The sequence below is a fragment of the Pseudomonas caspiana genome (genome assembly GCF_040224095.2).
Classification (GTDB): Bacteria; Pseudomonadota; Gammaproteobacteria; order Pseudomonadales; family Pseudomonadaceae; genus Aquipseudomonas; species Aquipseudomonas caspiana.
The window spans coordinates 2,472,785-2,701,433 of record NZ_CP167995.1 but is presented as its reverse complement, the minus strand read 5'-3'; the positions used below and the strand labels follow the sequence as shown (position 1 = coordinate 2,701,433).

At 56.6% G+C, this 228,649-nt stretch carries 214 protein-coding genes, 2 tRNA genes and 11 pseudogenes (2 of these 227 cut by a window edge); 119 read left to right on the top strand and 108 right to left on the bottom strand.

Features of this window, described 5'->3' with window-relative positions; genetic code table 11:
• Both potE and ABRP31_RS12450 read left to right on the top strand, forming a co-directional pair.
• Nucleotides 1–968, top strand: the 3' portion of a protein-coding gene (potE, locus tag ABRP31_RS12455; RefSeq protein ID WP_349972772.1) for a putrescine-ornithine antiporter. Its footprint begins 442 nt before the window's first position; only the last 968 of its 1,410 coding nucleotides appear in the window; the start codon falls outside the window, past its left edge; the stop codon is at nt 966–968.
• A complete protein-coding gene (locus tag ABRP31_RS12450; RefSeq protein ID WP_349972771.1) occupies nt 965–3,250 on the top strand; it encodes an Orn/Lys/Arg decarboxylase N-terminal domain-containing protein in 2,286 nt (761 codons plus the stop codon). The genes potE and ABRP31_RS12450 overlap by 4 nt, the downstream gene beginning before the upstream one ends.
• A 189-nt stretch (nt 3,251–3,439) precedes the next feature.
• On the opposite strand, the gene ABRP31_RS12445 is transcribed toward ABRP31_RS12450, so the two are convergent.
• From ABRP31_RS12445 to ABRP31_RS12415, 7 genes are all read right to left on the bottom strand, one after another.
• On the bottom strand, nt 3,440–4,537 hold the full coding sequence (locus tag ABRP31_RS12445; protein WP_087270356.1) for an SMP-30/gluconolactonase/LRE family protein: 1,098 nt from the start codon (nt 4,535–4,537) through the stop codon (nt 3,440–3,442).
• 140 nt (nt 4,538–4,677) lie between these two features.
• Nucleotides 4,678–5,415, bottom strand: a complete 738-nt coding sequence (locus tag ABRP31_RS12440) for an SDR family oxidoreductase (RefSeq protein ID WP_349972770.1) — start codon at nt 5,413–5,415, stop codon at nt 4,678–4,680.
• 228 nt (nt 5,416–5,643) lie between these two features.
• Nucleotides 5,644–5,904: a hypothetical protein gene (locus ABRP31_RS12435; RefSeq protein ID WP_087270350.1), complete on the bottom strand. Its 261-nt coding sequence runs from the start codon at nt 5,902–5,904 to the stop codon at nt 5,644–5,646.
• A 153-nt stretch (nt 5,905–6,057) separates the two neighbouring features.
• Entirely contained in the window at nt 6,058–6,636 is a 579-nt protein-coding gene (locus ABRP31_RS12430; RefSeq protein ID WP_349972769.1) for a hypothetical protein, read from the bottom strand.
• Between the two features lies 1 nt (nt 6,637).
• Nucleotides 6,638–7,261, bottom strand: coding sequence for a hypothetical protein (locus tag ABRP31_RS12425; RefSeq protein WP_349972768.1), 624 nt, complete (start codon nt 7,259–7,261; stop codon nt 6,638–6,640).
• A gap of 118 nt (nt 7,262–7,379) precedes the next feature.
• Entirely contained in the window at nt 7,380–7,814 is a 435-nt protein-coding gene (locus ABRP31_RS12420) for a GNAT family N-acetyltransferase (RefSeq protein WP_349972767.1), read from the bottom strand.
• Nucleotides 7,815–7,932: 118 nt separating this feature from the next.
• Nucleotides 7,933–10,035 (bottom strand): TonB-dependent siderophore receptor, encoded by a 2,103-nt coding sequence (locus ABRP31_RS12415; protein WP_349972790.1) that lies wholly within the window; start codon nt 10,033–10,035, stop codon nt 7,933–7,935.
• Between the two features lie 320 nt (nt 10,036–10,355).
• Between ABRP31_RS12415 and ABRP31_RS12410 the strand changes: the two are divergent.
• A pseudogene (locus ABRP31_RS12410) lies at nt 10,356–11,144 on the top strand (MCP four helix bundle domain-containing protein); the annotation flags it as partial.
• The gene (locus tag ABRP31_RS12405) at nt 11,139–12,002 is read left to right on the top strand and encodes a methyl-accepting chemotaxis protein (protein WP_372489433.1); all 864 of its coding nucleotides are present in this window, start codon (nt 11,139–11,141) and stop codon (nt 12,000–12,002) included. The pseudogene ABRP31_RS12410 and the gene ABRP31_RS12405, both read left to right, overlap by 6 nt.
• On the opposite strand, the pseudogene ABRP31_RS12400 reads toward ABRP31_RS12405, so the two are convergent.
• A pseudogene (locus tag ABRP31_RS12400) lies at nt 11,983–12,138 on the bottom strand (hypothetical protein); the annotation flags it as partial. The gene ABRP31_RS12405 and the pseudogene ABRP31_RS12400 overlap by 20 nt on opposite strands.
• 5 nt (nt 12,139–12,143) lie before the next feature.
• Here ABRP31_RS12400 and ABRP31_RS12395 point away from each other — a divergent pair.
• Together ABRP31_RS12395 and ABRP31_RS12390 are read left to right on the top strand one after the other, a co-directional pair.
• Nucleotides 12,144–12,339, top strand: a pseudogene (locus ABRP31_RS12395) (sigma 54-interacting transcriptional regulator); the annotation flags it as partial.
• Between the two features lie 72 nt (nt 12,340–12,411).
• Nucleotides 12,412–13,158, top strand: a complete 747-nt coding sequence (locus ABRP31_RS12390) for an NUDIX domain-containing protein (protein ID WP_349972766.1) — start codon at nt 12,412–12,414, stop codon at nt 13,156–13,158.
• A 133-nt stretch (nt 13,159–13,291) separates the two neighbouring features.
• On the opposite strand, the gene ABRP31_RS12385 is transcribed toward ABRP31_RS12390, so the two are convergent.
• Complete coding sequence (locus ABRP31_RS12385) at nt 13,292–14,182, bottom strand: serine hydrolase domain-containing protein (protein ID WP_349972765.1); 891 nt, start codon at nt 14,180–14,182, stop codon at nt 13,292–13,294.
• Nucleotides 14,183–14,429: 247 nt separating this feature from the next.
• On the opposite strand from ABRP31_RS12385, the gene ABRP31_RS12380 reads away from it, so the two are divergent.
• Nucleotides 14,430–14,837, top strand: a complete 408-nt coding sequence (locus ABRP31_RS12380; RefSeq protein ID WP_349972764.1) for an SRPBCC family protein — start codon at nt 14,430–14,432, stop codon at nt 14,835–14,837.
• A 125-nt stretch (nt 14,838–14,962) separates the two neighbouring features.
• Nucleotides 14,963–15,814, top strand: coding sequence for a CAP domain-containing protein (locus ABRP31_RS12375; protein ID WP_349972763.1), 852 nt, complete (start codon nt 14,963–14,965; stop codon nt 15,812–15,814).
• Nucleotides 15,815–15,947: 133 nt separating this feature from the next.
• Here ABRP31_RS12375 and ABRP31_RS12370 read toward each other — a convergent pair whose 3' ends face one another.
• The 5 genes from ABRP31_RS12370 to ABRP31_RS12350 all read right to left on the bottom strand — a co-directional run bounded on the left by ABRP31_RS12370 (nt 15,948) and on the right by ABRP31_RS12350 (nt 21,582).
• Nucleotides 15,948–16,079 (bottom strand): YHYH domain-containing protein, encoded by a 132-nt coding sequence (locus ABRP31_RS12370; protein WP_122395202.1) that lies wholly within the window; start codon nt 16,077–16,079, stop codon nt 15,948–15,950.
• Nucleotides 16,080–16,169: 90 nt separating this feature from the next.
• Complete coding sequence (locus tag ABRP31_RS12365) at nt 16,170–16,607, bottom strand: YqaA family protein (protein WP_349972762.1); 438 nt, start codon at nt 16,605–16,607, stop codon at nt 16,170–16,172.
• Nucleotides 16,608–16,633: 26 nt separating this feature from the next.
• Entirely contained in the window at nt 16,634–18,688 is a 2,055-nt protein-coding gene (locus ABRP31_RS12360; protein WP_349972761.1) for a PAS domain-containing protein, read from the bottom strand.
• Between the two features lie 93 nt (nt 18,689–18,781).
• On the bottom strand, nt 18,782–20,401 hold the full coding sequence (locus tag ABRP31_RS12355) for a methyl-accepting chemotaxis protein (RefSeq protein WP_349972760.1): 1,620 nt from the start codon (nt 20,399–20,401) through the stop codon (nt 18,782–18,784).
• Between the two features lie 344 nt (nt 20,402–20,745).
• The gene (locus tag ABRP31_RS12350; RefSeq protein ID WP_087270315.1) at nt 20,746–21,582 is read right to left on the bottom strand and encodes an IclR family transcriptional regulator; all 837 of its coding nucleotides are present in this window, start codon (nt 21,580–21,582) and stop codon (nt 20,746–20,748) included.
• A gap of 250 nt (nt 21,583–21,832) precedes the next feature.
• Between ABRP31_RS12350 and ABRP31_RS12345 the strand changes: the two genes are divergently transcribed.
• The 12 genes from ABRP31_RS12345 to moaA all read left to right on the top strand — a co-directional run bounded on the left by ABRP31_RS12345 (nt 21,833) and on the right by moaA (nt 33,859).
• Nucleotides 21,833–22,861 carry an ABC transporter ATP-binding protein gene (locus tag ABRP31_RS12345; protein ID WP_349972759.1) on the top strand — a complete coding sequence of 343 codons (1,029 nt, stop codon included), beginning with the start codon at nt 21,833–21,835 and terminating at the stop codon, nt 22,859–22,861.
• Complete coding sequence (locus ABRP31_RS12340) at nt 22,858–23,730, top strand: ABC transporter permease (RefSeq protein WP_349972758.1); 873 nt, start codon at nt 22,858–22,860, stop codon at nt 23,728–23,730. The genes ABRP31_RS12345 and ABRP31_RS12340 overlap by 4 nt, the downstream gene beginning before the upstream one ends.
• A 3-nt stretch (nt 23,731–23,733) precedes the next feature.
• On the top strand, nt 23,734–24,528 hold the full coding sequence (locus ABRP31_RS12335; protein ID WP_027901476.1) for an ABC transporter permease: 795 nt from the start codon (nt 23,734–23,736) through the stop codon (nt 24,526–24,528).
• Nucleotides 24,529–24,552: 24 nt separating this feature from the next.
• On the top strand, nt 24,553–24,843 hold the full coding sequence (locus ABRP31_RS12330; RefSeq protein WP_349972757.1) for a (2Fe-2S)-binding protein: 291 nt from the start codon (nt 24,553–24,555) through the stop codon (nt 24,841–24,843).
• Entirely contained in the window at nt 24,840–26,210 is a 1,371-nt protein-coding gene (locus ABRP31_RS12325; RefSeq protein ID WP_349972756.1) for an FAD/NAD(P)-binding oxidoreductase, read from the top strand. Before ABRP31_RS12330 ends, ABRP31_RS12325 begins: the two co-directional genes overlap by 4 nt.
• Nucleotides 26,207–27,349, top strand: a complete 1,143-nt coding sequence (locus ABRP31_RS12320; protein ID WP_349972755.1) for an FAD-dependent oxidoreductase — start codon at nt 26,207–26,209, stop codon at nt 27,347–27,349. The genes ABRP31_RS12325 and ABRP31_RS12320 overlap by 4 nt, the downstream gene beginning before the upstream one ends.
• A 32-nt stretch (nt 27,350–27,381) precedes the next feature.
• The gene (locus ABRP31_RS12315; protein ID WP_087270297.1) at nt 27,382–28,434 is read left to right on the top strand and encodes an ABC transporter substrate-binding protein; all 1,053 of its coding nucleotides are present in this window, start codon (nt 27,382–27,384) and stop codon (nt 28,432–28,434) included.
• A gap of 225 nt (nt 28,435–28,659) precedes the next feature.
• On the top strand, nt 28,660–30,006 hold the full coding sequence (locus ABRP31_RS12310; RefSeq protein ID WP_349972754.1) for a sodium:proton antiporter: 1,347 nt from the start codon (nt 28,660–28,662) through the stop codon (nt 30,004–30,006).
• 168 nt (nt 30,007–30,174) lie between these two features.
• The gene (locus ABRP31_RS12305; protein ID WP_349972753.1) at nt 30,175–30,627 is read left to right on the top strand and encodes a response regulator; all 453 of its coding nucleotides are present in this window, start codon (nt 30,175–30,177) and stop codon (nt 30,625–30,627) included.
• Nucleotides 30,611–31,633, top strand: a complete 1,023-nt coding sequence (locus tag ABRP31_RS12300) for a histidine kinase dimerization/phosphoacceptor domain -containing protein (RefSeq protein ID WP_349972752.1) — start codon at nt 30,611–30,613, stop codon at nt 31,631–31,633. Before ABRP31_RS12305 ends, ABRP31_RS12300 begins: the two co-directional genes overlap by 17 nt.
• Before the next feature lie 353 nt (nt 31,634–31,986).
• Nucleotides 31,987–32,802: a formate/nitrite transporter family protein gene (locus ABRP31_RS12295; protein WP_349972751.1), complete on the top strand. Its 816-nt coding sequence runs from the start codon at nt 31,987–31,989 to the stop codon at nt 32,800–32,802.
• A 58-nt stretch (nt 32,803–32,860) separates the two neighbouring features.
• Nucleotides 32,861–33,859, top strand: a complete 999-nt coding sequence (gene moaA / locus ABRP31_RS12290) for a GTP 3',8-cyclase MoaA (RefSeq protein WP_349972750.1) — start codon at nt 32,861–32,863, stop codon at nt 33,857–33,859.
• Between the two features lie 163 nt (nt 33,860–34,022).
• Here moaA and ABRP31_RS12285 read toward each other — a convergent pair whose 3' ends face one another.
• From ABRP31_RS12285 to phnC, 14 genes are all read right to left on the bottom strand, one after another.
• Nucleotides 34,023–34,352 (bottom strand): thioredoxin family protein, encoded by a 330-nt coding sequence (locus tag ABRP31_RS12285; RefSeq protein ID WP_349972749.1) that lies wholly within the window; start codon nt 34,350–34,352, stop codon nt 34,023–34,025.
• Between the two features lie 99 nt (nt 34,353–34,451).
• On the bottom strand, nt 34,452–35,201 hold the full coding sequence (gene phnP / locus ABRP31_RS12280) for a phosphonate metabolism protein PhnP (protein ID WP_349972748.1): 750 nt from the start codon (nt 35,199–35,201) through the stop codon (nt 34,452–34,454).
• Nucleotides 35,192–35,758 carry a phosphonate metabolism protein/1,5-bisphosphokinase (PRPP-forming) PhnN gene (phnN, locus tag ABRP31_RS12275; RefSeq protein ID WP_349972747.1) on the bottom strand — a complete coding sequence of 189 codons (567 nt, stop codon included), beginning with the start codon at nt 35,756–35,758 and terminating at the stop codon, nt 35,192–35,194. The genes phnP and phnN overlap by 10 nt, the downstream gene beginning before the upstream one ends.
• The gene (locus ABRP31_RS12270; protein WP_349972746.1) at nt 35,758–36,933 is read right to left on the bottom strand and encodes an alpha-D-ribose 1-methylphosphonate 5-triphosphate diphosphatase; all 1,176 of its coding nucleotides are present in this window, start codon (nt 36,931–36,933) and stop codon (nt 35,758–35,760) included. Before ABRP31_RS12270 ends, phnN begins: the two co-directional genes overlap by 1 nt.
• Entirely contained in the window at nt 36,927–37,643 is a 717-nt protein-coding gene (phnL, locus tag ABRP31_RS12265; RefSeq protein WP_349972745.1) for a phosphonate C-P lyase system protein PhnL, read from the bottom strand. Before phnL ends, ABRP31_RS12270 begins: the two co-directional genes overlap by 7 nt.
• 22 nt (nt 37,644–37,665) lie before the next feature.
• A complete protein-coding gene (phnK, locus tag ABRP31_RS12260; RefSeq protein WP_087270262.1) occupies nt 37,666–38,484 on the bottom strand; it encodes a phosphonate C-P lyase system protein PhnK in 819 nt (272 codons plus the stop codon).
• Nucleotides 38,481–39,365 (bottom strand): alpha-D-ribose 1-methylphosphonate 5-phosphate C-P-lyase PhnJ, encoded by an 885-nt coding sequence (locus tag ABRP31_RS12255; RefSeq protein WP_349972744.1) that lies wholly within the window; start codon nt 39,363–39,365, stop codon nt 38,481–38,483. Before ABRP31_RS12255 ends, phnK begins: the two co-directional genes overlap by 4 nt.
• Entirely contained in the window at nt 39,362–40,438 is a 1,077-nt protein-coding gene (locus ABRP31_RS12250; protein ID WP_349972743.1) for a carbon-phosphorus lyase complex subunit PhnI, read from the bottom strand. Before ABRP31_RS12250 ends, ABRP31_RS12255 begins: the two co-directional genes overlap by 4 nt.
• Complete coding sequence (gene phnH / locus ABRP31_RS12245; protein WP_349972742.1) at nt 40,438–41,046, bottom strand: phosphonate C-P lyase system protein PhnH; 609 nt, start codon at nt 41,044–41,046, stop codon at nt 40,438–40,440. The genes ABRP31_RS12250 and phnH overlap by 1 nt, the downstream gene beginning before the upstream one ends.
• A complete protein-coding gene (gene phnG / locus ABRP31_RS12240; protein WP_349972741.1) occupies nt 41,046–41,501 on the bottom strand; it encodes a phosphonate C-P lyase system protein PhnG in 456 nt (151 codons plus the stop codon). The genes phnH and phnG overlap by 1 nt, the downstream gene beginning before the upstream one ends.
• Before the next feature lie 14 nt (nt 41,502–41,515).
• Nucleotides 41,516–42,223, bottom strand: a complete 708-nt coding sequence (gene phnF / locus ABRP31_RS12235; protein WP_349972740.1) for a phosphonate metabolism transcriptional regulator PhnF — start codon at nt 42,221–42,223, stop codon at nt 41,516–41,518.
• A 135-nt stretch (nt 42,224–42,358) separates the two neighbouring features.
• Complete coding sequence (phnE, locus tag ABRP31_RS12230) at nt 42,359–43,153, bottom strand: phosphonate ABC transporter, permease protein PhnE (RefSeq protein WP_349972739.1); 795 nt, start codon at nt 43,151–43,153, stop codon at nt 42,359–42,361.
• 234 nt (nt 43,154–43,387) lie between these two features.
• Complete coding sequence (gene phnD / locus ABRP31_RS12225; RefSeq protein ID WP_349970838.1) at nt 43,388–44,392, bottom strand: phosphonate ABC transporter substrate-binding protein; 1,005 nt, start codon at nt 44,390–44,392, stop codon at nt 43,388–43,390.
• 68 nt (nt 44,393–44,460) lie between these two features.
• Nucleotides 44,461–45,294 carry a phosphonate ABC transporter ATP-binding protein gene (gene phnC, locus ABRP31_RS12220; protein ID WP_087270241.1) on the bottom strand — a complete coding sequence of 278 codons (834 nt, stop codon included), beginning with the start codon at nt 45,292–45,294 and terminating at the stop codon, nt 44,461–44,463.
• Nucleotides 45,295–45,545: 251 nt separating this feature from the next.
• Here phnC and ABRP31_RS12215 point away from each other — a divergent pair, with 251 nt between their 5' ends.
• The 3 genes from ABRP31_RS12215 (at nt 45,546) to ABRP31_RS12205 (ending at nt 46,662) form a co-directional block, all read left to right on the top strand.
• A complete protein-coding gene (locus tag ABRP31_RS12215) occupies nt 45,546–45,821 on the top strand; it encodes a BrnT family toxin (protein WP_349970837.1) in 276 nt (91 codons plus the stop codon).
• Between the two features lie 4 nt (nt 45,822–45,825).
• A complete protein-coding gene (locus tag ABRP31_RS12210) occupies nt 45,826–46,176 on the top strand; it encodes a BrnA antitoxin family protein (RefSeq protein WP_349970836.1) in 351 nt (116 codons plus the stop codon).
• An 84-nt stretch (nt 46,177–46,260) separates the two neighbouring features.
• On the top strand, nt 46,261–46,662 hold the full coding sequence (locus tag ABRP31_RS12205; protein WP_349970835.1) for a DUF4124 domain-containing protein: 402 nt from the start codon (nt 46,261–46,263) through the stop codon (nt 46,660–46,662).
• Nucleotides 46,663–46,754: 92 nt separating this feature from the next.
• On the opposite strand, the gene ABRP31_RS12200 is transcribed toward ABRP31_RS12205, so the two are convergent.
• The 4 genes and pseudogenes from ABRP31_RS12200 to mrdA form a co-directional block, all read right to left on the bottom strand.
• The gene (locus tag ABRP31_RS12200) at nt 46,755–47,519 is read right to left on the bottom strand and encodes a methyl-accepting chemotaxis protein (RefSeq protein WP_372489432.1); all 765 of its coding nucleotides are present in this window, start codon (nt 47,517–47,519) and stop codon (nt 46,755–46,757) included.
• Nucleotides 47,520–47,612: 93 nt separating this feature from the next.
• Nucleotides 47,613–48,644: pseudogene (locus ABRP31_RS12195) on the bottom strand (cache domain-containing protein); the annotation flags it as partial.
• 442 nt (nt 48,645–49,086) lie between these two features.
• Nucleotides 49,087–50,805, bottom strand: coding sequence for a ubiquinone-dependent pyruvate dehydrogenase (gene poxB / locus ABRP31_RS12190; protein WP_349970834.1), 1,719 nt, complete (start codon nt 50,803–50,805; stop codon nt 49,087–49,089).
• A gap of 462 nt (nt 50,806–51,267) precedes the next feature.
• A complete protein-coding gene (gene mrdA, locus ABRP31_RS12185) occupies nt 51,268–53,157 on the bottom strand; it encodes a penicillin-binding protein 2 (protein ID WP_087270229.1) in 1,890 nt (629 codons plus the stop codon).
• 441 nt (nt 53,158–53,598) lie between these two features.
• Between mrdA and ABRP31_RS12180 the strand changes: the two genes are divergently transcribed.
• The 3 genes from ABRP31_RS12180 to ABRP31_RS12170 are packed head-to-tail and all read left to right on the top strand — an operon-like array spanning nt 53,599 to nt 57,340.
• Nucleotides 53,599–54,348, top strand: coding sequence for a gluconate 2-dehydrogenase subunit 3 family protein (locus ABRP31_RS12180; protein ID WP_087270225.1), 750 nt, complete (start codon nt 53,599–53,601; stop codon nt 54,346–54,348).
• A gap of 5 nt (nt 54,349–54,353) precedes the next feature.
• The gene (locus ABRP31_RS12175) at nt 54,354–56,117 is read left to right on the top strand and encodes a GMC family oxidoreductase (RefSeq protein ID WP_087270222.1); all 1,764 of its coding nucleotides are present in this window, start codon (nt 54,354–54,356) and stop codon (nt 56,115–56,117) included.
• Nucleotides 56,114–57,340: a cytochrome c gene (locus tag ABRP31_RS12170; RefSeq protein WP_349970833.1), complete on the top strand. Its 1,227-nt coding sequence runs from the start codon at nt 56,114–56,116 to the stop codon at nt 57,338–57,340. The genes ABRP31_RS12175 and ABRP31_RS12170 overlap by 4 nt, the downstream gene beginning before the upstream one ends.
• A 197-nt stretch (nt 57,341–57,537) precedes the next feature.
• Here ABRP31_RS12170 and ABRP31_RS12165 read toward each other — a convergent pair whose 3' ends face one another.
• Nucleotides 57,538–57,954: a helix-turn-helix domain-containing protein gene (locus ABRP31_RS12165; RefSeq protein WP_087270216.1), complete on the bottom strand. Its 417-nt coding sequence runs from the start codon at nt 57,952–57,954 to the stop codon at nt 57,538–57,540.
• Between the two features lie 86 nt (nt 57,955–58,040).
• Here ABRP31_RS12165 and ABRP31_RS12160 point away from each other — a divergent pair, with 86 nt between their 5' ends.
• Nucleotides 58,041–58,898 (top strand): SDR family oxidoreductase, encoded by an 858-nt coding sequence (locus ABRP31_RS12160; RefSeq protein ID WP_349970832.1) that lies wholly within the window; start codon nt 58,041–58,043, stop codon nt 58,896–58,898.
• Between the two features lie 146 nt (nt 58,899–59,044).
• Nucleotides 59,045–59,353: an RcnB family protein gene (locus ABRP31_RS12155; protein WP_087270210.1), complete on the top strand. Its 309-nt coding sequence runs from the start codon at nt 59,045–59,047 to the stop codon at nt 59,351–59,353.
• Between the two features lie 198 nt (nt 59,354–59,551).
• On the opposite strand, the gene ABRP31_RS12150 is transcribed toward ABRP31_RS12155, so the two are convergent.
• Nucleotides 59,552–60,310: an SDR family NAD(P)-dependent oxidoreductase gene (locus tag ABRP31_RS12150; protein WP_087270207.1), complete on the bottom strand. Its 759-nt coding sequence runs from the start codon at nt 60,308–60,310 to the stop codon at nt 59,552–59,554.
• A gap of 136 nt (nt 60,311–60,446) precedes the next feature.
• Between ABRP31_RS12150 and ABRP31_RS12145 the strand changes: the two genes are divergently transcribed.
• From ABRP31_RS12145 to ABRP31_RS12135, 3 genes are all read left to right on the top strand, one after another.
• The gene (locus ABRP31_RS12145; RefSeq protein WP_349970831.1) at nt 60,447–61,346 is read left to right on the top strand and encodes a LysR substrate-binding domain-containing protein; all 900 of its coding nucleotides are present in this window, start codon (nt 60,447–60,449) and stop codon (nt 61,344–61,346) included.
• Between the two features lie 52 nt (nt 61,347–61,398).
• Nucleotides 61,399–62,829 carry a PLP-dependent aminotransferase family protein gene (locus ABRP31_RS12140; RefSeq protein ID WP_349970830.1) on the top strand — a complete coding sequence of 477 codons (1,431 nt, stop codon included), beginning with the start codon at nt 61,399–61,401 and terminating at the stop codon, nt 62,827–62,829.
• A gap of 319 nt (nt 62,830–63,148) precedes the next feature.
• Nucleotides 63,149–63,970, top strand: coding sequence for an AraC family transcriptional regulator (locus ABRP31_RS12135; RefSeq protein ID WP_349970829.1), 822 nt, complete (start codon nt 63,149–63,151; stop codon nt 63,968–63,970).
• Nucleotides 63,971–63,973: 3 nt separating this feature from the next.
• Here the strand turns inward: ABRP31_RS12135 and ABRP31_RS12130 are convergent, their stop codons facing one another.
• Nucleotides 63,974–64,561, bottom strand: a complete 588-nt coding sequence (locus ABRP31_RS12130) for a LysE family translocator (RefSeq protein WP_167384368.1) — start codon at nt 64,559–64,561, stop codon at nt 63,974–63,976.
• 190 nt (nt 64,562–64,751) lie between these two features.
• On the opposite strand from ABRP31_RS12130, the gene ABRP31_RS12125 reads away from it, so the two are divergent.
• Both ABRP31_RS12125 and ABRP31_RS12120 read left to right on the top strand, forming a co-directional pair.
• Nucleotides 64,752–64,952, top strand: a complete 201-nt coding sequence (locus ABRP31_RS12125; protein ID WP_087270193.1) for a hypothetical protein — start codon at nt 64,752–64,754, stop codon at nt 64,950–64,952.
• A gap of 120 nt (nt 64,953–65,072) precedes the next feature.
• Nucleotides 65,073–65,282 (top strand): hypothetical protein, encoded by a 210-nt coding sequence (locus ABRP31_RS12120; RefSeq protein ID WP_349970828.1) that lies wholly within the window; start codon nt 65,073–65,075, stop codon nt 65,280–65,282.
• 1 nt (nt 65,283) lies between these two features.
• Here the strand turns inward: ABRP31_RS12120 and ABRP31_RS12115 are convergent, their stop codons facing one another.
• Together ABRP31_RS12115 and ABRP31_RS12110 are read right to left on the bottom strand one after the other, a co-directional pair.
• Nucleotides 65,284–66,756 (bottom strand): MFS transporter, encoded by a 1,473-nt coding sequence (locus tag ABRP31_RS12115; protein ID WP_372489384.1) that lies wholly within the window; start codon nt 66,754–66,756, stop codon nt 65,284–65,286.
• 149 nt (nt 66,757–66,905) lie between these two features.
• The gene (locus ABRP31_RS12110; RefSeq protein WP_349970850.1) at nt 66,906–68,213 is read right to left on the bottom strand and encodes an Nramp family divalent metal transporter; all 1,308 of its coding nucleotides are present in this window, start codon (nt 68,211–68,213) and stop codon (nt 66,906–66,908) included.
• A gap of 390 nt (nt 68,214–68,603) precedes the next feature.
• Between ABRP31_RS12110 and ABRP31_RS12105 the strand changes: the two genes are divergently transcribed.
• Both ABRP31_RS12105 and ABRP31_RS12100 read left to right on the top strand, forming a co-directional pair.
• Complete coding sequence (locus tag ABRP31_RS12105; protein WP_349970827.1) at nt 68,604–70,034, top strand: MFS transporter; 1,431 nt, start codon at nt 68,604–68,606, stop codon at nt 70,032–70,034.
• A 108-nt stretch (nt 70,035–70,142) separates the two neighbouring features.
• Nucleotides 70,143–70,313 (top strand): hypothetical protein, encoded by a 171-nt coding sequence (locus ABRP31_RS12100; protein WP_349970826.1) that lies wholly within the window; start codon nt 70,143–70,145, stop codon nt 70,311–70,313.
• Between the two features lie 70 nt (nt 70,314–70,383).
• Here the strand turns inward: ABRP31_RS12100 and ABRP31_RS12095 are convergent, their stop codons facing one another.
• Both ABRP31_RS12095 and norR read right to left on the bottom strand, forming a co-directional pair.
• The gene (locus ABRP31_RS12095) at nt 70,384–70,608 is read right to left on the bottom strand and encodes a DUF6555 family protein (RefSeq protein WP_027900221.1); all 225 of its coding nucleotides are present in this window, start codon (nt 70,606–70,608) and stop codon (nt 70,384–70,386) included.
• Nucleotides 70,609–70,766: 158 nt separating this feature from the next.
• Nucleotides 70,767–72,323: a nitric oxide reductase transcriptional regulator NorR gene (gene norR, locus ABRP31_RS12090; RefSeq protein ID WP_349970825.1), complete on the bottom strand. Its 1,557-nt coding sequence runs from the start codon at nt 72,321–72,323 to the stop codon at nt 70,767–70,769.
• A gap of 463 nt (nt 72,324–72,786) precedes the next feature.
• Between norR and ABRP31_RS12085 the strand changes: the two genes are divergently transcribed.
• From ABRP31_RS12085 to ABRP31_RS12065, 5 genes are read left to right on the top strand one after another with little or no spacing between them, the layout of a single operon-like run.
• A complete protein-coding gene (locus ABRP31_RS12085) occupies nt 72,787–74,250 on the top strand; it encodes a UbiA family prenyltransferase (RefSeq protein ID WP_349970824.1) in 1,464 nt (487 codons plus the stop codon).
• Nucleotides 74,247–75,563, top strand: coding sequence for an FAD-binding oxidoreductase (locus ABRP31_RS12080; protein WP_349970823.1), 1,317 nt, complete (start codon nt 74,247–74,249; stop codon nt 75,561–75,563). Before ABRP31_RS12085 ends, ABRP31_RS12080 begins: the two co-directional genes overlap by 4 nt.
• Before the next feature lie 13 nt (nt 75,564–75,576).
• Nucleotides 75,577–76,317, top strand: coding sequence for an SDR family oxidoreductase (locus ABRP31_RS12075; protein ID WP_349970822.1), 741 nt, complete (start codon nt 75,577–75,579; stop codon nt 76,315–76,317).
• On the top strand, nt 76,314–77,300 hold the full coding sequence (locus tag ABRP31_RS12070; protein ID WP_087270172.1) for a lysylphosphatidylglycerol synthase transmembrane domain-containing protein: 987 nt from the start codon (nt 76,314–76,316) through the stop codon (nt 77,298–77,300). Before ABRP31_RS12075 ends, ABRP31_RS12070 begins: the two co-directional genes overlap by 4 nt.
• 22 nt (nt 77,301–77,322) lie before the next feature.
• Complete coding sequence (locus ABRP31_RS12065) at nt 77,323–78,756, top strand: DUF2723 domain-containing protein (RefSeq protein WP_349970821.1); 1,434 nt, start codon at nt 77,323–77,325, stop codon at nt 78,754–78,756.
• Between the two features lie 203 nt (nt 78,757–78,959).
• Here ABRP31_RS12065 and ABRP31_RS12060 read toward each other — a convergent pair whose 3' ends face one another.
• Both ABRP31_RS12060 and ABRP31_RS12055 read right to left on the bottom strand, forming a co-directional pair.
• On the bottom strand, nt 78,960–80,786 hold the full coding sequence (locus ABRP31_RS12060; protein WP_349970820.1) for a glycoside hydrolase family 15 protein: 1,827 nt from the start codon (nt 80,784–80,786) through the stop codon (nt 78,960–78,962).
• A complete protein-coding gene (locus tag ABRP31_RS12055; RefSeq protein WP_349970819.1) occupies nt 80,779–81,579 on the bottom strand; it encodes a glucose 1-dehydrogenase in 801 nt (266 codons plus the stop codon). The genes ABRP31_RS12060 and ABRP31_RS12055 overlap by 8 nt, the downstream gene beginning before the upstream one ends.
• Before the next feature lie 130 nt (nt 81,580–81,709).
• On the opposite strand from ABRP31_RS12055, the gene xthA reads away from it, so the two are divergent.
• From xthA to ABRP31_RS12040, 3 genes are all read left to right on the top strand, one after another.
• Entirely contained in the window at nt 81,710–82,522 is an 813-nt protein-coding gene (xthA, locus tag ABRP31_RS12050; RefSeq protein WP_349970818.1) for an exodeoxyribonuclease III, read from the top strand.
• Between the two features lie 184 nt (nt 82,523–82,706).
• Nucleotides 82,707–84,044 carry a phosphate ABC transporter substrate-binding/OmpA family protein gene (locus ABRP31_RS12045; protein WP_349970817.1) on the top strand — a complete coding sequence of 446 codons (1,338 nt, stop codon included), beginning with the start codon at nt 82,707–82,709 and terminating at the stop codon, nt 84,042–84,044.
• A gap of 88 nt (nt 84,045–84,132) precedes the next feature.
• Nucleotides 84,133–84,363 (top strand): DUF2970 domain-containing protein, encoded by a 231-nt coding sequence (locus tag ABRP31_RS12040; protein ID WP_349970816.1) that lies wholly within the window; start codon nt 84,133–84,135, stop codon nt 84,361–84,363.
• Nucleotides 84,364–84,372: 9 nt separating this feature from the next.
• Here ABRP31_RS12040 and ABRP31_RS12035 read toward each other — a convergent pair whose 3' ends face one another.
• Complete coding sequence (locus ABRP31_RS12035) at nt 84,373–85,458, bottom strand: ABC transporter substrate-binding protein (RefSeq protein WP_349970815.1); 1,086 nt, start codon at nt 85,456–85,458, stop codon at nt 84,373–84,375.
• A 499-nt stretch (nt 85,459–85,957) separates the two neighbouring features.
• Here ABRP31_RS12035 and ABRP31_RS12030 point away from each other — a divergent pair, with 499 nt between their 5' ends.
• Together ABRP31_RS12030 and ABRP31_RS12025 are read left to right on the top strand one after the other, a co-directional pair.
• On the top strand, nt 85,958–87,616 hold the full coding sequence (locus tag ABRP31_RS12030) for a nitrite/sulfite reductase (protein ID WP_349970814.1): 1,659 nt from the start codon (nt 85,958–85,960) through the stop codon (nt 87,614–87,616).
• Nucleotides 87,600–88,094, top strand: coding sequence for a DUF934 domain-containing protein (locus ABRP31_RS12025; RefSeq protein ID WP_087270147.1), 495 nt, complete (start codon nt 87,600–87,602; stop codon nt 88,092–88,094). The genes ABRP31_RS12030 and ABRP31_RS12025 overlap by 17 nt, the downstream gene beginning before the upstream one ends.
• 75 nt (nt 88,095–88,169) lie before the next feature.
• Here the strand turns inward: ABRP31_RS12025 and sohB are convergent, their stop codons facing one another.
• Nucleotides 88,170–89,192, bottom strand: coding sequence for a protease SohB (gene sohB, locus ABRP31_RS12020; RefSeq protein WP_349970813.1), 1,023 nt, complete (start codon nt 89,190–89,192; stop codon nt 88,170–88,172).
• 193 nt (nt 89,193–89,385) lie between these two features.
• Here sohB and ABRP31_RS12015 point away from each other — a divergent pair, with 193 nt between their 5' ends.
• The 5 genes from ABRP31_RS12015 to ABRP31_RS11995 all read left to right on the top strand — a co-directional run bounded on the left by ABRP31_RS12015 (nt 89,386) and on the right by ABRP31_RS11995 (nt 93,648).
• Nucleotides 89,386–90,096, top strand: coding sequence for a histidine phosphatase family protein (locus ABRP31_RS12015; RefSeq protein ID WP_349970812.1), 711 nt, complete (start codon nt 89,386–89,388; stop codon nt 90,094–90,096).
• Nucleotides 90,097–90,141: 45 nt separating this feature from the next.
• Nucleotides 90,142–90,456 (top strand): SCP2 sterol-binding domain-containing protein, encoded by a 315-nt coding sequence (locus ABRP31_RS12010; protein WP_027899113.1) that lies wholly within the window; start codon nt 90,142–90,144, stop codon nt 90,454–90,456.
• Nucleotides 90,457–90,792: 336 nt separating this feature from the next.
• Nucleotides 90,793–91,860, top strand: coding sequence for a phosphotransferase family protein (locus ABRP31_RS12005; RefSeq protein ID WP_349970811.1), 1,068 nt, complete (start codon nt 90,793–90,795; stop codon nt 91,858–91,860).
• A 37-nt stretch (nt 91,861–91,897) separates the two neighbouring features.
• Nucleotides 91,898–92,665, top strand: a complete 768-nt coding sequence (locus ABRP31_RS12000) for an SDR family oxidoreductase (protein WP_349970810.1) — start codon at nt 91,898–91,900, stop codon at nt 92,663–92,665.
• A 203-nt stretch (nt 92,666–92,868) separates the two neighbouring features.
• Complete coding sequence (locus ABRP31_RS11995; protein ID WP_349970809.1) at nt 92,869–93,648, top strand: TSUP family transporter; 780 nt, start codon at nt 92,869–92,871, stop codon at nt 93,646–93,648.
• Here the strand turns inward: ABRP31_RS11995 and nudC are convergent.
• A complete protein-coding gene (gene nudC / locus ABRP31_RS11990) occupies nt 93,616–94,452 on the bottom strand; it encodes an NAD(+) diphosphatase (RefSeq protein ID WP_349970808.1) in 837 nt (278 codons plus the stop codon). The genes ABRP31_RS11995 and nudC overlap by 33 nt on opposite strands.
• Before the next feature lie 36 nt (nt 94,453–94,488).
• Nucleotides 94,489–95,301, bottom strand: a complete 813-nt coding sequence (locus ABRP31_RS11985; protein ID WP_349970807.1) for a crotonase/enoyl-CoA hydratase family protein — start codon at nt 95,299–95,301, stop codon at nt 94,489–94,491.
• 284 nt (nt 95,302–95,585) lie between these two features.
• Here ABRP31_RS11985 and ABRP31_RS11980 point away from each other — a divergent pair, with 284 nt between their 5' ends.
• Together ABRP31_RS11980 and ABRP31_RS11975 are read left to right on the top strand one after the other, a co-directional pair.
• Nucleotides 95,586–97,070, top strand: coding sequence for an ATPase domain-containing protein (locus tag ABRP31_RS11980; protein WP_349970806.1), 1,485 nt, complete (start codon nt 95,586–95,588; stop codon nt 97,068–97,070).
• Nucleotides 97,067–99,097, top strand: coding sequence for a response regulator (locus ABRP31_RS11975; protein WP_349970805.1), 2,031 nt, complete (start codon nt 97,067–97,069; stop codon nt 99,095–99,097). Before ABRP31_RS11980 ends, ABRP31_RS11975 begins: the two co-directional genes overlap by 4 nt.
• 51 nt (nt 99,098–99,148) lie before the next feature.
• On the opposite strand, the gene ABRP31_RS11970 is transcribed toward ABRP31_RS11975, so the two are convergent.
• The 5 genes from ABRP31_RS11970 to ABRP31_RS11950 form a co-directional block, all read right to left on the bottom strand.
• On the bottom strand, nt 99,149–99,526 hold the full coding sequence (locus ABRP31_RS11970; protein WP_087270117.1) for a response regulator: 378 nt from the start codon (nt 99,524–99,526) through the stop codon (nt 99,149–99,151).
• A 96-nt stretch (nt 99,527–99,622) separates the two neighbouring features.
• Nucleotides 99,623–100,804 (bottom strand): hybrid sensor histidine kinase/response regulator, encoded by a 1,182-nt coding sequence (locus ABRP31_RS11965; protein WP_087270113.1) that lies wholly within the window; start codon nt 100,802–100,804, stop codon nt 99,623–99,625.
• A complete protein-coding gene (locus ABRP31_RS11960; protein ID WP_087270110.1) occupies nt 100,798–101,415 on the bottom strand; it encodes a chemotaxis protein CheB in 618 nt (205 codons plus the stop codon). The genes ABRP31_RS11965 and ABRP31_RS11960 overlap by 7 nt, the downstream gene beginning before the upstream one ends.
• A complete protein-coding gene (locus tag ABRP31_RS11955) occupies nt 101,412–102,233 on the bottom strand; it encodes a protein-glutamate O-methyltransferase CheR (RefSeq protein ID WP_349970849.1) in 822 nt (273 codons plus the stop codon). Before ABRP31_RS11955 ends, ABRP31_RS11960 begins: the two co-directional genes overlap by 4 nt.
• A gap of 49 nt (nt 102,234–102,282) precedes the next feature.
• The gene (locus tag ABRP31_RS11950; RefSeq protein ID WP_349970804.1) at nt 102,283–105,789 is read right to left on the bottom strand and encodes a response regulator; all 3,507 of its coding nucleotides are present in this window, start codon (nt 105,787–105,789) and stop codon (nt 102,283–102,285) included.
• A gap of 267 nt (nt 105,790–106,056) precedes the next feature.
• On the opposite strand from ABRP31_RS11950, the gene ABRP31_RS11945 reads away from it, so the two are divergent.
• Together ABRP31_RS11945 and ABRP31_RS11940 are read left to right on the top strand one after the other, a co-directional pair.
• Nucleotides 106,057–106,422 (top strand): response regulator, encoded by a 366-nt coding sequence (locus tag ABRP31_RS11945; RefSeq protein WP_349970803.1) that lies wholly within the window; start codon nt 106,057–106,059, stop codon nt 106,420–106,422.
• 106 nt (nt 106,423–106,528) lie between these two features.
• Complete coding sequence (locus ABRP31_RS11940) at nt 106,529–107,740, top strand: glycosyltransferase family 4 protein (RefSeq protein ID WP_349970848.1); 1,212 nt, start codon at nt 106,529–106,531, stop codon at nt 107,738–107,740.
• A gap of 152 nt (nt 107,741–107,892) precedes the next feature.
• Here the strand turns inward: ABRP31_RS11940 and cobF are convergent, their stop codons facing one another.
• The gene (gene cobF / locus ABRP31_RS11935; protein WP_349970802.1) at nt 107,893–108,651 is read right to left on the bottom strand and encodes a precorrin-6A synthase (deacetylating); all 759 of its coding nucleotides are present in this window, start codon (nt 108,649–108,651) and stop codon (nt 107,893–107,895) included.
• 209 nt (nt 108,652–108,860) lie between these two features.
• On the opposite strand from cobF, the gene ABRP31_RS11930 reads away from it, so the two are divergent.
• The 8 genes from ABRP31_RS11930 (at nt 108,861) to ABRP31_RS11895 (ending at nt 118,415) form a co-directional block, all read left to right on the top strand.
• Complete coding sequence (locus ABRP31_RS11930) at nt 108,861–109,766, top strand: AraC family transcriptional regulator (RefSeq protein ID WP_087270418.1); 906 nt, start codon at nt 108,861–108,863, stop codon at nt 109,764–109,766.
• 251 nt (nt 109,767–110,017) lie between these two features.
• Nucleotides 110,018–111,328 (top strand): sugar ABC transporter substrate-binding protein, encoded by a 1,311-nt coding sequence (locus ABRP31_RS11925; RefSeq protein WP_087270099.1) that lies wholly within the window; start codon nt 110,018–110,020, stop codon nt 111,326–111,328.
• A 72-nt stretch (nt 111,329–111,400) separates the two neighbouring features.
• Entirely contained in the window at nt 111,401–112,333 is a 933-nt protein-coding gene (locus ABRP31_RS11920) for a carbohydrate ABC transporter permease (RefSeq protein ID WP_238599592.1), read from the top strand.
• A gap of 10 nt (nt 112,334–112,343) precedes the next feature.
• Nucleotides 112,344–113,177 (top strand): carbohydrate ABC transporter permease, encoded by an 834-nt coding sequence (locus ABRP31_RS11915; RefSeq protein ID WP_095093944.1) that lies wholly within the window; start codon nt 112,344–112,346, stop codon nt 113,175–113,177.
• A 159-nt stretch (nt 113,178–113,336) separates the two neighbouring features.
• Complete coding sequence (locus ABRP31_RS11910) at nt 113,337–114,440, top strand: ABC transporter ATP-binding protein (protein ID WP_087270094.1); 1,104 nt, start codon at nt 113,337–113,339, stop codon at nt 114,438–114,440.
• Nucleotides 114,441–114,458: 18 nt separating this feature from the next.
• Complete coding sequence (locus ABRP31_RS11905) at nt 114,459–115,943, top strand: mannitol dehydrogenase family protein (protein WP_349970801.1); 1,485 nt, start codon at nt 114,459–114,461, stop codon at nt 115,941–115,943.
• A gap of 7 nt (nt 115,944–115,950) precedes the next feature.
• Nucleotides 115,951–117,432, top strand: coding sequence for a xylulokinase (gene xylB, locus ABRP31_RS11900; RefSeq protein WP_349970800.1), 1,482 nt, complete (start codon nt 115,951–115,953; stop codon nt 117,430–117,432).
• A gap of 44 nt (nt 117,433–117,476) precedes the next feature.
• Nucleotides 117,477–118,415 carry a carbohydrate kinase gene (locus tag ABRP31_RS11895; protein WP_349970799.1) on the top strand — a complete coding sequence of 313 codons (939 nt, stop codon included), beginning with the start codon at nt 117,477–117,479 and terminating at the stop codon, nt 118,413–118,415.
• Between the two features lie 230 nt (nt 118,416–118,645).
• Here the strand turns inward: ABRP31_RS11895 and ABRP31_RS11890 are convergent, their stop codons facing one another.
• The 4 genes from ABRP31_RS11890 to ABRP31_RS11875 form a co-directional block, all read right to left on the bottom strand.
• The gene (locus ABRP31_RS11890) at nt 118,646–119,206 is read right to left on the bottom strand and encodes a hypothetical protein (RefSeq protein WP_087270082.1); all 561 of its coding nucleotides are present in this window, start codon (nt 119,204–119,206) and stop codon (nt 118,646–118,648) included.
• 171 nt (nt 119,207–119,377) lie between these two features.
• Nucleotides 119,378–122,260, bottom strand: a complete 2,883-nt coding sequence (locus ABRP31_RS11885) for an EAL domain-containing protein (RefSeq protein ID WP_372489380.1) — start codon at nt 122,258–122,260, stop codon at nt 119,378–119,380.
• A 226-nt stretch (nt 122,261–122,486) separates the two neighbouring features.
• Complete coding sequence (locus ABRP31_RS11880; RefSeq protein WP_349970798.1) at nt 122,487–122,723, bottom strand: hypothetical protein; 237 nt, start codon at nt 122,721–122,723, stop codon at nt 122,487–122,489.
• Between the two features lie 10 nt (nt 122,724–122,733).
• The gene (locus tag ABRP31_RS11875; protein WP_349970797.1) at nt 122,734–123,087 is read right to left on the bottom strand and encodes a hypothetical protein; all 354 of its coding nucleotides are present in this window, start codon (nt 123,085–123,087) and stop codon (nt 122,734–122,736) included.
• Between the two features lie 374 nt (nt 123,088–123,461).
• Between ABRP31_RS11875 and ABRP31_RS11870 the strand changes: the two genes are divergently transcribed.
• Nucleotides 123,462–123,821, top strand: a complete 360-nt coding sequence (locus ABRP31_RS11870; RefSeq protein WP_349970846.1) for an NUDIX hydrolase — start codon at nt 123,462–123,464, stop codon at nt 123,819–123,821.
• Nucleotides 123,822–123,842: 21 nt separating this feature from the next.
• Here the strand turns inward: ABRP31_RS11870 and ABRP31_RS11865 are convergent, their stop codons facing one another.
• Entirely contained in the window at nt 123,843–124,274 is a 432-nt protein-coding gene (locus ABRP31_RS11865; RefSeq protein WP_087270070.1) for a universal stress protein, read from the bottom strand.
• Nucleotides 124,275–124,451: 177 nt separating this feature from the next.
• Nucleotides 124,452–124,919: a gas vesicle accessory protein GvpU gene (gvpU, locus tag ABRP31_RS11860; RefSeq protein WP_087270067.1), complete on the bottom strand. Its 468-nt coding sequence runs from the start codon at nt 124,917–124,919 to the stop codon at nt 124,452–124,454.
• A gap of 404 nt (nt 124,920–125,323) precedes the next feature.
• On the opposite strand from gvpU, the gene ABRP31_RS11855 reads away from it, so the two are divergent.
• The 3 genes from ABRP31_RS11855 (at nt 125,324) to ABRP31_RS11845 (ending at nt 126,430) form a co-directional block, all read left to right on the top strand.
• The gene (locus ABRP31_RS11855) at nt 125,324–125,695 is read left to right on the top strand and encodes a hypothetical protein (RefSeq protein WP_349970796.1); all 372 of its coding nucleotides are present in this window, start codon (nt 125,324–125,326) and stop codon (nt 125,693–125,695) included.
• Between the two features lie 121 nt (nt 125,696–125,816).
• Nucleotides 125,817–126,065: a PLD nuclease N-terminal domain-containing protein gene (locus tag ABRP31_RS11850; RefSeq protein ID WP_087270061.1), complete on the top strand. Its 249-nt coding sequence runs from the start codon at nt 125,817–125,819 to the stop codon at nt 126,063–126,065.
• A 131-nt stretch (nt 126,066–126,196) separates the two neighbouring features.
• Nucleotides 126,197–126,430, top strand: a complete 234-nt coding sequence (locus ABRP31_RS11845) for a hypothetical protein (RefSeq protein ID WP_349970795.1) — start codon at nt 126,197–126,199, stop codon at nt 126,428–126,430.
• Between the two features lie 195 nt (nt 126,431–126,625).
• Here ABRP31_RS11845 and ABRP31_RS11840 read toward each other — a convergent pair.
• Nucleotides 126,626–126,702 (bottom strand) — tRNA-Val (locus ABRP31_RS11840).
• A 186-nt stretch (nt 126,703–126,888) separates the two neighbouring features.
• On the opposite strand from ABRP31_RS11840, the gene ABRP31_RS11835 reads away from it, so the two are divergent.
• A complete protein-coding gene (locus tag ABRP31_RS11835) occupies nt 126,889–128,172 on the top strand; it encodes an FAD-binding oxidoreductase (RefSeq protein ID WP_349970794.1) in 1,284 nt (427 codons plus the stop codon).
• Nucleotides 128,173–128,224: 52 nt separating this feature from the next.
• Here the strand turns inward: ABRP31_RS11835 and ABRP31_RS11830 are convergent, their stop codons facing one another.
• A complete protein-coding gene (locus ABRP31_RS11830; protein ID WP_349970793.1) occupies nt 128,225–128,911 on the bottom strand; it encodes a peptidase C39 family protein in 687 nt (228 codons plus the stop codon).
• 222 nt (nt 128,912–129,133) lie between these two features.
• On the opposite strand from ABRP31_RS11830, the gene ABRP31_RS11825 reads away from it, so the two are divergent.
• A complete protein-coding gene (locus ABRP31_RS11825) occupies nt 129,134–129,310 on the top strand; it encodes a hypothetical protein (RefSeq protein ID WP_349970792.1) in 177 nt (58 codons plus the stop codon).
• Between the two features lie 107 nt (nt 129,311–129,417).
• Here the strand turns inward: ABRP31_RS11825 and ABRP31_RS11820 are convergent, their stop codons facing one another.
• Both ABRP31_RS11820 and ABRP31_RS11815 read right to left on the bottom strand, forming a co-directional pair.
• Nucleotides 129,418–130,179 (bottom strand): TerC family protein, encoded by a 762-nt coding sequence (locus ABRP31_RS11820; RefSeq protein WP_087273307.1) that lies wholly within the window; start codon nt 130,177–130,179, stop codon nt 129,418–129,420.
• A 31-nt stretch (nt 130,180–130,210) separates the two neighbouring features.
• On the bottom strand, nt 130,211–130,447 hold the full coding sequence (locus tag ABRP31_RS11815) for a hypothetical protein (RefSeq protein ID WP_087273309.1): 237 nt from the start codon (nt 130,445–130,447) through the stop codon (nt 130,211–130,213).
• A gap of 132 nt (nt 130,448–130,579) precedes the next feature.
• On the opposite strand from ABRP31_RS11815, the gene nhaR reads away from it, so the two are divergent.
• Nucleotides 130,580–131,482: a transcriptional activator NhaR gene (gene nhaR / locus ABRP31_RS11810; RefSeq protein WP_349970791.1), complete on the top strand. Its 903-nt coding sequence runs from the start codon at nt 130,580–130,582 to the stop codon at nt 131,480–131,482.
• Between the two features lie 24 nt (nt 131,483–131,506).
• Here the strand turns inward: nhaR and ABRP31_RS11805 are convergent, their stop codons facing one another.
• The gene (locus ABRP31_RS11805) at nt 131,507–132,016 is read right to left on the bottom strand and encodes a DUF1993 family protein (protein WP_087273312.1); all 510 of its coding nucleotides are present in this window, start codon (nt 132,014–132,016) and stop codon (nt 131,507–131,509) included.
• A gap of 153 nt (nt 132,017–132,169) precedes the next feature.
• Between ABRP31_RS11805 and ABRP31_RS11800 the strand changes: the two genes are divergently transcribed.
• On the top strand, nt 132,170–132,835 hold the full coding sequence (locus ABRP31_RS11800; RefSeq protein WP_349970790.1) for a DUF480 domain-containing protein: 666 nt from the start codon (nt 132,170–132,172) through the stop codon (nt 132,833–132,835).
• Nucleotides 132,836–132,876: 41 nt separating this feature from the next.
• Here the strand turns inward: ABRP31_RS11800 and ABRP31_RS11795 are convergent, their stop codons facing one another.
• Nucleotides 132,877–133,692, bottom strand: coding sequence for a shikimate 5-dehydrogenase (locus ABRP31_RS11795; RefSeq protein ID WP_349970789.1), 816 nt, complete (start codon nt 133,690–133,692; stop codon nt 132,877–132,879).
• 231 nt (nt 133,693–133,923) lie between these two features.
• On the opposite strand from ABRP31_RS11795, the gene ABRP31_RS11790 reads away from it, so the two are divergent.
• The 3 genes from ABRP31_RS11790 to ABRP31_RS11780 all read left to right on the top strand — a co-directional run bounded on the left by ABRP31_RS11790 (nt 133,924) and on the right by ABRP31_RS11780 (nt 134,977).
• Complete coding sequence (locus ABRP31_RS11790) at nt 133,924–134,289, top strand: hypothetical protein (RefSeq protein ID WP_087273318.1); 366 nt, start codon at nt 133,924–133,926, stop codon at nt 134,287–134,289.
• A 192-nt stretch (nt 134,290–134,481) separates the two neighbouring features.
• Nucleotides 134,482–134,676 (top strand): hypothetical protein, encoded by a 195-nt coding sequence (locus tag ABRP31_RS11785; RefSeq protein WP_087273320.1) that lies wholly within the window; start codon nt 134,482–134,484, stop codon nt 134,674–134,676.
• 118 nt (nt 134,677–134,794) lie between these two features.
• Entirely contained in the window at nt 134,795–134,977 is a 183-nt protein-coding gene (locus ABRP31_RS11780; protein ID WP_087273322.1) for a hypothetical protein, read from the top strand.
• A gap of 151 nt (nt 134,978–135,128) precedes the next feature.
• Here ABRP31_RS11780 and ABRP31_RS11775 read toward each other — a convergent pair whose 3' ends face one another.
• Nucleotides 135,129–135,689 (bottom strand): hypothetical protein, encoded by a 561-nt coding sequence (locus tag ABRP31_RS11775; protein WP_349970788.1) that lies wholly within the window; start codon nt 135,687–135,689, stop codon nt 135,129–135,131.
• Nucleotides 135,690–135,939: 250 nt separating this feature from the next.
• Here ABRP31_RS11775 and pbpG point away from each other — a divergent pair, with 250 nt between their 5' ends.
• Nucleotides 135,940–136,875: a D-alanyl-D-alanine endopeptidase gene (pbpG, locus tag ABRP31_RS11770; RefSeq protein ID WP_087273326.1), complete on the top strand. Its 936-nt coding sequence runs from the start codon at nt 135,940–135,942 to the stop codon at nt 136,873–136,875.
• Nucleotides 136,876–136,955: 80 nt separating this feature from the next.
• Here the strand turns inward: pbpG and ABRP31_RS11765 are convergent, their stop codons facing one another.
• From ABRP31_RS11765 to ABRP31_RS11745, 5 genes are all read right to left on the bottom strand, one after another.
• Nucleotides 136,956–138,389, bottom strand: a complete 1,434-nt coding sequence (locus ABRP31_RS11765; protein ID WP_349970787.1) for an NAD-dependent succinate-semialdehyde dehydrogenase — start codon at nt 138,387–138,389, stop codon at nt 136,956–136,958.
• A 129-nt stretch (nt 138,390–138,518) separates the two neighbouring features.
• Nucleotides 138,519–139,403: a DMT family transporter gene (locus ABRP31_RS11760; protein WP_349970786.1), complete on the bottom strand. Its 885-nt coding sequence runs from the start codon at nt 139,401–139,403 to the stop codon at nt 138,519–138,521.
• Between the two features lie 171 nt (nt 139,404–139,574).
• Nucleotides 139,575–140,084 (bottom strand): cupin domain-containing protein, encoded by a 510-nt coding sequence (locus ABRP31_RS11755; RefSeq protein ID WP_349970785.1) that lies wholly within the window; start codon nt 140,082–140,084, stop codon nt 139,575–139,577.
• A gap of 86 nt (nt 140,085–140,170) precedes the next feature.
• Nucleotides 140,171–142,411 carry an ATP-binding protein gene (locus tag ABRP31_RS11750; protein WP_349970784.1) on the bottom strand — a complete coding sequence of 747 codons (2,241 nt, stop codon included), beginning with the start codon at nt 142,409–142,411 and terminating at the stop codon, nt 140,171–140,173.
• Between the two features lie 638 nt (nt 142,412–143,049).
• Nucleotides 143,050–144,675 (bottom strand): NADP-dependent glyceraldehyde-3-phosphate dehydrogenase, encoded by a 1,626-nt coding sequence (locus tag ABRP31_RS11745; RefSeq protein ID WP_349970783.1) that lies wholly within the window; start codon nt 144,673–144,675, stop codon nt 143,050–143,052.
• 159 nt (nt 144,676–144,834) lie between these two features.
• On the opposite strand from ABRP31_RS11745, the gene ABRP31_RS11740 reads away from it, so the two are divergent.
• The 4 genes and pseudogenes from ABRP31_RS11740 (at nt 144,835) to ABRP31_RS11725 (ending at nt 146,599) form a co-directional block, all read left to right on the top strand.
• Nucleotides 144,835–144,910, top strand: a tRNA-Asn gene (locus tag ABRP31_RS11740).
• 201 nt (nt 144,911–145,111) lie between these two features.
• Nucleotides 145,112–145,627: pseudogene (locus ABRP31_RS11735) on the top strand (ParA family protein); the annotation flags it as partial.
• 31 nt (nt 145,628–145,658) lie between these two features.
• Complete coding sequence (locus ABRP31_RS11730; protein ID WP_349970782.1) at nt 145,659–145,907, top strand: hypothetical protein; 249 nt, start codon at nt 145,659–145,661, stop codon at nt 145,905–145,907.
• Nucleotides 145,847–146,599, top strand: coding sequence for a TIGR03747 family integrating conjugative element membrane protein (locus ABRP31_RS11725; RefSeq protein ID WP_349970781.1), 753 nt, complete (start codon nt 145,847–145,849; stop codon nt 146,597–146,599). The genes ABRP31_RS11730 and ABRP31_RS11725 overlap by 61 nt, the downstream gene beginning before the upstream one ends.
• Nucleotides 146,600–146,687: 88 nt before the next feature.
• On the opposite strand, the gene ABRP31_RS11720 is transcribed toward ABRP31_RS11725, so the two are convergent.
• Complete coding sequence (locus ABRP31_RS11720; protein WP_349970780.1) at nt 146,688–147,095, bottom strand: hypothetical protein; 408 nt, start codon at nt 147,093–147,095, stop codon at nt 146,688–146,690.
• Between the two features lie 469 nt (nt 147,096–147,564).
• Nucleotides 147,565–147,766, bottom strand: a pseudogene (locus ABRP31_RS11715) (RHS repeat-associated core domain-containing protein); the annotation flags it as partial.
• On the opposite strand from ABRP31_RS11715, the gene ABRP31_RS11710 reads away from it, so the two are divergent.
• The 6 genes from ABRP31_RS11710 to ABRP31_RS11685 all read left to right on the top strand — a co-directional run bounded on the left by ABRP31_RS11710 (nt 147,729) and on the right by ABRP31_RS11685 (nt 150,665).
• A complete protein-coding gene (locus ABRP31_RS11710; RefSeq protein WP_349970779.1) occupies nt 147,729–147,998 on the top strand; it encodes an HNH endonuclease signature motif containing protein in 270 nt (89 codons plus the stop codon). The pseudogene ABRP31_RS11715 and the gene ABRP31_RS11710 sit on opposite strands and share 38 nt — an antisense overlap.
• Nucleotides 147,907–148,293, top strand: a complete 387-nt coding sequence (locus ABRP31_RS11705) for a hypothetical protein (RefSeq protein ID WP_349970853.1) — start codon at nt 147,907–147,909, stop codon at nt 148,291–148,293. Before ABRP31_RS11710 ends, ABRP31_RS11705 begins: the two co-directional genes overlap by 92 nt.
• A 1,054-nt stretch (nt 148,294–149,347) precedes the next feature.
• Entirely contained in the window at nt 149,348–149,683 is a 336-nt protein-coding gene (locus ABRP31_RS11700) for an RAQPRD family integrative conjugative element protein (RefSeq protein WP_349970777.1), read from the top strand.
• The gene (locus ABRP31_RS11695; protein ID WP_349970768.1) at nt 149,680–149,919 is read left to right on the top strand and encodes a TIGR03758 family integrating conjugative element protein; all 240 of its coding nucleotides are present in this window, start codon (nt 149,680–149,682) and stop codon (nt 149,917–149,919) included. Before ABRP31_RS11700 ends, ABRP31_RS11695 begins: the two co-directional genes overlap by 4 nt.
• A gap of 35 nt (nt 149,920–149,954) precedes the next feature.
• Nucleotides 149,955–150,302, top strand: a complete 348-nt coding sequence (locus tag ABRP31_RS11690; protein ID WP_349970776.1) for a TIGR03745 family integrating conjugative element membrane protein — start codon at nt 149,955–149,957, stop codon at nt 150,300–150,302.
• A gap of 18 nt (nt 150,303–150,320) precedes the next feature.
• The gene (locus ABRP31_RS11685) at nt 150,321–150,665 is read left to right on the top strand and encodes a DUF3487 family protein (protein ID WP_349970775.1); all 345 of its coding nucleotides are present in this window, start codon (nt 150,321–150,323) and stop codon (nt 150,663–150,665) included.
• A gap of 448 nt (nt 150,666–151,113) precedes the next feature.
• On the opposite strand, the gene ABRP31_RS11680 is transcribed toward ABRP31_RS11685, so the two are convergent.
• Both ABRP31_RS11680 and ABRP31_RS11675 read right to left on the bottom strand, forming a co-directional pair.
• Nucleotides 151,114–151,551, bottom strand: coding sequence for a hypothetical protein (locus tag ABRP31_RS11680; protein WP_349970774.1), 438 nt, complete (start codon nt 151,549–151,551; stop codon nt 151,114–151,116).
• 129 nt (nt 151,552–151,680) lie between these two features.
• Nucleotides 151,681–152,217, bottom strand: coding sequence for a hypothetical protein (locus ABRP31_RS11675; protein ID WP_349970773.1), 537 nt, complete (start codon nt 152,215–152,217; stop codon nt 151,681–151,683).
• An 88-nt stretch (nt 152,218–152,305) separates the two neighbouring features.
• Between ABRP31_RS11675 and ABRP31_RS11670 the strand changes: the two are divergent.
• Nucleotides 152,306–152,557, top strand: a pseudogene (locus ABRP31_RS11670) (DUF4400 domain-containing protein); the annotation flags it as partial.
• A gap of 71 nt (nt 152,558–152,628) precedes the next feature.
• On the opposite strand, the gene ABRP31_RS11665 reads toward ABRP31_RS11670, so the two are convergent.
• The 4 genes and pseudogenes from ABRP31_RS11665 to ABRP31_RS11650 all read right to left on the bottom strand — a co-directional run.
• Nucleotides 152,629–153,027, bottom strand: coding sequence for a hypothetical protein (locus ABRP31_RS11665; RefSeq protein WP_349970772.1), 399 nt, complete (start codon nt 153,025–153,027; stop codon nt 152,629–152,631).
• 344 nt (nt 153,028–153,371) lie between these two features.
• Complete coding sequence (locus ABRP31_RS11660) at nt 153,372–153,680, bottom strand: hypothetical protein (protein ID WP_349970771.1); 309 nt, start codon at nt 153,678–153,680, stop codon at nt 153,372–153,374.
• A complete protein-coding gene (locus ABRP31_RS11655; protein WP_349970845.1) occupies nt 153,680–153,826 on the bottom strand; it encodes a polymorphic toxin type 37 domain-containing protein in 147 nt (48 codons plus the stop codon). The genes ABRP31_RS11660 and ABRP31_RS11655 overlap by 1 nt, the downstream gene beginning before the upstream one ends.
• A 330-nt stretch (nt 153,827–154,156) precedes the next feature.
• Nucleotides 154,157–154,467: pseudogene (locus tag ABRP31_RS11650) on the bottom strand (RHS repeat domain-containing protein); the annotation flags it as partial.
• Nucleotides 154,468–155,551: 1,084 nt separating this feature from the next.
• Between ABRP31_RS11650 and ABRP31_RS11645 the strand changes: the two are divergent.
• The 4 genes and pseudogenes from ABRP31_RS11645 to ABRP31_RS11630 all read left to right on the top strand — a co-directional run bounded on the left by ABRP31_RS11645 (nt 155,552) and on the right by ABRP31_RS11630 (nt 156,505).
• Nucleotides 155,552–155,890 (top strand): RAQPRD family integrative conjugative element protein, encoded by a 339-nt coding sequence (locus tag ABRP31_RS11645; protein WP_349970769.1) that lies wholly within the window; start codon nt 155,552–155,554, stop codon nt 155,888–155,890.
• Nucleotides 155,887–156,126, top strand: coding sequence for a TIGR03758 family integrating conjugative element protein (locus tag ABRP31_RS11640; RefSeq protein WP_349970768.1), 240 nt, complete (start codon nt 155,887–155,889; stop codon nt 156,124–156,126). The genes ABRP31_RS11645 and ABRP31_RS11640 overlap by 4 nt, the downstream gene beginning before the upstream one ends.
• 35 nt (nt 156,127–156,161) lie before the next feature.
• Nucleotides 156,162–156,326: pseudogene (locus ABRP31_RS11635) on the top strand (hypothetical protein); the annotation flags it as partial.
• A gap of 68 nt (nt 156,327–156,394) precedes the next feature.
• Entirely contained in the window at nt 156,395–156,505 is a 111-nt protein-coding gene (locus ABRP31_RS11630; RefSeq protein ID WP_372489379.1) for a DUF2976 domain-containing protein, read from the top strand.
• Between the two features lie 216 nt (nt 156,506–156,721).
• On the opposite strand, the gene ABRP31_RS11625 is transcribed toward ABRP31_RS11630, so the two are convergent.
• Nucleotides 156,722–158,800: a calcium-binding protein gene (locus ABRP31_RS11625; RefSeq protein WP_349970766.1), complete on the bottom strand. Its 2,079-nt coding sequence runs from the start codon at nt 158,798–158,800 to the stop codon at nt 156,722–156,724.
• A 468-nt stretch (nt 158,801–159,268) separates the two neighbouring features.
• Complete coding sequence (locus ABRP31_RS11620) at nt 159,269–159,694, bottom strand: translesion error-prone DNA polymerase V autoproteolytic subunit (RefSeq protein ID WP_349970765.1); 426 nt, start codon at nt 159,692–159,694, stop codon at nt 159,269–159,271.
• A 91-nt stretch (nt 159,695–159,785) separates the two neighbouring features.
• On the opposite strand from ABRP31_RS11620, the pseudogene ABRP31_RS11615 reads away from it, so the two are divergent.
• Nucleotides 159,786–159,989, top strand: a pseudogene (locus tag ABRP31_RS11615) (hypothetical protein); the annotation flags it as partial.
• A 193-nt stretch (nt 159,990–160,182) separates the two neighbouring features.
• Here the strand turns inward: ABRP31_RS11615 and ABRP31_RS11610 are convergent.
• Entirely contained in the window at nt 160,183–161,301 is a 1,119-nt protein-coding gene (locus ABRP31_RS11610; protein WP_349970764.1) for an NADH:flavin oxidoreductase, read from the bottom strand.
• Between the two features lie 102 nt (nt 161,302–161,403).
• Here ABRP31_RS11610 and ABRP31_RS11605 point away from each other — a divergent pair, with 102 nt between their 5' ends.
• On the top strand, nt 161,404–161,787 hold the full coding sequence (locus ABRP31_RS11605) for a helix-turn-helix domain-containing protein (RefSeq protein ID WP_087273352.1): 384 nt from the start codon (nt 161,404–161,406) through the stop codon (nt 161,785–161,787).
• Between the two features lie 30 nt (nt 161,788–161,817).
• Here ABRP31_RS11605 and ABRP31_RS11600 read toward each other — a convergent pair whose 3' ends face one another.
• Nucleotides 161,818–163,737 carry a Tat pathway signal sequence domain protein gene (locus ABRP31_RS11600; RefSeq protein WP_349970763.1) on the bottom strand — a complete coding sequence of 640 codons (1,920 nt, stop codon included), beginning with the start codon at nt 163,735–163,737 and terminating at the stop codon, nt 161,818–161,820.
• A gap of 795 nt (nt 163,738–164,532) precedes the next feature.
• Here ABRP31_RS11600 and ABRP31_RS11595 point away from each other — a divergent pair.
• On the top strand, nt 164,533–165,720 hold the full coding sequence (locus ABRP31_RS11595) for an MFS transporter (protein WP_349970762.1): 1,188 nt from the start codon (nt 164,533–164,535) through the stop codon (nt 165,718–165,720).
• A gap of 99 nt (nt 165,721–165,819) precedes the next feature.
• On the opposite strand, the gene ABRP31_RS11590 is transcribed toward ABRP31_RS11595, so the two are convergent.
• Nucleotides 165,820–166,605 (bottom strand): hydratase, encoded by a 786-nt coding sequence (locus ABRP31_RS11590; RefSeq protein ID WP_349970761.1) that lies wholly within the window; start codon nt 166,603–166,605, stop codon nt 165,820–165,822.
• Between the two features lie 443 nt (nt 166,606–167,048).
• Here ABRP31_RS11590 and ABRP31_RS11585 point away from each other — a divergent pair, with 443 nt between their 5' ends.
• From ABRP31_RS11585 to ABRP31_RS11575, 3 genes are read left to right on the top strand one after another with little or no spacing between them, the layout of a single operon-like run.
• Entirely contained in the window at nt 167,049–169,325 is a 2,277-nt protein-coding gene (locus tag ABRP31_RS11585; RefSeq protein ID WP_349970760.1) for an ATP-binding protein, read from the top strand.
• Complete coding sequence (locus ABRP31_RS11580; protein ID WP_349970759.1) at nt 169,325–169,786, top strand: response regulator; 462 nt, start codon at nt 169,325–169,327, stop codon at nt 169,784–169,786. The genes ABRP31_RS11585 and ABRP31_RS11580 overlap by 1 nt, the downstream gene beginning before the upstream one ends.
• 30 nt (nt 169,787–169,816) lie before the next feature.
• Nucleotides 169,817–172,198: a response regulator gene (locus ABRP31_RS11575; protein ID WP_349970758.1), complete on the top strand. Its 2,382-nt coding sequence runs from the start codon at nt 169,817–169,819 to the stop codon at nt 172,196–172,198.
• A gap of 22 nt (nt 172,199–172,220) precedes the next feature.
• Here ABRP31_RS11575 and ABRP31_RS11570 read toward each other — a convergent pair whose 3' ends face one another.
• A complete protein-coding gene (locus tag ABRP31_RS11570; protein ID WP_349970757.1) occupies nt 172,221–172,538 on the bottom strand; it encodes a hypothetical protein in 318 nt (105 codons plus the stop codon).
• A gap of 570 nt (nt 172,539–173,108) precedes the next feature.
• Here ABRP31_RS11570 and ABRP31_RS11565 point away from each other — a divergent pair.
• Together ABRP31_RS11565 and ABRP31_RS11560 are read left to right on the top strand one after the other, a co-directional pair.
• The gene (locus ABRP31_RS11565; RefSeq protein ID WP_087273364.1) at nt 173,109–173,351 is read left to right on the top strand and encodes a hypothetical protein; all 243 of its coding nucleotides are present in this window, start codon (nt 173,109–173,111) and stop codon (nt 173,349–173,351) included.
• Entirely contained in the window at nt 173,348–176,092 is a 2,745-nt protein-coding gene (locus tag ABRP31_RS11560; protein ID WP_349970756.1) for a glycoside hydrolase family 3 C-terminal domain-containing protein, read from the top strand. Before ABRP31_RS11565 ends, ABRP31_RS11560 begins: the two co-directional genes overlap by 4 nt.
• 16 nt (nt 176,093–176,108) lie before the next feature.
• On the opposite strand, the gene ABRP31_RS11555 is transcribed toward ABRP31_RS11560, so the two are convergent.
• The 3 genes from ABRP31_RS11555 to ABRP31_RS11545 all read right to left on the bottom strand — a co-directional run bounded on the left by ABRP31_RS11555 (nt 176,109) and on the right by ABRP31_RS11545 (nt 179,446).
• Nucleotides 176,109–176,759, bottom strand: a complete 651-nt coding sequence (locus tag ABRP31_RS11555; protein ID WP_087273366.1) for a TetR/AcrR family transcriptional regulator — start codon at nt 176,757–176,759, stop codon at nt 176,109–176,111.
• A gap of 22 nt (nt 176,760–176,781) precedes the next feature.
• On the bottom strand, nt 176,782–178,143 hold the full coding sequence (locus ABRP31_RS11550; RefSeq protein ID WP_349970755.1) for an MATE family efflux transporter: 1,362 nt from the start codon (nt 178,141–178,143) through the stop codon (nt 176,782–176,784).
• Between the two features lie 145 nt (nt 178,144–178,288).
• The gene (locus tag ABRP31_RS11545; RefSeq protein ID WP_087273370.1) at nt 178,289–179,446 is read right to left on the bottom strand and encodes an MFS transporter; all 1,158 of its coding nucleotides are present in this window, start codon (nt 179,444–179,446) and stop codon (nt 178,289–178,291) included.
• Nucleotides 179,447–180,032: 586 nt separating this feature from the next.
• Between ABRP31_RS11545 and ABRP31_RS11540 the strand changes: the two genes are divergently transcribed.
• Nucleotides 180,033–180,923: a DMT family transporter gene (locus ABRP31_RS11540; RefSeq protein ID WP_087273372.1), complete on the top strand. Its 891-nt coding sequence runs from the start codon at nt 180,033–180,035 to the stop codon at nt 180,921–180,923.
• Here the strand turns inward: ABRP31_RS11540 and ABRP31_RS11535 are convergent, their stop codons facing one another.
• From ABRP31_RS11535 to ABRP31_RS11525, 3 genes are read right to left on the bottom strand one after another with little or no spacing between them, the layout of a single operon-like run.
• A complete protein-coding gene (locus ABRP31_RS11535; protein WP_349970754.1) occupies nt 180,924–182,174 on the bottom strand; it encodes an acyl-CoA thioesterase/bile acid-CoA:amino acid N-acyltransferase family protein in 1,251 nt (416 codons plus the stop codon). It lies immediately after the preceding gene.
• Nucleotides 182,175–182,202: 28 nt separating this feature from the next.
• Nucleotides 182,203–183,051 carry a transporter substrate-binding domain-containing protein gene (locus ABRP31_RS11530; RefSeq protein ID WP_087273376.1) on the bottom strand — a complete coding sequence of 283 codons (849 nt, stop codon included), beginning with the start codon at nt 183,049–183,051 and terminating at the stop codon, nt 182,203–182,205.
• Between the two features lie 14 nt (nt 183,052–183,065).
• On the bottom strand, nt 183,066–183,809 hold the full coding sequence (locus ABRP31_RS11525) for an alpha/beta fold hydrolase (RefSeq protein ID WP_349970753.1): 744 nt from the start codon (nt 183,807–183,809) through the stop codon (nt 183,066–183,068).
• A gap of 351 nt (nt 183,810–184,160) precedes the next feature.
• Between ABRP31_RS11525 and ABRP31_RS11520 the strand changes: the two genes are divergently transcribed.
• Nucleotides 184,161–185,099, top strand: a complete 939-nt coding sequence (locus tag ABRP31_RS11520; protein WP_349970752.1) for a fatty acid desaturase — start codon at nt 184,161–184,163, stop codon at nt 185,097–185,099.
• Nucleotides 185,100–185,314: 215 nt separating this feature from the next.
• On the opposite strand, the gene ABRP31_RS11515 is transcribed toward ABRP31_RS11520, so the two are convergent.
• The 4 genes from ABRP31_RS11515 to ABRP31_RS11500 are packed head-to-tail and all read right to left on the bottom strand — an operon-like array spanning nt 185,315 to nt 188,247.
• Nucleotides 185,315–186,187, bottom strand: a complete 873-nt coding sequence (locus ABRP31_RS11515) for a transporter substrate-binding domain-containing protein (RefSeq protein WP_349970751.1) — start codon at nt 186,185–186,187, stop codon at nt 185,315–185,317.
• Entirely contained in the window at nt 186,184–186,945 is a 762-nt protein-coding gene (locus ABRP31_RS11510; protein ID WP_349970750.1) for an amino acid ABC transporter ATP-binding protein, read from the bottom strand. Before ABRP31_RS11510 ends, ABRP31_RS11515 begins: the two co-directional genes overlap by 4 nt.
• Nucleotides 186,942–187,601: an amino acid ABC transporter permease gene (locus ABRP31_RS11505; protein ID WP_349970749.1), complete on the bottom strand. Its 660-nt coding sequence runs from the start codon at nt 187,599–187,601 to the stop codon at nt 186,942–186,944. The genes ABRP31_RS11510 and ABRP31_RS11505 overlap by 4 nt, the downstream gene beginning before the upstream one ends.
• Entirely contained in the window at nt 187,582–188,247 is a 666-nt protein-coding gene (locus tag ABRP31_RS11500; protein WP_349970748.1) for an amino acid ABC transporter permease, read from the bottom strand. Before ABRP31_RS11500 ends, ABRP31_RS11505 begins: the two co-directional genes overlap by 20 nt.
• 413 nt (nt 188,248–188,660) lie before the next feature.
• On the opposite strand from ABRP31_RS11500, the gene ABRP31_RS11495 reads away from it, so the two are divergent.
• The 4 genes from ABRP31_RS11495 (at nt 188,661) to ABRP31_RS11480 (ending at nt 191,374) form a co-directional block, all read left to right on the top strand.
• Entirely contained in the window at nt 188,661–189,284 is a 624-nt protein-coding gene (locus ABRP31_RS11495) for a helix-turn-helix transcriptional regulator (protein ID WP_349970747.1), read from the top strand.
• Nucleotides 189,285–189,330: 46 nt separating this feature from the next.
• The gene (locus ABRP31_RS11490; protein WP_349970746.1) at nt 189,331–189,720 is read left to right on the top strand and encodes a RidA family protein; all 390 of its coding nucleotides are present in this window, start codon (nt 189,331–189,333) and stop codon (nt 189,718–189,720) included.
• Between the two features lie 39 nt (nt 189,721–189,759).
• Nucleotides 189,760–190,719: a threo-3-hydroxy-L-aspartate ammonia-lyase gene (locus tag ABRP31_RS11485; RefSeq protein ID WP_349970844.1), complete on the top strand. Its 960-nt coding sequence runs from the start codon at nt 189,760–189,762 to the stop codon at nt 190,717–190,719.
• Nucleotides 190,720–191,083: 364 nt separating this feature from the next.
• Nucleotides 191,084–191,374, top strand: coding sequence for a hypothetical protein (locus ABRP31_RS11480; RefSeq protein WP_087273385.1), 291 nt, complete (start codon nt 191,084–191,086; stop codon nt 191,372–191,374).
• Nucleotides 191,375–191,383: 9 nt separating this feature from the next.
• Here the strand turns inward: ABRP31_RS11480 and ABRP31_RS11475 are convergent, their stop codons facing one another.
• Nucleotides 191,384–192,148, bottom strand: coding sequence for an SDR family oxidoreductase (locus tag ABRP31_RS11475; RefSeq protein ID WP_349970745.1), 765 nt, complete (start codon nt 192,146–192,148; stop codon nt 191,384–191,386).
• Nucleotides 192,149–192,463: 315 nt separating this feature from the next.
• Here ABRP31_RS11475 and ABRP31_RS11470 point away from each other — a divergent pair, with 315 nt between their 5' ends.
• A complete protein-coding gene (locus ABRP31_RS11470) occupies nt 192,464–192,805 on the top strand; it encodes an FKBP-type peptidyl-prolyl cis-trans isomerase (protein ID WP_349970744.1) in 342 nt (113 codons plus the stop codon).
• Between the two features lie 75 nt (nt 192,806–192,880).
• Here the strand turns inward: ABRP31_RS11470 and ABRP31_RS11465 are convergent, their stop codons facing one another.
• Genes ABRP31_RS11465 through tssI form a run of 5 tightly spaced genes read right to left on the bottom strand, consistent with a single transcriptional unit; the run spans nt 192,881 to nt 201,620 of the window.
• A complete protein-coding gene (locus tag ABRP31_RS11465; RefSeq protein WP_349970743.1) occupies nt 192,881–193,957 on the bottom strand; it encodes a hypothetical protein in 1,077 nt (358 codons plus the stop codon).
• A 5-nt stretch (nt 193,958–193,962) separates the two neighbouring features.
• A complete protein-coding gene (locus ABRP31_RS11460; RefSeq protein WP_349970742.1) occupies nt 193,963–195,033 on the bottom strand; it encodes a hypothetical protein in 1,071 nt (356 codons plus the stop codon).
• On the bottom strand, nt 195,030–198,749 hold the full coding sequence (locus ABRP31_RS11455; RefSeq protein ID WP_349970741.1) for a hypothetical protein: 3,720 nt from the start codon (nt 198,747–198,749) through the stop codon (nt 195,030–195,032). Before ABRP31_RS11455 ends, ABRP31_RS11460 begins: the two co-directional genes overlap by 4 nt.
• 1 nt (nt 198,750) lies before the next feature.
• Nucleotides 198,751–199,533 (bottom strand): DUF4123 domain-containing protein, encoded by a 783-nt coding sequence (locus ABRP31_RS11450; RefSeq protein ID WP_349970740.1) that lies wholly within the window; start codon nt 199,531–199,533, stop codon nt 198,751–198,753.
• The gene (gene tssI, locus ABRP31_RS11445; RefSeq protein WP_349970739.1) at nt 199,533–201,620 is read right to left on the bottom strand and encodes a type VI secretion system tip protein TssI/VgrG; all 2,088 of its coding nucleotides are present in this window, start codon (nt 201,618–201,620) and stop codon (nt 199,533–199,535) included. The genes ABRP31_RS11450 and tssI overlap by 1 nt, the downstream gene beginning before the upstream one ends.
• Before the next feature lie 241 nt (nt 201,621–201,861).
• Here tssI and ABRP31_RS11440 point away from each other — a divergent pair, with 241 nt between their 5' ends.
• From ABRP31_RS11440 to ppk2, 3 genes are all read left to right on the top strand, one after another.
• A complete protein-coding gene (locus ABRP31_RS11440) occupies nt 201,862–202,089 on the top strand; it encodes a hypothetical protein (protein WP_027900182.1) in 228 nt (75 codons plus the stop codon).
• Nucleotides 202,090–202,137: 48 nt separating this feature from the next.
• Nucleotides 202,138–202,842: a YoaK family protein gene (locus ABRP31_RS11435; protein WP_349970738.1), complete on the top strand. Its 705-nt coding sequence runs from the start codon at nt 202,138–202,140 to the stop codon at nt 202,840–202,842.
• A gap of 75 nt (nt 202,843–202,917) precedes the next feature.
• Nucleotides 202,918–203,835, top strand: coding sequence for a polyphosphate kinase 2 (gene ppk2, locus ABRP31_RS11430; RefSeq protein WP_349970737.1), 918 nt, complete (start codon nt 202,918–202,920; stop codon nt 203,833–203,835).
• Nucleotides 203,836–203,882: 47 nt separating this feature from the next.
• On the opposite strand, the gene ABRP31_RS11425 is transcribed toward ppk2, so the two are convergent.
• Nucleotides 203,883–205,739, bottom strand: a complete 1,857-nt coding sequence (locus tag ABRP31_RS11425) for a pyruvate kinase (protein WP_349970736.1) — start codon at nt 205,737–205,739, stop codon at nt 203,883–203,885.
• Nucleotides 205,740–205,962: 223 nt separating this feature from the next.
• On the opposite strand from ABRP31_RS11425, the gene ABRP31_RS11420 reads away from it, so the two are divergent.
• The 4 genes from ABRP31_RS11420 to ABRP31_RS11405 all read left to right on the top strand — a co-directional run bounded on the left by ABRP31_RS11420 (nt 205,963) and on the right by ABRP31_RS11405 (nt 211,131).
• Complete coding sequence (locus ABRP31_RS11420) at nt 205,963–206,898, top strand: AEC family transporter (RefSeq protein ID WP_349970735.1); 936 nt, start codon at nt 205,963–205,965, stop codon at nt 206,896–206,898.
• 66 nt (nt 206,899–206,964) lie between these two features.
• Nucleotides 206,965–207,927 (top strand): class I SAM-dependent methyltransferase, encoded by a 963-nt coding sequence (locus ABRP31_RS11415; protein ID WP_349970734.1) that lies wholly within the window; start codon nt 206,965–206,967, stop codon nt 207,925–207,927.
• 270 nt (nt 207,928–208,197) lie between these two features.
• Nucleotides 208,198–209,820, top strand: a complete 1,623-nt coding sequence (locus ABRP31_RS11410) for a methyl-accepting chemotaxis protein (RefSeq protein WP_349970733.1) — start codon at nt 208,198–208,200, stop codon at nt 209,818–209,820.
• Between the two features lie 75 nt (nt 209,821–209,895).
• Nucleotides 209,896–211,131 (top strand): HD-GYP domain-containing protein, encoded by a 1,236-nt coding sequence (locus ABRP31_RS11405; RefSeq protein ID WP_349970732.1) that lies wholly within the window; start codon nt 209,896–209,898, stop codon nt 211,129–211,131.
• Nucleotides 211,132–211,300: 169 nt separating this feature from the next.
• On the opposite strand, the gene ABRP31_RS11400 is transcribed toward ABRP31_RS11405, so the two are convergent.
• The 3 genes from ABRP31_RS11400 to ABRP31_RS11390 all read right to left on the bottom strand — a co-directional run bounded on the left by ABRP31_RS11400 (nt 211,301) and on the right by ABRP31_RS11390 (nt 214,815).
• Nucleotides 211,301–211,735, bottom strand: a complete 435-nt coding sequence (locus ABRP31_RS11400) for a nuclear transport factor 2 family protein (protein ID WP_349970731.1) — start codon at nt 211,733–211,735, stop codon at nt 211,301–211,303.
• A gap of 299 nt (nt 211,736–212,034) precedes the next feature.
• A complete protein-coding gene (gene mqo / locus ABRP31_RS11395) occupies nt 212,035–213,687 on the bottom strand; it encodes a malate dehydrogenase (quinone) (RefSeq protein WP_087268283.1) in 1,653 nt (550 codons plus the stop codon).
• 423 nt (nt 213,688–214,110) lie between these two features.
• Entirely contained in the window at nt 214,111–214,815 is a 705-nt protein-coding gene (locus ABRP31_RS11390) for a GNAT family N-acetyltransferase (protein ID WP_349970730.1), read from the bottom strand.
• Nucleotides 214,816–215,172: 357 nt separating this feature from the next.
• Here ABRP31_RS11390 and yghX point away from each other — a divergent pair, with 357 nt between their 5' ends.
• The 4 genes from yghX to ABRP31_RS11370 all read left to right on the top strand — a co-directional run bounded on the left by yghX (nt 215,173) and on the right by ABRP31_RS11370 (nt 219,130).
• Nucleotides 215,173–216,060, top strand: coding sequence for a YghX family hydrolase (yghX, locus tag ABRP31_RS11385; protein WP_087268277.1), 888 nt, complete (start codon nt 215,173–215,175; stop codon nt 216,058–216,060).
• A gap of 298 nt (nt 216,061–216,358) precedes the next feature.
• Nucleotides 216,359–217,135, top strand: a complete 777-nt coding sequence (epsC, locus tag ABRP31_RS11380) for a serine O-acetyltransferase EpsC (RefSeq protein WP_349970729.1) — start codon at nt 216,359–216,361, stop codon at nt 217,133–217,135.
• Between the two features lies 1 nt (nt 217,136).
• Nucleotides 217,137–218,027 carry a VOC family protein gene (locus ABRP31_RS11375; protein WP_349970728.1) on the top strand — a complete coding sequence of 297 codons (891 nt, stop codon included), beginning with the start codon at nt 217,137–217,139 and terminating at the stop codon, nt 218,025–218,027.
• A gap of 440 nt (nt 218,028–218,467) precedes the next feature.
• On the top strand, nt 218,468–219,130 hold the full coding sequence (locus ABRP31_RS11370; protein ID WP_349970727.1) for a polysaccharide lyase family 7 protein: 663 nt from the start codon (nt 218,468–218,470) through the stop codon (nt 219,128–219,130).
• 86 nt (nt 219,131–219,216) lie between these two features.
• Here the strand turns inward: ABRP31_RS11370 and ABRP31_RS11365 are convergent, their stop codons facing one another.
• The 3 genes and pseudogenes from ABRP31_RS11365 to ABRP31_RS11355 form a co-directional block, all read right to left on the bottom strand.
• Nucleotides 219,217–219,804, bottom strand: coding sequence for a flavin reductase family protein (locus ABRP31_RS11365; RefSeq protein ID WP_349970726.1), 588 nt, complete (start codon nt 219,802–219,804; stop codon nt 219,217–219,219).
• Between the two features lie 23 nt (nt 219,805–219,827).
• A pseudogene (locus tag ABRP31_RS11360) lies at nt 219,828–220,994 on the bottom strand (pyridoxal phosphate-dependent aminotransferase); the annotation flags it as partial.
• A 215-nt stretch (nt 220,995–221,209) separates the two neighbouring features.
• Complete coding sequence (locus ABRP31_RS11355; RefSeq protein ID WP_349970725.1) at nt 221,210–221,608, bottom strand: nuclear transport factor 2 family protein; 399 nt, start codon at nt 221,606–221,608, stop codon at nt 221,210–221,212.
• A 186-nt stretch (nt 221,609–221,794) separates the two neighbouring features.
• Between ABRP31_RS11355 and ABRP31_RS11350 the strand changes: the two genes are divergently transcribed.
• From ABRP31_RS11350 to ABRP31_RS11335, 4 genes are read left to right on the top strand one after another with little or no spacing between them, the layout of a single operon-like run.
• Nucleotides 221,795–222,982, top strand: a complete 1,188-nt coding sequence (locus tag ABRP31_RS11350; RefSeq protein ID WP_372489377.1) for an ABC transporter substrate-binding protein — start codon at nt 221,795–221,797, stop codon at nt 222,980–222,982.
• Nucleotides 222,983–222,991: 9 nt separating this feature from the next.
• Entirely contained in the window at nt 222,992–223,861 is an 870-nt protein-coding gene (locus ABRP31_RS11345; protein ID WP_349970724.1) for a branched-chain amino acid ABC transporter permease, read from the top strand.
• Complete coding sequence (locus ABRP31_RS11340) at nt 223,858–226,368, top strand: ATP-binding cassette domain-containing protein (RefSeq protein ID WP_349970723.1); 2,511 nt, start codon at nt 223,858–223,860, stop codon at nt 226,366–226,368. Before ABRP31_RS11345 ends, ABRP31_RS11340 begins: the two co-directional genes overlap by 4 nt.
• Nucleotides 226,365–227,600: an amidohydrolase family protein gene (locus ABRP31_RS11335; protein ID WP_349970722.1), complete on the top strand. Its 1,236-nt coding sequence runs from the start codon at nt 226,365–226,367 to the stop codon at nt 227,598–227,600. The genes ABRP31_RS11340 and ABRP31_RS11335 overlap by 4 nt, the downstream gene beginning before the upstream one ends.
• Before the next feature lie 156 nt (nt 227,601–227,756).
• On the opposite strand, the gene ABRP31_RS11330 is transcribed toward ABRP31_RS11335, so the two are convergent.
• Both ABRP31_RS11330 and ABRP31_RS11325 read right to left on the bottom strand, forming a co-directional pair.
• Entirely contained in the window at nt 227,757–228,449 is a 693-nt protein-coding gene (locus tag ABRP31_RS11330; RefSeq protein WP_349970721.1) for a GntR family transcriptional regulator, read from the bottom strand.
• A gap of 122 nt (nt 228,450–228,571) precedes the next feature.
• Nucleotides 228,572–228,649, bottom strand: partial view of a gamma-glutamyltransferase gene (locus ABRP31_RS11325; protein WP_349970720.1) — the end only. The gene runs 1,494 nt beyond the window's last position; only the last 78 of its 1,572 coding nucleotides appear in the window; the start codon falls outside the window, past its right edge; it ends in the stop codon at nt 228,572–228,574.

Below are 228,649 nucleotides of genomic sequence, written 5' to 3'. Positions count from 1 at the left end.
GCGCCGTTACCGTGTGGGGCGTCATCGCCCCTGTTGTGTTGGTCTCGACCATTGGCTGGTTCTGGTTCGACAGCAGCGTCTACGCCGCAGGCTGGAACCCCCATGACAAAAGCTGGTTCGAGGCCGCTGGGGCATCGGTGGCAATTACGCTCTGGGCGTTCTTGGGTCTGGAGTCGGCCTGCGCCAACACTGACGCCGTGGAGAACCCGGAGAAGAACGTGCCCATTGCGGTACTGGGCGGCACGCTGGGAGCGGCGGTTATCTACATCGTCTCGACCAACGTGATCGCTGGTATCGTCGATAACCCGGAACTGGCTGCGTCCACCGCGCCGTTCGGTCTGGTGTTTGCCAAAATGTTCAACCCCATGATCGGCAGCATCGTCATGGGCCTGATGGTGCTTGCGTGTATCGGCTCATTGCTGGGTTGGCAATTCACCATCGCACAAGTGTTCAAGAGCTCGGCGGACACCGGCTATTTCGTGCCGATTTTCTCCAAAGCCAACAAGGCTGGTACGCCCATTGTGGGCATGCTGATACTGCTGGCGGCCCAGACTGCCCTGGGTTTTCTGACGATAAGTCCGGACCTCAGCAAACAGTTCGACACGCTCGTCAATCTCGCGGTGGTCACCAATCTGGTGCCTTACATTCTGTCGATGGCCGCACTGCTGACCATGCAGAAGGTGTCCAACGTACCGCCCAACACCGCGCTGATCACCAACATCGTGGCAACGGTAGCCGCCGCTTACAGCTATTTGGCGCTGTACAGTTCGGGCGCCCAGGCACTGATGCTCGGTGGCGTCGCGACCATCTTCGGCTACACCCTGTTTGGCTTCGTCAACAACCGGCTGATCCGCCTTGAAGCGGTCAACAATAGCGTGCCGGTACAGACCGTCAGCGCGCAGCACCTCAGCGCAGACCCCATCCCCGTCAACAGCCTGAATTCCACGCCCCTGGAGGCAAGACCATGACTGAATACCGCCATTTGCTCGGCATGCTCGCGTTATTGGTGAGCAGCGCACCCGACAAACGCACGGTGTTCGGCCGTGCCCTGAATCAACTGCTCAGTGATGTCGAAGAACGCTCAATCAGTGTTCTGGTTTCCGAAAGCCTGGCCGATGCCAACTCGATCCTGCGCTCGGACCCGGCCGTCCAGTGCGTACTGCTCAGTTGGGAAATGGACAAAAGCGACAACCATGAGGAATGCATCAAGCTGCTGACCAATTTGCGTGAACGCAACACGCGGGTCCCGGTGTTTCTGATCAGCGATCGCAGCACTGCCTCGAACATTCCGCTGGTGGTGATGCAGCACGCTGACGACTTCATCTGGCTGCCCGAGGACACCAGCCGGTTTCTCAGCGGACGGATACTGGCCGCCATCGAGCGCTATCGTCAGGCGGTGTTGCCACCGATGTTCGGCGCACTACTTAAGTTTGCCCGCAGCTATGAGTATTCATGGCACACACCCGGCCATGCTGGTGGTACGGCGTTTCTGAAAAGCACTGCTGGAAGAGCCTTCTACGAGTTCTTCGGTGAAAACCTGCTGCGCTCGGACCTGTCGATTTCAGTGGGTGAACTGGGTTCACTGCTGGACCACAGCGGCCCTATCGGCCAAGGCGAGCGTTACGCAGCGAAAGTCTTCGGCGCTCATCGCACGTACTACGTGACTAACGGCTCCTCGACCTCAAACCGGGTCATTCTGATGGCCAGCGTCACTCGTGATCAGATTGCGCTGTGCGACCGCAACTGCCACAAGTCTGCCGAGCATGCGATGACCTTGTCCGGCGCCATTCCGACCTATCTGGTGCCGACCCGAAACCGCTTCGGCATCATCGGCCCGATTCTGCCGCAAACCTTGAGCCGCGAAGGTGTTCAAGCGGCGATCGCCAACAACCCGTTGGTCAAAGAAGGCATCGACCCGACTCCGATCCATGCGATTGTCACCAACTCAACTTACGACGGCCTGACTTATAACGTCACGCGTGTCGAAGAGTTGCTGGGACAAAGCGTTGATCGCCTGCATTTCGACGAAGCGTGGTATGGCTATGCACGTTTCAACCCTCTGTATCGCGACCGCTTCGCTATGCACGGCAGCCCGGACGATCACGATGAGTCGCGACCGACGGTATTCGCCACTCAGTCCACCCACAAGCTGTTGGCGGCGCTGTCACAGGCCTCAATGATCCATGTCCGGAACGGACGCAATCCGATCCCGCATGGACGCTTCAATGAGTCGTTCATGATGCACGCCTCGACGTCGCCCAATTACGCGATCATGGCCTCCTGCGATGTCAGCTCGGCGATGATGGAAGCGCCTAGCGGTGAGATTCTGACCACTGAATCCATTGAAGAAGCCATCGCGTTCCGCCAGGTGATCTCGCGTATGAAAAGCGAGATGCTCAAAGGTGACGACTGGTTTTTCTCCTGCTGGCAGCCGCCAACCGTTCAAGTGGATGGGGCCGCAGTGGCGTTTCACGAAGTCGACCCGGTCACGCTCAAGACCGACCCCAGTTGCTGGGTTCTGCACCCTGACGAAGTCTGGCACGGGTTCGGCAACATCGAAGATGGCTATTGCATGCTCGACCCGATCAAGGTCTCGGTGCTCAGCCCCGGTATGGGCGACGACGGGCAGTTGCTGGATTTCGGCATCCCGGCCTGTGTGCTGAGCGCCTATCTGGGTCGTCAGGGCATCGTGGTCGAGAAAACCACCGATTTCACCATCCTGTTCCTGTTCTCCATCGGCATCACCAAAGGCAAATGGGGGACGCTGGTCAACGCGCTGCTGGACTTCAAGCGTGACTACGACAGCAATCTGGAGCTGGAACTGTGTCTGCCCGATTTGCTGGCGGCCAATCAGCAGCGTTACACCGGCATGGGGCTAAGGGACCTGGCCGAAGATATCTTCGCGGCCATGAAAAAACATCGCACCACGGCGACCATGGCTCAAGCTTTCGGCATGTTGCCGCAAGCAGAGTTCAGCCCTGTGGAGGCGTACGAGAAACTGGTCAAGAATCAGGTTGAGCTGGTGACGCTGGAACAAGCAGCGGGACGAATTGTTGCCACCGGTATCGTGCCCTACCCACCCGGCATTCCACTGTTGATGCCCGGCGAAAATGCGGGGCCTGCAGATGGACCGCTATTGGCCTACCTGAAGGCACTGGAGAGTTTCGACACGTCCTTCCCGGGCTTCACCCATGACACCCATGGCATTGAAAGTGACGCCGGGGTTTACCGGTTGTTGGTGTTGAAGTGATAGGGGGTGACATGTAGTTATGTAAGAGTTAGCGCTGTGTCCCTGACACCACGCTGTCGCAAAGCAACATAGGACCTGTAGCAGCTGCCGAAGGCTGCGATCGCGGTGTACCAGAACCAATGCTTCGCAGCCTTCGGCAGCTCCTACAGATCAATATCGTCACGAGAAACTGCGGTAGTGTTTACCCCATCAAACGAACGTCGCACCCCGCGTGTTCACGAACAGCGAATAAACCGAGTGGCTGCCCGCCATGAACAGCCGGTTGCCTTCACGCCCACCAAAGCACAGGTTCGGGCAACGCTCCGGCAAGGAAATGTGACCGATGGCTTTGCCGTCCGGATTGAACACTCGAACGCCGTCGAGCTTTTCCGGATCAGCCTTGGGATCACTGTTGCTGCCCCAGCCACACCACAAGTTGCCACTTTCATCACACTTGATGCCGTCGATGCCGGCGAACTCCAACCCTTCAATGTGCTTGCGGCGAAGGCCCAGCGTGCCGTCTTCATTGACGGCAATCGCCCAGATAATCCGATTGGGTTTGGCTCGACCTTCAACCACGTAAAGGGTTTTTTCGTCTGGTGAAAAACATAGACCGTTAGGCCCAGCCAGATCGTCAATCACCCGGCTGACTTTGCCGCTCGTCCCGTCGATGCGATACACCGCATGCGGCAACTCCGGGGTGACTTTGTGCCCTTCGTAGTTGTTGCCGGTCTGGAACGGTGGATCGGTGAACCATATCGAACCGTCACGCTTGCAGACGATGTCGTTAGGCGAATTGAAAGGTTTGCCCTCGTAGTTATCGGCCAGCACGGTAATGCTGCCGTTGTACTCGGTACGCGTCACGCGGCGACCTTCCTTGCTCGTCGTCGAGCCCTCACAGACCAGCAAGCGGCCCTGACGGTCGCGGCACATGCCGTTGGAAAAGTTGGAGTTGTCGCGGTACACCGACAAGCCGCCAGTGACTTCGTCCCAGCGCATGATGCGGTTGTTGGGAATGTCGCTGAACAGCAAGTAGCGACCGTCACCGATCCAGACCGGCCCTTCAACCCAGCGCAAACCGGTAGCCAGGCGTTCAACGCTGGCGTTGAAGATGCGCAGCTCCATGAAGCTGTCATCGAGGATGTTGATCAGCGGATCCGGATAACGCTGGCTCAACGGCTCGGCGCTGGCAAGTCGAGGCAGCGCAGCGCTACCCAGTGCAGCAACCCCGGCGGATACGGCTAGCGAGGTTTTAAGGAATGCTCTGCGGCCGTGGTCGGCGGTGGTGTCCCGTTGCGATGAATCCATCGTGCATCTCCGTGGTTTTATTGTTGGACGGGATGCTCGTTGTACATCGGCTTAAGTCATCGTACAAGTGTTAAGCACAAGGGTTTGCCAGATATTAGCCTGCTGGCAAACCCTCGCAATCGATACTGGTACCGGATAAATCAATAGGGGCTGGCGGTCGGACGAACGATCAGTTCGCTGACGTCGACATCTGCTGGCTGTTCAACGGCGTAGGCAATTGCCCGAGCAATGGCCAATGCCGGAATCGCGATTTTGCGAAACTCGCGCATCTCGGCGCGCCCGCCTTCATCAGAAATACTGTCCGCCAGTTCAGACTCGGTAACACCAGGGGAAATCACCGTGACGCGAATGTCGGCACCGGCCTCCTGACGCAGGCCTTCGGAAATCGCCCGTACGGCGTACTTGGTCGCGCAGTAGACCGCCGCAGTCGGACTCACCGCATAAGCACCAATCGAAGCAATGTTGATGAACTGTCCGGATTGCTGTTTCTGCATCAACGGCAAACCGGCCGCAATACCGTGCAGCACGCCGCGAATATTCACGTCGATCATCTGGTCCCATTCGGACACCTTCAACGCATCCAGCCTGGACAGCGGCATGACGCCCGCATTATTGATGATCACATCGACACGCCCGAACTGGTTGACGGCGTAATCGACGAAGGCTTGCACATTGACGCGGTCCGTCACGTCCACTGCCTGATACTGCGCGCTGCCACCGGCGGCAATCAGCTCCTTACAGAGTTCTGCCAAGCGTTCAGTACGCCGCACGCCGAGCACAACGTGTGCGCCTTTCTCTGCCAACAGCCTGGCCGTCGCTTCACCGATACCGCTACTGGCGCCGGTGATTACAACCACTTTGTTTTTGATGTTCGACATGATTGTTGTCCTTATCTGAGTGATGAGCCGGGTAGCTCGATACGCATTCAGAGTAAGGCGATAACGCGGGAGCAATTAGACCGATCCTTCGGAGTGATTGCCTGATTCTGCGGTGGGGTTTGCGGAGAAAAAGAATAACTGTAGGACCGGCTAAAGCCGATCCTACGGGCCTTGTCTTTGTCGCACTACGCATGGTGTCAGGGTCGAATGACGCTGACACCATGCTCCTCAGTTTTTCTCAGGGGTCTTCAATGACTCTGGAACCTGAGTAGTTGGCACGAAGGTTTTATCTTCTTCGGCCTTGGCTTCTTTGGACTCGGCCTGCGCCTCTGCAGCCTTGGCATTCTCTTTGGCCGCTTCGGCTGCTTTGTCATTCGCGTTTTCGGCGTGTTGCTGAGCTTCCTGCGCCTTGTTCTCGGATTTCGGATCACAAGCGGCCAGGCCAATCGTAGACGCCAGCATCAGACTGTAGGCAAGAGTTTTAAGCATGGGGTGAATGTCCCTGATTGAGAATGTACTGCTTCGAACCGCGAGCTAGAGCGTTGGTTCCATACATTCGAACGCAACAGCGGCGATATCAACGGGCCAGAATGGCCAGCCGGGATCGCCGCTGTCAGGGATTTGCTTTCAGCTGTCGGGCGCTTAAAGCAGCTTGAGACGCACCGCCTCTTCAATGGAGCTCAGGCTCAGGTGCTTGATGGTATCGTCCAGCGAAGCGTTGAACGGCGTTGCGAAAATCAGGACCAACTGGATCCAGGTGGTGATAGTCTCGCTCTTCTCGACCTGCCCTAACACTTTGCCGTCACGATCCTTGTACACCGTCTTCAACGTCAGAGTGTTGTCGAAGGTGGTCGGGATCAACGCAAAGGTAAAACCGGAGATAAAAGCGAGGGGCATGCTGCCCTTCTCATGGTTGGTCAGAGTAGCAATCACGTAGACATCAGATTGCGCCTTCGCCGCTGTCGCAGAGGCTACAGCACCAGAGGCGGTGTAACTGTCGACAAGGATTTTCTCCCAGCGCGCAGTATCAACGCCACCCGCTCGCGGTCGGTTATTGAGCAGATATTCACCGTTGAGTCGCACATAGACCGAAGGCTTGGCTTCAGCGACTGGCGCGGTGAGCGGCCATTGCTGTACCTGCGCCAGATCGTGGTGCGAATAGCTCAGGCAACCGGTCAGCGACAGACACACTGCGGCCAGTAACAACAAGGAGCGCAACATGTTACTGCGCTCCCGTGCTGACAGCTGGCAACTGCGCGCTGGTCTTGTCCAGCAGCCTGCCAATCAAGTCTCGCAGCTCGAAACGGCCCAGGCTCGGCGCCCAGTACTCGCCATTGTAAATACCCCGGTTTTTCTTCTCGTTGACCTGATCCACCGAGCGGGCAAGGACTTTGCCATTGCGGTCTTCAACCACCAGTTCGCCAGCAAAATCGTAGTTGTCGACATAGATCGGACCGTTCACCCAGATCCACACTGTCAACGTCAACAAAGCGCCGGGAATGTACGCCGGGTGCATCGAGCGCTTGCCTTTGAGAGAGGTCAGGTTGAACTTGAGTTGCACATCCTGATCACCCAGACGTGCCGGGAACGCAATCAAGCTCTGGTAATAGCCGCCCTTTTCGACATAACGGCTGATCTGCTCGGTAAGCTGGCGACTGATGTTCTGGCGCTGATCATCTTTCAAGCCTGGGGAACTGATTACGACGTCTGCGACCTGCGCCGAACGCACGGACTTAACCTTCGCAGGAGTAACCGGATCACCAATCGGTCCAGTAGCGGTAAACGAAATACAACCGGTCAACGAAAGGCTCAAACTCAGAGCCAACAACATCACTGCACGTCTCACAGACAACATCCTTATCTATTTTTTTACGAAGGCTACTGCATCGGCCGTCATTGTCCGATCTTAAGGGCGGCGCAGATTAACAGTTCTATATCGAACGCTCTAGCACGCACCTTGAACATCACGCGTTGTGATTGGCGGAGCGAATGAAGGAATACCGATCAATATCTGTTCGCAGTTGCCAACCTTGCTTGTGCCAATAATCAGCCGCAGCGTAATTGGTTTTGAATACGTCGATATGGCATTTAAGTATGCCTTCACTTTCGAGGCTTGAGAGGCAACGCTCCACCAACTGATTGGCGATGCCCTGTCGCCGATATTTATCCAGTACCAGCAAGTGCTGCAAATAGCCCCTTCGCCCATCGTGTCCACACATGACGCAGCCAACAAGCGAAGTACCTACCTCGGCGACAAAGCTCATTCCGGGATTGCGTTGTAAATACCTTGACGTCGATTCGCGAGAGTCGGCATCTCTGATCGATACACCGGGCGTGGTGTTCATCAATGCGATGACTGCGTCGTAGTCGTTGATCGTCATGATACGAATAGTGAACATGAAAGGCCTGACAGTACTGATTGATTGTCCCGTACGTTAACAGAAGGTTTGGTGTGATAGATGACTGAAGAGGCTGCCGGATCGTTCTCCGTCAGCCTCTTCAGAGCAGGACAGCATCTTAAAAGGTAACGCTGGCGGTCAGACGCGCGGTGCGTGGTTCGCCGACGTTGACAATTTGCACATCTCCACTTCCAACGCTGGAGGGGTAGTACTCTTTGTTAAACAGGTTATTTACGTTTAACTGCAATCGTGTTTTGTAGTCCTTTGTGGGGAGATCCCAACGCAAGAAAGCATCGGCAACAGTAAAGCTGTCCATCCAGTAGCTGTTAGCATTGTCTCCCGGACGTTCACCGATATATCGCGCGCCACCGCCGACTTGCCAGTGGCCGGTCTGCTCAGGAAATGCAAGATGGTGAGTCAGATACAAGCTTGCGGTATGCATGGGAGCATTGTTGAGACGATTGCCTTCGTTTGTTGGATCCTCAAGAATTTCTGTGTGCGTATATGAGTAAGTCCCGATCATATCCCACCGCTCAGCGAGCTTGCCTGTGACGTCGAGCTCCAGGCCTCTTGAGCCCACTTTACCTGCGAGCTCGTTCGTCGATACTCCATTGATCATGACTGGAGTCACGACGTTTTTCTTGACGATATCGAACGCTGCAACGTTGATGTTCAGCCGATCCGAAGGATTGTACTTAAGGCCAACTTCGTAGCTGCGGCCCTCTTCGGGATCAAAGGTTTTGTTGTCGTCCGAGACAGTGTCGTTAGGTACAAACGATTCGCTGTAGTTGCCATACAGGGAAAGCGCTTCGGTGGGTTGATAGACGACACCCACAAACGGAATAAAGGCGTCGCCATTGTCGTCACGCCCCAATACGCGGGTAACCAATCCCTGATCACTGTATTGATCGTAGTGCTGCTGACGTCCGCCAAAGACCAGGATCCATTGGTCATCCAAATGCCAGTTGTCCTTGAAGTAAACGGACGTCGACGTCAGCTGATTGCGAGCATTGCTTTGAGCAGCATCGACGGTACTTGGTTGACCCAGCCCGCCGTACTGCGGGTCATTGATGTTAAGGGGACCGTTAACTGAACCGCGATAGGTTTTGCCTCGATATTTGTCTAGCACCTCGTTATCAATGCCGACCAAAATATCGTGACGCTGACCAAACAACTTCTGCTCACCAATGAAATCAATGTTGCTATAGCGCGTTTCGTAATCGTAATGAGCTCCGTTGGCACGACGGTTCAGTGTCGAGCCAACCAGAGACCTCGGCTGCGCAATCGCCAGACTATAACGATCATTGTTCCAGCCATACGTTACCCGCGTCTTCCAGTCATCATTGAGCTGATACTCAAACTTCGCGGTAGCGGTTTCGCTGATGCCGACGGTCTTGGCCCAGCGCTCATCCAGACGATCCTTGTAGCTCGCAGCAGCCGGTTTGCCATTGGCGAAGACCGTACCGCGGTCGAACGGGCTGGAATAGTCGTTGTACTCATAAGCCAGCGTCAGCTTGGCGCGTTCGCCGGTCCAGCTCAGGGAAGGAGCCACCAGCGTGTGCTCGTTGACCCCGTAATTGCGCCAGTAATCTTCATGGCCACGCTCGGCAACCAGACGGTAGGCAAGCCCGGTACCTTCGACAGGCCCGGTGGTGTCGACGCTGAACGTGCCGCCGCCTTCGCTGTAGCCGGAACCGGTGATGGTCGTGCTGCGGGTGTATTCAGGCTGCTTACTGACAACGTTGATCAGGCCACCCGGTTCGATTGCGCCATACAGCAGCGACGCGGGACCTTTGAGGACTTCCACGTGGTCGGTGGTGGCCCCGAGGTTGTGCCCTACTACCGAACGGATGCCGTCGCGCAGAATGGCTCCGTCGTCGTTGGTGCCGAAACCGCGCTTGATCAACGCGTCCTTGGTGTTGCCCAGCGTGTTGGATTGCGAAACACCGCTGACGAACTTCATCGCATCGTCCAGCGACTTGACCTGAAAATCATCCAGAGTCTGCTGGGTTACCACGTTGACTGACTGTGCTTCATCCCTGATCGGCACTTCTGACTTGCTTGCGGTACTGCTGGTGGAGCGAACATACGGGCTGCTTTCGATATCACCAGCGGCCTGAATGTCGGTGGCAGGCAGCTCGGTAACGGTGTCTTCAGCGTGAGAGAAGGCAGGCAGCAACACACAGCCGAAAGCCAGGGAAACGCAATAGGCGCGATGCATAGGGATGAACACAGAGGACAATTCCGGGCACTAATGGGAATTGTTATTATCTACGAACAGTTTCCAAATGTGTAGGCCTTTGCCTGCTGCCACAACGGACGGATCGTCGCAGGTGCCAGCGGTCTGGCTTATGAGAAAGCCGGGAAAATGTACGAATTGTGGTTGAGTATGCCTCTTGCCCGTCCAGCCGAAAAAACCTTCGCTATATGAATCCGCCCTTAAGGACAGAACAGTTTTGCCGATAGGCTTACGTCACCTACTCTCTTATTAAAGGCAGAGCGGGTCATCTCCCAACGTTCTTCGAACAATCTCTGCAGGACATGCCGATGAGCTGGCTTCATGATGCGAAACTGTCGACCAAACTGATTACCGCCTTCGGGCTTTGCGCATTTATCACCCTGGGTGTTGGTGTGCTTGGCAGCCGGGGTGTTTCTCAGCTCTCCGATAGCCTGAAACTGGTATTCAGCAATAACCTGGTGTCGGTGGCTAAAACTGCAGAGGCGAAAGCCAAAGCTGTGGAACAAACACGTGACATGTACCGCCTGTACGTCGCCACCAGCGCCAATGCGCCGCAGAACGAAAAAGATGAACTTCTGGCGTCCATGAAGGCTAATCAGCTGGCGAGCGAACTGGCCTATTCGACTTATCGCAAGACCCCCCTGGCCGATGACGAACGTCTCGCTGGCGACAAAATGGATAAGGACTGGCCGGTTTATCAGGAGTTGGTGCAAAAATTCGTAGCGCTCATGAAAGCCGGTGATCTTGAGGGCGGTCGCGCTTTGCTGCTCGGTGATCTGCAAAAAAATTACCGGATTGTCATGGACGAACTGACTCTCATGGTTGAATCCAACAATCGTCAGATCGGCGAGGGTGCAGCGGACGCCGACGCGATGGAGTCTTCGGCAAAGACTGCGCTTTACACCGGCATTACGCTGGCGTTCATTGCCGCCTTTGCTCTTGGCCTATTCATCAGTCGCCTGATCAGTCGCCCCATCGCAACAGCGGTGACCAGTGCTCAGCGCATTGCCAATGGAGACCTGACTCAGAACATCGCCAGCACCGGGCGTGATGAGGGTGGCCAGTTGCTGAGCGCGTTGAGCGATATGCAAACCAGTCTGAAAGGCACCATCCAGCAAATCGCCAGCGCCTCCGATCAATTGGCCTCGGCAGCCGAAGAGTTGACCACCGTCACCGATAACAGCAGCCGTGGCCTGGTGCGCCAGAACGACGAGATCCAGCAAGCGGCCACTGCTGTTACCGAGATGACCTCGGCGGTTGAAGAAGTTGCGCGTAACGCAGTGTCTACCTCCGAAGCATCCAGATCGACCAGCCAGCAAGCCACCAACGGTCGCGACAAAGCCCGAAATGCAGTGTCCGCTATCAACAATGCCACGACTGAAATCGCGGCCTCGACCACGATGGTCGAAGACCTGGCGGTACAAGTCCGTGATATAGGCAAGGTGCTGGATGTGATTCGCGGAATTGCCGAGCAGACCAACCTGTTGGCCCTCAACGCGGCGATTGAAGCCGCCCGTGCAGGCGAACAAGGTCGCGGTTTTGCGGTGGTAGCGGACGAAGTTCGCGCCTTGGCGGCCCGCACCCAGGCTTCGACCGGGGAAATCGAAGGCATGATCAACTCGGTGCAAACCAGCGCTGACCAGGCCGTTCGTGCCATGGGTAAAAGCCAGTCTCTGGTGACGGACACCCAAAGCCTGGCTCAGGCTACCGGTGAAGCACTGGAACAAATCGCTGAAGGCATTTCGCAAATCAACGAGCGCAACATGGTTATTGCCAGCGCCTCAGAAGAGCAAGCCAACGTGGCACGTGAAGTCGACCGTAACCTGGTCAATATCCAGGACCTGTCGACCCAGACCGCGGCAGGCGCAAACCAGACCAGCGCCTCCACTCAAGAGCTGTCGAATCTGGCGCTGTCGTTCAATAATCTGGTCAGCCGCTTCCGCTTATAAACCGTGAATCGGGCAGCGCGGCCTTGGCCAGCCGCGCTGCTGAAACCGGCACGCGCTCAATGACGGCAATGTTGCTCTGCAACTGCTCCGTCGTTGAGGGTGTTGTGAAGCTCCCTCCACCGGCCAGCGCCATCGGTCACGGCAACGTACTCCAAGGCTACGACGCTACTGATCGGCCCGACCGGTGCGGGCAAATCTTTTCCGGCCTGACGCATCTACGAACTCAAGCACAGCCGACATCAGACCGAAGGATCCTTTGTCGAAGTCGACCCTGTTCGGCCATAGAAAAGGGGCGTTTACCAGCGCATTGATTGCCCGCGGAGCTTTGCTGCGCGCAGGCATTGAGTGGAAGCAAATCAATGGACAGGATTAAACTCACCGCACTGACCTACGCCATCCAGGATTTTCAATGAAGTACAAGCTGAACGATTACAACGGCGTGATCATCGATCCGACGTCTTTTTCTTTTGAAAAAGCCGATCTTGAAGCCGCCATCAAGGGCTTTCTGCTTTTCATGGAAACCGAAAAGAAGGGCCTTGCCTGGATCACCCTGCCCATCTCCCGAACCAGCAGTATCGAGCAGTTCGTGGCACACGGTTTTATCTTCCACAGCTGCCTGCCCGACAGCCTCACGCTGGTTAGAAAGCCGCAGGAATCGACGTACGTGCCGTTTATTCCGACGCATATCGTCGGGGCCGGGGCAATCGTGATCAATCAGAACAACGAAATTCTGGTGGTCAGGGATCAAGGATTTACGGGCTTTAACCTGCCCGGCGGCCATGTGGATCCGGGCGAGCGGATTCAGGACTCGATCGTTCGCGAGGTTCTGGAGGAGACCGGTATCGAGGTCAGCTTCGAGGCCATTCTTGGCTTCACCACCCGGCACCCATATGAATTCGGCAAATCCAATATCCACTTCATCTGCCGCCTCAAACCGCTGACTCAAGCGATCAACGTCATCGATACTGACGAGATCGCCGAGGCCAAATGGATACCCATTGAAAGCTATCTGGCAGACGAGAAGAACGGCCTGACCAATCGAGAAATCGTCAGCCAGATCGCTGACAGCAAGGGTCTGACGATCGCTGAGTTCCAGAACAACAGCGGCCGCTTCAAAAAGCAGGAAATCTTCATGGCGGTAGAAGCGAAGCTTTAAAACTGCAGCGCCGCGTATTCGCACGACCGGCTTTAACCGGGAGTGCGGTATTGCTGACGAGACAGATTTAGCGAATGTCCCGGCGCCTTCGCGGCTGAAGCCGCTCTTACGGAGTGTAAGTGAACGGTTAGCGTCAGGATGCTAGCGCTGACGTGATGCGCTGCACTAACTCGGCTTCGACCAAGGCTTCATCCGGGCCTTCGTGAAAAACAGCGCAGGTCACGGCAGTCCCGCCGTGAGTGCAGCGATAAACCGCGATAACACTCACCGGCCCTACGCCGCTGTGGCCGCTCAATGTCAGGCCTCCCGCTACGCCGCCTTGCATCAGGCCCAAGCCGTAACCCGGAGTCAGCCATGGGCGCCCGGGTAGCGGGCCACCAAGGACAAGCGCAGCCTGCATTTCGTCTAATAACCATCGAGGCAACAGGTCGCCCGCCAGCAAACGATCCAGAAGCAGCGCCGCTTCTGCCAATGGCCCAATCAACAAACGGTGATAAACCCAGCCGGGGTCGTAGCCAGCGGCAATGCCCTGACACGCAGCCTGCATGTCTTCACCAGCGTTCGCTAAACGCGCCCGCGTACCTCCCAACGCAGACAACACGCGCTGAGCGAGTGCCTCTTCGAGCGAAAGCCCCGTCAGCCGCTCGATCAAGCGGGCCACGAACAGATAACCGACATTCGAATAACGCCAGCCTTCGCCGGGCGTGTAACGCAATCGACTGGCGTCCAGGCGCTGCAGCATTTCATCCGCAGGCCAGGCACGCTCGCCGCTGGCCACTGCGGTGTGGTACTCGGGCAACTCGCTGTAGTCTGCGAGCCCAGCCTGATGACGCAGTAATTGGCGCAGGGTAAACGGTCCTTCAGCCACCTGATCATCCAGCCCGACGAGCCCATCGCGAACCAGCGTCAACGCTGTCGCGGCGAGGACCGTCTTGGTGAAGCTCCACCACGGGACTAATGTTTCAAGTGCATCAGGCGGTTCGGTTACAGCTGGGCAGCCGTTGGTGATGAGGGAAAACGACATATGTTCAATTTTTCTCGAAGAAGTCGCTGATGCTACCCGGTAACGCCATGAAAAGCAGGCGCACCTAAATCCCCCGGTAGGGCTGGCTTTAGCCGGGAGAGCGATATGTCTGACGATAAAAATGCGGCGTATGTACCAGCCTCCTCCTGGCTAAAGCCGGTACTGCGGGATTACAGATCACCGCGACGGTGTCAGTCGCAACGCAATTGCGTTTACTATCCCCCTCATTTACTCAGGAGCACAAACCATGGCAACAGCCTCTGCAAACATTCGTGTACCCGCATCCGCCGACCAGGTCTGGCAATTGGTGGGTGGTTTTCTGTCCCTGCCGGACTGGCTGCCGTTCATTGTCAGCAGCGAATCGTCTGAAGGCGGACGTGTTCGTACGCTGACCACCGCTGACGGCGCAGTAATCGTCGAAAAGCTGCAAACCTTCGACGAAGCCAACCGCACTTACAGCTACTCGATCGTGCAGGGTCCGTTCCCGGTGACGAACTATCTCGCGACCTTAGTGGTGGCTGCCGCGGGCGATCAGGAAACAATCGTTACCTGGTCCGGCAGTTTCACCCCCGACGGAATCTCCGACGCAGAAGCCGAAGCACTGTTTCAAGAGGTCTACGAAGGTGGTCTGGGCGCTCTGCAAGCCAATTTCTGACCACGGGAGGCCTGCGGAACTGAACTGACAGCGCTCGTTACCCTCAATATTGCTTCGCTAAATGGCATTTCGCAGCACAGCGCAAAATCGCGCATCATGGGCGCGGTCAGTTCAAGGAGACATTAATGCGCGTTACTTTATCTTTTTTGCGTTTTGCCACCTTGTCACTGGGTTTGGTATTTACCGCCACCGCTGTGGCGTCGGAAGAGTCTCAACTGGTCGATTCCATCAATAATTTCCGCAACCAGTCACAGCGTTGCGGCGATCAGGTTTCACAAGAGTTGCCACCGCTCACTGTGGACACTCGTCTGGTGCTTTCTGCGACCAGCCCGGTGGATCTGCAGCAGGCCATGGCGCGCGCCACTTACCCGATGGTCAATGTGCAGGCGATCAGCCTGTCTGGTCCTCGGGATGCACAGTCAGCCATGAATACTATTCAGGAAAGCTTCTGTCGGGTGGTGCTAGACCCACAGTTTGTCGACATCGGTGTCAGCCGCGAAGGCCGTGACTGGCGCATTGTACTGGCTCGGCCACTGCTGACTGCGCGTCTGGGAGACTGGCAGGCCGAGGGTCAAAAGCTGCTCGCGCTGATCAACGCCGCGCGAGCCAAGGCTCGACAATGCGGGACTCAGGCCGTGGCTGCGACCACGCCATTGACCTGGAACCCGGCACTGGCGTCGGCAGCTGAAAACCACAGCCGGGGCATGGCCAACAATAATTTCTTCGACCACATGGATCGCGACGGCCGTATGCCAGGTGATCGAGCGGAGCTGGCCGGTTATTCAGGCCAGCAAATCGGCGAAAACATCGCAGCCGGACAAGGCAGCGTCGCCAAGGTTGTCGAGGGCTGGCTGGCAAGCCCCGGTCACTGCGCCAATCTGATGAATCCGGCTTTCAAAGAACTGGGCGCAGCGTATGCAGTGGACCCCAAGAGCGATGCGGGCATCTACTGGACGGGCGTGTTTGGCGCGCAGTGACGGGGTTTGTGGCCAGGCTGCTTTCATCAATCTGCCTTGTATGAGCTTACGAGCACCGCGAGCGGTTACGGTCTGCCTGATACACCGCTATCGCCGCCTCGAGGTGCTCGTGCGCTCCTTCAGGAATCGTCACTCAGTGACAGTGATAATCGCCAGTCTTGTGGTTGCGATGGCAACCCTTGGAATCGGTACCACCGCTGTGAGCCAGCGCGGTGACTGAGGCCATGGACAGGAACGCGACGATCACGACGGCAAGCAGCTTCATAGACAGTTCTCGGAGCTAAAACAGCGGGAATGGGATGAACAGGCGCAAAGTATGGCTCATTGATATCACCAATCATAGCCCACTGTAAATTCATGCCCAGCCCAGCGTTGCTGCTGTGATCAGCAAATACCGCATACCTTTGGCAAATGTGACGATCAACAGAAAACTCCACAGCGGTTCGCGCATTACTCCTGCCACCATCGTCAGTGGATCGCCAATGATCGGCACCCAGCTCAACAGCAACGACCAGCGTCCGTATCGCGTATAGAAGCGTTGGGCTTTTTCCAGGCTGTTTTCGCTGACCGGGAACCAGCGCTTATGGCGAAACCGCTCCACCGAGCGGCCCAATAACCAGTTCAGCAATGAGCCAAGCACGTTGCCAAAGGTCGCGACCAGCAGCAGCGCTGTCGCTGTGTAATGTCCGGAAAGCAGCATGCCCACCAGCACTGCTTCGGATTGCATCGGCAATAGCGTCGCCGCACCGAATGCAGCGAGGAATAACCCGAGGTAGCTGGAAATTTCAAACACTCAAGCACGGCCCGTTCAAAGGATCATCACAAAGCCCTGATCAATTCCTTGATCCTGGACGCCAGTGCCTCGAGCGCGAAGGGTTTGGTGAGCACTTCGGTCAGCGGCTCAAGGTGGCATTTGTCGAGCACTGTGGTTTCCGCGTATCCCGTGATGAACAACACCGGCAGGCCCGGTCGGCATTGCCGCCCCGCATCGGCCATTTGCCGGCCATTGATGCCACCAGGTAATCCGACATCCGTTACCAACAGGTCAATTCGCACGTCCGATTGCAGAATGCGCAACCCGGCCTGACTGTCAGCGGCTTCGATGGCCACATAGCCAAGACTGCTCAGCACCTCAGTCACCAGCATGCGGACCGATGACTCGTCATCGACCACCAGAACAGTCTCACCCTGCCCCGTCAAAACTGCACTGCTGACCGGCAGTGGAAACTCTGGAGGATCTATTTCCCGCGCATGACGTGGCAATTGCAGGCAAACCGTCGTGCCCTGATCAACCTCTGAACGAATCCTTATCTGGCCGCCAGACTGCCGGGCGAAGCCATAGATCATCGACAGCCCAAGCCCGGTACCCTCGCCCACCGGCTTGGTCGTGAAAAATGGTTCGAAGGCTTTGGCCGCCACTTCGGCGGTCATGCCACAGCCGCTATCAGTGACACGAATGCTCAGGTACTCGCCCGCCTGCACTTCGGGATCAAGGTCATGGCTTTCATCCAGGCATTCATTACGTGTCTCAATCAAAATCCGACCGCCATGAGGCATGGCATCCCGAGCATTGATACAGAGGTTGAGCAGCGAATTTTCCAGCTGGGCCGGGTCAATCAACGCAGTCCAGAGATCTGCGTCAGCACGCACCTGTATGTCGACGGAAGGCCCGACAGTACGACGGATCAGCTCTTCCATGCCCATGATCAACGTATTGACGTTGGTTGGGATGGGCGCGAGGGTCTGACGGCGCGAGAACGCCAGCAGCCGGTGAGTCAGCGCCGCCGCCCGCTGTACCGCCCCCTGAGCCACAACCAGATAGCGATCCACATCGGCAACGCGCCCTTGACCCAGGCGCATCTGCATCAACTCCAGGCTGCCGGAAATACCCGCCAACAGGTTGTTGAAGTCGTGGGCGATCCCCCCCGTGAGCTGCCCGACCGCTTCCATCTTCTGCGACTGACGTAGCGCTTCTTCAGCCACCTCGCGCTCGATGATCGCTTCGCGGATACGTTGCTCCAGGGTCAGGTTAAGGTCCTGTACCGCTGCTTCGGCCTTTTTCCTGGCCGTTACATCAATGGACGAGCCGATCAGCCCGATGACCTCACCCGTGTCACTAAACAGTGGCGCCTTGACTGACAACCAGGTCGCTGCTGAGCCGTCAGCGAGTCTGACCTGTTCTTCGACTTGCTCAGACACGCCACCATTCATGATCCGCTGATCGGTGGCCATGATGACCCGAGCCTGATCCTTGTCCTCAAGATACTCGAGGTCGGTTTTACCGATATAAAACTCGGGAGGTTTGCCGATCAGCTCTGTGGTGCCACGGTTTGCAACCAGCATCCGTCCCTGGCGGTCCTTGGCATACACAACGCCAGGAACCGCGGCCGTAAACGTGCGTAACAGCGCGGTAATCCGGTCGCGCTCAGCCTCAGCTTCGCGACGCAGTTCGATATCCAGAAGCACGCCGAGAAAGCGCGTCGGCTTGCCCTCTGGACCTAACTCGACCCGGCCCTTGGCCTCCAGCCAGCGATAAGTGCCGTCGCGATGCAGCACACGGTATTCGCATTTGAAAACGCCGCCACGCAGCAAGGTCAGACCGATTTCGCTTTCCACGCGAGCCCTGTCGTCAGGGTGGATGGAGGCCGTGACCTTCTCCAGCGGCAAGCCTTCAACGGCCTCCCGTGGAGTCAAACCAAACGTAGCGGCATATCGATCATCGCCAATGACATGGTTGTCCTGCACATGCCACACCCAAGTGCCGATGATCGCATCGGCATCCAGTGCAAGCTGCAACCGCTCGGCTGCATCTTTTGCCGGAAACTCAAGCGGTCCGCTGTTATCCGGTCCTTCATCCTTAAAATCGCTGCTCATGCCCAACCATGCTTATCGTGATACCGAGGCCCTGGTGGCCGATTGCGCTGAATGGTGCCGATGCGGGCGAGCTATTACAAGCCGTTGCAATGACTAGGCGCTCAATCGGGAAATAACATCGTTCAATCCGACAGACAAACCGTGCAGATCATGGCTGGCCGCCTGGGTGCGTTTGACGTTGTCCTGATTGGTGCTGGCGATCGCTGTGATTTCGGTGAGATTGCGCGATATATCCTCAGCCACTGAAGTCTGTTCTTCAGCCGCCGTAGCGATTTGCCGGTTCATGTCGCGAATGGCCTCCACGGCAGTGGTGATACGGTTGAGCGTGGCGCTGGCATTACTGACCTGCTCGACACTCTCTTCGCTACGACTCTGACCGCCTTGAATAGCGATTACCGCATCGCTGGCACCGGTCTGCACCGAGTTGATGATCTGGTTGATCTCGGCAGTCGACACCGCCGTGCGTTGCGCCAATGTGCGCACTTCGTCAGCCACCACTGCAAAGCCGCGTCCGGCTTCACCGGCTCGCGCAGCCTCGATAGCCGCGTTCAACGCCAGCAGATTGGTCTGATCCGCGATACCGCGAATCACTTCGAGCACCTTGCCGATACGCACGCTGTCGGTTTCCAGCCGCTGAATCACATTGGCGGTATTGCCGATTTCACTGCACATCAGATTGATCGTGCTCATGGTCGATTGCATGACCTTGTCGCCTTCCCGCGCATGGTGATCCGCATCATCAGCAGCTTTGGCTGCCTGAGCCGCATGCCGGGCGACTTCCTGTGCCGTTGCCGACATTTCGGTCATGGCCGTCGCGACCTGGTCGGTGCGCTCGAACTGCTCGTGGGTGCCTTGGGCCATCAGCGTCGCAATGGACTTCAACTCGTTGCCCGCAGTGTCCAGATCCGACGTGCTGCGTTTAAGCCGGTTAAAAGTATCCGCCAGAAAATCCCGCAGGATATTGGCCGCGACCGCCAGATGACCAAGTTCATCCTGACGCTTGATATTGACACGCTCGCCGAACTTGCCTTGACTCAACTGCGCAACGTAGTCGATCAACATGCGGATTGGCGCGATCAGGTTGCGGTTGACCACCCACCATGTCAGCACACCGACCAATAGCGCGGAAGCCAACATGATCAGCGCCCCCAACAGAATCGTCCGGTCGGCTGCGTTGCTGATCAGCACTGACTGCTCGCCGCTGTTCTTGCGCAGGCTGTCTACCAACTGACTCATCTGCTCGCTGGCCGCACGGTCGACGCCCTTCACCGCGACATCACCGGCTACCGGATCGCCACCCGCCGCAACAAATGCATCACGCCCTTTGCGATAAGCCACACCCAGAGTTTTGTGTTCATCCCTTAGCTTCTGCACCTGGGTCAGCGTCGAAGCCGGAACACCCTCTACCAGTGCGAGCTTCCCGAGGGATTCCTGAACCTGACGTTCCTGCTCCTCGAACTGCGCCCAGAACTTGTCACGATCGGCTGGCAACTTGCCGCGCAGCAAAACGTTCTTCCACTCCTGCACCTGAATCTTGAACTCAAGGTTGGCCTCGTCGACCAATTGCGACGCATGCACCGGACCTTCGAGCAAGCCGCGGTAAGACTGGACGTTATTGGAAAGGAACTGGAAACAAGCCAGCGCAATCAGCAGCACCAACACCAGACTGCCACCCAGCATGCCCAGAATCTGGAGTCGAAGGGATTTAGCCATTGAACGAACACCTCGGGGGGGGATCTGCGGCGGCGCGCAGACCAGAAAATTTCGACTTCCTTGTGCAAGCGTTACGGACGAGAGACTCGTAACGTGCCTGTTTGCGCATCGGCTTAAGGGGCGGGTTCTTGAGGGCCGCTGATCGTGTTGAGTGGTATCAAGAGGATTAGGTAAACGAGCGTCGAAGCTTTTTTGGAGACCCGCAACTGAGAGTTCTTCTCAACCAAACACAAACCGTTGAATTGGAAGACCCAGCTGTAGGAACTGCCGAAGGCTGCAATGGCGGTGCGTCAGGTTTAACGCAATTGCAGCCTTCGGCAGCGCCTACAGAAAATGAATTTCGATCAGTCCACCTGCCCAAACACCTGACTCGGCCGTCGCAGCGTCGGGTCGAACGGGTTGATCCTTGCGCTGATGACTGCGGCCTCTCTCTTGAGCAGTTCCACCACGGTCAATAACCGGTCCGGTCCGAGGCGATCGCTGATGGTGGCGACGCTGAGGGCGGCAACCGAGCGGCCTTCGCGGTCGAATATCGGGACTGCGAGACCGGCCATGCCCGGCAGCGCGCCGGTGTTGCGTGCGGCGTAGCCGAGGCGGCGGACGTTTTCCACTTCTGAGCGCAGGAACACTTCGTCATAGAGATGGAAGTCTTTGAGGCGTGGCAGGTTGTAGCGGATGACCGTGTCGCGCTCTTCTTCGGGCAGGTAAGCGAGAATGGCCAGGCTGCCCTGCCCCACGCCCAACGCAACACGCCCGCCGATGTCACCGGTGAAGGTGCGGATCGGGTAAGGGCCTTCGCTGCGATCCAGGCAAACAGCATCGAAGCCGCTGCGCGCCAGCAGGAACAGTGAGTCGCCCAGAGATGCCGAGAGACGCAGCATGCTCGGGCGGACTACGTCCCGCAGGTTGCTGGTCTTGCCCGCTTTGGCCGCGAGCGCGAAGAACTCGATGCTCAGCCGATAACGTTTACTGCGCTGGTCCTGTTCGACCATGCCTTCATCCATCAGGCTGCGCAGCAGGCGGTGCGTGGTGGGCTGCGAGAGGCCGACTTGCTGGGCGAGTTGGGTGACGCGTTCGCCCTCTTCGGAGCAATCCCCTAGGCAGCGGAGCACCGCGAACAGCCGCGAGACCGCGCCAACACCGGTATCCTTTGAATTTTCATTCCGCTCAGTGGAATTCATATGATCACTTTTCGATAACTAATTCATTGAACGAAAGAACTGAAAGAAATATATCGTCCAGTGAAATTCACCCTTTCGCCCATCCTAGTCTTCGTCTTAATCTCAGTCCACAGGGCGATTTGAACAAAACCTGGTAGCCGACTCAGAGCGAGCACCAACGTCCACAGCAACTGCAAAGCTTTCATTTCGCATCTGCCCATAACAAAAACGCACTGCAACGCTGTGCGTGATGAAAAGGTGGAACGCAGCTATGGCTTTTTTGCAGCTTGAAGGTCTCTCCAAACGCTACGGCAGCATCGACGCCGTGGTCGCCACGAATCTGGCAGTGGAGAAAGGCGAATTCGTTTCTCTGCTCGGCCCGTCGGGCTGCGGCAAGACCACTACCCTGCAAATGATCGCCGGCTTCGTTGATGTCAGCGACGGTCGTATCGTCCTTGATGGCCGTGACATCACTCACGCCAAACCCAGCAGTCGCGGTCTGGGGGTGGTGTTTCAGAGTTACGCCCTCTTCCCCCACATGAGCGTTGCCGACAACGTCGCCTTTGGTCTGCGCATGCGTAAAGTACCAGCGGCGGATATTCAGCGCCGGGTGGCTACGGTGCTGGAACTGGTACGCCTGAGCCAGCACGCCCAGCGTTATCCGCGTGAACTGTCAGGCGGTCAACGGCAACGGGTTGCACTGGCACGAGCGCTGGTGATTGAGCCGCCGGTGTTACTGCTCGATGAGCCACTGTCCAACCTCGACGCCAACCTGCGCGAAGAGATGCAGTTCGAGATTCGCCGCATTCAGCGCGAAGTCGGCATCACCACGTTGATGGTGACTCACGACCAGGCAGAAGCACTGTCCATCAGTGACCGCGTGGTGGTCATGCAGGCCGGGCGTATCACCCAGATTGACGAGCCATACAAACTTTATGAACACCCCCGTACGCGGTTCATTTCGGGCTTCGTCGGCAAGGCCAACATGCTGCCCGGTGATCTGGACAGCGAGGGCTGCGCTCAAGTGCGGCAGACACCGGGCGACGGTGCGCTGACCCTCAGCCTTCGTCCGGAAAAGATCGATCTGGTGGCCGCTGGCACCGGGCGTTTGCAGGGCAAGGTCATCACCCGTTATTTCCTTGGCAGCCAATGGCTGTACCGCATCGAAACCGCGATCGGCGAGTTGACCGTGGTACGCCGCAACGACGGCGACGCGCCCATGGAAGAAGGCACGGCGGTGGGCATGGACTGGCCCGCCGGTTTGCTGCGCGTACTGGATGCCGACGAGGTGCACCCATGAGCCTGCTGGCCGATATGCGCCGCGGCGGGCGCGGCTATTTACTGTCGGCACCGGCACTGGTGATGTTCACTTGCCTGCTGCTGGTCCCGCTGGCACTCACGCTGATCCTGTCTTTCAACGTCTTTGACTATGAAGTCGGGGTTAAAAGCGACTCCTATACCCTGGCCAACTATGGCGAGGTGCTGACCGATTCGTACTTCTACGAAATCTTCCTGCGCACCTTCTGGATCAGTGCGCTGGTGACCTTGCTTTGCGTGGTTATCGGGGTGCCTGAGGCCTACATTCTGAGCCGCATGGGCACGCCCTGGCGTTCAATCTTTCTGATTCTGATCCTCACGCCGCTGCTGATTTCCGTGGTGGTACGCGCTTTCGGCTGGAGCCTGTTGCTCGGTGCCGATGGCCTGATCAATCAGGGCATACAAGCGCTGGGCGGCCAGCCAATCAAAATGCTTTACACCCCTTTCGCCGTGATCATTGCACTGGTGCACGTGATGCTGCCGTTCATGATCATTCCGATCTGGACCTCATTGCAGAAACTCGACCCTGCGGCTGAGCAGGCCGCGCTGTCCCTCGGCGCCAGTCAGGCCAAGGTGATGCGCCTGGTGGTGTTGCCCCAGATCATGCCGGGTGTTTTATCAGGCACATTGATTGTTTTTGGCTTGTCGGCGAGTTCCTTCGCGATCCCCGGCCTGCTCGGCGGACGCCGCCTGAAGATGGTTGCCACGGTGGTCTACGACCAATACCTCTCGGAGCTGAACTGGCCCATGGGTGCGACCATTGCGGTGGCGCTGTTGCTGGTCAACCTGCTGGTCATGCTGTCCTGGAACCGCATGGTCGAAGGCCGCTACAAGAAAACCCTGGGGGAATAAGCCATGTCTAAAAACGGTCCTTTGGCCCTGTCGTTTCACGCCTTGGTCGTGGTGTTCATGCTCGCGCCATTGGTAGTGGTCTGTCTGGTGGCTTTCACGCCAGAAAACACCCTCAGCTTGCCGACCTCAGGTTTTTCCCTGCGCTGGTTCCGGGCGATCTTCGAGCGTGCCGACTTCATCGACTCGTTCTATAACAGCCTGATTCTGGCGTTTGTTGCCGCTACGCTGGCGACGATTATTGCCGTACCGGCAGCGCTGGCGATTACCCGCCATCAGTTTCCGGGGCGAAACTTCCTTAACGGGTTGTTTCTGTCGCCGATCATCATTCCCCATCTGGTGCTGGGGGTCGCAATGCTGCGGTTGTTTGCGCTGATGGGCGTCAACGGTAGCTTCTTCTGGCTGACCCTGGCCCATGTGGTGATCATCACGCCTTACGTGCTGCGCCTGGTGATTGCTGCCGCCATCGGCATCGACCGCAGCGCCGAACAAGCGGCCGAATCACTGGGCGCCAGCCGCTTCACGCTGTTCCGCAAAATCACCTTGCCGATGATTCTGCCTGGCGTGGCCGGTGGCTGGTTGCTGGCGTTCATCAACAGCTTCGACGAGGTGACGCTGTCGATTTTCGTGACCTCGCCTTCGACCCAGACGCTGCCGGTGCGCATGTATGTCTACGCCACAGAGTCCATCGACCCGATGATGGCCGCCGTTTCCGCGCTGGTTATCGCGTTGACCGCGGCCACCATGATCATCCTCGACCGGGTTTATGGCCTGGATCGGGTGCTGGTCGGCAAACATTAATCTGAGGCCTGGAGCGCGAACCTCATGGCATTGCTCAAACGTTTGGCCGAACAAGACCGCCCGGCGCTGGCCTTCACCCTTGACGGCCAGCCTGCCAGCGGCCTGCAAGGCGACACCTTGCTCACGGCGGTATTGACCATCAGCGACCACTTGCGCGGCAGCGACTTCAGCGCTGAACCCCGCGCCGGATTTTGCATGATGGGTGCGTGCCAGGATTGCTGGGTGCGCCTGGGCGATGGTCGCCGGGTGCGCGCCTGTTCGACGTTACTTGAAGGTGGACAAATCGTCAGCCGTGATCCGGGACGGCAGCTATGAACACGCATACCGCGCAATCAGTGGTGATCGTCGGTGCGGGGCCTGCGGGTATTCGCGCTGCGCAAACCTTGCATGCTCATGGTGTAAAAGCCTGTTTGCTGGACGAGGGCCTGCGGGGCGGCGGACAGATTTATCGCCGTCAGCCTGAAAACTTCCGCCGTGATCCAAAAGCGCTGTATGGCTTTGAAGCGGGCAAGGCCGTCGCCGTGCATCAGACCCTCGACGCTCTGGCGGCGCACATTGACTATCGCCCGCAAACGCTGGTGTGGAACGCCGAAGAACAGCGACTCGATACCCTGCAGGAAAACCGTGCAGGGAGCATCGACTACAGCCATTTGATCATCGCGACCGGAGCCACCGACCGCATTCTACCGGTGCCCGGCTGGACGTTGCCCGGCGTCTACAGTCTGGGCGCGGCGCAGATTGCCTTGAAGTATCAGGGATGTGCCATTGGCGAAAAAGTGGTGTTTGCCGGGAGTGGCCCGCTGCTTTACCTGGTCGCGTATCAATACGCCAAAGCTGGTGCGAACGTGGTTGCAGTGCTCGACAGCGCGCCCTTTTCCGCTCAGTGCCGCGCCCTGCCCGCGCTGTTGGGCCAACCGATGACTCTGGCCAAAGGTTTGTATTATCGGGCCTGGCTAACCGCCCATGGCATCGCCGTGCATCAAGGGGCGACATTGCAACGCATCGACGGTGACAGGCGCGTCAACGCCGTGCAGTGGCAACGCAACGGCACCTTACAAACGCTGCATTGTGATGCCGTGGCTTTTGCTCATGCGCTGCGCAGTGAAACGCAATTGGCAGACCTGCTCGGCTGCGACTTCCAGTGGAGCGCGCTTAACCGTGCCTGGCTTCCTGTTCGTGATAACGCTGGGCGAAGCAGCATTGCGGGGGTTTATCTCGCAGGTGATGGCGCCGGAATCATGGGCGCTGATGCCGCAGAAATGGCCGGCGAGCTGGCCGCGCTGACCTTGCTTGCCGACACTGGGCAAAACATTGATAGCGGACGCAGTGAGCATTTGAAAAACAAACTGCAGAGCATCCAGCGCTTTCGGCACGGGCTGGAAACAGCGTTCCCCTTTCCCGTTGAGTGGGCTGCCAGGGTTGCTGACGAAACCATCATCTGCCGCTGCGAAGAAGTGAGCGCCGGTGATATTCGTACCGTCGTCGAAGAAGGTCACTGGGAGATCAATCGGGTCAAGGCCATGTGTCGGGTCGGCATGGGACGTTGCCAGGGCCGGATGTGCGGGCTGGCGGCAGCGGAAATCGTCGCGCACTGCAGCGGTCGGGAACTGCAAGGCATTGGACGGCTGCGTGGTCAGGCACCGATCAAGCCGTTGCCGTTTGGCGTGGAGGCACAGTCATGAGCGCCGTGATTGAAAGCGATGCGCTGATCATCGGCGGTGGCATCGTCGGCGCGTCAGCCGCTTTGTTTCTGGCGTTGAAGGGCAAACGCGTGACGTTGCTTGAACGTGACTTCTGCGGCTCGCACTCCAGTGGCGTCAACTACGGAGGCGTGCGCCGTCAGGGTCGGCCGTTGAGCCAATTACCATTGTCGCAACGGGCTCATGGCATCTGGAGCGGCTTGCGTGAACTGATTGGCATCGACGGCGAATACCAGCGCTCCGGGCATCTGAAACTGGCCCGCAGTGAAACCGACATGAACGCCTTGCGCGCTTACGCCGAGGCCAGCCGCGACTTCGGACTGGACCTGCAATTGCTGGATCGCGAGCAGTTACGCGCGCGCTTTGCCTGGGCGGGGGATGTCGCGGTGGGCGCGTCCTTGTGCGCCGACGACGGCCACGCCAACCCCCGTCTGGTTTCCCCGGCATTCGCCCGGGCGGCCAGGCGAGCGGGTGCGCAAATCTTCGAACAAGCCAAGGTCGATGACGTCAGCTACGACGGCCAGGCATTTGTGGTGCGCACGGCCAACGGCCTGAGCCTGCGTGCGCCATGGTTGCTCAACTGCGCGGGTGCCTGGGCCAGCGATCTGGCTACGCAATTTGGTGAGCCGGTGCCGATGGTATCGGGCCACCCGGCCATGTTGGTCACTGAGCCACTGCCGATGTTTATGGACGTCAGCACGGGTGTCGAGGGCGGGGGCATTTATGCCCGACAAGTCGCCAGAGGCAATTGCGTACTCGGCGGCGGTCAGGGCTTCGCGCTGGACTTGGCCCGCGCCAGGCCGGGGCAAGCCGCCGTACTGGAGATCCTGCGCAATGCGGTCGAGCTATACCCGCCGTTGGCCGGTGCCCAGGCGATTCGCACCTGGAGCGGCACCGAGGGTTATTTGCCGGATCGCGAGCCGGTACTCGGCCCGAGCATGCTGCAACCAGGCCTGCTGCATGGCTTCGGCTTTGCAGGTTCCGGCTTCCAGATCGGCCCCGCTGCCGGCGAAGCCCTCGCCGAGTATGTATGCACCGGCCATTCAACGATTGCCCTGGATGCTTTTTCCATCCGCCGCTTTCAACCCACTGCCCACCCCTGTAAAACCGTTAACCATTGATTCATCACTTTGCACAGAGGAAGGTCGCTGCAATGAAGAACGTAAAACGTATCGCATTTACCGGCTTGTCATGTCTGCCCCTTGCGGTGTTACTGGCCTCTTCCCCGGCCCACGCCGCCACGACCCTTTATCTGGGCATGAACGGCGGCACCATGGAACGCCTCTATGCCGATCAGGTGTTGCCTGCTTTCGAGAAAGCCAACAACGTCAAAGTGGTGATCGTGCCGGGGACTTCTTCGGACATCCTCGCCAAGGTTCAGGCCAGCAAAGACAACCCGCAGATGCATGTGATGTTCCTTGATGACGGCATCATGTATCGCGCGATTTCCATGGGCTTGTGTGACAAGTTGCAGCCAAGCCCGTCGCTGGCTGATCTGCCGGCCAAGGCGAAGATCAAGGATGAAGCCGCTGCGGTAAGCCTCGGTGTGACCGGGCTGGCCTACAACACGAAGATGTTCACTGAAAAAGGCTGGGCAGCGCCGACCTCGTGGATGGATCTGGCGGACAAGAAGTTCAAGGAGAAAGTGGTGTTCCAGTCCATGGCCTCCTCCACTTTCGGTTTGCATGGGTTCCTGATGTTCAACCGCATTCAGGGCGGCAGTGAAACGAACGTGGAGCCGGGCTTCAAGGCCTGGCCGAAAACCGTAGGCCCGAACGTGCTGGAATACATCGCCAGCTCGGCGAAGATTTCCGAGATGGTGCAAACCGGTGAAGCCGCGCTGTTCCCGCTCACGCCCACTCAGGTAACCGCGCTGAAGATCAAAGGCGTGCCCGTCGAGTACGCACCGCCGAAAGAAGGTGGCGTGGTGCTTAACGTGGCCGAGTGCGCCATCGCTAAAAACGACCAGCCGGAACTGGCGCAGAAGCTCGCGGCTTACCTGTTGACGCCAGAAGCGCAGGCGCCAGCGCTGGAGTTCGGGGACCAGATCCCGTCCAACCCGAAAACCCCAACCACTGACAAGACCAAGGGTCAGGTTGAGGCGATGAACAAGTACCTGGAAACCGCAGTGACCATTGATTGGGATCAGGTCAACCAGACCCGTCCAGAATGGAACGCGCGCTGGAACCGGACTGTAGAGCGGTAGTTAAAACGCCCGGCCACCTCGTCCTTGTAGGAGCTCACCGAGGTCGCGAGGCCAGCGATAGCGGTCTGTCTGACACTCTGTGATCGCTGCCCTCGTAACCTCGGTGAGCTCCTACAGGACCGTTCTTGCCCGTTTGATACCAAATGTTTCAACTATCCCGCCCCTGAGCAGTCACAACCCTATCGCCCCGTATTTGCGGGGCCCCGTTGTGAGAACACAGGCCGGATGAGTTTCATTCTTTGCATGACTGTACTGGGCGCGTTGCTGATGATGCTCGCGCTGACTTCCTCTTATTTGCGCTGGCTACCCGTCACGACGTCGGCTGTGTGCCTGGCGTTCGGCTTTGCCATTGGCCCTGCCGGGCTGGACATGCTGGATCTGGATTTCCGCGATGCGTCCAGCTGGCTGGAACGTCTGACCGAAGCCGCCGTGTTATTTTCATTGTTTAGCACCGGGATCAAGTTGCGCCTCCCATTGAACAGCAAGGCCTGGCATTCAGCTTACTGGCTGTCCGGCCCCGTAATGCTGGCGACCATTGCTGGCACGGCACTGGCAGCTCACTACCTGTTCGGGCTGTCCTGGGGTGTTTCGATCCTGTTGGGCGCCATGCTCTCGCCCACTGATCCGGTGCTTGCCTCGCTGGTTCAGGTCAACAACGCTCAGGACTCTGATCGTTTGCGCTTCGGTTTGTCAGGTGAAGCGGGACTGAACGACGGCACCGCCTTTCCATTCGTGATCTTTGCTCTGCTTTTTCTGACCCATGGTTCCGGTGACATCAACTGGATACAGCACTGGGCAATAAAGAATCTGTTATGGGGCGTGCCCGTGGGACTGCTGATCGGCTACGGCCTGGGTCGTGGCGTGGGGCACTTGATGATTTATCTGCGGATCAAAAATGCCGACAGCGATACGTCCCCTAATGACTTTCTGGCCTTGGCATTGATTGCCATTGCTTACGTCGTCGCGAATGGCTTGGGCGCGTTTGGCTTTCTGTCGGTGTTTGCCGCGGGCCTCGGCCTGCGACAGGCAGAAGCGCAGATTACCCAGTCCGACGTCCCGGCCGAGCATCTGGCACAACCGGTCATAGGCCATATGAGCGGCAGCATTGAGCGCACCACTGTCGCGGAAAAAGAGGATCTCAGTGAATCGCAATTGGCGGCGGGGGTCATGATGGGCGATATGCTGGCCTTCTCAAGCCTGGTTGAACGCTCGATGGAGGTGCTGTTGATCACCCTGCTCGGCGCATCGCTGGCTTTATATTGGGATTGGCGTGCAGTCGGTCTGGGGCTGGTGCTTTTCTGCATCATCAGACCCTTGGCGGTATGGCTGCTGATCAGCAAACGGTTGCTCAACAAACGTCAGAAGGCATTGGTCGGCTGGTTCGGCATTCGTGGGATCGGCAGCCTGTTCTATCTGTGCTTTGCCCTCGGTCACGGGTTACCGGATGACGTCGTGCGGGTCAGCATCAGCCTGACGTTGTCAGTCGTAGCACTAAGCATTTTGTTGCACGGTGTCAGCATTCAGCCGCTTTTGGAGCGCTATGAGCGCAGTATCAGCAAGGAACAACGCTGACTTACACTCGTTTAAATGTTTTTGAAACCATTGTGAACCATTCATTCAAGGGGCAGCCCAATCTTCAACGACGTGCATTTGCATGAGTAAATGCTTTTTGCCTCGCGACGTAACTGGCGAGTTCCGAGCCCACGTTTGCGTCACCCGTTTGAAAGGCAGGAATGAAGAATGCGCATCCTCCTGATAGAAGATGATCCGATCCTGGCGATGATTGCGGCCGCCACGCTAGGTGCTGAACATGAAGTGATCGGCCCCGCACACGATGTGTCCCACGCGCTGGAACTGGCTGGTGAACAACGGGCAGACATCGCCTTCGTGGATATCAATCTGGGCGGCAATGACGAGGGTATCGCACTGGCTCGCAGGCTGCTGGACCAGCATGGCCTCAGCTCGATGTTCATCAGCGGCCAGATTCTGACCGCCAGAGCCAACGCAGACGCCGCGCTTGGCCTGTTGCGCAAGCCCTACGCTCCGCAGGATCTCGCGCTGTGTGCACAGGTGGCCCGAGCATTACTGGATGGTCAGTCCCTCGCCAAGCTACCCGCTCATAATGCCTTGGAGATATTCCAGACAACCCGGTCACGATTACCTACGGTCAGCGTCAATGAAATCCGAACCTGAGGAGAAGAATCAGCCGGCGACCCTCGGTGAAATTGAGTTTCGCGAATTGGCTGACCACGCTCCAATCATGATCTGGCGCGCCAGAAGCGACAAGCATTGTGACTGGTTCAACAAACCCTGGACTGATTTTACTGGCAAGAGCCAGCAGCAATTGTGTGGCTATGGCTGGAAAGATGACATTCATCCGGATGATCTGGACGATTGCCTCGTGGCTTATCACCAAGCGTTTGACGAGCGGCTGCCGTTCAAACAGCCTTACAGGGTCAGACGCCATGATGGCCAATACCGCTGGATGCTGGACAGCGGCGCGCCGTTTTACCGCGACGGCCAGTTCGCAGGTTACTTCGGCAGTTGCGTTGACATCACCGAACAGCGAGAGATGGCCGAGAATCAACAGGCACTGCTCGCCGAACTCAATCATCGTGTTAAAAACAACCTGCAGTTAATCATTAGCCTGCTGCAACTTTCCAGCCTGCGCGCCCAAAGTGATGAAGCCAGAAATCTGATGCAGTCAGCTATCGCGCGTGTGGTAGGCATTGGCGCGGTTCAGGAGCATTTGCATCGCAATAGTCTGAACCAAGTCGATCTCGCGCAGTTACTGCCTGATCTGGCACGAGGCTTTATCGCGACCCAGTACAGCAAGACCATTGCGCTCAGCCTTCACACCCGTCCGGTCCTCGTCCCGCTACAAATTGCATCCAACCTGGGCTTGATTCTCAACGAGCTACTGGACAATGCAATCAAGCACAGCAATGGCGAAGGTATCGAGCTGCACATTGAGCCATTGGATGCGGCATCGGCGCGGATCTGCATGTGTGATCAAGGACCGGGGTTCAGTGATGAAGTCTTGAACGCTTTCTCCGCTTCAGGCACGCCTTTGGCCTTGAGCCTTGTCGATGCGCTGTCGAAACGCTGCGGTGCGACCGTGCAGCGCAGTAACAAACCGCTCGCCACAGGTCATGGCGCACAGGTGGAACTCATCTTGAAGCTGGATACCGCGCAGTGACAGGGTAGCGAATACCCTTGCTACACGTGGCCTGCAGGCCGGTGATTGAGTCTATCGATCACCCCATCGGAACAAGCGATTGGACTGCGGCAATTCGACTCAGTAGCTTGCTTACTAATTCGGTGGGCAAGCTCAGCTTGTCCGCATTGCTCGCGTGCGACCGCGCTGTACCGCGCACCACTCGTCTCTGAGCAAGCCTCGAATCACCCCTATGAACAACAGGAACCTGCCAACATGCCGTGGCGCATGTTGCGCAATCAGACCGGACGCTAAAACCCCGAATATTGACTGATGACTGTCAGCCGTCGCGTGCCCGCACGCGCTCGCGAAGTCGCTTCACTAGAGCCATGATTATGTCCGTGAACACCCCGCAACAGATTGCTGAAATGACCGTCGAAGCAGGCGTGAAGAAAGCACACCTGCCTATGCTTTCAGTGCTGATTCTGGGCTTCCTGGCGGGCGCTTTCATCTCTCTGGGTTTCCTGCTGGATATCCACGTCAGCACCATGATTCCGGCGCAATGGGCCTCGTTTGGTAATCTGCTGGGCGCAGCCGTGTTTCCCATTGGGCTGATCCTGGTCATTCTCGCCGGTGGCGAACTACTGACCGGCAATATGATGAGCCTGCCAATGGCGATGTTTGCAGGGCGTATCAAACTCTCGGCGGTAGTACGCAACTGGTTGCTGGTGACATTGGCCAATCTGCTGGGCGCGTTGTTTGTAGCATTCTTCTTTGGTCACCTGTTGGGTTTGACTGAAGGCCCATTCCTGGCGAAAACCGTCGCCATTGCCACCGGTAAGGTCAACGCCGATTTTGCACAGGCGTTCATTTCCGGTATCGGCTGCAACTGGCTGGTGTGTCTGGCCGTATGGTTGTCCTACGCAAGCAAGGATGTTGCAGGTAAGATCCTCGGCATATGGTTTCCAGTGATGGCCTTTGTGGCCATCGGTTTCCAGCACGTCGTGGCCAACATGTTCCTGATTCCGGCGGCAATATTTGCCGACGCACTAAGCTGGAGTCAGTTCGTGGACAACTTCGTCGCGGTATTTTTGGGTAACGCCGTGGGTGGCGCAGTGTTCGTGGGTCTGGCTTATTACGTTTCTTATGGCAAAACCATGACATCGGCCGATAACCCTGTAGCATCGACCGCCAGCTCGCAAAAAGTATGAAACTTGCCCGGATCAGTGCTGTTATATGACTGTTGGAGAATGTGTTGAGAAGGTGGAAATGTCAGACCGTATCCTGATGGACAGCTTTGCACGCAAGGTCGATTACCTGCGGATGTCAGTGACAGACCGTTGCGACTTCCGTTGCGTGTATTGCATGGCCGAGGAAATGACTTTTCTGCCGCGCCAGCAAATTCTGTCGCTTGAAGAGATTTATCAAGTTGCTGAACAGTTTGTAGCCCTGGGCACGCGCAAGATTCGTCTGACCGGTGGCGAGCCGCTGGTTCGGTCCGGAATCGTCGGGCTTTGTCAGCAGATTGCCGCCCTGCCCGGCCTGCGTGAGCTGTGCATGACCACCAATGGCTCGCAACTGGACAAACTCGCCCAGCCGCTGTTCGACGCTGGCGTGTCCCGCCTGAACATCAGCCTGGACAGCCTCGATCCGGCGCGTTTCAAGGAAATGACCCGTACCGGTGACCTGAGCAAAGTCATTGCCGGGATCGACGCCGCCAACGCAGCCGGTTTCGTCCATACCAAGCTCAACTGTGTGGTGATGCAAGGCCGCAACGACAATGAGATCAACGATCTGGTGGCCTTCGCCATCGACCGCAAGCTGGATATCTCCTTCATCGAAGAAATGCCACTGGGCATTATCAGCGATCACAGCCGGGCCGAATCTTTCTACTCCAGCGACCAAGTGCGCGAGCGCATCGCCGAGCGCTATACACTGATCAATTCCACCGAATCCACTCAAGGGCCATCGCGTTACTGGCGACTGGCTGAAGCGCCGGATATCCGTATCGGCTTCATCTCCCCCCACAGCCACAACTTCTGCGCGACCTGTAATCGGGTACGGTTGACCGTTGAGGGGAGATTGTTGCTATGTCTGGGCAACGAGCACTCCGCAGACCTCAAGGCTGTGCTGCGCGCCAATCCGGGCCAGCCGGAAAAGCTCGAGAAAGCAATTGTCGATGCCATGCAGCTCAAGCCCTGGAGCCATAACTTCAGCGTCAACGATGAAGTGCAGGTGGTGCGGTTCATGAATATGACGGGTGGATAGTTAAGCCTGTTGAGCTATTGATCTCTGTCGCGACGCGGACGTTGGACCTGTAGGCGCTCACGAGCAACGCGAGGCAGCGATAGCGGTTCTTCTGACACTCCGCCATCGCTGGCCTCGTAACCTCGATGAGCGCCTACAGATCCACTGTTAGCATTGTGTTCTGTCAGCCTTGCTTAACCATCCCTTCAAACGCCTCTTCAATCGCACTGACATTACTCGGCCGTACCAGACGGCTGAGTTCAACACCGTCGCGCATAAAGATCAGCGTCGGCCACAGTTTGATTCTGAATGAACGTCCCAGCGGTCGTCCGCTTCCGTCTTCGATTTTCAGATGGCGTACACCGGAGTAGTCTGCCAGCACGCTGTCGACCAAGGGCTCGGCGGCTTTGCAGAAGCCGCACCAATCGGTGCCGAACTGGATCAAGGTCGCACCCGGATAGGCATCGACTTCAGCACGGCTCGGGGCCGTTGTAGCGTATGGCTCATTGCTCATAGGTAAGTCTCCGGATACTGCAAATGATCATCTTGACCACGCTTTCGTGATCAATCTGTCACGTTTGAGCGGTGGTGTATGGCGAAGTTCGGGCGTAGATCAGACCTGCATCCCGTCTCTGGCGATGACCACCTGCTCCGGCAACTCATGCCCATGCTCCATCAACCATGCATCCAGCGTGTGCCCTATGTGGGTCAGCACCGCCTTGCCCGGTTGCAGGTGTTCAATGATTTCAAGCGCAAGGTTCAGATCGTTATGGTTACGCGGTTTTTGCGGTTGCGGCGGCATCGAACAGTCAAGAACCATTACATCCAGCGGCTCGCGCTGCAAGTATTCAGCCGTCGCATCGGGTAAACCCACCGTATCGGTGAGGTAAGCAATGCTCCTGCCCTCACCTTTCAAGAGATAACCCAAGGTCGGCTTTGAGTGCAGCAACGGCAATGCAGTGACGGTCAGTTCGCCAAACTCGCGGGTCTCGAACGCATCGAATGGTTGGCTGAAATCAAGAATTCCGGGATGTTTGTACAGGTCAGACAAGCCTTCCGGATCTTGCGGCCCGTGTACCGGAATGATCAGTCCCTGCCCCCAGCGCAAATGCAGCAGCCCCTGAGCGTGGTCAGCATGGTAATGAGTCTGCAGAATGCCGCTCAACGTACGCGGTGGAAAACGCTCGGCAAGGTCGATCAATCCGCTGTCGATCAACCAGCGTTGATCGCCGCACTCGATCAAGGCACTGCACGGTAGCCGCCGTAATTGATGATCGGCCGTTGCCGCCAGACATGCCGGGCACTGGCAGCCATAAACCGGCGCCTGCCGAGCATCCGCGGTGCCCAGCAAGGTCAGACGCATACGTGCTCATGGGCGATGTACTGCAACAGGCGCTCGGTGGTCTGCTCCAGCGCTCCCGAGTTGTCGAGCAAGCGTACCGCTGAATCGCTGGCCAGCAACTCAACGGTGAAACGGGAGTTGCGTTGCAGCCTCGCTTCGATGTCAGCCACCGATTCCCTGCCTCGGGCAAGCAAGCGTTGGCGCAAGGTGTCGTCACTGACCGTCAACAAGATCGCCAACAACTCAGGATAGCGCTGGCGAGCCTGAGGCAGATGCGCACGCGAGCCGTTGACCAACACGTCCTGCCCTTCGGCCAGCCATTCATCAATCTGTCTGGGGATGCCGTAATGCAAGCCGTTGGCCTGCCAGCTCAAGGCGAAGTCACCCTGCGCCCGCATGGCCAGAAACCGCTCGACGGTCACGGCCTGCGCGGACTCACCCACGGCTTCCGCCGAACGCGTGATGACGCGCTGCACGACCCGGCAACCGCGCCGGGTCAGTTCATCGCGCGCGCTATCCAGCAGGCTGTCCTTGCCCGAACCGGACGGCCCGATGAGATAGATCAACCTGCCCGCCATCAATACACCCTCTTGCCTTGTCGCCAGACCTGCTGAATAACCGGCAGCGTACCTTGAGCCCTGACATGATCAGCCCGGCTCTTATCAGTCCTGACGTGGACCAGATCGGCACGCAACCCGACTCGAATTTCCCCGCGATCGTCCAGCCCGGCTGAAACCGCCGGAGCCCGACTGACCATCGCCACCGCCTGAGGCAGCGTGCAGGACTCGCCCTGCCCGGCCAGCGTAAACGCCGCCTGCAACAGGCTGGCCGGATAATAGTCGCTGGAGAGAATATCCAGTAGCCCTTCTTGTGCCAGATCGACGGCTGCCACGTTGCCCGAGTGAGAACCGCCGCGTACCACGTTGGGTGCGCCCATCAACACGCTCATCCCCAGACGCCGACAACCCTGAGCAGCCTCCAGGGTGGTAGGAAATTCAGCGATGCTCATGCCGTAGCCCGCGGACTCCTCGACATGAGCCAGCGTCGCGTCGTCATGGCTGGCCACCGACAGCCCTCGAGCCAGACAATCCTCAACAATGGCGCGGCGATAGCGGTCGCTGTATTCGCGGGAATTGGCTACCTGCTCGACGATGAATTCATCCATCTGCGCGGTGGTCAGGTGGTATTTACCCATGTAGTACTCGCGGTACTTGGACTCAAGAGCGAACTGACGTTGACCCGGCGAGTGGTCCATCACTGAAACCAGTTGCACCAACGGCTGCTCCACCAGATCGCGGAACACGCTCAAGGTATCCGGGTGGCAGACTTCACATCGCAAGTGAAGACGATGCTCGGCACGGGTCAGACCCGCCGCATTGGCGTGGGCGATCGCTTCAAGCATGGCGGGCAACTGCTGCATGCGCTTGCCCTTGGGATTCACGTCGCCGATAGACAGCGCGTCGAATACCGTGGTGATGCCGGACGCAATGATCTGCGCATCATGGCTGAGCACGGCCGAAGCTGACGGCCAGTCTACGCCGGGGCGTGGCGACAGGTGCTTTTCAAGGTTGTCGGTGTGCAACTCGACGAGGCCAGGTAGCAAGAAGTCACCCTGTAAATCCTGCGCCTGAGACAACTGGCTACGGCCGGTTTGCATTTCAGCGATCAAGCCATCGCGCACTACCACAGTGCCGTTGAACACCTGATCGGCCGTGACCACTTGTACATTGGTCAGAATCTGTTCGGTCAGCATTGCTGCAGCTCCTTGGCGGTCAGGTCCACCGGGGTCATGTCCAGATAGCGATCGGCAACCGCTTCACGGGCGGTTCGGTCATGGAAGATCCCGATCAACGCGGCACCGGCATTTTTGGCTTCATTCATCAGCTCCAGCACCACCTGGCGATTGCTGTCATCCAGCGATGCAGTCGGCTCGTCCAGCAGCAGCACCGGCCACGGCACCATGAAGCCGCGGGCAATATTGATGCGCTGTTGTTCGCCACCGGAAAAAGTCCCCGGCGCCAGTTGCCACAAGCGTTGTGGGATGTTCAGGCGAGTCAGCAGTTGTTCGGCGCGAGCCCTGGCGTCGGCTTTTGACCAGCCCCGCGACAGCGCGGGCTCCATCACCACATCCAGACTGGAGACCCTCGGGATCACCCGCAGAAACTGGCTGACGTAGCCCAACGTCTGGCGTCTTACCGCCAGCACCTGCCGGGGCTCTGCGCCGACCAACTCCAGCCACTGGCCGTCATGCTGCACGCGAATGCTGCCGCCAGCGGGCAAGTAGTTGGCGTACAACGTACGCAGCAAGGTGCTTTTGCCTGCGCCGGAATCACCATGCAGCACCAGACACTCGCCGCCACGAACCGTGAAGTTCATACCGCGCAGCACATTGAGCACCACGCCGTTTTGCTGGTGCAAAGTGAAAGTTTTCGAGAGGTCGCGGACCTCGATCAGCGTATTCATGAGACGTCCCCCAAAAGGCGGTTCACGGTTGCAGCACCGAAGACACCAGCAACTGCGAGTAAGGATGCTGTGGGTCATCGAGGATCTGGTCGGTCAAACCGGTTTCCACCACCCGCGAGCGACGCATCACGATCAAGCGGTCAGCCAGCAATCTGGCGACGGCCAGGTCATGGGTGACGATTACCACCGCCAGGTCCAGCTCACGCACCAGCGCGCGTAGCAAATCCAGCAAGCGTGCCTGCACCGAAACATCGAGTCCGCCGGTAGGCTCATCCATGAACACCAGTCGCGGGCTGGACACGAGATTGCGGGCGATCTGCAGCCGTTGCTGCATGCCCCCGGAGAAAGTGCGCGGCAAGTCGTCGATGCGCAGCGGATCGATCTCCACCTGAGTCAGCCAGTCAATCCCGGCCGCCCGCAACTCTTGATAATTGCGCACGCCCTGCGCCATCAATCGCTCGCCGATGTTGGCTCCGGCGGACACGCCCATGCGCAGACCATCACGCGGGCTTTGCTCGACGAACCCCCACTCAGTGCGCAGCAAGGTCCGGCGCTGGGCTTCAGTGGCGCTGTACAGATCGAGCATCTGGCCGTCCTTGCCGCGATAATCGATGCCGCCACGGTCTGGCGGGCAGCGGCCACTGAGCAGCGACAACAAGGTGGACTTACCGGAACCGGATTCGCCGACGATGCCCAGCACTTCCCCCGGGTACAGTTCGAAGTTGACGCCCTGACAGCCTTTGTCGGGGCCATACAGTTTGGTCAGGTCACGTACCTTGAGCAGCGGCTGTGTGCTCTCGGGCAGAGGCGTAATGTCGTGGCTGGCTTGCGCGCTGATCATTGGCCCGCCTCCTGTTGCTGGATGACCCGCTGAGCGCAGTAATCGGTATCGGAACAGACGAAGCTCTGAGTGCCCGCGTCGTCAATAATCAGCTCATCGAGGTAAGAGTCATGACTGCCGCAGATGGCGCAGTTGTGCTCCCAGCGCTGGATCTCGAACGGGTGATCCTCAAAATCCAGGCTCACGACTGTGGTAAACGGCGGCACCGCGTACAGTCGTTTTTCTCGCCCTGCACCGAACAGCATCAACGCCGGGCTCATGTCAAGTTTGGGGTTGTCGAATTTGGGAATCGGCGACGGGTCCATCACGTAGCGCTCATCGACCATCACCGGATACGCGTAGCTGGTCGCGATGTGGCCGAAGGTGGCGATATCTTCGTAAAGCTTGACGTGCATGACCCCGTAATCATTGAGCGCGTGCATGGTCCGGGTTTCGGTTTCCAGCGGTTCAATGAAGCGCAGCGGCTCGGGAATCGGCACCTGATAGACCAGAATCTGCTCGGCACTCAACGGTGTTTCCGGGATACGGTGGCGGGTCTGGATGACGGTCGCTTCGGGCGTGCGCTCGGTGGTTTCGACACCGGCAGTGCGGGCAAAGAAGCGCCGGATTGACACGGCATTAGTAGTGTCGTCCGCACCCTGGTCGATAACCTTGAGCACGTCTTCTGCGCCCAGAATCGCTGCCGTCAGTTGCATGCCACCGGTGCCCCAGCCATAAGGCAACGGCATTTCACGGCCGCCAAATGGCACCTGGTAACCGGGGATAGCCACTGCCTTGAGCAAGGCGCGGCGGATCATGCGTTTGGTCTGCTCATCCAGATACGCGAAGTTGTAGGCCTCGTCGCGCTGGGGCTGGGGTTTCGCCTGCTGATAAGCATTCATGGCTTGGACTCCTTGTGTGCAGGCGCACGCAGTTTACGGATCAGCCCCAGTTCGGACTGGAAATCGACGTAGTGCGGCAGTTTCAAATGCGAAACGAAACCGGCAGCCTCGACGTTGTCGCAGTGAGCGAGCACGAACTCCTCCTGCTGCGCCGGGGACTGGATTTCTTCATTGAACTCCTCGGCGCGCAGAGAGCGATCCACCAGCGCCATGGCCATGGCCTTGCGCTCTGCGTGGCCGAACGCCAGACCGTAACCGCGGGTGAACTGCGCCGGTTCAGTGGCCGAACCAACGAACTGGTTGATCATTTCGCATTCGGTCACTTCGATAGCGCCGATGGCAATCGGGAAACCCAGCTCTTCAGGTTCGGTCCAGACCTCGACTTCGCCGATACGGATTTCCCCGGCAAACGGGTGATTGCGGCCATAACCACGCTGAGTCGAGTAACTCAGAGCCAGCAGAAAACCTTCATCGCCACGGGCCAGCGCTTGCAAGCGCTGCGCGCGATTGGCCGGGTATTCCAGGGGCTCGCGGGTGATGTCGGCAACGGCTTCGCCGCTGTCGGCTTCGTTTTTGATCAAGCCTTCCCGGGCCAATAAACCCAATACACGCGGGCAGAGTTCAAGAGCGGCGTTTTCTTTTATCTGCGGGCCTGGGTATTCGCCGTCCGCCAGTAATGTGAAGTCCAGCAGACGATGGGTGTAGTCGAACGTCGGGCCGAGCAATTGCCCGCCAGGGACGTCTTTGAAGGTGGCAGAGAGGCGACGATTGAGCTGCATGTCCGAGGTATTGATCGGCAGGCTGGCGCTGAAGCGCGGCAGCGTCGTGCGGTAGGCACGCAGCAGGAAAATCGCTTCGATCATGTCCCCCGCTGCTTGCTTGATGGCCAGCGCCGCAAGCTGCTCGTCATACAGCGAGCCTTCAGTCATGACGCGAGCCACGGCCAGCGGCAGTTGCTGACGAATCTGCTCGACACTGAGCTCGGCAATGGACGTATCGCCGCGGCGTTTTTTGGCCAGCAGGCGGTGGGCATTATCGATGGCCTGTTCGCCACCTTTGACGGCGACGTACATCAGGCACGCTCCTGTGCAATTTGTGTGACCCGGGTGCTGCGCGGCAGGCCGAGCAAATCGCTGTCGGCGACGAAGAACACATCCAGCCCACGGGGAAAATCGTTGTGCTGTTCGCGCTGGCTCCAGAATGCGTGGCTCAACGGCAAGGCGACTTTGTTTTCGCTTTCAATGCCCGGTCCTTGCCAGCTCATGGAGCTACCGCCGCCAAGGCTCGACAGCTGGACCAGCAAGGTGCAGGACTGGTCCGGATAACGGTCGTTACCCAGGTCGAAGCCAGACAGATCATGTAGCTGGCTGTCGTCCAGCAAGGCGAATCGCGCATGGCGGCGCTCAGTGACAATCGGGCAGCCGCAGTGAAAGGCCAGGTTGGCGCGAATGGCCGGCGTGTCGAACGCCGGGGCCAGCCACAATGCGGTGTCGATATCCAGCAAGGCGAGGCACAAGGCATGGGTGGCTGAATCAAGACCGGTGAGTGCCGGGGGGCGCTGTGCCGCCTGCAAAGTGTGGATGACACCCGGGCCTGCCAATGCTTTGAGGGCCGCGCGAAAACTGCGCTGGGCGTCGAGTACCGGGTCGGCGAATGCCGGTTGCAACAGAGCTGCATTCATCAGTCTTCTCCTCTGACAAGGGTAAAGAATTCCACTTTGCTGGCGGCGGTTTCGGCGTCCTTGTCAGCACGGCGCTTGAGTTGGGCGCGGGCCAGCGGCTCGATCAGTTCCCTGAGCCAGTGCTGTTGTTGCGGACCTTGCAAGTGGGCATCGGCCAGTGCTGCCAGCTCGGCGCGGGGCTTGTCGCGTCCGGCCAGATAGCTGTAACCGGTGCGCCCGTCAGCCAGACGAACGACGCAACGGGTTACGCTCATTTCACCGACATTGAACGGCGCGCCGGTGCCGCCCATGCGGCCACGCACCAGCGTCATGCCGATTTCCGGGGCGCGAATCAGTTGATATTCGGCGTCACGCAACGCTGATTCATGGCGGCTCAGTTCGTCGCCGACGGCGCGGGCGAGTACACCAATCCAGCGCTGACGCTCAGCAATAGCGGGGTCTGTAGCAGGGTTCATATGAGGCATCTCCATCAGACGATGAATTGATACTGGAAGCGGTCAGAGCGACTGGTGGAGCGCGATAGCTCCACCGGCTGACCGCTGCTGTCGCGGGAAACGGTGAGGACGGTGAGCACTGGCAAGTGACGCGGCATCATCAACAGATCCGCCTCTTCGCGACTGGGCAGACGCGCCCCAACCAGACTCAAGGTTCGGGTCAGCGGCAAGTCGCGGTCGGCCAGGAACTGGCGCAGCGAGCCGCGTCTGTAACTGGCCAGCAACTCTTTGCGAGTGGCGCAGAAACGATGGCGAATCAGGCTTACGGGATGGCCGTCGAGTTTGCGCAGGGTGTGCAGTTCGATCAGCGGGGCGTATTCATCAAGTTGCAAATGTTCGGCGTCCTCGACGCTGGCCGGGCATTCCTGACGTTGCAGCAGAGTGGCGTCGACACCAATCCCCTGGGCTGACAATGACTGGCTGTAAGCGCTGTCAGCCCGCATTGGGTAGATCAGCGGGCGCTGCAAAACCTGCGTGCCCTTGCCCTGACGCCGCAACACACTACCCTCGCGCACCAACTCATCGATGGCCCGGCGGATCGTGTGACGGTTGACGTCAAAACGTGCAGCGAGCTGAACTTCAGCGGGCAAGTAATCACCTGCGGTGTAGCTGCCGAGCTCGGCACGCAGAATGTTGGCGAGTTCGAGATACAGCGGTTCGGCTTGTTGTCTAGACATGTCCATGACTAAAAAACACCTTTCTCAAGCAACGTATGAATTCCTTCTGCAGGAGCTGCCGAAGGCTGCGAAACGGCTTTTTTGAAACACCGAGCTTCGCAACCTGCGGCAGTTCCTACGGGATGAAGGTGTGCCATGCGATTAAATAAACTGCTTGCGCAAACGCTGGGACACGATGTCGATAGCGCTGACCACGACGATGATCACCAACAACACGGCGCAGGTCTGGGTGAACTGGAATGCACGGATGTTTTCCCAGAGGATCACACCGATCCCGCCCGCACCGACCATCCCGACTACGGTTGCCGAACGTACGTTGGATTCGAAGCGATACAGCGCGTAGGAAATCCACAGCGGCATGACCTGCGGGATGACCCCGTAGATAACTTCCTGCAAGGCGCTCGCACCGGTGGCGCGTACGCCTTCAACGGGGCCCGGATCAATTGCTTCCACGGCTTCGGCGAACAACTTGGCCAGTACGCCGGTGGTGCTGATCCACAACGCCAGAACGCCAGCGAACGGACCGAGGCCGACTGCCACCACAAACAGCATGGCGAAGACCATCTCGTTGATGGAGCGAAACGAGTCCATGACCCGGCGCAGCGGTTGGTGAATCCACCAAGGGGTAATGTTTTCGGCGCAGAGGATGCCCAGCGGCACCGAGCAGACAATCGCCAGCACCGTGCCCCATAACGCAATTTGTACGGTGACGATCATTTCCTTGAGGTAAGAACGCCACTCGTGGAAGTCAGGCGGAAAGAAATCGGCGGCGAAAGTCGCCATGTTTCCCGAGTCTCGGTACAGCGCCTGCGGATTCATTTCGGCGCCCTTCCAGGCCCAGGCCAGCATGGCCAGGAACAGGCCCCAGCCCAGATATTGCGGCCAACTGCGTTTACCAGCGGCCTGCGTATAAGCCACATGGGTCGTGCTCGTCATAATCGGATCTCGTTCAGCAGGAGTTTGCCCGTGGTCTGGACGCCGCGCTGTCGCACAGCAAACGCGATTCCTGTAGGAGCGCACGAGCACCGCGAGGCCGCGATGGCGGTGTATCAGGCAGATCGCTATCGCTGCCTCGCGGTGCTCGTGAGCTCCTACAGAAAAAACATTCCAATTCGGATAGTTCTTTTTTTGAGAGCTGGGCACCCCTTGAAAAGGCGCGCCCTGGATCAATCAACCCGCGCTGGCGGTATTTTTCTTTTCAAGCTCGGTCAGGCGTTCCTGCAACTTGCTCAGGCCCGTATCAATGTCCTTGAGGCGCTTGGCTTTCTCGTCGGCATTCAGGCTGGTGCTGGCGAGGGTTTCAGTGCGCTGCTTGAACAGATCCAACTGACGGATCGGCAGCAATTGGTCATCACTGGACTTGAGGAACTTGCCCAGTTGCATGCCTTTGAGGACGGCTTTCTCTTCGTCGGTGTTGCCGTAATCCGCAAAGAATTCACGAATCTTGTTTTTGTTTTCATCCGACAGAGCCTTGCTCCAGACCATCGGATCGGACGGAATCAGCGGCGACTTCCAGATCACTTTGAGCTTGGCAGCCATGTCCGGCTGAGTGACCTCGAGGCGATCCCAGCTTTCGGTGTTGAAAGTCGCCACATCTAGCTGGCCCTTGGCAACGCTGAGCGCGTTCACTTCGTGACTGGAGTTCAAAGTGCGCTTGAAGGCAGTAGCGGCATCGACGTTGTTCTTGGCGAACACGTAGTAGCCCGGCACCAGATAACCGGAGGTGGAGTTTGGATCACCGTTACCGAAGGTCAGGGTCTTGGCATTCTTTAGCATGTCCTCGACGGTATTGATCGGGCTGTCCTTGCGGGCAATGATCACGCTCCAGTAGCCCGGCGCACCATTGGCGGCCGACGTCTGAGCAAAGATTTCGCCGTTGGAGCGGTCCACCGCCTCCATCGCTGCCTTGTTGCCCAGCCAGGCCACATCGACCTTGTTGAAGCGCATACCCTGGATGAGACCCGCGTAGTCCGAGGCGAACGTAGCGTTAATCTTCAGCCCGGTTTTCTTACCCATGTCATCCAGAAATGGCTGCCAGATGCTTTTCAGGTTCTGCGAAGACTCGGTAGACATGATGCCGAAGTTGATAACTTTCTCGTCGGCATGGGCAGTGCCCAGCAGGCAACTGCCCAGCAACGCGGCAGACGCAACGACGCGACCGATACGGTTCAACATGGAAGCACTCCTCAGTTTGGGTTTGGCTGTTGTTGTGTTCGGTTTTTTCCAAAAAAATGGGTGGCTGCTCAATTACGAGCCAGCACCAGACGAGGTGGGGCTACGATGCGTCGGCCCTCCTCTGCAATCATCAGGCTGGTGTCCACGTCTGCGCCGTACAGGTCGTTGAGGAACTGGCTGCTGAGATTCTGTGCATCGCCATCGAAATGAATCCGTCCGCCTTTGAGCGCCACCGCGCGGGGGCAATAACGCACCGCGTAATCCACCTGATGCAAGGTGACGACCACGGTTTTACCGTCGGTGCGGTTGATGTCGGCGAGGATTTCCATGACCTTGCGGGCGGACTCAGGGTCCAGCGATGCGATAGGTTCGTCAGCGAGGATCACCTCGGCACGCTGAGTCAGCGCCCGTGCAATGGCGACCCGCTGCTGCTGACCACCCGACAAGGTCGAGGCACGCTGGGCGGCCAGATCGACAAGACCGACGCGATCCAGTGACTGCAAAGCGCGTTGCTTTTCCTCGGCGTTGAACAGGCCGAGATTGCCGCGCCAGCCGGGCATGCGCCCCAGACAACCCAGCAGCACGTTGTCGAGCACGCTGAGACGGTTGACCAGGTTGAACTGCTGAAAGATGTAGCCGATATCGGAACGCAGCTTGCGCACCTTGCCGTTGAGACGGCCTGCGGCCTGCACTTCCCGCCCCAGCACCTGCACGCTTCCGCCATTGCCACGATCACAGCACGCCAGCCCGGCAAGATGACGCAGCAACGTGGATTTGCCAGAACCCGAAGCACCGATCAGCGCGACCATTTCGCCTGGTTGTATAGACAATGCCAAATCAACCAGCGCGGGTTTGCGCGCAAAAGTCTTGTTCAGACGCTCGACATGGATGGCTGGGTTCATGGGCTTCTCTGTCTGGTTGTTGTGAGTTGCAACTGACAGTAGGCCTGGGGTGTTTCAGTGGGGTGAACTGCAAGTGACGGTTAGGTAACCGTTTTGTGAAAGGTTGAGGTGTTGCAAAACGCTTCCAGAACAAGCGTCAACAGCCGGAAACAATACCGCTCGGTTCAGACCCGCCAGCACGACTAGCCTTCGTTGGCCTGATCGTCGCGCAGGTAAACCTACTCTTTCAATATACATATAATATATGCATAATGAAGTTCAGAATTCAGTTTGACCCCGCCAAAGCCAGACAGAACCTTGCCAAACACAAGGTTCGGCTGGCCGATGCAGAAGCTGCCTTGTACGACCCAAGCGCGCTCACCCTTGAAGACAACGATCATGATGAGCAGCGCTGGGTAACAGTTGGAGACGATGGCAGCGGGCAGATACTGGTTGCGGTTTATACCTACCGCGACCCTAATTTCATCAGGTTGATCTCTGTAAGGAAGGCTGAGCCTCAGGAGATCAATCAATACAGAGGTCAATAATCCAATGAAAGACCAATATGATTTCTCCAATGCAAAACGCGGAGCAGTCGCACCAAGCAAAGGCAAAAGCCGAATTACCATCATGCTGGACGATATCGTGCTTCAAGCTGCGAGGGAGCGTGCAGATAGTCAGGGTATCGGCTATCAGACCTTGATCAATGGCTTATTGAGGGAGGCATTGGGCTTCTCGACCCAGCCTCTGACCATTTCAGAACCACAAGCGCGCTTCAGTGCCGATCTGCCACTCAACACCTTTGATCGAAAACAGATCGAAGCCTTGGAAGCACAATTGAACAGCATGGCCAAATCGCTGCAAGTGTTCCTCAGTGACAGCCGAAAAACCCCTCAAGTTTGAAACCCTGCCGTGGTGACAGCGCAAAAAATATCTGGGGCTTGCACGGCGCCAGTGGTAGCTTTGCGCCATCCACGGAGACAGTTCATGAAATGGCCTTCACTGGTGATAGCCATCACCGCCCTGCTTGCAAGCGGCACCGCTCGCAGCGAAATATTCAAATGCATATCGCCCCAGGGCTCCGTCAGCTTCGCGTCAGTTCCTTGCGACGAAAGCAACGCCGAAACCTCTGTACAAAGACCAGGCCCACCCAAGATGTTGCGCCAGGGTGAGCCGGTTGATCACGCGCACAAGATCAACCTGAAAGCCACTGAAGTTCTGAAAGTCAGCGGGCGTGCGAAATTCACGGTCTATGAGACGGAAAGTTACAAGCAATACCAAAAAAACCGCCCGCCTCCGCCGACCGCGAAATCGCTGTGCGAGAGTCCTCGGTATGACAGCCAGTGCTTTGACCCTTCAGGTGGGCAGTCGGTCAAGAAAGGCAAGTAACCTATCTTCAGCCTACGCCCTGAACCTGAATGTTGACCTTGTAGGACCGGCTTTAGCCGGTCCTGCGGTATTAGCGGTAATCAACAATCAGATCAAATTCTGAAAGTGCCCACCAGATGCTGCAAACGCGCAGCCTGCTCTTCCAGATACGAACAAGCATCCAGCGTCAGCTTCAGGTTATCGACGCCTTCCTGGTTAAGCGTGTTGATCTGCGTAATGTCGACATTGATAGATTCCACGACTGCTGTTTGCTCTTCAGTCGCAGCCGCTACCGACTGGTTCATGTCGTTGATTTCATCGATACGGCGAGTCACGCTGCTCAACCGCTCCCCCGCCTGATTGGCGACAGTCACACTGCTTTCGCTCTGACGCTGGCTTTCGGTCATGGTGACCACTGCCTCACGTGCGCCGACCTGCAGTTCCTCGATCATCTTCTGCACTTGCTGCGCCGAATCCTGAGTGCGGTGCGCCAGATTGCGAACCTCATCAGCCACTACCGCGAAACCACGCCCGGCCTCGCCTGCACGTGCAGCTTCAATCGCCGCATTAAGGGCCAGCAGGTTGGTTTGCTGGGAAATGCTGGTGATCACTTCCAGAATCTGACCGATGTTGACGGTCTTGCCGTTGAGATTCTCGATATTGGCACAGGATTCGCTGATCTTCGTCGACAGTTCATTCATCGCGTTGATCGTCTGCTGCACGACTTGCTGACCATCACTGGCCAACTGGCTGGCATCGGCAGACTGCTGAGAAGTGCGTGCAGCGTTCCGGGCAATCTCCTGTGCTGCAGCACCCAGCTGGTTGATAGCCGCAGCGACACTTTCGGTGCGGTTGGCCTGCTGGTCGGAATTGGTCATGGACGAGTTGGAGGCTTTCACCACACGCATTGCCACATCGCCCAACTGACCGGCCGTTGAGGCCACCTCGCGAATAGAGCCGTGAATACGCTCGACAAAACGGTTGAACGACTGCGCCAACTCACCGAACTCATCCTGGGAGGTGATGGCCAGACGCTTGGTCAGGTCGCCGTCACCGTCTGCGATGTCACGCATGGCGCGTCCCATCTGATGCAGCGGTTGCATCAGGACGCTGATCAGCATGCCCAGCAACACAATGATGATCACCACAGAAATGACCATGGCGGTAATAGCCGAGGTGCGGAATTCGCCGAGCATTGCGTAGGCCGCATCCTGATCAAGCACCAGCGCAACGTACCAATTAGCCGAGGAAACACCTTCTACTTTGGTCAGCGACATGATTTCTGCTTTGCCGGCAGAGTTGATTTCGCTTACACCTGCGGCGATTTTCGGTGTATCAGCGGGATAGGCTTCGCTGATGTTTTTCAGAATCAGCTTGCTGTCCGGGTGAATCAGAATCTTGCCATCACCGCTGACAATGAATGCATAACCATGACCACCGAAGTTCAGCGAGTTGATGGTCTTGGTAATACTGTCGAGGGAAATATCAGCACCGGCAACGCCAATGAACTGGTTCTGGTACTTGACCGGTGCTGCCAGTGTCACGACCAACTTGCCCGAGGAAGCCGCAATGTACGGTTCAGTCACAACAGTGCCAGGCGCATTTTGCGCGGCCTTGTACCAGCCACGCGCACGCGGATCATAATCCGCTGCACGGTTACCCGCAGGCACCGAAAACATTACCCCGTCTGTGCCGCCGAAATAACTGAGCTGGAAGTTATCGGTGTAAGCAGGAATGCCAATGGAGCGTTGCAGATCAGGAATCGCTTTGCCGTCCGCAGCGACCCGCTGCGCCATGGATTGCAATAACTGCGTGCGGCTGTCCAGCCAGGTCTGAATGTTCTGGGTGGTCAAGCCACCGAGCTGTTGAAGTTCAGCAAAGACATTGGATTTCAAAGTCTGACGTTGTCGATAATCGTTAACGACAATAAAACAGGTAAATGCGACAACGACCACCAACGCGGCGGCGAGCAGAATCTTTCTGCTGAAACCCAGACTTTTCATCATTACGGATACTTCCATTACAAAAGAGTTACTACGGCGCACAGCTGTTCACTGAAACAGCGAACACATTGCGGCGTTTGTACTGGCTCTTTGTGTAAAAGGATAGTGGCCGGGAAAAATATATTTATTGGATCCAAATAGTCGGACGTATGACAAGTTAGTGCGCGATGAATGGTTACATATAATGGATTTTAAGGCCTAAAGATTTCACACACTCTGCCGACGGTGACAGATATTAGTGCATCGACAACATGAAGTCGGCGCCTACGTAACCTCTGGTAGGTGACGCAGTCTTCCAGATTGAACCCAATCCTGCAGGAGCCTCACCGAGGTTACGAGGCCAGCGATAGCGGTTTTTCTGATATTCCGCTATCGCGGCCTCGCAGTGCTCGTGCGCTCCTACAATCCGGGCTTGATGCACGACAGCTGCCGCAAGGCAGGATTACCTCAAGTTAGTCTTTACCAATTCAAACACCTCATCCCCACGCCCGCTTAATACCGCGCGCATCATGTACAGGCTGAAGCCTTTGGCCTGGGCCAGTTTGATTTTTGGCGGGATACCCAGCTCCTGTTTGGCGGTGACGACATCTACCAAGACCGGTCCGGGGTGATCGAATGCCTTGCGCAATGCTGCGGGCAACTCTTCGGCGCTTTCCACCCGAATACCCAGAATGCCTGCACCCAAGGCGATACCGGCGAAGTTGGTCTCATACAGATCAGTACCGTGGGGCACGTAGCCGCTGGCTTTCATCTCCATGTCCACGAAACCCAGCGAACTGTTATTGAAGACCACCATTTTGATCGGCAGGTCCAGCTGGCGCACGCTGAGCAAATCCCCCATCAGCATCGATAGCCCGCCATCGCCGCAGAGGGAAATCACCTGGCGATCCGGGTGCGCAGCTTTCGCCCCCAGCGCTTGAGGCATGGCGTTGGCCATGGAGCCGTGGTTGAACGACCCCAGCAGGCTGCGCTTACCGTTCATGTGCAGATAGCGCGAAGCCCACAGGGTTGGCGTGCCGACATCAACGCTGAAGATGGCGTCGTCATCGGCTTGCTCATCAATCAGACGGGTCAAATACTGCGGATGGATCGGGTTGCCGGGCGACGATGGTGTGGCCAGGTCGTCGAGCCCTTCGCGCGCCTTGGCGTAATGCTTGAGCGCCTTGTCGAGAAAGCGACGATCCTCATGGCGATCCAGTTTGGGCAGCAGCGCTGCGAGCGTTTCCTTCACGCCACCGGTCAGCCCCAACGCAATCGGCGTGCGTCGACCCAGAGCGGTAGGGTCAATGTCGATCTGGACGATTTTAGCGTCCGTCGGGTAGAAGTTCCGATAAGGAAAATTACTGCCCAGTATCACCAGTGTGTCGCAGGACAGCATCGCGTGATAACCAGAGCTAAAGCCGATCAACCCGGTCATCCCGACATCGAACGGATTGTCGTATTCGACGTACTGCTTGCCGCGCAAGGCATGCACCACCGGCGCTCCGAGGCGATCGGCCAATGCCACCATTTCGTCGTGGGCGCCGGCGCAACCCGCGCCGCAGAGCAATGTGATCGCCTTGGATTCATTGAGGATATCGGCCAGTTGCTGAATGTCTGGCTCGCTTGGGGTGACCGTCGGTGGCGCAGTAGCGACCCACTTGGCCAGTGCGTCCGGGGCATCGCTCAGTGCGACGTCCCCCGGTAAAACGATGACGGCAACGCCACGCTGACCAATCGCTGCGCGCATGGCACGTTCAAGCACTCGAGGAAACTGTTCAGGCGTGCTGACCAGTTCGACGAAGTGACTGCACTCCTTGAACAGCTCTTGAGGATGGGTTTCCTGAAAATAGCCCAGGCCTACTTCAGAAGAAGGGATATGCGCGGCAATCGCCAATACCGGGACCTGATTGCGATGGCAGTCGTAAAGGCCATTGATCAAGTGTAGGTTACCCGGCCCGCAGCTACCCGCACAGACCGCAAGTTTGCCAGTGCTTGCCGCTTCAGCACCGGCGGCGAAGGCTGCAACTTCCTCGTGGCGAGTGTGCATCCACCGGATCGAGTCGATTCTTTCCAGGCTATCGGTCAGGCCATTGAGGCTGTCGCCGCTCACCCCCCAGATACGATCGACGCCAGCACTGGCGAGGGTTTGAGCGAGGTGATCGGCAATGGTTTTGGACATGCTGGTTTCCTTGTCGAGACAGGTGGAAAACGTAGCCAGTGGCTTGGCACGCATCAATGATCGACCGGCTGTGTGGCTCACAGTTCAGCCTGTGATCTGACACAGGTCGATCAGTGAAACGCAGATTCCATGTAGAGCCTTCGCTCCGACACAATCATCATTGCCTGAAAACACCAGCCTGAAACCTATACATGTGGTTCACCAGGTTTAGACCGACCGCTTTCGCGGGCCAATCGGATTGCCGCCCACTCGCGTCAACAGCCAATCACCCACCTGCGGGAGATTTTATGTTTGCCTGCAAGCTTGCTCGTGTGCCTTCGACCTTAGGACCGGCGGGGCGTACGCAATTGCACGGTCTATGTGGGAGCTGAGCTCGCTCGCGATGAGAGCAACGCAGTGATCCGATAGATAGCGTCCAGCCTTATCGCGAGCAAGCTAGGCTCCCACGTAAAACCGCAATACCTAGACGTGCGGCTCAACCGGTTTGGCGGGTGCCGCATATTGCGGTTTGAGCTTGCCGTCTTTGTCCAGCAGCCAGGCATCAAGAATTTCCCTGACGACGGGACCTGCGACACGGCCGCCCGCCTCGCCGTTCTCGATCATGACCGCCACTACGATCTTGGGATGATCGGCCGGGGCAAAGCCGACGAACAAGGCGTTATCACGGTGGCGTTCGAGGGTTTTGGCACGGTCGTAACGCTCACCCTGCTTGATCGCCACCACCTGTGCCGTGCCGCTTTTACCCGCGATACGGTACTGCGCGCCCTGCGCCGCCGCACGGGCGATGCCGCGCGGATCGTGCATGACCATCTGCATGCCGATGTTGACCTGATTCCACTCGTTGGGATCATGCAGCACGATATTCGGCATCGGATGCTCGTCCACCGGAGCGCTGCCGCCGACCTCCATGGCCAGATGCGGTCGCACCCACACGCCTTTGTTGGCGATCAATGAAGTGGCTTGAGCCAATTGCAACGGCGTGACCTGCATGTAGCCCTGGCCGATCCCCAGAATCACGGTTTCCCCCGGAAACCATGCCTGCCGACGCGTTGCACGCTTCCACTGACGCGACGGCATCAACCCCGCCGACTCTTCGAACATGTCCAGCGAGACCTTCTGGCCCAGTCCGAACATGCTCATGTAGTCGTACATGCGGTCGATGCCCAGCTTGTGTGCCAAGGTATAAAAGTACGTGTCGTTGGAACGCATGATCGCTGCGTCCATATCCACCCAGCCATCGCCGCTGTGGTTCCAGTTGCGGTATTTGTGATCAAAATCCGGCAGCTGGAAATAACCCGGATCGAAGACTTTGGTCGAGGCGTTCACGACACCGCTGTCGAGACCGGCAATTGCCACTTCGGGTTTGATGGTCGAGCCCGGCGCATAAAGACCACGCAGAACCCGGTTGAACAATGGACGGTCGATGGAATCACGCAGCGCTGCGTACTCCTTGAAGCTGATCCCGGTCACAAACAGGTTGGGATCGAAGCTCGGTTTGCTGACCATCGCCAGCACCTGACCGGTCGCAGGGTCGAGCGCCACCACAGAACCACGTCGATCACCCAGTGCAGCTTCGGCAGCTTCCTGCAAATGGATATCCAGGCTCAGGGTGATGTTCTTGCCGGGTGTCGGGTCGGTGTGTTTGAGCACTCGCAGCACACGCCCCTGGGCGTTGGTCTCGACTTCTTCGTAACCGACCTTGCCATGCAACTCCGACTCGTAGAAACGCTCGATACCGGTCTTGCCGATGGATTGAGTGCCGCGGTACTCAACGGAGTCCAGCTGCTTGGCTTCCTTCTCGTTGATCCGTCCTACGTAACCAATGGAGTGGGCAAAGTGCGCGCCCAACGGGTAATGCCGGACGAATTGCGGTTCGACGTCGATGCCCGGCAACAGGTACTGATTCACCGCCAGCACCGCGATCTGCTCTTCGGTCAGCTCGTACAACAATGTCACGGGTTCAAACGGGTGGCGCACTTGCTTGAGGTCTTTATCGAAGAGAATGCGCTCCTCCTCGGGCAGCTTGAGCAACACCATGACTTCGTCGATGACCTTGTGCCAATCCCCCGCCCGCTCGCGAGTCAGCGTCATGTTGTAACTGGGCCGGTTATCCGCCAGCACCACACCATTACGGTCGTAAATCAGGCCGCGCTCAGGTGCGATTGGCAGCACGTGCACACGGTTATTTTCAGAAATAGTCGAGTGATAGGCGAACTCGGTGACTTGCAGGAAATACATCCGCGCAACAAGGCACGCGCTCAGGATGGCCACGAGCAATGCGCAGGCAATCAACCGCTTGTTGACCAACCGTGCATCTTTCTCGTGATCCTTCAAAGGAATTGGATCGGGCATTTCTACAGCTTCTCGGTAGATGGCTAATACAGACGCTGGTCGCACAGCAAAAATATGTGAGGAGATGTTTCCACACGCGACAGGGTGCGCACGATACCAAGAAGTGCCTGTTCAGTGAGGATTTGTCTCGCCTGATCAGCGTGAACGGTAGGCAACAGCAGGGGATTATTACTTTGAGCGTAACAGTCCATTGTGAAATGAGTGCGGCGCAACGTTTGGCAACATATCTATCATGGCGGACGTGCGGAAAAGATGATCTCGGAAACTGGCTGTTGCCTGCTCAGCATGCGCTACGTCCATGCGGCGTTGCCAGAGACCTAATGTCACACCCTCACGTGAGCTTTCATTTGTCCCTCCACCGGACAAACACCGTGTATTGACCGCGATACGTCAGCTACTGATGGGACCCGCTCCTGTCGTAAGCGTTCGCAGGAGCCCTGAATGCCTGACCTACCCCCCAAAGGCCTGACCCGCCGCCAACTTCTCGTGTCTTCCGCTACCACCCTGGCTGCCGGTGCCGCTGCCAGCGCAAAGGCCGCCACTCTGACCGGCGTACCGCAATGGGTGCCTTTTGACCACAACGGTCCGATGCACTACGAAACCCCCGGCTGGCAATTTTTCACCGCCGACGAAGCCCGGGAAGTCGAAGCCATTGTCGAGCGCCTGATCCCGGCTGACGACCTGAGCGTCAGCGGTAAAGACGCCGGTTGCGCCGTGTTCATTGACCGCCAACTGGCGGGCGAATACGGGACCTTCGATCGCCTGTACATGCAGGGCCCTTTTGAAAAAGGCACTCCGATGCAGGGCGATCAATCGCCATTGGTGCCCCGTGAGCGTTATCGGCTGGGCCTTGCTGCCCTGACCCGGTACTGCCAGAAGCAGTTTCAGAAAACCTTCAGCGCCCTCAACGGTGAAGAACGGGACAAGGTTTTGACCGGCCTGGAGAAAGGCACCATCGAGCTGGAGGACATCGACGCGAAACTGTTCTTCCAGCAGGTGCTGGGCAATACCATGGAAGGCTTCTTTGCTGACCCGGTCTATGGCGGCAACCGCGACATGGTGTCGTGGAAAATGATCGGCTTCCCCGGTGCCCGCTATGACTACCGCGACTATATCGGGCGGCACAACCAGAAGCTCGACCTCATACCGATTTCCATCATCGGCAACGCCGCCTGGCAGAAGAAGGGTTAATCGTCATGGCTAGAAAACTACCTTCCACCGACGTGGTGGTTGTCGGACTCGGCTGGGCCGGATCCATCATTGCCAACGAATTGGCCGATGAAGGATTGAACGTGATGGGCTTCGAACGCGGCCCGTGGCGTGACACCGCTGCCGACTTCAACATCGCTTCGGCCACTGACGAATTGCGCTATGCGCGCCGTCAGGATCTGATGCTGCGCACCAGGCAGAACACTTGCACCATTCGCAACAACGTGACGGAAACAGCCTTGCCCATGCGCAGCTGGGGTTCTTTTCACCCCGGCAATGGCACCGGCGGCGCGGGCAACCACTGGGCCGGCATTGCCTTTCGCTTTCAGCCTGAAGAATTCCGCCTGCACAGCCACCTGACCGAGCGTTACGGTAAAGAGCTGCCCGCCGAATTGACCCTGCAGGACTGGGGCACGGACTGGGAAGAGATGGAGCCGTTCTACACCAAGTTTGATCGCTTGGCCGGCGTGTCTGGCAAGGCAGGCAACATCAAGGGTGTGATTCAGGAAGGCGGTAACACGTTCGAAGGTGCGCGCTCTGAAGAATATCCGAATCCGCCTACCGAGCAGACCTACGCGCCAACGCTGTTTGCCGAGGCCGCCCGAAACCTCGGCTATAAGCCCTTCCCGGTGCCGTCGGCGCTGGTTTCCCGGGCTTACACCAACTCGCTGGGCGTGACCATGGGTGCCTGCACTTTCTGTGGTTTCTGCACCAACTACGGTTGTGCCAACTACTCCAAGGCCAGCGCTATCACCACGATACTGCCGGTCCTGATTCGCAAGCCGAACTTCACCGCCAAGACCAATTGTGAAGTGTTACGCGTGACCATGGACAGCACTGGCAAGCGCGCCACCGGGATCATCTTTGTCGATGCCAATGGCGAAGAGTTCGAGCAACCTGCCGAGCTGGTGGTGATCAGCGCGTTCATCTTTGAAAACGTACGCCTGATGCTGCTATCCGGAGTCGGCAAGCCTTACGACCCGGTGACCAATACCGGCACCACGGGCCGTAATTACGCTTACCAGACCGCCAACAACGTGCGTCTGTTCTTCGATGACAAGAACTTCAACCCATTCATCGGCGGCGGTGCCATTGGCATGGGCATCGACGAATTCAACAACGACAACTTCGACCACTCCGGTCTGGGTTTCGTCGGCGGCGGCAGCACTCGGGTCACCCCTATCGGCGCAGCGCCTATCGAATCGCGCCCGGTGCCACCCGGCACGCCAACCTGGGGCTCGCAATGGAAGCAGGCGACCGTCAAGAACTACGCCAACAGCATGTCCATCGGATGTGAAGCCAGCAGCTACTCGATCCGCGGCAACTACCTGTCGCTGGACCCGACCTACAAGGACCCACTGGGGCGACCATTGCTGCGGATCACCTTCGACTTCCCGGAAAACGATCGCAAGATGGCTGCCTATGTGACGGGCAAGGTCCACGAAATCGCCAAGAGCATGAACCCGATTCAAATGGTCGACAGCGCCCAGACCGGGCACTGGAACAGCGCGCCGTATCAGTCCTCGCACATCGTTGGCGGCTTCATCATGGGCGCGGACCCAAAGACCAGCTCGGTGAACAAATACCTGCAGGTCTGGGATGTACCGAATCTGTTTGTGGTCGGCTCCTCGGCCTTCCCGCAGAACCCTGGCTATAACCCTACCGGCACTGTCGCAGCATTGGCTTTCAAGGCAGCCGATGCGATTCGCACCCGATACCTGAAGCGCCCTGGGGAGATGATCCCGGTATGAAAACTCTTCTCTCTGTCTGTGTCGGCGTACTGGGGCTGACCCTCAACGTCGCGCACGCCGGTACAGGTGCCGACTCGTACAATCTGGTGGAAAAGGGCCGCTACCTGACCACGCTCGGTGACTGCACCGCGTGCCATACCCTGCCCGGCAAACCGGCCTTCTCCGGCGGCGTAGTGCTGGATACACCTTTCGGCAAACTGCTGGGGGCGAATATCACGCCTGACCCCGTCACGGGGATTGGCCGCTGGACGTTCGAAGACTTCCAGAACGCTATGTCCAAAGGCCACGGCCTGGACGGCAAACGTTTGTACGGCGCCATGCCGTACACCGCTTACACCAAAGTCACGCGTCAGGATAATCAGGCGATCTGGGCCTACCTGCAAACGCTGGATGCGGTGGACAACAAGGTTGAAACCAATCAGTTGCCCTTCCCGTTCAATGTACGCACCAGCCTGCTGGCGTGGAACCTGATGAACTTCAAGGAAGGCGAATTCAAGGCCAATCCGCAGAAGTCCGAACAGTGGAATCGCGGCGCTTATCTGGTCGAAGGCCTTGGGCATTGCGGCACATGCCACACCCCTAAAGGCCTGACGGGGGGCGACAAGAATGACCAGTTTCTGACCGGTGCCAACCTGCAGAACTGGGTCGCACCGAACATCACTGGCGACGCCCACAGCGGTATTGGCAACTGGACCGAGGACGACATCGTCAAGTACCTGAAGACCGGTGCCAACCGTTTCGACATTGCCTCCGGGCCGATGGCTGAAGAAGTCGAGCACTCCTCGCAACACTGGAAGGATGCGGATCTCATGGCCGTGGCGGTGTACCTCAAGGATGGCGCGAAACCGGCTGCGCCGCCCAAAGCGGTGGATGCGAAAGATCCCGCCATGGTTGCAGGCAAGATGGTTTATGCAGATCGCTGCTCAGCCTGTCATGTGGGCAATGGTGAAGGCACAGAGAACCTGTTCCCGAAACTGGCGATGGCCCCGCTGATCAACAGCAGCGACCCGTCGTCGTTGATCCGCGTGGTGCTGGCAGGCAGTCGCGCCGGGGCCACCGATGCAGCGCCGACCGCACCGGCCATGCCGGCACTCGGCTGGGCGCTGTCCGATGACAACGTCGCCAACGTGCTGACCTACGTGCGTAACAGCTGGGGCAACGCGGCTCCTGCGGTGTCCAGTGCGGACGTGAAAGCCGTGCGCGAGGCCCTGCAGCCGAAGTAAACGATTCACCTCCCCTTTGCCCGGCTTCGTCATGTCGCCGGGCATTTTTTTGCTCGGGTGAAACAGGCTCCAGAGATGGCTTGAAACCTGTGAGGGATTCTATGTTGGCCTGCAACCCCCCAGCGGTCCTATGGAACAGCGCGGTCTATGTGGGAGCAGAGCTTGGTCTTACAAGTTACTGCCACATCAAACAGCACTCAGATCAACCTGGCTAAATCCATCTCTTCGCGCGCCTGCATGATCCGCGGCAAATTGTGCTCGATCCAGTTGGTCAGGTTCTCGACCTGCAAAGCGACTTCTTCTCCCAGTGGCGTCAGGCGATACTCCACATGGGGCGGCACCACCGGCAGCGACTTGCGGTCGATAAAGCCGTCAGCCTCCAGATGCTGCAGGGTCTGCGAGAGCATTTTCTCGCTTACACCGCCGATCTTGCGGCGCAGCTCGCTAAAGCGGTGCATACCGCTGCGCAGTACTACCAGCACCAATACACCCCAGCGACTGCACACATGATTGAGCACCAGCCGCGACGGACAATCCGCCGCCATCACCTCGCCCACCCGCGCGTCGATTACTGCTGCGAGCAATGAACTGCTGTGCTGCTCTGATCCATTCATGACACTTACCTTTTTGTACGTACTTACGAAAGGTTAGCATCATGTTTATGCTCTGGCTTCCCTTAAATACATCCAAGGAACCAAGCATGTACGTCATTACTGGAGCCACCGGCCAACTCGGCCGTCTTGTTATTGAAAAGCTGCTTGCTACCGTGCCCGCCGGGCAAGTCATCGCCGCCGTGCGCAGCCCCGAAAAAGCCGCCGACCTCGCCGCGCTGGGCGTGCAGGTACGTCACGCCGACTACTCCCAAGCCTCTACCCTGGACAGCGCGTTCAAAGGTGCGGAAAAAATTCTGCTGATTTCGTCCAGTGAAATTGGCCAACGTGCCGCGCAGCATCAGGCCGTGATCGACGCGGCCAAACGCGCTAACGTCAAACTGCTCGCGTACACCAGTGTCCTGCATGCTGACACTTCGCTGTTGGGTCTGGCGGAAGAACACCGCCAGACTGAAGCAGCGCTGCAAAGATCCGGCGTGCCGTTCGTTCTGCTACGCAATGGCTGGTACACAGAGAATTACACCGCTGGTGTCCCTGCTGCGCTGGAACATGGCGCAGTGTTCGGCAGTGCCGCCGAGGGCCGTATCAGCTCGGCAGCCCGTGCTGATTATGCGGATGCAGCCGTGGCGGTGCTGACCTCGACTGAAGATCAGGCTGGTCGGGTGCATGAGCTGGCAGGTGATGACGCTTACACCCTGAGCGTCTTTGCCGCCGAGATATCGAAGCAGACCGGCAAAACCGTGCCGTATACCGATTTGCCGCAGGCTGATTTCAAAGCTGCGCTGATGCAGGCAGGCCTGCCGGACTTCGTCGCAGAGCTGCTGTCAGACTCGGATGCAGCCGCCGCCAAGGGCGCGTTGTTCGACGACAGCCGCCAATTGAGCGCCTTGATCGGACGCCCTACTACGCCGCTTGCCATTACTGTCGCCCAAGCGCTGAAGCGCTGACGACATCGGTGCTCGCTCTGCCTCGTCAGGGCGAGTACTGGTTCACGGATCGGATGCGCCGGGTTGATTTAAACCGAATGATTTTTTCCCGCAGCTGTCCTAGAGCTACGAACAGAGCATTACGCACTGAGCCCTAGGAGCTGTATATGAAGAGCAAATCACTCGTCGCTTGCCTGGCAATTCTTGGCTGCGTTTCTTTGACCAGCCTGTCAGTGCAGGCCGCCGATGCCCCAGAGCCGACCATTGAAAAATCCAAGGACAACATGCATGAGCTGGAACTGGGTTCCCGTGCACCTGAGAAATTCCGCCGTCCTGAAGAAGGCCTGAAGGACTGGAGCAAACGTGGGCTGAAAGAGCCGGCCAAAGAATCTCAGTGGGTGCAGATCCACGACAAATACGTGCAGGTACAGCTCACCAACGGGCAGATCACTGAAATCGTGCCGGTGAAGAAGTAAAAGTATTGGCGTTGTAGGTCAAACCCCGATGTCTTGCGGTAGACATTGAACGCTGTAGGAGTGAGCTTGCTCGCGATACGTTTTTTCAGTCGGTAAATAATCGCCTGACCTGACGTTATCGCGAGCAAACACAGACCCTGCAGGACCGGGTTAAATCCGCAGGATTGCAGCTTCTTTTAATGGAAGCTGCCGTTTGATTTAAAGAAAAATCCCTCCCGACGCTTCGATGCGCTGCCCATTGATCCACTTCCCGCCATCCCCCAGCAACATGCTGATCGCCGAACCGATATCGTCTGCTTCGCCAACCCGGCCCAACGCGGTGCTGGAGGCGATCATTTTGTTGACCTCTGGATTATCCCGAACAGTGCCGCCGCCAAAGTCAGTTGCAATAGCGCCAGGGGCCAGCACGTTGACGTTAATACCCCGTGGCCCGAGTTCTTGCGCCAGATAGCGGGTCCAGACTTCAATTGCGCCTTTCATGGACGCATAGGCTGCGTAACCGACCATACTGAAGCGCGCCAGGCCGCTGGACAGGTTGATGATCCGGCCTCCATCAGCAATCAGTGGCAGCAGTTTCTGGGTCAGGAAAAACGGCCCTTTGAAATGTATGTTCACCAGTTGGTCAAACTGCGTTTCGGTGGTTTCGGCGATGCTGTTATAGATGCCGGTACCCGCGTTGTTGACCAGAAAATCGAAGTGTTCAGCACCATATACGTCTTTCAGTACCCCTCGCAGCTGGTCAGCGAATGCATCAAAGCTGTCGCTGCGGCCTACGTCCAGTTGCAGCATATGCGCCTTGCCACCCAGCGCCTGGATTTCTGCCACCACGGCCTCGGCGTCTGCCTGACGACTTTGATAGGTACCGATGATGTCCACGCCTTGCGCCGCAAGGTTCAATGCAGTGCTTTTACCCAGGCCACGGCTGGCGCCAGTGATGATCGCGATTTTTCTGCTCATGATGATGCCCTTCGTTTGGTGAGTTCAGCTTTAGGTGTGCAGCGATTGAGGAAAAGTCTATTGTTCGCTTACAGACCGATAAACCCTGCCAAACCGAAATTAGTGGTCGGTAAAAACGAACAATAAAGGCCATACCGTGAACAAACTGGAACTGTTGCGCTCGTTCGTCCGCGTTACCGAATTGTCGAGTTTCACTCAGGCCAGTGAAGCCTTGAGTCTGCCGCGCTCCACGGTGTCCGAACATGTGCAGGCGCTGGAGGAACTGCTCGGTACCCGCTTGCTGCTGCGCACCACGCGCAAAGTGCAGGCCACACCGGACGGCGTGGTGTTATATGAGCGTAGTAAAGATATGCTGGCGCAAATGGACGAGCTGGAAAGTCTGTTTCGAAGCGACGCGATGCTCAGTGGTCGTCTGCGAGTCGACATGCCCACCGCCATGGCGCACAACATCGTCCTGCCGCGCCTGAGCGAGTTCCTCGCCGAACATCCCGGCATCGATCTGGAAATCAGCAGCACTGACCGCCGCGTGGATCTCATCCGGGAAGGCTTTGACTGCGTACTGCGAGTCGGTGATTTACCGGACACTACGTTGGTTGCTCGCCACCTGGGCGACTTGTCGATGGTCAATTGTGTCGGCGCCGGTTACGCCAGCGAACATGGCGTGCCACAAACCCTCGCCGACCTGCAGCAACACCGGATGATCCATTACGTGATGTCGTTCGGTGCCAATACGGCGTTCTTTGAATATCAGGAACAGGGCAAATCCCGCACCGTAGCCATGCCCCGCAGCATTACCGTCAATAATGTTCAGGCCTATGAGGCGGCCTGTCTGGGTAACCTCGGGATCATCCAGTCGCCACGTATGGGAATGCGCAAACACTTGCTCAGCGGCCATCTGGTGGAGATCCTTCCGGATCATCGTCCGCTGCCCATGAAAATTTCTCTGTTGTACGCGCATCGTCGACATTTACCAGAACGTTGCAGGGTGTTCATGGACTGGCTGCAGAAGCTGATTGCCGAATACAACGCGCCCTGAAAGAATCGGCGCCCCTTCAACGCCGCGTGTCGCGGTCGCCCCGGAGCACGCGATGGAACTGCACATTGTCATCAAAGGCCGCAAAGATCTGGCGAATCAGCTCTACGAGCAATTACGTGACAGCATCGAATCCGGGCGGCTTGCTGCCGGTGTGCAGTTACCGCCCAGCCGTTTGCTGGCGGCGCAACTGGGTCTGTCGCGCAAAACCATCTCCGACACTTATTCACGTCTGACCTACGAAAACCTGCTGGTCGGCAAGATTGGCAGCGGTACCTTCGTCAACAACTTGCCTACGGCGCAATCGCGCAAGCAGGAAGCCTGTGATCTGGCCAGTGCCGCCGTTCTGGAAAGGTGGCAAAACCTCGAATTGGGTTTGCGTCACCCCACGCGTGAAGAAACCCGACGCGGCGATTTTATTGGCGGCGCGATCAGCCATAACCACTTCCCCGCCGAGCAATGGCGACGCTGCGTGCAGCATGCCTTGCGGCAGTTGGCCAAAACACCCGGCCTCTACAGTCAACCGCAAGGGCTGGAGATTCTGCGCAAGGCCATAGCCGGGCATATCGCCTTCGCCCGCGGTGTGCGCTGTGTCGCGGATGACATTGTTGTGTGCAATGGTGCGCAACAGGCACTGGACCTTATTTCACGGGTTCTGACCGAACCCGGCTGCTGTATTGCCATGGAAGAGCCAGGCTATAGACCGGCGCGTCTACTATTCTCGGCGCAAGGCGCGAAGGTAGTGGGCGTCCCCGTGGATGAAGACGGCATGCAGGTCGATGCGATTCCAGAGGACGCCCGGTTTATCTACGTCACGCCGTCGCATCAGATGCCGCTGGGCATGCCGATGAGCCTGGCGCGACGCCAGGCTTTGCTCGACAAGGCGCGGCGGATTGGCGCGATTATCATCGAAGACGATTACGACAGCGAATTCCGCTACGAAGGCCAGCCTACTGACTCACTGCAGAGCATGGACCGCCACGGCGTGGTCGCCTACGTCGGGACTTTTTCGAAAACCCTGCTGCCGGAACTGCGCCTGGGTTACGCGGTGCTGCCTGCTGCCATTTATGCAGCGGTCATCAGGGCGCGGCAACTGACCGACTGGCATACCAGTACGCTGAATCAGTGGGCGCTGGCCAAGTTCATCGACGACGGTTTACTGCAAAAGCATATTCGTCGCTGTCACGGGATCTATGCCGGGCGTCGGGAACGTATTCTCGCCCGCTTTACCACCGACCTCGCGCCATGGTTTGAAGTCATACCAGCCACGGCAGGCTTTCACATGGCGCTCTGGTGCAAGGTGCCACAGGATATCAATCACCTGATCCAGCAGGCTCGCCAACACCACGTAGGCATTTACTCCCTGGCGCCGTATTACCAGTCCACGCCTGACCGCGCCGGTATCTACCTGGGCTTTGGTGCCATTGAAACCCTGGACATCGACCCGGCGCTGGACCGGCTGCGGGACTTATTGCTGGCGGCTTGAGTGTTGGCAAGGATGCGCTACTCTCCGCAAACGCGAACCTGTGAGCTACACCCCGGTGTTCCTGATCCCACCCTGTAGCGCAGCAACCTGGAACCCGTATCAAAAAACGAATAAACACATGATTTCTAATGCTTTTTACCTGTAGGAGCGCGCTTGCCCGCGATAGCGTCAGCACAGGCGATAGATGCAACGACTGACAGACCGAATCGCGGGCAAGCGTGCTCCTACAGATCCCGGTTATTGCGAGACAGCGCGGTGTCAGGGACACTGGCCGATCTTCCTGCAGGAAATCCATTTCAATTCACAGGATCGACACCGCATGAACCCACCACCACAAGCGCCCTACTTCTGGCGTGACGAGCAGTTGCCTTTCATCGAGGCGCGTTCGGTGGGCGATGGGCGAAAGCTGTGTTATGCCAAACATTCCCATGAAATATTTTCCATTGGTGCGATCACGGCCGGACAAAGCACTTATCTGCATGAAAAAAGCAGCCAGCAGGTGCGCGCGGGTACGGTGGTGCTGATGAATCCCGGCGACGTCCATGCCTGCAATCCCATCGCCGATCAGCACTGGTCATACCTGATGCTGTATGTCGACACTCAATGGCTGACCCGCCTGCAACATGAACTGGGCCTCGATCACAATCATGACTTTCAGCCGATTGCGCAAACCCACAGCACTGCACCCGACCTGTTCAGGGGTCTGAACCACCTCTACACCACCCTGATCGACAACCAGGCTGACGTTCTGCACAAGCAATGCACCGCTGTCGCTTTCTTCAGCAAGATGCAACACACCCTTGGTAGCGTCTCGATCCGCCCGGAGCTGGCAACGCAGCGAGTCGAACGTGTAGCCCAGTACATCAACGACAACTTCAAAAACCCGATCACTCTTGACGACATGTGCGATGCGGCAAACCTGTCCGGTTCATACCTGATTCGCGCCTTTGAACAGCGTTACCACATGACGCCCCACGCTTACCTGATCAATCGCCGCATCCAGCATGCTCGCAGGCAACTCAAAGGCGGCCAGTTGATCGCCGACGTGGCTCTGGAGCTGGGCTTCGCAGATCAGGCGCACTTTCAACGCGCGTTCAAAAAGCATCTGGCCGCAACACCGGGGCAATATCGTCTGCAATAGAGCCTAATACGCCAACAGATACAACGCGCAGCCCACCAGCAATAACGCCATGCTGCGGTTGAAAACGCGAATGCCCAGCGCGCTTTTCAAATACTGACGCAGGAAGGTTCCGGCAAAAGCCCAGCACGCCAGGGACAGATAGCAGATCACAAAATAGATGAGCGCAAATTGCCAGATCAGGCGCGTTTCGCCACTGGCGACAAACGCCCCCATCCCGGCAATGCACGCCAGCCACGCCTTGGGGTTCAGCCACTGCATGATCGCGCCCACCAGCATCGAAGGTTTATCACCCTCACGCTCGACGTCCAGTTGCCCGTCATCCCACGCCAGCTTCCAGGCCATGTAAAGCAAGAAGGCCACCCCGGCCCATTTGATTGCCAGGGTCAGAAACGGCAAGTGCAACAGCGTTTCATGCAGGCCAAAGCCGATCAGAATCAACAGCAGGGTGAACCCCAGCGTCGCACCGGTCACGTGCAGCAGCGCCGCCCCCAGGCCATAACGCGCTCCCGAACTCAACGCCACGATATTGACCGGGCCGGGGGTAATTGAAGAAGCCAGCGCAAAGGCCGCCATGGACACCAACACACTCATTCGAACACCTTTAACCTGATCAGAAATGACCCGGTCAAAGTAGGGATCAGCCGCGGCGGCGTATTGAAGAAAATCACCCAGTGCACAGCACCCCTGACTCTTGTGGCTGGAATCAGGCAGAATGGCCCGCACTGGACGGGCAACTAAACAGATTTGCCCGCCAGATGCCTTCATTTGCAGAGCGCAAGCCATGAACAGTTTTGAAGAATCAATCATCGCCGCGGCTCAGGACGCGACACCCAACAACACCGACGCAGAACGTGCACAGGCCAAAGCGGCAGCCATCGAGGCCGTGGCCGAGATCATGAAAACCACTACCGGCCTGCAGCGCACGCTGGCATTGGCCGCGTTACTGGACTCTTATTCCGAGTCCGACCTGGAAGACGAGTAAAAAACACGCGACAAACACGCTGAATTTGCGCAATATATCAATTGGCCATCTCTGTTCTGTCGATGGCTGCTTTGACCTGGATGTCAATGCCACTCGGCCCCTGACTTCCGGAGTTATACGTTGAACATCGAAGACCTGAAAAACATCCAGAGCGACTTGCAGCGCACTGCCAACGATCTCGAAGGTGTTTCCCTCAACCTTTCCGGGCATCTGCTGTATTTACAGCACTCCATCCACGCTCGGGATATTACAGACGTTGTTCAGCAGATCGACAAGTTGCAAGCCTCGGTAGAAGACTTGCGCGACGTCGCCCAGCGTATCGACTGCTGACTCAGTCTTTGGCCTGGGATAACGGCCTGGCGACCTCCTCCAGTGACCTGCGCTCCGCCGCGACGCCCCATACCCCCTGAACACCCGCAGCAATCAGCATCAGCGCTGCGCCAATCAGGTAACCGATCAGCACGTTGCTGCGGTCCTGAGTCTGAATCAACTCACCGAACAGCGTGGGCCCGATGATCCCGCCCAAGCCGGTGCCGAAGGCGTAAAACACAGCAATCGCCAAGGCTCGAATCTCCAGAGGAAAGGTTTCTGCCACGGTCAGATATGCCGAGCTGGCCGCCGCCGAAGCGAAAAAGAAAATTACCATCCAGGCCACCGCTTGTTGGGTAACATCAAGCAAGCCTTGCTGGAACAGATATCCGCTGATGGCCAACAATACCCCGGATATGGCGTAGGTCAGGCTGATCATCACGCGTCGGCCGATCACATCGAACAGCCTTCCAAGCAGCAACGGACCGCAGAAATTACCCAGTGCCAGCGGCAACACATACCAGCCGACCTGCTCGGAGGGCACGTTGTAGAAATCGGTGAGCACCAGCGCGTAGGTGAAAAAGATCGCGTTGTAGAAGAATGCCTGAGCGGTGAGCAGCGTCATGCCGACCAGCGCTCGCTGGCGGAAGCCGACAAACAGGGTGTGGAATATTTCCCGGATGGGCGTGTGATCGCGCGCATGCAGGCGCAAGGGTTTGCCGGTCAGCGGTGGCAGTTCATGGCCTTGATCGCGAAGCCGGTTCTCGATTTGCTCAACAATGCGGGTCGCCTCCTCCGCTTGCCCGTGGATCAACAGCCAGCGCGGGCTCTCGGGCAACCACAGGCGCATCAACAAAATCAGCAGCCCCAATGCCGCACCAATCCCAAAACACAGTCGCCAGCCAAGATCGCCGCCCACCCACTGCGGATCCAACAACACGATCGAGCCACCAGCGCCCAACGCCGCACCCAGCCAGAACGTACCGTTGATGGTCAGGTCAACCCAGCCCCGGTAACGCGCGGGGGTGAATTCCTGAATGGTGGAATTAATTGCGGTGTATTCACCGCCGATGCCCATGCCTGTGAGGAAGCGGAACAGCAGAAAGCTGCCAAGACTGAACGAAAACGCGGTCGCCGCTGTGGCACCGACATACAGCAGCAAGGTGATAAAGAACAGTTTGCGTCGCCCCAGACGGTCCGTCAGCCAGCCGAACAACAACGCGCCGAGTACCGCCCCGGCAATGTAGACAGCACCTGCAAGCCCGATATCGCTGTTGGACATCTGCAGCGCCGGGCTGCTTTTCAGCGCACCGGACACCGAACCTGCCAGCGTCACTTCAAGGCCATCGAGTAGCCAGGTAATGCCGAGGGCGAAAACCAACAGGGTATGAAAGCGCCCCCATGGCAAACGATCCAGGCGTGCGGGGAGATCGGTTTCGAAGACCTGGCCTTCGGGGCTTTTCTGGCCAGTCGTCAGTGAAGCTGTGCTGTTCAAAAGCCGCTCCATTTCCGTCGGAGTAGACAGCCCCATCGCGCCATCAACATGGCTATGGTAGAGCTGGCGAAGGCTGCGAAGAGGATGTGCCAGATATAACGCTTTCGCAGCCTTCGGCAGCTCCTAAAGGGTAAAAGTTCAGCGTTGACTCAACTCACCCAAAACCACATCAACGTGAGGTTCGCTGCCGAGATCAATCCAAACAGGCCCCACGCCGCGGTCTTGACCAGACGGCTGTTGACGAAAGGCCCCATCAATTGCCGGTCACTGGTAAAGCGGATCAACGGCCACAAGGCGAACGGCAGTTGCAGGCTAAGCACAACCTGACTGAGCACCAGCATCTTGCCCACCGCCCCATCGCCCAGCCAGATCACTCCGATCAGCGCAGGGATCAAGGCCAGGGCGCGGGTAATCAAACGCCGTTGCCAGCACGGGATTTTCGCCTGTAAAAAGCCTTCCAGCACCACTTGCCCAGCGATGGTCCCGGTGAAAGTCGAGCTCTGTCCCGCCGCCAGTAACGCGATGCCAAACAACACGCTGGCCACCGCTCCGCCTACCAGAGGATCAAGCAGGTGGTAGGCGTCCTGAATTTCCACCACGTCGGTATGCCCGCTCTTGTGGAAAGCCGCGGCGGCAAGGATCAGGATGGCGGCATTGATCAACAGTGCCAGGCTCAGGGAGGCAATAGTGTCCAGCCGGGCGAACTTGATGGCACTGGCTTTGCTCGCGTTATCGCTGCCATTGACCCGGGTCTGCACCACCGATGAATGCAGATACAGGTTATGAGGCATCACTGTCGCGCCGAGAATACCGATAGCCAGGTACAGTGGCTCCTGACTACTCAGCACATCCCAACTGGGCTTGAGGCCCGCAGCGACGTCGGGCCAGAAAGGTTTGATCAGCACCAGTTCCACGGTGAAGCAGGCACCAATGGTCGCGATCAACCCCAACACAATGGCTTCAAGGCGGCGAAAGTTAGCCCCTTGCAGTGCAAGCACTATCAACGTGTCAAACGCGGTCAGGACGACCCCGGTGGTAATCGACACGCCTAACAACAGGTGAAACGCCAACGCCGCACCCAGCACTTCCGCCAGGTCCGTGGCGAGAATCGACAGCTCGGCCAGCAGCCATTGCCCTTTGGCTACGCCTGGGCTGTAACGTGATGCAGACAACTGCGCCAGGTCGCGCCCCGTGGCGATGCCCAGCCGCGAGCACAAGTTCTGCAAGACCATGCCGGACAGGCTTGCCAGCACCACCACAAACAGCAGCGCATAGCCGAATCGCGACCCGGCCTCGATGGCCGTAGCCCAATTGCCGGGGTCCATGTAGCCAATGGAAACCAGCAGGCCAGGGCCAACGAACAGAAGCATCTTGCGCGCCAGCGAGGCATTGGCCGGAATGGCAACGCTGTCGGTCACGGCAGACGGGCAAAAGGGAGCAGTAGCAGTGGTGGGCAGTTTGAACTTCACAGGAACCAGGCTGGCAGCGGAGCGGAAAGCCAATCTTAAAGATTCGTGACATATCTTGATACAGCCAGCGATTTGCCCTCTCGAAAGAAGCTGTGGGAGCAGGCTCGCCCGCGATAAGTCTGGACACTCCTTAACGTGAACCGCTTACAGCCTCATCGCGGGCGAGCCCTGCACCCACTGGTTCGGCGCCTCGAAGGATCAGAGCGTAACAGCCCCTTTATTTCAGCTAATAACCAACCCGAATAAAAATTTAAAACCAACTAAATTCAATACTTAGCAATTTTTCGCCAAATAAAACAAAAAACAAGGTGAAACCAGCAATCATTACAAATTGTAAAACCGCTACCATACGTCATCAAAAATAATGGAAGCCTGCGTATGTCCTCCCCTTCTATCGCCAGCAGTTCGGCAGCCGGTGACAGCGTTGATCCGATCCGCGCGGCGCAGATTTCTGCGCGCATCGATCGCCTGCCCGCAGTAGCTACGATCTGGAAACTGGTGGCGCTGCTGTCTATCGGTGGTTTTTTCGAGCTTTATGATCTGTTCCAGACCGCTTACATCAGCCCCGGCCTGCTGCGTGACGGCATCTTCGCCACCGGAGCGCAGGGTGTGTTCGGCTTTTCCGATCAGGCCGCCTTTGCGTCTGCTACGTTTCTGGGCCTGTTTCTGGGTGCCAGCCTGCTAAGCCCCATTGCCGACCGTTTTGGCCGTCGGGCAATTTTTACTTTCGCCCTGATCTGGTACACCGTCGCCACGGTGTTGATGGGTATTCAGAGCGACGCACTGGGCATCATCTGCATGCGTTTTCTGGTGGGGATCGGTCTGGGGATCGAGCTGGTTACCATTGATGCTTACTTATCCGAACTGGTGCCCAAGCGCATGCGCAGCTCAGCGTTCGCGTTTGCCTTCTTTATTCAGTTTCTGTCGGTACCCGCTGTGGCGCTGATGTCCTGGTGGCTGGTGCCGCAAGCGCCGTTCGGAGTCTCTGGCTGGCGCTGGGTGGTCTTGGCCAGCGCGGTATTCGCGCTGTTCATCTGGTGGCTGCGCTCACGCTTGCCAGAATCGCCGCGCTGGCTGGCGCAACACGGACGCTTCGAGGAAGCGGAACGCATCATGGATGACATTGAGTCACGCTGTGAACGCGACCATGGCAAGCCATTGGATGCCCCGGAACCGGAAGTTGTTGCTGTCTCGGGCAAGGGCCGATTTGCCGATATCTGGCAACCACCTTATCGCCGCCGCGCGTTGATGTTGATTGTGTTCCACGTCTTCCAGGCCATTGGCTTCTTCGGCTTCGGCAACTGGCTGCCCGCGTTGCTGTCCGGCCAGGGCGTAAGCGTCACTCATAGCCTGGGCTACGCGTTCATCATCACCTTGGCCTACCCACTGGGCCCGCTGTTGTTCGTCAGGTTCGCCAACCGTTTCGAAAATAAATGGCAGATCGTCGGTTCGGCCTTAGGCTCGATGATTTTCGGCACCCTGTTCGCCTTTCAGACTTCGGCGGTAGGCCTGGTGTTTTGCGGGGTGATGATCACTTTCTGCAACGCATGGCTGAGCTTTAGCTACCACTCCTACCAGGGAGAATTGTTCCCAACCAATATTCGCGCCCGCGCCGTGGGTTTCTGCTATTCATTCAGTCGCCTGTCGACAGTGTTCAGCAGCCTGCTGATCGGTTTCTTTCTTGAACACTTCGGCACGCCCGGCGTGCTGGCATTTATCGTCAGCAGCATGTTGATAGTGATCATTACCATCAGTGGATTCGGGCCGCGAACCCGTAACCTGGCACTGGAAAACATTGCGCACCGTTAATACATAACAGTGCTGCGGCGAGCCCGATCATCACCTCACCTGAATAAGCCGAGCAAGGCTGCTTAACTGAAGCCTGCCCGGCCCAACTGCTTAGAGGAGGTATCCCATATGGTCGGCTCCCGCCCGGAAAATCCAGATGCTGCGCCGAAAGATGTTCAATACCCGCAAACCGTCCCGGACCCCGTAACCGATGAGGCCGATCCGGAAGAAGAGTTCGAACCAGGAACTGAGTTGTTGCCAGAAAAAGGGGATTTCCACCGCAATAAATCCAGCGATTGATCGCTGAACACTACACCCGTTGCAGGTATAGCAAGCCGGCCGTGTCGTCAGACACGGCCGGTCAACCTCATCAACTCTGTAACCACTCGACGTTAGTTATACCGAAGTGCTCCGCGTAAGGTTTCGAAACGCGAGGTACTTTTTCTGTTCGATATTTGGGTATACGGGCAATACCTGCATCAACGCTGGCATGATGCCATGCTTCGGAATTATCCATGTGCTCTGCACTGATGTAGAAAGACTTGAACGCGCCGTTTAGCAAATAATCGATTCTGTAATGTTTGTACTGTGACATCCAGGCAGCGCCTCCTTGTGATTTACTTAGTGCAATAGAGGACCTTCCGCCTTTCCAAAAAATTCACTCTTTTTTCACAAATCGCGACCAAATAACAGTTCACCAACTTGCTCGACGCGTCATCCGTTCATACGCTTGATTCAATGTAAAAAAGCTGATCAACGAATGCACAGACGTTTAGCTAAACGACTCAAGTTGGCTCGATCCACCCCCATTTCTCGCGCAACTTCGATCCATTTGCCCTCATGGCGCAACAGCGCCTGCTCGATCATCTGCTTTTGATAAGCGTCAACGGCGGTCTTCAAAGTCGTCCCGGCCTCAGGGACAGTTGCCCCCCTCTCCTGCCGATGAGACTGCACTACAGCGGCGTCCTCTTGCAGGCCAAGGGCATGGGCTTCAATGGTCAGAATACGCGGTCTTTCGATACTCAACGAAAGGGACTTGAGCACGGCGCGACTGATCAGATGCTCCAGCTCGCGCACATTGCCAGGCCATGTATGAGCCAGCAACAGCTTCTGCGCCTCACCGTTGAGTCGCAAACTGCGCAGGCCCATGCGTGCACGATTCTCTTCAAGGAAGTACCCCGCCAGCAGCAAGACATCACGGCCGCGTTCGCGCAACGGAGGTACCGAGAGAGGATAGACGCTTAGCCGATGGTACAGATCGGCGCGGAAACGACCGGACCGGACTTCCTCGGCCAAGTCGCGATTGGTGGCAGCGATGATCCGCACATCCACCTTGTGTTCCTGATCAGACCCGACCCGCTGCAGTTGACCGCTTTGCAATACACGCAATAGCTTGGATTGCACTGCTAACGGCAGTTCACCGACTTCATCAAGGAAAATAGTCCCACCATCGGCCAGTTCGAACTTGCCGGAACGCCCGTTCACAGCGCCCGAGAAAGCGCCTTTGACGTGACCGAACAGTTCGCTTTCTACAAGCGTTTCCGGCAAGGCCGCGCAGTTCAGGCTGATCAGCGGTTTGTGAGCACGGGGCGAACTGAGGTGAATGGCTTCGGCAACCAATTCTTTGCCGACCCCGGTTTCCCCCGTGATCAGCACCGACAGCGGGCTATTGCCCACCAACTGAATCTCCTGAAGCAAACGCTTGTGCACTGGGCTCTGGCCAATCAGCTCCCGCGGCCCGCGACCACCTGCGGCCCGCTTGTAGACTTCAGCCAATTGACGTTGATCTTCAAAGCCACGCGCCAGCTGATTGATGCGCTCACTCGCCATTACCGTTGCGGCAGCGAGCCCTGCGAAGGCTTCCAGGTTGTCCAGATCGACCTGACCAAAGCTGGAGGGGTCGAGGGAATCCAGGGTGATCAGGCCCCAGGGTTTGTCCTGAAAGTACAGCGGGCAACCCAGGCAATCGTGAATTTCCAGATGCCCCTGATGACCCTCGACCAATCCGTCATAGGGGTCGGGCAACTCACAATCCATGGAAAAGCGCGTTGGCTTCGGGTTTTCCAGCAGGAGCTTCAATCGGGGATGTTCTTCGACTCGAAAGCGGCGGCCAAGGGTATCGGCGCTCAGACCTTCAACCGCCAAAGGAATCAGCACATCGTCTTCCAGCTTGAGCAAAGCGACCGCGTCGCACGGCAGTAACTGCCGTAATGCACTCAGCAACCGCCGATAACGCTCCTCATCAGGCAGCTCGCGGCTAAGGTCTGCCACCAGCGGCACAAGGGCGCGTAGCAGTGGATTGCTCATCATGGCGGCGTTCCATCTGACCGAAAATTGCGGTCATTATGACTCGCTGGCTATCGACAAACAAAGCATGAATCACTGAATTGGAATGCGCCTCCCGTAGGAGCTCACCGCGGTTACGAGGCCAGCGATGGCGATGTTTCAGGCGAACCGCGACCGCTGGCCTCGTAACCTCGGTGAGCTCATACAGGGTTGCGTTGTTGGATGACGGCATGGGTTCCAACGATACGGTGCGATCACCTCGGGCCGCTAGACACAGTCAGATTCGATATGAGTATCCGACGCTGGAAATACCGGTTGGGTTGTAAGCCTGATGAAACACTTGCCATGTTTATCAAGGCTTACAGCGTCGGGAAACTTTCTGACGCCAGCGCACTGACGATATAAGCAGAGCTGTTTAATTTTATTGAGGTGGCGAAAGTAACATTCCGTTTCATAGTGCGCTCAACCCCGGCAGGAGCGCACAGATATGGCCAGAATTCAGGGAAGAGTTCATGAGACGAACCCCCAGACTTCATTCCCCTTAGTTGTTGATCTCGATGGCACGCTATTGCGATCCGACTTATTGATGGAAACGGCGATGACATTCATTCGAAGTCATCCACTGCAAATTTTTAAACTGTTTGGATGGTTATTGAAGGGTAAGGCGGCGCTCAAAGAAGGCCTGGCCCTCAATACCCAGATCGACGTCACTGTGCTGCCGTATGACCCGCAAGTGATCGAAATGATCGAAGCCGAAAGGGCCAAGGGACGGATGATCGTATTGGCGACCGCCAGCCATGACAGCCTGGCAAAACGCATTTCAGAACATTTGCAGCTCTTTGACCTGGTGGTGGCCTCTAACGCCGAGCGCAACCTGACAGCAAACAAAAAGCGCGACCTGCTGGTGGGACACTACGGTCAGAACGGCTTCGATTACCTCGGTAACTCCATGGATGATCTGCCTGTGTGGGACGCAGCCCGCGAGGCGATTGTGGTTAATCCATTCTCGGGGGTCGAGAAGAAGGCCAAAGCTCAGGGCAACGTTAAAACCGTCATCAACTCAAATACCTCCAGCCTGCGCGACTGGCGCAAGGCGTTGCGCATGCATCAGTGGATGAAGAACGCCCTGATCTTCGTCCCTTTGCTCGCGGCACACCAGTTTGGCAGAGCAGATTTGCTGATCAACGGCGTACTGGCGTTCCTGTTCTTCGGCCTGTGTGCTTCCAGTGTCTATGTACTGAACGATCTGCTGGATCTGGCCGATGATCGCCACCATCAGACCAAGCGCAAGCGGCCGTTCGCCAGCGGCAAGCTGTCGATCAAGGCCGGGCTGATTATCGTACCTGTCCTGTTAATCGCCGCGTTCGGTGGTGCTGCTCTGTTGCTGCCTTGGCAATTTTCTGCGGTGCTGGGTGCTTATTACGGGCTGACGCTGGCCTACTCGCTGAGCCTTAAGCGGCAAATGGTGTTGGACGTAATAGTCCTGGCGATGCTTTACACCGCCCGCATCCTGGCCGGTGCAGCCGCGTTCAGCCTGCCTCTGACGTTCTGGATTCTGGCCTTCTCGATGTTCATGTTCCTCAGCCTCGCACTGGTCAAGCGCTATGCCGAACTGCGCGAGGCACGGGCCAAAGACTTGATGGACAAGGCGCGAGGCCGCGGCTACTACCCCGGCGACCTGGACATGATTGCCGCGTTGGGTGCCTCCTCCGGCCATCTGGCAGTCATGGTTCTGGCGCTGTACATCCACGAAGGCTCGACCGTCGCAATGTACGGCCATCCTCATGTCATCTGGCTGACCTGCCCTTTGCTGCTGTTCTGGATTACCCGGGTCTGGATGCTCACCCATCGCGGCCTGATGAACGATGATCCGGTGGTGTTCGCGATTCGCGATCGCATGAGCCAGGTGATCGGCGCCCTCTTCGTCCTCGTGTTCTGGATTGCAGCATGACCGAACCTTTGTATTCCTGGGGCAGATACCCCCGAACAGCGCAACACGGACACGCCTGTCCCTGGATCGATGGCCTCACCGATCACATACACAAGGTTATTGATCGGCACCACACAAGCCTGCCCTACGGCAACGGCCGCAGTTACGGTGACAGTTGTCTGGCCGCCAGCGATCAGGTGCTGCATATGCGCACGCTGGACCGCTTCATTCGCGCCGACTGGAGCACCGGCAAAATTCGTGTGGAAGCCGGTGTCACGCTGGCCGAAATCCTCGCTGCGGCGATCCCTCAAGGCTGGTTTTTACCGGTGACACCGGGCACCCAGTTCGCCACCGTGGGCGGCGCCATTGCCAATGACGTGCACGGCAAGAACCATCATTTGCGTGGCACCTTCGGTAACCACGTCCTGCGTTTCGGTCTGCTGCGCCACGGCGAGACGGCGCGCATCTGTTCGGCCTTGGAAAACACCAGACTGTTCGCCGCCAGTATTGGCGGCCTGGGCCTGACCGGCGTCATCAACTGGGCTGACCTGCAACTGATGCCGGTACGCTCAAGCCAGATCGACAGCACGGTGGTGCGCTTCGCCAATCTGGCCGAGTTTTTCAGCCTGTCTGCGGAACTGGATCACCAGCATGAATACAGCGTGGCCTGGGTCGACTGCCTGGCCAAAGGCGCCAATACCGGACGAGGCGTGTTCATCGTCGGTGATCATGCACGTTATGGCTCCCTTGAAGTCGAGCGCGGCAGCCGTCTGAAAATGCCGCTGACACCTCCGGTCTCGTTGATCAATAACGTATCGCTGAAGGCGTTCAACTCGCTGTACTGGCGTGCGCATCCGGGTAAGCGCACCGCAAAACGAAGCGCCTACGAACCATTCTTCTATCCGCTGGATCGCATCCTGCACTGGAATCGCATCTACGGGCGCCAGGGCTTTCAACAGTATCAATGCGTGATTCCCGACGCCAACGCCGAAGCGGCCATGGCCGAATTGCTCGGGGCTATTGCTGAATCAGGTCAGGGATCTTTCCTCGCGGTGCTCAAGCGCTGCGGTGATATCGCCTCGCCCGGCTTGCTGTCGTTCCCCCTGCCCGGCACCTCACTGGCGCTGGATTTCCCCAACAGCAGTGACCTGCAACACATTTTGTTCCCGCGTCTGGATGCGATTGTCCGGACGGCAGGCGGCCGTCTGTATCCGGCCAAGGACGCCCACATGAGCGGCAATGATTTCCGCCAGGCTTACCCCGCCTGGGAGCGTCTGGAAGCACTGCGCGATCCTTCCCTGATGTCGCGCTTCTGGAAACGAGTGATTTTATGAAACGAGGCCTCTTATGAAACGAGTGTTGATCATCGGCGCTACCTCGGCTATCGCCACCGCCTGCGCCCGACTGTGGGCTAATGAAGGCAGCGACTTCTTTCTGGTGGCGCGTAACGGCGACAAGCTGGAACAGACCGCAGCCGACCTCAAGGGCCGAGGTGCCAAGGTCGTTAGCCTGCACGAGATGGACGCTACGGACATCAACGCCCACCCGGCCATGTTGCAAAGCTGCCTGCGGGCGCTTGGCCAAATCGACGTCGCGCTGATTGCCCATGGCACCCTGCCCGACCAGAAGGTCTGTGAGCTGGACGTCGCCGTTGCGCTGCAAGAGTTTGCCAACAATGGCACTTCGGTTATCGCCCTGCTGACCTTGCTGGCCAATCAGTTCGAAACTCAGCGCTGCGGCAGTCTGGCTGTGATTTCGTCAGTCGCCGGGGATCGTGGTCGGCCTTCCAACTATTTGTACGGCGCGGCCAAGGCTGCGGTTTCGACCTTTAGTGAAGGTTTGCAAGCGCGGCTGTTCAAGGTTGGTGTTCACGTATTGACCATCAAACCCGGGTTTGTCGATACACCGATGACCCAAGGCCTGTCGCTACCCGCCGCACTGCTGGCTCAGCCACAACAAGTGGCGGAACGCATCGTTGCCGGAATCGCCCGCAAGGCTCCCACGCTTTACACACCCGGTTTCTGGGCGTTGATCATGCTGGTCATTCGCTCGATACCTCAGCCATTGTTCAAGAGGCTGAATCTATGAGCGAAGCGCTGTTGCTCTCGGGCTGGCGTTACCGCGCAGTGGTGCTTTCGGTGGTGTTTTCCGCGCTGGGCTACCTGGGATTTTCCCTGTGGGGCGGCTGGGAAGCGGTCAGCAAGGCAGTAGGTGAAGTGGGCTTGATCGGCATTGCCATCGCGCTGCTGATGTCAGCCGCCAACTACGGGCTGCGTTTTCTGCGCTGGCAGACTTACCTGAACGTACTTGGCCATCCTGTGCCGTGGCGGCCCAGCCTGAAGATCTATCTGGCAGGCTTCGCCCTGACGACGACGCCCGGCAAGGCTGGTGAAGCGCTACGCGGGGTATTGCTCAAACGTTGGGGCGTGCCCTACCCCCAGAGCTTTGCTGCGTTTTTCAGCGAGCGCCTCTCGGACCTGTTTGCTGTGGTTTTGCTCACCCTGTTCGGCCTGTCGCTTTACCCGGATTCACGGCCCATGATCATCGTCGGAGTGGTCTTGGTGTGCATCGGTCTGCTGGTGCTTTCACAGCGCAGACTATTGGAGCGAATAGCTACGGCAATCCCGTCCGGGGGCGGAAAGCTGATCGGGCTCAGCCGCCATTTGCTTGAAGTTCTGCTGGCTGCCCAGCGCTGCCATCGACTGAGTCTGCTGTTGGGCGTGACCTCACTCAGCGTCGTGGCCTGGAGCGCTGAAGCTCTGGCGTTCCACTGGATTCTCAACTGGATGGGCGCCGATATCGAGCTGACTTTCGCGGTGTTCGTCTATGCGCTGGCAATGCTCGCCGGGGCGATCAGTTTCATGCCCGGCGGGCTGGGCGGCGCCGAAGCGGTGATGGTCGGGCTGCTGGTCTGGAAAGGCATGTCCAGCGCCGATGCCATTGCAGCCACGGTGCTGATTCGTCTGGCGACCCTGTGGTTTGCCGTGGCCATTGGCGCCGTGATGTTGCTGCAACTCAAGGCAGACAATGCGCAGGACCGGACACTGATTGAACAATCAACTTCGGAATAATTCACCGCACAGGAGTCATGCGATGGTCCAGGGAAGTCACCGTCAATCGTCAAATGCAGTGGCGTTTTTGTTACTTTGCGGCGCAATAGTCGCCAGCTTTCTTGCCTCCAGCGGGCCTATCCAGTGGATGGACAATGGCGTGTTTCTCGCCGAAGCCTCTCAGGGGCACTACTTCAGTCAGTCCCTTGGCCCCCTGGATCATCCGCTCTACCAGTTCATCAATACACTGGTCTTCGACCTGTTCGGACCTCACGTACTGAGCCTGCTGAACTCGATTCTTCTGCTGCCTCTCGCGTGGATCATTTACTCGCTGGCGGTGAATGTCGGCGGCAGTCAGCGTCAGGCCCTGTTGGCAGCCACGGCAACGATCCTGGCTCACGGGGTGTTCTGGGTGTCGACCAAGGCAGAGGTTTACATTCTCAATTCGCTGTTCGTGTTGCTGGCTTACCACGTGCACCTGGATCAGAGACCACGCTTTGGCGCCCTCAGCAAATTGCTGGTCATTGGCCTGCTGACCGGCCTCGGTGCGGCCATTCACCAACTGACATTCGTGGTGCTGCTACCGCTTTACGTGCAGTTGCTCTACCAGCATAAGTTGCGCACTGTAATGGCCATTCCGGGTTTCATCTTGGGCTTTTCGGTGGCCTTCCCCGGGATTGCCCACGACCTGCAATCGGGCATGAGCTTCATTGATATTGCCCATCGCTACCTGACTGGCTCCTCGGTACGCGCGCAGACACCCAACTGGGAAGGCAGTCTGTTCCGCTTTGATGACATGTGGCATGAGAAGAACTCAGTGTTCATTCTCCTGTTGTCGCTGATCGGCCCTCAGGTGTTGGGGCTGATCCTGTTTCCCAAAGATCAACGCTTGCGCCTGCTGTGGTGCGCGGCTGCACTGAACTTTGTTTTTGCCGTGTCTTACAACGTTACTGACCGCTTTACCTTTTTCCTTCCGGGTATTGCGCTGCTGTGCATCCTTGGCGTGATCAGCCTTACCCGATTGCTGCCAGCCAATCGCAGCGCGCAGTCGCTGCTGAATCTGTCAGTGCTCAGCTCACCGATTGCCATTCTGCTGGTTTACTCGTTGTACGCGACAGGCGTCATTCGTCTGCCGGTACACAGTGAATCACTGCCTTTTCGCGACGACATCCACTACTTCATGGCCCCGTATCTGCCTGATCGATCGGCGGAGCAGTTTGTTCGCGTCTATGAACAAACTGCCCCACCCGGTGCGCTGATCATCGCCGACTGGACACCCATGGGTGCCCTGCGCTCGGCTCAGGCCAGCGGCGCATTGCAAGGCCGTACGCTGGAAATGTGTGAGGAAGTGAACGACATCAAAGTGTTTCTTGCAGGCCACGGCGCATTCCTGACCCGGACCAGCTACTGCGCCATGATCGGCGAACGCTTCGTGTTGGAGAATGCGGTGGTGGGGTATGCGTTGCAGAGTCGCTGACCCTGTCAAGCCGGAATGAAATCGCCTGTGGGAGCCGGGCTTGCCCGCGATAAGTCTGGACGCTGTTTACGTGATATTGCCGTGTTCTATCGCGGGCAAGCCCGGCCCCCACAGGGTTGATGTGATCTCGCGGGACCAGCTTCAGCCGGCCCCACGTCGCCAATCAGATGGCGGGCAAACTTAGACTCTCCCACATTCTCCCATCAAGGCTGCCAGAGGGTCTCGGCGCCATCGAGCTTACGGTCCAGGAAGCTCGCCGCGCTGATCAGTGCCAGGTGGCTCAGCGCCTGAGGCGTATTACCCAGGTGGTGCCCGTAACTGTCGAACTCTTCGGCGTAAAGTCCCACAGGGTTGGCGTAGCGCAACAGCTGTTCGAACTCCAGATGCGCCTGCTCGACACGCCCGGCGCGAGCCAGGCATTCGACGTACCAGAACGAACAGGCTGTGAACGCACCCTCCTCACCTGCCAGCCCATCGTGATGGTCATCATCGTTGCGATAGCGATAAACCATGCCGTCACGCACCAGTGTGGCTTCAATAGCATCCAGGGTCGCCACCCAGCGCGGATCACTGGCACCTACGAAACGCACCAATGGCATCAGCAGCATCGATGCATCAAGATTACGACTGCCTTTGTGCTGCACAAAATGACCAAGGTCAGCGTCCCAGAAGTTGTTCCAGATGTCGTCATGAATCGCTTGACGCTCCTTGTCCCAGCGATCAAAAGGGGCAGGTAACGAGCGCTTGAAAGCCAGACGCAAAGCCCGGTCCAGAGCCACCCAGCACATCAGCCTGGAATGCAGAAAATGCTGGTCGTCGCCGCGCATTTCCCAGATACCGACATCTCGATCGCGCCAATGCTCACAGACGTAATCCACCTGTCGTGTCGCGTGCTTCCACCCTTCATAAGAGATCGCTTCGCCATACTTGTTGGCGAGGTAAACGGCGTCCATCAGCTCGCCGTAGATATCCAGCTGAGTCTGTTTGTACGCCTCGTTGCCGATGCGCACAGGCAACGCGCCGCCGTAGCCGGTGAAATGCTCAAGGTGCTCTTCGGGTAGTTCTTCACGACCATCGAGACTGTAGAGAATCCCGAGCTTGTTCGAATCCTCGACGCAGTCCCCCAGACGACCGCGCACCCAGCGCATGAAGTCATTGGCTTCCTCGGTATATCCCAGGCGCATGAAGGCATAAACCGTAAACGAGGCATCGCGAATCCAGCTGTAGCGATAATCCCAATTACGCTCGCCGCCGGGCGTTTCCGGCAGACCAAACGTAGCAGCAGCGACGATTCCGCCATGTTTGCGCGAGGTCAGCAGTTTGAGCGCAAGCGCCGAGCGGTTGACCATTTCCCGCCAGCGGCCGCGGTATGCAGACTTATTGCTCCAGCGCCGCCAGAACGCCAGGGTGTCAGTGAAATATTTCTGGCATTGCCCGGCACTGACCTGAGGATCGTCGATACCGCCGAGAATAAACTCCACAAATTCGCCCTGTTTAAGGGTGAACTCTGTGATAGCTGCCTGACCTTCAACCTGCATCGGCACATTGGCCGACAGACGCATACCGGGCTGACCCGGTGCCTCGAAACAAACGTCATCACCGTCTAGCTTCGCCACCGTTTCAGCGCGGCTGTAATCCAGCCGGACCCGGCACTGCATACGAATCGTTGCCTGGCCGTAACGCAGCTCGACACGACGCACCACACGCGGTAAATCTTCGACATCGTCGCTGACCGGCATCAGGTCGGTGATTTCAACCACCGCGTCCTCGTCGATCCAGCGGGTTTGCAGCACGTTGGTGTCCGGCAGATAAATCTGCTGGCGGCGGGCATTGGGTAAAACCGGCGCGAGTTTGAAAATACCGGCTTTGTTGGTGTCGAGTAACGCACTGAAAATCGACGGGCTGTCAAAATCCGGCCAACAGCAAAAGTCGATGCTGCCGGTGTCGGCCACCAGCGCAGCGCTGCGCATGTCGCCAATGATGCCGTGATTTTCAATGTGATTTTGCGGTTCTTCCGGGAAATCAGCCATTGTCTCGAAACTCCGGATATAGGCTCATGCCGCCATCGATAAACAACGTGGTGCCGTGGACATAATCGGACAGGTCCGATGCCAGCCAGACCACTGCGTTGGCCACGTCTTCGGCTTCGCCGACCCGGCCATAAGGGATCAACTTCAGAAGTTTGGCTTCTTTATCGCCCGCCATGGCCTCCTCGTTGATAGCGGTGCGTATGGCGCCCGGTGCAATGCTATTGACCCGGATTCGCTTCTCGCCTACTTCCTGGGCAATGCTGCGCATCAACAAATCTACCCCTCCTTTGGAAGCCGCGTAATTGCCGTGACCCGCCCAGGGAATCAGTTGGTGCACAGAGCTCATGTGAATGATCTTGCCCATGGCGCGAGACACGCCAGGCCGCATGCCTTGGCTGATGAACTGCCGCAGCGCGGCGCGAGCACAAAGAAATTGACCGGTGAGATTGACGTCGATGACTTTGTTCCAGTCCGCCAGAGTCATATCGACAATGGAAGCATCTTTTTGCAGCCCGGAATTGGCCAGCAGAATGTCCAGATGACCAAAGTGTTCAAGGGTTTTAGCGAAGAGCTGCTCGACCTCTTCTTCCTTCGACACATCGGCACCGATAGCTACAGCCCGGCCACCTGCGGCGATGATTTGCTCGACAAGCTTTTCAGCGGGTTCGGCCTGGGAGTTGTAGTTGACGACCACCGCTGCGCCCGCCGCCGCCAAGGCCTTGGCAGCCCCTGCGCCCAGGCCGGAACTGGCCCCGGTGACCAAAGCGACTTGTTGCTCCAGTGAAATATGCATGGACTAAAGCCCTCTTGATCAACATGTAAAGCTGACCGGCGAGGCTTCGTTGAAGTTCAGTGCAGTGCTGGTGATGAAACGCTAGGTCAGCTAGCATCGCTTTTTTTGTATTTGCCAGGACTGCCTGCCCATGAAAATCGTTTCGTTCAACATCAACGGGCTTCGTGCCCGCCCTCATCAGTTGGCAGCGCTGATCGAAAAACACCAGCCCGACGTTATCGGGCTGCAGGAAACCAAAGTCTCGGATGAACAGTTCCCCCAGGCCGATATCGAAGCACTGGGCTATCACGTGCACTTCCACGGCCAGAAGGGCCACTACGGCGTGGCCCTGCTCTCCCGCAAAATGCCATTGGCGCTACACAAAGGCTTCGAGACAGATGATGAGGAATCGCAGAAGCGCTTCATCTGGGGCACATATGCCGACGACAGTGGACAACCGATTACCATCATGAACGGCTATTTCCCACAGGGAGAAAGCCGTGACCATCCGACCAAGTTCCCCGCCAAACAACGCTTTTATAACGACCTTCAGGCACTGCTGGAAACCCGCTTCAGCAACGACCAACCGCTGATCGTCATGGGCGACGTGAATATTTCCCCGGAAGACAGCGACATCGGCATTGGCCCGGACAACGCCAAACGCTGGCTGAAAACCGGCAAGTGCAGTTTTCTGCCTGAAGAACGTGAATGGATGGCACGCTTGAAGAACTGGGGCCTGGTAGACAGCTTCCGCCACCTGCACCCGGAAGTCATCGATCAATTCAGCTGGTTTGACTACCGCAGCCGAGGCTTCGAGGATCAACCCAAGCGCGGCCTGCGCATCGATTTGATCATGGCTTCGAATGGCTTGCAGCCCCGCATCAAGGCCGGCGGCGTCGATTACGAACTGCGCGGCATGGAAAAACCGTCTGACCATGCGCCAATCTGGCTGGAGTTGAGCTGATTCCGGAGTGATAGACGTGGGACCGGCTTAGCCGGGAAGCCTGCCGACATAAATCCGGTGGATGTACCGGCTTTTCCGGCTAATACCAGTTCCACGTCCGACCGGGCAGGAATCCAACTGTCATATTCCGGTAATCGTTTCGACTTAATCTCCCGGCACTTTCCTTAAATTCAAGGTGCCGCACATGCTGCGCGCTGCGTTTTTGCTGGCCGCCCTCGCCTTGACAGCGTTTGACGCGACCGCCAGCCTTCCTTCACCCGCCGACAGTAAACCCGTGCTACGCATTCATGGCTCAAACACCATTGACGCGCAGCTCGGTCCAGCGCTCGTTGAAGGCCTGTTAAGCAAGCAGGGACTTCACAACGTTCACCGCGAAGCGGGCCCGGCCGCCAACGAACTCCGCGTGATCGGCACTACCCCTGACGGTCAACAACTTATGGTCGAGGTCGCAGCTCATGGTTCCGGTACAGGGTTCAGTGCCTTGAAGGCCAGAAAAGCCGACATCGCCGCGTCGTCACGTCCAATCAAGGAAGCCGAAGCTCAGGACCTTGCAGAAATCGGTAACATGAAAAACGCCGCAGCCGAGCAGGTCATCGCCATCGACGGAGTTGCAGTTATCCTGCACCCCGGCAACCCCCTACGCGAACTCACCACAGAACAGCTGGCGCAGATATTTTCCGGCGAAATCCACAACTGGCAGGAGTTGGGCGGCAAGGATGGAGAAATCCATCTTTATGTCCGTGACGAACAATCGGGCACGTTCGAAACGTTCAAAGAACTGGTTCTGCTCAAATACCGCAAGGCGCTTTCCCTTGGCGCGAAGCGTTTCGAGTCCAGCGAGCAACTTTCTGACGAAGTCAGCAGGGATCGTAACGGTATCGGTTTCATCGGACTGCCCTACGTACGTCACTCCAAAGCCGTGGCGATTGCCGACGGAGGATCCCGGCCGATGCTGCCCACAGCAGGCCTGATCGCCACAGAGGATTACCCTTTATCACGACGCCTGTACCTCTATCTCCCAGTGGAGGCGCAACACCCTTGGGCGAACGCGTTGGTCAACTTCGCCCAGAGTGCGGAAGGTCAGGCCATCGTGGCGCAAAACGGCTTTGTGGCGCAGACCGTACAGGCCATCAAGGTCCAGGCCACGGCGCAAATGCCTGGCGAGTATCAGGCGCTGACGCGAGAGGCGGAACGCCTGTCGGTGAACTTCCGTTTTGCTCAGGGCAGTGCCCGACTTGATAACAAGGCGTTGCTCGATGTAAAGCGAGTAGCGGACTACCTGAAACAGCACGACAAACTCGATCAGCGCGTGACGCTGGTAGGTTTCGGCGATGCCAAGAGCGATACACGGCGCGCGCAACTGCTGTCCCGGTTACGGGCAATGGCCGTTCGACGGGAATTGATAAAAAACGATGTCACGTTGCGGGATGTTCTTGGTTTAGGCGACGAGATGCCGGTTGCAGCCAATGATCTCGATGACGGACGCATCAAGAATCGCCGTGTTGAGGTGTGGGTGAATTGACGGAGATGGCAGCCCGACAGAAAACAGAAGTAGCCACTAAAGACTCTCCAGCTCGGCTATTCTCCCGAGTACACGTTCAGGAGGCCTTATGAACACGCCACCGCCCGAGTCCGAAGACCGCAAACCACCCACATTCTGGCAGATGCTACACAGCGTCATGGCCGCCGCGTTTGGTGTGCAAAGCGGAAAGAACCGGGAGCGAGACTTTAACCATGGCAAACCCATCCATTTTGCCGTTATTGGCCTGTTGTTTACCGTTTTCCTCGCAGCGCTGCTGTTCGGTGTGGTGAACCTGATCCTCTATTTCGCACTCGATTGAACGCACCACCTAGTGCGGCAATGGTCGGGACAAAAATGAGTAGTCGTTGCTGGCAGGCTGGCCTTTCAGGCTCAGGGTGCGAAAGTCCACACCGTAGTCATCGCGCTTGCTGTTCGAGCGTATCTGTTTGAGATCACTGATCCCCACCAGCTTCATAACCCTGGCTTGCTGGCTCCCGATGGCTTTGCGAGTAGCTGGATCAGTCGCGTCGTAATCATTCAACAAAACCATCGCCAGCCCGCCCAGCATGAAATGTCCACCGGCCAGCGCACTAATCTGGCCATTCTGTAAAGCGTTCAAGGAATGGGGCGCCCAGTTGATGGTGCTGAACAACACATCTTTACCCGGCTCGCGGCCCATTTCGCGCACCGCGTCCATGGCGCCGAATGCCATCTGATCGTTGGAGGCCCAGATCAAGCCAATGTCGGGGTAACGCTTTAGCAACACCCGCGCCTGTTCAAGTGCCCGATCCCGTCGCCAACCGCCCAACACAATCTGTCGCAGACGAACTTCGGGATGCTCAGCCAGGGCGCGAAGCATGCCCTGCTCCCGCTTCAGTGAAACCGGCGTTGTATTGGTACCGGAAAAAGCGAGCATCTCTATCGACTGACCTGGCTTCGATGTCGCGTACAGGCTGATCAGACGTTTTGCCGTCAGATAACCGCCCTCCTCATCGTTGCCGATCAGGCTGCCGATAAAGTTCGGGTAGCGTTTCGGTAGGTCACCCAGAATATTGACCTGATCATCGGTCAAGGTGTTATTCACGGCAAAGAGTGTCACGTCGCTGCCCTGAGACAAGCGAAGAATCTCGGGGGCAACATTGAGCTCGTTGGAAAACACCAGATAGTCCGGGCGAAACGGCCCTTGCAAGGCATCCCGAGCCAGCTCGATAAGTTCTCGCGTGTCACGGTTGCTATAGCGCACGGTTAAATCCATGCCGAGGCGAGTCGCTGCCGCCTGCATGAATCGCGCATACGCTGACCAGTAGCCATCGCTGGCAGGTCCCGGACTCAGAAACAGCACTGATGCGGCGCTGGCCGGACTCAACCAGCAACCCAGCACAACAGCAAGTGCGGCACAGCAATGTCTTGTCATACCCACAAGCCTTGATAGAAAGTCAAAAGACCGGTCTGGAGATCTCTGATTAGCTATCGGCCGCTGAGCTGATTGTCTGCACCGTTAAATGAGTATTCGATTTTATTATTGGTGGCTGACCCAGAAAACGGCAGCTCCCACAACAAGAATGATGATGAAGAAGATTGCCCAGGCATCGACATGGCTGTCGTTCTTGGAAACTTTGGGGTGGTTGCTCATTAAGATTGCCTCTTGTCTGTTTTATTAGTGGCAGCACGAATGAAGCGATGAGTCTTTGGTTGTTTCAGGTCAGACTCGACCCTAGTAAAGACGAGCTATGCCCATACCACAAGCAGGGTTAAAGGCGTCAGACCAAAGGCTTATCGCCTTTAGCTATTTGCATATAGGCAAACGCCACTTTTGCGTATATCCGCAAACTGTTATCTTCCCCCGGCTCCGTCAGGAGTGCGCGGCCGTGCGCGCAGATTTGCTGTGGTAATTGCCTGAGAACAGGACCTATATGTACGTATACGACGAGTACGACCAGCGGATCATTGAGGACCGCGTAAAGCAGTTCCGTGATCAGACCCGACGCTACCTCGCGGGAGAACTCAGCGAAGAAGAGTTTCGCCCGTTGCGCCTGCAAAATGGCCTCTATATCCAGCGTTTTGCGCCAATGCTGCGCGTGGCTGTGCCTTACGGCCAGCTGACCTCACGCCAGGCACGGATGATGGCGAAAATCGCTCGCGATTATGACAAGGGTTACGCGCACATCAGCACACGGCAGAACGTTCAGTTCAACTGGCCTGCGCTGGAAGACATCCCCGATATTCTGGCTGAGCTGGCCACTGTGCAGATGCACGCCATTCAGACCAGCGGCAACTGCCTGCGCAACGTCACCACCGATCAGTTCGCCGGCGTAGCGGCTGACGAGTTGGTTGACCCGCGTCCATGGTGCGAAATCGTCCGTCAATGGACGACATTCCACCCGGAATTTGCTTACCTGCCACGTAAGTTCAAGATCGCGATCAACGGTTCCACCAGCGACCGCGCCGCTATTGAAGTTCACGACATCGGCCTCGAGCCGGTTCTGAATGACAAGGGCGAGCTGGGTTTCCGCGTGCTGGTTGGTGGCGGTCTCGGCCGTACGCCAGTGGTAGGCGCGTTCATCAACGAGTTTCTGCCGTGGCAGGACCTGTTGAGCTACCTTGACGCGATCCTGCGGGTTTATAACCGTTATGGCCGTCGTGACAACAAGTACAAGGCGCGGATCAAGATTCTGGTCAAGGCACTGACTCCTGAAGTGTTCGCCGAAAAAGTTGAAGCCGAGATGGCTCACCTTCGTGGTGGCCAGACCACACTGACCGACGCTGAAGTGCACCGCGTGTCCAGGCACTTCGTTGACCCGGACTACAAGGCGCTGGACGACTTCAGCGTCGAGCTGGCGAAGCTGGATCAGGAGCACCCCGGCTTTGCCCGCTGGCGTACGCGCAATACCCTGGCGCATAAAAAGCCGGGTTATGTCGCGGTCACCCTGTCCCTCAAGCCTACCGGTGTTGCGCCGGGCGACCTGACTGACAAGCAACTCGATGGCGTCGCTGACCTGGCCGACCGTTACAGCTATGGCCAACTGCGCACGTCGCACGAGCAAAACATCATCCTTGCCGATGTCGAGCAGTCCCAACTGTTCGCCCTATGGCAGGAACTGCGTGAGCAAGGTTTTGCCACGCCAAACGTGGGCTTGCTGACTGACATCATCTGCTGCCCTGGCGGCGATTTCTGCTCGCTGGCCAACGCCAAGTCGATCCCGATTGCCGAATCCATCCAGCGCCGTTTTGACGATCTGGACTACCTGTTCGACATCGGCGAGCTGGACCTGAACATTTCCGGTTGCATGAACGCATGCGGTCACCACCATGTCGGCCATATCGGCATTCTGGGCGTGGACAAGAAAGGCGAAGAGTTCTATCAGGTTTCCCTGGGTGGCAGCGCAAGCCGCGACGCAAGCCTGGGCAAGATCCTTGGCCCTTCGTTCGCACAGGACGCTATGCCGGATGTGATCGAGAAGCTGATTGACGTTTACGTTGAAAAACGCAACGAAGACGAGCGCTTCATCGACACTTACCAGCGTATCGGCATCGACCCTTTCAAGGAGCGCGTCTATGCAGCGAATAATTAAGAACAACGAAGTCATTGATGAAACCTGGCACCTGCTGCCCAAGGAGACATCGTTTGATGAGCTGTCCAATTGCGACGATCTGATCGTTCCCCTCGCGCTGTGGCGCGAGCATGGTCACGCGCTGGCTGCCCGAGACGGCGGTCTGGGTGTGTGGCTGGACAGCGACGAAGAGGCTGAGGAAATCGGTGCTGATGTCGACAAGTTTCAGGTCATTGCCCTGAACTTCCCGGCGTTCACCGACGGCCGCAGCTACTCCAACGCCCGCCTGCTGCGTGATCGCTATGGCTACAAGGGTGAACTGCGCGCTATCGGCGACGTACTGCGCGACCAACTGTTCTACCTGCATCGCTGCGGCTTTGATGCGTTCGCGATTCGCGCTGACAAAGACCCGTACGAAGCCCTTGAAGGCCTGAAGGATTTCTCGGTGACGTATCAGGCAGCAACCGACGAACCGCTGCCGTTGTTCCGCAGACGTTAAGTCGTTAGCGGCTAAAAAAAGCCCAGGCCTGGATTTCCAGACTGGGCTTTTTTTTGCAGGCGGCGTTTTTCGGATTTACCAGAAGCGCTGTTGTGTCAGGCGACTCCACCAGCGCGTCAACAAACTATCCAGCGAAGTGCTGGCCGCCATGCCCATGCGTTCTTGCAGGCTTTTACGCTGCACATAATGCAAGTGGAACACTTCAGCAGACTTGGCACGCTCACCGATGTATTCGTCACTGGTCTTGAGCTCATCCACCAGTTGCTTGTCGAGTGCTGCAACGCCCAGCCAGACTTCGCCGGTCGCCACCTCATCGATGGCCAGTTGCGGACGGTAGTTGGCGACGAAGTTCTTGAACAGATCGTGGGTGATGTCCAGATCCTGCTGAAACTTCTCACGGCCTTTTTCAGTGTTTTCGCCAAATACGGTCAACGTACGCTTGTACTCGCCTGCAGTCAGCACTTCGAAGTCAATGTCGTGCTTCTTCAGCAGACGGTTGACGTTAGGCAGTTGGGCCACGACGCCGATGGAACCCAGGATAGCGAAAGGTGCGCTGATGATCTTGTCACCGATGCAGGCCATCATGTAGCCGCCGCTGGCCGCTACTTTGTCGATACAGATAGTCAGCGGAATACCTGCCTGACGGATGCGGGCCAGTTGCGAAGACGCCAGGCCGTAGCTGTGGACCATGCCGCCGCCGCTTTCCAGACGCAGTACGACTTCGTCCTTGTCGGTCGCCAGGGTCAACAGTGCGGTGATTTCGTGACGCAGGCTTTCAGTCGCGGACGCCTTGATGTCGCCGTCGAAATCCAGCACGTACACACGAGGCTTGGGCTCGGCTTGCTTCTTGTCTTTCTTGAGGCTCTTGGCCTGCTCTTTACGTAGTGCTTTGAGGCGTTCCTTGTCCAGCAGGGATTGCTCAAGACGCTCACGCAGTGCCTTGTAGAAATCGTTGAGCTTGGTGACTTGCAACTGCCCGGCTGACCGACGACGACCTTTGCCGCGCATAGAGGCAATGGCCACCAGCACAATGACGATAGCGACAACCAGGGTGACCGTTTTGGCCAGGAAGCTGGCGTAATCGGCTAAAAACTCCACAGAGACTCCTCATTTGGATTGCGCCCTTACCATTCAAGGGTCGCGGATTGCTCAAGCATACCGGCGCGGCCTGTCGGCGACCAGCCGCTAATCGCTTGCGGATGCCCCATTCAAACAAGCGTATGTTTTTTCATTGACACGCCTTCGGCATCCTCATAACCTCGCAAACACTTCAACGTACCGAGTAACGGACGTGGGCAGCATCTATCTGATACGACATGGCCAAGCGTCTTTTGGTGCCGACGACTACGACGTGCTGTCGCCGATCGGCATCCGTCAGTCAGAAGTGCTCGGCGCACATTTGTCCCGGACAGGCTCAGGGTTTGATCGCTGTATCGCTGGCGGTTTGCGTCGACAGCAGCACACTGCTGAACTGACGCTTGGCCAACTCAATGCTTGCGGGCTGAAGACGCCTGAACTGGAGATCGATTCAGCCTTCGATGAGTTCGACGCCGAAGCCGTGATCCGCACTCTGTTGCCCGCCATGCTTGAAGATGAGCCCGAAGCGCTGCACGTAATGCGTAACGCCGCTCAGCACCGTGCCGAGTTTCAACGCCTTTTCTCACTGATAGTCTCGCGCTGGCTCAGCGGTAGCCATGCCAGTGAAGGCTTGCAGAGTTGGCAGGGATTTGTGGCTCAGGTTCAGGCCGGGTTGAATCGAATACTTGAACGCGCCAAAGGCGGCGAACGAATTGCCGTCTTCACCTCGGGCGGCACCATCACCGCCCTGCTCCACCTGATTACCCGGATGCCGGCCGAGCAGGCGTTCCAGCTTAACTGGCACATCGTTAATACCTCTTTCAACCAACTCAAGTTTCGCGGTCAGCAAGTCTCTTTGGCAGGCTTCAACGACCATGCTCACTTACAACTGATGAACATGCCGGAACTCATCACTTATCGATGACCCAGGCAAACCTTGTTGCAGAACAACCACTAAAAGGATCGAACCATGACCTCCGTAGCCGACGCCGTTCAAGCCATGAAAGCCAAGTTCAACCCAAGTGCCGCTGCTGGCCTGGACCTGGTTTTCGGCTTTCGCATCGATGAAGACAAACATTTCTCGCTGATCGTCAAAGACAGCACCTGCGAGCTGCAGGAAGGCGAAAACCCTGACGCACAGGTCACACTGGTGATGGACGGCGAAACACTGGAAGGTATCGTCAGCGGCGAAACCGACGGCATGCAGGCTTTCATGGGCGGCAAACTGCGCGCTGAAGGCGACATGATGCTGGCGATGAAGCTCAGCGAACTGTTCCCGGCCTGATCGCTGCGCCTTGAACATGAAAACCGAAGCCTGCGTGCTTCGGTTTTTTTTGGCTGTTTTTTGTTTGGCCTCCTATAAAAAAACTATCTGACTTTAACGAGTTTCATTAGGAGCTCATGGGCAACGTGAGGCAGCGATGGCGGCCTGTCTGATACACAGCAATCGCGGCCTCGCGTGGCTCGAGCGCTCCTGCAACTAGCGTGGTGTCAGGGATCAGAGCTATCAAAACCGATGATCGACCAGCAACACGGCGGCCAATAAGACGGCTCGCACGTTGTTAGCACCATTCGATTAGTCAATGATCTACGCGCACCATAATAAGTAGAAGGGATAAGCATGGCGCTTACTGACCAGTCCACACAGATCCGCGCAGGCGAAGAGCTGGATGCCGCGCTCATAGACCCCTACCTCAAGGCACAGATACCGGGCCTGGAAGGAACGCCCCAGATCAGCCAGTTCCCCGGCGGTGCATCGAACCTTACGTATCTGGTGCAGTACCCGAATCAGGAGTTCGTACTGCGGCGCCCACCCTTCGGCCAAAAAGCCCGATCGGCCCATGACATGGGTCGCGAATTTCGCATCATCAATCAGCTTAAGGATGCGTTCCCGTACTGCCCGAAGGCTTACTTGCACTGCGTGGATGAGTCAGTGATCGGTTCCGAGTTTTATGTCATGGAACGGATCAAGGGCATCATCCTGCGTTCAGACTTGCCAACCGATCTCAACCTCGATGCCGCCCAGACCCAAACCCTGTGCAAAAGCTTCATTGACCGCCTGGTGGAATTGCACCGCGTGGACTATCAAGCCTGTGGCCTGGGTGATCTGGGCAAACCCGAGGGCTATGTGGAGCGCCAGATTCGCGGCTGGACTGATCGCTATGACAATGCCCGCACGCCGGATGCGCCAGACTGGACGCAGGTAAAGGCATGGCTCAAGGACAAAATGCCGGCGGACCATCCAGTGCCCGCCATCGTCCACAACGACTATCGCTTCGATAATGTGCTGCTGGACCCCGCCAATCCCATGCAGATCATTGGCGTGCTGGACTGGGAGATGACCACACTTGGCGATCCACTGATGGACTTGGGTAACACCCTGGCTTACTGGATCCAGGCAGACGACCCTGCCCCGGTCCAATTGATGCGACGCCAGCCCAGCCACGCGCCGGGCATGCTGACCCGGGAGCAGTTCGTTGACTATTACGCCGAACGCTCGGGCATCCGCATCGATAACTTCGATTTCTACTACACCTACGGGCTGTTCCGTCTTGCCGGGATCGTGCAGCAGATCTACTACCGCTTCTTCCATGGTCAGACACAGGACAAGCGCTTTGCACAGTTCATCCACATGAACAAGTTGCTTGAACACATGAGCCTGCAAGTGATTGGCAAATCCGCCCTCTGACTACGACCCAATACTGCGACCAAAGAAGGAAAACACTATGTCCAGAACCGAGTTGTTCGACCTCGACGGCAAGATCGCTTTCGTCTCAGGGGCCAGCCGCGGCATTGGCGAGGCCATCGCCAGATTGCTCGCTCAGCAAGGCGCGCACGTTATTGTCAGCAGCCGCAAGATTGACGGTTGCCAACATGTGGCGGACGCAATCATTGCCGATGGCGGTCAAGCGACAGCCATGGCTTGTCATATTGGTGAGATGGAACAGATCACGGCGGTCTTCGCGCAGATTCGTGAGCAATTCGGGCGGCTGGATATTCTGGTCAACAATGCGGCCACCAATCCGCAATTCTGCAACGTGCTGGACACCGACCCTGGCGCGTTTCAGAAGACGGTGGATGTGAATATTCGCGGCTATTTCTTCATGTCGGTCGAAGCTGGCAAGCTGATGCGCGACAACGGCGGCGGCAGCGTCATCAACGTGGCATCGATCAATGGCGTCTCTCCCGGAGTTTTCCAGGGGATTTATTCAGTCACCAAAGCTGCGGTGATCAACATGACCAAAGTATTCGCCAAGGAATGCGCGCCTTTTGGCATCCGCTGCAACGCCCTGCTGCCCGGCCTGACCGACACCAAATTCGCTTCGGCGCTGGTCAAGAACGATTCCATACTCAAGACCGCCCTGCAGCAGATCCCGCTCAAGCGAGTGGCTGATCCGTCCGAAATGGCCGGTGCCGTGTTGTACCTGGCGAGCGCAGCGTCCAGCTATACGACGGGTGTTGCGTTGAACGTGGATGGTGGGTTTCTTTCCTGACACAGCCTCTGCCGCAAGCCAGGTAAAAATGCCTTGCAGGAGCTGTCGAAGGCTGCCATCGCGGTGCGTCAGAATAAATGCTTCGCAGCCTTCGGCAGCGCCTACAGAGGAAGGCACATCCGCGACACAATGCGACCTCCTGCAGTAATATACGCCGCTTGTGAGGCAGCCTTTTCTGCCCGATTGCCAAGTAAGCCCTTCCCATGCCATTTGAACTGAGTGTCGAACCAAGCACCCTGGCGGTGCTGGTTGTCGTTGCCTTTGTTGCAGGTTTCATTGATGCGATTGCCGGGGGTGGTGGGTTGCTGACGACTCCGGCGCTGATGACCGCAGGCTTGCCGCCGCATCTGGTGCTTGGCACCAATAAACTCAGTTCGACCTTCGGCTCGGCGACCGCGGGTTTCACCTTCTACCGACGCAAGCTGTTTCATCCACGGCAGTGGACTCGCGCCCTGATCGGAACCGCTGCCGGCGCATTGATCGGTGCTGTGATCGCTCAGTACCTGCCTGGCGAATGGATTAATCAGATGCTGCCGGTGATCGTCTTCGGTTGCGGCCTTTATCTACTGTTTGGTGGCACCCCCAAGGCCCCGATCAATAGCGATGCGCCCATCAAGAAAAAGTGGCAACTGCCGCAAGGCCTGGGGCTGGGCTTTTACGACGGTGTGGCAGGTCCGGGAACCGGTGCCTTCTGGACGGTCAGCTCGCTGCTGATCTATCCGCTTGATCTGGTCAAAGCCAGCGGCGTTGCACGCAGCATGAATTTCGTCAGTAACGCAGCCGCGCTTTCGGTGTTTATCTTTTCCGGTCAGGTGGACTGGCTGATTGGTTTGAGCATGGGCATCTCGGTCATGCTCGGCGCCGCCCTGGGCGCCCGCAGCGCTATCAAGGGCGGAGCAAAATTCATTCGCCCCGTGTTCATTACCGTTGTGCTGTGCCTGACCGCGCGTCTAGCCTGGCAGCACTGGTTCGGGGGCGCCTGAGCGCTGCGCGAGATACAACTCGATCAGGTGCCGGGCGATAGACCGGCTGGCCGGCAATAGCGGTAGATCATTGATATTGAACCAGCGTGCGTCTTCGATTTCGTCGGCTTGAGGCACGATCTCGCCGCTCTCATATTCAGCATGGAAACCCAGCATCATTGAATGCGGAAACGGCCAGCACTGGCTGCCCACGTATTTGATGTTCCTGATCCTGACCTGCACCTCCTCCATGACTTCGCGGCGCACACAGTCTTCAGCTGACTCCCCAGGCTCCACAAACCCGGCAAGCGTGCTGTATACGCCTGTCACGAAGCGCGGCGAACGAGCGAGCAGGATTTCGTCGCCACGTGTAATCAGCACGATCATGCTGGGCGATATACGCGGGTAAAAACGCAGGTTGTCATGCTCGCAATACATGGCCCGCTCACCCGGGACCTGCACTGTTGGCCTTCCGCAACTGCCACAAAACCGATGCTCTCGTGCCCAGGTGCTGATCTGCGCGGCATAGCCGAGTAGCTGAAAGACGTGGTAATCACCGGACAACATGAACTGACGCAACCCTTGCCAGGTGCAGCCTTCGACCTCTACAGCTTCTTTGAGTACATACAGGTACACCGGCTCGCCATCGAAATAACCGATACCGTGCTCGCTGTTGACCGGGAGATCCTGACGCTTGAGCCACTCCCGGGGAAACATCGTCCCATTACCATCCAGCAGGAAACCTTGTTCGCTGTGGACTACAGCCCAACCGCCCGGAGTCTGAACATCCAGCACGGCGGTGGTCCAGCGACTAGGGACTGACATAAAAACTCCCATAACCCAGTTGATCTGGTGCTTGCTCTAGTTTTCAAAAACGGGCTTGTGCTTGCTCATCTGTGCAACCATGGCCGCTTTCAGGTCCGCTGATTGCAGCATGGCGGCGTTCCAGATGGCAACGTGTTCCAGCCCGTCATCAACGCGGTGATCACGCATGTAGCTGATCATTTCCTTGGTGCCCGCAATGGCAATGGGCGACTTGGCAGCGATTTCGCCAGCAATGGCCAGCACGCCTTCCAGCAGACTGGCACTGTCGGCAAACACACGATTGACCAGGCCAATCTCGCGGGCTTCTCCCGCTTCGACCGTGCGCCCGGTATAAGCCAGTTCACGCATGATGCCGTCACCGATGATGCGAGGCAGGCGTTGCAGTGTGCCGACATCGGCGGCCATGCCCATGTCGATTTCACGAATCGCAAACTTTGCATCTTCGGCGCAATAACGCATGTCGCAGGCTGACACCAGATCGATGGCCCCGCCGAGACAATAGCCTTGAACGGCTGCAAGAACCGGTTTACGGCACTTATCGACCGCAGTGAACGACGCTTGCAACTGCTGGATCTTGCGGCGCAATGTGCGGGCATTACGACCTGCATCCTTGCCCAGCTCATTGGCGACCGAAGCCAGCAGCGTCAGATCGATACCCGAAGAAAAGTGCTTGCCCGCCCCGCTCAGCACCACGACACGTACTTCATCTGTCTCATCAATCCACTGGAAAATATCAATGATTTCAGACCAGAATGCAGCGTCCATGGCGTTGACCTTTTCCGGTCGATTGATCTGCACGTGGGCGATGTGATTATTGAGCTCTACAACGAAGGATTGATAGTCAGACACGGAGGTTCCTCTCTTGATTTTTCTTGTTCTAGCCACGACCGAATTCAGCCAAAGACTATATCAAGGCTGGGCTTTACGCGATAAGGCTGCGGTTGTGCCATTTCCCGGATCGCCCCCCCAAAAAGCAGGCTGAAAGCGGGCTGCACGGTACGAAAGTCTGAACGCTCAACGTACTGGGCGGTCCAGTAGTGTGTAAGTGATAGTGAGCTGCGTCATAGGCATTGACAGCGCAGCGGCCGATTTCAAGGCTATGCCACACCCCTAAGGTCGCAAGAGGGCGATTCTTGACTACATCAAAAGCAGCAACCGGTATTGTGGGCCTCGATGACATTCTGGCGGGCGGTCTTTCCCGTCGGCATGTGTTTCTCCTCGAAGGCGAACCGGGCACAGGTAAAACGACTGTAGCCCTGCAATTTCTGCGTGCAGGTGCCCTTGAGGGCGAACGATGCCTGTATATCACGCTGTCGGAAACCGACATAGAACTGCGCGATGGCGCAGCATCACATGGCTGGGATCTGGACGAGAACATCGTAATCTTCGAGCTGACGCCTCCAGAAAGCTTGCTCGACGCTAATAATCATCAAAGTTTGTTGTATTCCTCGGATCTGGAGTTAGGCGAAGCAACGCGTCAGATCTTCGAAGTTGTCGAACGAGTGAAACCTACTCGGGTCGTTATCGACAGCCTTTCGGAAATCCGCTTGCTGGCGCAAAGCTCCCTGCGCTACCGACGACAGATACTTTCCATCAAGCATTACTTTTCGCGTTATGACGCGACCGTATTGCTGCTGGACGACCTCACCACTGAGGCGCTGGACAAAACCGTGCACAGCGTAGCGCACGGCGTTATCCGGCTTGAAGAATTGAACCCGAACTACGGCGCAGAACGACGTCGCCTACGGGTTGTGAAGTACCGCGGGCAGAAATATCGCGGTGGCTTTCATGACTTCACCATCATGGCTGACGGCATCCACGTGTTTCCTCGCCTGGTCGCTGCGGAACACCGCAAGCATTATGAGCGCGGAGTGTTATCAAGTGGCCTGACTGAGCTTGATGCGCTGCTGGGCGGCGGGATTGATGGTGGCTCCAGCACGTTGATTCTAGGCCCCGCGGGTACTGGTAAATCGCTGATCTCGCTGGTATTCGCAGCGGCAGCGGTCGCTCGCGGCGAACGTGTTGCGCTGTTCATCTTCGATGAAGAGTTGGGCCTGCTGTTCAATCGCATGCGCAAAGTCGGGATTGATCTCCAGGCGCTGCAGAAAAGCGGCAACCTGCTGATTGAGCAAGTCGACGCCGCTGAATTGTCTCCGGGCGAGTTTGCTCACCGGGTACGAGCCAGTGTTGACCAACAGCAGATCAAGACCGTGGTCATCGACAGCATCAACGGCTATCAGGCTGCCATGCCTGAAGAAAATGCATTGGTTCTGCACATGCACGAGTTGCTGCTCTACCTCAATCGCCAGGGAGCAGCGACCTTCATGACCGTTGCCCAGCATGGTCTGGTGGGCGACATGCGCGCTCCCGTCGACATTACTTATCTGGCCGACACCGTCATGTTGTTGCGCTATTTCGAAGCCAAGGGCGAAGTCCGCCGAGCGATTTCCATCATCAAGAAACGTACAGGCACCCATGAATCGACCATCAGGGAGTATCGCATCAGTCATCAGGGCCTGAAAATTGGCAAACCGCTCGCAGCCTTCCAGGGCGTGCTCAGCGGCATCCCTCAATACGCAGGCTCTGACAGTCCCTTGTTGGGAGATAACGAGGAGTGAGCACCCTAGGACTGTTATCGGAGCGGGCAATCATCCTGGCCCCCAGGGGCCGGGACAGTCAGATTGCTTTAATGATTTTGCAGGAAGCAGGATTTCCCGCGCTGGTTGCACACACGCTTGCTGACTTGAATGAGGAACTGAGCCTCGGCGCCGGTATGGCAATCATTGCCGATGAAGCGTTGCGTGGCAAAGACATAGGGACGCTGGTGCAGACACTGGACCGCCAGCCGCCCTGGTCAGACCTTCCTGTGGTACTCCTTACCCATCACGGTGGCCCGGAGCAGAGCCCTTCGGCTTATCTGGGCAAATTACTGGGTAATGTCACGTTCCTAGAGCGCCCTTTTCACCCCTCTACCCTGGTTAGCCTGGTCACCACCGCGATACGCGGCAGGCGACGGCAGTACGAAGCCAGGGCGCGCATGGAAGACCTGGCGGAAAGCGAACTACGCCTGCAGACCGCACTCAAGGCTGGACGCTTAGGGTCATGGCAGCTGGAAGCGGAGTTTCTCAAACTCGATTGCTCCGATATCTCCCGATCACACTACGGACGCTTCGACGAAACGCGCTTCGACTACGACGACTGGCTGGACGCGGTTTACCCCGAAGACCAGCCACGCATGCAATCGGCGCTGCAGCGCAGCCTGGATAGCGGCGATGACTTCATCATTGAATTTCGTAACGTCTGGCCTGACGGTTCATTGAACTGGGTAGACGTCAGAGCCCGTGCCATTCGAGCCAAGAACGGTCGAGTCAGCTCACTGGCCGGGGTAACGTCGGACATTACCGAGCGCAAGCAGGCCGAGGCGCAACTGCGGCGACTCAACGAAACCCTTGAGCAGCAGGTCGAAGAACGAACCTCCCAGCTCAAGCACAACGAAGAAGTCCTGCGTCAATCGCAAAAGATGGAAGCGGTTGGCCAATTGACCGGAGGCATTGCGCACGACTTCAACAACATGCTGACCGGGATCATTGGCAGCCTGGAGCTTCTGCGAAGGCGGTTGGCTCGCGGTAACACCGAAGACCTGAACAGCCTGATCGACCTTGGCGTAACCTCAGCCAACCGTGCCGCAGCTCTGACTCATCGACTACTCGCCTTCTCCCGCCGTCAATCACTGGACTCCAAGCCAGTGGAGATGAATCAACTGATCAGTTCGATGGGTGAATTACTTAATCGCAGCCTCAACGAGAGCATTCGTCTTGAATTGCACTTGCATGAGCAGCTATGGACCGCAGAAGCCGATCCCAACCAGCTTGAAAGTGCCCTGCTTAATCTGGTGCTCAACGCCCGGGATGCCATGCCTGACGGTGGCCTGCTGATCGTCGAGTCTTCCAATCAGAGTCTGGACAGATCCTTCACCAACGCTCACGAAAATCTGCTCCCGGGAGACTACGTTGTACTCAGCGTCAGTGATACCGGATACGGCATGCCAGAAAATGTGATCAGCCGCGCTTTCGACCCGTTCTTCACGACGAAACCGATTGGGCAGGGCACCGGACTGGGCCTTTCGATGATCTATGGCTTCAGCAAACAGTCCCACGGCCATGTTTCGATCAAAAGTGAAGTGGGCAAAGGCACGACGGTGCAGCTCTTCCTGCCACGCTTTAAAGGTCAGCAAACTCAGGACGAGCAGATTATTCATAGCCCGGAAAGCTTTGCCAAAGAAGGCGAGACTGTCCTGATCGTTGAAGACGACGCCGCAGTGAGAGTGTTGGTTTGCGAAGTACTAAGCGAACTGGGTTACAAATTCGTAGAGGCCAGTTCCGGCCCGGAAGCAGTGCCTGTTCTGGAGTCCGGGCAACGCGTCGACCTGCTGATCAGTGACGTGGGTCTGCCCGGAATGAACGGCCGGCAACTCGCCGAAATAGGCCGACAGCTACGGCCTGGCCTCAAAGTACTGTTCATCACCGGTTATGCCGAGCACGCAGCGGTCAGGGCGGGCTTTCTCGACGATGGCATGCAGATGATCACCAAGCCCTTCGCTTTTGACAATCTGACGTCAAAGGTCCGGGAAATGATCGAAGAGTAGGGATTACGGCGCCATCAGAACGAGTGACTGATGGCGTGGGGAGCCGTTGATTCAGGCCAACAGCTTTTCGATCTGCGAATGCAGCGTTTCCATATTGAACGGCTTGGCAAGTATCGGTGCCTTCCTGGCAATGGGACTGCCGGACTCGACGATTTCTGCCGGGTAACCGCTGATGAAGATAACCTTCAGTTCCGGTCGTAATTTAACCGCAGGCTCGGCGATCATTACCCCGGATATCCCTCCCGGCAGACGGTAATCAGTGATCATCAAATCAAGGTGGGGCTTGGTCGCAAGAATTTCGAACGCCTGTTCGCCGTTTTCTGCCTGCAACACTCGATAGCCCTCGCCCGACAGGTAATCGGCAAGCAACATCAGGATCAGCGGCTCGTCTTCGACGATGAGGACGACATTTTCTGCATCAGAGCTCATGGAACTGCCTTCGGTTAAATAGCTGCCTTTACGACCATGGCGGTTGCCGTAGGTTGCGTAAATATCGGATAAATCTGACGCTGACCGCGCCCGCCCCTAAACCGGAAGGCAGACCCGGAACATCGAGCCCTCGCCCTCTTCGCTTTCCACAACGATTTCCCCGCCATGGGCCGAGACGATCTGGTCGGAAATGAACAGTCCCAAACCGAGGCCGTGGACGGCATGGTTGGCCGCGACCCGCTCGAATTGCTGGAAGATGCGTCGCTGGTTTTCCTTGCTGATGCCAATCCCTTGATCACGAACTTCGACCCGGGCTTGACCCTCCGTCACGTACACCCGAACTTCAATCGGCTTGCGAGCGCCGTAACGCAGCGCGTTTGTCAGCAGGTTGGCAATCACTTGCTCAATACGGAACTCATCCCACACGCCAATGACCGGCTCTTCTGCCGTGAACGTCACGCTGGATTCCGCCGCCGCGATTTGCGCCGAGAAACTTTCGAGCAAGTTACTTACCAGTTCGGCAAGGTCGAAAGCACTGGTGCGGATAGAGAGCTTGCCAGTGCGGATGCGCGACACATCGAGCATGTCCTCGATGAGGCGGATCAGACTCTGTATCTGGCGCTCGTCGCGATCAACCATGGACCTCAGCTTGTCCATGGTGAACGCTGAGGCGTTGTCTTTGGCCAGATGCAACTTGCGCAGCTGGGTTTCCAGAATCAGCCCGTTCAGTGGCGTTCGGACCTCATGGGATACGATTGACATAAAGTCATCGCGCATCCGCACAGCATGCTCCAGCTCGTTCTGGGTCACCTGCAGCTTCGCCAGCAACTGTTCCTGCTCTCGACGGCTCTGCTCCAGAGCCTCGACTTGCAGCTTCATCGCCTTGCGCTGGCGGTACAGGTCGACGAACACGTTGACCTTGCTCTTGACCGCATGGATATCCAGAGGCTTGTGCAGAAAGTCTACGGCGCCGCTTTCATAACCCTTGAAGGCGTAATTGAGTTCGCGCCCCGCCGCACTGACAAACACGATTGGAATACTCTTGGTGCGATCCGTGCCGCGCATCATCTCCGCAAGCTCGAAACCGTTCATGCCGGGCATCTGAACATCCAGAATAGCCATGGCAAATTCGTGTTCCAGCAGCAGCGACAAGGCCTCATCGGCGGATAATGCTTTGTACACCTCGCGATCTTCGCGCTTGATCAACGCTTCGAGCGCCAGAAGGTTCTCCGGCAGATCGTCGACGATCAGCAGCTTGGCTTGAATATGACTCAGCATGCAATTCGTTCCAGCTCGACCAGAAGTTGGCCTATATCATTTAAAGGCAGAAGGTAATCAGGATGCTGCAACGCCAGTGCCGCTTCAGGCATGGTGCGCGCCTGGGCCTGATCCGGATCCTGAACAACCGTCATGCCGCCGGACAACTTGATGCATGACAGACCAAAAGCGCCGTCATTGTTGGCGCCGGTCAGTAAAAAGCCTGCCAGACGCGGCCCGTAGGCATCCGCGGCGGACTGAAATAGGATGTCAATACTGGGTCGCGAATGGAACACGCGGTCCTCCTGACTCAGGGACAGACTGAAATCGTTTTCCACCGACAGGTGATAACCCGGTGGTGCGAAATACAACGTGCCTGGCGCTACATCTTCCTTGTCGTCCGCCTCTTTGACCTTGATCGGTAACCTTGCCTGAAATACAGGAGCCAATTGGCTAAGGCGGTTTTCAGGCACGTGCAGAACGGTAAGAATCGGCAGTCGATAACCGACTCTCAGGCTTGCGAAAATCTTCAGCAATGCTTCGACACCGCCGGCAGACGCGCCCACCACGATGGCATCCACGACCGGCAGCGAGCTCACACTGTCTTCATCGCCAGAAAATGATCTTTTCATGACTTGCGGTAGATCCGTTCCGGTTTCACCAAGGGCTCGAATTGGCCACTATAAGCAGAGAAATCCAGTGTCTCTTTACTGCCCAAGACTAAAAAGCCGCGATGGCACAGCGAGTCATGGAAAAGACCAAAAGCACGATCTTGAAGTTTTTTATTGAAATAAATCAATACGTTACGGCATGAAATCATCTGCGTTTCGGAAAAAACGCTGTCGGTTGCCAGGCTGTGATCAGCAAACGTCACGTTCTCGCGCAGCGTCTTATCGAATATCGCGTAGTCGTAGGCACTGGTGTAGTAATCAGAGAAAGCACGCTGACCACCCGCCTTCTGGTAATTGTCCGTATAGGCGCGAACGTTTTCCATGGAGAAAATCCCCTGCTGCGCCTTCTCCAAAGAGCTTGGGTTAATGTCAGTGGCGTAAATAATGGTTCGCTCCAGCAAACCTTCTTCGCGCAGCAGGATGGCCATCGAGTACACCTCCTCGCCCGTGCTGCACCCCGCGATCCATATTTTGATCGATGGATAGGTACGCAGCAGCGGCACCACTTCCTGGCGTATGGCCAGAAAGTGCGATGGGTCGCGAAACATTTCGCTGACCGGAATTGTCAGGAACTGCAGCAACTGCATGAAAGCCTGCGGATCGTGAATCACCCGCTCCTGCAACGCAGAAACCGTGGCGCAGTCAAACTGGCGAAGCGCGTGGTGAATACGGCGCTTCACCGAAGCGCCGGAATAATCACGAAAATCGTAGCTGTACTTGAGATAAATAGCCTCAATCAACAGACGTATCTCGATGTCCGTACTCTTGTCTTGAGACATTGCGGAACCTTTAACCTTGGGTTGGATGCTCAACTTGGGCTTGTCCAACTCAAATACGTTCCATTTTTGGCAACCAGACACGAATAAGCGAAAACAACCGATCCAGATCAATAGGCTTAGCCAGATAATCATTGGAGCCGGCCTGCAGGCAGCGCTCCTGATCATCTTTCATCGCCTTGGCGGTTACGGCAATAATCGGCAGTTTGCGCCAGCGCGGGTCTTTACGAATCTCAATGGTCGCTTCATAGCCATCCATCTCCGGCATCATCACATCCATCAACACCAGATCGATATCTTCAATTTCATTCAGCTTGCTGATCGCTTCAATGCCATTGCGTGCCACTTCAATCACAGCGCCTTTATGCTCCAGGGCGCTGGTCAGGGCAAAGATATTTCGTACGTCATCGTCTACGACCAGAATCCTGCGCCCCTCAAAGACCTTGTCACGGCTACGCGCGGTCTTGAGCATCTTCTGGCGCTCATTAGAAAGTTGCGACTCGACCTTGTGCAGGAACAGGGTGACTTCATCAAGGAGACGCTCAGGTGAGCGCGCGCCTTTGATGATGATAGAGCGTGAATATTTCAGCAGCTCGGTTTCTTCATCCCGGGTCAGGTTGCGGCCGGTGTAGACAATAACCGGTGGGAACGAGCAGATTTCGTCGGTGGACATCCGCTTGAGCAGGTCATTGCCCAGCATGTCCGGTAGTTTCAGGTCAATGATCATGCAGTCATAGATGTTATCGCGCAGCAGATCCAGCGCGTCCTGAGCAAAACCGACGGCAGTGATTTCAATGTCGTCATCACCGATCAACCGCGCAATGCTGTCGCGCTGCAGGGCATCGTCTTCTACCAGCAGGATGCGCTTGACCTTCTGGGTCAGCTTGGATTCGAGCTTGGCGAATACATCCTTGAGTTCTTCACGGGTGGTCGGCTTGACCGCGTAGCCCACCGCGCCCATATGCATCGCCGCTTCCTGGCGGTCTTCGACCGAAATAACGTGCACCGGAATGTGTCGCGTCGGTGCCAGCTCTTTCAGGCGTTGCAGAACCGTCAGCCCCGAGTGATCCGGCAGGCGCATGTCCAGCAGGATCGCATCCGGCGTGAATTGTGCTGCCAGATTAAAGCCGTCGTCGGCTGCATGGGCCACCAGGCAGTGGTAACCCAACTCATGAGCCAGGTCGAAGAGGATTTTGGCGAAGGCCACCTCATCTTCGATAACCAGAATGCATCGTTTGGTCGAAGGCAGCTTCTCGCGATCATCGGCAAATGTCGGCACCGGCGCTCTGGCTGGCGCTGCGGGAGCGGCGAGCGGCTGAGGAGTGAACACCTGCAACGGCGCAACAGGCGCGGCGATTGGCGCAGGAGCTTGACCATATTCCAGTTGCACCGGCTCGACATACTGCTCTGGCAGGATCAACGAGAAGATACTGCCCTGCCCCGGCTCGCTGGTGACGGTGATCGAACCACCCAGCAAGCCCGCCAGATCCCGGGAGATGGACAAGCCCAGACCGGTACCGCCATAACGTCGATTGGTGGTGCCATCCGCCTGCCGGAACGCTTCGAAGATGCTCTCTTGCTGTTCCGGGGCAATACCGATCCCCGAATCGCGCACGGTAAAGACGATGCCGGCACCTGGCTGGCGTGAGACAACCATACTGACGGCGCCGGATTCGGTGAACTTGATCGCGTTCGACAGCAGGTTCTTCAGAATCTGTTCCAGACGCTGGCGATCGGTGTACAGCATGGTCGGCGCGCCAGGCTGCAATTCCACGTGGAAATCCAGGTTCTTATCAGTGGCCAAAGGCTGGAACATGTTGCGCAACCCATCGACCAGACGAGACACGCTGCTGTTTTCAGGGCGCATGTCCAGCTTGCCAGCCTCGACCTTGGAAATATCCAGAATGTCGTTGATCAGGTTGAGCAGATCGTTACCGGCTGAATAAATAGATTCAGCGAACTTGACCTGTTCAGACGTGAGATTCTCCGCAGGGTTCTCCGCGAGCAGCTTGGCCAGGATCAACGAGCTGTTGAGCGGTGTGCGCAACTCGTGAGACATGTTGGCAAGGAACTCGGATTTGTACTTGCTCGAACGCTGCAGCTCATCGGCACGGGCTTCAAGTTCGACCTGCGCAATATTCAGCTCCTCATTCTTGCGATCAAGCGCGTCACGCTGCTCGGAGAGAACCTGAGCCTGGTCGGCCAGTTGCTCGTTGGTCTGCTCCAGTTCGGCCTGCTGGGTTTCCAGATGAGCCTGAGACTCCTTGAGAATCCTCGACTGCTCCTCCAGCTCTTCGTTGGCGGTGCGCAGCTCTTCCTGCTGAACCTGCAGCTCTTCGTTGAGCTGCTGGGTTTCAGCGAGCACTTCCTGCAAGCGCTGGCGATAACGCGCGGCCTCGATAGAGGTACCGACGTTTTCGGCAATGAGCTCCATGAACTCAACATCACGCTCGGTCAGAGGACGCAGGAAGCCCAGCTCGATGACACCATTGACTTGATCGTCATTGCTGGTCGGTACCACGAGAATGCTACGCGGATCGCCTTCACCCAACCCCGAAGACACCTTGAAGTAATTACTGGGCACCTCATCAAGACGGATGATCTTGTCTTGCTGCGCAGCTTGACCGATTACGCCCTCGCCGCTGTAAATCGACTGTTCATGCTGTTCCTGCTCACGGGAGAAACCATAGGACGCCACGCGCTTGAGCCCGCCGTGCTCCTGACGCACGTAAATTGCCGCGACAACGCTGCCCAGGTACTGAGCAAAAAACTGCAGAACATTGGTGCCCAGATTATTAAGGGTCAATTGCCCTAGAACCTGCTCGGCCAGCTCGCTCTGGCCATTGCGTAACCAGGCGACTTTCTTCAGGCGCTCGGCGTTTTCTTCCTGAAGCTTCAGGTTGTCGCCATAGGTACTGGACAGGGCCAGCAAATCTCTACGACCGATGTGCGCCAGAATACCGCTGACGCTCAGTACAAAAATCAGGTAAAGGCTAACGCACAGAATGGTAGTGCGTGTAACGTCAGCATTGCGCGCTAGACGCAGTTGTTGCTCTATCGCAATAACTTCCTCGTACTGGCTGCGAACCTCGTCAGTCAACCGCTTGCCTCGGCCGGTTCGCAGCGGAGCGATGTATTCGCCTTTAATACGACGCTGATTGATCATTTCCTCAGCGTACTGTTGCCAGTCATCCTGCAGCGCCTGGATGCGTTTGAGTCGATCCACCTGAGGCGGGTTGTCACTGACCAGCACCTCAAGCCCTTTGAGCTCAGCAGCCAGCGCCGGTTTAGCCAGTTCATACGGGTCGAGGTAACGCTCATCCCCCGCAAGCAAATAGCCACGCATGCCCGTTTCCATATCGATGGAAAGCTTCAATGAGCGGTTCGTATTGTTGATCACTCGATCGGTATGTTCGACCCACTGGATGACCGAGAGCAGATAGCTGATCAGACCAATGAAAAAGATCGCGCTGATCACGCCTACGCTCAACGGCAGAGTGACGTTGCGGCCAAGCAATTTACGAAAACGTTGCTCATCGACAGTAGACGGACGGATCATGGGTCATCCTTGGTGATCATCAAACCATGAAGTGTGCCGTAAAGTTTAGAAAAAGACTCTCATTTCTGACACAGATGGCTGAATTTTCTGACATTTAATGGAAAAAATCACATCTTGTGTCGCACAACGATTACATAATGGCCAATGCGCCACCCGAGTGAGTGCATCGATTGGTCATTCGGAACTTCCCGCGTTATTTTGTTTACTCATAAAACGGTCGTATCCATCAGTACGCCCGCTCAATGTCACTTTTGAAGGAATTCACACATGTCCGCCCCCACCAGCACCATTCTCGTGGTCGAAGACGACGCCATCGTACGTATGCTCATCGTCGACGTGCTTGAAGAACTGGAATACAACGTGCTGGAGGCCCAGGACGGCGAAGAGGCATTGAAAACACTTGAAGACGAGTCGAAAGTCATTGATCTGATGATGACTGACCACGGCCTTCCAGGCATCAGCGGCGCCCAACTGGCGGTCAAAACCAGTGAGTTGCGCCCATCCCTGCCCATTCTTTTTGCCAGCGGCTACGCCGAAAACATTGATGTACCGGAAGGTATGCACAGCATCGGGAAGCCGTTCTCCATCGACCAGTTGCGTGACAAGGTAAAAAGTATTCTTGAACAGGCATGATTCGCAGTACCTGCCGGAACAACCGGTCTTGAACGCGCCAACCCATGTATTGATTATTGGTTATGTGTGGCCCGAGCCGCGCTCCTCGGCAGCCAGCGGCCACGTCATGCAGCTGATCCAGTGTTTTCTCGAGCAAGGCTGGCAAATCACTTTCGCCAGCCCTGCCACTGAGGGCGAACACAAAGCAGACCTGGCAGAGCTGGGTATCCATGAAGTCAGCATTGAGCTGAACAACAGCAGCTTCGATGTTTTCATCAGTGAACTACAGCCGGATATCGTGCTTTTCGATCAGTTCATGATTGAAGAGCAGTTTGGCTGGCGAGTAGAGAAGCATTGCCCGAATGCACTGCGCATCCTGGAAACATCAGACCTGCAAAGCTTGCGTCACGCACGCCATCAGCAGCTCAAAGACTACCTTAGTAATTCATCCCAACCTGATGATCTAGAAGCTTTTTTTGAAAAATCAGAGCGCACTATTTATTCCGCTATTGCCACAAGCGATCTCGCTCAGCGTGAGGTTGGTGCGCTTTACCGATCCGACCTCAGCCTGATGACATCAGACGTGGAAATGCAGCTGTTGACCCGTGAATTCCGGTTGCCAGAGGCCATCCTGCACTGGTGCCCGCTGATGATCAGCAGCATCCCTGCAACCGCACGGCCGTTTAGCGAACGAGCGCACTTTCTGAGCATCGGTAACTTTCGGCACGCCCCCAACTGGGATGCCGTGCTCTGGATGAAAAACGCCATCTGGCCGCTGATACGCCAGCAACTGCCCAAGGCCCAACTGCATATTTACGGCTCCTACACGCCGCCCAAGGCCACCGCGCTGCATAACGCGGCACAGGGCTTTCATGTCATGAACTGGGCGGAAGATGCGTTGCAGGTCATGTCCGAAGCGCGCATTTGCCTGGCGCCATTGCGCTTTGGCGCGGGCGTCAAAGGCAAGATTGTCGACGCAATGCTGTGCGGCACGCCGACCGTCACAACGCCAATCGGTGCGGAAGCCATGAGTGGCGACCTACCCTGGCCCGGCAGCATCGCCAACAGCGCTGAGCGGATTGCTGCTGAGGCTGTGCGGCTCTATCAAGACGAAGAGCGTTGGCATGAAGCGCAGAGCGCTGGCTGGGCGTTGCTTGAAGCGCGCTATAGGCATAACGAGCACTGCGCGAGCCTTATCGCCCGCATTGAGCATCTGCGCCAGAACCTGCAGGCCCATCGAACCGCAAACTTTACCGGCGCAATGCTGCGACACCACCATCACAAAAGTACCCAGTACATGGCGCAGTGGATTGAGGCGAAGAATCGCAATCCGGTGTAACGGTTTTGAGGTGCACCTCCGGGACCAGTGAGGGGGATTGGAGTGGGACCGGCTCCCGCCGGGAACACTCTCCCCGGATAAAACCGGCCCCACAACATATTTTCAATATTTTTTATCAAATAAAACAGTAGTTTATGACGTAAACCTAGAATCTACATTTCATTTCGCAACAGATACGTATCCATAATCCAGCCTTTCTCCCGACGCGCATTAGCCCTGACCGCCTTGATCTGATCACACACCTCATCCAGTGGGCCCGCAATCAGGATCTCATCGGCGGTACCCAGGTACGCGCCCCAGTAGATATGCAGGCCCTGATTGAGAAATCGGTCAAACGTGCAGTGTGCATCGAGCATCACCACCGTATTTTCAGGCGCGGTTCCTTGCTCCTGGGCCAACCTGCGCCCAGTAGTGATATGGATGGATTCACCAATACGGTTCAGTGGAATGCGGTGCTGCGCCGCGAGCACCTGAACGCTGCTGATACCAGGAATCACTTGATAATCAAATAGTTGAGGATACTTATCTAGAATCAACTCGAATACACGCAAGGTGCTGTCGTACAACGTTGGTTCGCCCCAGATCAGAAAAGCCGCCGTCTGCCCGGCCTCCACTTCATCAATGATCAGGCGCTGGAACAACGCTGCCCGCTGCTCATGCCAGCGCGCGACACCTTGCTGGTAAGAATGAGGATCATCTTCCCGGGAGGGGTCGCTGACCTGAAGCATTCGGTAATCATCACCGGCGATATAGCGCTCACAGATGTCTTTCCTCAGCCGCAGCAAATCGTCGTTGGCGTAGCCCTTATCCAGGAGGAAGAACACCTTGGCGCGGTTCAGCGCATTGATGGCCTGAATGGTGATCTGTTCCGGGTTGCCTGAACCGATACCGATGAGGAGGATGGTTTTCATGAATGATTTCCGTCAGGCGCCAGGCCTATGAAGGCGCGGCCAAATGCTGCGGTCACGATGTATCAGAATGGAGCTCATCGCAGCTTTCGGCAGCTTCTACAGATACGGTATCCGTTTGAGTCTGCCAGTTGTCACAGGAAACTCTGGGTGTTATCGCACACTCAGATAGTGCACATTAACAGCCTGGCATTCTGGACATCGGCCATATGATGACAAAAACAACAAGAGTCACAGACCCCTCTTACGAATTGATGGACGACCACAATGGACTGTCGATCATCTACCGCGAACACGGCTTCCCCTGCCCTTTAGTGCGCTGGCATTTCCATAAGGAATACGAGCTGCATCTGATCGTGGCCAGTTCCGGCAAGGTCTTTGTCGGCGACTACATTGGCAACTTCTATCCCGAGAGCCTATTCCTGACAGGCCCCAACCTGCCCCATAACTGGATCAGCCAGATCGAGGAAGATGAAGTCGTCAGTAAACGGGACATGCTGGTGAACTTCACCGACGAGCTGTTTGAAAGCGGCAGCCAGATATTCGCCGAACTCAAGACCCTGGCACCTCTGCTGGAGCGCGCTCAATACGGTATCGAGTTCCGCTGCAAACGAACCATCCGCCAGGCGACGAAGCTGATGCAGAAGATCGCCGACTCAAAAGGCATCAGTCGCCTCGGGCATTTCCTCATCCTCCTTGAGCTGTTGGCCGGGTGCGATGACTACCAATTGCTGTCAGGCAGCAATTCAGCGCCAATGGCCGATGAGCACAGCGTAGACCGCACCAACCGCGCCGTGGATTACATCTTCGCGAACTACGCCCGGGAACTGCCCCTGGAAGAAGTGGCCGATTATCTCGGCATGAAACCCACTTATTTTTCTCGAGTCTTCAAGCAGGCCACCGGCCGCTGCTACGTGGAATTCGTCAATCGCCTGCGCATCAGCAAATCCTGTGAGCTGCTGGCTGACGGCGATAAACCGGTGACGGACGTTTGCTTTGAATCGGGCTTCAATAACATCTCGAACTTCAATCGACGCTTTCAACAGCTCAAGGGCATGACTCCATCGCACTATCGCCGCCTGGCCGTTCAGCGCCTGACAGAGCAAAACCTGTACTGATTCACCCCGCAGCCTCGTGCAACGTCTACGCTAGGACTGCGCCGCAGACGGTTGCGGCGTGGCCGCAGCAGAGTCTCGGGCGTTTTTCCGCGTGGCAATCAGTGCAAAAAAGTATCAGTCCAAGTGTCTTGCAGGATTTGTCATCTGCGCCTGCGCCCGCTGTAATCAATCCACATCTTCCTTACCTCCGGAAGACACAAAAACAATAACCGACCTTCTGTAGCTCTCCGGGCGCAGAAGAGGAGTGATAAATGAAGACCTCTGCAAAAGTTCTGCTTGCCGGTACCTGTCTGACACTCTGCGCCACCGCTTCTGCGGGCGAAGTCACCATCGCTACGGTCAACAACAGCGACATGATCCGCATGCAGCGGCTGTCGAAAACTTTCGAAGAACAGCATCCCGATATCAAACTCAAGTGGGTCGTCCTCGAAGAGAACGTATTGCGCCAGCGTCTGACTACAGACATCGCCACCAAAGGCGGACAGTTCGACGTGCTGACCATCGGCATGTACGAAGCATCGCTGTGGGGTGCCAAAGGCTGGCTGCAAGAAATGAAGGACCTGCCCGCCAGCTACGCGCTGGATGACGTGTTCCCGTCAGTACGCGATGGCTTGTCGGTGGACGGCAAACTGTTTGCACTGCCTTTCTATGCAGAAAGCTCGATTACCTACTACCGCACTGACCTGTTCAAGGCCGCGGGCCTGACCATGCCGGAACGCCCTACCTGGACGCAGATCGCCGAATTCGCTGACAAACTGACCGACAAGTCCAAAGAGCAGTACGGTATCTGCCTGCGAGGCAAAGCGGGCTGGGGCGAAAACATGGCGTTGATCAGCACAGTCGCCAACTCATTTGGCGGACGCTGGTTCGATGAGCAGTGGAAGCCGCAGTTCGACCAGCCGGAATGGAAGAACGCGCTGAATTTCTACGTGAACACCATGAAGAAATCCGGCCCTCCGGGCGCTTCGAGTAACGGCTTCAACGAAAACCTTGCGCTGTTCAACAGCGGCAAATGCGCCATCTGGGTCGATGCCAGCGTGGCCGGTTCGTTTGTTACCGACAAGAGCCAGAGCAAGGTCGCAGACAGCGTAGGCTTTACTTACGCCCCTCATGAAGTCACCGACAAAGGCTCGGCATGGTTGTATTCATGGGCACTGGCAATCCCGACCAGCGCGAAAAACCAGGCTGACGCCAAAGCCTTTACCGAATGGGCGACCTCAAAAGAGTACGCAGCACTGGTAGCCGAAAAAGACGGCGTGTCCAACGTGCCGCCTGGGACTCGCGCCTCGACCTACACCGATGCGTATAAAAAAGCCGCACCGTTCGCCAACATCACGCTGGAATCGCTGAAGGCAGTGACGCCCAAAGCGCCAACCCTCAAGCCTGTGCCTTACGTAGGCATTCAACTGGTGACCATTCCTGAGTTCCAGGCCATCGGCACGTCGGTCGGTCAGCAGTTCTCCGCCGCGCTGGTGGGCACGGCAACCCCTGATGCAGCCTTGAAAAACGCGCAAAGCTCCACCGAGCGGGACATGAAGCGTGCAGGTTATCCAAAGAAATAGTCGCTGCTGACTATCAGTCGGGGTGCGTGCGCCCCGACACCCTGCTCTCCTTTTGCACCCAGGATCGCCATCATGACAACCTCAACTATCAAGCCTCAGGCCGTCACGCCCGACGATAATCCGTCAGTTAAAGGCAGCGTGACAAAACCGGGCTGGTTTCTGGTCAGCCCATCGGTCCTGCTGTTGCTGGTGTGGATGATCGTCCCACTGGGCATGACCATCTACTTCTCGCTGATCCGTTACAACCTGCTTAACCCCGGCGAGAACGAATTCGTCGGCCTGGAAAACTTCGAATACTTCGTCACCGACAGCGGTTTCCTTCCCGGTGCGACCAATACGCTATTGCTGGTCGGCAGCGTGCTGTTGATCAGCGTGGTGCTGGGTGTGCTGATTTCCGCACTGCTGGAAGCCAGCGAGTTTCTCGGTCGCGGCATTGTGCGCGTGCTGCTGATTTCGCCGTTCTTCATCATGCCCACCGTGGGCGCGCTGATCTGGAAGAACCTGATTTTCCATCCCGTGTCCGGGATCCTCGCCTGGGTCTGGAAGCTGTTTGGCGCCCAGCCGATTGACTGGCTGGCCAACTACCCCCTGCTGTCGATCATCATCATTGTTTCGTGGCAGTGGCTACCGTTCGCCATCCTGATCCTGATGACCGCCATGCAATCGCTGGATCAGGAGCAGAAAGAAGCCGCACGGCTTGATGGTGCAGGGCCTATCGCTATTTTCTGGCATTTGACGCTGCCGCATCTGGCGCGGCCAATTGCCGTGGTGGTGATGATCGAAACCATCTTCCTGCTCTCGGTATTTGCGGAAATCTTCACCACCACCAATGGCGGTCCAGGTTTCGCATCAACCAATCTGGCGTACCTGATCTACAACCAGGCCTTGCTGCAATTCGACGTGGGCATGGCGTCCGCTGGCGGTTTGATTGCCGTGGTCATTGCCAACATTGCTGCAATCATCCTGATCCGGATGATCGGCAAAAACCTCACTGACAAGTCCTGAGGGCCGAATCATGATGACGCTCAAACAATCCCGACGCCTGCAAAGCGTGCTGCTCGGCACCTTGTGCTGGCTGATAGCGGCGCTGATCTTCTTCCCGATTTTCTGGATGGTGCTGACCAGCTTCAAGACCGAGATCGACGCGTTCGCCACGCCGCCGCAATTCATCTTCACGCCGACCCTGGAAAACTACCTGCACATTCAGGAGCGCAGCGACTATTTCCACTTCGCCTGGAACTCGGTGGTCATCTCGTTCAGCGCAACCATCCTATGCATGCTGATCGCGGTGCCTGCGGCTTACTCCATGGCCTTTTTCGAGACCAAACGCACCAAGAGCACGCTGCTGTGGATGCTCTCGACGAAGATGCTGCCCCCGGTGGGCGTACTGATGCCGATCTACCTGCTGGCCAAGACCTTTGGTCTGCTGGATAGCCGCATTGCGTTGATCGTGATCTACACGCTGATCAACCTGCCTATCGTGGTCTGGATGATCTACACCTACTTCAAGGACATCCCCGGGGAAATCCTCGAGGCCTCGCGACTGGACGGTGCCAGCACCCGGCAGGAAATCTTCAAGGTGCTGATCCCGATTTGCAAAGGCGGCTTGGCATCCACTGCGCTGTTGTCGCTGATCCTGTGCTGGAACGAAGCATTCTGGTCATTGAATCTTACGTCGTCCAACGCAGCGCCACTGACTGCCCTGATCGCCTCCTACTCCAGCCCCGAAGGGTTGTTCTGGGCCAAGCTCTCCGCCGTCTCGACCCTCGCCTGCGCGCCGATCCTGATCTTTGGCTGGATCAGCCAGAAGCAACTGGTGCGCGGCCTGTCGTTCGGGGCCGTGAAATAACCCGCTGTGTTGCACTAAACACGGCCCCCTGTAGGAGTGAGCTTGCTCGCGATAGCGTCATATCAGGCGATATTTTTGCCGAGCATCTGCCCCCATCGCGAGCAAGCTCACTCCTACAGAAGTACTCATCAGGTTTAAAGAACAAGAACGGAGGCCACCATGGCTAACCTCAGCATCAGAAATCTGCAAAAAGGCTTCGACGGTCACCAGATCATCAAAGGCATCGATCTGGACGTGAAGGACCGCGAGTTCGTGGTGTTTGTAGGCCCGTCGGGCTGCGGCAAATCCACCCTGCTGCGACTGATTGCCGGGCTGGAGGATGTGACATCCGGGACCATCGAGCTGGATGGCCGTGACATCACTCAGGTAACACCTGCCAAGCGCGACCTGGCCATGGTGTTCCAGACTTATGCCCTTTACCCGCACATGACCGTGGGCAAGAACCTGTCTTTTGCTCTGGATCTGGCCGGTGGCGATAAAGCCGTCATCAAAAAGAAAGTCGATGAGGCAGCCCGCATCCTTGAGCTTGGCCCTTTGCTGGAACGCAAACCCAAACAACTGTCCGGCGGTCAGCGCCAGCGGGTAGCGATTGGTCGCGCGATCGTGCGCAACCCGAAAATCTTCTTGTTCGACGAACCCTTGTCGAACCTCGACGCCGCCCTGCGTGTGCAAACCCGTCTTGAGCTGTCGCGCCTGCACAAAGAACTGCAAGCGACAATGATTTACGTGACCCACGATCAGGTCGAAGCCATGACCCTGGCCGACAAAGTCGTGGTGCTCAATGGCGGCAAAGTTGAGCAAGTGGGCTCCCCGCTTGAGCTGTATCACCATCCGGCCAATCTGTTTGTCGCGGGTTTTCTTGGCACGCCAAAGATGGGTTTCCTCAAGGGCAAGATCAGCCGGGTCGATGCTGGCGGTTGCGAAGTCACGCTGGATGCGGGCGCCACGATCAATCTGCCGTTCGGTAATGCGCAGCAGAGCGTTGGCGACCCGGTGACGCTTGGGATTCGCCCGGAGCACCTGAATCTGGCCAAAGAAGGCGACTGCCAGATGCAAGTCATTGCCGACGTCAGCGAGCGTCTGGGCAGCGACACTTATTGCCACGTGCGGACCCGCTCCGGTGAAGCCCTGACCATGCGCATTCGCGGGGATCTGGCCAGCCAGTACGGCGACACCCTGAACCTGCATCTGGATAGCGCCCATTGCCACCTGTTCGACGCTCAGGGTTTGGTGATTGCCAAAGCCCTGCCGGTCGCCGCCTGAGAATTAGGGATCATTGCCATGAAACTGAACAAACAGAATTTGTCTCAGCTTGGGGACAGTATTGCCCTGCCCGGTTACAGCCCTGAAAGCACTACTCACGGCATTGCCCACATCGGCGTCGGTGGTTTCCATCGTGCGCACCAGGCGTTTTATACCGACGCACTGATGAACAGTGGCGAGGGTCTGGACTGGAGCATTTGCGGCATCGGTTTGCGCCCGGAAGACCGTGGCGTGCGTGATGCTCTGGCAGGTCAGGATTACCTCTACACGCTCTATGAACTGGGCGATACGCCCGACACTGAAACCCGGATCATCGCGTCCATCAGCGCCATGCTGCTAGCCGAAGACGATATCCAGACCGTCATCGACAAGCTCGCCAGCCCGCAGATTCGCATCGTGTCGCTGACCATCACGGAAGGCGGATACTGCATTGATGACAGTAACGGCGAGTTCATGAGCCACTTGCCGCAGATCCAGCACGATCTGGCGTATCCAGACGCGCCGCGCACCGTTTTCGGATTGCTCTGCGCCGCGCTGGCAAAACGCCGCGCCGCCGGCACCCCTGCGTTCACCGTGATGTCCTGCGATAACCTGCCACACAACGGCGCCGTGGCGCGCAAGGCCTTGTTGGCATTCGCTGCGCTGGGTAATCCGGATTTGCATGACTGGATTGCCGAAGAGGTCAGCTTTCCCAATGCCATGGTCGACCGCATCACGCCAATGACCAGCACATCCCATCGCCTGAAGCTGGCCGATGAAAAAGGCATTGATGATGCCTGGCCAGTGGTCTGCGAGCCCTTTGTGCAATGGGTGCTGGAAGACAAATTTGTCGACGGTCGTCCGGCGTGGGAGAAAGTCGGTGTGCAATTCACTGACGACGTCACACCCTACGAAGAGATGAAAATCAAGCTGCTCAACGGCAGCCACCTGGCGCTGACTTATCTGGGCGCACTCAAGGGCTATCGTTTCGTTCACGAGACCATGAATGATCCGCTGTTCGTTGCCTACATCCGCGCGTACATGGATCTGGATGTCACGCCGCAACTGGCGTCGGTGCCGGGCATAGATCTGGAAGGTTACAAGGACACGCTGATCGAGCGCTTCTCCAATCAGGCGATTGCAGATCAACTGGAGCGAGTCTGCTCGGATGGCTCGTCAAAGTTTCCCAAATTCACGGTGCCGACCATCAATCGACTGATTGTCGATCAAGGTAACCTGGAGCGCGCATCGCTGGTCGTGGCCGCCTGGGCGCTGTACCTGCAAGGCAGCGAAGGCGAAAACGGCGTGGCCTACAAGATCGTCGATCCGCGTGCGGATTTTTGTAAGGCACTGGTGGCCGACGATGTCCTGATCGTTCAGCGCTTGCTGGACGTCGAGGAGATCTTCGGTACTGCCATTCCCCAGTCAGCCGAGTTTGTCGCCGCCTTCGAAAAGAACCTGAACAGCCTCAAGCAGTTGGGCGTCAGCAAAACTCTGGAAAACCTGTTGGCCAAAACCGCCTGAGGTGCCTATGTTTCTCGGAATCGATTGCGGCACCCAAGGCACCAAGGCCATCGTACTCGACGCAGTCACCGGGCAGGTTCTAGGCCAGGGCGCTGCGCCGCACAGCATGATCAGCGGTCACAACGGTCGTCGCGAGCAGGACGTGCAGCAATGGCTGGACGCCTTCGAAAAAGCGACTGCCGGGGCGCTGCTTGAAGCGGGCATTTCCGGAGAGCAGATACTCGGGATTGGCGTATCGGGCCAGCAGCACGGCCTCGTGCTGCTGGATGCCGACGGTCAGGTGCTGCGCCCGGCCAAACTGTGGTGCGACACCGAAAGCACGCCGCAAAATGACCAATTGCTGGAGTATCTGGGGGGCGAAAGTGGCTCGCTGCGGCGTCTTGGCATTGCCATTGCGCCGGGCTACACGGTGTCCAAACTGCTCTGGACCAAAGAGCAGCACCCCGAACTCTTTGCGCGCATCGACAAGATCCTGCTACCCCATGATTACCTCAACTACTGGCTGACCGGTCGTTGCGCCAGCGAATATGGCGATGCATCGGGTACCGGGTATTTCAATGTGCGCACTCGGCAGTGGGATCTGGCGATCCTTGAGCACATTGACCCGAGCGGCAACTTGAGCCGGGCACTGCCTGAATTGCTGGAGGCGCACGAGCCGGTCGGCACGATCTTGCCAGAGATTGCTCGACGTCTGGGCATCAATCCCAACGCTGTGATTTCCAGTGGCGGCGGCGACAACATGATGGGCGCCATCGGCACTGGCAACATTCATCCGGGTGTAATCACCATGAGCCTGGGTTCTTCGGGCACTGTTTATGCCTTTGCCGATCAGCCACGGGTCAGTGAACAGGCGTCAGTCGCGACCTTCTGCTCGTCCTCCGGCGGTTGGCTGCCCTTGATCTGCACCATGAACCTGACCAACGCCACCGGCGTGGTGCGGGAGCTATTGGGCCTGGACATCGCTGCTTTCAATCAGGCCGTAAGCCAGGCCCCGATTGGTGCCGAAGGCGTATCGATGCTGCCGTTTCTGAATGGCGAGCGTGTGCCCGCCCTGCCCCACGCTACCGGCAGTATTCTGGGACTGGACGCCACCAATCTGACCCAAGCCAACCTGTGTCGGGCAGTGGTTGAAGGCACAACATTCGGCCTGCGCTATGGACTGGACCTGTTGCGCGCCAGCGGCATCAAAAGCGCTAACATCCGCCTGATCGGCGGCGGCGCCAAGAGCGCGGTATGGCGGCAGATCGTAGCCGACATCATGGATACCCCGGTGATTTGCACCGAGCAGGCGGAAGCAGCGGCGTTGGGTGCTGCAATCCAGGCCACCTGGTGCTGCGCCAATCTACAGGAAGCAGGCGAGACGCTGGATATTCTGTGTGCCCGTTGCGTCAGCCTCGATAACAGCAGTGAAACCCGGCCCGTCCCACAGAACGTCGCCAGCTATCAGCAGATCTATGAGCGGTATCGCAATCAGTTGCAGGCGCTCTGAGCCAACTTCTGGGCCCGACTGACGCATTTATTTCAGGAGCACCTATGTTTCTCGTTTGTGGCGAAGCACTGTTCGACTTTTTCAGCCAGCCCGACAAGGGCGGGCAACTCAACAAGCTGGATTTTCAGGCTATCGCGGGCGGCTCGCCCTTCAACGTCGCCGTGGGCTTGCGGCGCCTTGGTGTCGAAGCCGGACTGTTTGCCGGGCTCTCCAATGATTACTTGGGCCAACGCCTGCGCAGCGTGCTGGATAAAGAAGGCGTAAGTGCTGATTACCTGATCGACTTCAAAGCCCCCACCACCCTGGCAATGGTGGCAGTTGGTGCCGACGGCTCGCCGCATTACAGCTTTCGTGGCGAGGGCTGCGCGGATCGACAACTGCGCCTTGAACACCTTCCAGAGTTGGACGAGCAGGTACGCGGGATTCATGTCGGTTCGTTTTCACTGGTGGTTCAGCCCATCGCCGATACGCTGCTTGCCTTGGTGGCCCGGGAGAGCGGAAAACGGCTGATCACGCTGGACCCCAATGTGCGCCTCAATCCGGCGCCGGATATCAACCGTTGGCGCGAACAGATCAACGCTTTCGCCGAGCACGCTCACATCATCAAGGTCAGCGACGAGGACTTGGGCCTGCTCTACCCCGACCAAGACCCACAGATCGTCGCCCGGAGCTGGCTGAGTAAGCGTTGCCAATTGGTCGTGTTGACTCAGGGTACTCAGGGAGCAACGGTCTTTACTCGCCAGCACGGCAGCTGGTCGGTACCGGCACAAACCGTCACCACCGTAGACACTGTGGGTGCAGGAGATACCTTCCAGGCGGCGCTGATTACCTTCCTGACCGAACACCAGCTCGATGACCCGCTCTGCTTGCCGACCCTGCGCAAACATACGGTCGATGAGATGCTCAAGTTCGCCGTGCAAGCGGCGGCGCTGACCTGTACCAAGGTCGGGCCGGACTTGCCGTATCGGGATCAGTTGGGGTGAAGGCTTTAGAGCCAACACTTTAACGGGAAGCGCGGAACTGTGGGGGAGCCGAGTTTGCTCGCGCTAAGGCCAGAAGTGTTCTGAACTGAACCGCGTCCAGCCTTGTCGCGAGCAAGCTCGGCTCCACACCGTTCGAGATAGCATCAACTTGCGGGCAAACCTGCGCCTGACTCAGGCGCCCTTGAACAGACTCGCCAGTAACAGGCTCGCCAGTCAAACAAAAGCCAGCCTCAAACCAACGCCAGTCTGGCCGCCAGGATTTTGCTGTTCACGTCAGCGGTAGTCTGTTGTTGCTGCTCTTTCAGGGCGGCCTGAAGCTTGGTGTCGACATCCAGTTTCTGCTCAGGCGACATGGCTTCGTACTCGTCTTTGCTGACGCCGGTCAGTTGTTCGCGCATCTTCTCCGCGGGCGTCAAATCCATGTAGTCGCGGAACTCCTCTTGAGCCGAAGTAAACTTCGAGACACCTTCGGCCACGTCAGCTTCGCTGGTCACCGCAGAATCGCGGGCAGCAATGTTGCTGTCGTTGGCCGCCGAAATAAACGAAGGCTCAGTTTCGGTTTCAGCTTTTTGCGTAGCCGTTTTCAGGCTGAGCAGCATTCTGGCGAAGGCCTCGTCATAAGCTGCGTTCTGCTGGCTACCGTTATTTTGCGCGACGGCATCAACGGCCGGGACCGCGCTGGCTGCGCCGACCGGAACCGAGAAAGCATCGGTTGCCACATCCTCTTGAATCTTGCGACCCACCGCCTGAGAAACCAGATGATGGAGCGCACTGATACTAGCGGTATTCATTGCTCACCTCCTGTTGCCAATTGTGCTGCCCAGCAAGCAGAGCAATACCGATGCCACTTTACCCACCGCGGCGAAAGCCTCGAAATCCGTGGGCTGCTGGCATGCTGATTGGCAAGTGGCAGGAACAATCCGGCAATCCACGGCCAATTGTGGCCGAGGATTGCCGGTCACCTAGATATTCAACTGCAGCCGGTCTTGCGGTAACGGCACGGCGAAGAAGTAGCCCTGGGCCTGACCAGCGCCGATCTCGCGCAGCAGATCAAGCGTTGCCTGATCCTCGACGCCTTCGGCAACCACCGTCAGATCAAGGGATTCGGCCATCCGTACGATTGCCCGCACGATAGCCCGACTGCGGGAGCTGGTGGTCAGTTCCAGGGTGAACGACTTGTCGATTTTCAAGCCACTGAAATGGTATTGATGGACGTAACTAAGGGACGAAAAGCCTGCGCCAAAATCATCGAGCACTACCGACATACCATGGTCTGCAAGCTGCTTCATGGACTGACGGGCCAACTCGGGCTCTGCCACCAATGCACCTTCGGTGAGCTCCAGACATATCCGTGAGGGTGCCATGTCGTAATTTGCCAGCAGGGTCAGCACTTCTCCGGCGAATTCGGGACGCGTAATACTGTAGCTGGAGCAATTGACATGCACCGTTGGCCAGTGCTCATTGCCAGGCCGCGCGAGAATCTCCACCACGCAACGCAACATGTACAAATCCAGCCGGCCAATCAGCCGCAACCCCTCCAGTGCCGGCAGAAACTGCCCTGGGGCCAGGATTTTACCGTCGGGCTGGCGCCAGCGAATCAGCGCCTCAAGGGCAAGAAGCTGGCCTGTGTTAACGCAAATGATCGGCTGAAAGTAAGGAATCAGTTCGTCGTTGCGCTTTAGGGCGTTACGCAGAGCAGCCTCGCGCTCGACCTGATCGGAAACTTCGCGGCGCAGCTCCTGATTGAACACCGCGAAGCTGTCACGTCCGCCATTTTTGACCCGGTACATGGCCATATCGGCGTCACGTAGCAAATCCGCTGGCATCTGGTGAAACTGGCTGTCGGCACCGACAACGCCAATGCTGCAGGATGAAAATACCGCGTGCCCGTCAATGAAGAACGGCAGGTCGAAGGCAGCGAGGATTCGCTCGGCAATACCAATAGCCACGTCCAAAGGCGCGCCCGCCGCCAGAACGGCGAACTCGTCGCCGCCCAACCGTGCCAGCAAGTCTGTTTCGCGCATGCAGCCACGCAGACGATCAGCGGCCTGCGTCAGTAACTGATCACCAAAATGATGACCCAGGCTATCGTTTACCAGTTTGAAGCGGTCCAGATCTATGAACATCACTCCCAGCTCGCAACCATGACTGCGAAAGTCCATCCAGGCCGCCTGCAGGCGTTGCTGTAAATGACTGCGGTTGGGCAAGCCGGTCAACGAGTCATGAGAGTTTTCGTGCTGAAGCTTGGCATTGGCGTAATCGAGCTCGCGAGTTCGATCCTGAACCCGGGCCTCCAGACGCAAATTGGCGGTTTGCACCGCCTCCGCTGCACTGCGCCGGGACAACGCGGTATCGATGTGGCGGGAGACAAAGGTCAACAGTTCTTGATCGCGCAGTGAGTAGCGCACTAATGGCGAGTAGCTTTGAACGGCCAGCACGCCACGCACATCATTGCCGTCGAACAATGGAATGCCTAGCCATGAAGACGAGCGGATCCCCTCCCTGACCACTTCGATTTCACCCGCCCTCTCAAGCCTCAGGGTTTCATCCTGATCAATCAGGCAGGCACGGCGCTGACGAATAACGTACTCAGTAAGGCCTCGCTGACCGCGGCGCGCAGGCGGACGCGTGGTCTGGCGCTCATCGACATAGTACGGAAAGGTGACTTCCGCCGTGGACGTGTCGAACAGAGCGATATAGAAGTTCAGGGCGACCAGCAGCTCCCCGACGATCAAGTGCAAACTGTGGAACAGCTCCGCCATGTCACCGGGTTGACTGGACAACTCAGCAATCTGAAACAGCGCGCTTTGCAAATGCTCGGCACGTTCGCGTTCAGCGACCTCCTGCCGTAATGCAGCGTTGAGGGCCGACAACTCCTGAGTCCGGAGCATGACCGTTCGCTCAAGATCGGCGCGGTGCAGAATACGATCCAGCGCCATGGCCACATGGCGAACCACGACCAGAAACAAGGCGCGATCTTCGGCACTGTACACCCGGGAAACGTCGTAAACCTGCATGGCAAGCATGCCAAATACCTCATCCGAGGCATTCTTCAGGGGGGCGCCCATCCAGAACTCGGGCTGATGCCCGACGCAATAAAAGCGCTTCTGGGCACGCGCACGCTCTATCCCGGCAGCATCGACAAAAAGCGGCTGGCCACTGTTAAGAACATATCCGGTCATCGACAAGCGGGAGCGGTCCAGGTACTCGTAAGCTTCGGACTCTAGCGCTTCAACATCGGTGATATCGATGTAATACGGATAGGTGATTTTGTCGCTGCCAGGGTCATAAAGCGCGAGGTAGAAGTTCTCCGCGTCGATCAGAGAAGCCAACTGATGATGCACGCCTTCAAGAAACGCACTGCGATCCCGGGTCGAACTGGCAAGATAGGTAATTTCATACAGCACCCGTTGGGTGATCTGAGCCCGAGCCAACGCATCGATCTGCAGACGAGTGCCGAGACGCAGGGCAAGCGCAGCGAGTTCAACGTTAGTCGCCTGGCTTCGCGGCGCGACAAGCCAGGCCAGAACGCCCTCACCCTTGCCGGCAGCCCAACGCTGCAATGCGTATTCACGACAGAAATCGTCGAACCTGTCGTTGGCGACACTCACCGACCAACGCATCTGACCTTCGCCATGCCCCAACAAGTGCATGGGATCGCCGACGGCATACACCGCCCATGGCACATCCCCCATGCATTCCTGAATGGCGGCAAGTACAACTTCGATAGGTTCACCAGCGGGGTTCGCCATAGCAGCCAGCCCGACGTCAGCCAGATGTCCGGTCGTGGGATCTTCGCCAGGACTCAAATGCGGTCGGTCTAGGGCCAAGGGAGGAACACTCATGAAAGCTCCGAAACCAGAGACAGCAGGCGCTTATATTCGCGGCGCCGACAGAACGGTGCAAGTGGCATATTCATATCAGCTGCAAGAATATCGCCAGTTTTATCGGCGAGCGCACTTCAGCCTTGGGGCAGGCTCAATGCATCCCTTATAAATTTGCTTGAAAAGCTATCGAAGAGGAGTGACAGAACAGGGTTAGACAGGCGAGCATATCGACTTATAAAAAGGTTTAGTCGACAAGGTGAGAGGTGATGCTGGAAATACCTAAAAGCTGCGCTTGGCCCAGTATAGCTGCGGGTTGCGCATCAACACTTGGCATGACCAGACCGCTCTCTGCATCTCCGAAGTGCAACTGCAACAAGTGCAGGGCCGCAACGTGAGGCAGCAACTGGCGCTGCGCCAGCTCGAGCTCGTGCTGGCGCACTTGCCCGTTGAATCGGTATGAAACGAGGTGACGAGAAGTCATGCCATTCACGCTAGCTGAGAGCCGGACCAAAAACGTCAGAACGGTTTATAAACGCATTCCATCGACCGAAGGAAAGACTTTGCCGAGCAGTTGCGGCCAACCAGAGAGGCCCCGTCGTCCGGTGCGCGCCCACCATCCCCATCATTACTGTGGTCGCATCGTTCAATTCAAGCATCAAGGTGCTTGCTTGAGTGCTGAAATCATTGTGCATGGTCATGATGAGCCTTCCAAGCGATGGAGAGATTGGGACAATCAGCTCCTTGCAATTGATATCGACCCCTTTGAGATCGATATAGCGTAAATCTTCCGATGGGCGGTATTTAATAAGCGCGTTCAATCTGAGCGCGATAATCGGGATCAGCATACACATCGTCCTCAACACCCTTTTTATGCACCTTTCCGGGGCAAAAATAACGTGAATTCCTTAAGGATTGCGTTCTAGCAGAGCTACCAGCGATGGACGAAACACGATACCGCCTCTGAACAACCGGTCGTTTAGGCATCCGTGGCATCGATCGCAAGTGCGATGCATAAGGAGAGCGTCTGATCGCTCAAGTTTTCTCAAGTACGTACCGATAGACAGATAAGGCTTGGCCATATGGCATCAATCGTGCTTAAGTCATATTTATTAAATTTTTGTGACATTTAAGTTACCACCCCAGGCATCCTGATCACCTTCACGAAATTGAAGTTAGGCGCCGGATTGACTTCATGGCGCTTATACAAGGTGAACCAACGATGAAAGAACGGGCGACAATAATCTGCAAACGCGACGGCAGGATTCTGTACGTACGCAAACCCAAATCGAGATGGGCTTTGCCAGGCGGCAAGATCGAAGACGGCGAGACGCCCGCGCAGGCTGCAGCTCGCGAGCTCAGCGAGGAAACCGGGCTGCGAGACCTCGACCTTGTCTATTTGTCTGAGTACGAAAAAGACAACGTCATGCACTACATATTCATGGCCTTACTGTCGTCATCGGCCAAACCTGAACCGCTAAATGAAATTGCGGCGTGCAAATGGTCTCACGCCAAAAATGTCCGGGAGCTCAATGCCAGCGCTGCAACCAAATCGATCGTCAAATCGTTTGCCAGACAGTAAGTCCTGACTGCTCAGCGCGTTCTATTTAATCAGTATCACTGGCACCGAAACCTCATGAATGACGCGGTTGGCTACAGAGCCCAGCATTAGCCCGCTGAAACTGCCAAGGCCTCGGGTCCCCATTACTACGGTATCGCACCCCAATTGTTTAATGGCAGCATTGACCTGTTCAGCCACATTCCCCATCGCAGCATGGGTTTTGTGCGCCACCTCTGCCGCAGCCAGAGTCGCAGCGGCTTCCTTTAGCACCTTATCGGCCTCATCCAGTAGTCCATTGTTTATTTCCTCGATCATGCTGGCAGTCACGTAATCACCGTACACAACGGCGCCGTGCTGGGCATTGATGACGTGAATCTGCATTGGGCTCGCACTGTCACGTGCCTGTTCAATGACGTATTGAAGTGCCCGTTTTGAAGGCTGTGAGCCATCATAAGCGACCAGAACGTTATGCATGACGTATCTCCCTTGGTGTGTAAGAACAAGATTAGGCAGACCCTATTCCCGCCGCCACCGCTAAGGAGAGTTGAGTTGATCCAGCTCAATTTCTGCAGGCTTTTTATTGAGTGAAAGATTATTTTGGCTATAAAAAAAACCCCGGCTAATGCCGGGGTCTGATGGGGAGCGGGGGATTCAGGTTCTGGCCAGCAAGCCAATCGTAAACCCGTCGACCGAAGCAATCTTGCCTCGCCACAAAACGCCCTCTGCGCAAATCGGGCTCTGGTCATTTGAATAAGTTTTACAGTTTTTCAAATGGATGAAATGAAATGCGGTCGTTTCATCCGCCGACTCTCCGGGGGTGAAAGACAGGATGATCTGCTTCATCGACTCGTCAACACCACCGTCAAACTGCGCCAACGGTGCCGCCATGTCCTCAGCCAGTTGCTTGAAATAAGTATCGTGGGAGATCAACTGACCCGATACAAGATTACCGCCGACCGATAGGGTTATACCGATTTCCACCGGCGTCGTTACGACAAACTTGACCAGAAATTGCAGCAACCAGTCTATTTGCTTGCCTTGGTCCTTCAGATGCGCGATCAGTTCATCATATTTCACGTCCGAGGACGTGCCCGTGAGGCTCTGCTCTACTTCCGACATCGACAGCTCCTTGCCATGCAAGATAATGAGCTTTAGCTATAGCTCAGTTTTGTGAAAAACGAAACCTGAGGTGTCTGCGTATCCCCTCAACGAGCAGCCATGCCGCCGACAGGACGAGTCCTGCTTTCCGGTTAATCCAGGCGCCAGCCAAACTGAGTTTTCAGTCTCTGAATGACTTGCCCCTTAACACTCCCCCCCCGAAACAAGCACATCAGACTGAATGGATCGGCGCATGGAGAATCCAGGCCATGGCAACGCTTTCCGTAACCTGAAAATAAGAAAACTATCCAAACGAATATCAACGGTTTATGACGACAAGTCATTTAATGGAGAAGGTCTTTGTCGTACCACTAAATGATGCCAATATAATATTATCTAGTTGGCATCATCTGGAGTGGAGGATTATGAATAAGAAAAAATATGCAATCATTCCTGTCTCGCTGCTCGAGCGAATCTCAGCATCAATGACCGCTGATGCGATGGACATGCCCTCGGTGATGCTGGAACTACAGGCGCTACTTTCAACATCAACCGAGCTTCACATGACGCAGGACCTTCGCTTTATTTTGAGCAGGCCCAATTTTGGCTGCCAAGCTACTGCGCAGGTGCTACGAGGATTGGGCCACCATGTTCCAGAACGCGCTGAAGACGAGCAGGCGGCAACCATTCACTGGCTGCTGAATCACTACCTGCGAGATCCACATAACTGGCGCATTAATTCTCTTGAAGAGTTCAACGCGGCAGCAGCGCTGCTGAAAAACGCAGCAGATTATTAGCTATACAGCACAGCACAAACCCTGCCGCGACATAGCGCGCGCCCTCCTCCAGAATCAGAGCCGATTGAACCCTTGCAGCGCCGTCGTGACTAAACAGTAACGACCAAGGGAGAGCAAGGCTATGGGTAATCCAGAAAGTTGGAACGTGTTAGCTGCCATCATGAATATGCCCCTGCTGTGGATCATAGTGGCGGTCATTTTGGTGGTAGTAGAGTTTTTGGTAGTGATGCGAATAATCAAGAGCGAAGGCAGCCGCGAAAGCAAATGTCTCTGGATTTTGGCTCTGGTATTCGTTCCCGTTCTGGGGTTGCTGGCCTGGATAGTAATGGGCCCAAAGACCAAGACAGTCCGCTCAGAATCTCGCGGCTGACCGGTCTCACCACTGGCGCAACGTTTGCAACGTACACCAGTAGCAACACTCAAAAGACGTAATGTTGACGCGAAATCAACACACCAGCTCATGGACGCAGCGATGCGCCGGGAATCCCCAGGAGATACACCGTGTCAACTCTCAGTGAAATCGCAGCGAATCATGCGAAAGCCGCTAAAACACTGGATGCAGAGTCGACCCTGCTCAAGGCGCTATGCATTCCGCCATCGCACATATGCGATACACCTGCCAATGCCCATTCGGGGCAGGTGCCGCCGCATGCTACTGCAACGATTGATGAGCGCCTTGCGGGACAGCGGATGTACGCTCGAACAGAGGGTGGCATACAGCATTGCGGTCAGTGACTGTTGCGTTCACTAGGGATTTTGAGTGCGCGCGAAGGATAAGGCGCGAGATAAGGCCGCTATCTGTTAGCGGCCTGCTCATCTGCGGTTAACAGTTTTTCAACAATATTTCCAAAACTGCTGAATAGTGGCCAACAAAAAAGGGCCCACCTTTCGGTGAGCCCTTCTGTACCGGCAGCAGGACCGGATTTTGTTTGGTAGGCGCGACTGGACTCGAACCAGCGACCCCCACCATGTCAAGGTGGTGCTCTAACCAACTGAGCTACGCGCCTGCTGTGGGTCGGCATTCTACGGATATTCGAATGTGTGTCAACACCTTTTTTCGCGCTAACTCCATGAATATGCGAATTTTTTTACCTTCTCTGTTTTACCTCTTAGTTTCGTCACTGGCTGGTGGAGATTTTTGATCTCGGGTAGGATCGAGCCATTCGTAAAAAATATTAAACGGAGGTTGAAGGATGGCGAACACTCCTTACCCGCAGTCCTACTACGCGGCTTCGGCGAATCCAGCACCGGAGCGCCCGCAGTTACAGGGTGATGTGGAAACTGACGTTTGTATCATTGGTGCGGGCTACACCGGCCTGTCGAGCGCCCTGTTTTTGCTTGAACACGGATTCAAAGTCACAGTCCTAGAAGCCGCCAAAGTCGGCTTCGGTGCTTCCGGGCGCAACGGCGGCCAGATCGTCAACAGCTACAGCCGCGATATTGATGTCATTGAACGCTCGGTTGGTCCTGAACAGGCACAGCTACTCGGGCAGATGGCGTTCGAAGGCGGTGCGATCATTCGCGAACGTATCGCGAAATACCAGATTCAGTGCGACTTGAAGGACGGTGGTGTGTTCGCTGCCATCACCGACAAGCAAATGGGGCACCTGGAAGCGCAGAAACGTTTGTGGGAGCGCTATGGCCATACGCAACTTGAGCTGCTCGACAAGCGTCGCATCGGCGAAATGATTGCATCCGAGCAGTACATCGGCGGCATGCTCGACATGAGCGGCGGACATATTCACCCATTGAACCTGGCGCTGGGCGAAGCGGCCGCGGTGGAATCGCTCGGCGGCGTCATTTATGAACAGTCTGCAGCCGTGCGGATCGAGCGTGGCGCCCATCCTGTTGTGCACACGGAATCCGGCAGGGTTAAAGCGCGCTTTGTGATCGTGGCCGGCAATGCCTATCTGGGTAATCTGGTGCCGGAGCTGGCCGCTAAATCCATGCCTTGCGGCACTCAGGTAATCACCACTGAGCCGTTGAGTGAGGAGCTGGCCAGCACGCTACTGCCTCAGGATTACTGCGTTGAGGACTGCAATTATTTGCTGGACTATTATCGACTCTCAGCCGACAAGCGCCTGATCTTCGGTGGCGGCGTTGTTTATGGTGCACGCGACCCGGCGAATATCGAAGCAATCATTCGTCCCAAAATGCTCAAGGCTTTCCCGCAACTCAAGAACGTAAAGATTGATTACGCGTGGACCGGCAACTTCCTGCTGACCTTGTCGCGCTTACCTCAGGTCGGTCGTCTGGGTGACAACATCTATTACTCGCAGGGCTGCAGCGGTCATGGTGTGACGTACACACATCTGGCTGGCAAAGTGCTTGCCGAAGCCTTGCGAGGTCAAGCCGAACGCTTCGACGCATTTGCCAGCCTGCCACACTACCCTTTTCCCGGCGGACAGTTGTTGCGTACTCCCCTTACAGCGTTAGGCGCTTGGTACTACAGCCTTAGAGACAAGTACGGCTTTTAATTGCAACGGCTGGCCAAGGGAGCGGCACCTGGTCTGGCGCCGCTATATCGGACTATTGTGCTTTCAGGGTTTTGAGCGCTTCGCCAGCAGCCTGCTCTTGCCCTGCCTGAGCCAGATCGTTTGCGGCCTTCGACCAGCGCTGCTCATCAAGATTGGCAGGTAATTGACGCGGGTTCTGAATCAGCACCGCCCAACTACCGGCCTTTTCCCACGCGGAGCTGAAGCTGCTGAAGCTCATCAGCAAATGTCGATTCATGCCTGCGTGAAGCAATACGGTCTGCTTGTTGCGGTTATAGCCCACCAGAACGCCGTAACGTGGCTCCGTGAACACCGTGCCTTCGGCGAAACGCAGCATTACCGGATACCCCGCCGAGACCTGCGTCAGTAGCGACTGCAGCCCACCATTCAGGGGGTAAACCAGAAAACCATACTGTCGCGCCACTTGCTGCATGCTCTGCTCAAGTCGTGCCTCACCGCCTGGCAACTGAAGGGACTTATCCAGCAACCCCGGGGTTATTTGCACCCGTTGATAAGACAACATACTCGCCAGCGCGCCCGGCCCGCTTTGGTAAGCATTGCCGCGAAAAAACGGCACGTTATTCAGTTCGACGCGGTCAGGCAGACGTTTGATTTCAGGGCTCAAAGCCGAAGCACAGCCCCCGAGAGCCAGAAAAACCGCTGCGAGCACTCCCAACCGCTTCAAGCCAGCGACACGGGAAAAGAGAAATACCGGCGACATTTTTACTCACTTCAAAAAACGCCGGACAACCCGCGGCCCGGCTCGGACAACGATAATAGGACGCACCAGGCACGGGGTATAGCCTCAATGTACAGTCTGCAGCCGTGCATAGATCAAATCGGTCATGACTGTTCGACCATTGGTCAACTAACGGAAACATGCCAGGTACTAGACTGTCGATTATCAGGACCGCAAATGAAAAGAAGGGTCCGTGGAGGACGTATGAGCCTGGAAATGACAATCGTGATGCTGATCGCCGCATGGCTGGCCGTTGCTACCGCCATGCTCTGGGGTGTGATGCGTATTTCTCGTCGTCATCATCACCATCGCAGCGTAGAACCTGTGCCGCCGAAACCAATGAAGCCGATCAAAAGCCGCCGACACGCGCCGGCCCATTGAGATTTCAACTGAGCACTCGTAACTGAAAACGGCCGGTATGGAGGTTATCCATAACGGCCGCTTGCTGGTCAGCTTACGTGTGAGCTTTTACTCACAATCATTGACTATCAAGCCTTGGATGCCTGAGCGGCTGATTCTCTTTTGATCTTAGCCCTGCGTGCCCACATGTTCAGCACTTCAATCAAAGCCGAGAAAGCCATCGCCGCATAGATGTAGCCTTTCGGTACGTGAGCACCAAAGCCTTCCGCGATCAACGTCATACCGATCATGATCAGGAAGCCCAGCGCCAACATCACTACGCTCGGGTTTTCATTGATGAACTTGGCCAAAGGCTCGGCAGCCACCAACATCACAATCACAGCAGATACCACAGCGATGATCATGATCGGCAAGTGCTCAGTCATGCCTACAGCGGTAATAATGCTGTCGATGGAGAACACCAGGTCGAGGACCAGAATCTGACTGATCGCCGCACCCATGCTGAGGGTGATGGTGGAGTCCAGCTTCTTCTCTTCTTCGGTTTTGATATCGACGCTATGGTGAATCTCGGTCGTAGCCTTCCAGACCAGGAACAGACCACCGGCGATCAGGATCATGTCTTTCCAGGAGAACACCTGCCCCAGAATCTCGATGACCGGCTCAGTGAGTTGCACGATCCAGGCAACGGTGCTGAGCAAGCCCAGACGCAGGAACAGCGCCATACCGATACCCAGGCGACGGGCCTTCTGCTGCTGATGGGCCGGTAGCTTATTGGTCAGGATCGAAATGAAAATCAGGTTATCGATGCCCAGTACGACCTCCATGACCACCAGGGTGGCCAAGGCGATCCAGGCTGCAGGACTTGAAGCGAGTTCTAACAGGTATTCCATATGTATTGCCCTGATTCAGTCAGTATTAAGGTCAGATTTCTTGCTTGCTTTCGTCGTCTTTCTTCTCAGCTTCGGGCTGCGCCATGGATAGATCCTGTTTGGCATCGTCCAGCGCTTGCGTTGCGGCCTTGTGAGTATCGTCGATAGCCTGCTTGGCAGAATCAGCAGCAGTGCTCAGCAGTTGTTTGCTGGATGTTTCAATCTGGTCGCAACCGGTCAGAACAATGAGCGGCAAGGCCAGTAATACAGCATAAAAGGGTTTGATCATCTAGAGCCTCGAAAATTTAACCGGCTAATATGATGCTCCGGCGATAGGCCAGCATTCTAGAGAGGTCTGACCATCAGGAAAATTCGTATTTTTAAGCGGTATACTTCGGCAAAACCGAACTGAGACCTTTTCATGCTCAACTACCGACAGCTGCATTATTTTTGGGTAGTCGCCAGGACTGGCAGCATCGTGCGCGCGTGCGACCAGTTAAACCTCACCGCTCAGACCATCAGCGGCCAGATCAGCCTGCTGGAGCAGTCGCTGGGGGTTGATCTGTTTCAACGTGTCGGTCGGCAGCTGGAGCTTACTGAGGCCGGACGCATCACCCTGCCCTACGCCGAACAGATGTTCCAGCTTGGCAACGAGCTGGAGTCCGTGCTGCGAGCGCAACCCGATGAGCAGCAGATACTGTTCCGCGTGGGCGTCGCTGACGTGGTGCCCAAGTCCATCGTTTACAGGCTTATCGCACCGACCATGGAGCTAAGCGAGCCCATTCGCATTACCTGCCGCGAAGACAAGCTTGAACGTCTATTGGCCGACCTGGCGATTCAGCGGCTGGATCTGGTGATCTCCGACAGCCCGATGCCTTCACACCTCGACATCAAGGGCTACAGCCAGAAGCTCGGCGAATGCGGGATCAGTTTTTTTGCCACTGCAGAGCTTTTCGAACGCTATGGACAGGATTTCCCATTCGGCATGCAGGGCGCGCCTCTACTGATTCCCGGACAGGAAACCGTGGTGCGCAGCCGACTGATGCGCTGGTTTGCAGAGTTGAAAATCCAGCCGCGGATCGTCGGGGAGTTTGATGACAGTGCGCTGATGAAGGCTTTCGGCAAATCGGGCAGCGGAATATTCGTCGCGCCGAGCGTGATCGCCGATGAAGTACAGGCGCAGTACGGTGTGCAGCTACTCGGCCAGACAGATGCCGTGACCGAGTCGTTTTACGCCATTTCAGTGGAGCGCAAGGTCAAGCACCCTGGCATCGTTGCGATTACCGAAGGTGCCCGACAGAAGCTGTTTACCGACGCAGCTTAGGCACGCGAGAGCTTATCCAGCGCCTTAGACAGTGCCCATGAAGTCACGCTTGCCGATTTCGATGCCATTGTGACGCAGCAGGTCGTATGCGGTAGTCACATGGAAGAAGAACTGCGGCAAGCTGTAGCTCAACAGGTAGGTCTGACCGGTAAAACGCTTTTCTTTAGGGGTACCCGGGCGAAGGATGATTTCAATTTCTTCGTTGCCGTCGATCTGCTCTGGCTTGATGCTGCCGATGAAGGCCAGAGTCTTGGCCAACAGGGCCTGCAACTCCGCAAAGCTGGTTTCAGTGTCGTCGTACTTCGGCATCTCAACCTGAGCCAGACGCGCTGATGCGCCCTTGGCGAAGTCCACGGCGATCTGGACCTGACGAGTAAAATTCAGCATATCCGGATACAGACGTGCCTGCAGCAAGGCTTCAGGCTGGATATTTTTCTCTGTGGCATGAGCTTCAGCCTTGGTCAGGATCTGACTCAACGCGTTAAGCATTTGCTGGAAAACCGGAACGGAAGCGGAGTACAGGGAAATGGTCATGACAGGTCCTTAAAAGAAAGTGCCTGATTATAGGCACGTGCAGCTAACCACGCTGGCTGTTTTCACATCTCACCCAGCGCCTGATGGTTGTTGCTGGAAATATTGTTCAGCACGCCCTAGTCTGGGCGCCCGCCATCGCCTACGGAAAGAGCCATGTCAACAGAACAGTCCTCAAGCAATCCCTCAGAACAACCCGATGCGTTGAACCTTGGCAGCACTGAAGTACGCATTTTAGGCTGCCTGATCGAAAAGCAGGCCACCAGTCCGGAAACGTATCCGCTGACACTCAACGCGCTAGTCACCGCATGCAATCAGAAAACCAGCCGCGACCCGGTAATGAACCTCAACCCCGGTGCGGTTGGCCAAAGCCTGCGTGCACTTGAAGGCCGCGGCCTGGTTCGCCTGGTCATGGGTAGCCGCGCTGATCGCTGGGAACAACGCGTCGAAAAAAAGCTGGAATTAGTGCCTGCGCAAGTCATCCTGACCGGTCTTCTGTTGCTACGCGGACCGCAAACAGTCAACGAATTGCTGACCCGTAGCAATCGGATGCATGACTTTGAAGACACCGAGCAGGTGATTCATCAACTGGAGCGGCTAATCGCCAGAGGCCTGGCGATTCTATTGCCCCGCCAGTCAGGCCAGCGTGAAGATCGCTATATGCATACGCTAGGCAATGCGGATGACCTGGAGGAAATCATCGCGACCCGGCAAAGCCAGCCCGAACGCTCATCGTCTGGGAGTGCAGCGTCGGCGGAGCGCATGGACGAACTTGAAGCCCGCATCGCCGCACTCGAAGAGCGCCTGTCCAAACTCGAGTAATCGCTGCCAGATCATCGATCAAACCGGGCGGAACACCGGTCTCATCCTGCCCGGGCAAACGCGGCGGCCTGCTGAAACTGCTCTGCGCTCGGACGTATGCCGGTGTACAACACGAATTGTTCCAGTGCCTGGATCGCCGCTACCTCGTCGCCACTGATGATGCGCTTATTGCGAGCCCGGGCCGCCTCAATCAGCGGCGTATTTGCTGGACTGGCGACGACGTCGAATACGGTGTCTGCCGCCTCGATAGCATCCAGACTGAATGCCAACTCGTCAGCCTGATCTCCGGTCATGCCCAGCGGGGTGACATTGACGAGTAGCGGCGGTCGTTCTTTATCCAGCTCCGCCTGCCAGCGCATACCACAAGACTGCGCCAATGCCCGGCCTGTGCGTTCATTACGGGCGATAATCAACCCATCGGTAAAACCTGAATCACGCATGGCGAAAGCAACAGCCTTGGCCATGCCGCCGCTGCCGCGCACGGCAAATGCAGTTCGTGGAACAGCCCGACTGTCCATCAACTGGGCGACAGCGATGTAATCGGTGTTGTAGGCCTTCAAATGGCCTGCGGTATTGACGATGGTGTTGATCGACGCAATGGCGGCCGCAGAGGGATCCATTTCGTCAATCAGAGGAATGCTTGCTTCCTTGAACGGCATGGATACAGCACAACCCCGAATGCCCAATGATCGCATTCCTGCTATGGCGGCTGGCAGGTCCGAAGGGCTGAAAGCTTTGTAGTAATAGTTGAGCGCTAACTGCTGATACAGATGGTTATGGAAACGTACACCGAAGTTACCCGGCCTTGCAGCGAGCGACATGCACAGAATGGTTTCCTTGTCAGGGCTCATGGGCATGTTGGTTTCTCCTGAACGGTATTGGTAAAAGCTTCAATGGAAGGCGTACTATTAGCACCGCAATACGGCGTGATGAAACTCGCCCTGCACCTGATACAAAATCTACCTTACACAAAATTTACTTAGCGGCTTCGCAGTTTTTCCGCAAAGCGCTGTCTGAAGAGTTATCCCGTGGCAGTGCTTGAGAGTAATGCAGGCTCGCGACAACGGGTTGAAAGCCGAGGAACAGTCATGATTCGTCAAATCCCCAAGGTTGCCTTGTTGTTAGCTGCTCTGGCCATGGCCGGCCAGGCAAACGCTCATGGTGGCGGTGGTGGCTGGGCAGGCCCTGCTGTTGTGGGTGCAATTGTGGGTGGTGTTGTTGGCGCGGCGGTTTCGTCCGGTCGCGACAGAACGGTCTATGTCGAACAGCAACCCGTGTATGTGCAGCAGCCAGTCTATGTTCAGGCGCCGCCGCAGCCGGTCTACTACCAGCCGGTTTATCAGGTTGTTTCGCCACCGCCAGTGCGTGTCTACGGTCCGCCACGTGGCTATTACGGCCCACCACCGGGTTACTACGGCCCACCTCGCGGCTATTACGATCGCGGCCGCTGGTAATTATTAATAATCAGCCCTGTCCTTACCGACGGGGCTTTTTTTCACCTGTCGATTAACTATCCCCAACATCAAGACTCAAGATTGGCTTGAAAAAGACGATAGCCTGCTAACAGTCAACTCTCGACCTGCGGGTCAAATGGGGCCCGCCTCAACGCGATGGCCTTGGCTACTCAGAACAATAAGGAATTCAATATGCCAACGCAAAACCCACATCGAACTGTTGGACTCTGTACCTCTAATAAGGTCTATAGCGCGTTGACTGAACTCAAGAGCCTAGAAGGCCACCGGGCCGCCAAGTTTGTTGCACTGCTGGCCCAGAATCTGGTCGAGAAAGGTGTGCTCTCTGACGAGGAAGTCATCACTATGCTGGATCAAGTCGTCGACTGACCCTCATTTGCCGATTTGCATCCGCTCCCCTGTTTATCAATGTCCACTATCGAGAGCGTTGATTTCTGCTGTGTCTCGTGAGCCCGTAGAGTAGCCCCATAGATTGATGGAGGCACTTATGAACACACTCAAAATCATGTCGGTAGTAGGCAGCGCGGTCCCCCAACCCCTAAGGGCGCAAGGTTTGCTGGCTTGCTGGTACCTGATGCACAACGGCGAGCCGGTCAGCGGCCCCTTTGCATCCTTGAATGCTGCCAAGGCACGTTCAGACCTCTTTGAAGCCGGTCAGTTGAACGGCTGACCACCCCACAGACATCGCCAGTAGCCTTACGAAAGGCTGACGGCCCACATCGTTTCAGCTCCCTGAATCGTGCGTTGCTCCGCACACCCTCTTGCCCGCATTAGTCCCCTGATGCGGGCTTTTTTTGCGTACGATTTATCGTCTGAGCAAATCAGAGACGCTCAGCCATAGCCGCATTGACCTGGCAACGATGCGTCAGTTTCTGTAGACGCTTCTCGAAGCTCATGAACACCACCCGATCCGAACGACCACTTTCCAGCTCATCGATCAAGTCGCTGGCGACCTGACGCAACTCATAAGCGATGACGATACGATCGTCATTCAGGTCGTGCTTGTGGGATTCAAACAGACGGTGCAGATAGTCCTGCAGATCATATTTCAAGCGGTGCCGATCAGTCGCACGCAGGTGATTAAGGCTCAGGCTGATTTTGCCCAGCAATTCGCTAAGTTCACCACACAGGTATTGCATGCGCCTGGCGTAACCAATCTGGCCCTCGCGCATCGCCTTATGCTGCACTGCCGCCTCCTGGCTGCGCTGAATACCTGGAACTGCAACGGCGACCATCATTCCGATGATCAAGCCCGTTGCCTGAACCCAGCCTGCCCAGTCCGCTGGCCGCGAGAAAAAACCTGCACCCATCAACAGAACGGCTATTACACCGGCAACTATCACTAAAACAACGTAATCCTTGCTGATAAACCCTTTGGGCATCACGCGACTCCTTCGGTCTTTGTCGGCTGCAATCAATGGCATGGGATGCTAATCGGTGCGAGCGCCGGATACCACGACTATTGTCATGATGGGCAATGTTTCAGCCGCCCAAAGCAAAGTTAAATCTTACTTTTATTAGTGAAAGGTCTTACAACACCCATCGACAGTGGTGATGGCGTACTCCTAAAATGGCGGCGAGTTTCTATCCCTCTGTGTGGTAACCCCACTCCATTTCCAGTGAGCCGCGTTCTTGAAAATTCGTCTTCCAATTTTGGGCCTTTTATTTGCACTTACGGGCCCAGCACTTTCCACCAGTGCCTACGCGAACGACCCCGCCCCACTTAATCGTGACCCTTCGCTTCTTCATTTGGCGTCGGGCAGCGCAATGGTTGTCGACCTGCAAACCGATAAGGTTTTGTATTCAAGCAATCCGGATGTAATCGTCCCGATCGCCTCTGTTACCAAGCTGATGACAGCGATGGTGGTATTGGACGCAAAGCAGTCCATGGATGAGGTCATTCCGGTCAATATTTCCCAGACGCCGGAAATGAAAGGCGTGTTTTCCCGGGTCAAGCTGGGGAGCGAGCTGCCCCGCCGGGAAATGCTGCTCATCACCCTGATGTCATCCGAGAACCGCGCAGCGGCAAGTCTGGCGCACAGTTATCCAGGCGGTTATGCGGCGTTTATTCTGGCAATGAACGCCAAGGCCAAGGCGCTGGGCATGAAACATACGGTGTATGTAGAACCCACGGGGCTGTCTATTTACAACGTGTCTACCGCTCGCGATCTGACCAAACTGCTGCTTGCATCCCGTAAGTATCCAGCCCTCAGCGAGCTAAGCACCACTGCGGAAAAAACCGTGACCTTCCGAAAGCCCACTTATAGCCTGGGCTTCAGCAACACCGACCATTTGGTCCGTAAATCCAACTGGGATATCAAGCTGACCAAGACTGGCTTTACCAATCAGGCTGGACACTGCCTGGTGCTGCTGACCAGCATGGCTAACCGCCCTGTCGCGATGGTGATCCTCGATGCATTCGGAAAATATACGCACTTTGCGGATGCCAGCCGCATCCGCCAGTGGATGGAGACAGGTAAAAGCAACCCGCCGCCAGCCGTTGCTCTGCAGTACAAGAAAGAAAAGAATCTGGTGATGAAGCAACAAGGCCTGCAAGCCAACGAATGACCCGCTGAGCGCACCCCAAACAAAAAAGGCCGCCAACTATTGATTAAGTTGGCGGCCTTTTTGTTGCGGGTGCTAAGTGATTAGAGGTTGAACTGAGTGACCAGCTTGGTATTCAGGTAGGCCTCGATCGCCTCGGTGCCACCTTCGGAACCATAACCGGAATCCTTGATGCCGCCGAACGGAACCTCCGGCAAACCGATGCCCTGATGGTTGATCGAAAGCATACCCGCTTCAATGTAGGTACTCAGCGCATGAGCCGTCTTCATCGATGTGGTGAAGGCATAAGAAGCCAGACCGAATGGCACTCGATTGGACTCGGCTATCGCCTCTTCCACAGTGTCGAATGGCACCAGCAACGCGACGGGGCCAAAAGGCTCCTCGTTCATGATGCGCATTTCACGGGTCAAACCGCTGAGCACAGTAGGCTCGAAGAAATAGCCCGGGCCGTCGATAGCTCGACCGCCTGCGTTCAGCGTCGCACCGGCGGCAGTGGCATCACTCACCAACGCGGCCAGTGCCGGAATGCGTCGGTCGTTAGCAACCGGCCCCATGGTCACGGTGGAGTCCAGACCGTTACCAACCTTGATTTCGCGGGTCAGACCGACGAACTTCTCCAGAAACGCATCGAATACGCCACGCTGCACCAGAATACGGGTCGGCGATACACAAACCTGACCGGCATTGCGGTACTTGGCGGCTGTCAGCACACGTGCAGCAAGATCGATGTCTGCATCGTCAAAAACCAGTGCCGGGGCATGCCCACCTAACTCCATGGTTGCACGCTTCATGTGCTGCCCGGCCAACGCCGCCAACTGCTTGCCAACCGGAGTGGATCCGGTGAAGGTCACTTTGCGGATGACAGGGTGTGGGATCAGGTACGAGGAAATTTCTGCCGGGTCACCGTACACCAGACCAATAACACCAGCCGGGACGCCTGCGTCGGCGAACGCGCGAATCAGTTCTGCAGGCGATGCAGGCGTTTCTTCCGGTGCTTTGATGATGATCGAGCAACCTGCTGCCAGGGCAGACGAAAGCTTGCGCACAATCTGGTTGATCGGGAAGTTCCAAGGCGTGAACGCCGCAACCGGACCAACCGGTTCCTTGACGACTTTCTGCTCTACATGGGCGCCGCGAGAGGGGACGATACGACCATAACTACGACGGCCTTCTTCAGCCAGCCACTCGATGACATCAGCACCTGACAACACTTCAGCTCGAGCTTCAGCCAGTGGCTTGCCCTGCTCCTGAGTCAAGATCCGGGCTATCAGATCAGCACGCTCGCGCAACAACTGCGCGGCTTTCTGCATCGTCTTGTAGCGATCGTAAGCCGAAGTCGTGCGCCACACATCAAAGCCACGCTCGGCTGCGGCCAGCGCTTCATCGAGATCAGAAATACTGGCATGCGCAACAGTACCCAGTTGCTGGCCGGTAGCAGGATCGATAACGGGTTGGGTGCGACCATCTTGGCCTGCACGCCATTGACCGTCGATGAACAGCTGTACATCAGGATACATAGCGATTCTCCAGTTGCATTCGCAGGGATAAAAATGTGCTCTTTTTCAAAAGCGCTACGAGTTCAATGGGGGCACGATGTTTTATATCAAGGCATTGCAACCAATCGATCTCGATAAACCCGGAATCCATCAAGCCTTGGTTCGTTGCTGCCAGGCGGCCGCCAGCCCGCTCAAGCAGATCACGGCAATACCTAACTGCGCCGTCAATGAAGGCGCGTGGCCAAATACGAGATAGCCTAACAGGCCTGCAAACACGATCTGGCAGTAACTGAACGGCGCCAGCATGGCAGGTGCTGCAAAGCGAAAGGCCTGGGTCAACAGCAAGTGAGCGACCATCCCGCACGCCCCCAATGCCAGCATGAATGGCAAATGCTTGAGTTCCGGAGCTGTCCAGAAAAAGGGCAATAGCGCCGTCATCACCAGGGTGTTGAATAGACCTGCAAAGAAGTTGCTGGTAGTCGGGCTGTCATGCGCGCTGACCATTCGAGTGAGCAGCTGGTAAGACGCAAATAACGTCGCAGACCCCAGTGGCAGCAAGCTGGCAGGAGTAAACAGCTCGCCACCGGGATGCACGATGATCAGCACACCCGCAAATCCCACCAACACTGCCGCCCATTGTTTTCGCGTGACGTGCTCCCCAAGCAGCGGTACCGACAAAGCAGTGATCAGCAGTGGCGCAAGAAAGTTGACGGCGGTTGCCTCAGCCAGCGGGATATACATCAACCCTGTCGTAAACAATAAGCTGGTGCCCAGTAAGCAGAGCGCCCTCATTATCTGTAGCTTCAAGCGTTTGGTGCGCAGTACCCGCAACCCGGCTGACGGCATGAAGATCCCGGCCATCAACAGTGTATGCACCACGTAACGTATCCAGACCACCATGAAGACCGGGTAAAAACCGGACAGATACTTGGAAATGGTGTCGTGACTTGAAAACAGGAACGTCGCCAGGACAATGAGGGCGATACCCTTGAGTGGCTGATTGACGCCGGAGAGTGGCGTGCTGACGGTACTCATCTGGTTTCCTTGGCATGGCAGAAAACAGGTGCCTGTTCAGATAGCGAATGACTGCGCATCCGATGTCCCTGAATAGCGGATACGAGGAAGAATATAGAAGCAGCCCCGGTTATCCAAACAATGCCGAGTTTAATTACGAAATTAACTGACTGGCCAGTCCGAACGGGACACTCAAGTCCAGATTCGCATTAGCGCTCCGCTTGACCCGGTGAGTGGGTCGGCCACTGGCAAAGGGACCTCTGCAATCCGCAGTTTGGCAGCTTTCAATTCAGCATGATCAGCGCGCTGAATATCGTACTGGCTCTGGTTAGAGGGATAAGCGCCCACTACCAGAAAGTCATCGCTTTGTTTCATGCAGCAGTGACCGGTACCCGCCGGGAGTACCAGCACATCGCCGGATGCCACCGTGATTTCCTGCCCCATCTCGCCCCCCAGTTTGACGCGTGCAGCGCCGCTGGCTACGCCAAGCACTTCATGCGCAGTAGAGTGGTAATGGTGAAAATCAAAAATTACATCGCGCCAAACAGCTGGCCAGTGATTACCGGTGAAAAGTCGCTCGAACCCGGCTGCCGTATCAGCGTTTTCGAACGAGACATTCCGGTACACCAGAACAGGCAACCGACTGTTGGGAATTTCTCGGTCCTCATCGAAAAACAGCTGTTCAGGTGCACGTGAAATCATGATGGCGACTCCTTACCGTTGGGCTCATTACCCATGTCGACTCCTGCTGATCACCCACATTGTCGGCATCAGACAAGTGGACAGGTTTAATGCGTAAGCAAAGGCACAGTAAACGTGAATTCGCTGCCCCGCCCTAACTCGCTGCTCACCCAAAGATCACCGCCATGGGCCTTGATGATGCCCATCGAAATGTAAAGCCCCAAGCCAGTACCACTGGGGTTGCCTTGCCGAATTCGCCAGTAACGCTCGAAGACATGGGGGATGTGCGTCGGGGCAATACCCGCTCCCGTATCAGTCACAGTGAACTTGGCATAGCCACCATCTTTTACAGCCTTGACCGTAACACTGCCTTCCTTTGGGGTGAACTTGATGGCGTTGCCAACCAGATTGGACAGCACCTGGAACAAACGCTCCGGGTCGGCCGAAATGTGCAACTCGGGTTCAGAGACAAAGCTCACCTCGACAAATTTGTTAAGCGCCAAGGGCGCGAGAAGAGAGTAACTCTCCTCAAAAATCTGGCTGACATCCATCGGTTGCGCCGTGATGGAATAGCGACCGGCCTCGATCTTCGACGTATCCAGCAAATCCTCCAACAGGTTCGTCATCCGTGTCGTTGCACGTTGCATCGTGTCGATTGCTGAATTGACACGTTTGGATGAGGGGCCGCTATCAGCCCCTATCAACCGCTGCATCATGCCGCACTGCATGACAATAACTGTCATTGGGCTACGCAGGTCATGGGAGACAACCGCCACCAGATCATCCCGCGCGCGAACTGCTTCCTGCTCGCGCAACACTTGCCGGGCAAGATCGGTTTCCAGCGCTGAACGCCGCAAATCGGCTGCAGCAAACAGGTCACCGCTGCTCCAGCGATGCGCCTTGCCATCAACCTGTTCCTTCCAGATTTCAAAGGACTTGCGCGGTTCGAGCCGGCTACCGGCCCCGGTGTCCGAAAGCTCCATGGGCTTGCTGGGGTCACCACTCCAGTTGACACTTTCCTTGGCCTCGGGACGAAACCACAGCACAGCATTGTCCACCGGCTTGGGCAGAGTAAAACTCAGCAACCCGCTGGCAACGTCCTGATATTCGCGGGCGCCTGGAAAGACCTCACTCAGACTGGACGACTCATAAATACCGGCAGGTTGCTGCTTAATCCAGCCATAAAGAGCCTGTATTTGTTCATCGTTCGGGCAGGTGCCCCACGTGTACAAGCGCTCTTCTACCAGCAACGCGACTCCCGATGCGTCAGTCAGCGTCATCAGACACTCAGGACGTTGCGCCAACGCCTCCAATACATCCTGATCTGTTGCGCGTCGCATCGTATCTGCAAGCTCAGTAAGCAACGCCTCTTTTTTCTTGCGCTGCTGGACAACCTCGGCCTCCTCCAGCGCGCTGATCTGCATCGACAGCACTTGGCCGATGGTCTGGCAAGACGCCCGTAATCCATGCGGCACCAGCAGGGGCTGACGATTACCACAACTGATCAGGCCCCACAGGCGATCGCCCTTGAGTAACGAGATACTCATAGAAGACAGCACGCCCATGTTCTTCATGTATTGGCAATGAATCGGCGAGACGCTACGCAGCAGCGAATGCGTCATGTCCAGCGGCATTAAGGTGTCCGGGCGCAGTAACGGAACCAGCGGTACCGGCATATAGCGAGCGTCGGGGATGATCCGTAGCCAGTTAAGGCGGTATAGCTCTCGTGCCTGACTCGGGATATCGGAAGCTGGAAAAAATAGCCCGTTATAAATGTCCATTCCCGGGCTGGAAGCTTCGGCAATTACTTGACCGTGCCCCTCTTCTTCAAACCGATAAATCAACACTCGGTCATAGCCCGTCAATGTCTGAATTTCACGGACACTTATCTCGTAGAGTTCTGCAAGAGACTTCGCGCCCTGCAAGCGGCGCAAGGTCCGAGCCAGGCCGCGATCCAGTTGCTGCACACTGGCCGAAGGCAGTTCGCCGGGATTTTCGATTTCCAGCATCAACAATCCATCATGGCGATGCACTGCGCAGTCCAACAGAGCGCCGCCATAACTCAACGAGAAGGGGTTGATCTCATCCAGCGAGCTGGCGCTCGAAGCGCTGCGGATATGCTGAGCCTCAGCAGTACCCAATACGGTTTCCAGATCCTTACCCGCCAGCTCTGATGCGGGACGGCCAAAAAGCGCTTCAGCATTGGCGCTGAGCTGCTGCACGATCCAGGTTGACTCGTTGACCACCACCAGTACGCCATGAGGCTGAATAGCCCCCGGAATCTGGATGGGTTCATGATCGCAGTTGGCGAGCAACTGATCAAAGACATCCCCGTCATCAATAATCATCGCAAGAGCTCCTCACCCTCAGACCAGCGCAGAACACAAATAAAAGTAGCAAAAGCAGCTCGACTGGCACGCCTGCTTAATACGGGTATTTCTGGAGATAAGCGAATCACGCTAATGCCATGCGGTTAGTAATCAGCCCCGATAAGCAGTGCCCGCTACTTATTGGATCCAACCTTTGGCACCTGATGAATTGTTCTTTCGAGCGCGCGCGATTGCTGCAACACCGCTGATACACATGAAAATAAACAGCATTTATTGAACGTGAAGATATACCCGTAAATCTTCACAACCATAACAAGCGTTGCTCAGCGCATTGTTTTGGCAGAGCCGAAAGATCCGCGAAATACCCACAACTGAGGGCATTGCCTGCCATTTGAAGAGGTTGTCGTCAAACAAATTAACGCCCGCAACCATGGCACATCAACGAGCCCAACACACCGTTATATTCTTACAAGTGCCGGATCAGCACGTCGCCCAATCAAAACGCCGGACACTTTACAGCATCGAGTGAATCAGCGAATCACTCGACCAAATCTTTTTCGCATAACGACTTAAGTGAGGACTGATTACCACTAGCAACCCGTGCGTCAGGCTGCGATGCATTGGCATAGCCAGCCTGACGAATCATTGCAGGACCGTCAGAAAATATAATCAGTCGTCAGGAAGCTGGATTCCCGATTACGAATGATATCGCTGATCAGCGCTTTGTTAGCGTCCTGAAACTTGGTTGCGACCAGGGTACGGATTGAGAAAACCCGAAGTGCGTCGTGAACCGACAGAGTACCTTCGGCAGAATTCTTGCGACCGTTGAAAGGGAATTGATCCGGTCCACGCTGACACTGCGCATTGATATTAATGCGCCCCACCTGATTGGCAAACGCATCGACCAGCCGTCCGACCTGCCCCGAGTCGTTGCCGAAGATGCTCAGTTGTTGGCCGAAGTCAGAATCCAGTACGTAATCGATCACCGACTCCAGATCACGGTAAGCCACAACAGGCACCACCGGACCGAACTGCTCTTCGTGGTAAACCCGCATTGCCGAGGTCACCGGATACAACACCGCCGGATAGAAAAACGTTTCGTTGACCTCACCCCCTCCCTCATTGACGACGCGCGCACCTTTGCTTACGGCGTCGTCAACCAACCCCTTCAGGTAATCGGTCTTGCCCGGCTCGGGCAGTGGAGTCAGTGAAACCCCAGGCTCCCAAGGCATACCCGCTTTCAACTGGGAAAGCTTTTCCTGGAACTTCTCCAGAAAGCTATCGACCACACTTTCATGCACAAAAAGGATCTTGAGCGCTGTGCAGCGCTGGCCATTGAAAGATAGCGAGCCCGTTACCGACTCACTGACCGCATTATCCAGATCAACATCCGGCAACACGATGCCTGGATTCTTCGCATCCAGACCCAAAGCAGCGCGCAGACGATGTGGTTTAGGGTGCAGCTTCTTGAGATCACTGGCCGCCTTATTGGTCCCGATAAACGCAAACACATCCACCTTGCCACTGGCCATCAAGGCACTGACCGTCTCCCGACCACTGCCATAGATGACATTGATGACGCCCGCAGGGAAACTGTCCCGGAACGCTTCCAGCAGTGGCCGAATCAGCAACACGCCAAACTTGGCAGGCTTGAACACCACGGTATTACCCATGATCAGAGCCGGAATGAGCGTGGTGAAGGTTTCGTTCAGCGGGTAATTGTAGGGCCCCATGCACAGAGTCACGCCTAGTGGAACCCGGCGAATCTGGCCAAGTGTGTCCTGCTCCAGTTCGAAGCGACTGGAACGGCGATCCAGCTCCTTGAGCGCATTGATGGTGTCGACAATGTAATCGCAGGTGCGATCAAACTCTTTCTCGGAATCTTTGAGATTCTTGCCGATTTCCCACATCAGCAGCTTGACCACTGCATCGCGCTGCTCGCGCATACGCTTGAGAAATGCCTCGACATGCTGAATACGCTCAACGACGCGCATCGTCGGCCAGGCGCCCTGCCCTCGGTCATAAGCCTGGACTGCCGCTTCCAGCGCTGTCATTGCGGTCGCTGAATCCATTAAAGGCGTACTGCCCAGAATCACCGATTGAATGCCCCCGGCAGCCTTGAGGCACACCGGACTACGCACCGGCGCCAACGGCCCCTGCCACAGCTGCAATGTACCGTTGACCAGATACTCGCGCTGCTCGATGGCCTTGTCTGGACGATACTGCTCGGGAATTTGCTCAAGGGCGGGAAATAATGTTTCAAGACGATTGCTGGCAGTCACTTCTTTCACCTCTCTGGAGATCAGTCACAAGGAGCATGCCAGCTACACTACGCCAAAGTCCCCCGCATTTGGAAACCAGAGCCGCCAACCTGCTGAATAGTAAAAATATTTTCGGTCCACGCTTGACTAATTCAATTGAAACAGTAACATAGCGCTCATTCCGCGATAGCTCAGTTGGTAGAGCAAGTGACTGTTAATCACTGGGTCCCTGGTTCGAGTCCAGGTCGTGGAGCCATATTTTGTAGAGAGCTAGAAAGCTGTAGATTCAAGGGTTTGAGTGGGTCACGTAGGATTTTTTACCGCCCTCACTGATGAAGTCAGTGAAATGCTGAAAATCTCCCAAATCCACTCAAATCCTCAACAGCTTACCTCTCGTTACATTTCAGGTAGTGAGTCAAAGCGCTGTCTCTAATCATTCGATTTAGAGGCAAGCATAATGACAATCGCATCGGTCCTTTCGACCAAAGGCGGCCTTGGCAAGACCACGGTAACCGCAAATCTAGGCGCTTTTTGCGCCGACGCTGGTATCCGCACCCTCCTCATAGATCTCGACACGCAACCGTCGTTGTCCTCGTTTTATCGCCTTGAGCATGAGGCGCCTGGCGGCACCTACCAGCTGATTTCCCAAAACAACACCCGCGCCGATCAGGTCATTTCACGCACCTGCATCCCCAATCTGTCACTGATCCTTTCCAACGACCCCCATAACCAGCTCAGCAACATGCTGCTTTACGCGGCTGACGGGCGTCTTCGGCTGAAGAATCTGGTGCCTGCGTTTGCTGACGACTTCGATCTGATCCTGATCGATACCCAAGGCGCGCGATCGGTGACGCTGGAAACCGCACTGCTGTGCTCCGACCTCGCCATTTCCCCGATCACGCCTGACATGCTGGCCGCCCGGGAATTTTACCGCGGCACCCAGCAACTGCTGAAAGACCTGGAGCCGCTGTCCTAGCTGGGCGTGTACAGATCCGGATGAGGTCGTGCCCAAGGACCTGCAGACCCACGCCGAGAACATGCGCAAAAGCTACATCGACGGCGGTGGAGAATGGTGGACCGGCAGCGGCACTCGTGGACTACAGGACGACCTACCCGCCGATCTGCTAGACGGCCCCGTTGATCCCGAGCCGACTGTGATGCCCCTACCTGATCACCCAACCGAGCAACGCACATGGCCACAGCGTCCCAAAGCGCACAGACCCAGCATCAGCAAGTACGTGAAAAGGGCATGATCGCCCGGACACTGTCCCTGCCCTTCGCCTTCATCGGCATCATGCTCGGCTCGCTGCTGATCAGCATCTTCATGGAGTGGATCGGACTCTATTTCTACTGGCCTGAAGAAGGCTGGCACCACGCCCAAGGCATGCTTAACAGTGAACTACAGTGGCTGTCTGATGAATATTCTCGGAGCCTGCTGATCGACCAACCAGGGCGAACGGCAAAGGATCTAGTTAACACGGCTTACGTCTGGACGTTCGAAAAGACTGGCTTCGTCGACTGGATCAACCACTCCGCCGCGCAGTCGCGCCTTAATGGCGACCAAGGCGAGGGCATGACCCGGGCGCTGGTTGTGATGTACGTCTACGTAGAGGATTACGGATTGGCGGCGATGTACACCGCCCTCACTTTTCTGACCCGGCTGATTATCCTCGCGCTGACCACGCAGCTGTTCTTGATGGCTGCGTTTACAGGTGTGGTTGATGGACTCGTGCGCAGGGATCTGAGGCGGTTTGGTGCTGGGCGGGAGTCAGGGTTTGTCTATCATCGGGCGAAGATGATGATCGTGCCGTTGGCGGTTGCGCCTTGGATCATTTATTTGGCGTTGCCGGTTAGTTTGAGTCCGGTTTTGGTGCTGCTGCCGTGTGCGGCGGCGTTGGGGTTGGTGGTGAGTGTTACGGTGGGGAGTTTTAAGAAGTATCTCTAAGGCAGAACTTCAAACTGGTCACCATTAAGGCCTTTCCACTCAGAAGTTGAGTAGAAAGGCGAATTCGGAAAGCCTGAAAGGCCAAGACTTATTCCAAATAAATATTTTCTGCCAAAATTGTTATGGACGCTCCATATACCGGCTCCAGTTCAATTAGAGTTAGAGTTCCATTACGGACTTGAGCCAGCTTTTTTTCAAGTTCTGGCCACTGTAAATCAGCTTCGCTTGGCTCCCGTCCTCTCATCATGAAAAATAAACTTCTCGCAGCCGATACTTCCTTGCAATTATCGCCACCGACCTCAAGTCGGGTGATCCGATCAATTATATTGGACATTCGCATCTCGGTGAGCAGGACGTCCTCTACCCCTTTCGCAACGAGCTGTTTACGCTCTTCCCCCAAGAATACACACGTGACTTCGATTCGAAGCTCTTTTTTTATCGGATCAAGACGGATGCCGTCGATCGTAGCCTCAGTTAAAGAATCCCAGTTACTCATAAATCTTCTCACTTCCTTGGCAATGGCGAATAATCACGACCTGGGTGCTCCCTAACTCCACCCGGCCATTCATGGACATGCGGCCTATCATAGCCTTGGTGCGGCTTGTCATAGTCTCTTATCGGTTTGCCGTCTGCCCCATACTCGCGAGTTCGTCGCGTGCCCTCTCTAACTTCACCAGGCTCGCCACGGTTAGGGACATCTTTACTCCTGCCCGACCGGGACGACTCTTTAGCCTCATCATCTCTCGCCTTCGTACCTTTGTCTTCAGCTCCGGAATCATTTTCGGAATTTTGGTTAAATATCGTTCCACTATTCCAATTCGAAGAGCTATCGATATTGCTGCCTGGATTACCTGCCCCCAAGGCGCCGTCATCCCCGCCGTCCTTGTTCCCGCCGCCCGTGAGCGAAGTGACAAAAACCGATACCAACATGGCCATTGCCAAGGTGAACATCGCCGAAATCTCAAGCGCATCCTTGCCATCCGGATCAACATACTTGTACGGGTTATTGTTGGCGTACGCATAGCGGTTGAAGCTGTGCAGGTTGTCTTCCCGGAAATCCAGTGGATCTATGCCCATGAATCGGCCGAGCACCGGATCATAGTAACGCGCCCCCACGTAGGATAGACCGGTGTCATCATCAAAGGCCTTGCCGTGGAAGCCTAAGCGCGCTCAAGATAGATCGAAGGATGCAGATGGTGATCCGACTTGTGAGTATTGTGGAGTAAAAACAACCAATACGCCCGGTCGACCGAACTCTGCACAAACGGACCACATTGACGCATGGTCTAAGGGCGGAAAAACTAACGATGCAAATGGTGCAAACTCATGCCGTACGTGCAATGCATCAAAAGGCGCAAAAGACTTCGGCCCGCAATGGCTGCCACCGGGATATAGATAAGGAGAATAAGATGGGAGATTCAAAATTCGAAAACTCGCGATTGGGCGTATATTGCTGTGGGCACATATTCCGCCGCGAAAGACCCGTTTTATTGGTAGTAAGGGAGGACGGGGATTGGCAGTTTTTGTGTGGGGGGGCTGATCATAATGATCCGTTGGAGCCATACCATATTAGCATTGGGGTTTTGCTTGATATTGACCCAACGCTAAATGAAATTTCAGATCTTCCGCACAATTGGGAAGCTGAGCGCAACGAAGTCGGTAGCGATTGGCTGAAGACGTCGGGGGAACAATAACCCCAAATACCTGTATTTTGGATATCAGTTTGTCTGCTCAACAAATAAAGGCCTGCCGCCGGCAGGACTTTATTTTTTCTAGCCCAAACTGGAACTCACACGCAAGACATTACACACTTAAAAATCCTCAAAATAGACAAAATTGAACACATCACCCCCTTCCAAAATGAGAAACATTTCGAATACTATATCGCGCGCGCCTTCTATTCTTCATGAGGGATAGCTGCATAATTATCTGTAGATAAATCTTTAAAAAACACAAAACCCTCAACAATGCTGTTCACATTTTCGACATCACTCTCCTCTACACCTTGGAATATCAGTCCAGCGCGCATTGCATTTCGGTCTTCTCAGCATTAACGCACGGACTCAATATGCCATGCGACTGAGGGTAAGTATCCCAGTAAAATCCCAGCGCCTTATAGCCACCAAAACGATTCAACTAAACCCCCAAATTCTTTATCCCTCACTGGCGGCGGTAGTCACATGGCGGCTCAGCCCCCTGCAAATGCGGCTTTTTTCAGAGTAAAACAGGCCATAGCGCTTCTGACACTCCCCGCTCTCTAAGGAGTCGACGCCTGACCGCGGTCGCTTTTACCACCTCCAGATCACAGTCGACTGGCACATATACTTGATCCCACTCTTCCATAATAAAATATTGAACCTTGAGCCCATTTCTTATCAGGTACTCGCCAAAGAGTTGATCAGTAGGTCTCGAGAAGTCTGAACACCAAAACGGCAACCTCTGATCAAAAAAACGTTTTCCAGTCTTCATATACTCCGAAAACAAATCGCTCATGTTCTGCTCCGATGATTTTCGTCCGTTATCGTGCGTGAAGCTTTGGAGGCCTTCGAATATTTACTCTTTTCCAGCACCATATGCCCCCCCCCCGCCCGCTTAGCTGGATATCGCCTTTTCATTAATCAAGCAACTGGCCGCGTGATTTAAAGCCACTTTGTATGAAATCACTTGGCCCCCATTCCAGTTTTATTGAAGCCCTTCCACCGGCTCCTTGGCAAGCTTGCTCCATCCGCAACTACAAGGATCGCCCTTATGAGCGCATGGATAGAGCAGTACAGAGCCAGATTTTTCTTAGTTCTAGCCCTGCTAGTCTGGGGCGCTAACATCCACGCTAACACGTCGATTGAAGAGGCAACCAACCTAAACCTCATCCTCCGCCAACTAGACTCCATCGACCGCATCACCCGCTCCAGCGAGTCCCTCCCAACCGAGGACGGCCGCTACACCTTCGACTACCCGCGACTCAGCGCAGAAATCGAGCTAATCCGCCAAGGCATCAAAGCCTACCAATCCCCTGCCCGCGCACAGCCACGTCATCCAACTGAGTTGACAGGGCACTACCTGCGAGAGGCAATCGACACGCCATGAGCATGACGCCCGAACAATCAAGCGCATTTCAAGCCGGAGGTGGGTTTGCCGCGCAGGACACGATGACGCTGTTTGTCGGGTTCGCGCTGATGCTGATTCTGGTGTTTTCGGTGTGGGCGCTTGGCAGTGGGTATCGCGGCTGGAGCAAGGGGAAGCTCAGCAACGAGCAGTTCGGCACGTTGGCGCTGAAGATGACGATGCTCTACGTGCTGCTCGGTTATCTGCTTTTGCACTAATTCAGATTCACAACTATGCCCAGGGAGGCAATCACATGCGCAATCACTTAACTCAAAAACTCATACATGCCTGGTTGTGGGCAACTGCTCTGACGTCATCGCTTGCTCATGCAGCGTTACCTGAGATGGAGGCGCCGAGCCGAGGCGAAGGGACGAACATCATCCAGACGATGCAGAACTATGCCTTCGATGGCGCCGCGCTGATCGGGCTGTTGATTTCCGCTGCAGCATTTTGCGGTGTCGCTTACCACGCATACGGCACCTTTGCGGAAGTGCAAAGTGGCAAGAAGACCTGGGGGCAGTTCGGACTTACCTGCACGGTAGGTGCCCTGCTCCTAGTGCTAACTATTTGGCTGTTGACCAAAGCCGCCGGCATTCTTTAAGGCCCTGGGAGTTCGGTGATGACTACTCTGTCTGAGCAGTTGCCGGACGGCACGCTGCACTTTCTTCCCAATAGGCTCAACCGGCAACCGGTGATCGTGCTGGGGATGACTGCCGATGAGCTTTGGTTGTCTGTCGGCTTGTCGGCATTGGTGGGACTGGTAGGCTCTGATTATCCGCAGCAACAATCAAAAAATACCTGCCATCTGCTTGCACAACGCCGGACCACTCAATCGTCAATGGATTACGTCCCGGCAGGTGATCAGCAACAACGCTACCCTGCGCGTCGACCACCGCTACTCGGGGCTTCAACACCGTCTTTGAGAAACCGAAACACATGTTGTTGCACATCGAATGGACGTTGATGACATAGGCCTGCCCCTTGCGAAGCTGGAAGTCGAAAACCAGATAATTAGCGGGCGTTTGCCCAATTTCGATTCGCGGGTCCGTTGCGCCGATCTCCCACCGCACGGGAAAAAGGCCACGGCTAACTGGCAGAGGAATCGAGGAGGCCTGCTGAAAAGCTTCTCCAAACGAGTGTGCGACAGGTGTGATGGATGATCTAAGCTGTTGTTGGTAGCTGGCCACGGAGTTACTTGCACAACCAAATAGGAGCGAAAGTAGAATGACGAATAATAGGTGTCTTACCGTCAAAAATCCTTAAGTTTTTTATATCATTCGAAAAATCAGCCCCCATCAAATCCACATCAAATCCACATCAAATTCTATAGTTACCTACTCCCTAAGTACGCCTAGGCATCAATTATGAAAGCTGAGATTTTATATGAAACTCAACCACCTCGTGACGTCAGATTACCCTTCAAAATCGGCAAGATCATTTACCACAGCCAGAACATCAACCCTATACTCAGCAAGAACTCTCGACTGCAATTCCTCCAAATAATCTTTAGCGCCACGAGCAGCGCTACCAACAGAAACTCGATAGTCCACAGATGTTTCTAGCCAGCAGGACCGCACCTGATAAAAACTAGAATCAACGTCGTATGACATTGCAAATATCGGCTCCTCTTCCTCATCCATGGATACATAATAAAAATCTTCTATACTGCCGTGTTCAATAGCCCGTAACCACCGAGCAAAAAACACTGCCAGCTCGACCAGCAAGCAGTTCTCCACAACCAAAATATCAGCCCCATCATGAGAGAATGAAACTTCCCCTTCAGTCCCAACAAATATACTTCTCCCATCTAGCCGAGTAGGAAATGACAAAATCTTGAAATTTATTTTCATTTGCTCATTTCTCATTTACCGGAAAGGCATTTATTACTTTACCATCGCTCCCAACCACAACACGAATGGTTGTTTGCCCTTTGCCCCCGAGAGGTCGCCCGAGGTCAGTTACTACCCGAAATGTACCTTCTATATTGGGGTTTGGGAGGAATACAGCATCAGGAGAACGCAGTGCTTCCTGTATGAGTGACCGTACCTCGTCAACGTCGCCGGTATTGAATTTAGCTTTTGACTGGGACCCTCCCCCAAGCAAATGTTTATCTTTCGGGATGAACGAGCCAATTTCGTCAGCCGCAGAAATGCAGCTTGCGATGCAGCGGCTAAAACTACTGGGCGATCTGGGAGCTCGCTGCCCACACCGCCTTTCTTGCCAGCAGACGCGAGTATATTATCAAGTTTTTTACTAACCGCTTCGGCGACTGCATCAGCCACACCTGCGCCTGTTTTTCCAACAGCGCCAGCCCCAGTAATGGCCATGGTGGTACGGGTGAAGAGAAGTGCTCGCTGCCACGCTTCGACATCGACACCGTAAATCGCATTCAGGTTGTCCGTCAGTTCTGGATTCAACGCAACCGCAGCGCCTTCACCTATGGCGGTGCCAGTTTCATAAAAATCGTTCACGAGAATGTCGGGAAGAACAAAAACTCCCTCATAGATTCCTTCCACTACTTTTCCACGCTGATGTATGACTGCCTGTGTAAAATCAATGACACCGTCCTTAAGTTGAAGGCCGGAATCCCGAAGTTCTTGGATGGCTGCGTTTACAGGTGTGGTCGACGGGCTCGTGCGCAGGGATCTGCGACGGTTTGGCGCTGGTCGGGAGTCGGGGTTCATCTATCACCGGGCGAAGATGATGATCGTGCCGTTGGCAGTTGCGCCGTGGGTTATTTATTTGGCTTTGCCGGTGAGTTTGAGTCCGGTTTTTGTGCTGCTGCCGTGTGCGGCGGCGTTGGGGTTGGGGTTGGCGGTGAGTGTTACGGTGGGGAGTTTTAAGAAGTATTTGTAAGTCCGACTCGATGACCCACCTATCCGCCTTAGCAAATGATTGGGTCGTACACCAAGCGATTTGAAAGCAGACTATTTAGGGTTCACTGCAAAATAGCGATTTATTAGCAGCACATCTTCCTCCGCCCATCCAAGGTCAGGATTGGTCGCCGCTCGACGCAGGCGATCCTCAAAGTTCCGTCGAACTGTACTGGCTCGCAGCGATGCAGGCTTTACTTCCATAAAAAATAACGCAGCAGAACGGATAGTTGATGTCAGTGCATCACACAGGTCGATCAACAGTACGGCATCAGTGCTGCCTTCTAACTCCTCAACAATCGAATCGCCTATTCGCCCCAAGCCCGAGACAATGTACAAGTCATGACGATCCTCTTCCACGTTCAGTTGAGCTACATCGATAGACTCAGGCCAGTGCTCTAATACACGGTCGAGTAATATGTCAAATTTCAGACCAGATTCTGCTTCACTCATTTTCTAATCCTTCCGTCAGGCCAAATGGGGGATGCCGAGCAAATACCCAACGTGGAACGGGATGTAAAGATAAATTCATATTGAGCTCACACCAGATAACTAATACAGCTCCCCAAGCAGCCATATACTCATGATCAGGATCACCTCATTAAGTGGGTACTCTTATACCCCTCAAAAACCTGGTCAGCGTCCCCTCCTTTTCGCGACTGAAAAATGAATTGAGTCCAATGACCCGAACCCACATCAGTTCGGACGCTAAGGAACCAATTCTCTCCATAGTTAACAGCCATACACCCTTGGTGTTGGGTACGCTCGGCTACTGAGCCATTGAGTACCCACACGGCTTACCTCAAAGGTGTCCCATTGAAGCTCACGGCTTCCAAGTCACGACGAGTAGGATAATAGATCTTCTTTTCTTCAAGTTCATAAAAAATTGTCCCATGAATCCCTGCAACTTGAAATTTATCAACTCTGCGCGACCAGATATTATTGAAAGCGGCATCCAATAATTCGTTATTTTCGCGATCGTATATCTCATCTATAAATGCGATATCTGTACCTTTGGGGAAAATAAGTGAGAACTCTTCATCAGTCGCTGAAAAAATGTCGTAAACACAATTTGATGCGCCATCAATAATTTGAATATTTTTCATTATTTCTTCACCGGCCTAATGTTTTCATATCCCCCACCAGGTTTTTGCACATCCCAATGAGGCCCGCCATGAGTTTTGCCTCCCTGCCCAGTAGGCACCCACACATTACCTTTATCGTCAAGCCAACCGTTTTTTCCTCCCCCCATCCCTAGATTGGGATTGGGTACCCAATTCTCTCCACCTTTGGTCCTTGAAACCCTCAGCCTCACCTGGCTTTCCTGACGCTTTCGCTCCCGCAGGATCTTTTGCGTCGGATGGAGGGGCAGCTAAAAGAGGCGACTTACTGTTTGCATCATCACTATAGGTCATACCTCCGCTAATTTGCGTAGTTGGGTCAATCGCAGCACCCGAATAATTACCAGCTCCCAAGGCACCAGCTTCGCCTCCTCCGTCCTTGTTCCCGCCGCCCGTGAGCGAAGTGACAAAAACCGATACCAACATGGCCACTGCCAAGGTGAACATCGCCGAAATCTCAAGCGCGTCTTTGCCATCCGGATCGACATATTTGTAAGGGTTATTGTTGGCAGGTGTAGCGGTTAAAGCTGTGTAGATTGTCTTCCTGGAAATCGACCGGGTCTATGCCCATGAACCGGCCCAGCACCGGATCATAGTAACGCGCCCCCATGTAGGATAGACCGGTGTCATCATCAAACGCCTTGCCGTGGAAACCGATCTTGTTGCTAGTGCTCGGGGCCGCCTGATTGAGCTTCTCACCATCGGGTTTGTAGTTTTCCTTCCACAACAGATTTCCGGCCGCGTCAGTCGCGGCCAACGGGCTGCCGGACACGTCATATGTGTACCCAGTTCCGGCTAAGAATACGCCTCCAAAGAGGTAAAATCCTTATGTTAAAAATTTAATCGAACAATAAGATTCAGTCTTAGCTCAAGGCACGGTGCATACCACCTGACGACTAACTCAAAGAAACGACAATTGACTTGCAAGAGACTCTAATGTACTCGCCATCATTGAAAGCAATAAAGAAATGGTCTCCAGGGCGAGACTTTGCCTCACTAATTAACCACTCGTGATCAAAATCATCTGGATTTTAGTAGCCCAGTTCGACCACAGTCAATTCTGTTAAACTTAAGATCCTAGGAGATATAAAAATCGATTCAACCAAAAGAAAATTCAAAATTATTGACGCCTCATCAGTTTCTCTCTTGCCTTTCTGAAACCTTATAGCGAAGCTTCGACTCTCAAAGTTCATCTCAATCCGCGTCATATCGAAATCGTTATGGAGATCGTACTCTTTGCCATCAAATGTCAGACCAACATTATAGGGGATGAAGAAGTTTTTTATCATGTCATTGACGCTCTAGGTAACGACGAACGGTTCTGATGTCTTGCTGGCTAGTGGGGCGCCCCATACCACAATTAAATTTTAGAAATCAAAGAAAATTCAGCTTTCAAGCGGGATTTTTAATTCCTTGCGCTATCTGAGCGAATCTATCCCTGCAGAACTTATTCCCCCTAAGTTCTGAAAACTGCAAACAGGTCGGAACATAGGGATATGTTTTCGTAAATTGCATGCGGGAAACCCGATAAGCTTCCTAAATACGCTGAAACTCACCAGCATGGGCAACCACCGCAAGCTTTTTTGATGACATCCATTTCATAATTTCCATAAGAGCGACAAAGCAATGAGTAATACCCAATGCGGATAAGACTCATTTCTATCAGGACGATGGAAAAATGTCTACTCATATGAGCGCGCTCACGTTCAACCTACGCTTACGCTCTGCAAGATCGGCTAATCAGAGCTAGAGCCAGTTGCACCAAACAAGAGTACAGCGATTTAGTTTTCCCGATGCTAGCTCTCCCATCTCCTTGGCAAACTCGCCGGACCTAGCAACAGCCAAGGACCGAGTAAATGCCAGCCCTTCCCCATCAACACCGAACCCCATTCATCCTGGCCCTAGCCCTATTCCTCTGCGCCTTAAATACCCTCGCTGACTCCTCCGTAACCGAACAAACCAACCTAAACCTCATCCTCCGCCAACTAGACACCATCGACCGCATCACCCGCTCCAGCGAGTCACTCCCCGCGGAAGACGGCAGCCGCTACACCGTCGACTACCCGCGACTCACTGAAGAGATCGAGCTAATCCGCCAAGGCATCAAGGCCTACCAATCCCCTGCCCGCGCACAGCCACGTCAACCGCCTGAGCTGACGGGCCACTACCTGCGCGAGGCAGGGCACAAGCCATGAGCATGACGCCCGAACAATCAAGCGCATTTCAAGCCGGAGGTGGGTTTGCCGCGCAGGACACGATGACGCTGTTTGTCGGGTTCGCGCTGATGCTGATTCTGGTGTTTTCGGTGTGGGCGCTTGGCAGTGGGTATCGCGGCTGGAGCAAGGGGAAGCTCAGCAACGAGCAGTTCGGCACGTTGGCGCTGAAGATGACGATGCTCTACGTGCTGCTCGGTTATCTGCTTTTGCACTGATTCAGATTCACAACCATGCCCAGGGAGGTAATCACATGCGCAACTACCTAATTCGAAAACTCATCCATGCCTGGCTATGTGCAACTGCTCTGATGTCATCGGCTGCTCATGCAGCGTTACATGAGATAGTGGCGCCGAGCCGAGGCGAAGGGACGAACATCATCCAGACGATGCAGAACTATGCCTTCGAAGGCGCCGCTCTGATCGGGCTGCTGATTTCAGCGGCTGCATTTTTCGGTGTCGCTTACCACGCATATTGTTTGCTGAAGTGCAAAGTAGTAAGAGGACTTGGGGCCAGTTCGGGCTTACCTGCACTATTAGTGCCCTGCTCTTGGTTCTGACCATCTGGCTGCTGACCAAAACCGCCGGCATTCTCTAAGCGCGGGAGCATGGTCATGACTACTACGCCCGAACAGCTACCAGACGGCACGCTGCGCTTTCTGCCGAACCGGCTAACGGTAGCCGGCATTTCTGGAACGGCATCTTTGGTGCCGTGGACAGTTATGCCAAGGCGGCTGGGATCGACGTGCCGATTGATGACGCACCGGGCCCTGTTGCACTTAGGCATGCAACAGGGCCTTTGTGGTGCGGATTGTTACGATATATCTGCTAAATGAGGCGTAGCGCTGACCACACCCACTAAAGTCACTTCTGTCTCTGGTGCAAAAATCATATCGTTTTCGCGCAGGTCCTGGCTCCAGTCGCCGGCAAGGCCAATCTCGAAGCGATGGCCCATGGCATCAGCTTCCACATCCTTAAGATAGGTACGGTCCAGGTCCTTGTTGTAGGCCACCTTAAGTGTCGTGCCGGTACCGTCACCAAAGCCTGTGTAGCCCAGCGCCGAGACGTCGATCTTGTCGTTGTTGTCGGCAAACCGGATGATCAGGTCGACGACGCTCTGGCTGTCGGTACGGTAGCTATCGGTGGTGGCGGTGTAGCGAAACACGTCAGCGTCATTGCCGTTAAGGCCATAAGTCTTGTTCGCGTCGTCGCCACCGGTTAACTGGTCAGCGCCTGCGCCGCCAATGATGATATCGGACCCTCTGCCGCCATCGATACGATCGTTGCCATCCAGGCCGTAGATGACTTCCGACATGGCCGTACCGGTGATGACATCCCGGCCTGCTGTGCCTTCGACAGTAGGGGCCGTGAACACCAGATTAGTGCTGTTCAACTGCCCTGCCAGGTTGCCGTCGAACGCGAGTTCAAAGCGCTGTCCGTTGGAGTCGGCATCGAAGCTTTTCAGGTAGGTGCGGGTGCCTTCGGCGTTAGTCTGGATGGCCAGCGTACCGTTGTGGCCATCGCCAATGCCAGTGAAGCCCAGCGAAATCAGCTCTACAAAGTCCTGTGAGGCATCGAAGTCGAGAATCCGGTCACTGCCGGTTTCAGTCGCGGTGCGGTAGCTGTCGCTGATCTCGGTGAAGCGAAAGATATCTGCGCCCGCGCCTCCTGTGAGCACATCGCGGCCAGCGCCGCCTTGCAACACATCGTCACCGCCCAGACCACGGATGATCTCGGCGGTGTCATTGCCCAGCAGGATATTGGCGTCGCTGGAACCATCCACATGGAATTTACCGTCCTGGCTGCCGAAGGTAGTGTCCAGGCTGCCATCGGCATTCAGACGGGTGATTACGTCTCCAGCGATGAGAATTTTGCCATCGGGCTGGACGACGACCGAATGAGCGTAGTTCGAAGCACCCAGTGGGACGTTGATCGTGAGCTTGCCGTCGTCGCTGAACGTGGTGTCGAAAGAACCATCCGCATTGAGCCGCAATACGTTGAAAGCGGTATTGTCATTACTTTCACCGGCCACGATGATCTTGCCATCGGTTTGCACGGTTATCGCAGAGCGATAGTCCAGACCCAACGCAGTGTCGAAGTACACCACGCCGTCCTCGCCAAACCGAGTATCCAGGTCACCATTGGCTGCGAGTCGCTGAATGGCGTAAACCGGGTCGCCAGGGTCGTGGGGGCCTTGGCTGCCCACATATAACCAGCTGCCCAGCAATACGCTGCCGTCGGACTGAACGACGGTCGCGATATTACCCGTGCCGTAGTACCCGGTCGGATTGAGGATAAGGGCGCCATTATCACCGAAGTCCTCGGCCGGGTTACCGCTGCTGTCCAGCTTGAACACTACTGCCTGCGACGTGCCGCGAAGGCTCACATACACCGACCCATCTGGCGTGGCATAAATGGCCATCCCATCGGTTCCAAAGGGGATGTCCAGGCCCGCGGCACCGTTATTGCCAAAATTGGTATCCAGGGTGCCGTCCACATTGAAGCGCTCTACTTTCAAACCGCCCAGCCCCGGCTGCGCCGACAGCACTTTGCCGTCAGCCTGCACCGCCATCACGTAGTAAGCGTCATCCTCCGGGTCCAGGTTGGCGGGCACGAGGGCGATGCCGTCCGCGCTAAAGCTGGTGTCCAGGCTGCCATCCGTATTGAGCCGCACCGCCGTATAACTGCCTCGTGTGCCGTAGCTTTCATCGCCCGGCGAACCTGGATAGCCAATGGCGGTCTGGAAGCTTTCACCTCCGACCAGAATTTTACCGTCGGGCTGGAGGATGATGCTCCAGTTTGAATCGTCTCCTGTGGAAGGGTCGACCTGCACAGTACCCGGACCAGTTCGCACGGTGTAATTGATACTAGCCTTGCTGTCGGTTGAAGCCATGACATTATCCTTTATACATGGAATCCAAATGGGGAAGGGTTCGGTGCGAACCCTTTGAGTCCGACCATAGGAGGATGTATGAATTCGAAAGGTTTAACTTATGTCGAAGGCACACCAAGCTAACTCCTTGCTGGCGAGACCTGCTATCGATGATCACTCTCTGATCAGTCTGGAGGGGCACTTTTGCGGTATCACCGCACGAGCAACCAGTCCAATACTAGCCAAGGTAAGAAATCTCTAATCTGCACATTCAGCCCCTTCCCAAACGGGTAATGATCAGCTTGATAGCAGAATCCCTCCTCGGGACGCTCATACAAACGTGAAACCGAGGATGTCGCAGTAAAAACGCTTTGAACCACGCCAATCAGAAACAGAAAATTCCGGAACAAGGGCATTGCCCATCACTGAACCCTCTCGTATTTATGGACTGAGTCGGCATATTGGATTTAGAGCGATATTTGAGGATCATCATCCGCGCATCACATCATGATCGCGCACGCTGTACTTCACGACTCCCCAGATCACCAGGTCGTCGCATTCCATCACGTGACGTGGCGGGTACTTGCTGTTTTCGGAGGTGAGCATGCACGTATTCTCACGCATGTGCAGTCGCTTGCAGACTGGCTCGGAATTAAGCGCGGCGATGACTATGTCGCCGTGCTCTGCGTAAAGACTGCGGTCGACGATTACCAGATCGCCAGAATAGATCCCCGCGCCTTGCATGCTATCGCTCTCGACTTTCACCAGGTAGACGTGCGGCTCGCGTACATCGAACAGTTCGCCGAGTGAGAGATGATCTGCAGCCGGTGACGGGAAGCCCGCAGATATCTGGGAGGAATAAAGCGGGAGCTTCTCGCCCCCCTCTGATATCGGGCCAAGGATTGTAATACTCATGATAATGACCTTGCGACGAATGACTGTATGAATATACAGTTAACAGTCTTGGCCGCGCGCGGTCAATCTTATATGCAGGAAATTTCGATGGGTGACGCCATGTGAGCGTTACTCGATCTACGCACCGACGGACCATTACCTCCGGGAGCTAGCGCCACAGTAGTTTGTGATCAATGGGTACGACCCATAGGCGATTGATCGGTAAAACGTCGCGCCCACCCCCAGGGTCGAAATCATCCGACCGGTGGAAGGTGGACTCAGCGTCGACAAGGCGAGTTGTCGGTGGTCGCCATTCTGAGCGAAAGGAAAGCGACCTGACCCGATCAATGCTAGGGCAGGAATAAAATTCATGTTTCTTGCGGTCGTTGAAAAAGCGCAAGCTGCGATCAACATCCGATTACGACTCAAGTGCGCAGACAGAGACTCGCCCTCTCATTCCTTCAGGCTAAATGCTGGGCGGCATCACACTGCCACCCAGGCGCAAAGGCTCAGACCAATTCCGCTAAAGATGCCGGATTGAAACCCTTCAGATCTGCGTAATCGCCTTTTTCCACTTTGGCGACCCAGTCCTTGTCACTCAGCAGAACACGGCCTACAGCGATCAGATCAAACTCCTCACGTTCCATGCGCTCGACGAGACGCTCCAGACTCGCAGGAGCTGAACCCTCACCAGCGAAAGCATGAGTCACATCATTATCCAGCCCAACCGAGCCGACGCTAATGGTTGTGGCTCCAGTCACCTTCTTGGCCCAGCCCGCGCAGTTAAGACCGTTCGCACCGTCGATCTCGGGAAACTCGGGGTCCCAGAAGCGTCGCTGCGAACAATGCAGAACATCAACACCCGCCTGAACCAAAGGTAACAACCACTGCTCCATCAAAGCCGGGGTCTCGGCAAGGCGCACTCCAAAGTCCTGCTGCTTCCACTGGCTAACGCGCATGATGATGGGGAACTCGGGCCCGACTGCATGACGAACTGCAGACACGATCTCAGTGGCAAAGCGCGAGCGCTCTTTGATTGTCAGTCCGCCGTAACGATCAGTGCGCTGGTTGGTACCGGCCCAGAAAAACTGATCGATCAGGTAGCCATGAGCGCCATGAATCTCGACCGTGTCGAAACCCAGGCGCTTGGCGTCCGCCGCGGCGCTGGCGAACGCTGCGACTGCGTCTGCAATATCCTCCTCGCTCATGGCCACACCGCGCGGGTTGTTTGGCGAATCGAGGCCGGATGGGCTTTCAACAGGCGCATCAGGCTCCCAGCCGCTCACATCACGCACTGCACCGGTGTGCCACAGTTGCGGCCCCATACGGCCACCCGCGCTGTGGACAGAATCGATCACCTTCTTCCAGCCTGCCAGCGCTGCTTCACCGTGGAAAAAAGGAATGCCGGGGCCGTTACGTGAAGCAGGACGATCAATGACAGTGCCTTCTGACAAGATCAAACCGGCCCGCCCTTCGGCACGCCGCCGATAATAGGCGGCGCTCCCTTCACCAGGAATGCCTTCGGGAGAAAATTGCCTGGTCATTGGCGCCATGACAATCCGGTTTTTCAGTTCAAGCGACCGGAGGGAAAAAGGACGAAATAAAATGCTGGTATCAGGGTTTGCCATTGGAAGGACTCCATTTGCTTTCGGAGCCCATATAAGTATATTTTGTAAACTAAATGTCAATTAGGCACCTAGAGTAGCCTAGGTATACGCGAGGAAACTTCGATGCTGGAATTAAAGCCGCAATGTTTTTCGTCAGACTGTCCCAGCCGGGCGCTGTTTGACCAGATCGCAGATAAGTGGTCGATGATGGTTCTGGCAGTGCTTGATGATGGGCCGCATCGCTTTAACGCCATCAGACGCCGCCTTGAGGGCGTCACTCAGAAGGCACTGACACAGTGCCTGAGGCGACTGGAACGAAATGGTCTGGTCTCGCGCCAGGTCATCTCGTTCTCGCCCGTGGCAGTCCAGTATGAGATCACCCAACTTGGTCAGACACTGCAGCAGCCATTTCGCGAATTGCATAAATGGACGCTGGATAAATTGCCCGAGGTTGAAGCTTCCCGCTTGAAGTTCGACGAGGCGGCTCAGGTCAGCCTGTCAGAATGAATCGCTGACATCGGCATGCGACCGTATTTGCTATTCCACTATTACTCGCACTCTTGCCAGATTTCCAACTCGAGCAAACTCCGTCGTGGCGCTGCCCTCACGCTGGGCGGTAGCGCGGAGCACGGGATAGTAGGTGCCAGGTTCCGAGTAAATGAGTGTCTTATGTACCGCGAGCGTTTGTGACGGCTGGTGAGGAAGTGGAGCGTCCAGAAAATCGTCGTTGCCTGTCTGGCTCCATTCTGTTTTCACAATTTTGCCCGCAGATGCCGGGACGGCAATGTCACCCAGCAGCGTGACCGGCTCCCCGACTTTGGCAAGGATTCTCTCACCGCTCCTGGACGTGAGCTTCACAACAGGCTGGATACCCTGCCTTGCTGACGCGTCTGCGGGTAATGAGACCTGGCCGTTATCGAGCGCATACCGAGTGGAGCGAGGCGGCGCTATACCATTTTCCACCCAGGTACTTACGTCCCTGACGGCCTGTTCGAGGATGCCGTTGTAATCGATGAGCCTCACAAACTGATTGTCAGCCGCGCCCGAGGCGACCACGCTGCCATCCAGATGGTCTGCATTGTCGTTTAACCAGATGCGCACCTTCGCGTCGTACTGATCACCCTCTCCTGCCTTCAATCGCTGGCCATACCATTGCGCGTCCCAAGGGTAGGCATCGACATCCAGTGCGTTGGCTATGATTATCATCTTGCTGTTTATTTTGCCGGTGAAGCTACCGCCTCCGCTGACTCCTGCGCTAATTATCGGGCCTACTTCTTTAGGGCGTTGCGGGTAGCGCGGTGAGCCGTTTGCGTCACGGAATTGGTCCCACACAGAAAATCCACCAGACGCCGGAACCTGATGCCGATGGTAGGAGGTCAACGCAATGGCCCAGCGATTATCGACACGAACCCGGGTTCCATTTCTCAGCGTGTTAAGGGTATCGGCTTGATTTTGCGCGGACAGCGTAATGACTCCGTGCTCGGCATCCAGCGACCCAAGCAATTGTCGATTGCCCCCTTCCGCCTCTTCGAGAGTGAAGTCCAACCAAGCGCTGTTTTTGACGTGCGACAGCCCGGCCACATGCAAGCGTAATGGCTTACCCGCTGAGTCACGATCTATCCTTTGAACCGACACGACGCGATCAATTTTCGCCCTTCGCACCAGATTGCCCAGAGTGGATTGCTCGGTACCGAGGTAACCAGGTTTATTCCAGAAGTCATCTGCATAACCGGGATCAATACCCTTGACCGAACTAGCAAACCCCAGTAACCCCTGCGGGTCGTTGAGCCCCAGGATGTACGCGTAATTATCCCAACCGCGCAGGGGTACCCCCATTGCCGTGACCTCCGCAAGAACCGAAGCCTGCGTGGCGTCAAGCGGCGCGAAAGGATTTGCGCTACCTCCCGGGCGCATAGCGTCGGCAATGCTTGACGCTTTGTCTTCAAGTACAAGACGTGCGAAAGCACGAACAAAAAAGTTGGTGGGAATGGACGTTGGAACGCCAATGACGAATGGGACTGCACCCTCCCATACTCCCGACGAGTTCTCAGCCGCAGCGATGGTCAGATAAGACCCGCCGCTGCCACCATAGATATAGCCGTGGATCTGAGAAGCTGACACTCCATAATATTCCCCGGCGACCCTCTTAGAGAACTTCGCAGCCGCAGCGTTGGCTCGATAGCCAGAGGGCGAAACAGTGTCCACGGTATAAGCACCGCTGTCGGCACCAAATTCGATTACCCGATCGGGAACGCTACCGTCTCCCAAGGGATAAACCTTGTGGAAGAAACGCCCCTTCCATTGGGCTTTCGGCGGGAAGAAAAAGCTGAACTTTACATCGGTACTTTCGAAGTGCCCGGAAACGCGATGCATCAGAACAGGACTTTTCAAATCTTCTCGGCTATCAATTACCGGCCGGTCGAACTGCGGATCAATGCAGTCTTGAGTGATGAACATTATCCCGCCCGTTGGTGTTTCACACGACGGGGGCTGGGGTGCGGCCGAAGCTATTGCCGATAGCCCAAGCGACACGGCAAGTATCAGGCATCTGGAGGCAACGAACGTCGCATTGGAACCGCTCCCGCGATGGAAATCCGTGCCAGGGGGCGCAGCCACTAAAGTCAGGTTGTTAGCATTATTCATAATGGCTGTTAAATTCCTTGAGGCGCTTCAATGACTGCAGACCGACACTGCTGGACAAGTTTTCCGGTTTGAGATGCGTGACATGTTCCACCAGGCGTTAACCTGCCTCTGGACAGAGCCTTAGTGCCTTTCAGTTTTGAAATGTTCAGTACAGTGCATCGCGCTCAACATGCACATCATTCGACCTAAACCACCTGCCGCCAGGCAGCCTGGTGCACAGCAAAGATAGGTCAGGCACCCAGCCCGTCCCCTGGCCCGGTCCCTGTAGCACCGCCACTCACTGTCCCAATGCCTGAGCGAACAAAGATACCAGCAGAGGCTACAGCTCGGCCGCTGGCCAAGGCACCAGAAAGATTGATGAACTCGTTAGTCAAATCGTGCAGCCCGCTTCAAGCCCGGTCGGTTCTGTAACTGCGCATTAGTACCTGTAGCCGAATAGAGTTACCAATATCACTATGCCAAGCCTCAGGGCTGCAGATCGCGCTTTATTCGGCTCAAGACCGGCATAAACGCTGAACTCTCGCACCCAAGGGCGTTCTAGACCCTTCCGCTGACGGTTAGTTAACATCGGCAAGCATTTTTCGTGACCTTTTGAGATTTTGACGACGCATGTCTATTCAGCAAACACCAGGGCATGTACTGCCCGCTCGCTCGGCAGCCAAAATGGAAGCCGCGATGGCTGTGGGCGCTTTCGCTATTGGTACTGGCGAATTCGCGATTATGGGGCTGATGCCAGACATCGCCAGCAACTTGAAATTGAGCGAACCTCAGGTGGGCCATGCCATCAGTGCTTACGCGCTGGGTGTGATGGTGGGAGCGCCGCTGCTGGCTATCCTGGGGGCCAAGTTGCTACGCAAGCATCTGCTTTTATTGCTCATGGCACTGTATGCCATGGGCAATCTGGCAACTGCATTTACCCCGACGTTCAGCAGCCTGATTACTTTTCGATTCATCAGCGGTCTGCCTCATGGCGCTTATTTTGGCATTGCAGCAGTGGTGGCTTCGAGCATGGTGCCCACCCATAAACGCGCAGGCGCCGTCGCGCGGGTGATGATGGGACTGACCCTGGCAATGCTGCTGGGCAACCCGATTGCCACGTTCCTCGGCCAGTTTTTTGGCTGGCGATCCGCATTCGCGCTGGTCGGGGCGATCGCGCTCTGCACCATCGCGCTGGTTTGGCGCTTCGTGCCTGATCGCCGTGATGAACCGCGCAGTGATCCGCGTAAAGAGTTGCGCGCCTTCGCCAAACCGCAGGTCTGGATGGCGCTCGCAATTGGTGCCATCGGTTTTGCTGGCATGTTCTGCGTGTTCAGTTACCTGGCACCGACGATGCTCGAAGTCACCCGCGTAACACCTCAATGGATTCCATTCGGTCTCGCGGCTTTCGGCGTGGGCGGCATCATTGGCAACATCGTCGGCGGCAAACTGTTCGACCGCATGCAGTTTCGTGCCGTGGGTCTGTTGCTGGTCTGGTCGATGGCAGTGTTGCTGTTCTTTCCATTGGCAGCGGGTTCAGTGTGGGGAGTCATGCTCGGCATCTGCCTGGTAGGGACGATGGTGGCATTGGCTGCGCCGCTACAGATTCGTTTGATGGACATTGCTCACGAAGCGCCAAGCCTTGCAGCAGCGTCCAACCACGCCGCATTCAATCTGGCGAATGCGCTAGGCCCCTGGTTTGGCGGGATGGCGATCACCGCAGGGCTGGGATGGACAAGCACCGGCTATATCGGCGCAGCCACTGCGCTGGCTGGTCTGGGTGTTTACCTGCTTGCGCGGCGCATGAAGGGTGGTGACTGAGCGAGCGCCACCACAATCTGCCGATCAGGATCACTGATCGCGTCCGGCCGACCGTAAAAGCGGTCGGCGGACGTCTCTGCGGATAGCCCTGCGAAAAGCTCAGAGTGAAAACTTCAGCTCTTTGCCGAAATAGCTCACCGACAGTTCATGGCCCGCACCGACAATATCGAAAGGCTGACACATAGCGCCGGTGGAAATGATCTCTCCTGCCCGCAGCGTGATTTCGTATTCAGCGGCATGCTGATAGAGCGCAGCCAGCGAGTTCAACGGATTGGTCGCCGTCTCGTCAAACAGGCCCTTCGCCTTGGGCATGCCATCCAGATGCACGATTACCGTCTCAGCCAACTCGCGCAGGACGTTTTCATCCAGCCCCGAGCAGGCTGACTCGCCAATCACCAGTGCCTCGAAGCCGACATTGTCAGCCACAAAACTGGGCCAGCCGACGGTCTTGCGGTCGGTGAATCGTGAACGCACCACTTCGAAGGTCACGCAGGTAGAACGAATGTCCTGAGGCTCGATCTTGCGCCCTGCAAGGGGCGGTAAATCACGATCCAGAACAAACGCAATCTCACACTCGATAGTCACTTGAGTGGGCGCCGGCATATGCAGATGCGCGCCGCTGCGATGACAGCGGGCCTGCTCAAGTTGCCCTACCAGCGGGCGCGACAAATTAGCACCGCGCATTGCCGCCGGGCTGCCGACTCCGAGCTTCCACCCTGCCCTTACGCCGCCTGACGCCTTGAACAATTCATTTTGCGCCGTATAGCCCTGCTCAAGGGTCTGGGGCTTGAACGCTTCAGGCAATGCTGGAAGTAACTCGCCGCTGCGCCAGGTTTCCAGTAGCGTCGATGCGACAGCGGCTGAGTCGAAACGAGTATTTTGCATAGTTGATTCCTGCTTGATCGTGGGGCCCATTATTGCTGCCAAGATGCTCCTGCCACCACGCTATTTATGGGGTTGACACGAGACAGGCAATAATCGCCCGCTGCGCCTGAAGAACCAGCTTGCGCTAACAACAGCATATCCGCGAAGGCAAGGGGTGAGCTTCGCGATCCCCTTTGATTCGCCGGCTCAAAATGCTGCAGCGCCCTCCATAAAGCAAATCCAGCCACCTGACCCCTCCCATTCATGCAAGTGACGACGCGAATCAGAAATTTTGGCCTAAAAATCCTCCCCAATCGTCCGACAACACTTCAACTGCCAGAGTGTGGCCATCAATAATTTGATACTGTGTCATCGGATTTTTGGGGGCGAATGCAGTTCGGCGTTCTTCAGCTCATCACCTGAGTCTGTGCCTACTGTCTCCAAAGCCTTCAAAGGGGGAAGTTTTGACCGCTATCGACAATCACGCATCTCTGCAGGCGGCCATCGATAATTGTGCTCGTGAGCCTATTCGTACGCCGGGCAGCATTCAGCCACAAGGGTTTCTGATCGTTATTGATGAGCCCGCGATGACGATCGTTCAGATCAGCGAGAATATTGCTCAGTGGCTGAATCTCGATACTGCCGAATTGCTGGGTTGTGATCTCGATTCCCTCGTCAAAGGGGGTTCAGCTCTGGTCGGTCAGTTAGGTGAGCTGGACGAAGATGAAGCGCAGCCGTACCACGTGGGCGACGTAACCTTCCTCAAAGGTGACCGTGCAGGTCAGCCCGTGGCGATGATGTTGCATCGCAACGAAGACGTGCTGATTGCCGAGTTCGAACCTGCCGGGGACACCGTGACTGCGCACGGCAGGTTGTATCCACTGGTCCGTTCGTTCATCAGTCAGATGCGTGAAGAAGAAAGCGTCGACGAGCTGTGTGATCGCTCAGTGCGTTTTATCAAGCGCATTACCGGCTTCGGACGCGTGAACTCTTACCGTTTCGACGAGGACGGTAACGGCGTGGTCAATGCTGAATTGGCTGACGCAGGCATTCCCGGCTATCTGGGCCTGTGCTTCCCGGCATCGGATATTCCGCCTCAGGCACGCGAGCTGTATTGCCTGAACCGGATTCGGATCATTGCCGACTCCAATTACACCCCGTCAGTGATCATTCCTGATATCAACCCGAAAACCCAGCGTCCACTCGACCTGAGTTACGCGACGTTGCGTAGCGTTTCGCCTGTGCATTTGCAGTACATGCGTAACATGGGCACCGGCGCCTCCATGTCCATCTCGATCGTGGTTGATGGTCGGCTGTGGGGATTGATTTCCTGCCATAACCTCACACCGCATCCGATCAGTTTTCAGACTCGCTCGGCTTGCGAACTGCTTGGCCGGGTTTTGTCGTTGCAGGTGGAAACCAAAGAAGCCCATCTGCGCAACCATCGCATGCTGAGTCTGCGTAAAGATATCGTTCAAATGCTGGCAGCGATGGCCGACCATGACAGCGTATTCAAGGGGCTGAAATCCCTGCCAGACACATTTATCAAGTTCGTTGGTGGCTGCGGCGCGGCCGTGGTCTCGGATGAGGAGTGCGATCTTTTCGGCCAGACGCCTCCGGAGCGTGAGGTCCGTGCACTTGCAGAGTGGCTGGCAGAACGTGGTGGTCCCAATGTCTTTCAGACCAACAACGTCAGCACCGACATCGCGCAGATACCTGGGCTCGCCCGTGCAGTGAGCGGCGTATTGGCCGTGTCCATTTCCGAGCTGCATTCGAATTACCTGATCTGGTTCAAACCCGAGCAGGCACGAGTTGTTCATTGGGCAGGCAAACCGGAAAAAGCCATCGACAAAAGCGGTTCACTGACGCCTCGCCTTAGCTTCGAACTCTGGAAGCAGAAGGTCGAGGGTTATTCCACGCGCTGGGAAGAAGCCGAGCAGGAAGGAGTGGCGGAACTGCGCCTTGCCGTGCTCGGTATCGTGTTGCGCAAAGCCGAAGAAATGGCACAACTGGCTACAGAACTCAAACGCAGCAATAAAGAGCTGGAAGCTTTCTCCTACAGCGTTTCCCACGACCTGCGGGCGCCCCTTCGGCACATCGCAGGCTACGCGGAACTGCTCAAGGATATGGAAGAGGTCAACCTCTCCCACCGTGGCCAGCGTTTCCTCGACACCATCGGCGAGTCAGCCAAGTTTGCCGGTACTTTGGTGGACAATCTGCTGAGTTTCTCGCAAATGGGACGCTCCGCCATGCGCCAGTCAGAAGTCAATCTGACCGCCATGGTCGAATCAATCCAGAGGGAAATGCAGCCCGATTATGAAGGCCGGACAATCGAATGGGTGGTGGGCGAACTGCCGATCATCATTGCCGATCCGGCTTTTTTACATTTGGCGATGCGTAACCTGCTCGCCAATGCAATCAAATACACCCGCAATGAACCCATTGCAGTCATTGAAATAACTGCGGTTCAGGAACCTCAGGGTGTTGTCGTCAGCGTTCGTGACAACGGCGTGGGCTTCGATATGCAATACGCCGACAAGCTGTTTGGAGTCTTCCAGCGCCTGCACCGGATGGAAGAGTTCGAGGGTACCGGTATTGGCCTGGCCAATGTCCGGCGGATCATCGAACGCCATGGCGGCACCGTGCAAGCTCAAGGCGTACTGGATGAAGGGGCGACGTTCTCCTTCACCCTGCCCTACAAAACCCCTGAACCCAGTCGTCTGAGTACGAAGGAAAAATAATGCTCAAACCCATATTGCTGGTTGAAGACAACCCCAACGATCTGGAACTGACCCTGGTCGCACTCGAGCGCAGCCAGTTGGCCAACGAAGTGATTGTGCTGCGCGACGGCGCGGAAGCTCTCGATTACCTGTTTCGCCGAAACGCTTACGCAGAGCGCACTGGCGGCAACCCTGCGGTGCTGTTACTGGACCTGAAACTGCCAAAGGTGGACGGGTTGCAGGTATTGGACGCCATTCGCCAGTCCGAAGATTTGCGCAGCATTCCGGTGGTCATGCTGACTTCCTCCCGTGAGGAGCTTGACCTGTCACGCGCCTATCACCTGGGTGTCAACGCTTACGTGGTCAAGCCTGTCGAGTTCAAGGAGTTCGTCAGTGCCATTTCTGATCTGGGTATTTTCTGGGCTGTGCTGAACGAACCGCCACCAGGTTCGGTCAGAGCTCAACGTCGTCCCAGCTCCTGATTACTATTTGATTAAGCGCAGTCAGACTTAATGCCACTCAACGAATTGAAACTCCTGCTTATCGAAGACAGTCCGCAAGATGCGGAATTGACCCTTTTGTCTTTGGAGGCCAGTGGAATCAAAGTTGACTCGACTCTGGTGCACAACCACCAGGGCGCTTCCCAGGCGCTCAGCCAGCAGGTGTTTGACGTCGTACTGTGTGACTTCCTGCTGCCGGGCTCCTCCGGCGCAGACGTTCTAAAGATCGCTCAGCAGTTAGCGCCCGAAACCCCCTTCATCTTTCTCTCAGGCATTTTCGGCGAGCAACAGGCCGTTGAAATGATGCGTCTGGGCGCGGTCGATTACGTTCTCAAGCAAAACTTCAAGATGCTGCCCAAGGCCGTCAGGCGTGCGGTTTCGGAAGTCCGTGAGCGAACTCAGCGACGTGCTGCGGAAACCGCGCTGCAAGACGTTGAGGTCCGGGCCCAGCTCGCCATCGAAGCGGCCATGATGGGAGTCTGGGAAATCCAGCCCGCCACGGGCCGAATCCTCTGGGACGAACGTTGCAACGCCCTGTATGAAATTCTGCCGAACACCGCCGTCGACCTAGCTTTTCTGCTGGACCGCTGCCATCCGGATGATCGTGCGCTTCTGGAGTCGAAGATTAATGCGGCGATCACCCGTGAATCTGACTACCAAGTTGAATACCGCGCACTGATCTCCAACGGACGATCACGCTGGCTGTTCTCCAGCGGGCGCTCGGTGTTCCAGAACGGCCAGTGTGTACGCATCACCGGTGTGCTCCAGGACATTACTGAGCGCAAGCAGGCGACCCGCGAGCTGGTTGAATTAAACGAGGCTCTGGGTGCTCGTGTTGAACAGCGCACGCGGGAACGGGATCGCACCTGGGAATTGTCCAGAGAACTGCTGGCCGTGTTGCAACTGGACATGACGCCGATTTCTTTCAACCCCGCCTGGGAAGCCACGCTGGGCTGGTCCAATGAGCAAATCAGCCAGATGCGCCTGTGGGAGTTGATCCACCCGGATGACTTCGACACGACGGTCCACGAAATGGAAAGCATTGCTCAGGGCTATATTTCGACCCGTTTCGTCAACCGGATGAAGCACAAGTCCGGTGATTATCGCTGGCTGTCCTGGACCATCGTGCCCGAGGGCGGGCTGATGTATGCGGCCGTTCGTGACATCACTGAAGAGCGTGCTGTTATCGATGAACTGGCGGCAGCCAACAAAAGCCTGCGGGCACAGATCAGCGAGCGGGAGCGGATCGAAGCCGATCTGCAACAAATGCAGCGCCTCGAAGTGGTCGGTCAGTTGACGGCCGGTGTGGCTCACGACTTCAACAACCTGCTCACCGTAATCCTGACCAGTACCACCTTTGCGATCCGGGACATCGAGCGCGGCACGCTGGACAAAACCGTTCAGCGTCTGCAAAACGTGAAAGACGCGGGTGAGCGCGGGGCGAAACTGACCGCTCAATTGCTGTCGTTCTCCCGACGTCAACGGCTGCAACCTACCGCGATCAATCTCAACGACACCATTCGCGGCATGGGCACCCTCCTCGGTCGTGCTCTGGGCGGCAGCATCTGGATCGAGACCGATCTGGCCAGTGATCTGTGGTACGCCATGGGCGATCCGACCCAGACCGAAATGATCATCCTGAACCTTGCGATCAATGCACGCGACGCGATGGCCATGGGTGGCTCGCTGTGCTTCTCGACGTTCAACGCACAAATCACCGAGCCTGCGGTACGCCCCGAGGATCCGGAGCCCGGCAAATACGTGGTTCTGGCGATTCGTGACTCAGGCAGCGGTATGAGTCCCGAGACCTTGCTCCGCGCATTCGAGCCGTTCTACACCACAAAAGACGTCGGCAAAGGTTCAGGCCTTGGCCTGGCTCAAGTGTTCGGCTTCGCCAAGCAATCAGGTGGCGGCGTGATGATTGAAAGCGAACTGGGTGTTGGCACCAAAGTCATGGTCTATCTACCCAGCGTCGACAAACCTGAAAACCTGCCATCTGAAAAGAACCTGCATCAGGCCCCTGCGCAGGTGAATGGCTCGCACACCATTCTGCTGGTCGACGATGACCCGGAGGTTCGGGCGGTGACCGTACAGATGCTGGAGTCCATGGAATACAAGGTTAAACAGGCAAAGGACGGCGCGATGGCGCTGACCATGGTGGACGAGAGCGTCGATCTGGTGCTGACCGACTTCGCAATGCCCGGCATGACCGGAGGTGAGCTCGCTACCCTGATTCACAAGAAGCATCCGAGCCTGCCGGTGCTGTTTGTCACCGGTTACGCCGACACGGACGTACTGGGTCTGAATGGCTCGGCGGTGGTGCAAAAGCCGTTTAACGAGATAGAGCTGAGAAACAAACTGTACGACGTCTTGAGCAACGCAGACCGCCGCTGACGCTCCTGCTGCCAACCCTTCCTCAGGCCAGTGAGGCTGCGCCAATCTCGGTCAGCCCACTGATGATGTGCTGGGTGTACGGAAACGCCGGATCCTCATCCAGCACCCGCTCCGACACTAACAGCCCCTCCTTCACTAAAACGTCCACAGCGACTACACAATCGGCGATAGCCGGGATGCGCGAGTGGGCGCGAATCAGCCGGGTGTAAATCTGCCCGAACGTTAACTTCGTGGCTCCCTCGTCATTGAGCACACGAACGGCGCCCAGGACAGCGAGGTCAACCGCATATCTGGGGTCAATGGACAGCGGTTTGGAGGGGTTTTCCAAGTGTGACGGCATAAGCGAAGCAACTAAGAATAGGTCGAGAAAAGACAATCCTGCGCTATAACGTAAAAACAATAACGCACTCAATAACTACACGGCGCTTTGAACCGCGAAATTAAAAAGGTATTAGCACACTGTATTTGTCAGTTATTCAATTTAGCCGCAGGCGCGACATAGCCTGTTTATTGCGAAGATATTTAAACAGGTAAGATCCGTAAAAACTACCAACTATCAGCAATACGCAGAGCTTATCAGAAGCATAAACCTAACTGCAATTAGGTTTATCAAAAAGCAATATAACACTTCAATTTCAACCTACTACCAGCATAAAAACCCAATTTAAATCTAATAAATAGCATAAATCACCAATTCTACTGCTTTAAATCACTAGAACCCTTCAAAAAAACTCAAAAAAAACCCTATCAGGGCAATATGCCAGCATTTAATTAAACACTGCAGCCAAATATCCTCTCAACCTGTGAACTTTTAGTCCTGACGCTTGACTTAACATCCGGCTGATCGCCGCAACCGCTTTCACTTATAGTTTCTAAACCATTAATCGAGATTTAATCGATGACCAGACCCATGCTGTCTGTTTTCAGCGCAGTGCTGCTCTGCGCCCACAGTTTGTCCGCGCTCGCGGCTGACTCTGCTTCTGCGACCAATACTGCAACTTCCACAGAACAAGTTCGCGTACAGGTCGAGGCAAAGCGCGACCAACTGACGGGGGTTGCCAACGTCAGTACCTCCGCATCAAAGGGCCCTTCTACCGTGCTCGATGCACCGGTGGTCACTGATGACGCTCCCGCGCAGGCGCAACGTCCATGAACCCACCTGACCACTCGACTATCGCCTCTGCCAAAAGGACACTTGCCGTGTCAGCGTTCAAACACACTCTGGGCCTGAGCCTGCTGACCTTCAGCATCCTGCAAGCCAACCTCGCTCTTGCAGCGGTTACACCAGCCACCGGTAACGACGTTGAAGCCCGTGTCAGTTCGATCCTCGACAACATGAGCCAGTCCGAGAAGATCAACTTCACCCGGGTCAACGACGGACACATGATTCCGCCGCTGCTCAAGTGGGGTATCAAAGGCACCACTGCGTATGACTCGTCCATGGGCGTGCACGTCAACAACGCCACCTTCGGTGCGCAGTACCCTTCGCAGTCTGCCCTCGCCGCGACCTGGAGCATCAACCGCGCCAAAGAGTTCGGCCTGGCCATCGCCTACGAAACCCGCATCTCGGGCGGTCAGCAAATGCTGTCGCCGGGCGTCAACCTGTACCGCACGCCATACAACGGTCGTTCAGCCGAATACATGAGCGGTGAAGATCCATTCCTGGGTGCCGTGCTGGCTCCAGCGGTGGTCAACGCCATTCAGGCGCAAGGTATCCAGGCCAGCGGCAAGCACTACCTGGCCAACGAACAGGAAGCCAATCGTCAGGCGGTAAACGTTATCGCTGACGAACGCACCCTGCGCGAGCTATATCTGCCAGGCTTCGAGTCGATGGTGAAAAACTCCAACGTCGCCTCGATCATGTGCGGTTTCAACAAGGTCAACGGTGACTACGCCTGCGAAAACCATCACCTGATCACTGAAGTGCTCAAAGGTGAATGGGGTTATCAAGGCACCGTGATCAGTGACTTCAACGCCATTCACGATGCGTTCAAGGGTGCCTGGGCAGGTACCGACATCGACATGCCATCGGGTCTGCAATTCACCGAAGCCAACCTGCTGCCGTATCTCTGGAGCGGTCAACTGACCCAGAACGTCATCGATGACAAGGTCAAACGCAACCTGCGCGCCATCGTCAGCTACGACTTCCAGGAAAACCTCAACACCGCGAAAACTCTGGACCACCCGGAGTACGGCGCACGCGCAGCATTGAACACCGCTCGTGAGTCCATCGTGTTGTTGCGCAACGAAAAAACCACCGAAGGCAAGCCGCTGCTGCCACTGGCCAAAACCGCCAAAATCGCAGTGATCGGTGACTGGGCACACGAAGCACCGGCATCGCCATTCGGTACCGCCAACTCGCCGCCCAACAGCTACGTCACCGAACTGAGCGGTTTGCAGCAACTGGCGTCGAGCAGCTCGAATGTCACTTATCTGTCCGAACTGAGCCTTAACCCGAAATCCGCAGCCTGGTACCAGCCCGCCACGGGTAGCAACGGTGTGAACAACTCTGGCGTGAAAGCCGAGTACTTCTCCAACACCAGTTTTTCGGGCAGCCCGAGCGTGACCCGCGTTGAGCCGGGCGTGAACCTCAACTGGACGACCGGCACCAACGAAACCAACGCAGGCACCACCGCCGTATCCGGCTTCAGCCCGACAGCGGGCGCGTTCTCGGCTCGCTTTACGGCGAACATCAAGCCGACGGTTTCCGGCGCCCACGTGTTCAAGGTGCGTGCAGACGGTCCTTACAAGCTTTGGGTCAATGATGAGCTGGTGTTGCAGAGCGACGGCGTGCCGTACTCTTCCGACGTCGTGAACGCAATGACCACCTCCGGCAAAACCGCAGCGCTGGTGGCAGGCAAGTCGTACTCCGTGAAGCTGGAATACCAGCGCGTGCAGGGCAACTTCATCCCGGCACTGGGTGGTGTTACCGGTGTGCAGATGAGCTGGGCGTCCCTGCGTCCGCCGAAGGATCTGTCGAAATACGACGCGGTAGTCGTCGCTACCGGCTCCAACTACGAGCACGAAGGCGAAGGTTCCGACCACGGTTTCGAACTGCCCGACCAACAGGCTGAACTGATCAGTTTTGTGACCCGCGCCAACCCCAACACCATCGTGGTCATGCACGGCGGCGGTGTTGCAGACATGCAGCCTTGGGCAAACAAAGTCGGCGCCACCCTGCAAGCCTGGTTCCCGGGTCAGCAAGGCGGTCAGGCACTGGCCGAGATCCTGTATGGCAAGGTCAACCCTTCGGGCAAACTGCCGATCACCATCGACAAGAAAATCGAAGATAACCCGAGCTATGCGTCCTATCCGGACCCGGCGGCTTACCGTGGCGACAATGCGCTGACCGAAATGACCTACAGCGAAGGCTTGTACATGGGCTATCGCGGTTATGACAAGAAACACGCAAAACCGCTCTACCCGTTCGGCTACGGTCTGTCGTACACCACGTTTGGTTATAGCGATCTGAAATTGTCGACCAATGTCCTGAGCCCTGGCGCGACCATCGACGTGAAGTTCACCCTGACCAACACTGGCGACAAGGCTGGTTTCGAAGTGGCACAACTTTACGTGCAACCGGTGAAACCTGCGGTTGACCGTCCGGAGAAAGAACTCAAAGGCTTCACCAAGGTGTACCTGCAACCGGGCGAAAGCAAGACTGTCAGCATTCCGATCGACTCGCGCTCCCTGGCGTACTACGTCGACAAGACCGCAAGCTGGGATGTGGACGCTGGCAAGTTCAAGATCCTCGTGGGTTCCGACTCAGAGAATCTGACCCTGAACCGCACCTTGACCACGCTGTTCCCGGAACACCTGACCACCCGAGACAGCAACCCGCTGCCATTGCCACTGCGCAAGGCCGTGCAGGTTAACGCCGCACAGACCTACTAAGCGTCACTATTCAGGCTCAAGGATGAGCCTGAATGTCCTTCCCCAAACGCTTCAAATAGATGTCGAACACCGCCATTACGTCCACTTCTTCAGGGCTTCTCAGCCACTGAATCTGCAAGCCATCCATGACCGAAAAAATCTCCTGGGCCATGGCCTTGATGTCGATATCCGCGCGAATTTCCCCAGCCTCTATCAACGCCGTCAGGTGACCGCGAGCGTGATCGTGGGTGAGATGAAACCGTTCCTTGTGCCAGGAACACGCCGGGTGTGCGTGCGACAGGCTCTCGGTGTTCATCACCATTGACGCCTGGCATTCGGCAGCGTCTTCGATACTGAAACCCATGCTCAACCTCAAGAATTTGAGAAAGCCAGTCAGTGTCAATTCGGTCGTGAGATCGCGAAACCGTGAGGTCACCCGTTGATCGCGGCGCTCCAGCAGAGCAGCGAGCAACGCTTCTTTGTTCGGGAAGTGATGCAGCAAGCCTACAGTGGTAATGCCGGCAAGCGCTGCGACGTCGCGCATCGACGCGCTGGAGTAACCATCCCTGGCGAAAATAACCGTGGCGGCGTCCAGCAAGGCCGTTCTGCGCATCTCGCCCTTGGGGGCCCGGCGGCGCTTTGGCGCAAGCTCTTCGCCTGATTCATTCCCTGATTCGTCAACTGACATAAAAATCCGATAACAACTTCATTCAAATTAACCCGGCACTCGCTGGCTGGGCTCTACGTGTAAAAAACCGCTTGGCAGTGATAGACGCGACACAGGTCGATATCAATGCAATCACCGCGTTGCCGGTAAACATACCGGGCATCGCCCCGCTGCTACCAAACAAGTGCGTGGCGCCGTACACGAACGGTACGGTACCGGCCGTTGAGCGAAGCCAGGCGAACACCGCAACCAGCCATGGCCGCTGCATCGTAACGAACACGGCGATCGAGACGAAATCCAGACCGATGAGTACCCACAAACCACCACCCACCTGGCAGAACGCGAGAAACAGCGCTCGACCTTCACCCTCTAACCCGTAGAAGTCAGCAATGCTCCCGCACGCCAGCAGCAGGACGCCCCAGACAAACAGGCCGTAAACCACGACCAGCTTGCGCGTAAAGACGATGGCCGAGCGGGTCCGCTGATTCAGATGGGCACCGATATTCTGCCCCAGCACCGGCGCCAAGGCACTCGGCAGTGCAAAAAAAGCACAGTAGGAAAACTGCAGGACCCGGTCTAGAACTGCCATCGCCGCCAAAGCCGATGTGCCGAAAGTGGCCACCGTCGAGACAAGATACGCCAACCCCACCGGCGTCGCCAAATTGCCGACCATGGCAGGCAAGGCAACCTTGAACGTTCGCCTGACATGCATGCGCAGCAGCTTAAGCTTGATGGACAGCGTCAGCCCGACATGGCGACGCACCCAGTAAATTCCCAGGCTGGCAGACGTCAGTGCAGACAACGCGTAGGAAAGACCTGCGCCTTCCAGCCCCAGATCCAGGACGAAGATCAGCAACGGATCAGCGATCGCCAGCGTGGCGGCGCCCGACAGCACCACCCACAACGCCCGACGGCTATCCCCGGCCGTGCGCAGAATCTGCGCCGACATCTGCATCGCACACTGCAGCACGCTGAACGGCAAGGTCAGCCAGATAAACACCCGCGCCGCTTCATAAGTCGCAGCATCAGCGCCAAGCAGACGAGTAACAGGAACAATCAATGCCAACTGCAACACGGCTGACAGACCACAAACGCATAACACCATCAGCACCAGGCTGGTGGTGAAACGCGAGACTGCCTTGGTTGCACGATGACCGATACGTTCGGACAGCACCGTCGCTGCCGCGATGATCAAACCGTTAGCCAGCGCGCTGTTGAGAAAGATCAGCACCTTGGCGATGCCTACCGCGGCGAGCAGCAAGGGCTGGTGCAGCATGGAGACATAGACCAGCGTCAGAATGTCCACCAGAAACACAGCGAGCAGGCTCAGGGCACTGGTGCTGGTCATCACCAGAATATGGCGCGTTATGAGCCCTTCAGTAAACTTCGCGCGGGCTACCGCCATCATATTCCCCAAACAGACAATGCTTCGCTAGCAACAGTGGCGAAGCTCATTGAGGCGGCGATTCTAGCGGTGCGCCGGTTCGGTTGCTATCGCCACTTCGGGATATCTACCGAGGGCCGACCAAGGGTGTGGAGACCTTTGCGATTTACTCTGGCAGCGGCTCTGAAACCGGCCGCCCCATCAGCAGAACGGCAAGCAGAATGGAAAGTCCGACAAAACACGCCGCCGCGTAGCCAAGGCTCTGCAGCCCGAACGAATCAATCATTCGCCCGCCCACGATAGCGCCCAGGCCGATGCCCAGATTGGCGCCCGAGATATTCAGTGATGCGCCAAAAGCCGTCGCGCCCTCAGCGGCTTTCATGACCCGCACATGGCTGACCAGAAACAGCGCCGCCTGGGTTATCCCCCAGGTCGCCAACGCCATCGCCAGGAAAACCGGCGAGTGAATGCTCGGTATCAAAGCGACCATGCCCGCCACCATGAATGCACAGAACACTATCGAGGCCATCAGCGGGTGCTTGTCCACTGCGCGCCCGCCTAATGAGTTGCCGATCAGGCCCACTGCGCCAAACGCCATCAAGCACCAGCCCACTACGGTGCCATTGAAACCTGCCAGCCGTTCAAGGATGTCGGCCAGATAGGTGTAAGCCGTGAACATCCCGGAGAACACCAGCACCGACAACAACACATGTCCTTGTAATACCGGGCTGCGCAGGATGCGCATCTGTTGGCGAAGCGATGCGTCCTGCCGTGTGACCTGAATGTTTGGCAGATACACAAACAGCAGCAGCGCTTTGGCCAGCGCCAGCACTGCGAGCATGCCGAACGCCATACGCCAGCCCACGGCGTCCGCGACCAGCGTGCCCACCGGGATACCAAACACCGTGGCGCAGACGATCCCGAACGTGATCTTTGCCATGGCCCGGCCCGCGTGCTCAGGGCCAACCAGATCAACCGCCGTCTCGCTGGCCAATGCCCAGAACACCGGCAACCCGAGTGCAGGTATCAACCGAGCGATGCTCATCACGTAAATGTTGGGGCTCAGCGCCGCAAGGGTGTTAGCCAGCGCAAACAAAACCATAACCGTCACGAACAGCTTCTTGCGTTCAAAGCGAGCGAAATACGCCGTCAGGAATGGACCGAAGCAGGCCACCGTGAAAGCAAACAACGTCACCAGCAACCCTGCTTGCGGGATGCTCACTTCAAGGTCCCGGGCGATGCCGGGGAGCAGACCGACGATGACAAATTCGGTTGTCAGCACAGTAAAGCCTGCCGCCGACAACAGCAAAATGGGTAACAGCATTTGAACTCCGATAGCGGCGCGCCAGACGGGTGAACACCGGCCTGGTTTTTTTAAAAGGGTATGGTCAAGCTGATATGACTTGCGCTGATCGCTCGTTGACCGGGCAATCAAAGCAGGAAGGAATTGTTATAGGCAAACAGCGGCCGACATTATGTCGATGCACCTCAATGAGGTCTACTGCAAAACACGCGGCGTATATCCATCGCTGCATGCCCGCCTGAAGCTTCAGCGCCCTGTCATTGTATTGCCGCCTGGACCCGCACCGTTTGCCCGATCAGCGCTGTTCGTTGCACGATCCTGCGAAGCTGGACTGAAAAGTAAATCGCGGCTCCTGTTGAAGCGAGGCTTGCCCGCGAAGAGGATAACGCGGAGTGACTGACCTGACTCATCGACTGATTCGCGGGCAAGCCACGCTCCAACAGAGATCACGATCTGCCAGAGGATTCAAAGAGCACCTTCGTCACCTGCTCAACATAAATACAGCCACAGCAAAAAGTGTACTGCCCACTCTGTCGCTCTCTGTAGCGCAGGGACAATGCGCCGCTATGGCTAAATACCGGCCCACATCCTTTGACGATGAGCCGTTATGACTTCGCGCGTTAACACCGGCATGGCCCTGGGCCTGCTCGGCGTTATAATTTTCAGCCTGACCCTGCCCATGACCCGCATTGTGGTCGAGGAAATTCACCCTCTGCTTAACGGTCTGGGCCGCGCGCTTGTCGCGGCCATTCCCGCAGCAGCGCTGTTGCTCTGGCGACGCGAGCGCTGGCCAACCCGGCAACAATTCAAAGGCCTGTGTTTCGTGATACTCGGGGTGATCGTCGGCTTCCCGGTCTTGTCTTCGTGGGCAATGCAAACGTTGCCCTCTTCCCACGGCGCATTGGTCAACGGCCTGCAACCGCTGATCGTGGCCATGTACGCGGCGTGGCTGCATCATGAGCGGCCTTCCAAAGCATTCTGGGCGTGTGCCGCACTGGGCAGTGTACTGGTGCTGACTTACGCAATGATTCAAGGCGCGGGCAGTGTCAGCAGTGGTGATCTGCTGATGCTGGCCGCCATCGCACTGGGTGGGCTGGGTTATGCCGAAGGTGGACGCCTGGCCAAGGAAATGGGCGGCTGGCAGGTCATCTGCTGGGCTTTGGTGCTGGCTTTTCCCTTGTTGCTGGGGCCTGTCATGTACCTTGCTTCGCAGCATCAAGGCACCATCAGCGCGCCGACGTTATGGGCGTTCGGCTATGTCACCCTTTTCTCGCAGTTCATCGGCTTCTTCGCCTGGTATGCAGGCCTGGCACTGGGCGGTATCGCCCGGGTCGGGCAGGTTCAACTGCTGCAGATTTTCTTCACTATCGCTTTCTCCGCACTGTGGTTCGGTGAGCACATCGACCCGTTGACCTGGGTATTTGCTGCCGGTGTCGTAGGCACCGTGGTGCTGGGGCGCCGGACCACGGTCAAGGCGCCACAGCCGATCAAGATCTGATCACGACGCTTTTACAGCCCGGGCGTTGACCGCCTCGTCGAGAAACGCCTTTACCGCCTGCCATGATTGCTCGTTGGCTTCGGCGTTGGCCGCAGGGGTTCCGTCAACGCTGTAAGTAGCGGGTATGTGCGGCAGCAGAATCGTATGACCCGCATGTTCGAAATCCAGGTGTTGCACGGGCCACGGATGGCCTGCCTGTTGAAGCCGCGAGTACGCCATTCTCGAAAACAGCGCTGAAGGCCACGCAGCGTCATCGCCTGCCGACAGCAATAAAACCGGCCCGCGGATTTTCTCGACGGCAATGGCAACCCGCTGTACAGCGTCCTGGTCCAGCAGCGCAGTGCTGATCGATTCCGCGTTACGCCTGCCGGCATCTTTGGCCGTCCAGGAAGCGGTCTTATTGTCGTTCCAGAGATGCACCAATGGCTGCCCCTGATAAAGCCACGCAGGTCCGTCACGCCCTACCGCCGGATCGGCCGCCGCTTGCCCGCCATGCACCAAAGCGCTGGGTACGTAACCGATAACCGCCGACACTGCCTCTGGAAACATACTGCCCAGCAGCAACACCAACTCACCACCCCGAGACTGACCGCTCAGCGCGACAAAATCGTGGGCAGGCTGCACCTCCCGACGAACCCAGTCCAAGCCTGCAACGAAGTACTCCAACGGCGTATTGGAAATGTAAGGCGACAAGCCCGGTGCTTTGAAATAGCCCAGCGCTAACGCTGCATAGCCCCGTGAGGCATAAAGCGCGGCCCGAGGTTCATTGATCCCGCCACCGGAACCGTTGAGGACAATAACCGCAGGATGCGGCCCGGCGCTTGCTGGCGTAAACAATGTGCCTACCAGACCGTCCTCACGGACGTCCCGGCGAGTGACACCATGGGCGGCGAGGTGCTGAACCAACGCTACAGTCTGGTCGCTGCCTTCAACGGAAATCTGAGTCACCAACGGCAGCAGCACGTCATCCGGGAACACGTCGACAGCGCCCTCCACTTCCGGCCGCTGACTCCAGAGCAGGCCCAACGCAGAAACACCTTGGTAGCTGCCGGACACAGGGGCATCTCGCTGCAAATCCACACGACCGGAGGCATCCGCAATGTATGTCGCAGCGCTCCCCCAATACCGGCCGTTGCCGCGCAAGGTACGGGTGGAGAGCACGACCTTTTGTGCAGGCGCCAGACCTTCGACGGTGATAAGTCTCGGCTCGTCCAGCAATCCCTCTAAGGGTGTGACTGATAGTTTCGTCATTACTTTCCTCGTTCCCCTGTAAACCGCTTCAAGGCGTCACGGGAGTACTCAACCGTGGATCATCACGATACCGCTCATGCAGTTCGACGATCATCGGCGACGCCGCCATCTGGTACTTGCGCCCTTCTTCAAGCAGCCAGCCACTGCCATGCCAGTCGCGCACTATACGGTCCAGAACCTGTTGCGTCTGCGGCTGCTCCTTGCGTAACCAGATGACCGAGTCTGCGGGCACCAGGTCTTCACCAATGGGAATCTCGAAACCGGCCCATTCGGGTTGGCGCATCAGCTCGTGCATGATCGGGCTGTTGAGCACCACGCCGTCACAGCTTTGGCCACGCAACGCCAGCAGCACTTCCGACTGCGCCCGGAACGCCTTGAGCTGGACGCCATAATCGCGGGTCAGCGGCTGCTGAAAGCTGGCCCCCTGAGAAATACAGATGGTCTTGCCACGCAAATCTTCCCACCGCTTGAAACCGGAGTTCTTCGGCGCAACCAGCGCCCCACCCAATTGCTCGTAAGGGGTCGGCACATAGTCCAGTTGCTGCGCACGCTCCGGAGTGACGGTCATGTTAGCGATGAGCAGATCAACCTTGCCCTGCTGAAGGAATACCGCACGGTTGGCCGCAACCACTGGCACCACTTCAGTCTTGACCCCCAGCTTCTTGCCGATGTCTTCGGCCAGCTCCACCGCAAAGCCAATCGGCCGCTGAGTGCCGGTGGCGTAGGTGCCAAACGGTAAACCACTGAGGTTGACCCCGATCCGCACCACACCACGCTCCTGAATGGTCGACCAGGTTTGATCGGCGAGTGCAGTTTGGGTCATTGCCACAACCAGGCCGATGGCCAGGCCGGTACGTTTAAGGTTTGTATAAGTCATGCGGCTGGCTCTGTTCATTGTGCTGATTGGAAAAACTGTTGGAGGGTTGCCGCGTAGCGCAGTTGACCAGCACTGGTTTGCCAATCGTCAAACGCCTGGGCATTGGGTGCCAGCGCCAGAATTTCCTCGCTGATCAATCGCGGGTGACGCGCGTCATCACCCGGCAAAACCAGCAAAGGGGTCGTGCAGGTCCTGACAAAATCCCGCCCCACGCTGTAGACGAAGTCGCTGGCAAACAGGTTGTGCTCCACAGCCTGCAACACGTCAGGTGCCGGGAACACGTTGCGCATATGGAGTGTGTCAGCCCAGGTCTGAAATGACGCCCGCCGCAACTCTATATTCTGCGCAGTCTTGCCAATCGGCTGCTGCAGTACTGCGGACAGAAAACGTTGCGGCGCCAGGCTAATCATCTTCAGCGCAAACGACGGTCCGATACAGGCACCCAGTACGTGGCATTGCTCAACGCCCAGAGCATCCAGCAATTGCAGATTGTCGTGAGCGTATTCATCCCAGCTGTCATGCGCGGTAATGGGCGCGTGAGACCCACCCGTGTTGCGCTGGTCAACCGTGATCACTTTAAAGCGCGGTGAAAAGGCTTGCACAGGGTCAACCAACCCTCGCGGCCGGCCGTCTTCGCGATGAGTCCACAACTCACTTCTGGAAAGCAGGCCCCCTGGGGCTAGCGCTAATAATGCGGGGCCTTCGCCGGTGACCTGGTAATGCAGATGGGTGCCGTTGGGTAAATCAATTGTCGCCATGCTGATGACCTGACTCTGAACATGCAGCACTCAATGTGAACAAACTGCCTGAGGAAGCCCAATTCACAGATCACATAACTTTATAACCAGCAAAGTTATAGGTGCCTCCATTCGCAGCATAAGCACGGAAATCGCCGCTGTCCGGGCAGGCCGCTGTTCACCACGCCTTGAATGTCAATGAAACGTTATGTTTTCCCAATCAATCATGATGAGAAATCGGACTGCCACATCACCTTTCTAATTACTTGACGCTATATAAATGGACCAATATGTGATTATTCAGACATAAACAGAGTTGTTAATGTGCGGCCACTGGACCCTTGGTCTCCACCTGCCTTTTTGGCTGCACACATGCCCAACTATCTGGATACCGCGCATCGCCAGCGCATCGCTCAATTGCGCTCAACCTGGACTGCCCGCACTGACTGGCCGACCTGGCTGTTACTGATCGGCACCTGCGCAGCGTGGTTCGCATTGATTCATTACTCGCAGCATCTAGGCCGGGGGTTGACCCTTGTGTTGTTGGTGCCGGTGATTACTTTCTGGATGTCGGTGCAACACGAATTGCTTCATGGTCATCCCACTCGCTGGTTGTGGGTGAACAAGCTGCTGGGCTATGCACCATTGGCAATCTGGTACCCCTACACCCTGTATCGCGACAGCCATCTGCTGCATCACCGCGATGAAGAGTTGACCCTGCCGCAGCGTGATCCTGAAAGCCGCTACTTCAGCGGCCAGCACTGGCAAGGCAACGGCAGAGGTGCGCGCGCGCTGCACTGGCTGAACAAAACCCTGTGCGGGCGATTGCTGGTGGGCCCACTGATTGCGCTGGTCGGCCTGGCGACGGAAGAATTGCGCAGGTTAGGTCGTGGGGAGCTACAGGCCTGGATGATGTGGCTGACGCACACCGCGTGTGTGGTCGGGCTGCTTTTATTCGTCCAGGCACAGGGCGGTATCGGCGTATTCGACTATTTGCTGGCCAGCGTTCTGGCGTTGGCATTGTCCATGGTGCGATCGTTCTATGAGCACCGTCCTGCGCAATCGCCGGAGCATCGTTCGGTGATCAATGAAGCCGGCTGGCCATGGCGCTGGCTGTTCCTGAATCTGAATTTGCATTTGATTCATCACGATCTCCCCGGCGTGCCCTGGTATTACCTGCCCCGGGTATACAAGGAACGCCGCGAAGACTGGCTGCAGCGCAGCGGCCAGTTTCTGGTAGCGGGTTACGGTGAGTTGTTCCGTCAGCATGGCTTGCGGCCGATTGATAGCCCGCAGCATCCGTGGCACTGAGGCGGCTCGGCCTGAGACGAAGCTGTCGTGCCGCCTGCAGGACTGGCTTTAGCCGCAAGAACGTTGTTGCTGCCCAAAGGCAGGCAGCGAAAGTGCCGCCCCTCTCCCGACTAAAGCCGGTCCTGCTTCATTGCAGCGCGCTGAAAAGCTCCCCCCAATACCTAAAGAACCGGCACTAGGCCGGTTCGTACTTGCTACGGGTTAACGCCTGAAGATCAAGGCTTCCAGTTACCGCCTTCAACGATCACCGAATTTGGATCGGTGCCTTCAGCAAGCTCCGCACGAACATATTGGTCGTACAGTTTGAGCAGGTATTTCTCTTCGCCCAATTTCGCCAGCTCTGCGTTTATCCAGTCACGCAGTTCGATGTTGCCCTTTTTCACGGCTGGCGCGATTGGCGCTTCGTCACCGAGTTTCTCAGGCAGTACACGATAGCCGGGGTTTTTCTTCGCCCAACTGAACAGCACCAGGTTGTCCTGGGCGTAAGCATCACCACGACCATTGGCCAGCGCTTGCAGGGACTCGGAGTTTTTGTCGAACTTGAGCACTTTCCAGTCAGGATGGTTCTTGGTCAGCCAGACATCTGCAGTAGTGCCGGTGGTGACGATGGTGGTCTTGGTAGCCAGATCCTCAAGCGTCTTCACCGGGCTAGCATCAGGCACTAGCGCCTGCACTGCTACACGCAGATTCGGGTTAGTGAATTCCACCGCTTCGCGGCGCTCCGGCGTTACGGTTACGTTGGCCAGAATCAGATCGACCTTGTCGCTTTGCAGGAACGGAATCCGGCTGGCTGGCTCCACGACTACAAACTCGATTTTCTTCTCGTCGCCGAGCAGATCCTTGGCAAAACGCTTGGCCAGATCGGTATCAAACCCGACGTATTCGCCCTTCTCACTGACGAAGCCAAACGGCGGTTTGTCGCTGAATACCCCGACAATCAACTTGCCACGGGCCTTGATGGTTTCCAGGTAGCTGCTGGAGGGTGACGGTGCCGCCTTGGCGACAGGTTTCTGTTCAGCAGGCTTGTCGCAACCGGCCAGCAGACTCAGGGCAATCAGCGGTATAACGAGGGCAGTTTTAAAACTCACGATGCTTTCCTTTTTGGCATGTTTTCCACGTAGGAGAACCTCTCCAGGAACTGCTGCGCGCGTGCGGTCTGCGGGGCACTGAAGAAAGTTTCGGGGTCGTTCTGTTCCGCAATACGGCCGCGGTCCATGAACAGGATTCGATCTGCCACCGCACGGGCGAAAGCCATTTCGTGAGTGACGATAAGCATGGTCATGCCGCCTTCAGCAAGGTCGAGAATTACCTCCAGCACTTCCTTGACCATTTCCGGATCAAGAGCTGCGGTGACCTCATCAAACAGCATGACTTTGGGGTTCATGCACAGCGCGCGAACGATAGCGATGCGTTGCTGCTGCCCGCCGGACAACTCACGCGGATAAGCATCGCGTTTGTCCGCCAGGCCGACTCGCTCCAGAAGGGCCTCAGCTTGCTGCCGAGCCTCGCCCGCTGCGCGCTTTTGCACCTGCAGCGGGCCAAGCAGGATGTTGTCCAGCACGGTCATGTGCGGAAACAGGTGATAGCTCTGGAACACCATGCCAATCTGCTGGCGAACCTTGCGCCAGTCAGCATTGGCTGGCAGTACCTTGCCGGCAAAATGCAGGCTGCCGGCGTGCCCCAACTCCAGGCCGTTCAGGCAGCGCAGCAAGGTACTTTTGCCGCAGCCGCTTGGGCCCAGGATCACCACCACCTCCCCCTCTTTCACTTGCAGGTCGACGGACTGGAGAACGGGTGTATCGCCGAAGCTTTTACTGAAGCCGGATAGTTCGATCAAAGTAGTCATGAGTGGCTCCAGCGCCGTTCAAGCACGCGGGACGCGGCCGACAGCGGATAGCAAACAAAGAAAAAGAACAGAAACAGGAAGCCGTAGATCAGCACTGACTCGTAGGTTCGCTCAATGATCTGCTGGCCCACCTTGGTCACATCCACCACACCAATCAGCACCGCCAGCGAGCTGGTCTTGATCAGCCGGGTGTAGACATTGATCACGGGCGGGGTCAGACGTTTGAGGGCCTGGGGCAGCAGCACACGACCATAGAGTTGGACCAGCCCCAGCCCGATAGCCAAACCGGCTTCGCGCTGCCCGCGTGGAATGGAGCGCAGCCCGCCACGCACGACCTCGCCCACTTCACTGGAGCCCCACAAGGACAACACCAGCACCGCGCACCAGAACGCCGGGATGCTCAACCCCAGGAAGATCGGCAAACCGAAGAAGAACAGATAGAGCCAGACCAGCACCGGAATCGCCCGAAACAGTTCCAGATAAATCCGCAGTGGCACATCAAGCCAGCGTTTGCCAAGGCTGCGCAGCACGCCATATAACAACCCGCCGATACTGCTGAGCAAAATCGCCAGCAGCGAAATACCCAGCGTGCGGCTTGCGCCGGTCAACAATTGCGGCGCGGAAATCCAGAGCAGATCAAGACCCGAACTGGCCATGCTGGAGCCTCCTTTCCAGAACGCCCAGCAACAGCGACAGTGGCAAGAACACCAATAGGCACAAGCCGGTCATGACCGCGAGCATTTCATAGGTTTTGTAGTACAGCGCGATGTAGCTTTTAGTGGTGTAGAGAATTTCCGGCACAGCAACCGCCGAGACCACGGTGGTCTCCTTGAGCAAAAATACAAAGTTGGCAAACAACGCTGGCAGGCTGAGGATACCGGCCTGAGGCAGGATCACATGCCGCAGTAATTGCCAGCGCGACAGGCCGATAGAGAGCCCGGACTCGATCTGCGCCTTGGGAACTGCCTCAATCCCGGCACGCAGAATCTCGGTGAGGTACGCACCGCCGAGAAAGGTCATGGCGATGATTGCAGAGGCAAATCCGGAAATTTTGATCCCGATGCTCGGCAACGCGAAGTAGATGAAAAACAGCTGAATCAATAGCGGCGTGTTACGCGCCAATTCTACGTAAACCGGTACCAGGCGATGCAGGACCGGCACCTTGAAAGTGGCAATGGCCGCATTGATGACCGCCACGATCAGCGAAGTGAGAATGGCGATCAGCCCCACTTGCAACGTGACACCAACAGCTTTGAGAAAGGCAGGTAACGTGGATAACGCGAAGGCATAGTCGAAAGTCATTGCTGACCGTCCGAGGCAGGTCTAAAGAGGCAGAAATACATCGAATGAGGGCCTTGAATGGGCTTATTGATATATAGCTTAACCTTCTGTTTTATTTAAATTTAATACCTGTTTCGCATAAGCATAGAGCCACTTATCAATGGTGAGTGCGGCCAACCGCGCCTCGCTCGCAACGGCAGGCAGAAGCCGTAGGACCGGCTTTAGCCGGGAGTACATTATTTCGGGCGAGGGATACATGGCGAATGGACGGGGGCCCGCTCGGCTAAAGCCGCTCCTACGGCTTCTCTGTGTACTTTGCACAGTGGCGTCAGGGGCACCGGAGGCCCTGCAAAGGAAATCGGCCAAGGACAATATTTACAAACAGTCAATTTCTGGATACTTCGTCTTAACCCTTCATCAAGACGCTATCTCCCATGTCCGACGCTTCTGCAGAAACCCGCAACCTGCTCGAACAACTCAAACAGGTCGCTCAAGGCCTCGGGGAGACCTTCGGACCGTTTTGCGAAGTGGTCGTGCATGACTTGCAGGCTCCGGATCACGCGATCTACGCGATTCATAACAACCTGTCGGGGCGCAAGGTCGGCGACCCGGCTACCGAGTTGGGGCTGGCGCGAATTGCAGATCCGTCCTATCCACAAGTCATCGCCAATTACGCCAACCGTTTTCCGGATGGACGTCAGGCCAAAAGCACCTCCATCGGTATCCGTAATGTCGAAGGGCAATACGTTGCAGCGCTGTGCATGAACGTCGATCTGACCCTGTTTCAAGGCGTGCAAACGGCCATGGCCCAGTTCACCCGCGTCGATTGCGTCGTGGATGAGTCGCTGGAAGTGGACAGCGCGCAGAGCATTCGCAAACGGATCGATGAGTTTGCAGGCCGATCGGCGAGCACGCCGCGCTCACTCAAGGCAGATGAACGCCGCGCCCTGCTTCGAGAGCTGAAAGCGTCGGGTGCGCTGGAAGTGCGTAAGTCCATGGACGTCGTCGCGCAGCACTTGGGCGTATCCCGGGCTGCCGCTTACAGCTACCTGAAATAACCGCTGCGCTGTCTTTATCCTCATCGCCTTGATCGAGAGAAGCTCCATGCCCCAGTCAATCATCTGCAAGAACAGCAACGCCATCACTCCACCCGCCGGACACTACTCGCACCTGTCCATCGCCAATGGCTTCGTGATGATAAGCGGGCAATTACCGATCACTGCCGACGGGGCGCATCTGGCGAATGCCTCGTTTGAAGATCAGACACGGCAAGTGTTGCTCAATCTGGACAGCTGTCTGGAGGCGGCAGGCATCAGCAGAAAACAGTTGGTGCAGGTTCGGGTGTACGTCACGAACATTGATCAGTGGCCGCTGTTCAATCGCCTCTACGGCGAATGGATGGGTGAGCACCGTCCCGCCAGAGCCGTTGCGGGCGTTGCACAACTGCATTACGGCTGCGCTTTAGAAGTCGAAGCCATGGCCGTTGCGGCCTGACATTTTCATTTCGAGAAGGTGATAACCCACGTGAACACATTGACGCTCCCCACCTATCAAGATGTTGAAGACGCTGCCTTACGCCTGGTTGGCCAGGCCAATCGCACGCCGGTTCTGACGTCGCGCACCGCAGACAGCCTGTTTGACGCCCAGGTATTTTTTAAATGCGAGAACCTGCAGCGGGTAGGCGCCTTCAAGTTTCGCGGTGCTTTCAATGCCCTGGCCAAATTTGACGAGCAACAACGCAAGCGTGGAGTGGTGGCGTTTTCCTCTGGCAATCATGCTCAGGGCGTCGCCCTCGCCGCCCGGCTGCTGGGCATTCCGGCCACCATCGTCATGCCTCACGACGCGCCGCTTACGAAGATTGCGGCGACCCGTGAATACGGCGCAAACGTGGTGCTTTACAACCGCCAGACCGAAGATCGCGAAGCCATCGGCCGCGAACATTCCGAGCGTCTGGGCATGACCCTGATTCCACCTTACGATCATCCCGATGTGATTGCCGGACAGGGTACGGCGGCCAAGGAGCTGTTCGAAGAAGTAGGCCCGCTGGATACGTTGCTGGTTTGCCTCGGTGGCGGCGGACTGCTGGCAGGCTCCGCACTGTCTACCCGCGCACTGTCACCGACCTGCAAGCTGTATGGCGTGGAACCGGAAGCCGGGAACGACGGGCAACGTTCGTTCCACTCGGGAGAAATCGTCCGGATCGCCGTTCCAGATACCATCGCTGATGGCGCACAAACGCAGTATCTGGGCAACCACACCTTTCCGATCATTCGCCGTGACGTGGACGACATCCTCACGGTCTCCGATACGCAACTCATCGAGGCCATGCGTTTCTACGCCGAGCGAATGAAAATGGTCGTCGAACCCACTGGCTGCCTGAGCTTTGCCGCCGCACTGCAGATCAAAGACCAGCTCAAAGGACAGAAAGTCGGAGTCCTGATCAGTGGCGGCAACGTCGATCTGCAACGCTATGCGGCGTTATTGGCGAAGTAGATCCGGATTGATGCCGGACAACTGGGTTGCTTTCCGAAACCCTGCATGCTGCGCGACAAAATGCCACAGCAGTAATTCAACTAGTTGTCTGACAACCGCCGAACGGTCATAGATGGAGAAAACCAATTGTTCTAAAATGTTGCAATACCGGCAAGCGTACGCGGAATCGAACGTCAACGACATCATCAGTCGTCAACATCGAAGCCCGACGACTTGACCAGATTTATAAAAAGAAAAGCCCGTCATAGACGGGCTTTTTTCGTTTTCGGCATTTGTAGCCGAGCGCGCCATGAGCGCAAACGACGATTTCGGGCCAGCCCAACGGGCGCCCTACTGCACACTTTTAAAACTTGAGGCTACTACCATGCTGCGACTCGTCATGATCTACCTGCTCCAATGGTTCAAACGTCTGGCTTCCAATGCGGTATCCCGCAACGGCAACAATGACACCTACACCGAGAACTTCTCGTCCCGTGAAGAGAATGACGGCGGCCGCTGGACATTCGTGACCATTTTCATCGTGTTCACCCTGAGCATCTACTCCCTGGCGGGCCTGGGCTACTACGCCAAGGTGCATGTCTGGGACGGTTTCACCGAAGCAGAAAAAAACAACATCGCCCAGGCCATGGTCGTTGCCAGCCAGAACCTGAACTAAACCTGTGACCTAGCCGCGACCAACGAACGGCATGTTAGTGGCCATAACGGTCATGTTCAGCACGTTGGTCGACAGCGGCAAGCCCGCCATGTAACGCACCGCGTCGGCGACTTCCTTGACGTCCATCATCGGCTCCACGGCGGTCTGCCCGTTGGCCTGTCGCACGCCGGTGGTCATGCGTGCCGCGAGTTCGGTCAAGGCATTACCGATGTCGATCTGACCGCAGGCAATGTTGTATTCACGCCCGTCCAGTGCAAAGGTTTTGGTCAACCCGAGCACAGCGTGTTTGCTCGCTGTATAAGGCGAGCTGAATGGACGTGGCGTGTGGGCGGAAATCGAGCCGTTGTTGATGATCCGGCCACCCTGCGGCACCTGCCTGCGCATCAGCCCGAACGCGGCGCGGGCGCAAAGAAAGACCCCAGTCACGTTGGTGTCGATCACGTTCAGCCACTTCTCGACGTCAAGCTCATCCACCGGCACGGCCGGAGCACCCACACCGGCGTTGTTGAACAACACGTCCAGGCGGCCATAAGCCTCTTCAATCTTCGTAAACAGCGCATCGACGCTCGCTGGATCACGCACGTCGGTGGACACTGCGATGGCCTTGCCACCCGCCTCGCCAATAACCGCCGCCAATTCGTCGAGCGGCTCCTGACGACGCCCCGCCAACACCAGGCTGTAGCCATCCTCCAGCATACCCAACGCAACAGCACGACCAATGCCGCTGCCTGCGCCCGTGACAAGTGCAACCTTTGAAGCGTTGGTGCTGGTCATTCTGGTACTCCTTCTGATTCGAAAAGTGCGGATAGCACAGGAGATTACCCGGCCTTGCTGGATCCGCGCCATCGAGTTGCAAACACAGGATCTGTAGGAGCTGCCGAAGGCTGCGATCGCGGTGTGTCAGACTGAATGCCTCGCAGCCTTCGGCTGCTCCTACAGATAATGCATTACATGCAGTAGTTTGCATGTTGAGTGTAGGAGCGCTTTAGCGGGGGTGGCATTCAATGCCGATTAACTCATCAAACCCTTGCACCACTGACGCTTTCCTGAGAAAAAGCCGCCCTTGTCGCTTTATTAGAGAAAAACACCATGAACAACGAATTGCTGATCACAGACATCCGCACCGGTGACGGCAAGGAAGTCGTCAAAGGCGCGCTGATCACCACCCAATACACCGGCAAACTGGAAGACGGCACCGTGTTCGACTCCTCCCATGAACGCGGCAAGCCTTTCCAGTGCGTGATCGGCACCGGGCGCGTTATCAAAGGTTGGGATCAAGGCTTGATGGGCATGAAAGTCGGCGGCATCCGCACCCTGTTCGTGCCTGCGCATCTGGCGTACGGCGATCGGCAGATGGGCGCGTATATCAAACCGGGGTCTGATTTGTATTTTGAGATTGAATTGCTGGAGGTTTTGACTCGGGATGATTGAGAGATCAATAGCGGAGCAGTGAAGGCAAGGCACGCGCTCGATAAGTTATTTCACTGCAACTCGAGGTCGCCGGCTTCAATCCACATACCTCACATACTGCGCCATCAAATTTGGGCGTCGAAAAGTGTCGATGTCATCAATGCTGTCCAGCAAATGGTCCAGATGCTGTTTGTACATCGCGTCGTCCATATCAATCCAGAAACGCGGCGGCCGGCCGGTTTGCTGATCGTAGGCAGCGGTGGTGGGATCGAGGTGGCGGAACTTCTCGTAACGCGGCAACTCCGGCAGCGGACCACTGGTGTCCATGTAGTTCTGAATGAAATCCCATAGCGCGCAGGGCATTTGCCAGCGGTTATCCAGGTTTACCAGGGCGGAGAAGTCGATAACGATGTCCCTATATCGATGGGCGAGAAACAGTACATGGTTCATCGAGCCCTGCCGCTCTACTGCGGAGACGATGTAAGCATCGAATTCATAAAATGGGGCCGTCAGTTCGCCGACGGTGCCGTTCTTTTTGTATTCGCCGTTATTCTTGTAGTCGAATAGGGTTACCAGGCCGGTACGGCGATTCAACTCCCAGATCGGGCCACGGGAGGGTTTGACCCAGAGTTTGGGGAATTTGTGGATGACGAGAGACCCTATGGCCCAGCAGAGAAGAGGAAGTCCTAAAAACCAAGAAAAAAAGCCGTTAATCAAATCTAGCGTAACAAACAACCATGGTTCGGGATCTAGATATACCGCTGATATGAGAGCAAACAGCGATGGCACAATCCCAACCAGAAATAACCCTTTACCGAACATCAAAAGATATAACCAAAACTGTGATCTCGCGGACCATAACGAAAACCTGAACCGCTGATGATCATGTCGATCATGAAAGTCCACGTACTCATAAGGAGCTGGCACATAAGTGCCCGCCGCCTTTTTCTCTTCTCGTTCTTTATCCATCTGTTCGCGAAATCGCAAGCTGCTGGGCGAGCGTTTACGCATGAAATCATCGGGGGCAATATCTAGCGTATATCCCCATGGCAAGCGGCGTTTGCCGAAGCGTTTTAACCAGGACCGCTCTGCTGAAGGCAGTTGATCGGGGATATTATCCGGGCGGTAGGCTGTCGGGGCGTAGTAAGGTATTTCACTACAGTTAGTCGTCATCGGTTTCAATCCACATACCGCACATACTGCGCCATCAGGTTTGGGCGCCGAAAAGTGTCGATGTCATCAATGCTGTCTAGCAAATGGTCCAGATGCTTTTTGTACGTTGCGTCGTCCATATCGATCCAGAAACGCGGCGGACGCCCGGTTTGCTGATCGTAGGCAGCGGTCGTGGGATCAAGGTGGCGGAACTCTTCGTAGCGCGGCAACTCCGGCAGCGGACCACTGGTGTCCATGTAGTTCTGCAGAAAATCCCACAGCGCGCAGGGCATTTGCCAGCGGTTATCCAGGTTCACCAAGGCGGAGAAGTCGATAACAATGTCCCGGTAACGATGGGCGAGAAACAGCACATGGTTCATCGAGCCCTGCCGCTCTGCTACGGAAACGATGTAAGCATCGAACTCATAAAATGGGGCCGTCAGTTCGCCGATAGTGCCGTTCTTTTTGTATTCGCCGTTATTCTTGTAGTCGAATAGGGTTACGAGACCTGTGCGACGATTCAACTCCCAGATGGGGCCACGGGAGGGTTTAACCCAGAGTTTGGGGAATTTGTGGATGACGAGGGATCCTATAGCCCAGCAGAGGAGAGGAATTCCCAAAAGCCATGAGAATAAATATCCGACCATGTCTGTTGCTACTTCAATCCAGGGATCACTCAAGTAAAAAGCTGCAGTTCCTAAGGTCATCAGCGCAGGAATAATTCCGACTAGGAAAAAACCTTTGCCGAATATCAAAATATACAACCAAAACTGCGATCTGGTGGACCAAAGTGAAAACCTGAATCGCTCATGATCATGTCGATCATGAAAGTCCAAGTGCTCATAAGGAGCTGGTACATAGATGCCTGCCGCCTTTTTATCCTCTCGTTCTTTGCGCATCTGTTCCTGAAACCGCAATTTATCCGGTGCTCTCTCCCGCAAAAAGTCATCGGGAGCAATGTCTAGCGTGTACCCCCATGGCAAGCGGCGTTTGCCAAAGCGTTTTAACCAGGACCGCTCTTCGGAAGGCAACTGATCGGGGATCTTGTCCGACCGATAGGCTGTCTCGGCGTAGTAAGAGGTCTGCTCTGTCGTCATAGCGCAGTCTTCGCTCTGTGTGTTTGTTCATCAGCCCAGAACAGACGTTCGATGTTTTCAAAATCCGGCTTGGCATAGGCCGGGTCGAAGGGCGTTGGGTCCTTGGGGGGTGGAGCGGGAAAGACACAGATGCGCTGCCCGTCGTTCAAGCTGAACTGAGCACGTACTCGCCATACGTGATAAACCTCGGGCAGGTTCGCGAGAGGTTCTGCCTTGTAAGAAAACGGCGTACTCACGAACAGTTCCATGGCCTCTGGCCAGAGTCGGTGGGCAACGGGCGTCACATCGATTTGGGAGCTGTTCGTTCTGCTGCGCTCACTGCTTGCTTCGAAATAAACCTCGAAGCTTTTCAGGTTAAGCAGAGCTTTAGTATTTAAAGAACTCGGCCCCCCGAATAGCCCGCTCAGATTGCTTTCAATGCGGATCCGTGTGTTAGCACTGCGTACTTCGAAGGGCACCGTGTCGCGAAAATCCAGCTTGGCTTCAGACTTGAAATCCGGGTTGCGATCTACGCCGATCCGGATGTTGGCCAGCAGGCTGACGAGGTAGTAAAAAGCTGTTTGGGGGTCACGCAGGTGATCCGCCATGTTGTAGGGATCATCCCCAAAAGGACCTTTTTTCAACCAGTCTTCCACGGGGCTACTGCTAAACATAAAAACCCAGGCGGCCCCTATACCGATTAAAAGCAAACAAGCCCAACCCGCTGGCGATAGACCGAGAAACGCACTGCTGCTGACGATGAGACTACCGGCTGCACCGATAAGCCCTCCAGCGGCCATAAGCAAGTGGCCGATATAGCCATCATCTCCCCATCGGTAGGAGTACCAAGCGTCATAGAGGTTAAGGCCAGCGAATAGCAAGCCTGCACCCATCTGACCAAAGAGGCGCGCGCTGATTTTCTTGACCAAGCGATTGCTTAGCGATCCAAGAAGACGTTTCGCGGAGGCTTCTGAGATAGTGAGCAAAGTCTTACGTGCTGCTGCCAGTGCAGATTTGCTACCCGCTAGTTTTACGGTTATAGCCTCCATCGCAATAGCGAGATCAAAGCCTGCGGCGAAAGTACCCGCGCCACCTCGAATATGATTTTTCTCCCTATTTACCTGGTCCCAGGCATCCAACTCATTCCTCAAATTCCAAAGCTCCAGCCCCACCACTACCCCCGCAAATGGAGCCGAATTCAACACCTCGAAAAACCCGTTACTGCGTAGCCCATCAAGCTGCTTCGCCGCCTTCTCTATCGCGCTAGCCCTTTCCGCCGTATCCGCTGCGCTATCCATCAACTCTTTCTGCCACGCCTCATTGAAGCGCTGATTCGCGTCACGCACCGATATTGAGGTGGGATGTTGCCCTGGCATGCCAAGCACCTTTCGGTCAGGCGAGAGTATTACGGGCTGCTCGGCGTAGCCGTGTCGCTCAGCTGGACTTTTCATGACCCCGTTTTGATTGCGATATACCCCATACGTCTGGGCAGAACGGTTGGGCTGCTCGGGCAAGTCGTCCAGACCGAAAACGTAGTATTCCTTGTGATGGGCCTCGGCACGGGCAAGGAAATGCAGGTCGCCAAAGGTGTCAGGCAGCATGCTGCGCAGCTGTGCAACGCCCCGCCGTTGTATCGCAGTACTTGCACGCCAAGGTGTGGAAGATTGCCGGGCACCTGCCTGCTTCGCTTTATGCAAAGCCTGCTCGGCAGCTTCGACAGCGCCTTGCAGGTTTTCATGGACAGCAATGAGTGCCCCGGCGGCACCTTTAGCAGCTGTCGTGAGCGTGGAGTTGAGATTGCCGCTTTTAAGCAACGTTGCCAGGAACAGGCTGTTGATATCGCCGGGGCTTGTAGGCGGGAAAAAGTTGCTCCGCTCGATTGTCGCTAGTTCAGTGGCGCGAAACTGTCCGTCGCCCTGATTAACTTCAGGGGTACTGGGCGGCTGATAAGGAGCGTTGAGGTCCTGCTGCTCGACATCTGGCCAAAGCATCCGGTGCAGCGGATGCTCTGGATCGTTGACGACTTTAGCGAGCCAGCGCTGACCGGCGCTCTCTTTCGGACTGTAAAGACTGAGCAGGGTTACGGCATCAGTAATGTCGCCACTGACCGCCAATGGATCGTAAGCCGCTGGGCGCAACGCCAGCGTGACGAACATCTGACTGATGAAGTAGAGAGAAGCCGCGTATTTGAACCCGTCCTGGCTCGCGTAATCAGCAAGGCTCTGCTCAGTACGCGGCTGTTGCAGGCACTCACAGAGCAGCGACTGACTCATTTCCAGGCTGCGCCACAACTGGGTGCGCTCGCCGGTAGCGGTAAAGCGATTGATGTCCAGCCGCCCTTGCTCTTTGAGATGCTCCAGTTGTTGATGCATCGGGTTTTTCTGGCCGCCAATGGACGCGGGCACGATCAACTGCTGTACCAGCAGCGCGCTGCCGTGATGACCGTACTGTTGCGCCCGAGCGCCACACAATTCCAGTAACTGCTGTTGCTCCTGAATACGGGTGTTCAAATGCCGCATTCGGTAATGCGTGTCCTCCAGCATTACGCCGTAGAGGTGTCGGGTACGAGCATTCGATAGCACGTCCTCGGCGGACGGATGAGGCTCCCATAATCCGCTGTTGTGTTCGGCCTTCGGCTCAACGATTTGCTCCAGACGCTGCGCCCAGGCTCCTGTTTCGAGGCGTTGCTGACGATAGGCGGCCTTCCCGTCTTCACACGTTTGAACGTGCTGCCGCGCAGCCTTGAAAGCAGTAGCCAGAAACTGCCCACTCAGATCGCACAGATACTGGGCGGGTTGATCGAGCATCCATTCAAAGCCAATCTGCCGCCCGCGTTGCGGCGCTGGAACCGACACCGGGAAGGCATGCTGCCTGAGGTTCAACCAGGTGGTATGAGCAGCACTCGTTTCAGACTGGCTAATGACGTCAAACGCATCGAAGGCGCTGAACGCTTCAAGCATGGCCTTACCGTCGGGCTTGTCCTGAAAGCGACGGTTGGAGGCATCTCGCGCAACCCTGAGGTCGGGTCGTTGGCAGCGTTGTTTACGCAGTGCCGGATCCTGCTCCAGACGTTTGAGTCGCGCATGGTTGAGCTGCACTTCGCTAAAGCATAATTCGGCTTCAACGCGTCTATTGTTCCAGTTGGCGGGCAGCCAGATGTCGTCCAGTCCCTTGCCCGTGGCTAGCCGGGCATCATCGGCGTACCCGCCCTCAATACGGAACCTGTCCAGATCGATGTCGTGATAGGTGGTGCCTTCGTCCGTGACCTGAACTTCCAGTTCGCGCCACAGGCGATTACCGAGGAACGCATAAATATAACCGGCACGGCATAGCACCGGCGTACCGTGGTCATGGGCACTGTTGGTTCCGGGCAGCGCCACGAATGGCAATATCGGGACGATCTGGTTGTGCTGCTGATCCAGTTGCCGGACTGTGATGCCGACGTCAGGCAACGGTAACAGAATCGGTGGCCCACACTCTGAGTCAACCTCAAGCATCATCCGGTGCCGAGGATCGCCGCTCCAGTCCCAGACATGCAACATGCTCGGCGCACACATGAACGCCGTAATGGTTTCCGGACAATCCTGAGCGGTAATTGCGTCCAGTCGTTTGTCGCTGTGGCGCTCATAAAAAGCCAGGCGCTGGCTCGCAGGATGGTCATTACCAACCACCTGAACGATGAGTTTGTTGATCTCACAGCAAGGGCCACGGCTCAGATCGCCGACGTTGTGCGACATTTCAGTTTTCCTGTCCGATGATGTTTTTTTGCAGGTGGTGCAGCAGGTAGGCAAAACGAATTTCGTCGGAGCCTTTAGGCAACTCTTGCGGCACGTCAGCCGCTGGATAGTCCCGACGCACATTCAGGTAATGCTCAAGCGAGTAAGCCTTTGTGAATCCGTAGCCCAGCCCTTCATGCAGCCACTGCTGGCCTCGCGAATAACAAAGATCACTTTGTTTGAGCCACCATCGGTACAGGAAGTGATCCTGCTGATGGCACCGAAGGGCCTGTTGTTGATGGCTGTCGAGGGCGGATTCAAACGCGAAGGGTTTCCAGCTTTGCGCCTCCAGGTTCTCAATATTCCGCCAGGAATAGGTGCTCGAGGCTCGGTCTGCCCACGTCCCGCCGTACCAACTCAGGCGGCTGATCGGCCCAAGCCAGTAGTTGAGTGAGTCGGGCTGACAAGCCGGGAAAAAATAGCTGGCAGTGACGGGATTGGAGTACCGCAAAACGCCTCTGCCCAAGTCATCAAAGCGGACCAGCAGAATGTGACGCAGATGTGCCAGCACCACCGATGTCGAGTGATGACTCTGGATGATCAAACCTGGCCAGTCTTCAGGTGCTTGCTGTACGGCTTTGAACAAGTCCGAGGTTTCATCGGTCGTTACCAGAATCGGGCTTTGCTCGGTATAAGCGGCTAATTCAGTGGTGTCGAAAAGCATTGAGAGCTGGGGAGCTCCGACCCTTCGGTACAGCTGCGGCAAAACTGACTTTGTACGTTCAAGCAGTATCCAGGTATTCATTACTGCCCACCTTCGCGTAGTTTTCTTGCACAAGGGCAATGCGCCAACGGGCATTCCATCGGCGTTTTACCTTCAGGCTTCTGGCACAGCTCGACAATCGGGGTGTCACCCACCAGTAGCTCGGGAAGCGCCAGACTTGAATGATCTGCAGCAGACTTGGGCGCAGTGATTGCCGTTTGCTTGTCCAGCGACATCGGCAGTGAAGGTGTCGACGGCATCCCCGGCACCGGAATCCCACCCAGCAGAATCGGAACGCTGGTAAAAATCCCCGCGGGAGTAATCGATATCCAGTGACCACCTGCCTTGATCGTCGTACTCAACGTGGCGTCGACAATCATGTTTTGCCCGGCCGACAGGTGGATTTCCTGCGCAGCGCTGACCAGATGATTCGCAGCACTGATGTGCTGGTTGCCCACTACCGTCAACGAATCATCAGCCAGCACCAGGGTTTTACGGGCACCGTGCGTGAGGTGGTGTTCTTCGCCGTGTAACTCGTGGCTGGACAGCCCGGTGACCTTGACCTTGCGCTGGTTGTCGACCTGAATCGACTGATCGTTGAGGACGTGCTCGGACCAGTTGCGTTGAGCACGGATGGAAATGGACTCGGCGCCTTTGCGGTCTTCGATACGCAGTTCGTTGAAGCCTGCGCCCCCAGGGCTGCTTTGGGTCTTGAGCACGGTCTGGGTATTCTGCGCCGGCAGGTTCAGCGGTGATCGCGTACCGGCATTGGGCAGGCAAGCCTGCACGTACGGCTGGTCCGGATCGGCGTCGAAGTAACCGACGATCACTTCCATGCCGACTCGCGGGATCATCGCCGTGCCGTATTGCTCGTGCGCCCAGCCGGTGGCGACCCGCAGCCAGCAGCTGGAATGCTCGTTACGCTTGCCTTCACGGTCCCAGAAGAACTTGACCTTGATCCGGCCATATTCGTCGCAGTAAATCTCTTCGCCCTGCGGGCCGGTGACCACCGCGTGCTGGCTGCCCAAAACCCGTGGCTTGCGGTGCCTGAGCGGTGGACGAAACGGCACTTCGCCGGGGATGGCTTCAAAACGGTTGCGATAGCCCTGGGTAAAGGCCTCCCGCTCAGACGAGCGAGGCATGGATTCTTCCAGCACCTGCGGCTGTTTGCCCTCGTGGAAAACCGAGGTCAGCAGCCATTGTTGGCTCCACTGCGGATTGGGATGCGTCAGTTCAAACAAGTGACCGCTGACCAGCGCGCTCTGATCGCTGTTGCCACTGGCCAGTTGAACGTCGCTGCGGTTTCGTTCCAGTGCCTTTCGCGCCTGACGCGTGCCGACGCTGAGGTCGGTGAACGGCGCTGGATAGTGGTAATCCTCCAGCTCACTACGACCCTCGCCGCCCGCGCTGCTGAGCAGGTTCACCTTGGGCAATTGAAAGTGATAGGTCTGCTGGCTGGCCTTGCCTGAACGTGTTGCGAGACGAACGTTGAATTTGTTGATGACCGAAGCTTCCGCGACCAGCCCGCTGCTCTGTACATAAGCCACCGCAGGTTTGAGCACCGGCAATTGAATCGGGTCGTCCGCAAACACCAGCAGATGCGCGCCTGGGCTGTGCTGGAAGTGAAAGTGGATGCCCTCTTCTTCACACAACCTGCGCACGAAATGCAGGTCGGTTTCCTGATACTGGGTGCAGTAGTCGCGAGGCTTGCAGGATTCGCGCAACCTGAAAGCAAATGCATTACTGAAGATCGCGTGATCCTTGAGGACCAGCGCGATGATGTCCGGGACCGTCTTGCCCTGGAAAATACGATGATTGCGGCGGTATTCCAGACGTTTGAGGCAAGGGATCAACTGGATGAAGTAGTGGGTAAAGCGCTTGCCCGAATCACCCTGGGCAATTTCGCCAATCTGCCCGTGAAAGCCGTTACCGTCAGCGTCAATTTTCAGGAAGGCCAGACGGTGCAGCAGCTCTTCCAGTTTGAGATTGGCCCGCTCGCTGACCAGCTCCATGCGTACGCTGAACGGCCGACTGATGGACTCTTTGGCCGTGAAGGCCAGCACTCGTAAATCATGCTCAAGCCCGTCGATTTCCAGCGTGAACGAGGCGCGATTGGCGGGGTTGAACATGGGCGAGTCCTTGGCCTGAGTAAAGGGCGGGACTTTGCCGAAAGGCGCTCGATACGTCAGTCAGCCGATGCAGAGCAGGTTTGTAGGAGGCTTCCGAAACAAGGGAAGTCTCAGTTATCGGATTACAGCCTGCCAGGACGTCTCTTATGGATAAGTAGGTAGCCGACACATTGCTTGTTCCCCCAGAAAAAGCGATGCTCCACCGCATAGAAATCACCGGTACTTATAAGAAGGAAACATCATGGCCCTGAACAAGCCAACCCAGGAGCTCAAGCGTCACCTCAAAGGGACCGCTGAAAACCTTGAAAGCACGGCCAACGAAATACTCAAGCTTGCTGAACAAATGACCGATGTCGACGTCACGGCCATTCTGCAATTGGTCAACCGGCTGTATGGCGATGCCGACCAGCTCAAAGCCTATGCCGATGAGATCAAAGCCAAGCGAATCGTTCGCGCCAAGGCACTTTAAGCGTTGCAATGTTCGCGTCTGAATCAGTGATCAATGCGGGGACCTTCGATGCTTCCTTCTACCGCCAGTGCCAGCGCTAATCTGAAGCATCTGCACATGCAGAAATGGCGCGGGCGTGTAGGTATGTCATTGGCTGCGAGCCTTTCGGTGCTGGCAGGCATGACAGATGCCATCGGTTTCATGGCGACCGGTGACTACGTGTCCTTCATGAGCGGCAACACTACTCGCCTGGCGGTGGCGATCAGCGATGGAGACCTCAGCACCACGTCTCGTCTGGCGCTGGCAATTATCACGTTCGTGGTCGGTAACGCACTGGGGGTGATCGTCGCCCGATTGAGTGGCCGACGCGCCCTGCCCTTGCTGCTGAGTATCGGTATGCTGCTCTGCGCAGCCGCAGCCTGGCCAATGGGCTCGCAGATTCTGACCGTCATGGCGGCGATTCTGGCCATGGGCATGCTCAATGCCGCCGTCGAACAGGTCAACGGTCTGCCGGTGGGGCTGACGTATGTCACGGGCGCACTTTCGCGATTTGGCCGAGGCCTTGGGCGCTGGATGCTCGGCGAACGCCGTGACGGCTGGCGGATACAACTGGTGCCCTGGGCTGGCATGTGCGCAGGAGCGGTCATCGGCGCGCTTCTGGAAAGTCGACTCGGGCCCAATGCGCTATTGATAAGCGGTGCATTCGCCGCACTGCTGGGGCTTCTGACCCTGTTGATCCCCTATCGCTGGCAGCGTCGTTATATCCCACGCTAAGTCTTCAAACTGTCACTTTTGCGTCATATCGGCTGATTAACATCTGAGGACTTTTCCTACAGGTGAGCGCCCGACATGTCTCCTACCCACGAAAATCTCGCGCGTCGCATCCATCGTGAACTGCTCGACCATAACGACGAAGAGCTGGAACTTGAACTGGCTGAAGACGAGTACAGCCTGGACAAGCTGTTCGAAAGCGATATCAGTGACAACGATGAGAAGAAAGCCCGCCACCTGTATTTCAGTGAGCTGTTCCGCCTGCAGGGTGAACTGGTCAAGTTACAAAGCTGGGTCGTGAAGACCGGGCACAAAGTCGTGATCCTTTTCGAGGGTCGCGATGCCGCTGGTAAGGGCGGCGTCATCAAACGTATCACTCAGCGCCTCAACCCTCGGGTCTGCCGTGTCGCCGCGCTGCCCGCCCCCAATGACCGTGAACGCACCCAGTGGTATTTCCAGCGCTACGTTTCGCACCTGCCCGCCGCCGGTGAAATCGTCCTGTTCGACCGCAGTTGGTATAACCGCGCGGGCGTGGAAAAGGTCATGGGTTTTTGCGATGACGATCAGTACGAAGAGTTCTTCCGTACCGTACCCGAGTTTGAACGCATGCTCGCCCGCTCCGGCATTCAGTTGATCAAGTACTGGTTCTCGATCTCCGATCAGGAACAGCACTTGCGCTTTCTCAGCCGTATCCATGATCCGCTCAAGCAATGGAAGCTCAGCCCAATGGACCTCGAGTCGCGTCGTCGCTGGGAGGATTACACCAAAGCCAAGGAAATCATGCTTGAGCGTACTCACATCGCTGAAGCGCCGTGGTGGGTCGTACAGGCGGACGACAAGAAAACTGCACGTCTGAACTGCATCCATCATTTGCTCGATCAGATGCCCTACGAAGAGGTCGAGCAACCGGCAATTGAACTGCCAGAGCGTCAGCGCCGGGAGGATTACAGCCGCGTGCCGACGCCCAGTGAGCTGATCATCCCGCAAATTTATTGAGCACAGCCCGAAGAGCGTCTGGACCAGAGTCCAGGCGTTCGGAAGGCTCAGGCGTTCAGCTCCGCGATACTCAGCTTGCGCAGCAAGTCACGCTTCTTGCTGCGATGCCCTTGCATGCGCACCAATAAATCGTCCAGCGTACCCATGGCCTCCAGAATGTGCGGGCCTTTGTTGAGCATCACACACTCTGCTCGCACGCCCATCGCCGCATCAGTAATTTCGGCACGGGTTGCAGCGCCAGTCTTGGCCAGGGTGTCCAGCACTTGAGTCGCCCAGATCACAGGGACATGGGCCGCCTCGCAAATACACAGGATTTCTTCCTGCAACTCTGCAGTTCGCTCGAAACCGTTTTCTACCGCCAGATCTCCCCGGGCAATCATCACGCCCAGCCGCGGATTCTGCATGCCTGCCAGTAACAACGCAGCGAGGCTTTCGAATCCGCGTCGTGTTTCAATTTTCAACACGACACCCAGATGCTCGGCATCAAGACGCTTCAAATGCGCCAGAAGTGATTTGACGTCTTCAGGGCTGTTCACGAACGACAACTCCACCACGTCTGCATGCCGACTGGCGAACGCAAGTGCGTCCAGATCCTCGGGCGACAGCGCGTCGAGTTGCAGCTCGCTGTCGGGCAGATTGATACCCTTGTCGCTTTTCAGTTTGGCGCCGCCCGGCGCATGAGTAATACGGACAGTAACGACGTCGGCCTGCACTGACTGAATGCGCCCACCGATTTTCCCATCGTCAAACCATATCGGTTCGTTGGCGCGCAGGTCCTTGAACACCTCAGGCAACGTACACCCGATACGCGCCGGTGTCAGGACCTTGCCGGTGCTGTCCATCACTGCAGGATGGCCGTGACTGGCATCGGCGCTCAGCAGTAAAACATCCCCTTCGTTGAGCACAATGCTTTGCTCCCGGGGTGGCACGCCGGTGATGCGTTCTGACTTTGGCCGCCCCCTCTGTTTTTTCAGGTGCAGCTCTATACCGGGAATCATATAGGCCGTCTTGCGCAGCTCCGCCCGACAGCCTTGCCCCGTGACTTCAACGATAGACAATGAACGACTTGAATCCCTCGCGTCCCTGAACGCAAGCTCATCACCGACCTGCAACTGCGTTAACCATTTTCCCGGCATCTGCAAACAATAGTCATCGCCTGAAAAGGCCTTCGGTTCTTCGGCAAGCCAGACTTGAGCGGGGGTCACTATGCGTCCGAAATCATCGCGTTGCGGGCGGATTTTCAACACCGCGGGGCCGGGTTGTATCTGCCCCGTGCGCAACTTCGGCCCTGCCAGGTCCATCATGACCTGGCAGGTTCTGCCGACCTTGGCAGCGGCGTTGCGACCATGCTCAATCATTTTCAGCCAGGTAGCCGGGTCATCGTGAGCGCAGTTGATGCGTTGACAATCCATGCCCGCCCGCACCAGTTCGCCGACCATGGAAGGATTGGTCGCTGCCTCATGAGGCATGGTCACCATGATGCGCACGCCCCGCTCTGGCGATGGCCCGCCGAATAACTGGTCCGCGTGCAGGTTCAAGAGCTTTTCCCCTGCCTGGTTCACCACGCTGCCCGAGTTCTCTTCAAGCTCCGCGCCGGGAATCAAGCGTTTCAAGACATCGATGACCCTGTCGACCGATGCGAGCGTATTGGCTTCACAGCGTCCCAGGGAGGAAAGGCCAAGCCCGGACAACTGCTGTTGCAGAGGGCGAATATCATGGCGGCGCAACGCGAGATAGCCCAACAAGTTGCGGGCGCTGTCCAGATAATCAGGATGTACTTGCATGCTCTCGATGGGCGTGCGGGCAGCAGCCTCCATCTTGACTCGCAAAAAAGAAAGACGCTTGAGCGCGGCTCGTATTTGTTGCTCATCCAACACGTTGAAGTCGGTTTCTATAATCGTCATGGCGGGCACTCGCTTCGAATGGAGACCATTGCGGTCCGTCAGACAAGCACCTGGACCAGCGCAATGTGCGGACTTAAAGGCTAAGACTCGATTGTGACGATCTGCTTACCGTGGACGGCCAGCAGATGGACGGGCCTGCGCAGCAAGGAAAAAATAGATTGGACGCTAACGATTTTCGTGCTTAACCTTGCCCGCCTGTTTGCGCGCAACGGGTCTGGCCTGAATGTTTGCTGTTCTCAATGTATTGCTGCCGATTTTCGCCCTGATCCTGCTGGGGTTTATCTGCCGTCGCACGAACCGCCTGGGCCCCAATGCCGCGTCGGAAATAAACCGGATGGTGGTCTGGCTGTGTTTACCGGCGCTGCTCTTCAGCGTTACCGCGACATCGACCTGGGAGCAGATCTGGCACCCCGGTTTCGTTATCGGCTTTACCTTGAGCACCTTATCGGTGTTCGTCGTCACCCTGCTCCTGCGCTGGAAGAAAGGCACTAATCTGGCCGACGCCAGCATCGATGCACTCGGTGGTTCCTATGCCAACGCGGGTTATATCGGTATCCCGCTGTGCGTGATGGTGCTTGGTCAAGAGGGGCTGGAACCGGCGCTGGTCGGAGCGCTCCTGGTGGTCTGCGTATTGTTTGGCCTGGCGCTGGTCTGTGTCGAAGTCGGACTGCAAACCGAGCGCCGACCGCACCGCATTGCATTGAAAGTACTTCTGGCGCTGGCGAAAAATCCTCTTGTGGTGTCTCCGATCCTCGGCGCGTTATGGGCTAGCACCAGCACGCCTCTGCCCGGTGCGCTGGAAAAACTGCTCAGCCTGCTGGGTGCGGCCACCAGTCCCTGCGCATTAGTTGCACTTGGCCTGTTCCTCGCCGAAAAACAGCAAGGTACCCGTGAGGGAACGTCGCAGTTGGTCCTGATCAAGCTGATCGGCCACCCGCTGCTGACCTGGGTGCTGGTGTTTCATGTATTCGACGTGCCGCTTCTATGGGCAAATGCCGCCTTGCTGCTCAGTGCACTGCCAACCGGCACTGGCCCTTTCATGCTCGCGGAATACTACAAGCGCGAAGCGTCACTGGTCTCGAGCACGATTCTGGTGTCGACCCTCGGCTCGCTCGTGACACTTTCGATCTGTCTGTACCTGATCAGTCATGCCGGTTGACGTTGCTGCCCGTCCGGCGTCGATAACGTTTAACATGTCGCGCCTTTTCGCCACTGATTGCCCGTCATGACCCCAGAAGCACTCGCCGTCCTGAACCAGCATCTGCTGGATGCCCTGCAAACCGCACCCGATGAAACACGCCGTCTGTTTCACGGCCGAGGCCGCGTATGGCCGGGACTTGAACAGGTGACGGTCGACTGGATGCAGGGCGTGGTGCTGGTGTCGCTCTTTCGCGAACCCGCAAAGGCCGAGCTTGAAGCACTGACTCAATTGCTGCTGGATCTGACCCGTACGCCACAATGGCTGAACAGCAAGGCGCATACCTTGTTGCTGCAACATCGCTATCTGCCCGAAAGCACCACTGAATGGCTACTGGGTGAGCGGGTCGAAGAATGGCAAATCACTGAAAGCGGCCTGCACTTCAGGGTGGATCTGGGCAGGAAGCAAAACTGTGGTCTGTTTCTGGACATGCGTTACGGGCGCGACTGGGTCCGTGCGCAGGCGCAAGGCAAGCGGGTATTGAATCTGTTTGCCTACACCTGTGGTTTTTCGGTGGCGGCCATTGCAGGCGGTGCCGAACATGTGGTCAATCTGGACATGTCCCGCGCCGCGCTTACTCGCGGACGGGAGAACCACCGCCTGAATCAGCACGACTTGCGCAAAGTCAGCTTTCTGGATCACGAGCTGTTCAAGTCCTGGGGCAAAGTGAAAAAATCCGGCCCTTATGATTTGGTCATCATTGATCCGCCCTCCTTCCAGCGCGGCAGCTTCCTGCTCGACAAGGATTACCAGAAAGTCCTGCGACGGATGCCCGAACTACTGGTTCCCGGCGGTCAGGTGCTGGCCTGCATGAACGAGCCAAGCCTGGGTTCCGACTTCCTGATTAACCACACCGCCACCGAAGCACCTGGCCTGCGCTTCGAACAACGCCTGCCCAATCCGCCTGAGTTCCCGGATGCCGAAGTCGAGGGCGGGCTTAAAGCACTGCTCTTTACCGACACTTTTCAAGCCTCAGACGCTGTAACATAACAGCGATCGTTAGTTAGCTTCGCAACTTTAAAGTCACGAAGTGGATCCAATTAATATTTAATGGCGCCAAATAAACATCTATTTGACGCCCTTAAAGTTTGCGCTGTAAACGCCGATGGACTTTGATAACCAACCCTGTGTAAACAACAAAAATTTTTTATGCAGGTGATGGTTTTTTCACATCCAGGCGGCTAGATTGATATCAAGTCGCCATTAGGTAGATCAGTTGAATCACAGCTATCGCAGCGTGGCGATTCGAGGTATCTCGGCATGAAAACAAGAAATATAAAACTGACCACCAGAGCCCTGTTCAGCTTCGGCATCATTTGTCTCCTACTGATCGGCCTTGGCGTCGCCTCGTTGCTGAAGATGGATGACATCCATGACTCCGCCTCCGACCTGCAGAATAATTGGCTGCCCAGCGTCAGACAGGCCAGCAGGATAGAGACCGCCATGCTCCTATACCGTCTGGATGCCAGGCGTTTTGTCATGGACGATGCCAGGCTGGGCGAGGCATCGATCAAGAAAATCAATCAACTTAAAGCTAACTTGAGCACCGCCACACAAGACTATGCACCGTTGGTTTCCGACGCGACCGAGAAAGAGCTGTTCAATAAGGTCGCGAGTAACGTCAGTGCCTATCAAAGCAAAATCGACGAACTGATGGAGCTAAGTAAAACCCGCACCTATCAGGAAATGGCGGTGTTCATTCAAGACACTTCCAAGCCTCAAGCCGTGGCACTGCAAGCCGCCATCGAGGCATTGATCAGTATTAATGAAAAAGGCGCATTGCAATCCGGATCAATCGCCGATGAAAGTTTTATCAGTGGGCGCTACATCTCAATGATATTCATTGTTATCGCCGTTATCGTAACGATCTTTGTTGCCGTCGCATTTACCCGAAGTATTACCCAACCCATTCAAACCTTACTGGTCACCACCCGCAAGATTGCCGACGGCGATCTGCGCACCACGGTAGAAATCAGCGGCGCAGATGAAATGACCGAGCTGCAGACCGCCACTGCGACCATGCTGGCGAGCCTGAAAGGAACGATCCAGCACATATCTGATTCATCAGGGCAACTTGCCTCCGCAGCGGAGGAAATGAGCTCGATCACCAAAGAGTCCAATGCCGGCATTCAGCGTCAAAGCATGGAAACCGAACAAGCGGCTACGGCGGTTAACGAGATGACCGCTGCTGTTGAAGAGGTCGCACGCAACGCGGTATCGGCCTCGCAATCAACCCAGGCGTCCGAGCGCTCGGCCCAGACTGGACAAGAACGCGTGAGCCAGACCATCGCCTCGCTGGAAAAACTCAGCACAACGGTCGAGCGTACCGGCGTTGAAGTCGAAGGCCTGGCGAACCAGGCACAGCACATCGCTAAAGTGCTGGACGTGATTGGCTCCATTGCCGAACAAACCAACCTGCTGGCTTTGAACGCAGCGATCGAAGCAGCCCGCGCGGGCGAGCAAGGCCGCGGTTTTGCCGTGGTAGCGGATGAAGTCCGCGCACTGGCCCACAGAACCCAGACGTCTACCCGGGAAATCGAGCAGATGATCCAGGGCATTCAGAAAGATTCGACGCTGGCGGTGCAGTCGATGAAACAAAGCTCGCTTGAAGCCGGATCGACATTGCAGATTGCCCATGAAGCCGGCATCGCAATCAAACAAATCACCGCGGCGATTTCCGACATCAATGAGCGGAATCTACTGATAGCCACCGCCTCAGAGCAGCAGGCACAAGTCGCCCGTTCGGTTGACCAGAACCTGGTGAGTATTCGCGACTTGTCTTCACAAAGCTCATCTGCCGCCAGCCAGACTTCACTGGCAAGTAACGAGCTGTCGCAACTGGCCGTGGGCCTCAATCGTCTCGTAGCGAGGTTTTCGATATAGCCAATGCAGGAAAAACGCGATCAGTTCCGAATGCCTGATCGCGAACTTCAGCCATAAAAAAAGCGAGTAACTATCGTGCTGAAACATATCTCTGTGGCCGAGCTGCGCCTCGGTATGTACGTACACGAATTCTGTGGCTCAGGGATAGAGCAGTCATTCTGGAAAAACGGATTCATGCTTTCGAACGAGCATGATCTGCAGCGCATACTCGACGCTAAAGTCGCAGAGCTCTGGATCGATGACAGCCGAGGTGTCGGCCCGATACCGGCGCAGTCTCTGCAAGCAGATCCTGCCTTGCCGACCAACCTGCAAACCATCGCCAACCGACCGATCCCGCACAGGGTCGCATTGAATCAGGAGATTTCCCGGTCGCTGAAGCTGTGCGCTCATTCCAGAGCTGCGGTGGAGAAGATGTTCAGTGATTTACGCATGGGCCAGGTCATTGAAGTGGAACAGGTCAGCGAATTGGTAGAGGAGATCTCTGACTCGCTAGCTCGGCACCCCGATGCCTTGATCAGTCTTGCGCGACTGAAAACCTGTGACGAATACACCTACATGCATTCGGTCGCGGTCTGCGCGCTGATGATCGCCCTCGCCCGCCAGCTTGGGCTGCCGCCAGCTCTGGTTCATGAGGCGGGCATTGCAGGCCTGATGCATGACGTGGGCAAAGTCGTGATCCCGTTGACCATCCTCAACAAGCCAGGTGCGCTGAGCGATGAGGAATTCGCGACCATGCGCAGCCATTCGCAGTGCGGGGCCACTATGCTGATGCAGAGCCAGCATTTCAGCGCTCGCGTCATGGACGTCTGCCTGCATCACCATGAAAAGATCGATGGCACGGGCTATCCCCACAGGCTGGCCGGTACTCAGATCAGCCTGTTCGCAAGAATGGGCGCGGTGTGTGATGTCTATGACGCGGTGACTTCGGATCGCCCCTACAAGGAGGCTTGGGGTCCCGCCGAAGCCATCCACCGTATGGCCCAATGGCAGGGGCATTTTGATGAAAAGGTCTTTCAGGCCTTCGTCAAATGCGTCGGCATTTACCCGGTGGGTGCGCTGGTTCGCCTGCAGAGCGGCCGTATTGGCGTCGTCACCGAACAGCACGAAAAATCACTGCTTACGCCCAAGGTTCGGGTGTTCTTTTGTGCCAATAACAATAAGCCCATTGCGCATGCCACTATCAACCTCGCCGCACTGTTGGGCCAGGACCGGATCGTGGGTCTTGAGTCAGCGAAGGAATGGGGATTCAGTAACCTGGATGAGCTGTGGTTAGAGACGAGCGCGGCGAGTAAGTCGAGTTGTGGCCAGTAACAAATCTTGCAGGAGCTGCCGAAGGCTGCGAAGCCAATTGCCCTGTTGGAGCGAGGCTTGCCCGCGAAACGTTCGATAAGGTCTGTCAGGCAGATCGCGTCGTCGTTCTTCGCGGGTAAGCCTCGCTCCAACGGACAGTGCAGTCATGAGAGCGGTGCTTACGCTGACATCAGAATTTGAATGCCTGACGCCCAATCAGCAGCCACTGGCCGTCCTGCTTCTGCCAGATCTGGAAGTTTTCGATTTCAGTCGGGACAACCTTGCCGCTGTTCACCGCCTCAGCGGAGAAGTGGTTGCGCACCAGAGCGGTATCGCCTGACAGGGTGACCTGCTGCTTCTGCATCTCAAGCCGGTTGAATGCGCTTTTGCCAGTTTCGATATCGGCGATAAACGCTTTCTTGTCCTGAATGTTGCCGCTGGAATGACCGTAAGTGAGGTTGTCAGCTGTCAACGCCTGCAGTTGCGCAATATCCTTGTGCCACATGGCCTGAGTAAGTTTATCGACAGCCTTTTCAACATCGGCTTGATCCGAAGCGTGAGCAGTAGCCGTATAACCGCCGAACAGGCAGAGAAATGCAACGAGCAGCTTGAAACTCTTGTTCATGGTTGTTCCTTGTTATTGTTTATTGGCGATGGAATACGCGTAAAAGATCGAGTTGTCTTATACGACGTCTTACAACATAGCTTATTTATCAAGCCAGGCAAACGGGATTTTCAAACCAGACGCTTTAGCCGATTAAACCGATAATTATTTGTGGCGATTAGCACTCGGTTTTAGTTTTTTTCCGGGAGCTGAAACGCGAAAACCCGACACTGCCGCTAAAGCAGTGCCGGGTTTTCTGTTCGGGTTTCAAATGGCCATTGCTGACCGCCTGAACCCGATGCGTTTGACGATAAAGCTTATTACAGAGCCATATCCGCAGCCGGATTGCTTGGCTGTGGCTTGGCAGGCTTGGCCGGAGCAGCGCTTGCAGCGGGATAAGCTGCCGGGTCAATTACCGGTGGCTTGGTCAGCTGCAGGACTTCAGCGGTGTAATCCCACGACTGCTGAACGCGCTCAGGCGAGCCATTGAGCTTGGTGCCGTAGCTCGGAACGATCTGGCGCATACGGGCTTGCCACTCTGGAGTGGCAACCTTATCCTTGAAGGCTTTTTCAAGCACATCGATCATGATCGGAGGTGCAGTCGAAGCACCTGGCGAGGCGCCCAGCAGACCAGCGATAGAGCGATCCTGGGAGAAAACAACCTCGGTACCCAGCTTCAACACGCCGCCTTTTTCAGCATCGCGCTTGATGATCTGCACACGCTGACCGGCTTGCCACAAGCGCCAGTCTTCTTTCTTGGCGTGCGGGAAGTACTCTTTCAGCGCAGCGAAGCGGTCGTCATCCGACATCATCAACTGGCCTGCCAGGTACTCGATCAGCGGATACTGCTCAACGCCAACCTTGGTCATCGGCCACACGTTATGGGTCGTGGTGGTCGACAGCAGGTCAAGGTAAGAACCTTCCTTGAGGAACTTGGTGGAGAAGGTCGCGAATGGTCCGAACAGAATCATGCGCTTACCGTCCAGGACACGAGTATCCAGGTGCGGCACGGACATGGGTGGCGCGCCGGTCGAGGCGATGCCGTAGGCCTTGGCCATGTGCTGCAGGGCGATGTCCTGGTTCTCAGTCACCAGGAACGAGCCACCAACCGGGAAGCCACCGTATTCACGGGCTTCAGGGATATCAGCTTTTTGCAGCAGCTTCAGAGCCCCGCCGCCAGCACCGACAAACACGAACTTCGCGTCTGTACCGTGGCTGGTACCGTCTTTCAGGTTTTTGTATTCAACGTGCCAGCTGCCGTCCTTGTTGCGCGTGATTTCCTGGACTTCGCTCGACAATTTCAGGTCAAACACAGGCTTGGTCTGCAGGTTGGCAACGTACTGGCGAGTGACTTCGCCCCAGTTCGCATCAGTACCGAGCGGCGACCAGGTAGCGGCGATTTTCTGGTTTGGGTCACGCCCTTCCATCATCAGTGGAACCCACTGTTTGATCTGAGCCTGATCTTCGCTGTACTGCATGCCGGCGAACAGTGGGCTGGTTTTCAGCGCTTCGTAGCGGGCCTTGAGGAACTTCACGTTATCGTCACCCCACATGAAGCTCATGTGCGGAGTCGAATTGATGAACGAATGCGGGTTTTTCAATACGCCGTTCTTGACCTGCCACGCCATGAATTGACGGGTGACCTGGAACGCTTCGTTGATCTCGATGGCCTTGGCGATCTCGATCTTGCCGTCTTTACCGTACGGGGTGTAGTTGGACTCGGCCAGGGCAGAGTGACCGGTACCGGCGTTGTTCCAGCCGTTGGAGCTTTCTTCGGCAACTTTGTCGAGACGCTCGACCATTTCCATGGTCCAGGTCGGCTCCAGCTCGTTGAGCCAGGTGCCCAGAGTGGCGCTCATGATGCCGCCGCCGATCAACAACACGTCAACTTTTTTTGCTTCAGCTGCATGCAAGGGCGAAAGTCCCATCGACATCGCCAGGCCCAGAAGGGCTGTGTTCACTTTTTTTAACATACTGTGATTTCCAGGATAGAACGTCATCCCTTCGTCAGTCTGAGCAATAGCTGCCCGGTTACACGCATGCGACGTGGCATCTCGTGAACTGCGGCAATCGGCAGGACCAACGACTGGACATACAAGGCTGATTTACTGCCACCAACCTCACTCTCTTGTCTCTCCTGAGCTGACTTCTTGTTTGCCATTGTTTTCAGCTGCTGAGTGACATTGAATCTCTTGGTACATCGTCAGAACAAAGCTGCTCCGACAACCTCGTTACAACCAGCACCCAGGTCTTTCACGGAACAACATCTGCTACTTGCGTAACAAAGGGTCATGCGTTGTGAAGCACATATGTACACGTGTGTCGGGAACCGCGAACGGTAATTGTAATCGGATACAGGTTCTGGAGCGAACTTTTACCGATAATCAAATGCGCATTTAATCGATAGTCTCATTCGAAGCGGGCCTCTGACGCGCATCGACCAGCGCTTTCGCCTGTCTTGCTAGTTGATCCAGATGTCGATCACGCTGTTTCTCGGCCTCTATCATCGGCCGTTTTCCGTGCTGCTGAAGTAAATAAGCGTGAATTTGCCGAATCTCCAGCGAATTGTAGATCGGTGCGACATCCAGGACCGCCACAAGGCCATCAGTGCCGTGATCCCGAGTATTCATTAATACCTGCGGACCGCGAGCGGCCAGTACCTGAAAACCCATCGCCTCGAAACGCGGAACCGCCGCAGCGCGACAGGCCAGCTCGGCATGCGGATAGCGACCGGTCATCTCCTTCAACATGGCCCTCGCCACGCCTTTGCGGCGCTGTCTCGTCTGTACTGCCATGAACGCCACCGCGCACGCTTCGGGATCGTCCTTGACGGGCAGATACAGCAAGAAACCGATAACAGTGTCGGGCTCATCGGCATCCAGCGCGACGATCAATTCAACGGGGATCCCTTTTGACCCGTCCATGGCATCGATATAGAGGTGAACCTCGTAACCGACGCCATATTGATAAAGGCTGTAAAGAGGGTTGCTGGGCGCAATATTGACCATGCTGATATCAGTGACGTAGTCGACCACCATCTGCATGATCTGGCTTTTGATCGACTCGGGGGGCGGGTTTTCAAGGCGAGTGACGGTGAACATCGAGGTGGCGACTCCGGACTTTAAGGCATCTGCGGACCGGCATGCTCGGCCCGAAGAGGCGCCATCATACCTGCTCTTGCCAGCAGAACAGAGCGCACAACGCACAATCTATCTGCCGGCACGCTCGCTCTCATCAAACAAGAAAAAGGACTATCCGAGTTGGAATGCTTTTTCTGGAGCTCACGAGCACCGCGAAGCAACGATGGCATCCTGTCTGATACATCGCTATCGCGGCCTCGCGCTGCTCGTGCGCTCCTACAGGAATCGTGTTTGCTGCAAAACAGCGGTGTGTCACCCATTTGCCTCACCGGCAAAGACTGCTTTAATCAGCCGACTCACCGAAGAAGGAGCGAACAGATGGAGCGTCTCACCGCGAAAGATTTTTCCCCGGAATTGCTTGAGTTGTACGATTACTACGCCCACGGCAAGATCAACAGGCGTGAATTTCTTGATCGCGCGGCGGCTTTCACCGTGTTCGGCCTGACCGCCAGCGCAGTGCTCGCTTCGTTGAGCCCGAACTACGCAATGGCCCAACAGGTGGAGTTCACCGACCCGGACATCGTCGCCGAGTACGTCACCTACCCCTCCCCCAAAGGTCACGGCCAGGTGCGCGGCTATTGGGTTCGCCCGGCAAAAGCCACCGGCAAACTACCCGCTGTGGTTGTGGCGCACGAAAATCGCGGGCTTAATCCCTACATCGAAGACGTGGCCCGCCGCGTAGCAAAAGCCGGTTTCATCGCCCTCGCCCCCGACGGCCTGAGTTCGGTGGGCGGCTACCCCGGCAATGATGACAAAGGTCGCGAATTGCAGCAGACGGTAGACCCGGAAAAACTCATGAACGACTTCTTCGCCGCCATCGAGTGGATGATGAAGCATGACGCAACGACCGGAAAAGTCGGCATCACCGGTTTCTGCTATGGCGGCGGTGTCGCCAACGCCGCAGCGGTTGCCTATCCCGAACTGGCCGCCGCGGTGCCCTTTTATGGACGTCAGGCCAAAGCCGAAGACGTGCCCAGAATCAAGGCCCCGCTACTGATCCATTACGGCGAACTGGACACCCGCATCAACGAAGGCGCAGCGGCTTATGAGCAGGCACTGAAAGCGGCTGGCAAAACGTATCAGGCGTATGTTTATCCCGGCGCCAACCATGGCTTTCATAACGACTCCACTCCGCGCTACGACGAAGCGGCTGCCAAGCTTGCATGGGACAGGACGCTGGAGTGGTTTAACAAGTATCTGGTTTGACATCTGGCCTGAATCTCACCACTCCGAAACTGCCGGACCTGGATTTCATCTTGTAGGACCGGCTTCAGCCGTGAGGGCTTCGAGAAAGTCGCTTGATTGCCCTCGGCAGAAATACCGGTCTCCCGACCAAAGCCAGTCCTACGAGTTGAGCGTAGAGGCAAGCTTGCGGGCAGTTTGCAGCACCGCAAGCGACCGCCATCCAGAGTTGCGAAAAAAGCAACAGAGCTGCAGCCCCGAAAGGATTGATAGCGCCCCCTTTGCCTGCCCATACTCGGACCACCCCAAAAAGGAGAACGCCATGGATTCCCTTTGGCAGCGTCTGCAAGATCAGGCCCGGCAGTTGGCTGATCGTAACCCTGTCTTGAGCCAGTATGTGGAGCAAGGGATTCTGTCGCAGCCCTCCTTCGCCACCGCCCTGGCGGCAAACCTCTCCCGGCAACTCAAAGAGCAGGCCGACGACGCCGATCTGACGAGCTGGTTCGCTGACATCATTCGGGCCAATCCCGATATTGCATCCAACGCAGCCGCGGATATCAACCATCTGGTCATCGTCAACCCGGCCTGTCCTGATCACCTGACTGCTTTCCTGACTTTCCGCGGCATCCTGGCGGTTCAGGCTTATCGTCTCGGCCACGCTTTGTGGAACGACGGCGATGTGCAGAGCGCAGTACTGCTGCAGAACTGGGCAGCCAATACCTGGAGCATTGATATTCACCCGGCAGCGCGATTGGGCAAGGCACTGTTTGTCGATCACGGCATCGGTCTGGTGATTGGCGAGACCGCCGTAGTAGAAGATGAAGTCAGCCTTTGGCATGGCGTGACCTTGGGCAGCACGCTGGCAGAAGTCGGCGATCGCCATCCAAAGATCCGCCGTGGCGCGTTGATCTGCGCGGGTGCGACCGTGCTGGGCAACATTGAAGTCGGTGCCAAAGCTATCGTCGCTGCCAATGCGGTAGTGCTCAAACCAGTGCCTGCAGGCGCAGTAGTCGCGGGCACGCCGGCAAAAGTTGTCGGTAGCGCACCGCAGTCGCTCGCGACCCTGACCTCGAAGACCATAACCGAACGGGAGCAATGATATGGCCGCAGCAGCCCAATCCACTCAAGGTATCGATCATCCGCTGGTGACCGTACGCGACCATCCGCAGATTCTGGAGCTGTACCGCAAGATGGGCTTTGAACCGTCGCCGGTCAGCTACCACCCATGGGGCACGGTCACGACACTGGTGATGTTCCCGAGCAACTTCATCGAAATCATTGCCGTGGATGACGCCTCGAAATTCGGCACCAACTCAGTCGATGGCTTCTGCTTCGGCCGCCAATTGGGCAAGTTTCTGGATCGTGGCGAAGAAGGCGTCTCGCTGGTGGCCCTGCACAGCAAAGATGCCGATGCTGACTATTCACGCCTGACAAAAGCAGGGCTGGCCAGCCAGGGCCGTATCGACTTCCGACGCAAAATGACGTTGCCCGATGGCAGCCCGGACGAAGCCGTCGTGTCGTTGGGTTTGTTCATGGACGAAGAGCACCCGGATGTTTCCAATTTCATATGCCATCAACACCGCCCGGAACTGATCTGGGTGCCTGGATGGCAGAACCACCCAAACAGTGCCGACGGCATCCTCGCGGTGACTTACCTGGCAGACCCTGCTCAGCTCGAGGCTCGCTGGAAAGGCCTGTACGGCGATGCAGTTAGCTACAACGGCGATGTGCTGGAGGCCGACACGGGCTGCGGACTGCTACGCGCTATGTCGCTCACGACCGCGCAAACCGAGTTTGCCGGAGTCGACTTACCGAAGGCCGCCAGCGAACGCCCTCACGCTATTGCTCTGCGCATCAGCATCAAAAACCTTGATACCGCGCGAGCCATTATCGAAGGCAATCAAGTGCCGCATTACGCGAGCCCACAACGCCTTTTGATTGAGCCGCAAGCGGCCGGAAATGTGATTCTGGAGCTAGTGCAAAGCGTTTGAGAGTCGGACTCTCAGAAGGCTTATGGTCCTGTGGGAACCGGGCTTGCTCGCGATGAACAACAACGCGGTATACCTGCTTATTACGCCGGCCTTACCGCGGGCAAGCCCAGCTCCCACAAGCCGCTGCTGACTCCCCACATGCATGTCTGGATAAATTCAAAGCTGTGGGAGATTCCATGTTTGCCAACAAGCTGATGCCACGTCATCAGTGAATCCTGTGGGAACCGGGCTTGCCCGCGATGAGCTATTCGGACCACATGAAACCGCGTCTTTCCCGGACAAATTCGCTCCCACGAAATTGCATGAGCCTGAGGAGCATTTGCCGTCTGTCGCCTGCCCACTCGCCATCAGCCCAACGGCTATCAACCAAATGCCTGGCTTGCCGTTAAAGCACGCAGCGTCCCGGGACTGGTCGGGCGCATTGCCCGTGCGAGAGCCCCATGATCGACCTCAGTGTCTGGAACCTTACCCTGCCCATCGAAACGCCAGCGCTCACCGTGGCGACGGCGCGTGTCAGCAGCATTAATAACCCATACTTCAAAGTCAGCAGCAACGGTATCGTGATGTGGGCGCCCGTGACCGGCTCGCACTCTGGCACCAGTGACTTCCCTCGCACGGAGTTGCGCGAAACCCTGCCTAACGGCACCGCCATGAACTGGTTGTATAACAGCGGCACCAATACCATGGTGGGTGCGCTGATGGTCAATCAGGTGCCCTCCACGGGCAAAATCGTGGTGGCGCAAATCCACGCCAAAAACGCGCCGACGCCCTTGCTGAAGATGGTTTACCGCTATACCGCCAAAGGCGGCTTCGTGGACCTGGAATATCGCGTGAAGCCAGCCGACGCTAAAAGCCCGGTGATGTACAGCACCCCCATGGCCCTGAACAAGCCCTTCACCTATTCGATACAGATGGCGCCCACCGGCAAGCTTACGGTTCTGATCAACGACGTGGCCGCGCAGACCACCCTGAACCCCGCGTGGTATGGCTACAACTTTTACTTCAAGGCCGGGGTATACACCCTGGACAACGTCGGCTACCCCAGCGAAGGTGGGAAAGTCACCTACAGCAAGCTCTCCACCAGTCACGTCGTGAAAAAGTGACAGTCAGCGATACTGCGGTCTCTATTGAACGGCAGCAACTCCACCTTTGTACGCCATGCAGGCTTCTGCATGGCGTATTGCACGCATCATTGCTCGTCTGCAACCTCAACATCCAGCGCGTCACCAATCGCATAAAAGTGCCCTCCCGCGATGTAATGCAAGCTGCGCCACGCCGGGTCGGCCGTTTCAAAGTGCCAGTGTCCGTCTTTGAACACACGGGTGTCAGCCCACGCGCCAATGACTTCGCCGATGAATAAATCATAGGTCGACTGATTGTGCAGCTCGGGTATCAGGCGACACGCCAACCAGGCGGAACAGCCCGCTACGAATGGCAGATCATAATCAGGCAAATGGAACAGCTCCGCGCCTGAGCGCTGCAGTTTGTCTGCTTCGTTGGACAGGCTGCGTGTGCCGACCTCGTGGGTGAGCCGCAACTGCGCCGCCGTTGGCACCTGAATCACGAAGACACCGCTCTGCTCCACCAATTCGCGGGTCTTGGCGATTTTGTCGAGAACCACGGTGAGTTTGGCGGGCATGAAATCCAGCGCGCAGGCCCAGGCAGCGGCCATGACATTGTCAACCCCGTCATGCCTGGCTGAAACCAATACCGTAGGCCCGTGGTTGAGCAAGCGATAGGCCTTGGCCGGGTCCACTGGAGCAATGAACTCGTTCACAAAAATACCTCTCAAGACTTGGCGAGCGTGTCGACGAACGACTTGATTCGCACACACGCGCGCGCCAGTTGGTCATCACTTACGGTAAATGAAAGCCGCACGAAACCCTGGGCAGGCTCACCGAAAGCGGCTGCGTCGAGCACCGACACACCCGCCTCGCGGAACAGGCGCCAGGCGAAGTCCAGCGAGCTAAGGCCGGTGCCGCGCACATCGAGCAAGACAAACATGCCGGCATCCGGGCTGCGTACTTCGATACCCGGACAGTCGCTCAATCCAGACACCACGAGATCGCGTCTGCGTTGATAAATATCGAGCATGCCCTGCGTGACCTGATCATGAGCAAGCACCGCAGCCATCGCGCCCGCCATGACAAAACCGGGCAAACCATAGAGCATGCTCAACGACAGGTTTTCCGCGTGCCTGACCAACTGCGCGTCCGCGACGATCCAGCCGACCCGCCAACCGGTCATGGCATGGGATTTGGACAAACTGCCGACGATCACACAGCGCTCGGCCATACCCGGCAAGCTGGCCAGGCTGACGTGCTCTCGCTCGTAACAAAGACTCTCGTAGACCTCATCAACGACCACCCACAGATCATGAGCGATGGCCAGTTCGGCAATCCCTTGCAGTTCCTCGACAGTGAGCATTACACCGGTAGGGTTGTTCGGGTTGGAAAGGAAAATAGCCCGGGTACGTGGGGTGATGGCAGCGCTGATACGGCTGATGTCTGGACGAAAACCCGCATCGGCGTCACAACTTACCCGAACCAGCGTCGCGCCGCTTGCCCTGAGCGTGGCCTCGTAAGTCACGTACATCGGGTCCAGGGCCAAAACTTCATCACCGGCTTGCAACAGACACAGGGCGCTCGCGAACAAAGCATTCTGCGCACCGGCCAGGGTAATTACATTGGTCGCCTCTACCGGTCGACCCAGACGTTCGGCGTAACGCTCGGCGATGGCTTCTCGTAACGCAGGGCGTCCGGGGATCTCGGTGTAATGGGTGTCCCCTGCTCTCAATGCGCCGACCGCCGCCTCGGTAATGAAGTCCGGGGTAGCGAAATCTGGATCGCCAATGCTGAGGATAATGACATCTTCCCCTCGACAATGAGCTTGCCAGGCGGCGAAGTGAATGTCCCAGGCGGCTGCACCCTGCCCGGCTATTCGTTCGACAAAAGGGGAAAAGCGCATACCACGGCCTCTCGAATACGAGTAAAAAAACGCCACCATAACGCGACGTTCTTCTGAAAGGCCAGTTTGAGGTCGATTCCAGCATTAATGATTGGCGCAAACACAACGCTGTAGGAGCTGCCGAAGGCTGCGACCGCAGTGCATCAGGGAAAATGCACTGGAAGCCTTCGGCAGTTCCTACATAAGCCGTTCATACCGCAGCCCTTTTCAGCCAATCAAGCCTTCGCAATCTCCGGCGCCAGCAACCACTCGGCGCTGTCATTCCAGACGTCCATGTGGGTGATCTTGCCGTCGCGCACTTCAAAGCGGTCCAGATAACGATTGCCGGAAAAGCTGCTGCCATCCGGCCACTCGCCGTACAGCGTGCCGTTGGAATAAACCACGGTGTGGTCGCCGCGATCCATCCAGTCGAAATTACCCAGAGCTTTCTTGACCCAGACATAGCGCGAGCCGTTGAACGCGGTAATGTCCTGCGGGGTAGGCATGACGCGACCGCCTGTGAAAGTGATCCGCACGTCTTCGCTCATGAAGGTTGCAGCCCGGACCGGATCGGGGGCCATGGACGCTTCTAGAAAATTGCTAACAATCTGTACATCTTTATTAAAGTCCGACATCAATAAATCTCCTGACTCACGGGTTGATCAAATTGGCCAAACGCCTCCGCATGGTGCAAGCCGCCTTAATTTGGCGCGTAAACACGAGGCAAAAATGCTAAGAACCGTCATTTGACGGGTGGTTACGACTGGCATCCTACTTGCTAGCAATAAATATGCAACTGCTAGCAATCAGGAGAACGACCTATGGCCATCCGGCTTCCAAACCTGCAACGTCTGCTCTTTCCCGTGGCTGCGGCAGTCACGCTCAATATGGCTGTGTTCGGTGGCGCGCAAGCCGCGGAGCCGCCGATCAAGGTTGGCCTGGTGGCCGCCCTTTCAGGTCAGTCAGCCAAATCCGGCGAAGCCCTGACCCGTGGCTTGACCATGGCTATTAACGAAGTCAACGCCAAGGGCGGTGTACTGGGTCGTCAACTGGAGCTGGTACGCCGTGACGACGAAAGCAATCCTTCCAAAGGCATGCTGGCGGCTCGCGAACTGGTCCAGCGGGAGAAAGTCACCGTGCTGTTTGGCGGTCTCGATACGCCGGTGTCGCTGGCAATCGTGCCATTGGCCAATCAGATGAAAGTGCCGTTCATGGGCATCTGGGCAGCCGGTACGAAGATCACCGAAAACGGCGCTGCCGATAACTACGTGTTCCGGGTTTCGGCAGTCGACGAACTGGTCGACGAAGCGTTGGTGAAGTACGGCGTCGATAACGGCATGAAAAAGCCGGGCATGATCCTCATCAATAACCCGTGGGGCGAGTCCAACGAAGCCGGCTTCAAGCGTGCTCTGGAAAAACGCGGCTTGGCCAACGCTGGTGTTGAACGTATTCAGGACAGCGACCTCGATGTGGTGCCGCAACTGACCCGTCTGAAAAACGCCGGGGCCGATACTTTGTTGATGGTCGGTAACGTTGGTCCTTCGGCGCAAGTAGTCAAATCGCTGGATCGCATGGGCTGGGACGTGCCGGTGGTTTCGCACTGGGGTCCGGCCGGGGGTCGTTTCGGTGAGCTGGCTGGCCCGAATGCCTCCCGCGTGCACTTCATCCAGACCTACGTGTTCACCGAGCACAACAGTCCGAAAGGCGATGCTCTGCTCGCAGCACTGAAAAGCGCTTACCCACAAATCAAAACTCTGGCTGACGTAACGCCTGCGGTGGGCATCGCCAATGCCTACGACGCGCTGCATCTGGCTGCGCTGGCCATCGAGAAAGCCGGCAGCACAGACGGCAAGGCCGTGCGTGACGGTTTCTACGCCATCAACGAATACGACGGTCTGATCAAGCACTACAAACAACCGTTCACCGTGCAGAAACACGATGCATTGGGGCCGGACGATTATCTGTTCACGCACTTCGTCAACGACCAGATCGTACCGTTGAAGCCTTAAGGAGCCGCCATGTTCACCGCCGCCATCGTCACCGGCCTCGGCCTGGGCAGCATGTACGCTTTGCTGGCGTTGGGTTTTCACCTGACCTACGTCGTCTCGCGCACCGTCAACTTTGCTCAGGGCAGCGCCATGATGGTCGGCGCGGTGCTGGGTTACACCTTCTGCATCAACTGGGGCTGGTCACTTTGGCTGGCCTTGCCACTGACGCTGATCCTCTGTGCGCTGTATGGCCTGGTGATCGAGCGCTGGCTGGTGCGGCCGTTCCACAGCCGGGGTTCACAGGCCTGGCTGATGGCGACGGTGGCGGGCGGCATTCTGGTGGACAACCTGGCGCTGTTCACGTTTGGCAAGGAGCCCCGTCAGTTCGAAAGCAGTCTGGTCAATCTCAATGTCGAGCTGTTCGGCAGCAGCGTCGGTGCTTTGCAGCTACTGATTCCTCTGGCGGGGGCGGCAATCGCCCTCGCGCTGTATCTGGTCCGACGCTACACACGACTGGGCAAGGTCCTGGAGGCCTGCGTGCAAAACCCGCGCGCGGCGATGTTGATGGGCATCAACGTCAATCGAGTCGTGGCGATCGCATTTGCTGTTTCCACGGTATTCGCGGCGGTAGCAGGTTTGTTGATCGCACCGCTGTTCAGCGTCAACGCCGAGATGGGCATGTTGTTCGGCCTGAAAGCTTTTGCGGTAGCGATTCTGGGCGGCATCGGCAGCGCCGGGGGCGTGTTCGCGGCCGGACTGTTGTTCGGTCTGGCTGAAGCCTTGATCACGCTGTATTTCGGCTCGGCCTTTACCCAGATATTCACGTTTGCGCTGGTCATTCTTGCCCTGGCGATTCGTCCCGATGGCCTGTTCGGCAGCAAGGCTCTGGTAAAAGTATGAAAGACATAAAAACCCTCGCTGCTCCGATTTTCATCGCCTTGCTCGCCGTCGTGTGCGGCGTCATGGCTTTCACGCTAGACAGCTATTCTCTGCTGGTCTTTACCCTCTGCGCCCTGGCGGCAGTGGTGGGTATCGGCCTGAATATCCTGATTGGCCTGAGCGGGCAAATCTCCTTCGGCCACATCGCGTTCTACGCCATTGGTGCGTACGTGTCGGCACTGCTGACCATGGCCGGTTGGCCGCTATGGCTGGCGTTGCCCCTGGCGGGCATCGTGGCAGGTTTGATCGGCGCGCTGCTGGCGATCCCGGCACTGCGGGTCAGTGGCCCTTATCTGGCAATGATCACCATTGCCTTTGCGTTCGTCGTGCATCACAGCCTGATCGAATGGCGTGACGTGACCGGTGGCTCCAATGGCTTGATGGGCATTCCGCTGCCTGAGTTTGCCGGTCTTGATCCCGCGATACTGCTCGCGCTGCTGGCTGGCGCATTGATGATCGGCGCATTGCTGTTTTATCAGCGCCTGAGTCACAGCACCTGGGGCAAGGCCATGCGCGCCGTGAAGGCGTCTGAAATCGCCGCACGTTCGCTGGGGTTCAATCCGGTCCTGAGCAAAACCCTGGCCTTCGCCCTTTCAGCCGCCTTGACCGGTCTGGCAGGCGGTCTGCTTGCGCCCCTGCTGATGTTCATCAACCCTGAATCCTTTCCGTTTTCGCAGTCAATCCTGTTTGTCCTGGCGGTGATCGTCGGTGGCAGTGGCATGCTGTTTGGCCCATTGATTGGCGCTTTGCTGATCGTGCTGGTGCCGGAACTACTGTCGGATTTCGCCGAATACCGTCTGCTGATTTTCTCGGTGCTTTTGCTACTGGTGTTGTGGGTTGCGCCAAACGGCCTGCTGGGTGCCCTCGCCCGTCGCTGGATCAAGCCAATCCGTTTGCTGCCTCCGACTGCGATCAACACACAGCGTATCGCCGCGCATTTGCGCAGCCGTGGCCCGTCCACCGGTTTGCGCGTGACCGATATCGGTATTCGCTTCGGCGGTGTGCAGGCGGCGCAACACGTCAGCCTACATGCGCCGGCTGGAAGCATCACCAGCATCATCGGCCCCAATGGCGCGGGTAAAACCACGGTGCTGAACATGATCAGCGGTTTCTACGCGCCGGACAGTGGCCAGATCGAACTGCAACAACCTTTGGCCGGTTTGCCCGCCTGGAAAAGCGCCCGAGCGGGTGTCGCCCGCACCTATCAAACCACCCTGCTGTTCGGTGAAATGTCGGTGCTGGATAACCTCTTGGTGGCGATGCAGAACGGTCGCCTCGGCCTGCCCTTCAGCCTGTCGACCACTGAGCAACGCAGCCTCGCCTTGGACCTGCTGGCGCTGGTGGGATATCGCGGTGAGGTGAACATTGCCGCCGAGGACTTGCCCCACGTTGATCGGCGTCTGGTAGAGATCGCTCGGGCACTGGCGACCGCGCCTGCAGTGCTGTTGCTGGATGAACCCGCAGCGGGCCTGAGTCGTCGCGACACGGACGACCTGGCAGTGCTGCTGCGCAAACTGGCGGACTTTGGCCTGACAGTGATTCTGGTCGAGCACGACATGTCGCTGGTGATGTCAGTGTCCGAACACTTGCTGGTGCTGGACGCAGGCAAGCCGATCGCGTCTGGGCCGCCTGCCGAGATTCGTCAGAACCAACAGGTGATCGCGGCGTATCTGGGCGGTACCGATTATCAGGCAACGCCACGTGATCAAGCCTGGGACGGCAGTCGCGATGCGCGGCTGTACGTCAAGGATCTGGTCATCGACTACGGCGCTGCGGCAGTGGTCAATAAAGTCAATTTGCTGGTCAATCCCGGCGAGCTGGTGGCGATTCTGGGTGCCAACGGCGCGGGCAAATCCAGCATCCTGCAATGTCTGGCAGGCCTGCATCGGGCCACCGACGGCAGCATCCTGCTGGACAACGAAAGCATTGAACAGGCCAGCGCCAGCAGCATCGCGGGCAAAGGTCTGGCCTTGGTTCCGGAAGGTCGTCAGGTGTTCCCGTACCTGAGCGTGCGCGACAACTTGTTGCTGGGCGGCTATTCCCGACGCGAAGCATTTGACGCCGAAGCTGAAATTGAAGCGATCCTGAAACGCTTCCCGCGTTTGCGCGACCGCATCGACAACCCGGCAGGCATGTTGTCCGGCGGCGAACAACAGATGGTCGCGGTCGGTCGCGGGCTGATGGCCAAACCGAAAATCCTGCTGCTGGACGAGCCGTCTCTGGGCTTGTCACCGGCCATGATCGGCGAGCTGTACGACGCACTCGCCGCCCTGCGCGATGAAGGCGTCACGATCCTGCTGGTGGATCAAATGGCCAACCTCGCGCTGCAGGTCGCGGATCGTGCTTACGTACTGGAAACCGGCTGCATCATCAAATCCGCCAGTGCTGCCGAGTTGCGTGACGACAAGGAACTGGCTGCGGCCTATCTGGGTGAAAGCGCCGACAGCGGCCAGGAGGTCAACGCTTGAATACTCTAAAAATCATCAATGCGCGGCTGGGTGATCCCAACGCTAACTCCGACACCGTGCTGTACGTGGAAAACGGCTATTACGTTGAGGCTTTCAGCCCATCAGTCACTGAATGGGCAACCCTTGATCTACAAGGCCGGTTGTTGATGCCAGGCCTGATCGAAACCCATATTCATCTGGACAAGGCCTGCATCATGCAGCGCTGCCATTTGCATGAAGGCACCCTTGCCGAAGCCGTAGCGCAAACCCGCGCCGCCAAAGCCGAGTTCACCGAAGAGGACGTGTATCGCCGCGGTGCGCTGGTGCTGGATAAAGCGATTCTGCAAGGCACCACTCACATGCGTACCCATGTGGAGCTTGATCCGCAAATCGGTCTGACCGGCTTCAACGCCATTCGCCGCTTGCAGTCTGACTACGCCTGGGCGATCAGCCTGGAAATCTGTGTCTTTCCTCAGGAAGGCCTGCTGAACAATCCCGGAACGGAAGAATTACTGTGTGAAGCGCTGGAAAGTGGCGCGACGGTGCTGGGCGGTTGTCCTTACATGGACAGCGATCCCGACGGACAGATCCAGCGTCTGTTCGAACTGGCGGTCAAATACGACTGCGATCTGGACCTGCACCTGGATTTCGATCTGAACCCGGAAGGCATGACGGTCATGGAAGTTGCGCGCTGCACGCAGCTGCATGGCTGGGCCGGACGCGTGACCATCGGCCACGTAACCAAGCTCTCGACACTGCCCAAAGAGCAAATGACCGTGCTGGGCCTGCACCTGGCCAAGGCCGGCGTGCAGGTGACCTGTCTGCCCTCTACCGATCTGTTTCTGATGGGCCGCGAGTCGTTTCATAACAAGCCCCGCGGGCTGGCGCCGCTGGAGCATCTGCATGCCTGTGGCGTGACGTGCTCTGTGTCCACCAACAACATTGGCAACCCGTTTACGCCCTATGGCGACGCCTCGCTGATCCGTCAGGCCAACCTGTTCGCCAACGTCAGCCAGATGGGCACCGTGCCGCAATTGCTGCAATGCCTGGCGTGGGTGTCCAGCGAATCAGCGCGTATGCTGAGGTTGACCGATTACGGCGTGCGACCCGGCTGTCGCGCCGATTTCATCGTCTTCGACGCGCCCTCGCCTGCGGCGGTGATCGCCGAAATCAGCGCGCCGTTGATGGGCTTCAAGGGTGGGAGGCAGACGTTTAGCCGCCCGGTTGGGAAGCTGTTGAGGCCGGACAGTTAGGCACGCTTTACGCATAACCCTGTGGGAGCAGAGCTTGCTCGCGATAAGCCGGACCGGGTTCACTTTAGATCGCGTCCAGCCTTATCGCGAGCAAGCTCTGCTCCCACAAGTTCTGCGCCATGCCGGATCTTGCGCGATGACGTGGGACTGATCGTCTCAATCAATCAACGCCTGCCGCAAATTGAATTCCTCCGGCGCGCTTTCCTCCAGAGCAAGCTGCCCTTCCAGCTCGTCCAGGTGTTCAAGCATGACCGCCACGGCGCGCTCGTTATTGCCGGTTTCCAGTGCAGTAATGATTTCCTGATGCTCGTCCGACGCGCAGGATGGCACGTCGTTACGCTGATACAGCGCCACGATCAGCGAGCTGCGCACCATCAGGTTGGCGAGGATGTCACTCAGAACGGTGTTGCCGCTGATCTCGCCGAGCATCAAGTGAAACTCGCTCAATTCGCGCACGATGGCACGGCGGTCCGTGTCGTTGGTGGCCTTGCGTTCATTGTTCATGTGCGTCGCAATCCGCTGACGCTGCTTGCGCATGATCGCCGGAGTGATGCCTTCGACAATCGCTCGTTCGATGGCGCGACGAGCGCTGAAAATATCCCGGGCTTCCTTGGCAGTAGGCTGGGCAACCATGGCGCCGCGATTGGCCTCGATGGTCACTACCTTCTGCATCGCCAGACGCTGCAACGCGACCTGCACATGGTTGCGGTTGGCTTGCAGGGTTTCGACGATTTGCGCTTCGATCAGTCGCGTGCCAGGCGGCAGACGATGTTGGGCGATAGCCTTGAACAACGCATCGACGATACGTTGCACCTCAAGCTGTTTGGCAGTGACAGTGCTCAGGCCCATCCTTTCCTCTATTTTTCAAAACGCTTGGTGCCAGCCAGCAGGGCTGCCAGTGACGGGCAATCGGCGGCATTATCCGCCAGCAACCGCGCACCGGCAAACCCCGTCTGCAATGGTCTTGACGATCAGTTTGGCTGACCCAGCGCGAGGCCTTCGCCACGGGGATCATGCATGGCGCTGCGCCGTCCGGTTTCATCAATGGC

Bases quoted from the DNA above. Each gene is read 5' to 3' on its own strand.
- ABRP31_RS11720 (WP_349970780.1), bottom strand. From the start codon at position 147,095: ATGAGTAACTGGGATTCTTTAACTGAGGCTACGATCGACGGCATCCGT.
- ABRP31_RS12180 (WP_087270225.1), top strand. From the start codon at position 53,599: ATGCCTGACCTACCCCCCAAAGGCCTGACCCGCCGCCAACTTCTCGTG.
- ABRP31_RS11750 (WP_349970784.1), bottom strand. From the start codon at position 142,411: ATGATTATTGATGACGGGGATGTCTTTGATCAGTTGCTCGCCAACTGC.
- ABRP31_RS12330 (WP_349972757.1), top strand. From the start codon at position 24,553: ATGGCATTGCTCAAACGTTTGGCCGAACAAGACCGCCCGGCGCTGGCC.
- ABRP31_RS12255 (WP_349972744.1), bottom strand. From the start codon at position 39,365: ATGAATGCTTATCAGCAGGCGAAACCCCAGCCCCAGCGCGACGAGGCC.
- ABRP31_RS11725 (WP_349970781.1), top strand. From the start codon at position 145,847: ATGGCCACAGCGTCCCAAAGCGCACAGACCCAGCATCAGCAAGTACGT.
- ABRP31_RS12270 (WP_349972746.1), bottom strand. From the start codon at position 36,933: ATGCTGACCGAACAGATTCTGACCAATGTACAAGTGGTCACGGCCGAT.
- ABRP31_RS11820 (WP_087273307.1), bottom strand. From the start codon at position 130,179: ATGGAATACCTGTTAGAACTCGCTTCAAGTCCTGCAGCCTGGATCGCC.
- norR (WP_349970825.1), bottom strand. From the start codon at position 72,323: ATGATGAGCAATCCACTGCTACGCGCCCTTGTGCCGCTGGTGGCAGAC.
- ABRP31_RS12360 (WP_349972761.1), bottom strand. From the start codon at position 18,688: ATGAGCAGCGATTTTAAGGATGAAGGACCGGATAACAGCGGACCGCTT.
- epsC (WP_349970729.1), top strand. From the start codon at position 216,359: ATGGATTCCCTTTGGCAGCGTCTGCAAGATCAGGCCCGGCAGTTGGCT.
- ABRP31_RS11665 (WP_349970772.1), bottom strand. From the start codon at position 153,027: ATGAGTGAAGCAGAATCTGGTCTGAAATTTGACATATTACTCGACCGT.
- ABRP31_RS11955 (WP_349970849.1), bottom strand. From the start codon at position 102,233: ATGTCTCAAGACAAGAGTACGGACATCGAGATACGTCTGTTGATTGAG.
- ABRP31_RS11390 (WP_349970730.1), bottom strand. From the start codon at position 214,815: ATGTTCACCGTCACTCGCCTTGAAAACCCGCCCCCCGAGTCGATCAAA.
- ABRP31_RS11570 (WP_349970757.1), bottom strand. From the start codon at position 172,538: ATGCCGTCACACTTGGAAAACCCCTCCAAACCGCTGTCCATTGACCCC.
- ABRP31_RS12210 (WP_349970836.1), top strand. From the start codon at position 45,826: ATGAAAGACCAATATGATTTCTCCAATGCAAAACGCGGAGCAGTCGCA.
- ABRP31_RS11790 (WP_087273318.1), top strand. From the start codon at position 133,924: ATGATTCGTCAAATCCCCAAGGTTGCCTTGTTGTTAGCTGCTCTGGCC.
- ABRP31_RS11540 (WP_087273372.1), top strand. From the start codon at position 180,033: ATGACTTCGCGCGTTAACACCGGCATGGCCCTGGGCCTGCTCGGCGTT.
- ABRP31_RS11945 (WP_349970803.1), top strand. From the start codon at position 106,057: ATGTCCGCCCCCACCAGCACCATTCTCGTGGTCGAAGACGACGCCATC.
- ABRP31_RS11755 (WP_349970785.1), bottom strand. From the start codon at position 140,084: ATGATTTCACGTGCACCTGAACAGCTGTTTTTCGATGAGGACCGAGAA.
- ABRP31_RS11805 (WP_087273312.1), bottom strand. From the start codon at position 132,016: ATGACCATTTCCCTGTACTCCGCTTCCGTTCCGGTTTTCCAGCAAATG.
- ABRP31_RS11765 (WP_349970787.1), bottom strand. From the start codon at position 138,389: ATGTATCCTGATGTACAGCTGTTCATCGACGGTCAATGGCGTGCAGGC.
- ABRP31_RS12140 (WP_349970830.1), top strand. From the start codon at position 61,399: ATGGAACTGCACATTGTCATCAAAGGCCGCAAAGATCTGGCGAATCAG.
- ABRP31_RS11370 (WP_349970727.1), top strand. From the start codon at position 218,468: ATGATCGACCTCAGTGTCTGGAACCTTACCCTGCCCATCGAAACGCCA.
- phnC (WP_087270241.1), bottom strand. From the start codon at position 45,294: ATGAACCCAGCCATCCATGTCGAGCGTCTGAACAAGACTTTTGCGCGC.
- ABRP31_RS12030 (WP_349970814.1), top strand. From the start codon at position 85,958: ATGTACGTATACGACGAGTACGACCAGCGGATCATTGAGGACCGCGTA.
- ABRP31_RS12430 (WP_349972769.1), bottom strand. From the start codon at position 6,636: ATGTTGCGCTCCTTGTTGTTACTGGCCGCAGTGTGTCTGTCGCTGACC.
- ABRP31_RS11560 (WP_349970756.1), top strand. From the start codon at position 173,348: ATGAACCCACCTGACCACTCGACTATCGCCTCTGCCAAAAGGACACTT.
- ABRP31_RS11330 (WP_349970721.1), bottom strand. From the start codon at position 228,449: ATGGGCCTGAGCACTGTCACTGCCAAACAGCTTGAGGTGCAACGTATC.
- ABRP31_RS11400 (WP_349970731.1), bottom strand. From the start codon at position 211,735: ATGAACAAGAGTTTCAAGCTGCTCGTTGCATTTCTCTGCCTGTTCGGC.
- ABRP31_RS12100 (WP_349970826.1), top strand. From the start codon at position 70,143: ATGGTCGGCTCCCGCCCGGAAAATCCAGATGCTGCGCCGAAAGATGTT.
- ABRP31_RS11905 (WP_349970801.1), top strand. From the start codon at position 114,459: ATGAAACTGAACAAACAGAATTTGTCTCAGCTTGGGGACAGTATTGCC.
- ABRP31_RS11490 (WP_349970746.1), top strand. From the start codon at position 189,331: ATGCCCCAGTCAATCATCTGCAAGAACAGCAACGCCATCACTCCACCC.
- ABRP31_RS11800 (WP_349970790.1), top strand. From the start codon at position 132,170: ATGTCAACAGAACAGTCCTCAAGCAATCCCTCAGAACAACCCGATGCG.
- ABRP31_RS12335 (WP_027901476.1), top strand. From the start codon at position 23,734: ATGTCTAAAAACGGTCCTTTGGCCCTGTCGTTTCACGCCTTGGTCGTG.
- ABRP31_RS12445 (WP_087270356.1), bottom strand. From the start codon at position 4,537: ATGGATTCATCGCAACGGGACACCACCGCCGACCACGGCCGCAGAGCA.
- ABRP31_RS11705 (WP_349970853.1), top strand. From the start codon at position 147,907: ATGCAAATGGTGCAAACTCATGCCGTACGTGCAATGCATCAAAAGGCG.
- ABRP31_RS11930 (WP_087270418.1), top strand. From the start codon at position 108,861: ATGACAAAAACAACAAGAGTCACAGACCCCTCTTACGAATTGATGGAC.
- ABRP31_RS11645 (WP_349970769.1), top strand. From the start codon at position 155,552: ATGCCAGCCCTTCCCCATCAACACCGAACCCCATTCATCCTGGCCCTA.
- ABRP31_RS11480 (WP_087273385.1), top strand. From the start codon at position 191,084: ATGCTGCGACTCGTCATGATCTACCTGCTCCAATGGTTCAAACGTCTG.
- ABRP31_RS12135 (WP_349970829.1), top strand. From the start codon at position 63,149: ATGAACCCACCACCACAAGCGCCCTACTTCTGGCGTGACGAGCAGTTG.
- ABRP31_RS11890 (WP_087270082.1), bottom strand. From the start codon at position 119,206: ATGAATACCGCTAGTATCAGTGCGCTCCATCATCTGGTTTCTCAGGCG.
- ABRP31_RS11875 (WP_349970797.1), bottom strand. From the start codon at position 123,087: ATGCTGATCCCGATTATCGCGCTCAGATTGAACGCGCTTATTAAATAC.
- ABRP31_RS12170 (WP_349970833.1), top strand. From the start codon at position 56,114: ATGAAAACTCTTCTCTCTGTCTGTGTCGGCGTACTGGGGCTGACCCTC.
- ABRP31_RS11425 (WP_349970736.1), bottom strand. From the start codon at position 205,739: ATGACGATTATAGAAACCGACTTCAACGTGTTGGATGAGCAACAAATA.
- ABRP31_RS11495 (WP_349970747.1), top strand. From the start codon at position 188,661: ATGTCCGACGCTTCTGCAGAAACCCGCAACCTGCTCGAACAACTCAAA.
- ABRP31_RS11785 (WP_087273320.1), top strand. From the start codon at position 134,482: ATGCCAACGCAAAACCCACATCGAACTGTTGGACTCTGTACCTCTAAT.
- ABRP31_RS11340 (WP_349970723.1), top strand. From the start codon at position 223,858: ATGAAAGACATAAAAACCCTCGCTGCTCCGATTTTCATCGCCTTGCTC.
- ABRP31_RS12065 (WP_349970821.1), top strand. From the start codon at position 77,323: ATGGTCCAGGGAAGTCACCGTCAATCGTCAAATGCAGTGGCGTTTTTG.
- ABRP31_RS12355 (WP_349972760.1), bottom strand. From the start codon at position 20,401: ATGGCTAAATCCCTTCGACTCCAGATTCTGGGCATGCTGGGTGGCAGT.
- ABRP31_RS12070 (WP_087270172.1), top strand. From the start codon at position 76,314: ATGAGCGAAGCGCTGTTGCTCTCGGGCTGGCGTTACCGCGCAGTGGTG.
- ABRP31_RS11625 (WP_349970766.1), bottom strand. From the start codon at position 158,800: ATGGCTTCAACCGACAGCAAGGCTAGTATCAATTACACCGTGCGAACT.
- ABRP31_RS12380 (WP_349972764.1), top strand. From the start codon at position 14,430: ATGGCAACAGCCTCTGCAAACATTCGTGTACCCGCATCCGCCGACCAG.
- ABRP31_RS12325 (WP_349972756.1), top strand. From the start codon at position 24,840: ATGAACACGCATACCGCGCAATCAGTGGTGATCGTCGGTGCGGGGCCT.
- ABRP31_RS11835 (WP_349970794.1), top strand. From the start codon at position 126,889: ATGGCGAACACTCCTTACCCGCAGTCCTACTACGCGGCTTCGGCGAAT.
- ABRP31_RS11915 (WP_095093944.1), top strand. From the start codon at position 112,344: ATGATGACGCTCAAACAATCCCGACGCCTGCAAAGCGTGCTGCTCGGC.
- poxB (WP_349970834.1), bottom strand. From the start codon at position 50,805: ATGTCCAAAACCATTGCCGATCACCTCGCTCAAACCCTCGCCAGTGCT.
- ABRP31_RS11680 (WP_349970774.1), bottom strand. From the start codon at position 151,551: ATGAAAATAAATTTCAAGATTTTGTCATTTCCTACTCGGCTAGATGGG.
- ABRP31_RS12440 (WP_349972770.1), bottom strand. From the start codon at position 5,415: ATGTCGAACATCAAAAACAAAGTGGTTGTAATCACCGGCGCCAGTAGC.
- ABRP31_RS11950 (WP_349970804.1), bottom strand. From the start codon at position 105,789: ATGATCCGTCCGTCTACTGTCGATGAGCAACGTTTTCGTAAATTGCTT.
- ABRP31_RS12000 (WP_349970810.1), top strand. From the start codon at position 91,898: ATGTCCAGAACCGAGTTGTTCGACCTCGACGGCAAGATCGCTTTCGTC.
- ABRP31_RS11580 (WP_349970759.1), top strand. From the start codon at position 169,325: ATGCTCAAACCCATATTGCTGGTTGAAGACAACCCCAACGATCTGGAA.
- ABRP31_RS11895 (WP_349970799.1), top strand. From the start codon at position 117,477: ATGTTTCTCGTTTGTGGCGAAGCACTGTTCGACTTTTTCAGCCAGCCC.
- ABRP31_RS12175 (WP_087270222.1), top strand. From the start codon at position 54,354: ATGGCTAGAAAACTACCTTCCACCGACGTGGTGGTTGTCGGACTCGGC.
- xylB (WP_349970800.1), top strand. From the start codon at position 115,951: ATGTTTCTCGGAATCGATTGCGGCACCCAAGGCACCAAGGCCATCGTA.
- ABRP31_RS11965 (WP_087270113.1), bottom strand. From the start codon at position 100,804: ATGCTGAGTCATATTCAAGCCAAGCTGCTGATCGTCGACGATCTGCCG.
- ABRP31_RS11995 (WP_349970809.1), top strand. From the start codon at position 92,869: ATGCCATTTGAACTGAGTGTCGAACCAAGCACCCTGGCGGTGCTGGTT.
- ABRP31_RS11575 (WP_349970758.1), top strand. From the start codon at position 169,817: ATGCCACTCAACGAATTGAAACTCCTGCTTATCGAAGACAGTCCGCAA.
- ABRP31_RS11590 (WP_349970761.1), bottom strand. From the start codon at position 166,605: ATGCAAAATACTCGTTTCGACTCAGCCGCTGTCGCATCGACGCTACTG.
- ABRP31_RS12420 (WP_349972767.1), bottom strand. From the start codon at position 7,814: ATGTTCACTATTCGTATCATGACGATCAACGACTACGACGCAGTCATC.
- ABRP31_RS11610 (WP_349970764.1), bottom strand. From the start codon at position 161,301: ATGGCAAACCCTGATACCAGCATTTTATTTCGTCCTTTTTCCCTCCGG.
- ABRP31_RS12005 (WP_349970811.1), top strand. From the start codon at position 90,793: ATGGCGCTTACTGACCAGTCCACACAGATCCGCGCAGGCGAAGAGCTG.
- ABRP31_RS12200 (WP_372489432.1), bottom strand. From the start codon at position 47,519: ATGACCAATTCCGACCAGCAGGCCAACCGCACCGAAAGTGTCGCTGCG.
- ABRP31_RS12285 (WP_349972749.1), bottom strand. From the start codon at position 34,352: ATGAGCAATGAGCCATACGCTACAACGGCCCCGAGCCGTGCTGAAGTC.
- ABRP31_RS11795 (WP_349970789.1), bottom strand. From the start codon at position 133,692: ATGCCCATGAGCCCTGACAAGGAAACCATTCTGTGCATGTCGCTCGCT.
- ABRP31_RS12080 (WP_349970823.1), top strand. From the start codon at position 74,247: ATGACCGAACCTTTGTATTCCTGGGGCAGATACCCCCGAACAGCGCAA.
- ABRP31_RS11555 (WP_087273366.1), bottom strand. From the start codon at position 176,759: ATGTCAGTTGACGAATCAGGGAATGAATCAGGCGAAGAGCTTGCGCCA.
- ABRP31_RS11780 (WP_087273322.1), top strand. From the start codon at position 134,795: ATGAACACACTCAAAATCATGTCGGTAGTAGGCAGCGCGGTCCCCCAA.
- ABRP31_RS11920 (WP_238599592.1), top strand. From the start codon at position 111,401: ATGACAACCTCAACTATCAAGCCTCAGGCCGTCACGCCCGACGATAAT.
- ABRP31_RS11620 (WP_349970765.1), bottom strand. From the start codon at position 159,694: ATGAGTATTACAATCCTTGGCCCGATATCAGAGGGGGGCGAGAAGCTC.
- ABRP31_RS12105 (WP_349970827.1), top strand. From the start codon at position 68,604: ATGTCCTCCCCTTCTATCGCCAGCAGTTCGGCAGCCGGTGACAGCGTT.
- xthA (WP_349970818.1), top strand. From the start codon at position 81,710: ATGAAAATCGTTTCGTTCAACATCAACGGGCTTCGTGCCCGCCCTCAT.
- ABRP31_RS12150 (WP_087270207.1), bottom strand. From the start codon at position 60,310: ATGAGCAGAAAAATCGCGATCATCACTGGCGCCAGCCGTGGCCTGGGT.
- ABRP31_RS12435 (WP_087270350.1), bottom strand. From the start codon at position 5,904: ATGCTTAAAACTCTTGCCTACAGTCTGATGCTGGCGTCTACGATTGGC.
- ABRP31_RS11565 (WP_087273364.1), top strand. From the start codon at position 173,109: ATGCTGTCTGTTTTCAGCGCAGTGCTGCTCTGCGCCCACAGTTTGTCC.
- ABRP31_RS12055 (WP_349970819.1), bottom strand. From the start codon at position 81,579: ATGCATATTTCACTGGAGCAACAAGTCGCTTTGGTCACCGGGGCCAGT.
- ABRP31_RS11655 (WP_349970845.1), bottom strand. From the start codon at position 153,826: ATGGGGGGAGGAAAAAACGGTTGGCTTGACGATAAAGGTAATGTGTGG.
- gvpU (WP_087270067.1), bottom strand. From the start codon at position 124,919: ATGTCGGAAGTAGAGCAGAGCCTCACGGGCACGTCCTCGGACGTGAAA.
- ABRP31_RS11505 (WP_349970749.1), bottom strand. From the start codon at position 187,601: ATGGCCAGTTCGGGTCTTGATCTGCTCTGGATTTCCGCGCCGCAATTG.
- ABRP31_RS12305 (WP_349972753.1), top strand. From the start codon at position 30,175: ATGCGCATCCTCCTGATAGAAGATGATCCGATCCTGGCGATGATTGCG.
- ABRP31_RS11925 (WP_087270099.1), top strand. From the start codon at position 110,018: ATGAAGACCTCTGCAAAAGTTCTGCTTGCCGGTACCTGTCTGACACTC.
- ABRP31_RS12345 (WP_349972759.1), top strand. From the start codon at position 21,833: ATGGCTTTTTTGCAGCTTGAAGGTCTCTCCAAACGCTACGGCAGCATC.
- ABRP31_RS11960 (WP_087270110.1), bottom strand. From the start codon at position 101,415: ATGAAAAGATCATTTTCTGGCGATGAAGACAGTGTGAGCTCGCTGCCG.
- ABRP31_RS12295 (WP_349972751.1), top strand. From the start codon at position 31,987: ATGTCCGTGAACACCCCGCAACAGATTGCTGAAATGACCGTCGAAGCA.
- phnN (WP_349972747.1), bottom strand. From the start codon at position 35,758: ATGGCGGGCAGGTTGATCTATCTCATCGGGCCGTCCGGTTCGGGCAAG.
- ABRP31_RS12215 (WP_349970837.1), top strand. From the start codon at position 45,546: ATGAAGTTCAGAATTCAGTTTGACCCCGCCAAAGCCAGACAGAACCTT.
- ABRP31_RS12060 (WP_349970820.1), bottom strand. From the start codon at position 80,786: ATGGCTGATTTCCCGGAAGAACCGCAAAATCACATTGAAAATCACGGC.
- ABRP31_RS11885 (WP_372489380.1), bottom strand. From the start codon at position 122,260: ATGAGTGTTCCTCCCTTGGCCCTAGACCGACCGCATTTGAGTCCTGGC.
- ABRP31_RS11600 (WP_349970763.1), bottom strand. From the start codon at position 163,737: ATGTTCATCACTCAAGACTGCATTGATCCGCAGTTCGACCGGCCGGTA.
- ABRP31_RS11500 (WP_349970748.1), bottom strand. From the start codon at position 188,247: ATGACTTTCGACTATGCCTTCGCGTTATCCACGTTACCTGCCTTTCTC.
- ABRP31_RS12075 (WP_349970822.1), top strand. From the start codon at position 75,577: ATGAAACGAGTGTTGATCATCGGCGCTACCTCGGCTATCGCCACCGCC.
- ABRP31_RS12040 (WP_349970816.1), top strand. From the start codon at position 84,133: ATGAACACGCCACCGCCCGAGTCCGAAGACCGCAAACCACCCACATTC.
- ABRP31_RS12405 (WP_372489433.1), top strand. From the start codon at position 11,139: ATGCAAACCAGTCTGAAAGGCACCATCCAGCAAATCGCCAGCGCCTCC.
- ABRP31_RS11545 (WP_087273370.1), bottom strand. From the start codon at position 179,446: ATGCTGTTACCCATTTTGCTGTTGTCGGCGGCAGGCTTTACTGTGCTG.
- ABRP31_RS11460 (WP_349970742.1), bottom strand. From the start codon at position 195,033: ATGACGACAGAGCAGACCTCTTACTACGCCGAGACAGCCTATCGGTCG.
- ABRP31_RS12385 (WP_349972765.1), bottom strand. From the start codon at position 14,182: ATGTCGTTTTCCCTCATCACCAACGGCTGCCCAGCTGTAACCGAACCG.
- ABRP31_RS11420 (WP_349970735.1), top strand. From the start codon at position 205,963: ATGTTTGCTGTTCTCAATGTATTGCTGCCGATTTTCGCCCTGATCCTG.
- ABRP31_RS12250 (WP_349972743.1), bottom strand. From the start codon at position 40,438: ATGTACGTCGCCGTCAAAGGTGGCGAACAGGCCATCGATAATGCCCAC.
- ABRP31_RS11465 (WP_349970743.1), bottom strand. From the start codon at position 193,957: ATGACGACTAACTGTAGTGAAATACCTTACTACGCCCCGACAGCCTAC.
- mrdA (WP_087270229.1), bottom strand. From the start codon at position 53,157: ATGCCCGATCCAATTCCTTTGAAGGATCACGAGAAAGATGCACGGTTG.
- ABRP31_RS11870 (WP_349970846.1), top strand. From the start codon at position 123,462: ATGAAAGAACGGGCGACAATAATCTGCAAACGCGACGGCAGGATTCTG.
- phnL (WP_349972745.1), bottom strand. From the start codon at position 37,643: ATGAATACGCTGATCGAGGTCCGCGACCTCTCGAAAACTTTCACTTTG.
- ABRP31_RS12315 (WP_087270297.1), top strand. From the start codon at position 27,382: ATGAAGAACGTAAAACGTATCGCATTTACCGGCTTGTCATGTCTGCCC.
- nudC (WP_349970808.1), bottom strand. From the start codon at position 94,452: ATGTCAGTCCCTAGTCGCTGGACCACCGCCGTGCTGGATGTTCAGACT.
- tssI (WP_349970739.1), bottom strand. From the start codon at position 201,620: ATGTTCAACCCCGCCAATCGCGCCTCGTTCACGCTGGAAATCGACGGG.
- ABRP31_RS11605 (WP_087273352.1), top strand. From the start codon at position 161,404: ATGCTGGAATTAAAGCCGCAATGTTTTTCGTCAGACTGTCCCAGCCGG.
- ABRP31_RS11455 (WP_349970741.1), bottom strand. From the start codon at position 198,749: ATGTCGCACAACGTCGGCGATCTGAGCCGTGGCCCTTGCTGTGAGATC.
- ABRP31_RS11940 (WP_349970848.1), top strand. From the start codon at position 106,529: ATGCAGCTGATCCAGTGTTTTCTCGAGCAAGGCTGGCAAATCACTTTC.
- ABRP31_RS11510 (WP_349970750.1), bottom strand. From the start codon at position 186,945: ATGACTACTTTGATCGAACTATCCGGCTTCAGTAAAAGCTTCGGCGAT.
- ABRP31_RS12300 (WP_349972752.1), top strand. From the start codon at position 30,611: ATGAAATCCGAACCTGAGGAGAAGAATCAGCCGGCGACCCTCGGTGAA.
- ABRP31_RS11550 (WP_349970755.1), bottom strand. From the start codon at position 178,143: ATGGCGGTAGCCCGCGCGAAGTTTACTGAAGGGCTCATAACGCGCCAT.
- ABRP31_RS12415 (WP_349972790.1), bottom strand. From the start codon at position 10,035: ATGCATCGCGCCTATTGCGTTTCCCTGGCTTTCGGCTGTGTGTTGCTG.
- ABRP31_RS11525 (WP_349970753.1), bottom strand. From the start codon at position 183,809: ATGGCGACAATTGATTTACCCAACGGCACCCATCTGCATTACCAGGTC.
- ABRP31_RS12125 (WP_087270193.1), top strand. From the start codon at position 64,752: ATGAACAGTTTTGAAGAATCAATCATCGCCGCGGCTCAGGACGCGACA.
- ABRP31_RS11970 (WP_087270117.1), bottom strand. From the start codon at position 99,526: ATGAGCTCTGATGCAGAAAATGTCGTCCTCATCGTCGAAGACGAGCCG.
- ABRP31_RS11410 (WP_349970733.1), top strand. From the start codon at position 208,198: ATGAAAACAAGAAATATAAAACTGACCACCAGAGCCCTGTTCAGCTTC.
- phnG (WP_349972741.1), bottom strand. From the start codon at position 41,501: ATGAACCCTGCTACAGACCCCGCTATTGCTGAGCGTCAGCGCTGGATT.
- ABRP31_RS11825 (WP_349970792.1), top strand. From the start codon at position 129,134: ATGAGCCTGGAAATGACAATCGTGATGCTGATCGCCGCATGGCTGGCC.
- ABRP31_RS11415 (WP_349970734.1), top strand. From the start codon at position 206,965: ATGACCCCAGAAGCACTCGCCGTCCTGAACCAGCATCTGCTGGATGCC.
- ABRP31_RS11440 (WP_027900182.1), top strand. From the start codon at position 201,862: ATGGCCCTGAACAAGCCAACCCAGGAGCTCAAGCGTCACCTCAAAGGG.
- ABRP31_RS12340 (WP_349972758.1), top strand. From the start codon at position 22,858: ATGAGCCTGCTGGCCGATATGCGCCGCGGCGGGCGCGGCTATTTACTG.
- ABRP31_RS12045 (WP_349970817.1), top strand. From the start codon at position 82,707: ATGCTGCGCGCTGCGTTTTTGCTGGCCGCCCTCGCCTTGACAGCGTTT.
- ABRP31_RS11830 (WP_349970793.1), bottom strand. From the start codon at position 128,911: ATGTCGCCGGTATTTCTCTTTTCCCGTGTCGCTGGCTTGAAGCGGTTG.
- phnD (WP_349970838.1), bottom strand. From the start codon at position 44,392: ATGTTGAACCGTATCGGTCGCGTCGTTGCGTCTGCCGCGTTGCTGGGC.
- ABRP31_RS11775 (WP_349970788.1), bottom strand. From the start codon at position 135,689: ATGCCCAAAGGGTTTATCAGCAAGGATTACGTTGTTTTAGTGATAGTT.
- ABRP31_RS11435 (WP_349970738.1), top strand. From the start codon at position 202,138: ATGCTTCCTTCTACCGCCAGTGCCAGCGCTAATCTGAAGCATCTGCAC.
- phnF (WP_349972740.1), bottom strand. From the start codon at position 42,223: ATGGACATGTCTAGACAACAAGCCGAACCGCTGTATCTCGAACTCGCC.
- ABRP31_RS12095 (WP_027900221.1), bottom strand. From the start codon at position 70,608: ATGTCACAGTACAAACATTACAGAATCGATTATTTGCTAAACGGCGCG.
- ABRP31_RS11695 (WP_349970768.1), top strand. From the start codon at position 149,680: ATGAGCATGACGCCCGAACAATCAAGCGCATTTCAAGCCGGAGGTGGG.
- ppk2 (WP_349970737.1), top strand. From the start codon at position 202,918: ATGTCTCCTACCCACGAAAATCTCGCGCGTCGCATCCATCGTGAACTG.
- ABRP31_RS11470 (WP_349970744.1), top strand. From the start codon at position 192,464: ATGAACAACGAATTGCTGATCACAGACATCCGCACCGGTGACGGCAAG.
- ABRP31_RS11880 (WP_349970798.1), bottom strand. From the start codon at position 122,723: ATGACTTCTCGTCACCTCGTTTCATACCGATTCAACGGGCAAGTGCGC.
- ABRP31_RS11700 (WP_349970777.1), top strand. From the start codon at position 149,348: ATGAGCGCATGGATAGAGCAGTACAGAGCCAGATTTTTCTTAGTTCTA.
- ABRP31_RS11375 (WP_349970728.1), top strand. From the start codon at position 217,137: ATGGCCGCAGCAGCCCAATCCACTCAAGGTATCGATCATCCGCTGGTG.
- nhaR (WP_349970791.1), top strand. From the start codon at position 130,580: ATGCTCAACTACCGACAGCTGCATTATTTTTGGGTAGTCGCCAGGACT.
- ABRP31_RS11910 (WP_087270094.1), top strand. From the start codon at position 113,337: ATGGCTAACCTCAGCATCAGAAATCTGCAAAAAGGCTTCGACGGTCAC.
- ABRP31_RS12025 (WP_087270147.1), top strand. From the start codon at position 87,600: ATGCAGCGAATAATTAAGAACAACGAAGTCATTGATGAAACCTGGCAC.
- ABRP31_RS12165 (WP_087270216.1), bottom strand. From the start codon at position 57,954: ATGAATGGATCAGAGCAGCACAGCAGTTCATTGCTCGCAGCAGTAATC.
- ABRP31_RS11535 (WP_349970754.1), bottom strand. From the start codon at position 182,174: ATGACGAAACTATCAGTCACACCCTTAGAGGGATTGCTGGACGAGCCG.
- ABRP31_RS12375 (WP_349972763.1), top strand. From the start codon at position 14,963: ATGCGCGTTACTTTATCTTTTTTGCGTTTTGCCACCTTGTCACTGGGT.
- ABRP31_RS11855 (WP_349970796.1), top strand. From the start codon at position 125,324: ATGAATAAGAAAAAATATGCAATCATTCCTGTCTCGCTGCTCGAGCGA.
- ABRP31_RS11450 (WP_349970740.1), bottom strand. From the start codon at position 199,533: ATGAATACCTGGATACTGCTTGAACGTACAAAGTCAGTTTTGCCGCAG.
- moaA (WP_349972750.1), top strand. From the start codon at position 32,861: ATGTCAGACCGTATCCTGATGGACAGCTTTGCACGCAAGGTCGATTAC.
- ABRP31_RS12450 (WP_349972771.1), top strand. From the start codon at position 965: ATGACTGAATACCGCCATTTGCTCGGCATGCTCGCGTTATTGGTGAGC.
- ABRP31_RS12035 (WP_349970815.1), bottom strand. From the start codon at position 85,458: ATGACAAGACATTGCTGTGCCGCACTTGCTGTTGTGCTGGGTTGCTGG.
- ABRP31_RS12010 (WP_027899113.1), top strand. From the start codon at position 90,142: ATGACCTCCGTAGCCGACGCCGTTCAAGCCATGAAAGCCAAGTTCAAC.
- ABRP31_RS12310 (WP_349972754.1), top strand. From the start codon at position 28,660: ATGAGTTTCATTCTTTGCATGACTGTACTGGGCGCGTTGCTGATGATG.
- ABRP31_RS12350 (WP_087270315.1), bottom strand. From the start codon at position 21,582: ATGAATTCCACTGAGCGGAATGAAAATTCAAAGGATACCGGTGTTGGC.
- ABRP31_RS11640 (WP_349970768.1), top strand. From the start codon at position 155,887: ATGAGCATGACGCCCGAACAATCAAGCGCATTTCAAGCCGGAGGTGGG.
- phnK (WP_087270262.1), bottom strand. From the start codon at position 38,484: ATGATCAGCGCGCAAGCCAGCCACGACATTACGCCTCTGCCCGAGAGC.
- yghX (WP_087268277.1), top strand. From the start codon at position 215,173: ATGGAGCGTCTCACCGCGAAAGATTTTTCCCCGGAATTGCTTGAGTTG.
- phnP (WP_349972748.1), bottom strand. From the start codon at position 35,201: ATGCGTCTGACCTTGCTGGGCACCGCGGATGCTCGGCAGGCGCCGGTT.
- cobF (WP_349970802.1), bottom strand. From the start codon at position 108,651: ATGAAAACCATCCTCCTCATCGGTATCGGTTCAGGCAACCCGGAACAG.
- ABRP31_RS11350 (WP_372489377.1), top strand. From the start codon at position 221,795: ATGGCCATCCGGCTTCCAAACCTGCAACGTCTGCTCTTTCCCGTGGCT.
- ABRP31_RS12205 (WP_349970835.1), top strand. From the start codon at position 46,261: ATGAAATGGCCTTCACTGGTGATAGCCATCACCGCCCTGCTTGCAAGC.
- ABRP31_RS11690 (WP_349970776.1), top strand. From the start codon at position 149,955: ATGCGCAATCACTTAACTCAAAAACTCATACATGCCTGGTTGTGGGCA.
- ABRP31_RS11475 (WP_349970745.1), bottom strand. From the start codon at position 192,148: ATGACCAGCACCAACGCTTCAAAGGTTGCACTTGTCACGGGCGCAGGC.
- ABRP31_RS11815 (WP_087273309.1), bottom strand. From the start codon at position 130,447: ATGATCAAACCCTTTTATGCTGTATTACTGGCCTTGCCGCTCATTGTT.
- ABRP31_RS11685 (WP_349970775.1), top strand. From the start codon at position 150,321: ATGACTACTCTGTCTGAGCAGTTGCCGGACGGCACGCTGCACTTTCTT.
- ABRP31_RS12085 (WP_349970824.1), top strand. From the start codon at position 72,787: ATGGCCAGAATTCAGGGAAGAGTTCATGAGACGAACCCCCAGACTTCA.
- phnH (WP_349972742.1), bottom strand. From the start codon at position 41,046: ATGAATGCAGCTCTGTTGCAACCGGCATTCGCCGACCCGGTACTCGAC.
- phnE (WP_349972739.1), bottom strand. From the start codon at position 43,153: ATGACGAGCACGACCCATGTGGCTTATACGCAGGCCGCTGGTAAACGC.
- ABRP31_RS12130 (WP_167384368.1), bottom strand. From the start codon at position 64,561: ATGAGTGTGTTGGTGTCCATGGCGGCCTTTGCGCTGGCTTCTTCAATT.
- ABRP31_RS11865 (WP_087270070.1), bottom strand. From the start codon at position 124,274: ATGCATAACGTTCTGGTCGCTTATGATGGCTCACAGCCTTCAAAACGG.
- ABRP31_RS11660 (WP_349970771.1), bottom strand. From the start codon at position 153,680: ATGAAAAATATTCAAATTATTGATGGCGCATCAAATTGTGTTTACGAC.
- ABRP31_RS12160 (WP_349970832.1), top strand. From the start codon at position 58,041: ATGTACGTCATTACTGGAGCCACCGGCCAACTCGGCCGTCTTGTTATT.
- ABRP31_RS12320 (WP_349972755.1), top strand. From the start codon at position 26,207: ATGAGCGCCGTGATTGAAAGCGATGCGCTGATCATCGGCGGTGGCATC.
- ABRP31_RS11760 (WP_349970786.1), bottom strand. From the start codon at position 139,403: ATGAGTACCGTCAGCACGCCACTCTCCGGCGTCAATCAGCCACTCAAG.
- ABRP31_RS12390 (WP_349972766.1), top strand. From the start codon at position 12,412: ATGAAGTACAAGCTGAACGATTACAACGGCGTGATCATCGATCCGACG.
- ABRP31_RS11850 (WP_087270061.1), top strand. From the start codon at position 125,817: ATGGGTAATCCAGAAAGTTGGAACGTGTTAGCTGCCATCATGAATATG.
- ABRP31_RS11595 (WP_349970762.1), top strand. From the start codon at position 164,533: ATGTCTATTCAGCAAACACCAGGGCATGTACTGCCCGCTCGCTCGGCA.
- ABRP31_RS11520 (WP_349970752.1), top strand. From the start codon at position 184,161: ATGCCCAACTATCTGGATACCGCGCATCGCCAGCGCATCGCTCAATTG.
- ABRP31_RS12370 (WP_122395202.1), bottom strand. From the start codon at position 16,079: ATGAAGCTGCTTGCCGTCGTGATCGTCGCGTTCCTGTCCATGGCCTCA.
- mqo (WP_087268283.1), bottom strand. From the start codon at position 213,687: ATGTTAAAAAAAGTGAACACAGCCCTTCTGGGCCTGGCGATGTCGATG.
- ABRP31_RS11530 (WP_087273376.1), bottom strand. From the start codon at position 183,051: ATGACTTATACAAACCTTAAACGTACCGGCCTGGCCATCGGCCTGGTT.
- ABRP31_RS12155 (WP_087270210.1), top strand. From the start codon at position 59,045: ATGAAGAGCAAATCACTCGTCGCTTGCCTGGCAATTCTTGGCTGCGTT.
- ABRP31_RS11345 (WP_349970724.1), top strand. From the start codon at position 222,992: ATGTTCACCGCCGCCATCGTCACCGGCCTCGGCCTGGGCAGCATGTAC.
- ABRP31_RS11355 (WP_349970725.1), bottom strand. From the start codon at position 221,608: ATGTCGGACTTTAATAAAGATGTACAGATTGTTAGCAATTTTCTAGAA.